The organism is Kitasatospora sp. cg17-2 (assembly GCF_054031055.1).
The window spans coordinates 1603861-1834546 of record NZ_CM132923.1; the positions used below are offsets into that span (position 1 = coordinate 1603861).

181 protein-coding genes (1 of these 181 cut by a window edge) are annotated in these 230686 nt (G+C 74.3%); 77 read left to right on the top strand and 104 right to left on the bottom strand.

Going from position 1 to position 230686, the window contains the following annotated elements; all coding sequences use genetic code 11:
* Positions 1–34 precede the first annotated feature (34 nt).
* Together ACW14Y_RS06380 and ACW14Y_RS06385 are read left to right on the top strand one after the other, a co-directional pair.
* Positions 35–589, top strand: a complete 555-nt coding sequence (locus ACW14Y_RS06380; RefSeq protein WP_340635427.1) for a TetR/AcrR family transcriptional regulator — start codon at positions 35–37, stop codon at positions 587–589.
* A gap of 51 nt (positions 590–640) precedes the next feature.
* A complete protein-coding gene (locus ACW14Y_RS06385; RefSeq protein WP_456986162.1) occupies positions 641–2218 on the top strand; it encodes an MFS transporter in 1578 nt (525 codons plus the stop codon).
* A gap of 93 nt (positions 2219–2311) precedes the next feature.
* Here the strand turns inward: ACW14Y_RS06385 and ACW14Y_RS06390 are convergent, their stop codons facing one another.
* The 7 genes from ACW14Y_RS06390 to ACW14Y_RS06420 all read right to left on the bottom strand — a co-directional run bounded on the left by ACW14Y_RS06390 (position 2312) and on the right by ACW14Y_RS06420 (position 14433).
* Positions 2312–4792, bottom strand: coding sequence for a SpoIIE family protein phosphatase (locus tag ACW14Y_RS06390; protein WP_456986163.1), 2481 nt, complete (start codon positions 4790–4792; stop codon positions 2312–2314).
* 144 nt (positions 4793–4936) lie between these two features.
* The gene (locus ACW14Y_RS06395) at positions 4937–5560 is read right to left on the bottom strand and encodes a TetR/AcrR family transcriptional regulator (protein ID WP_380304344.1); all 624 of its coding nucleotides are present in this window, start codon (positions 5558–5560) and stop codon (positions 4937–4939) included.
* 223 nt (positions 5561–5783) lie between these two features.
* The gene (locus ACW14Y_RS06400; protein ID WP_380441157.1) at positions 5784–7376 is read right to left on the bottom strand and encodes a 4-coumarate--CoA ligase family protein; all 1593 of its coding nucleotides are present in this window, start codon (positions 7374–7376) and stop codon (positions 5784–5786) included.
* Positions 7377–7739: 363 nt separating this feature from the next.
* Entirely contained in the window at positions 7740–8927 is a 1188-nt protein-coding gene (locus tag ACW14Y_RS06405; protein WP_266276880.1) for an acyl-CoA dehydrogenase family protein, read from the bottom strand.
* A gap of 150 nt (positions 8928–9077) precedes the next feature.
* Positions 9078–11177 carry an ATP-binding protein gene (locus ACW14Y_RS06410; RefSeq protein ID WP_456986164.1) on the bottom strand — a complete coding sequence of 700 codons (2100 nt, stop codon included), beginning with the start codon at positions 11175–11177 and terminating at the stop codon, positions 9078–9080.
* Positions 11178–11191: 14 nt separating this feature from the next.
* Positions 11192–12790 (bottom strand): acyl-CoA carboxylase subunit beta, encoded by a 1599-nt coding sequence (locus tag ACW14Y_RS06415; RefSeq protein WP_380304336.1) that lies wholly within the window; start codon positions 12788–12790, stop codon positions 11192–11194.
* Positions 12787–14433, bottom strand: coding sequence for an acyclic terpene utilization AtuA family protein (locus tag ACW14Y_RS06420; protein ID WP_456988085.1), 1647 nt, complete (start codon positions 14431–14433; stop codon positions 12787–12789). The genes ACW14Y_RS06415 and ACW14Y_RS06420 overlap by 4 nt, the downstream gene beginning before the upstream one ends.
* A gap of 434 nt (positions 14434–14867) precedes the next feature.
* Here ACW14Y_RS06420 and ACW14Y_RS06425 point away from each other — a divergent pair, with 434 nt between their 5' ends.
* On the top strand, positions 14868–15218 hold the full coding sequence (locus ACW14Y_RS06425; protein WP_380441154.1) for a hypothetical protein: 351 nt from the start codon (positions 14868–14870) through the stop codon (positions 15216–15218).
* A 63-nt stretch (positions 15219–15281) separates the two neighbouring features.
* Here ACW14Y_RS06425 and ACW14Y_RS06430 read toward each other — a convergent pair whose 3' ends face one another.
* A complete protein-coding gene (locus tag ACW14Y_RS06430) occupies positions 15282–16346 on the bottom strand; it encodes an aldo/keto reductase (RefSeq protein ID WP_380304352.1) in 1065 nt (354 codons plus the stop codon).
* A 127-nt stretch (positions 16347–16473) separates the two neighbouring features.
* Between ACW14Y_RS06430 and ACW14Y_RS06435 the strand changes: the two genes are divergently transcribed.
* A complete protein-coding gene (locus ACW14Y_RS06435; RefSeq protein ID WP_456986165.1) occupies positions 16474–17331 on the top strand; it encodes a helix-turn-helix transcriptional regulator in 858 nt (285 codons plus the stop codon).
* A gap of 141 nt (positions 17332–17472) precedes the next feature.
* On the top strand, positions 17473–18366 hold the full coding sequence (locus tag ACW14Y_RS06440) for a carbon-nitrogen hydrolase family protein (protein WP_456986166.1): 894 nt from the start codon (positions 17473–17475) through the stop codon (positions 18364–18366).
* Between the two features lie 68 nt (positions 18367–18434).
* Here ACW14Y_RS06440 and ACW14Y_RS06445 read toward each other — a convergent pair whose 3' ends face one another.
* From ACW14Y_RS06445 to ACW14Y_RS06455, 3 genes are all read right to left on the bottom strand, one after another.
* Entirely contained in the window at positions 18435–19448 is a 1014-nt protein-coding gene (locus ACW14Y_RS06445; RefSeq protein WP_456986167.1) for a hypothetical protein, read from the bottom strand.
* Between the two features lie 191 nt (positions 19449–19639).
* Positions 19640–20716, bottom strand: a complete 1077-nt coding sequence (locus tag ACW14Y_RS06450; RefSeq protein ID WP_456986168.1) for a peptidase — start codon at positions 20714–20716, stop codon at positions 19640–19642.
* A 330-nt stretch (positions 20717–21046) separates the two neighbouring features.
* Positions 21047–21973, bottom strand: a complete 927-nt coding sequence (locus ACW14Y_RS06455) for a S41 family peptidase (protein WP_380304324.1) — start codon at positions 21971–21973, stop codon at positions 21047–21049.
* A gap of 57 nt (positions 21974–22030) precedes the next feature.
* Between ACW14Y_RS06455 and ACW14Y_RS06460 the strand changes: the two genes are divergently transcribed.
* Entirely contained in the window at positions 22031–22546 is a 516-nt protein-coding gene (locus tag ACW14Y_RS06460) for an ArsR/SmtB family transcription factor (RefSeq protein ID WP_380389408.1), read from the top strand.
* Between the two features lie 42 nt (positions 22547–22588).
* Here the strand turns inward: ACW14Y_RS06460 and ACW14Y_RS06465 are convergent, their stop codons facing one another.
* Complete coding sequence (locus ACW14Y_RS06465; protein WP_380304320.1) at positions 22589–23494, bottom strand: alpha/beta hydrolase family protein; 906 nt, start codon at positions 23492–23494, stop codon at positions 22589–22591.
* 102 nt (positions 23495–23596) lie between these two features.
* Between ACW14Y_RS06465 and ACW14Y_RS06470 the strand changes: the two genes are divergently transcribed.
* The 4 genes from ACW14Y_RS06470 to ACW14Y_RS06485 all read left to right on the top strand — a co-directional run bounded on the left by ACW14Y_RS06470 (position 23597) and on the right by ACW14Y_RS06485 (position 26421).
* The gene (locus ACW14Y_RS06470; protein ID WP_380304318.1) at positions 23597–24166 is read left to right on the top strand and encodes a TetR/AcrR family transcriptional regulator; all 570 of its coding nucleotides are present in this window, start codon (positions 23597–23599) and stop codon (positions 24164–24166) included.
* A 238-nt stretch (positions 24167–24404) separates the two neighbouring features.
* A complete protein-coding gene (locus ACW14Y_RS06475) occupies positions 24405–25298 on the top strand; it encodes a hypothetical protein (protein ID WP_456986169.1) in 894 nt (297 codons plus the stop codon).
* Between the two features lie 135 nt (positions 25299–25433).
* Positions 25434–25784: a thioredoxin family protein gene (locus ACW14Y_RS06480; RefSeq protein WP_402724183.1), complete on the top strand. Its 351-nt coding sequence runs from the start codon at positions 25434–25436 to the stop codon at positions 25782–25784.
* A 112-nt stretch (positions 25785–25896) separates the two neighbouring features.
* Positions 25897–26421 carry an AAA family ATPase gene (locus tag ACW14Y_RS06485; RefSeq protein ID WP_380441136.1) on the top strand — a complete coding sequence of 175 codons (525 nt, stop codon included), beginning with the start codon at positions 25897–25899 and terminating at the stop codon, positions 26419–26421.
* Here ACW14Y_RS06485 and ACW14Y_RS06490 read toward each other — a convergent pair.
* A complete protein-coding gene (locus ACW14Y_RS06490; RefSeq protein WP_456986170.1) occupies positions 26411–27772 on the bottom strand; it encodes an MFS transporter in 1362 nt (453 codons plus the stop codon). The genes ACW14Y_RS06485 and ACW14Y_RS06490 overlap by 11 nt on opposite strands.
* Positions 27773–27893: 121 nt before the next feature.
* Complete coding sequence (locus tag ACW14Y_RS06495; protein WP_456986171.1) at positions 27894–29267, bottom strand: NAD(P)/FAD-dependent oxidoreductase; 1374 nt, start codon at positions 29265–29267, stop codon at positions 27894–27896.
* Positions 29268–29408: 141 nt separating this feature from the next.
* Here ACW14Y_RS06495 and ACW14Y_RS06500 point away from each other — a divergent pair, with 141 nt between their 5' ends.
* The 3 genes from ACW14Y_RS06500 to ACW14Y_RS06510 all read left to right on the top strand — a co-directional run bounded on the left by ACW14Y_RS06500 (position 29409) and on the right by ACW14Y_RS06510 (position 31444).
* On the top strand, positions 29409–30167 hold the full coding sequence (locus ACW14Y_RS06500; RefSeq protein ID WP_456986172.1) for an SOS response-associated peptidase: 759 nt from the start codon (positions 29409–29411) through the stop codon (positions 30165–30167).
* A gap of 85 nt (positions 30168–30252) precedes the next feature.
* Positions 30253–30936, top strand: a complete 684-nt coding sequence (locus tag ACW14Y_RS06505) for a helix-turn-helix transcriptional regulator (RefSeq protein WP_456986173.1) — start codon at positions 30253–30255, stop codon at positions 30934–30936.
* 31 nt (positions 30937–30967) lie between these two features.
* Positions 30968–31444: a DUF3291 domain-containing protein gene (locus ACW14Y_RS06510; RefSeq protein WP_456986174.1), complete on the top strand. Its 477-nt coding sequence runs from the start codon at positions 30968–30970 to the stop codon at positions 31442–31444.
* Positions 31445–31478: 34 nt separating this feature from the next.
* Here ACW14Y_RS06510 and ACW14Y_RS06515 read toward each other — a convergent pair whose 3' ends face one another.
* Positions 31479–32009: a GNAT family N-acetyltransferase gene (locus ACW14Y_RS06515; protein WP_456986175.1), complete on the bottom strand. Its 531-nt coding sequence runs from the start codon at positions 32007–32009 to the stop codon at positions 31479–31481.
* Positions 32010–32229: 220 nt separating this feature from the next.
* Here ACW14Y_RS06515 and ACW14Y_RS06520 point away from each other — a divergent pair, with 220 nt between their 5' ends.
* Entirely contained in the window at positions 32230–33225 is a 996-nt protein-coding gene (locus ACW14Y_RS06520) for an aldo/keto reductase (protein WP_456986176.1), read from the top strand.
* A 45-nt stretch (positions 33226–33270) separates the two neighbouring features.
* Here ACW14Y_RS06520 and ACW14Y_RS06525 read toward each other — a convergent pair whose 3' ends face one another.
* Positions 33271–34017: a class I SAM-dependent methyltransferase gene (locus ACW14Y_RS06525; RefSeq protein WP_402724178.1), complete on the bottom strand. Its 747-nt coding sequence runs from the start codon at positions 34015–34017 to the stop codon at positions 33271–33273.
* Between the two features lie 448 nt (positions 34018–34465).
* Here ACW14Y_RS06525 and ddaH point away from each other — a divergent pair, with 448 nt between their 5' ends.
* A complete protein-coding gene (ddaH, locus tag ACW14Y_RS06530; RefSeq protein WP_380441124.1) occupies positions 34466–35284 on the top strand; it encodes a dimethylargininase in 819 nt (272 codons plus the stop codon).
* Positions 35285–35588: 304 nt separating this feature from the next.
* Here the strand turns inward: ddaH and ACW14Y_RS06535 are convergent, their stop codons facing one another.
* Positions 35589–37790 (bottom strand): M4 family metallopeptidase, encoded by a 2202-nt coding sequence (locus tag ACW14Y_RS06535; RefSeq protein WP_456988087.1) that lies wholly within the window; start codon positions 37788–37790, stop codon positions 35589–35591.
* 502 nt (positions 37791–38292) lie between these two features.
* Here ACW14Y_RS06535 and ACW14Y_RS06540 point away from each other — a divergent pair.
* The 8 genes from ACW14Y_RS06540 (at position 38293) to ACW14Y_RS06575 (ending at position 46939) form a co-directional block, all read left to right on the top strand.
* Positions 38293–39843, top strand: coding sequence for a hypothetical protein (locus ACW14Y_RS06540; protein ID WP_456986177.1), 1551 nt, complete (start codon positions 38293–38295; stop codon positions 39841–39843).
* On the top strand, positions 39840–41018 hold the full coding sequence (locus ACW14Y_RS06545) for an ARPP-2 domain-containing protein (protein WP_456986178.1): 1179 nt from the start codon (positions 39840–39842) through the stop codon (positions 41016–41018). The genes ACW14Y_RS06540 and ACW14Y_RS06545 overlap by 4 nt, the downstream gene beginning before the upstream one ends.
* A 228-nt stretch (positions 41019–41246) precedes the next feature.
* On the top strand, positions 41247–42638 hold the full coding sequence (locus ACW14Y_RS06550) for a hypothetical protein (protein ID WP_456986179.1): 1392 nt from the start codon (positions 41247–41249) through the stop codon (positions 42636–42638).
* Positions 42635–43399 (top strand): hypothetical protein, encoded by a 765-nt coding sequence (locus tag ACW14Y_RS06555; protein ID WP_402724174.1) that lies wholly within the window; start codon positions 42635–42637, stop codon positions 43397–43399. Before ACW14Y_RS06550 ends, ACW14Y_RS06555 begins: the two co-directional genes overlap by 4 nt.
* A 26-nt stretch (positions 43400–43425) precedes the next feature.
* Positions 43426–43608, top strand: coding sequence for a hypothetical protein (locus ACW14Y_RS06560; RefSeq protein ID WP_456986180.1), 183 nt, complete (start codon positions 43426–43428; stop codon positions 43606–43608).
* A gap of 172 nt (positions 43609–43780) precedes the next feature.
* A complete protein-coding gene (locus ACW14Y_RS06565) occupies positions 43781–45148 on the top strand; it encodes a M14 family metallopeptidase (protein WP_456986181.1) in 1368 nt (455 codons plus the stop codon).
* A gap of 278 nt (positions 45149–45426) precedes the next feature.
* Positions 45427–45885, top strand: coding sequence for a hypothetical protein (locus ACW14Y_RS06570; protein ID WP_030395714.1), 459 nt, complete (start codon positions 45427–45429; stop codon positions 45883–45885).
* Between the two features lie 118 nt (positions 45886–46003).
* On the top strand, positions 46004–46939 hold the full coding sequence (locus ACW14Y_RS06575) for an NAD-dependent epimerase/dehydratase family protein (protein WP_456986182.1): 936 nt from the start codon (positions 46004–46006) through the stop codon (positions 46937–46939).
* Between the two features lie 79 nt (positions 46940–47018).
* On the opposite strand, the gene ACW14Y_RS06580 is transcribed toward ACW14Y_RS06575, so the two are convergent.
* Entirely contained in the window at positions 47019–47918 is a 900-nt protein-coding gene (locus ACW14Y_RS06580; protein WP_380389413.1) for a Gfo/Idh/MocA family protein, read from the bottom strand.
* 306 nt (positions 47919–48224) lie between these two features.
* Between ACW14Y_RS06580 and ACW14Y_RS06585 the strand changes: the two genes are divergently transcribed.
* Complete coding sequence (locus tag ACW14Y_RS06585; RefSeq protein ID WP_456986183.1) at positions 48225–54596, top strand: DNRLRE domain-containing protein; 6372 nt, start codon at positions 48225–48227, stop codon at positions 54594–54596.
* 146 nt (positions 54597–54742) lie between these two features.
* Positions 54743–54943, top strand: coding sequence for a hypothetical protein (locus ACW14Y_RS06590; protein ID WP_380307641.1), 201 nt, complete (start codon positions 54743–54745; stop codon positions 54941–54943).
* Positions 54944–55032: 89 nt separating this feature from the next.
* Here the strand turns inward: ACW14Y_RS06590 and ACW14Y_RS06595 are convergent, their stop codons facing one another.
* The 19 genes from ACW14Y_RS06595 to ACW14Y_RS06685 all read right to left on the bottom strand — a co-directional run bounded on the left by ACW14Y_RS06595 (position 55033) and on the right by ACW14Y_RS06685 (position 78428).
* On the bottom strand, positions 55033–56238 hold the full coding sequence (locus ACW14Y_RS06595; protein ID WP_380307639.1) for an MFS transporter: 1206 nt from the start codon (positions 56236–56238) through the stop codon (positions 55033–55035).
* A gap of 86 nt (positions 56239–56324) precedes the next feature.
* The gene (locus ACW14Y_RS06600) at positions 56325–57476 is read right to left on the bottom strand and encodes a hypothetical protein (RefSeq protein WP_456986184.1); all 1152 of its coding nucleotides are present in this window, start codon (positions 57474–57476) and stop codon (positions 56325–56327) included.
* A complete protein-coding gene (locus ACW14Y_RS06605; protein ID WP_456986185.1) occupies positions 57469–58128 on the bottom strand; it encodes a GAF domain-containing protein in 660 nt (219 codons plus the stop codon). Before ACW14Y_RS06605 ends, ACW14Y_RS06600 begins: the two co-directional genes overlap by 8 nt.
* Positions 58118–59002, bottom strand: coding sequence for a S8 family serine peptidase (locus ACW14Y_RS06610; RefSeq protein WP_380307633.1), 885 nt, complete (start codon positions 59000–59002; stop codon positions 58118–58120). The genes ACW14Y_RS06605 and ACW14Y_RS06610 overlap by 11 nt, the downstream gene beginning before the upstream one ends.
* Complete coding sequence (locus tag ACW14Y_RS06615) at positions 58999–62409, bottom strand: AAA family ATPase (protein WP_456986186.1); 3411 nt, start codon at positions 62407–62409, stop codon at positions 58999–59001. Before ACW14Y_RS06615 ends, ACW14Y_RS06610 begins: the two co-directional genes overlap by 4 nt.
* Positions 62406–63956, bottom strand: coding sequence for an MFS transporter (locus ACW14Y_RS06620; RefSeq protein WP_456986187.1), 1551 nt, complete (start codon positions 63954–63956; stop codon positions 62406–62408). The genes ACW14Y_RS06615 and ACW14Y_RS06620 overlap by 4 nt, the downstream gene beginning before the upstream one ends.
* A complete protein-coding gene (locus tag ACW14Y_RS06625) occupies positions 63953–65173 on the bottom strand; it encodes a DUF6895 family protein (protein WP_456986188.1) in 1221 nt (406 codons plus the stop codon). Before ACW14Y_RS06625 ends, ACW14Y_RS06620 begins: the two co-directional genes overlap by 4 nt.
* Positions 65170–66411: a radical SAM protein gene (locus ACW14Y_RS06630; protein ID WP_456986189.1), complete on the bottom strand. Its 1242-nt coding sequence runs from the start codon at positions 66409–66411 to the stop codon at positions 65170–65172. Before ACW14Y_RS06630 ends, ACW14Y_RS06625 begins: the two co-directional genes overlap by 4 nt.
* Entirely contained in the window at positions 66408–67436 is a 1029-nt protein-coding gene (locus tag ACW14Y_RS06635; protein ID WP_456986190.1) for a DUF6895 family protein, read from the bottom strand. The genes ACW14Y_RS06630 and ACW14Y_RS06635 overlap by 4 nt, the downstream gene beginning before the upstream one ends.
* A complete protein-coding gene (locus tag ACW14Y_RS06640; protein ID WP_456986191.1) occupies positions 67342–68706 on the bottom strand; it encodes a glycosyltransferase in 1365 nt (454 codons plus the stop codon). The genes ACW14Y_RS06635 and ACW14Y_RS06640 overlap by 95 nt, the downstream gene beginning before the upstream one ends.
* Positions 68707–68976: 270 nt before the next feature.
* A complete protein-coding gene (locus ACW14Y_RS06645) occupies positions 68977–69108 on the bottom strand; it encodes a hypothetical protein (protein WP_266276803.1) in 132 nt (43 codons plus the stop codon).
* A gap of 190 nt (positions 69109–69298) precedes the next feature.
* Complete coding sequence (locus ACW14Y_RS06650) at positions 69299–71137, bottom strand: BTAD domain-containing putative transcriptional regulator (protein WP_456986192.1); 1839 nt, start codon at positions 71135–71137, stop codon at positions 69299–69301.
* 1 nt (position 71138) lies between these two features.
* Complete coding sequence (locus ACW14Y_RS06655; RefSeq protein WP_456986193.1) at positions 71139–71744, bottom strand: helix-turn-helix domain-containing protein; 606 nt, start codon at positions 71742–71744, stop codon at positions 71139–71141.
* A gap of 76 nt (positions 71745–71820) precedes the next feature.
* Positions 71821–72147, bottom strand: a complete 327-nt coding sequence (locus tag ACW14Y_RS06660; RefSeq protein WP_456986194.1) for a hypothetical protein — start codon at positions 72145–72147, stop codon at positions 71821–71823.
* Positions 72148–72482: 335 nt separating this feature from the next.
* Positions 72483–73394 carry a LysR family transcriptional regulator gene (locus tag ACW14Y_RS06665; protein WP_380393843.1) on the bottom strand — a complete coding sequence of 304 codons (912 nt, stop codon included), beginning with the start codon at positions 73392–73394 and terminating at the stop codon, positions 72483–72485.
* A 739-nt stretch (positions 73395–74133) separates the two neighbouring features.
* Positions 74134–75327, bottom strand: coding sequence for a glycine C-acetyltransferase (locus tag ACW14Y_RS06670; protein WP_045939907.1), 1194 nt, complete (start codon positions 75325–75327; stop codon positions 74134–74136).
* 38 nt (positions 75328–75365) lie between these two features.
* Positions 75366–76394, bottom strand: coding sequence for an L-threonine 3-dehydrogenase (gene tdh / locus ACW14Y_RS06675; protein ID WP_380310296.1), 1029 nt, complete (start codon positions 76392–76394; stop codon positions 75366–75368).
* A 379-nt stretch (positions 76395–76773) separates the two neighbouring features.
* The gene (locus ACW14Y_RS06680) at positions 76774–77430 is read right to left on the bottom strand and encodes a hypothetical protein (RefSeq protein ID WP_380436666.1); all 657 of its coding nucleotides are present in this window, start codon (positions 77428–77430) and stop codon (positions 76774–76776) included.
* A complete protein-coding gene (locus ACW14Y_RS06685) occupies positions 77427–78428 on the bottom strand; it encodes an ATP-binding cassette domain-containing protein (RefSeq protein ID WP_456988089.1) in 1002 nt (333 codons plus the stop codon). Before ACW14Y_RS06685 ends, ACW14Y_RS06680 begins: the two co-directional genes overlap by 4 nt.
* Before the next feature lie 291 nt (positions 78429–78719).
* Here ACW14Y_RS06685 and ACW14Y_RS06690 point away from each other — a divergent pair, with 291 nt between their 5' ends.
* Complete coding sequence (locus tag ACW14Y_RS06690) at positions 78720–80159, top strand: serine hydrolase domain-containing protein (RefSeq protein ID WP_456986195.1); 1440 nt, start codon at positions 78720–78722, stop codon at positions 80157–80159.
* A gap of 78 nt (positions 80160–80237) precedes the next feature.
* Here ACW14Y_RS06690 and ACW14Y_RS06695 read toward each other — a convergent pair whose 3' ends face one another.
* Positions 80238–81299 (bottom strand): ATP-dependent DNA ligase, encoded by a 1062-nt coding sequence (locus tag ACW14Y_RS06695; RefSeq protein ID WP_456986196.1) that lies wholly within the window; start codon positions 81297–81299, stop codon positions 80238–80240.
* Between the two features lie 191 nt (positions 81300–81490).
* On the opposite strand from ACW14Y_RS06695, the gene ligD reads away from it, so the two are divergent.
* The 3 genes from ligD to ACW14Y_RS06710 all read left to right on the top strand — a co-directional run bounded on the left by ligD (position 81491) and on the right by ACW14Y_RS06710 (position 84126).
* Positions 81491–82489, top strand: a complete 999-nt coding sequence (gene ligD / locus ACW14Y_RS06700) for a non-homologous end-joining DNA ligase (protein WP_380310316.1) — start codon at positions 81491–81493, stop codon at positions 82487–82489.
* A 78-nt stretch (positions 82490–82567) separates the two neighbouring features.
* Entirely contained in the window at positions 82568–83236 is a 669-nt protein-coding gene (locus ACW14Y_RS06705) for a GNAT family N-acetyltransferase (RefSeq protein ID WP_380393583.1), read from the top strand.
* Positions 83233–84126: an aminoglycoside phosphotransferase family protein gene (locus ACW14Y_RS06710; RefSeq protein ID WP_456986197.1), complete on the top strand. Its 894-nt coding sequence runs from the start codon at positions 83233–83235 to the stop codon at positions 84124–84126. Before ACW14Y_RS06705 ends, ACW14Y_RS06710 begins: the two co-directional genes overlap by 4 nt.
* A gap of 25 nt (positions 84127–84151) precedes the next feature.
* Here ACW14Y_RS06710 and ACW14Y_RS06715 read toward each other — a convergent pair whose 3' ends face one another.
* On the bottom strand, positions 84152–84805 hold the full coding sequence (locus ACW14Y_RS06715; protein ID WP_456986198.1) for a hypothetical protein: 654 nt from the start codon (positions 84803–84805) through the stop codon (positions 84152–84154).
* Positions 84806–84914: 109 nt separating this feature from the next.
* The gene (locus ACW14Y_RS06720; RefSeq protein ID WP_456986199.1) at positions 84915–86111 is read right to left on the bottom strand and encodes an 8-amino-7-oxononanoate synthase; all 1197 of its coding nucleotides are present in this window, start codon (positions 86109–86111) and stop codon (positions 84915–84917) included.
* Between ACW14Y_RS06720 and ACW14Y_RS06725 the strand changes: the two genes are divergently transcribed.
* The gene (locus ACW14Y_RS06725; RefSeq protein WP_456986200.1) at positions 86104–86805 is read left to right on the top strand and encodes a hypothetical protein; all 702 of its coding nucleotides are present in this window, start codon (positions 86104–86106) and stop codon (positions 86803–86805) included. The two genes, ACW14Y_RS06720 and ACW14Y_RS06725, sit on opposite strands and share 8 nt — an antisense overlap.
* A 38-nt stretch (positions 86806–86843) precedes the next feature.
* Complete coding sequence (locus tag ACW14Y_RS06730; protein WP_456986201.1) at positions 86844–89354, top strand: DEAD/DEAH box helicase; 2511 nt, start codon at positions 86844–86846, stop codon at positions 89352–89354.
* A gap of 108 nt (positions 89355–89462) precedes the next feature.
* On the opposite strand, the gene ACW14Y_RS06735 is transcribed toward ACW14Y_RS06730, so the two are convergent.
* Positions 89463–90359 carry a hypothetical protein gene (locus ACW14Y_RS06735; protein ID WP_380313108.1) on the bottom strand — a complete coding sequence of 299 codons (897 nt, stop codon included), beginning with the start codon at positions 90357–90359 and terminating at the stop codon, positions 89463–89465.
* A gap of 319 nt (positions 90360–90678) precedes the next feature.
* On the opposite strand from ACW14Y_RS06735, the gene bioB reads away from it, so the two are divergent.
* The 5 genes from bioB to ACW14Y_RS06760 all read left to right on the top strand — a co-directional run bounded on the left by bioB (position 90679) and on the right by ACW14Y_RS06760 (position 95860).
* On the top strand, positions 90679–91995 hold the full coding sequence (gene bioB, locus ACW14Y_RS06740) for a biotin synthase BioB (RefSeq protein WP_380436685.1): 1317 nt from the start codon (positions 90679–90681) through the stop codon (positions 91993–91995).
* Between the two features lie 67 nt (positions 91996–92062).
* Positions 92063–93367: an adenosylmethionine--8-amino-7-oxononanoate transaminase gene (locus ACW14Y_RS06745; RefSeq protein ID WP_380385906.1), complete on the top strand. Its 1305-nt coding sequence runs from the start codon at positions 92063–92065 to the stop codon at positions 93365–93367.
* Between the two features lie 131 nt (positions 93368–93498).
* On the top strand, positions 93499–94299 hold the full coding sequence (gene bioD, locus ACW14Y_RS06750) for a dethiobiotin synthase (RefSeq protein ID WP_456988092.1): 801 nt from the start codon (positions 93499–93501) through the stop codon (positions 94297–94299).
* Positions 94300–94460: 161 nt separating this feature from the next.
* Positions 94461–94907 (top strand): hypothetical protein, encoded by a 447-nt coding sequence (locus tag ACW14Y_RS06755; protein WP_266276781.1) that lies wholly within the window; start codon positions 94461–94463, stop codon positions 94905–94907.
* A 284-nt stretch (positions 94908–95191) separates the two neighbouring features.
* Entirely contained in the window at positions 95192–95860 is a 669-nt protein-coding gene (locus ACW14Y_RS06760) for an AfsR/SARP family transcriptional regulator (protein WP_380385903.1), read from the top strand.
* A gap of 57 nt (positions 95861–95917) precedes the next feature.
* Here ACW14Y_RS06760 and ACW14Y_RS06765 read toward each other — a convergent pair whose 3' ends face one another.
* From ACW14Y_RS06765 to ACW14Y_RS06795, 7 genes are all read right to left on the bottom strand, one after another.
* Positions 95918–96853 (bottom strand): class I SAM-dependent methyltransferase, encoded by a 936-nt coding sequence (locus tag ACW14Y_RS06765; RefSeq protein WP_380303640.1) that lies wholly within the window; start codon positions 96851–96853, stop codon positions 95918–95920.
* Between the two features lie 103 nt (positions 96854–96956).
* Entirely contained in the window at positions 96957–99122 is a 2166-nt protein-coding gene (locus tag ACW14Y_RS06770; RefSeq protein WP_380436689.1) for a glycosyltransferase, read from the bottom strand.
* 56 nt (positions 99123–99178) lie between these two features.
* Entirely contained in the window at positions 99179–100114 is a 936-nt protein-coding gene (locus ACW14Y_RS06775; protein WP_456986202.1) for a UbiA prenyltransferase family protein, read from the bottom strand.
* Between the two features lie 13 nt (positions 100115–100127).
* A complete protein-coding gene (locus ACW14Y_RS06780) occupies positions 100128–101159 on the bottom strand; it encodes an NAD-dependent epimerase/dehydratase family protein (protein WP_380303708.1) in 1032 nt (343 codons plus the stop codon).
* 65 nt (positions 101160–101224) lie between these two features.
* The gene (locus tag ACW14Y_RS06785; protein WP_380385894.1) at positions 101225–102625 is read right to left on the bottom strand and encodes an aspartate aminotransferase family protein; all 1401 of its coding nucleotides are present in this window, start codon (positions 102623–102625) and stop codon (positions 101225–101227) included.
* The gene (locus ACW14Y_RS06790; RefSeq protein WP_456986203.1) at positions 102612–103631 is read right to left on the bottom strand and encodes a lysylphosphatidylglycerol synthase domain-containing protein; all 1020 of its coding nucleotides are present in this window, start codon (positions 103629–103631) and stop codon (positions 102612–102614) included. Before ACW14Y_RS06790 ends, ACW14Y_RS06785 begins: the two co-directional genes overlap by 14 nt.
* Positions 103631–104749, bottom strand: a complete 1119-nt coding sequence (locus tag ACW14Y_RS06795) for a glycosyltransferase family A protein (protein ID WP_456986204.1) — start codon at positions 104747–104749, stop codon at positions 103631–103633. The genes ACW14Y_RS06790 and ACW14Y_RS06795 overlap by 1 nt, the downstream gene beginning before the upstream one ends.
* Before the next feature lie 113 nt (positions 104750–104862).
* Between ACW14Y_RS06795 and ACW14Y_RS06800 the strand changes: the two genes are divergently transcribed.
* The gene (locus ACW14Y_RS06800) at positions 104863–106017 is read left to right on the top strand and encodes an endonuclease/exonuclease/phosphatase family protein (RefSeq protein ID WP_456986205.1); all 1155 of its coding nucleotides are present in this window, start codon (positions 104863–104865) and stop codon (positions 106015–106017) included.
* Entirely contained in the window at positions 105992–106645 is a 654-nt protein-coding gene (locus ACW14Y_RS06805; RefSeq protein WP_380385882.1) for a hypothetical protein, read from the top strand. The genes ACW14Y_RS06800 and ACW14Y_RS06805 overlap by 26 nt, the downstream gene beginning before the upstream one ends.
* 48 nt (positions 106646–106693) lie before the next feature.
* Here ACW14Y_RS06805 and ACW14Y_RS06810 read toward each other — a convergent pair whose 3' ends face one another.
* The 4 genes from ACW14Y_RS06810 to ACW14Y_RS06825 form a co-directional block, all read right to left on the bottom strand.
* On the bottom strand, positions 106694–107632 hold the full coding sequence (locus ACW14Y_RS06810) for an aldo/keto reductase (protein ID WP_380436699.1): 939 nt from the start codon (positions 107630–107632) through the stop codon (positions 106694–106696).
* 78 nt (positions 107633–107710) lie between these two features.
* Complete coding sequence (locus ACW14Y_RS06815; protein WP_380385879.1) at positions 107711–107911, bottom strand: hypothetical protein; 201 nt, start codon at positions 107909–107911, stop codon at positions 107711–107713.
* Positions 107908–108849, bottom strand: a complete 942-nt coding sequence (locus ACW14Y_RS06820; RefSeq protein WP_456986206.1) for a hypothetical protein — start codon at positions 108847–108849, stop codon at positions 107908–107910. The genes ACW14Y_RS06815 and ACW14Y_RS06820 overlap by 4 nt, the downstream gene beginning before the upstream one ends.
* 226 nt (positions 108850–109075) lie before the next feature.
* Positions 109076–109795: a TetR/AcrR family transcriptional regulator gene (locus ACW14Y_RS06825; protein WP_456986207.1), complete on the bottom strand. Its 720-nt coding sequence runs from the start codon at positions 109793–109795 to the stop codon at positions 109076–109078.
* Between the two features lie 107 nt (positions 109796–109902).
* On the opposite strand from ACW14Y_RS06825, the gene ACW14Y_RS06830 reads away from it, so the two are divergent.
* Complete coding sequence (locus ACW14Y_RS06830) at positions 109903–110601, top strand: DUF4386 domain-containing protein (RefSeq protein ID WP_456986208.1); 699 nt, start codon at positions 109903–109905, stop codon at positions 110599–110601.
* Positions 110602–110650: 49 nt separating this feature from the next.
* On the opposite strand, the gene ACW14Y_RS06835 is transcribed toward ACW14Y_RS06830, so the two are convergent.
* Positions 110651–111001, bottom strand: a complete 351-nt coding sequence (locus ACW14Y_RS06835) for a deoxyxylulose-5-phosphate synthase (protein ID WP_380385867.1) — start codon at positions 110999–111001, stop codon at positions 110651–110653.
* Between the two features lie 39 nt (positions 111002–111040).
* Entirely contained in the window at positions 111041–111301 is a 261-nt protein-coding gene (locus ACW14Y_RS06840) for a hypothetical protein (RefSeq protein WP_380436710.1), read from the bottom strand.
* 158 nt (positions 111302–111459) lie between these two features.
* On the opposite strand from ACW14Y_RS06840, the gene ACW14Y_RS06845 reads away from it, so the two are divergent.
* Positions 111460–112269 carry a thioesterase family protein gene (locus ACW14Y_RS06845; protein WP_380303710.1) on the top strand — a complete coding sequence of 270 codons (810 nt, stop codon included), beginning with the start codon at positions 111460–111462 and terminating at the stop codon, positions 112267–112269.
* On the opposite strand, the gene ACW14Y_RS06850 is transcribed toward ACW14Y_RS06845, so the two are convergent.
* Complete coding sequence (locus ACW14Y_RS06850) at positions 112244–112936, bottom strand: NADPH-dependent F420 reductase (RefSeq protein ID WP_456986209.1); 693 nt, start codon at positions 112934–112936, stop codon at positions 112244–112246. The two genes, ACW14Y_RS06845 and ACW14Y_RS06850, sit on opposite strands and share 26 nt — an antisense overlap.
* Before the next feature lie 87 nt (positions 112937–113023).
* Here ACW14Y_RS06850 and ACW14Y_RS06855 point away from each other — a divergent pair, with 87 nt between their 5' ends.
* Together ACW14Y_RS06855 and ACW14Y_RS06860 are read left to right on the top strand one after the other, a co-directional pair.
* Positions 113024–113443, top strand: a complete 420-nt coding sequence (locus tag ACW14Y_RS06855; RefSeq protein ID WP_456986210.1) for a winged helix-turn-helix transcriptional regulator — start codon at positions 113024–113026, stop codon at positions 113441–113443.
* Positions 113444–113592: 149 nt separating this feature from the next.
* Positions 113593–114681 carry a helix-turn-helix transcriptional regulator gene (locus tag ACW14Y_RS06860; protein ID WP_380436716.1) on the top strand — a complete coding sequence of 363 codons (1089 nt, stop codon included), beginning with the start codon at positions 113593–113595 and terminating at the stop codon, positions 114679–114681.
* Positions 114682–115167: 486 nt separating this feature from the next.
* On the opposite strand, the gene ACW14Y_RS06865 is transcribed toward ACW14Y_RS06860, so the two are convergent.
* On the bottom strand, positions 115168–115707 hold the full coding sequence (locus ACW14Y_RS06865) for a hypothetical protein (RefSeq protein WP_456986211.1): 540 nt from the start codon (positions 115705–115707) through the stop codon (positions 115168–115170).
* Positions 115708–115949: 242 nt separating this feature from the next.
* Between ACW14Y_RS06865 and ACW14Y_RS06870 the strand changes: the two genes are divergently transcribed.
* Entirely contained in the window at positions 115950–117779 is a 1830-nt protein-coding gene (locus ACW14Y_RS06870; RefSeq protein ID WP_456986212.1) for a BTAD domain-containing putative transcriptional regulator, read from the top strand.
* Positions 117780–117836: 57 nt separating this feature from the next.
* Here the strand turns inward: ACW14Y_RS06870 and ACW14Y_RS06875 are convergent, their stop codons facing one another.
* The 3 genes from ACW14Y_RS06875 to ACW14Y_RS06885 form a co-directional block, all read right to left on the bottom strand.
* On the bottom strand, positions 117837–118622 hold the full coding sequence (locus tag ACW14Y_RS06875; protein ID WP_456986213.1) for an alpha/beta fold hydrolase: 786 nt from the start codon (positions 118620–118622) through the stop codon (positions 117837–117839).
* A gap of 55 nt (positions 118623–118677) precedes the next feature.
* Complete coding sequence (locus ACW14Y_RS06880) at positions 118678–119217, bottom strand: YrhB domain-containing protein (protein ID WP_456986214.1); 540 nt, start codon at positions 119215–119217, stop codon at positions 118678–118680.
* Positions 119218–119299: 82 nt separating this feature from the next.
* Positions 119300–120214: an SDR family oxidoreductase gene (locus ACW14Y_RS06885; protein WP_456986215.1), complete on the bottom strand. Its 915-nt coding sequence runs from the start codon at positions 120212–120214 to the stop codon at positions 119300–119302.
* A 94-nt stretch (positions 120215–120308) separates the two neighbouring features.
* On the opposite strand from ACW14Y_RS06885, the gene ACW14Y_RS06890 reads away from it, so the two are divergent.
* Positions 120309–120671: a winged helix-turn-helix transcriptional regulator gene (locus tag ACW14Y_RS06890; protein ID WP_380303676.1), complete on the top strand. Its 363-nt coding sequence runs from the start codon at positions 120309–120311 to the stop codon at positions 120669–120671.
* 23 nt (positions 120672–120694) lie between these two features.
* Here ACW14Y_RS06890 and ACW14Y_RS06895 read toward each other — a convergent pair whose 3' ends face one another.
* The gene (locus ACW14Y_RS06895; RefSeq protein ID WP_456986216.1) at positions 120695–122146 is read right to left on the bottom strand and encodes a pyridoxal phosphate-dependent aminotransferase; all 1452 of its coding nucleotides are present in this window, start codon (positions 122144–122146) and stop codon (positions 120695–120697) included.
* A 221-nt stretch (positions 122147–122367) separates the two neighbouring features.
* On the opposite strand from ACW14Y_RS06895, the gene ACW14Y_RS06900 reads away from it, so the two are divergent.
* Positions 122368–123543: a serine hydrolase domain-containing protein gene (locus tag ACW14Y_RS06900; protein WP_380303680.1), complete on the top strand. Its 1176-nt coding sequence runs from the start codon at positions 122368–122370 to the stop codon at positions 123541–123543.
* 34 nt (positions 123544–123577) lie between these two features.
* On the opposite strand, the gene ACW14Y_RS06905 is transcribed toward ACW14Y_RS06900, so the two are convergent.
* From ACW14Y_RS06905 to ACW14Y_RS06915, 3 genes are all read right to left on the bottom strand, one after another.
* Entirely contained in the window at positions 123578–124162 is a 585-nt protein-coding gene (locus ACW14Y_RS06905; protein WP_456986217.1) for a hypothetical protein, read from the bottom strand.
* Positions 124163–124355: 193 nt separating this feature from the next.
* On the bottom strand, positions 124356–124793 hold the full coding sequence (locus tag ACW14Y_RS06910; RefSeq protein WP_266309815.1) for a GNAT family N-acetyltransferase: 438 nt from the start codon (positions 124791–124793) through the stop codon (positions 124356–124358).
* Between the two features lie 125 nt (positions 124794–124918).
* Complete coding sequence (locus ACW14Y_RS06915; RefSeq protein ID WP_380436738.1) at positions 124919–125608, bottom strand: class I SAM-dependent methyltransferase; 690 nt, start codon at positions 125606–125608, stop codon at positions 124919–124921.
* A gap of 194 nt (positions 125609–125802) precedes the next feature.
* Between ACW14Y_RS06915 and ACW14Y_RS06920 the strand changes: the two genes are divergently transcribed.
* Both ACW14Y_RS06920 and ACW14Y_RS06925 read left to right on the top strand, forming a co-directional pair.
* The gene (locus tag ACW14Y_RS06920; protein WP_456986218.1) at positions 125803–126582 is read left to right on the top strand and encodes an SDR family oxidoreductase; all 780 of its coding nucleotides are present in this window, start codon (positions 125803–125805) and stop codon (positions 126580–126582) included.
* Between the two features lie 450 nt (positions 126583–127032).
* Entirely contained in the window at positions 127033–128220 is a 1188-nt protein-coding gene (locus ACW14Y_RS06925) for an ROK family protein (protein ID WP_380303688.1), read from the top strand.
* On the opposite strand, the gene ACW14Y_RS06930 is transcribed toward ACW14Y_RS06925, so the two are convergent.
* The 4 genes from ACW14Y_RS06930 to ACW14Y_RS06945 all read right to left on the bottom strand — a co-directional run bounded on the left by ACW14Y_RS06930 (position 128180) and on the right by ACW14Y_RS06945 (position 130190).
* A complete protein-coding gene (locus tag ACW14Y_RS06930) occupies positions 128180–128578 on the bottom strand; it encodes a hypothetical protein (protein WP_380303690.1) in 399 nt (132 codons plus the stop codon). The two genes, ACW14Y_RS06925 and ACW14Y_RS06930, sit on opposite strands and share 41 nt — an antisense overlap.
* On the bottom strand, positions 128575–129009 hold the full coding sequence (locus ACW14Y_RS06935) for a hypothetical protein (protein ID WP_456986219.1): 435 nt from the start codon (positions 129007–129009) through the stop codon (positions 128575–128577). Before ACW14Y_RS06935 ends, ACW14Y_RS06930 begins: the two co-directional genes overlap by 4 nt.
* The gene (locus ACW14Y_RS06940) at positions 129006–129140 is read right to left on the bottom strand and encodes a hypothetical protein (RefSeq protein WP_456986220.1); all 135 of its coding nucleotides are present in this window, start codon (positions 129138–129140) and stop codon (positions 129006–129008) included. The genes ACW14Y_RS06935 and ACW14Y_RS06940 overlap by 4 nt, the downstream gene beginning before the upstream one ends.
* A 270-nt stretch (positions 129141–129410) precedes the next feature.
* Entirely contained in the window at positions 129411–130190 is a 780-nt protein-coding gene (locus tag ACW14Y_RS06945; protein ID WP_380303714.1) for a GntR family transcriptional regulator, read from the bottom strand.
* 275 nt (positions 130191–130465) lie between these two features.
* Between ACW14Y_RS06945 and ACW14Y_RS06950 the strand changes: the two genes are divergently transcribed.
* The 4 genes from ACW14Y_RS06950 (at position 130466) to ACW14Y_RS06965 (ending at position 136843) form a co-directional block, all read left to right on the top strand.
* Entirely contained in the window at positions 130466–131269 is an 804-nt protein-coding gene (locus ACW14Y_RS06950) for an exodeoxyribonuclease III (protein ID WP_456986221.1), read from the top strand.
* A gap of 366 nt (positions 131270–131635) precedes the next feature.
* A complete protein-coding gene (locus ACW14Y_RS06955) occupies positions 131636–134635 on the top strand; it encodes an N-acetylmuramoyl-L-alanine amidase (RefSeq protein WP_456986222.1) in 3000 nt (999 codons plus the stop codon).
* Between the two features lie 388 nt (positions 134636–135023).
* Positions 135024–136349 (top strand): DUF6271 family protein, encoded by a 1326-nt coding sequence (locus tag ACW14Y_RS06960; RefSeq protein ID WP_456986223.1) that lies wholly within the window; start codon positions 135024–135026, stop codon positions 136347–136349.
* Complete coding sequence (locus tag ACW14Y_RS06965) at positions 136346–136843, top strand: GNAT family N-acetyltransferase (RefSeq protein ID WP_456986224.1); 498 nt, start codon at positions 136346–136348, stop codon at positions 136841–136843. The genes ACW14Y_RS06960 and ACW14Y_RS06965 overlap by 4 nt, the downstream gene beginning before the upstream one ends.
* A 26-nt stretch (positions 136844–136869) precedes the next feature.
* Here the strand turns inward: ACW14Y_RS06965 and ACW14Y_RS06970 are convergent, their stop codons facing one another.
* Positions 136870–137907, bottom strand: coding sequence for a hypothetical protein (locus tag ACW14Y_RS06970; protein WP_456986225.1), 1038 nt, complete (start codon positions 137905–137907; stop codon positions 136870–136872).
* Positions 137908–138300: 393 nt separating this feature from the next.
* On the opposite strand from ACW14Y_RS06970, the gene ACW14Y_RS06975 reads away from it, so the two are divergent.
* Complete coding sequence (locus tag ACW14Y_RS06975; RefSeq protein WP_456986226.1) at positions 138301–140694, top strand: tetratricopeptide repeat protein; 2394 nt, start codon at positions 138301–138303, stop codon at positions 140692–140694.
* A gap of 190 nt (positions 140695–140884) precedes the next feature.
* Here the strand turns inward: ACW14Y_RS06975 and ACW14Y_RS06980 are convergent, their stop codons facing one another.
* The 4 genes from ACW14Y_RS06980 to ACW14Y_RS06995 form a co-directional block, all read right to left on the bottom strand.
* Positions 140885–141268, bottom strand: coding sequence for a hypothetical protein (locus ACW14Y_RS06980; RefSeq protein WP_380305121.1), 384 nt, complete (start codon positions 141266–141268; stop codon positions 140885–140887).
* 190 nt (positions 141269–141458) lie between these two features.
* Positions 141459–142226 carry a hypothetical protein gene (locus tag ACW14Y_RS06985; protein WP_456986227.1) on the bottom strand — a complete coding sequence of 256 codons (768 nt, stop codon included), beginning with the start codon at positions 142224–142226 and terminating at the stop codon, positions 141459–141461.
* Between the two features lie 90 nt (positions 142227–142316).
* Complete coding sequence (locus tag ACW14Y_RS06990; protein WP_456986228.1) at positions 142317–143930, bottom strand: protein kinase domain-containing protein; 1614 nt, start codon at positions 143928–143930, stop codon at positions 142317–142319.
* A gap of 183 nt (positions 143931–144113) precedes the next feature.
* Positions 144114–145460, bottom strand: coding sequence for an MFS transporter (locus ACW14Y_RS06995; RefSeq protein ID WP_380303246.1), 1347 nt, complete (start codon positions 145458–145460; stop codon positions 144114–144116).
* 622 nt (positions 145461–146082) lie between these two features.
* Here ACW14Y_RS06995 and ACW14Y_RS07000 point away from each other — a divergent pair.
* The 5 genes from ACW14Y_RS07000 to ACW14Y_RS07020 all read left to right on the top strand — a co-directional run bounded on the left by ACW14Y_RS07000 (position 146083) and on the right by ACW14Y_RS07020 (position 157981).
* Positions 146083–152202: an acyltransferase domain-containing protein gene (locus ACW14Y_RS07000; protein WP_456986229.1), complete on the top strand. Its 6120-nt coding sequence runs from the start codon at positions 146083–146085 to the stop codon at positions 152200–152202.
* Positions 152199–154058, top strand: a complete 1860-nt coding sequence (locus ACW14Y_RS07005; protein ID WP_456986230.1) for a non-ribosomal peptide synthetase — start codon at positions 152199–152201, stop codon at positions 154056–154058. The genes ACW14Y_RS07000 and ACW14Y_RS07005 overlap by 4 nt, the downstream gene beginning before the upstream one ends.
* 116 nt (positions 154059–154174) lie before the next feature.
* The gene (locus ACW14Y_RS07010; RefSeq protein ID WP_456986231.1) at positions 154175–155959 is read left to right on the top strand and encodes a beta-ketoacyl synthase N-terminal-like domain-containing protein; all 1785 of its coding nucleotides are present in this window, start codon (positions 154175–154177) and stop codon (positions 155957–155959) included.
* 2 nt (positions 155960–155961) lie between these two features.
* Entirely contained in the window at positions 155962–157215 is a 1254-nt protein-coding gene (locus ACW14Y_RS07015; protein ID WP_380436770.1) for a cytochrome P450, read from the top strand.
* A 64-nt stretch (positions 157216–157279) separates the two neighbouring features.
* Positions 157280–157981, top strand: a complete 702-nt coding sequence (locus ACW14Y_RS07020) for a formyltransferase family protein (protein ID WP_380303256.1) — start codon at positions 157280–157282, stop codon at positions 157979–157981.
* Between the two features lie 60 nt (positions 157982–158041).
* On the opposite strand, the gene ACW14Y_RS07025 is transcribed toward ACW14Y_RS07020, so the two are convergent.
* The 10 genes from ACW14Y_RS07025 to dpgA form a co-directional block, all read right to left on the bottom strand.
* A complete protein-coding gene (locus ACW14Y_RS07025; RefSeq protein ID WP_456986232.1) occupies positions 158042–159142 on the bottom strand; it encodes a class I SAM-dependent methyltransferase in 1101 nt (366 codons plus the stop codon).
* 169 nt (positions 159143–159311) lie between these two features.
* Positions 159312–161210: a condensation domain-containing protein gene (locus tag ACW14Y_RS07030; RefSeq protein ID WP_456986233.1), complete on the bottom strand. Its 1899-nt coding sequence runs from the start codon at positions 161208–161210 to the stop codon at positions 159312–159314.
* 79 nt (positions 161211–161289) lie between these two features.
* Positions 161290–162369, bottom strand: a complete 1080-nt coding sequence (locus tag ACW14Y_RS07035; RefSeq protein ID WP_456986234.1) for an LLM class flavin-dependent oxidoreductase — start codon at positions 162367–162369, stop codon at positions 161290–161292.
* A gap of 12 nt (positions 162370–162381) precedes the next feature.
* Entirely contained in the window at positions 162382–163128 is a 747-nt protein-coding gene (locus ACW14Y_RS07040) for an O-methyltransferase (RefSeq protein WP_380436776.1), read from the bottom strand.
* A 68-nt stretch (positions 163129–163196) separates the two neighbouring features.
* Complete coding sequence (locus ACW14Y_RS07045; RefSeq protein ID WP_456986235.1) at positions 163197–164090, bottom strand: 3-oxoacyl-[acyl-carrier-protein] synthase III C-terminal domain-containing protein; 894 nt, start codon at positions 164088–164090, stop codon at positions 163197–163199.
* Positions 164091–164172: 82 nt separating this feature from the next.
* Positions 164173–165432 carry a cytochrome P450 gene (locus tag ACW14Y_RS07050; RefSeq protein ID WP_380391473.1) on the bottom strand — a complete coding sequence of 420 codons (1260 nt, stop codon included), beginning with the start codon at positions 165430–165432 and terminating at the stop codon, positions 164173–164175.
* A complete protein-coding gene (locus tag ACW14Y_RS07055) occupies positions 165429–166640 on the bottom strand; it encodes an aminotransferase-like domain-containing protein (RefSeq protein ID WP_456988095.1) in 1212 nt (403 codons plus the stop codon). Before ACW14Y_RS07055 ends, ACW14Y_RS07050 begins: the two co-directional genes overlap by 4 nt.
* 209 nt (positions 166641–166849) lie before the next feature.
* The gene (gene dpgC, locus ACW14Y_RS07060; RefSeq protein WP_456986236.1) at positions 166850–168235 is read right to left on the bottom strand and encodes a (3,5-dihydroxyphenyl)acetyl-CoA 1,2-dioxygenase DpgC; all 1386 of its coding nucleotides are present in this window, start codon (positions 168233–168235) and stop codon (positions 166850–166852) included.
* Positions 168232–168945: an enoyl-CoA-hydratase DpgB gene (gene dpgB / locus ACW14Y_RS07065; protein WP_380303270.1), complete on the bottom strand. Its 714-nt coding sequence runs from the start codon at positions 168943–168945 to the stop codon at positions 168232–168234. Before dpgB ends, dpgC begins: the two co-directional genes overlap by 4 nt.
* Positions 168946–168965: 20 nt before the next feature.
* On the bottom strand, positions 168966–170114 hold the full coding sequence (gene dpgA, locus ACW14Y_RS07070; protein WP_456986237.1) for a 3,5-dihydroxyphenylacetyl-CoA synthase DpgA: 1149 nt from the start codon (positions 170112–170114) through the stop codon (positions 168966–168968).
* A 218-nt stretch (positions 170115–170332) separates the two neighbouring features.
* On the opposite strand from dpgA, the gene dpgD reads away from it, so the two are divergent.
* Positions 170333–171094: an enoyl-CoA-hydratase DpgD gene (gene dpgD / locus ACW14Y_RS07075; RefSeq protein WP_456986238.1), complete on the top strand. Its 762-nt coding sequence runs from the start codon at positions 170333–170335 to the stop codon at positions 171092–171094.
* A gap of 113 nt (positions 171095–171207) precedes the next feature.
* On the opposite strand, the gene ACW14Y_RS07080 is transcribed toward dpgD, so the two are convergent.
* Positions 171208–172380 carry a glycine amidinotransferase gene (locus ACW14Y_RS07080; RefSeq protein WP_380436784.1) on the bottom strand — a complete coding sequence of 391 codons (1173 nt, stop codon included), beginning with the start codon at positions 172378–172380 and terminating at the stop codon, positions 171208–171210.
* A 576-nt stretch (positions 172381–172956) separates the two neighbouring features.
* Between ACW14Y_RS07080 and ACW14Y_RS07085 the strand changes: the two genes are divergently transcribed.
* The 6 genes from ACW14Y_RS07085 to ACW14Y_RS07110 all read left to right on the top strand — a co-directional run bounded on the left by ACW14Y_RS07085 (position 172957) and on the right by ACW14Y_RS07110 (position 182002).
* Positions 172957–174000: a methyltransferase gene (locus ACW14Y_RS07085; RefSeq protein ID WP_456986239.1), complete on the top strand. Its 1044-nt coding sequence runs from the start codon at positions 172957–172959 to the stop codon at positions 173998–174000.
* Positions 174001–174008: 8 nt separating this feature from the next.
* Positions 174009–175784, top strand: coding sequence for an ABC transporter ATP-binding protein (locus ACW14Y_RS07090; protein WP_456986240.1), 1776 nt, complete (start codon positions 174009–174011; stop codon positions 175782–175784).
* Positions 175781–177658, top strand: coding sequence for an ABC transporter ATP-binding protein (locus ACW14Y_RS07095; RefSeq protein WP_456986241.1), 1878 nt, complete (start codon positions 175781–175783; stop codon positions 177656–177658). The genes ACW14Y_RS07090 and ACW14Y_RS07095 overlap by 4 nt, the downstream gene beginning before the upstream one ends.
* A gap of 87 nt (positions 177659–177745) precedes the next feature.
* A complete protein-coding gene (locus ACW14Y_RS07100; RefSeq protein ID WP_456986242.1) occupies positions 177746–180274 on the top strand; it encodes an AMP-binding protein in 2529 nt (842 codons plus the stop codon).
* A complete protein-coding gene (locus ACW14Y_RS07105; protein ID WP_456986243.1) occupies positions 180268–181650 on the top strand; it encodes a preATP grasp domain-containing protein in 1383 nt (460 codons plus the stop codon). Before ACW14Y_RS07100 ends, ACW14Y_RS07105 begins: the two co-directional genes overlap by 7 nt.
* A gap of 112 nt (positions 181651–181762) precedes the next feature.
* On the top strand, positions 181763–182002 hold the full coding sequence (locus ACW14Y_RS07110; RefSeq protein WP_380303286.1) for a phosphopantetheine-binding protein: 240 nt from the start codon (positions 181763–181765) through the stop codon (positions 182000–182002).
* 109 nt (positions 182003–182111) lie between these two features.
* Here ACW14Y_RS07110 and ACW14Y_RS07115 read toward each other — a convergent pair whose 3' ends face one another.
* The gene (locus ACW14Y_RS07115) at positions 182112–182927 is read right to left on the bottom strand and encodes a class I SAM-dependent methyltransferase (protein WP_380303288.1); all 816 of its coding nucleotides are present in this window, start codon (positions 182925–182927) and stop codon (positions 182112–182114) included.
* A gap of 748 nt (positions 182928–183675) precedes the next feature.
* Between ACW14Y_RS07115 and ACW14Y_RS07120 the strand changes: the two genes are divergently transcribed.
* The 4 genes from ACW14Y_RS07120 to ACW14Y_RS07135 all read left to right on the top strand — a co-directional run bounded on the left by ACW14Y_RS07120 (position 183676) and on the right by ACW14Y_RS07135 (position 187710).
* Positions 183676–183894 carry a ferredoxin gene (locus ACW14Y_RS07120; RefSeq protein WP_456986244.1) on the top strand — a complete coding sequence of 73 codons (219 nt, stop codon included), beginning with the start codon at positions 183676–183678 and terminating at the stop codon, positions 183892–183894.
* Positions 183895–183977: 83 nt separating this feature from the next.
* On the top strand, positions 183978–185183 hold the full coding sequence (locus ACW14Y_RS07125) for a cytochrome P450 (RefSeq protein WP_380303292.1): 1206 nt from the start codon (positions 183978–183980) through the stop codon (positions 185181–185183).
* Positions 185184–185500: 317 nt separating this feature from the next.
* Entirely contained in the window at positions 185501–186307 is an 807-nt protein-coding gene (locus tag ACW14Y_RS07130; RefSeq protein ID WP_266276621.1) for a glycerophosphodiester phosphodiesterase, read from the top strand.
* Positions 186304–187710, top strand: a complete 1407-nt coding sequence (locus tag ACW14Y_RS07135; protein ID WP_380303295.1) for an MFS transporter — start codon at positions 186304–186306, stop codon at positions 187708–187710. Before ACW14Y_RS07130 ends, ACW14Y_RS07135 begins: the two co-directional genes overlap by 4 nt.
* A gap of 152 nt (positions 187711–187862) precedes the next feature.
* Here the strand turns inward: ACW14Y_RS07135 and ACW14Y_RS07140 are convergent, their stop codons facing one another.
* The 3 genes from ACW14Y_RS07140 to ACW14Y_RS07150 all read right to left on the bottom strand — a co-directional run bounded on the left by ACW14Y_RS07140 (position 187863) and on the right by ACW14Y_RS07150 (position 191324).
* Complete coding sequence (locus ACW14Y_RS07140) at positions 187863–188882, bottom strand: LLM class flavin-dependent oxidoreductase (protein WP_380303297.1); 1020 nt, start codon at positions 188880–188882, stop codon at positions 187863–187865.
* Between the two features lie 281 nt (positions 188883–189163).
* The gene (gap, locus tag ACW14Y_RS07145; protein WP_380393263.1) at positions 189164–190162 is read right to left on the bottom strand and encodes a type I glyceraldehyde-3-phosphate dehydrogenase; all 999 of its coding nucleotides are present in this window, start codon (positions 190160–190162) and stop codon (positions 189164–189166) included.
* Positions 190163–190364: 202 nt separating this feature from the next.
* Positions 190365–191324 (bottom strand): GlxA family transcriptional regulator, encoded by a 960-nt coding sequence (locus ACW14Y_RS07150; RefSeq protein WP_380303301.1) that lies wholly within the window; start codon positions 191322–191324, stop codon positions 190365–190367.
* A 534-nt stretch (positions 191325–191858) separates the two neighbouring features.
* Between ACW14Y_RS07150 and ACW14Y_RS07155 the strand changes: the two genes are divergently transcribed.
* Positions 191859–198041, top strand: coding sequence for a DNRLRE domain-containing protein (locus ACW14Y_RS07155; protein ID WP_456986245.1), 6183 nt, complete (start codon positions 191859–191861; stop codon positions 198039–198041).
* A gap of 106 nt (positions 198042–198147) precedes the next feature.
* On the opposite strand, the gene ACW14Y_RS07160 is transcribed toward ACW14Y_RS07155, so the two are convergent.
* Together ACW14Y_RS07160 and ACW14Y_RS07165 are read right to left on the bottom strand one after the other, a co-directional pair.
* Positions 198148–198873 carry a hypothetical protein gene (locus ACW14Y_RS07160; RefSeq protein WP_456986246.1) on the bottom strand — a complete coding sequence of 242 codons (726 nt, stop codon included), beginning with the start codon at positions 198871–198873 and terminating at the stop codon, positions 198148–198150.
* A gap of 148 nt (positions 198874–199021) precedes the next feature.
* Positions 199022–200356, bottom strand: coding sequence for a diaminopimelate decarboxylase (locus ACW14Y_RS07165; protein ID WP_456986247.1), 1335 nt, complete (start codon positions 200354–200356; stop codon positions 199022–199024).
* Between the two features lie 160 nt (positions 200357–200516).
* Here ACW14Y_RS07165 and ACW14Y_RS07170 point away from each other — a divergent pair, with 160 nt between their 5' ends.
* Entirely contained in the window at positions 200517–201209 is a 693-nt protein-coding gene (locus tag ACW14Y_RS07170) for a hypothetical protein (RefSeq protein ID WP_456986248.1), read from the top strand.
* An 8-nt stretch (positions 201210–201217) separates the two neighbouring features.
* On the opposite strand, the gene ACW14Y_RS07175 is transcribed toward ACW14Y_RS07170, so the two are convergent.
* The 10 genes from ACW14Y_RS07175 to ACW14Y_RS07220 form a co-directional block, all read right to left on the bottom strand.
* The gene (locus ACW14Y_RS07175; protein WP_456986249.1) at positions 201218–202000 is read right to left on the bottom strand and encodes a serine protease; all 783 of its coding nucleotides are present in this window, start codon (positions 201998–202000) and stop codon (positions 201218–201220) included.
* Positions 202001–202078: 78 nt separating this feature from the next.
* Entirely contained in the window at positions 202079–203692 is a 1614-nt protein-coding gene (locus ACW14Y_RS07180) for an amylo-alpha-1,6-glucosidase (RefSeq protein WP_456986250.1), read from the bottom strand.
* Complete coding sequence (locus ACW14Y_RS07185; protein WP_380305310.1) at positions 203692–204534, bottom strand: carbohydrate ABC transporter permease; 843 nt, start codon at positions 204532–204534, stop codon at positions 203692–203694. The genes ACW14Y_RS07180 and ACW14Y_RS07185 overlap by 1 nt, the downstream gene beginning before the upstream one ends.
* A gap of 9 nt (positions 204535–204543) precedes the next feature.
* The gene (locus ACW14Y_RS07190; protein WP_456986251.1) at positions 204544–205518 is read right to left on the bottom strand and encodes a carbohydrate ABC transporter permease; all 975 of its coding nucleotides are present in this window, start codon (positions 205516–205518) and stop codon (positions 204544–204546) included.
* Positions 205515–206903 (bottom strand): ABC transporter substrate-binding protein, encoded by a 1389-nt coding sequence (locus ACW14Y_RS07195; protein ID WP_456986252.1) that lies wholly within the window; start codon positions 206901–206903, stop codon positions 205515–205517. The genes ACW14Y_RS07190 and ACW14Y_RS07195 overlap by 4 nt, the downstream gene beginning before the upstream one ends.
* Positions 206904–207036: 133 nt before the next feature.
* The gene (locus ACW14Y_RS07200; RefSeq protein WP_266276601.1) at positions 207037–207786 is read right to left on the bottom strand and encodes an SDR family NAD(P)-dependent oxidoreductase; all 750 of its coding nucleotides are present in this window, start codon (positions 207784–207786) and stop codon (positions 207037–207039) included.
* The gene (locus ACW14Y_RS07205; RefSeq protein WP_456986253.1) at positions 207783–208907 is read right to left on the bottom strand and encodes an ATP-NAD kinase family protein; all 1125 of its coding nucleotides are present in this window, start codon (positions 208905–208907) and stop codon (positions 207783–207785) included. The genes ACW14Y_RS07200 and ACW14Y_RS07205 overlap by 4 nt, the downstream gene beginning before the upstream one ends.
* Positions 208904–210514, bottom strand: coding sequence for an aminomethyl-transferring glycine dehydrogenase subunit GcvPB (gcvPB, locus tag ACW14Y_RS07210; RefSeq protein ID WP_456986254.1), 1611 nt, complete (start codon positions 210512–210514; stop codon positions 208904–208906). Before gcvPB ends, ACW14Y_RS07205 begins: the two co-directional genes overlap by 4 nt.
* Positions 210511–211860 carry an aminomethyl-transferring glycine dehydrogenase subunit GcvPA gene (gcvPA, locus tag ACW14Y_RS07215; RefSeq protein WP_380436813.1) on the bottom strand — a complete coding sequence of 450 codons (1350 nt, stop codon included), beginning with the start codon at positions 211858–211860 and terminating at the stop codon, positions 210511–210513. The genes gcvPB and gcvPA overlap by 4 nt, the downstream gene beginning before the upstream one ends.
* A 57-nt stretch (positions 211861–211917) precedes the next feature.
* Positions 211918–213936: a beta-galactosidase gene (locus ACW14Y_RS07220; RefSeq protein ID WP_456986255.1), complete on the bottom strand. Its 2019-nt coding sequence runs from the start codon at positions 213934–213936 to the stop codon at positions 211918–211920.
* Between the two features lie 118 nt (positions 213937–214054).
* Between ACW14Y_RS07220 and ACW14Y_RS07225 the strand changes: the two genes are divergently transcribed.
* On the top strand, positions 214055–214699 hold the full coding sequence (locus ACW14Y_RS07225) for a GntR family transcriptional regulator (protein ID WP_340633636.1): 645 nt from the start codon (positions 214055–214057) through the stop codon (positions 214697–214699).
* 530 nt (positions 214700–215229) lie between these two features.
* Positions 215230–216729 (top strand): hypothetical protein, encoded by a 1500-nt coding sequence (locus tag ACW14Y_RS07230; RefSeq protein WP_456986256.1) that lies wholly within the window; start codon positions 215230–215232, stop codon positions 216727–216729.
* Positions 216730–216797: 68 nt separating this feature from the next.
* Here the strand turns inward: ACW14Y_RS07230 and ACW14Y_RS07235 are convergent, their stop codons facing one another.
* Both ACW14Y_RS07235 and ACW14Y_RS07240 read right to left on the bottom strand, forming a co-directional pair.
* A complete protein-coding gene (locus ACW14Y_RS07235) occupies positions 216798–217193 on the bottom strand; it encodes a hypothetical protein (protein ID WP_380436819.1) in 396 nt (131 codons plus the stop codon).
* A gap of 230 nt (positions 217194–217423) precedes the next feature.
* Positions 217424–219382 carry an IPT/TIG domain-containing protein gene (locus ACW14Y_RS07240; protein ID WP_456986258.1) on the bottom strand — a complete coding sequence of 653 codons (1959 nt, stop codon included), beginning with the start codon at positions 219380–219382 and terminating at the stop codon, positions 217424–217426.
* A 401-nt stretch (positions 219383–219783) separates the two neighbouring features.
* Here ACW14Y_RS07240 and ACW14Y_RS07245 point away from each other — a divergent pair, with 401 nt between their 5' ends.
* Positions 219784–220434 (top strand): tetratricopeptide repeat protein, encoded by a 651-nt coding sequence (locus ACW14Y_RS07245; RefSeq protein ID WP_380308493.1) that lies wholly within the window; start codon positions 219784–219786, stop codon positions 220432–220434.
* An 86-nt stretch (positions 220435–220520) separates the two neighbouring features.
* Here the strand turns inward: ACW14Y_RS07245 and ACW14Y_RS07250 are convergent, their stop codons facing one another.
* Entirely contained in the window at positions 220521–224723 is a 4203-nt protein-coding gene (locus ACW14Y_RS07250) for a CHAT domain-containing protein (RefSeq protein WP_456986259.1), read from the bottom strand.
* A gap of 91 nt (positions 224724–224814) precedes the next feature.
* Between ACW14Y_RS07250 and ACW14Y_RS07255 the strand changes: the two genes are divergently transcribed.
* Entirely contained in the window at positions 224815–225369 is a 555-nt protein-coding gene (locus ACW14Y_RS07255) for a hypothetical protein (RefSeq protein WP_456986260.1), read from the top strand.
* A gap of 300 nt (positions 225370–225669) precedes the next feature.
* Complete coding sequence (locus ACW14Y_RS07260; RefSeq protein WP_456986261.1) at positions 225670–226884, top strand: serine hydrolase domain-containing protein; 1215 nt, start codon at positions 225670–225672, stop codon at positions 226882–226884.
* Between the two features lie 121 nt (positions 226885–227005).
* Here the strand turns inward: ACW14Y_RS07260 and ACW14Y_RS07265 are convergent, their stop codons facing one another.
* Positions 227006–227446, bottom strand: a complete 441-nt coding sequence (locus ACW14Y_RS07265) for a nuclear transport factor 2 family protein (RefSeq protein WP_380308501.1) — start codon at positions 227444–227446, stop codon at positions 227006–227008.
* A 162-nt stretch (positions 227447–227608) separates the two neighbouring features.
* Between ACW14Y_RS07265 and ACW14Y_RS07270 the strand changes: the two genes are divergently transcribed.
* Positions 227609–228181 (top strand): TetR/AcrR family transcriptional regulator, encoded by a 573-nt coding sequence (locus ACW14Y_RS07270; protein ID WP_380308503.1) that lies wholly within the window; start codon positions 227609–227611, stop codon positions 228179–228181.
* A gap of 132 nt (positions 228182–228313) precedes the next feature.
* Positions 228314–228856 carry a hypothetical protein gene (locus ACW14Y_RS07275; RefSeq protein WP_380308505.1) on the top strand — a complete coding sequence of 181 codons (543 nt, stop codon included), beginning with the start codon at positions 228314–228316 and terminating at the stop codon, positions 228854–228856.
* 62 nt (positions 228857–228918) lie between these two features.
* Here ACW14Y_RS07275 and ACW14Y_RS07280 read toward each other — a convergent pair whose 3' ends face one another.
* Positions 228919–230686: the 3' portion of a protein kinase domain-containing protein gene (locus ACW14Y_RS07280; RefSeq protein ID WP_456986262.1), read on the bottom strand. Its footprint extends 1391 nt past the window's final position; only the last 1768 of its 3159 coding nucleotides appear in the window; its start codon lies off the right edge, out of view; it ends in the stop codon at positions 228919–228921.

A 230686-nucleotide genomic window follows, 5' to 3' on the forward strand; every position in this document is an offset into this window, starting at 1 on the left:
GACATCCATGTCTCATCCGGAGTACACTCGTCCCATGGCCACCGATCGTGACTCCGTTCTCGAAGCCGCCGTCGGCGTGCTCTCCCGCCGCCCGACCGCCCATCTCGACGAGATCGCCCGCGCCGCGGGCATCAGCCGCGCCACCCTGCACCGGCTCTTCCCGGGCCGGGACGCGCTGATCCGCGAGGTCGGCCTGCTCGGGCTCCAGCGCTTCGGCGCCGCGCTCGACAGCGCCGCCGTCGAGGAGGGCGACCCGCACGCCGCGCTGCGCCGGCTGGTCGACGCGGTCGTCCCGGACGCCACCCTCTGCGCCTTCCTGACCGGTGAGAGCACCCTCTACGACAACGAGGAGATCAACGAGCTCTGGGAGTCGCAGATCGCCCGGATGCACGCGCTCTTCCTGCGCGGGCAGCAGCAGGGCGTGTTCCGCGTCGAACTCTCCGCCGCCTGGCTCAGCGAGGCCTTCTTCGACCTGGTGGCCGGGATCGGCTGGGCCATCCAGGACGGCCGGCTGGCCCCCCGTGACGCCGCCTTCTCGCTCTCCGAGCTCTTCCTCGGCGGCGCCCTGCGCGCGCCGCGACCGAACTGATCCCACCCCCGCGACGTCCGCACCCCGGACCGGAACCGGACACCGATACCCATGAGCAGCACCGTCCACCTCCAGCCCCGCCAGCGCTGGACCGGCCTCGCCGTCCTCGTCCTGGCCGTCACCCTGGTCGCCGTCGACGCGACCGTCCTCTCCCTGGCCATCCCCTCGATCAGCGAGACCCTGCGCCCCAGCGGCACCCAGCTGCTGTGGATCGGCGACGCCTACTCCTTCGTGCTCGCCGGACTGCTGGTCTCGATGGGCTCGCTCAGTGACCGGATCGGCCGCAAGCGCCTGCTGCTGATCGGCGCCACCGCGTTCGGCGCCGCCTCGCTGCTGGCCGCGTACTCGCCCAGCGCCGGCTGGCTGATCCTGGCCCGCGCGCTGCTCGGCGTGGCCGGGGCGACGATCATGCCCTCCACGCTGTCGCTGATCCGCACCCTCTTCCCGGACGACCGCGAGCGGGCCACCGCGATCGGCATCTGGGGTGCCGCCGCGACCGCCGGCGCCGCGCTCGGCCCGGTGGTCGGCGGGGTGCTGCTGGAGCACTTCTGGTGGGGTTCGGTCTTCCTGCTGAACATCCCGGTGCTGGTGCTGCTGCTCGTGTTCGGCGCCTGGCTGCTGCCCGAGTCCAAGGACCCGAACCCGGGCCGCTGGGACGTGGCGAGCGTGCTGCTCTCGCTCGCCGGTGTGATCGGCGTGGTCTACGCGATCAAGGAGGCGGCCGCGCACGGCGTGCTGCGCTGGGACGTGCCGGTCACGGCCGTGCTGGGCGCGCTGGCGCTGACCGTGTTCGTCCGGCGCCAGCTGCGGCTGGACACCCCGCTGCTGGACGTCCGGCTGTTCCGCGACCGCCGGTTCACGGCGGCCGTGCTGGCCTCGCTGATCGCGCTGATCGGGCTCTCCGGTGTGGTCTTCGTGACCTCGCAGTACCTCCAGCTGGTCCGCGGCTACCCGCCGCTCAAGGCCGGTCTGGCCGAGCTGCCCGCCTTCGCCGGCGCGGTGGTCGGCGGTCTGCTGACCGCCCGGCTGGTGCGCCGGACCGGCGCCCGGACGGCGCTGACCGCCGGTCTGCTGGTGATGGGCGTCGGGATCGGGATGCTGGGCTGGATCCAGCAGGACTCCACGTACCTGCTGCTGGCCGCCGCGTTCCTGCTGGTCGGCACCGCCGAGGGCGTGGTCTACACGCTCGGCGCCGACCTGGTGCTGACCGCCGCTCCCGCCGACAAGGCCGGCGCCGCGTCGGCGGTCTCCGAGACGGCGTACGAGCTGGGCACCGCGCTCGGCATCGCGCTGGTGGGCTCGGTGGTCGGCGCCCTGTACGCGGGCCGGCTGGTCGTCCCGGCGGGCGCGGACCCGGCGGTGGCCACGCAGGCCGGCGAGTCGCTGGGCGGCGCGGTGGAGGCGGCCCACGGGCTGCCGGACACCCTGGCCGGACCGCTGCTGGAGAGCGCCAGGACGTCCTTCGTCCACGGTGTGAACGTGGCCGGGATGCTGGCGGGCGCGCTGCTGCTGGGTGCGGCGGTGCTGTCCTGGCGCCTGCTGCGCGGGCTGAACGACCGGACCGCCGCGGGCGACCCGGAGCGGTCGGCCTCGGCCGCGGCGGAGCCGGAGCGGACGCCGGTGCACTGACGACGGCGCACCGACGGCCGACGAACGGCGCGGGCCGCCCCGGATCACTCGGGGGCGGCCCGCGCCGTTCGTCCGTGGCCCGGTGGACCGGGCTCAGCCCGCGCCGAAGGGGAGTTCCAGCTCGGCCCAGACGACCTTGCCCTCCCTGGTCAGGCGGCTGCCCCAGCGCTGGGCGAGTTCGCTGACCAGGAACATCCCGCGGCCGCCCTCGTCCTGTTCGGCGAAGGGGCGCAGCTGGGGTGTCTGGCCGCCGGTGTCGGCGACCTCGACGGTGAGGACCCGGTCGCGGAAGAGCCGCAGTCGTCGCGGGGCGTCGGCGTGCAGCAGGGCGTTGGTGACGAGTTCGCTGACCAGGAGTTCGGCGTAGTCGGCGAGGGCGGACAGGCCCCAGTCGGCGAGGGTGGCGCGGGTGAAGCGGCGGGCCTTGCCGGGGAGGCGGCCGTCGCCGGTGAGGGGGAGGGTGGCGACGCGGTCGGCGGGCAGGGGCAGCACCCGGGCCATGATCATGGCGATGTCGTCGTCGCTGCCGCCGCTGACGAGGGCGGCGAGCACGGCGTCGCAGTTCTCCTCCAGGGTCCGGCCGGGGCCGGAGAGGGTGCGGGCGAGCAGGTCGATGCCCTCGTCGAGGTCCTGGCCGCGGCGTTCGACCAGGCCGTCGGTGTAGAGGGCGACCATGCCGCCTTCGGGGAGGACGAAGCGGACGGATTCGAAGGCGACCCCGCCGACGCCGAGCGGTACGCCGGGCGGTGTCTCGATCCGGTGGGAGGTGCCGTCGGGGGCGACCCAGACCGGGGGCAGGTGGCCGGCGGAGGCGATCTGGAGGGTGCGTTCCAGGGGGTCGTAGACGGCGCAGACGCAGGTGGCGAACTGGCCCTCGCCGATGCCGGAGGCGGTCTCGTCCAGGCGGGTGAGTACTTGTTCGGGCGGCATGTCGAGGGTGGCCAGGGTGCGGGCGACGGTGCGCAGCTGTCCCATGGTGGCGGCGGCCCTGATGCCGTGTCCCATGACGTCGCCGACGACGAGGGCGACCCGGCCGCAGGAGAGCGGGACGACGTCGAACCAGTCGCCGCCGACCTCGCTGGTGACGCTGGAGGGCAGGTAGCGGTAGGCGATCTCGAGGCCGAGGGTGCGGTGGATCTCCTGGGGCAGGAGGCTGCGCTGGAGGGTGAGGGCGGTTTCGCGTTCGCGTCGGTAGAGCCGGGCGTTGTCGATGGCGAGGGCGGTGCGGGCGACGAGTTCCTCGGCGAGTGCGACGTCGGAGGCGGTGAAGGGTTCGGGGTTGCGCATGCGGATGAACTCGGCGCCGCCGAGGACCATGCCGCGGGCGGTGACCGGGAGCATCAGGTAGGAGTGGATGCCGGCGGCGAGGCCGGGGGCGACGCGGTCGGGGCTGGCGACGAGGCCGCGGAGCACTTCTTCGTCGACGCGGGAGCGCAGGAGTGGGCGGCCGCTGCGCAGGCACTGGGTGTAGCTGCGTCCGGGGGCGTACTCGGAGACCTCGCCGACGGTGTCGACGGCGTGCACGAGTCCGGTCTCGTAGGACTCGCCGACGGCGACGGCGCGCAGTTGGACGCCGCGGTCCTCGGGGATGGGGGTGGGTTCGGCGCCGCGGAGGACGGTTTCCAGCAGGTCGACGGTGGCGAAGTCGGCGAATCTGGGGACGACGGCCTCGATGAGTTCCTCGGCGGTGCGCTGGAGGTCGAGGGTGGTGCCGATGCGGGCGGTGGCTTCGGCGATGGTGGCGAGGCGTTCCTGGGCGCGGGCGGCGCGGGCTTCGGCCTGGAAGCGTTCGGTGACGTCGATGATCGAGGAGCAGACGCCGAAGACGCGGCCGGTGGAGTCCTCGAGCCGGAAGTAGGAGGCGGACCAGGCGCGGTCGCGGCGGGGGTCGCCGGGGACGCGGCCGTGGGAGCGGGCGTCGACGACGGGTCGGCCGGTGGCGAGCACCTGCTTCATGAGGTGTTCTATTTCGGCGCTGTTGATGCCGGGCAGGACGCTGCTGATGCGGCGGCCGAGGTGGGCGGCGACGGGGAGGCCGTTCATCCGGGCGAGGGATTCGTTGAGCCGGACGTAGCGCAGTTCGGTGTCGTAGACGGCCATGCCGATCGGGGACTGGCCGAAGATGCCGTCGAGTACGGCGAGGTCGGCCTCGACGCGGTGCAGGGCGGCGGTGTCGGAGGCGGTGGCGAGCAGCAGCAGGGTGCCGCCGGGGCCGGAGATCGGGTAGGTGCGGAATTCGAGCTCGACGGTGCGGCCGTCGCGGTGGCGGACGGGGAAGACGCCGGTCCAGCCCTTGCCGCTCATGATCCGGGCGAAGAGTTCGAGGACTTCGGGGCGGTCGCTGTCGTCGGTGAGCAGCTGGGCGGCGTGGCTGCCGACGGCTTCGTCGGCGGTCCAGCCGAGCAGTGCTTCGGCGTCCTCGCTCCAGTGCAGGATCAGTCCGTCGTCCTGGAGCAGGGCGGTGGCGAGGGGGACGAGGCGGTGGCCGTCCAGGCGTGCGGGGGCGGCGCCCGTTCGGGGGCCGGTGGCGTCGGCGTCGGTCGCGTCGGGCGCGTCCCACTCGTCTCTCCGCATGATCAGGCAGCACCCCGGTTCGGCTCGTGCCCGGCCGGGCGGGTCTCGTGGTCCCTGCGGCCGGGGTTCTTCTCCAGACTGCACGGACATCGACCGCCCGGCGACCCCTTGGTGAGGGTTACCGGTCGGGCAGGTGTACGGGCGTCATGGGCCTACCGGCCGCAGCGTACTCTCCAGAAGGCTCGCCCACTGCCGGATCACTCCGGATCGTCGGAGGCTGTCGTCGGTGAGGAGATCGGCGAGGCCGAGTCCGCGGGCCAGGTCGAGGGTGGCCTGGACGGTTTCGCGCACTCCGGGTCGGCTTTCGTCGGCGCCGAGGAATTCGACGGCGGCGCGGTGGGCCTCGCGTCCGACGTGTTCTTCCAGTCGGATGATCCGTTCGCGCAGTGGTTCGTCGGTGGCGGCGGCGGCCCACAGCTGGAGTGCGGCGCGGAAGAGCGGGCCGGTGCAGAGGCGGACGATCATGTCGACGACGGCCTCGGTGCGGGCGGGGCCGGGGGGCGGCAGGGTGTCGGCGTGGGCGCGGAGGGCGGCGAGGCGTTCGGCGGTGACGTGTTCGACGGCCGCGGTGAAGAGGTCGTCGCGGGTGGGGAAGTGGTGTTGTGCGGCGCCGCGGGAGACGCCGGCCCGCTCGGCGACGACGGCGACGGTGGAGCCGTGCCGGCCGAGCTCGGCCAGGCAGTCGACGGCCGCCGCCAGCAGCCTGGCGCGGGTGGCGCGGCTGCGGTCCTGCTGGGGGGTGCGCGCGGCGGCGGGGTGGGTGGTCATCTGCGGCGGCGGTTCCTGTCCGTGCGGGGGCGGGCGGCTGGTCGATCCTCGCAGACGGTGGTCGGGGTGGGGCGGGGTCGGGGGTCTCCTCGGGCGGGGGGTGCGGGACGGGCGGGGTTGCGGGACGGGAGGGGGTCTCCTCCGCGGGGGGCGCGGGAAGGGAGGGGCGGGGGCGGTGCGGCCGGGTGGGTGGGGGTGGTGGCCGGGCCGGTGCGCGGGGGGGTCAGCCGGTGGCGGCCGCCTCGCGCTCGCGCAGTTCCCGGCGGAGGATCTTGCCGGCCGCGGACTTGGGGACGGCGTCCAGGAACTCCACCGCCCGTACCTTCTTGTACGGCGCGACCTGGCCCGCCACGAAGGCCGCGACCTCCTGCTCGGTGAGGGCGCTGCCGGGGGCCCGGACCACGAAGGCCTTGGGGCTCTCGGTGCCCTCGGCGTCGCGCACGCCGATCACGGCGGCGTCGGCGATCTGCGGGTGGCTGAGCAGCAGCGCCTCCAGTTCGGCGGGCGCGACCTGGTACCCCTTGTACTTGATCAGCTCCTTGACCCGGTCGACGATGTGCAGGTAGCCGCGTTCGTCGACGAAGCCGATGTCGCCGGTGTGCAGCCAGCCGTCGGTGTCGACGGTCGCGGCGGTGTCGGAGGGGCGGCCGAAGTAGCCCTTCATCACCTGCGGGCCGCGGATCAGCAGTTCGCCGCGCTCGCCGGTCCCGAGGTCGGCGCCGGTGCCGTCCAGGGCGGTGACGCGCAGCTCGGTGGAGGGCAGCATCCGGCCGACCGAGCCCGGCGAGGGGTCCGGGTCGCCCGGGGACATCACGTGGCTGACCGGGGACAGCTCGGTCATGCCGTAGCCCTGGAGGATCCGGGGCAGGCCGAGGCGGCGGGCGCAGGCCTCGGCGAGTTCGCCGTCCAGCGGGGCGGCGGCGCACAGCAGGTACTCGACCGAGGACAGGTCGAATCCGTCGACCAGCGGGTGCTTGGCGAGGGCCAGCACGATCGGGGGGGCCGCGAGCACGGACTGCACGCGCTGGTCCTGGATGGTGCGGCAGAACTGTTCCAGGTCGAAGCGGGGCAGCACGACCACGGTGGCGCCGCAGCGCAGCGGCTGGTTGAGCAGCGCGGCCAGCCCGTAGATGTGGAAGAACGGGAGCACCGCGAGCACCCGCTCGCCGACCTCGGGGCGGAAGACGGCGTCGGTCTGGGCGAGGTTGGTGGCGATGGAGCGGTGGGTGAGCATGACGCCCTTGGGCAGGCCGGTGGTGCCGCTGGAGTAGGGCAGCACGGCGACGTCGCGGCCCGGGTCGAGGTCGATGTCGGGTGCGGGCCCGGTGGCGGCGAGCAGGTCGGCGAGGGAGAGGTGGCCCTCGGCGCCGTCGAGGACGACGATGCCGGCGAGTTCCCGGTTCTCGGCGGCGAGCTTCTCGGCGGCGGCGCGGGCGGTGGGGAGGAAGGGCGACACGGTGAGCAGCCAGCGCGCGCCGCTGTCGGCGAGCTGTCCGGCGAGTTCGCCGGGGGTGGTGAGGGAGGAGACGGGGGTGACGGTCGCGCCGGCCCGGGTGGCGCCGAAGAAGGCCATCGGGTAGCGGATGGTGTTGGGGCTGTACAGGGCCACCACGTCGCCCTGCCGGACGCCCGCCTCGGCGAGGCCGGCCGCGACCCGGCCGACGGCGTGGACGAGCTGCGCGTAACTGACCGTCTCGCCGGTGATCCCGTCGATGAGGGCGGGCCGGTCGCCGTGGCGCTCGGCGTCGCCGAGAACGGCGTCGTGCAGGGCGAGGTCGACGATGCCGACGTCCGGGAATTCGCTGTGGAACACCAAGGCGTGCCTCCTGTGCGGTAGTTGGCGCGGGGCGGGGCGACCGGCGGGAGGTCCTGTGCGACCGGCCGTACGGCGCGCGCACAGGAGCATACGGACAGTGGGCGCTCGGTGCGCCCCTGTGACGGACGTTTGGCGGAGCGCGCGGGGCGCAGGGGTGGCGCGGTATGGCGAAACACGAGGTGGGGGCGGGGCGGCGGTGCGCCGGGGTGGCGGGTCGGGCGGGATCCGGTCAGATGCCAGAACGATGATGCGACGATCTGTTCGAGGACGAATCGGGCGGAGGAAGCGGGAGAGGGCGCGGGTCGGCCCGGAGCGGGGGCCCGGCCGGGCCGGGCCGACGGCGGGGACCGGGCCCGGGGCGGCTCAGTACGACTTGGGCAGGCCGAGGGTGTGCTGCGCGACGTAGTTGAGCACCATCTCGCGGCTGACCGGGGCGACCCGGCCCACCCGGGTGGCGGTGAGCAGCGCGCCCAGCCCGTACTCCTGGGTGAGGCCGTTGCCGCCGAGCGTCTGCACCGCCTGGTCGACGGTCCGGGCGGCCGCCTCCCCCGCGGCGTACTTGGCCATGTTGGCGGCCTCGCCGGCGGCGGCGTCCTCCCCCGCGTCGTAGAGCAGCGCGGCCTTCTGGGTCATCAGCCGGGCCAGTTCGATCTCCACCGCGCACTGCGCCAGCGGGTGCGCGAGCCCCTGGTGGGCGCCGATCGGGGTGGACCAGACGACCCGGGTGCGCGCGTACTCGACGGCCTTGCCGAGCGCCTGCCGGGCCAGTCCGAGCGAGAAGGCCGCCGTCATGACCCGCTCGGGGTTGAGGCCGGCGAACAGTTGCAGCAGTCCGGCGTTCTCGTCGCCGACCAGGGCCTCGGCGGGCAGCCGCACGTCGTCCAGGAACACCTGGAACTGCCGTTCGGGAGCGACCAGTTCCATCGGGATGGGGCGGTACTCGAAGCCGGGCGTGTCGCGCGGGACGACGAACAGGGCGGGCTTCAGCTTCCCGGTGCGGGCGTCCTCGGTGCGGGCGACGAACAGCACGGCGTCGCAGTGGTCGATGCCCGAGACGAACACCTTGCGGCCGGTCAGCAGCCAGTCCTCGCCGTCACGGCGGGCGACGGTGGAGATCCGGTGGGAGTTGGACCCGGCGTCCGGCTCGGTGATGCCGAAGGCCATCCGGCGGCTGCCGTCGGCCAGGCCGGGCAGCCAGTGCCGCTTCTGCTCCTCGGTGCCGTAGCGGGCGATCACGGTGCCGCAGATGGCCGGGGAGACGATCAGCAGGAGCAGCGGGCAGCCCGCGGTGCCGAGTTCCTCCAGGACGATCGCGAGGTCCGTGATGCCGCCGCCGCCACCGCCGTACTCGGCGGGGAGGTTGACGCCGAGGTAGCCGGCCTTGCCGGCCTCGGCCCAGAGCTCGTCGGCGGGTCGGCCGGCGCGGGCCTTGGCGAGGTAGTAGGCGGAGCCGTAACGGCCGCCGAGGTCGGCGACGGCGCGGCGCAGGGCGACGCGCTCGGGGGTCTCTATCAGCTGGCTGCCGGGGGCGGTGGTGCGCGGTGCGGACATGGCTGGTCCTTCCGGGCGGTTCTTCGGCGGGGGTCGCGGTGCTTGCGGGTGGGTGGTGCGGTGCGTCGGGTCGCGGGGTGCTTCAGGAGGGGCGATGCTTCAGGACGCGCGGTGCGTCGGGACGCGCCGCGCTTCAGGAGGCGCGCGGATTCAGGAGGCGGGGTGCACGACGGCGAGCAGGGCGCCGAGTTCGACCTGCTGCCCGGGGGCGGCCCGGAGTTCGGCGAGCACGCCGTCGGCCGGGGCCGTGACCTTGTGCTCCATCTTCATCGCCTCCAGCCAGAGCAGCGGCTGCCCGGCGGTGACGGTGTCGCCGACCTCGGCGGCGGTGCGGACGACGGTGCCCGGCATCGGGGCCAGCAGGGCGCCGGGGTCGCTCTGCCCGACGGGGTCGGGGAAGCGCGGGAGCGCCGTGAGCACGGTGCTGCCGAACGGCGTGTCGACGTGGACGCGCTCGCCGTGGCGGGCGACCTCGTAGCTGCGCCGGACGTCGCCCTCGCTCAGCACCACCCGCCCGGCGGAGGCCTCGACCAGTGCCACCCCGGGGTGCTCCTCGGCCCGCAGCCCGTCCCTGGTGAGCCGGTAGCGGACCACCGTCTCCGTGCCGTCCTCGGTGCGGTAGCGCCTGACCTGCGGCTGGGAGGGCAGGTTGCGCCAGCCCGACGGCAGGGCGCCGGTCCGTGCCGCGGGCCGGGCGGCCGCCTCGGCGAGGGCCGCGGCCAGCGCCGCGCGTCCGGCGCCCTCGGCGTCCGGCGCGAGGAGCCCGGCCGCGTGCTCGGCCAGGAAGCCGGTGTGCACCCGCCCGGCGAGGAAGGCCGGGTGGCGCAGCGCCCGGACGAGCAGCTCCCGGTTGGTGGCCGGTCCGTGGACCTTGGCGCGGGCCAGCGCGTCCGCCAGTCGCCGGGCGGCGGCCGCGCGGGTCGGCGCCCAGGCGATCACCTTGGCGAGCATCGCGTCGTAGTGCGGGGTGATCTCGCCCCCGGGCGCGACCCCGGAGTCCAGTCGCAGTCCGGCCGCGCCCGTCGAGGTGAACTCCTGGTGGTCGCCGACGAGTTCCAGCCGGTGCAGGGTGCCGGTGGCGGGTTGCCAGTCCTTGGCCGGGTCCTCCGCGTACAGCCGGGCCTCGACGGCGTGCCCGGTGGTCGGCGGCGCGTCCGGACCGGGGAGCTTCTCCCCCTCCGCCACGGCGAGTTGGAGCGCGACCAGGTCGAGTCCGGTGACGGCCTCGGTGACCGGGTGCTCGACCTGGAGCCGGGTGTTCATCTCCAGGAACCAGAACCGGCCGTCCTCGGCGAGCAGGAACTCGGCGGTGCCGGCGCCGGTGTAGCCGATCGCCCGGGCGGCGCTCACCGCCGCGGCGTGCAGGGCCGCGCGGACCTCGTCCGGGAGGCCGGGGGCCGGTGCCTCCTCGATCACCTTCTGGTGGCGCCGCTGCAGGGAGCAGTCGCGGTCGCCGACCGCCCAGACCGTCCCGTGCGCGTCCGCCAGCAGCTGGACCTCGACGTGCCGGCCGGTGGGCAGGTAGCGCTCGCAGAACACCTCGTCCGAGCCGAAGGCCTTGGCGGCCTCGGCCCGGGCGGCGGCGAGTTCGGCCGGCAGGTCGGCGAGGTCCCGGACGATCCGCATGCCGCGCCCGCCCCCGCCGGCGGCCGCTTTGACGAGCAGCGGCAGGTCGGCCCCGGTGGGGACGTCGAGCGCGTCCAGCACGGGCACGCCGGCCTTGCGCATCAGCTGCTTGGCGGCGGTCTTGGAGCCCATCGCGGCGATCGCGGCCGGTGGCGGCCCGACCCAGCACAGGCCGGCGTCCAGCACGGCCCGGGCGAACTCGGCGCTCTCGGAGAGGAATCCGTAGCCGGGGTGGACGGCGTCGGCCCCGGCGTCGAGCGCGGCACGGACGATCAGGTCGGCCCGCAGGTAGGTGTCGGCGGGCGCGGCGCCGGGCAGCCGGACGGCCGTGTCGGCCTCCCGGACGTGCGGGGCGGACGTGTCCGGGTCGGCGTACACGGCGGTGGTGGCGATGCCGAGTGCGCGGCAGGTGCGGAAGATCCGGCGGGCGATCTCGCCCCGGTTGGCGACCAGCAGGTTGGTGATCGGCCAAGTGGTGATCGGCGAGGTGGTGATCGGCGGGGTGCCCGTGGTGCGCAGGTGGTCATCGGTGCGCAGGTGTTCATCGGTGTGCGGGTGGTCATCGGTGCGCAGGTGTTCATCGGTGCGCAGGTGTTCATCGGTGCGCGGGTGGTCGGTGGTCATCGCGGGAAGCTCCCTCACATCCGGAAGACGCCGTAGCCGGGTGCGCCCTCGACCGGCGCGTTGTGGATCGCCGAGAGGCAGAGCCCGAGCACGGTGCGGGTGTCGCGCGGGTCGATCACCCCGTCGTCGTAGAGCCGGCCGGACAGGAACACCGGCAGCGACTCGGCCTCGATCTGCTGCTCCACCATCGCCCGGATCGCGGCGTCCGCGTCCTCGTCGTAGGGCTGCCCCTTCGCCGCGGCCGACTGCCGGGCGACGATCGACAGCACCCCGGCCAGTTGCTGCGGCCCCATCACCGCCGATTTGGCGCTCGGCCAGGCGAACAGGAACCTCGGCTCGTAGGCCCGGCCGCACATGCCGTAGTGCCCCGCCCCGTACGAGGCGCCCATCAGCACCGACAGGTGCGGCACCCGGGAGTTGGCGACGGCGTTGATCATCATCGCGCCGTGCTTGATGATGCCGCCCTGCTCGTAGTCCTTGCCGACCATGTAGCCGGTGGTGTTGTGCAGGAACAGCAGCGGGACCGCCCGCTGGTTCGCCAGCTGGATGAACTGGGCCGCCTTCTGCGACTCCTGGCTGAACAGCACGCCCTGCGCGTTGGCCAGGATGCCGACCGGGTAGCCGTGCAGGCGCGCCCAGCCGGTGGCGAGGCTGCTGCCGTAGCGCGGTTTGAACTCGTCGAAGTCCGAGCCGTCGACGATCCGGGCGATCACCTCGCGCGGGTCGAAGGGGACCTTCAGGTCGCCGGGCACGATGCCGAGCAGTTCCTCCTCGGCGTACTTCGGCGGCTCGGCGGACCGGTCCGGATCGGGGCCCGGCTTGCGGTGGTTGAGCCGGGCGACGATCCGGCGGGCCAGCCGCAGCGCGTCCGGCTCGTCCAGCGCGAAGTGGTCGGCCAGGCCGGAGACCCGGGCGTGCATCTCGGCGCCGCCGAGCGACTCGTCGTCGGACTCCTCGCCGGTGGCCATCTTCACCAGTGGCGGTCCGCCGAGGAAGACCTTGGCGCGTTCCTTGACCATCACGGTGTGGTCGGACATGCCGGGCACGTAGGCGCCGCCGGCCGTGGAGTTGCCGAAGACGACGGCGACGGTGGGGATTCCGGCGGCGGAGAGCCGGGTGAGGTCGCGGAACAGCGCGCCGCCGGGGATGAAGATCTCCTTCTGGCTGGGCAGGTCGGCGCCGCCGGACTCGACCAGGTTCACCAGCGGGAGCCGGTTGGTGAGGGCGATCTCGTTGGCCCGCAGCGCCTTGCGCAGCGTCCACGGGTTGGAGGAGCCGCCGCGCACGGTCGGGTCGTTGGCGGTGATCACGCACTCGACGCCCTCGACCACGCCGATGCCGGTGACCAGCGCCGCGCCGACCGGGTAGTCGCTGCCCCAGGCGGCGAGCGGGGAGAGTTCCAGGAACGGCGAGTCCTCGTCGATCAGCAGCTCGATCCGCTCGCGGGCGAGCAACTTGCCGCGCTTGCGGTGGCGTTCGACGTACTTGGGGCCGCCGCCGGCCAGCGCCCCGGCGTGCTCGCCGTCCAGTTCGGCGAGTTTGGCGAGCATCGCCTCCCGGAACGCGGTGTACTCGGCGCCGCCCGGGTCGAGGCGGGTGGGCAGGACGGTCACAGCAGGGCCTCCGGGATGTCGAGTCGGCGCGAGCGCAACCACTCCCCCAGGGCCTTCGCCTGCGGGTCGAAGCGGTGCTGGGCGGCGACGCCCTCGCCGAGCAGGCCGGTGATGGTGAAGTTCAGCGCGCGGAGGTTCGGCAGGAGGTGCCGGGTGATCGGCAACTCCGCCGTCTCCGGCAGGAGTTCGCGGAGCAGTTCGGTGGTGAGGGTGCGGGAGAGCCAGTGCCAGCCGGGCTCGTCGCGGGCCCAGACGCCGAGGTTGGCGTCGCCGCCCTTGTCGCCGCTGCGGGCACCGGCCACCAGGCCGAGCGGAGCCCGGCGGGTGGGGCCGGGGTCGACCTGCTCGTCCCCCTGCTCCTCCTCCCCCTGCGCCTCCGGGGTGGTGGCGGTGACCGGCGCGGGCGGGACGGCGACCCGGCGCCCGTCCGGCAGTACGGCGGTGTGCTCGACCTCCCCCGCCGCGAGGTACACGGCCTCGAACACCCCGTACGGCGCGCCCGGCCCGGGCGGGGCGGTGAGGTGGAAGCCCGGGTATCCGGCCAGTCCCATCTCGACGGCGACCCGGCCGAGTTCGCGCCCGACCCGGGCCGGGTCGGCGTCCCTGGCGGTGAGCCGCAGCAGCGCGGAGGCGGCCTCCTCGGTGACGGCGTCGGCGTGATCGGTGCGGGCCAGCGTCCACCGCAGGTCGGCGGGCCTCCGGTCGGCCGCCAGCCCGTCCTCGAACTGCCGCCGCACCAGGGCCGCCTTGGCCTCGATGTCGAGCCCGGTGAGGACGAACACCACCTCGTTGCGGTGGCCGCCGAGCCGGTTGAGCCCGGCCTTGAGGGTGGCCGGTGGCGCCTCGCCGCGCACCCCGTCGATCCGCACCCGGTCCGGCCCGTCCCCGGTCAGCCGGACGGTGTCCAGGCGCGCGGTGACGTCCGGGCCGAGATAGCGCGGACCGCCGGTCTCGTAGAGGAGTTGCGCGGTCACCGTGCCGACGGTGACCGCGCCGCCGGTGCCCGGGTGCTTGGTGACGACGCTGGAGCCGTCCGCGTGGAGCTCGGCGAGCGGGAACCCGGGCCGGGTCACGTCGTGCTCCCGGAAGAACGCGTAGTTGCCACCGGTGGCCTGCGCGCCGCACTCCAGCACGTGCCCCGCCACCACGGCACCTGCGAGCGCGTCCAAGTCACCCGCGCCCCAGCCGAAGTGGGCGACGGCCGGGCCGACCACCAGCGCCGCGTCGGTGACCCGCCCGGTCACCACCACGTCCGCCCCGCCGCGCAGGCACTCCGCGATCCCGAACGCGCCCAGGTAGGCGTTGGCCGCCAACAGCCCATTAGGGAGTCCGAGTTCCTTGCCGCGCGGCAGCAGATCGTCACCCTCGACGTGCCCGACGGCCGGGTCCAGGCCCTGGCTCTTCGCCAACTCCCGCACCGCGTCGGCCAGTCGCGCGGGGTTCAGCCCGCCCGCGTTGACCACGATCCGCACGCCGCGCTCCAGCGCCAGACCGAGGCACTCCTCCAGCTGCCGCAGGAAGGTCTTCGCATAACCGAGCGAGGGGTCCTTCAACCGGTCCCGCGCCAGGATCAGCATCGTCAACTCGGCCAGGTAGTCCCCGGTGAGCACGTCCAGCGGCCCACCGGTGAGCATCTCCCGCATCGCCGAGAACCGGTCCCCGTAGAACCCCGAGGCATTCCCGACCCGCAGCACCGCCGCCCGGTCACCCGCCCCGGCTTCCGACCCCACGCCCACGCCTACCCCCAGAGGTGGCCCAACGATCGCCGTCGGTGAGCACACTGGCACCCACCGGAAGAAAAAGCAATCATGCCTGCTTGTTTTTCGAGGTGCGGTCGCGAGATCCGGCCGGCGCGGGTTCGGTGATCAGCGGTATGCCTGCCCCGTCGGTCAGTACGGCCTGCTCGCCCGCAGGTCGGGCGGCGCATGCTCGTTGGTTCAGCGGCCGGGCCTCACGGTCGGGCCGTTAGGGTGGGGCCGGTCGGGGACGGCCGAGGTGAGGGGGGTCCATGGGTTCGCAGGACGGCAGTGACCGTGCGGGTTTCGGGTGCGCGGCGTGCTGCGCCGAGGACGCTGCGGTGGCACAGGAGCACCACCGCAGCCGCGACGGGGTCCGGCTCGACCGGACGATTCGGGACGACTCGCATTTCATCGTCTCCGTTCAGCGGTGCGGCCTGTGCTCGCAGGCCTTCGTGAGCGTGTTCACCGAGTACATCGACTGGGTCGCCTCGCAGGACGCGCAGTACCGCACCGTGCTGCCGATCACGGACGCCGAGGCGGACGACCTGGTGGCGGGGCGGTTGAGCCCGCACCGGGCAGGGGCCCTGGGACACGGCCGCCGCCATCTGCAGAGCGACTGGCCGAGCGATGCCGAGGAGCCGTCCGTGTACTGGGACAGCGGCGTCTTCGAGGTCCGCGAGGGGCACTGACCCGGACGGCGCGCCGCGGGCCTGTCGGTGGTGCGGGTCGTTGTCGCCCCGTCGACGGCCGGGTCAGCGGCGGGTCTCGATCCGCAGGTCGCCCGTGGTCACCCGGCGGACGGGCTCGCTCGCCAGCAGTTCGTGCGGCTGGCCGAGGGCGATCGCGCCCGCCGCGTCGAGCCGGGCCAGCTGGGCGTCCGTCAGCTCGACGTCCAGGGCGCCCAGGTTGTCCTCCAGTTGCGCGGGGGTGCGGGCGCCGAGCAGCGTGCTCGTCACGCCCGGCTTCCGCAGCGTCCAGGCCAGCGCCACCTGGGCCGGGGTGTGCCCCAGCTCGCCGGCCACCTCGCGGACCACCCCGGCCACGCCGAGGCTGCGTTCGGTGAGGGTCCCCAGGGCGAGGTTGTGGCTCCGGCGGGTGCTCCCGTCGGGGCCGGGGCCCGTCGCGCCCACGTCGTCCCGGCCGTACTTGCCGCTGAGCACCCCGCCGCCGAGCGGCGAGTACGGGACCACGCCCAGGCCCAGCTCCCGGGCCATCGGGATCAGGTCGCGCTCTGCGGAACGTTCGATCAGGCTGTACTCGAGCTGCAGCGCGACCAGCGGCGACCAGCCGCGCAGGTCCGCGATCGCCTGCATCCGGGACACCTGCCAGGCCGGGGTGTTGGAGATCGCCACGTACAGCACCTTGCCCTGCCGGACCAGGTCGTCCAGTCCGCGCAGCACCTCCTCCACCGAGGTGCGGAAGTCCCAGACGTGCAGGTACAGCAGGTCCAGGTAGTCGGTGCCGAGCCGCCGCAGGCTGCCCTCCACCGAGCCGAACAGCGCCTTGCGGTGCCCGCCCCCGGAGTTCGGGTCGCCGGGGCGGCGCAGGGTCGAGTACTTGGTCGCCAGCACCAGGCGTTCGCGCTCCTCGTGGGCGAACTCGCCCAGCAGGCGCTCGGAGCTGCCGTCGGTGTAGGTGTCGGCGGTGTCGAGGAGGTTGCCGCCGTCCCCGACGTAGCGGTCGAACAGCTTCCGGGCCTCGGCCCGTTCCGCGCCCCACCCCCATTCGGTGCCGAAGGTCGCGGTGCCCAGGGCCAGCGGTGAGACCCGCAGTCCCGAGCGGCCCAGCAGCCGGTAGTCGTCGAGGGCCAGTGCCATCAGGTGCTCCTGTGCTCGTATGTGTTCGTGTTCCGTTGCCGGGACCGAGCCTGCGACGGCGGCGGGCCCCGGACAAGGGAGGGGCGTTCCTGGGAAGGCCGGTCCCACCCTGGCGGTTGGACCGGCCATGACGACGCGAACCGTGGACACCACCGAGGAACTGGCCGCCTTCCTGCGGGGCAGGCGCGAACAGCTGGACCCGGAGCGGCTGGGCCTGCCCGCGCGCCGACGGGCCCGGCGGACGCCCGGACTGCGCCGCGAGGAGGTCGCCGAGCTGGCCGGGGTCAGCACCGACTACGTGGTCCGACTGGAGCAGGGCCGGGGGCTTCGACCCTCGGCGGAGGTGCTGGCGGCGCTGGCCCGGGCCCTGCGGCTGACACCCGGCGAACGCGACTACCTCTTCGACCTGGCCGGACGGCGCCGGCCCGGCGGCACCCGCGGCGGGGCAGCCACCGATCCGGCGCCGTCGCTGGCCCACCTGGTCGACGAACTTTCCCCGCTGCCCGCCGCGCTGCTGGACCACCGCTACGACCTGCTGGCCTGGAACCCCGAAATGGCCCGGCTGCTACCCGAGTTCGACGCTGTTCCGCCGGAGCGGCGGAACGCGATGTGGCTCTGCCTGCTGCACCCGCCGATGCGGGACTTCTACGCCGACCGCGAGGACGTGCTGCGGGACGGCGTCGCCCATCTGCGCGCGGCCTGGGCCGCCCACCCGGAGGACCGGGCACTGACCGGCCTGATCGCCGAATTCACCGCGCAGGAGGAGGACTTCGCCCGGATCTGGGCCGAACGGGAGGTCCGCGTCAACGGCCGCGGCCGCAAGCTGCTGCGGCACCCGGCCGTCGGGACGATCGCCGTCGACTTCGAGGTCCTGCTCCCGCTGGAGGACCCGGAGCTGCGACTTCTGGTCTACCGCGCCGCGGGCGACGAGAGCCGCGCGGCCCTGCACCGACTGTGCGGCGGTGACGGGCGCCAGGAAGGCTGACAACCGCCCGAGAGTCGACCACGGCTTCCGGTCCCGGGGACGACCGGTGCGGCGACCGGTGCGTGGCCGGAGTCCGGCCGGGCGTGCCCGGGATCGCGGAGGCGCTGGCCCTGGAACCGGGTCTGCCATAGCGTCCACGGCATGGCAAGGACATTGCGGCTGGCGGTCGCGCAGAGCACGGTGCCGGAGGACCCCACGGATCGAGGAGCGCTGCGGGCGGCCGGGCAGGAGATCCGGGCCCTGATGGTCGAGGCCGCCGGGGCGGGTGCACGGCTGGTGCAGTTCCCGGAGGGGGCGATCACCTACCCGAGCAAGCACGTGATGGCCATCGGTCCGGCCGGCGGGCGGGTACCGGCCGACTGGAGCCGGGCCGCGTGGGACGTCCTGCGCGAGGAAGCGGAGTCGATCGCCGCGCTGGCGGGGAAGCTCGGCCTGTGGACGGTGTTCGGGTCGATCCACCCGCTGACGCCGCCGAACCGGCCGCACAACAGCCTCTACGTCGTCTCCGACCTCGGCCGGCCGGTCGCACGGTACGACAAGCGGTACCTGTCGCACACCGAGGTCTCGTTCCTGTACTCCCCCGGACAGCAGCCGCTCGTCGTCGAGGTGGACGGCCTCCGGTTCGGCTTCGCCCTGTGCATCGAGGCCAACTTCCCCGAGGTGTTCGCCGAGTACGAGCGCCTGGACGTCGACTGCGTCCTGCTGTCGGTGATGGTCGACGACGCGCCCCGGGCGCGCGTCGCCCAGGCGTACGGGACGCTCCACAACTACTGGCTCGGCTACGCGGTCCCGGCGCAGTTCAGCGCCACCGTGCCGGCCGGGATCGTGGCGCCCGGCGGACGGTGGCTGGCGCGCTGCCCGGCGGACGGGCGTCCCGCCCTGGCGGTCGCCGACATCGACCTCGACTCGCCGGACGAGGACATCACCATGGCCGTCCGCCACGCCCGGCCGTGGCGCCGCTCGGCCCGGGCCGGACTCTACGACGAGCGGATCCCGGTCGGCGACGTCCGCAGCGAGACCCGGACGGAATTCTGACGGCGCCCCGACTCACGGAACCGGGCACCGGCCGTGCCCCCCGGCGGTGTGCCGGGGGGCACGGTGGTTCAGTCGGTGGCGGTGCCGGGAGCGGGGGTGATGACGACCCGGCCGGGGGTTCCGGTGGTGCCGGACGCGCCCCGGTCTCCGCCTCGGCCGCCTGCCCCGGCCGACCACTCGGCGGGGAGCTCGCCGCCGCCCGCGCCGCCGGGGCCGGGGTGGGCGCCGCCGACGCCCGCCACGCCGCTGGGTTCCAGATCGCCGCCGTTCGCACCCGCGGTGGCGGCTTCCGGCTCCTGGTCCTCGGCCAGGCCGGGGCAGGTGCCCTCGGCTCCGCCCTTCTGGCCGTCCTTGAAGAAGTCGCGACGCCAGCGGCCGCCGACGCCGCCGGGGTCGGCCGCGCTTCCCCCGTTGCCGTCGTCCACGGGGTTGCCGCTCATCGCGAGGCCTCCCAGGCCGCCCGAGCCGCCGGGGCCGGTGGCGAGGTCCGCGTCGGCGGTGCCGAACAGCGAGGCGCCCCCGCCGCCTCCGCCGCCGCCGCGGACGTAGCTCTCGTGGGCGGTGAAGGCACTACCGCCGCCCGCGCCGCTGCCGTCGCGCCAGCCGGTGGTGTCGGCGCCGTTGTGCCCGGTGTCGGTGCCGCCGGCGCCGCCGGCGCCGCCGTTCGGGCCGCTGCCCGGCAGGCCCGCGGCGGGCACCGAGCCGGTCGCGCTGCCTCCCCCGCCGCCCCCGCCGCCGACCACGACCCGGTAGCGCTGCCCCTGCTGCACCGGGAAGACGCACGCCGCGTAGCCGCCGCCACCACCGCCACCCCCGCCGTCGTCCTGCCTGTTGCCGTCACCGTCCGGCCAGTTGCCGTTGCCTCCGCCACCGCCGCCCGCGCCCACCAGCGCCACCTCGATCTCCGCCACCCCCGCGGGGACGACGTACTCGTAGACGCCCGCCGTGTCGTAGACCGCCGGGGCGGGACCGTCGGCGGCGTGGGCGCCCGGCACCTGCCCGAGCAGTGGAAGAACCGTCCCGCACACCGTCATCACCATCGCCGTCGCCGACCGGCGGCGCGCTGCGTTCGCTCGCATCATCAGGACCCCTCTCAGGCCGGGCCCGGGCAGCCACCGGCGGAACCGGGACCGCCCGGGCAAGATCATCGACCTGGCCAACGACACGGTCCCGGCCACGACACGGCCACCACGACCGCGACCGCGGAGGGCCGTTCGCTCCCGCAGGGCCTGTACGGGCGGGTTGCCCGGGCGCGGACCCTACGGAGCGGGCCTCAGCACGACAGCACGGGCGAGTCCGGCTTCGCACCGGCCGCGCTCAGCCTGGCGAAGCCCTTCAGGGAGGGGAAGAACGCCAGGGTGGCCTGGACGGTCGCCCGGACGGCGGTGGACCGTTCGAAGCCGGTCGAGTCGTACGGGACGGCGCCGCGCTGCTCCGGAGGGGCGGCGCAGCGCAGTTGGCGCGGCTCCAGCCACTTGACGGCCCGGTAGAAGGCGCCGGCGCCGACGGTGACGAGGGTGTGGGAGACCCGGCCGGTGGTCACGGCGTTGGGCTCGGTGGCACCGGGGGACGCGAAACCGCCGTCCGGGCGCTGCTGGTTGACCAGCCAGCCCTGGGCGAGACCGGAGGAGCCGGCGCCGCTGCCGGCGTTGTGGCCCTGGATGGCGAGGGCGGTGGCGTCGGGGTCGCCGGTGCAGGTGGTCGTACCGAAGGCGACGGGGTAGCCGTGGCCGGTGAGGCACTGGCTGCGGCTCAGGAAGCTGCGGGCGCTCTGCGGGGCGCCCTCGGCGGTGCGCGAGAGGGCGATCAGGGCGAAGGACTGGCTGGCGATGTCGCTGCGGTCGCCCGCCGGGGAGCGGTCCGTGAAGCGGCCGTTCGGGGCGAGCAGGGAGCGGAGCCGGGCGACGAGGTCGACGCCGCCGAAGTTCGTCGGGTCCAGTCCGCGGACCTGGGTGAGCAGGAGCAGCTTGGCGGTGGGGCCCGCGTAGGCCTCGGTGGTGCCGTCGCCGAGGTAGTCGGCGAGGATGTCGGGGCGGGCCAGCCAGGCGGTGGCCCGGGCGGCGGCGTCGTCGGCGGTGGCGGCCGTCGCGAAGGCGAGCACGGCGTCGACGGTGAGGTCCTGGTCGGGGCGGGCTGTGCCGTCGACGGCCTTCTCGAAGTGGTCGCCGTCGACGAGTTGCCGGGCCAGCCAGCCGGCCGCGGCCTCCCGCGGATCGACGGCCGTGACCTGGGCCGCCGGACTGCCGCCCGTGGCGGGCGCGGCGATCGCGGGGACGGTCGGGAGCGGCAGGACGGCGGCGGCCAGCGCGGGTACCGCGAGCAGGCGGAGGAGCCGGTGGCGCAGGGGCATGGGGTGCCTTTCCGGGCCCCGGGTGCGGGAGTTCCGCCGGGCGGGGCGCGGCCCGGGGAGCCCCGGTTCCGCGGGCCACGCCGGGAGCTGGGGGTGACGCACCCCGTCGACGGGCCCCGGCCTCGCCACCGGCCGGGGGTCCGGGCCGGGGCCGGGCCGGGCTCCCCCGTCACCGGAAGCGCCGTCTGACGGTTCATCATGTCCATGCGGACGAAGGGGGGTCAAGACTCCTCCGTGTCCGGATGAGGACGGCGCGCGGGGGATCGTCCGCAGGCGACCGCCCGCCGCGTCGGTCCGCACGGCAGGGCCCGGGCACCACCCGGCGGCGCACTAGCCGGCCAGGCGCGCCACGGCCAGGGACAGGGCACGGTCGAGCGCGTCCTCGGCGTCGCAGGGGACGTCCGGGCGGACGCCGGTGCCCTCCCAGTTGGTGCCCGAGACCGGGTTGACGGCGCGGGCGACGGGGACGCTGAGTTCCAGGTGCGGGTGGACCGTCCAGCCGTCGCGCGGGTGGGCGCCGCCGCGGGTGGCCTCGCCGACGACCTCGGCGCGGCCGAGCTGCTGCAGGTCGTAGGCGAGTTCCTCGCCCGCGGAGAAGGTGTTCCCGCTCGTCAGGACGTAGAGCGGCTTGTCGGCGCCGAAGCGGGCGCCCGGCACGAACGGGGGCGTCCAGGACTGCGCGACCCGCTCCCCCTGCTTCGAGACCATGGTGTTGAGGTGGGTGCGGCCGTCGAGCAGGTAGCCGCAGACGAAGGCCACCGTGTCCGGGTCGCCGCCGAGGTTGCGGCGCAGGTCCAGGACGAGCGCCTCGGCCGGTGCCACCAGCGAGAGCGCCGCGGCCAGCGGCTGCGCGGCCCAGTCCAGCGGGAACATGTGGGACGAGATCTCCAGCACGGCGACGCCGCCGTCGAGGAGCTCGACGCGCGGCACACCGCCCAGGGTGGCGTCGAACTTCCTCCGCATCTCGGCGAGCACCGCGGCGCCCCGCTCGGGCGGTACCGGCACGGCGTGGTGCTTCAGGGCCAGGTGCAGGTCGCCGTTGACGGACCGCAGGTCCGCGGTGACCGCGTCGGCCAGCTCCTCCTCGGAACCGGCCGGGTAGGAGCCGTCGGCGCTGCGGCGGCGCAGCAGGTCCGCCAGTTCCCGGGCGACATCGGGGAAGACGTAGTTCTCGCGGACCAGGTCGGCGACCGACTCGACGACGGCGACGGTGTCCAGCGCGGACGAGGACGCGGAAGAAGATGTGGTGGAGGTCATGTCAGGGAGTACACCAGCGGCTTGCCAAAGCGTCAAACGTCCTTAACGCTTGATTGGGTGAGCCATCAACCGGACGATCCGGACGACAGCGTCCAACGGATCAGCACGTCCCTGCAGCACACCGCCCTCGCCCACCCCACGCGCCAGCGGCTGCTGTTCGCGCTGAGCGGCGGGCCGTCGACGATCAGCCGGCTCGCCGCACGGCTGGGGGTGAACAAGGGCAGCGTCTCCCATCACCTCGGGGCGCTGCGCGAGGCGGGGCTGATCCAGGAGGCGGGAACGCGACAGGTGCGCGGCGGCACCGAGAAGTACTACCGGCGGACCGCCGAGCGGCTCGTGGTGGCCCAGCCCCGGGCCGAGGGCACGGCCGCGCTGTTCGGCGCAGTCGCCCAGGAGTTGGAGCGCTCCCCCGTCGGCCATCTGCTGACGTTGCGGCACATCCGGCTCAGTCCGGCCAAGGCCGCCAAGCTGGCCAAGGCGCTGGCCGAACTCGTCGACGGGGCGGAGGAGGAGCCGGACGGCGAGCCGGTGCACGGGCTCCTGGTGACCCTCTACCAGCAGGCGGGCACGTAAGGGCAGGGCAGGAGCGGGCGGGGGATCGGGCCGGGGGCGGGCTCACTTGCCGGAGACGCTCCAGGTGCCGTCGGTGGCGGTGGCGGCGAGGGCGGTCCAGGCGGTTCCGTCGACCTTGAGGGCGTCGAGGAGGTACGCGGAGATCGCGTCGGCGACGAGGGCGACGCGGGCGGGGTCCTCGTCGGTGGTCTCGGCGACCGCCTCGCCGGCGACGCCGCCCAGGGTGTGCTCGCCCTCGGCGACGACGAGCAGGCTCTTCGGGGACGGGGCGAGGTGGTAGGCGTCGGTGAACCAGTCCGGCCCCCGGGTGGAGAGCCGCGACCGGTCCTTGCCGCCCGCGACGACCAGGGTGGGGGCGGTCATGGTGGAGTAGTCCGGCCTCATGAACGGAAGGTGCTCGACGGCGAACGGGGTGAGCGTGTCGCCGGTTCCGGTCGCGGCGATCAGTGCGCCGGCCGTGACGGCGGGGTGGGAGAAGTCCTCGCCGGGAACGCCGTCGGCGTCGAGCACGCGCGCGCCGAGGACCGTGCCGGCCGTCTGGGCGCCCCAGGAGTGGCCGACGACCGCGACGCGTCCTCGGTCGACCCGGTCCTCCAGGCCGTCCACCTGGCGAAGGATGCCGTCGAGGTGGTCGAGGACGGCGTGGAGGTCGGCGATCCGCACCCGCCAGATGCCGGCGAAGCGCGGGTCCTCCCAGCCGATGCCGTTGCGGCGGGAGTCCAGGTGGGTGGGCTGGACGACGACGAATCCGGCCGCGGCCCAGCGGTCGACGAGGGGGCCGTAGCCGTCGAGGGACCAGGCGTTGCCGTGGGAGAACACGATGACGGGAAGGTCCCGGCCCGACAGCGGGGCGGTGACCTTCACCCGCAGCTCGACGCTGCGGCCGGGGGCGGGGACGGCGATCGGCCTGACCGCGACGATCCGCTGGTCCAGGGGGTGGACGGACATGGGGGACCTGCGCTTTCTCCGGGAGAAGGCTCTGCCATAATTTGGCGGAGCAGCGTTCCGCCAATCTAGCGGAACATTGTTCCGCGAGTAAAGGAGAGGCCCGTGCCGGAACCGGTCGGAGTACGCCGAGCACAGGCGCAGCGCACCCGCGAGGGCGTACTGGCGGCCGCCGCGGCGGTCTTCGTGGAGCAGGGGGTCCAGGCCCCCGTCCGGGACATCGCCGAACGCGCCGGCGTCGGCGTCGGCACGCTCTACCGGAACTTCCCGACCCGGGCCGAGCTCGTCACCGCCGTCTACCGGCACCAGATCGACACCTGCGCCGCGCTCGCGCCCCGGCTGCTGGAGGAGTCGGACTCCCCGTTCACCGCCCTGACCCGCTGGGCGGACGCGTTCGTGGAGTTCCTCGTGACCAAGCACGGTCTCGGCGCGGCCCTGGGGTCCGGGGACCCGGGGCTGGAGAACCTCCACACCCTGATGCTCGACACCCTCGTCCCCGCCTGCGCGAGGCTCCTGGACGCCTGCGCGGCCACCGGCGAACTCGAACCCGGCATCACCGCCCACACGTTGATGCGCGCCATCGGGAACCTCTCCATCACCGGCCCCGACTACGGGCGGGACGAGGTGGCACGGATGGTCGCCGCCCTGCTCGCGGGGTGCCGCGGCAGGGCATAGGCAGAGGAAGGCGCGGGGAGGCGCCCGGTCGCGGGCCGGGGCCCCGACTCCCGGTGACGGGACCGTTGCGGCCGCCCGCCCGGCGGCGCACGCCCCGGGCCCCGTCCGCCTCTGCGGCCACCCGCGCGACCACCTGCCAGCCCTGCCCCACCGGACCCGCGAACCGCACCGATCCGCCTCCTTGTGCCGGGAGTTGACGCGCCCGATACTCGCGCTGACACCACTCGAGGGGGATGCAGTGGATCTTGTGGAACTGGCGGAGCGCTCAGCGGCCGTCACGGGGGACTTCCTGGTGGCCTCGGCCACCGGTGCCGCGAACCAGGCGAGTTCGGCCGTCGGGAGCGCGGTGGCGCAGTTGGTGATGGGGCGGCTCGGGATCAACCCGGCCACGGCCCAGGCGGTTCCGGCCCTTCAGGCCGCTCCGGCGGACGGGCAGCGGCGGTCGGAACTCGCGGCCGCCCTGCGGGAGGTCCTCGCCCAGGACCCCGCCTTCGCGGGGGCCCTGGGCGAGGCGGTCCGGGAAGTGGACCGGAACGTGCACGTGGTGGCGTCCGGCCAGGACAGCTTCGTCCAGGTCGGCTCGTCCGTCACGGCCTCGGGCCGGGGCGTGGCGGTCGGCGGCGACCAGCACAACAACACCCGGGTGACGAAGAAGAACGGCACCCTGTGGATCGCGGCGCTCGTCGCCGTGGCGGTGGTCGGCGGCGGGACGACGCTCCTGGTGACCAAGGACAGCCCGATCGGCTCGCCGCAGAAGCAGGCCGAGAAGGTGGCCGTCGACTGGGCCCGGGCCGGGTTCGCCGGGGACATCGAGACCATGTGCGGGCTCACCACCGGCAGCGAGAGCGGAATCTCCGACTGCCAGAGCAGGGACGACATCAGGAGGGCGAAGGCGAGGGTGGAGAGCGAGCCGCCCTCGGCCGAGGAAATCAACGCCGCCAAGGAGTGGAAGGCCGAGTCCTCGGAGCTGCCCAGCGACAACACCGCCCGGGTGACGGTCGTCAACAGGAAGAACTTCAGCGGCACGGAGAAGCAGCGCATCGTCGTCCATCTCACCCGCCAAGGCAGCGACTGGCTCGTCAGTGACGCGAGGGGCGGGAAGAGCGACGACAACGGGGACAACTCGGACTGAGGCCCGCCCGTCCGGTCCCGGGGCCCGGTGTCCGGCGGACACCGGGCTCCGCGGCACGGGTGCCGCCGACGGAGCGCCGACCAGGGAGAATGGGGCGGCGAGCGAGCCGGTCGCGACGACGAAGGAGAAGACCGCATGGCAGCAGTCGGGGTGCACCATCCCAAGGAGGACGCCGAATTCGACTTCGTGCTCGCGCACGTCGACGGTCCGGTGCTCGCGTACTTCTGGGGCGTGTGGGCCGCCGCCTGCAAGGACCTGGAACCGGTGATCAAGGACGTGGCCCGCGCGTACGCGGGCCGCGTCGCCGTCGTCCGCACCGACATCGTGCGCTGCCCGGCGGCCACCGCACGGTACGAGGTGCTGGGCGCGCCGACCTTCGTACTCGTCCTCGACGGCGAAGCGGTGGCCACCACGACGGAGGCGACCGACGGGGCGGGCGTCCGGGCCTTCCTGGACGCCCGTCTGCCGCCCGTCGGGGACAGCTGACGGACCCGGACCGGACGGACTCGCGGCACACCGGGTGCGGACCGTCCGGGACTTGGCACCCTTCGGACGGAGGGACCAACCCCGGCGGCGTTCGCGCTCTAGGATCGGGCGCATGATCGTATGGCTCAACGGCACCCACGGTGCGGGCAAGACGACGACGGCGGCGCTGGTGCAGCCGCTGATCCCGGATTCGCGGGTGTTCGACGCCGAGAAGGTCGGCGAGACGCTCATGGACATCACGCCGGGGCTGCCCAGCACGGACAACTTCCAGCACTGGCCGCCGTGGCGGCCGCTCGTGGTGGAGACCGCCCGGCGGGTGCTCGACTACACCGGGGGCACCCTGGTGATGCCGATGACCGTCCTGGTCGAGCGGTACTGGCGCGAGATCAGCGCGGGCCTGGCCCACCACGGCATCCCCGTACGGCACTTCGTCCTCCACGCCGACCAGGAGACGCTGCGCGGGCGGATCGAGGGGGACACCGTGCTCGGCGGCCCCTCGCCGTTCCGCCTCAGGTACCTGGAGCCCTACGCCGAGGCGGCCCGCACCTGGCTGCACGCGGAGGCCGAGGTCGTCGACACCACGCACCTCACGCCCGCCCAGGCCGCCCGGCGGATCGCGGGGGCCGTCACGAGCTGAGCCGGGCCGAGCCGTCGTCGGAGGGCCCGGCGGAGCCCTCGTCGGAACCGTCGTCGGAGGGCCCGGCGGAGCCCTCGTCGGAACCGTCGTCGGAGGCCCCGACGGGGACGTCGGGGGCCGGCGGTGCCGGGCGGGTGTGCTCGGCCCAGCCGGCCAGCGGCGGGGCGGCGGCGCCCAGGGCGGCGAAGAAGAGGCCGAGGAGCAGCCAGCCGGTGTGGCCGAGGCCGAGGACGGCGCCGGTCAGGACCACCGGGGCGAGGGCCTGGCCGGCGTTGAAGCCGAGGCCGAGCAGGCCCTGGTACTGGCCCTGGGCGTGGTCGGGCGCGAGGCCGAAGCCGAGGGCGTAGCCGGCCGAGGACTCCCACACCTCGCCGATGCTGTGGAGGACCACCGCGAGCACGGCGAGCACCGGCGCCACCCAGGCGGGGACGTCGGCCGTCAGCGCCATCAGGGGGCAGCTGAGGAGGAACATCAGTCCGGCGAGGCGGAAGGCCCGCCCGCCCTGACGGGGGGTCTCCACCTTGGAGCCGAGCCTGCTCTGGAGCAGCACGCAGACACCGCTGTTCATCGCGTAGACCGCCGCCACGGTCCAGCGCGGTGCGTCGGTGTGGGCGCTGAGCCAGATCGGCAGGAGCAGTGAAACGGTCTGGTACTGCAGGCCCATGGCGCTGTAGAGGGCGACGAAGGACACGTACGGCCGGTCGGCCAGGACCGACCACTGGCGGTGCTGCTCGGGCCGGGGCAGCGGCGGGTAGGCGGGGACGCCGAGGAGTGCGACCAGTGCGGCGCCGGCGAAGCTGGCGGCGTTGGCGAGGATCAGCACGGTGTAGGCGGCGCGGGTGTCGATCTGGAGGGCGACGGCCGCGCCCAGGGTGCCCATGACCACGCCGAGGTTGACGTAGGTGCGGAGCCTGGCCCGGAACGCGGCGGGCCGCTCGCCGCCGGCCCTGGCGATGAGCGCGCCGCCCGCGGCGCCGCCCGCCGAGGCGGCCAGCCGGTCCACCGTGGCGAGCAGCACGAACGCGAGCCAGCTGTCGACGAGCACGAACGCGGCCATGCTGACGGCCTGGACGACGAGGGAGGTCAGCCAGATCACCCGCGGCCCGTACCGGTCGGCCAGGTTGCCCGCCGGGAGGCCGGCCGCCAGGCCGCAGAGGCCGGCGATGGTCAGGCCCGCCCCGACCTGGGTGGCGGGCAGGTGCACCACGAGCGTGAAGTAGAGGACGGACGCGGCGTTGAAGAGGCCGTTGCCCACCCGGTTGACGAAACACGCGGCGATCAGGGCCCGTTGCGGACCGGCCTCCGACTCCTCGGACGCCTTCCGTCCGGCCCCCCGCTTTATCATGATCATGCCGATGAGGCTAACAGGGGGCCTCGCGGCGCCGTCCGGCGCACCGGCCGTTCGCACACCTCACGGGCCGGTGGGGCCCTCCGGCATCCGGCCGGGACGAGGGCGTCCCACTGGGCGCGGGTCAGGCCGGGACGAGGGCGTCCCACTGGGCGCGGGTCGGACCGTCGTGCGTCGGCTCGAAGTCCGGGCGGGCGGCCAGCCAGGCGGTGACGCTGCGGTCGACCTCGTCGGTCGCGTACGCCTCGCCGGGCGTGCGCAGCAGGTGCCGCACCTGGGCGCGGGCCCGCATGACGACGGGATCGTCGAAGGCGCAGGCGGCGAGCGCGGCGGCCCGCCGGTCCGCGGACTCCGCGCTGTCGGCGAGGCGCTGCGCGGCGACCCGGTCGGCGGCCACCTGGGCGTCGAACCAGGGGCGGAGGGCCCGCACCGTCCAGTCGTGGTAGCCGCCCGGGTCCGCGACCGTCTCCTCGACGTGGCCGGCGAGGTACTGGGCGGCACGCAGCCCGAGGGCCGCGCCGTGGCCGAGCGTCGGGTTGGTGTGGACGAGGCTGTCCCCGGCGTTGACCAGGCCGGTGACGACGGGGCCCGCGTCGTCGACGAGGGAGGTCCAGCGGTTGTCGAGGCCGGCCATCGCCAGGACGTCCGACAGCGGTTCGGCGGCCAGGTCGAGCCAGGCGGCGGTGGCGGGGAAGCTGCGGGCGACGGCCTCGAACACGGCGGGGTCGGTGAGCGCCCCCCGGGTCGGGTCGGCGGTGGAGACGACCACGTTCACCGCGAAGGTGTCGTTGTCGGAGGGGAAGACCCCGGCGAGCGCGAACGGCGTGGACGAGCCGTTCCGCAGCCGGCCCGGGTCGCGGGGGCCGTCCTCCCGCACGCGGTACCAGCGGCACAGGTAGGCGATCCCGGCGCGGTGGCTCTCGACCACGGGCGGACGGCGGCCTGCCGCGACGAGCATCCCGGGGACCGGGGAGCGACGGCCGGCGGCGTCGACGACGAGGTCCGCCGGGTGGCTGTCCGCGCCGACGGTGACGCCGGTGACCCGGGCGGGGTCGCCCGGCGCGAAGGTGAGGCCGTCGACCCGGCTGCCGCGCCGCACGTCGACGGTGGGCTCCCGCCGCACGGCGGAGGCCAGCGCGGCCTCCAGCACGATCCGGCGGGTGCGGAGGGTCACCAGGTCCTCGTCGCCGTCCCGGTGCGGCGGACGCTCGTCGAACCAGTCGAACTCGTGGTACTCCCGGGCTCCGCGCGCCAGCAGGTCCGCGTAGACGTCCGGCGCCTCGGCGTGCAGCACGGTGCGCACCGGTGCGAGCAGGGAGTGGGGCTGGACGGCCTGCGGGACGCGGGGGCGGTCCCAGTGGAAGAAGTCCCGGTGCAGGTCGTCCCCGGCCTCCCGGGTGTCCTGCTCGAAGAGGGTGACGGTGTGTCCCCGTCGTCCGAGCATGAGCGCGGCCCCCAGGCCGCCGATACCGCCGCCGATCACTGCAACCCGCGCCACTGGCTCCCCTTCGCGTCGTGTTGCGGGTGGAGCCTACCGCCCGATGATCTTGGGGCGGCGGCCGGGGTCCAGGTGGTGCGGGAGGCCCGGGAGGCGCGGGATGCGTGACGGGCGGGGTCCGGTGCGGGCAGGATGAGGCGCATGTGCGGTCGATTCGTCTCCACCACCACCCCGCCCGATCTTGCGGAACTGCTGCGCGCCTCGCTGTGGCCGACGGCGGAGGCGCTCGCGCCGTCGTGGAACGTCGCGCCGACCGACGAGGTGGCGAGCGTGCTGGAACGGGTCGACCGGGAGACCGGGGAGATCACCCGCCAGGTGCGGTCGCTGCGCTGGGGGCTGGTGCCGTCCTGGTCGAAGGACCCGGGCTCCGGCGCGCGGATGATCAACGCGCGGGTGGAGACGGCCGCCGAGAAGCCGGCGTTCCGCAAGGCGTTCAAGGAGCGGCGCTGCGTGGTGCCCGCCGACGGCTACTTCGAGTGGCGGCCGGTGCCCGCGGCGGACGGGCGCAAGGGCTACAAGCAGCCCTACTACCTGCACCGGCCGGACGGCGGCCTGCTGCTGATGGCCGGGCTGTACGAGTTCTGGCGCGACCGCTCGGCCCCCGAGGACGCGGACGCGTGGCTGGTGACCTGCACCGTGCTGACCACCGAGGCGACCGACGCGGCCGGCCGGATCCACGACCGGATGCCGGTCACCCTCACCACCGACACCCTGGACGCCTGGCTCGACCCGGGCGTCACCGACCCCGCCGAGGTCCGCGGCCTGCTGCACGCACCGGCGGGCGAGCTGCTGGTGCGACCGGTCGCGACCGCGGTGAACAGCGTCCGCAACGACGGCCCGCAACTGCTGGACGCGGTGGCGGACCCGCTGCCGGAGGTCACGGGCGGCCACTACGCCTGAGGCGGCGGGGTTCCGGCGCCGGGCCCGCCCTCGCAAGGGCTTCGGGGTTTCTAACGGCGATCCGCGTTGTTCTTAGAATGGCCGGATGGAGGACATCGACGCGATCGCGGTGCTGCAGGACCCAGTGCGGCGCCGACTGTACGAGTACGTGGTGGCGCAGGGCCGCGAGGTCGGCCGCAACGAGGCCGCCGAGGGCACGGGGGTGGCCCGCACGCTCGCCGCGCACCACCTCGACCGGCTCACCGAGGCCGGACTGCTGGAGAGCGGCAGCCGCCGACTGACCGGCCGTTCGGGCCCGGGGGCAGGCCGGCCCGCCAAGGTGTACACCCGGGCCCGCGCCGAGCACGCGGTGTCGCTGCCCGCCCGGGACTACCGCACCGCCGCCGAACTGCTCGCCGGGGCCGCCGAGGAGGCCGGGCTGGACCTCGCGCTCCACGAGGCGGCGCGCCGCCGGGGGGAGGCGCTGCGTGGAGCGGGTGCGCCCTGCGCCGACCTCGACCGGGCGATGGAACTGCTGGCCGCACGCGGCTACGAGCCCTATCCGGTGCCGGGCGGGGACGACGGTGACGGCGCCGCGGCGACGGCGGTCCGGATGCGCAACTGCCCCTTCCACGCCGTCGCCGAGCAGTTCCCGCCACTGGTGTGCGGCATGAACCTCGCACTGCTGGAAGGGCTGTTGGGGACGGACGGTCCGGTCCGGGCGCGGATGGACGCCCGGCCGGGCGAGTGCTGCGTGGTGGTCGAAGCTTCTAAAAACAATGATGATTGACATAGAAACTCGGGCCGTGCTGGGATGAGGCATGACTTCGTCCCGGCCCGCCCAGCTCGCGCAACTCAACGTCGCCACGCTGCTCCACCCGATCGACGACCCGCGGATCGCGCCGTTCGTCGAGCTGCTCGACCCGGTCAACGCCGCCGCCGACGGGACACCCGGCTTCGTCTGGCGGCTGGTCGAGGACGGCACGGACGACGCCACCGGCCTCCGTCCGGCGGGCCCGGACGTCGTCGTCAACCTGTCGGTGTGGGAGAGCCAGGAAGCCCTGTGGGAATTCGCCTACCGCAGCGGGCACCTGGAGGCGATGCGGCGCCGGCGGGAATGGTTCGCCCGGCACGTCGAGGCGCACCTGGTGCTCTGGTGGGTGCCCGCCGGGCACCGGCCCGGCGTCGCCGAGGCGCTGGAGCGGCTGGAGCACCTGCGGGCGCACGGGCCCTCGCCGCGGGCGTTCACCTTCGCCTCCGCGTTCAGCGCCGAGGAGGCCCGGTCGGTGACGGGGTGAAGGGGCAGAGCGAGGAGACCGGGACCGGGACCGGTCAGACCAGCGGCAGCGCCATCTCCAGTTCGCGGGCGGCCGGGTCCAGCGGGTAGGGCTTGGTGCCGCCGGTGAGCTCGAAGCCCCGGCGCCGGTAGAAGGCAGCGGCCCTGGCGTTGTCCTCGTGCACGGTGAGCAGCAGGCGCCGCGCGCCCGTCTCCCGGGCCCAGGCGACGACCGCGTCCAGCATGCGGTCCGTCACCCCGCGCCCGCGGCCCCGGTGCTCCGGGTGGACCCAGACGCCGACCAGCAGCGCCGTCCCCGGCTCGGGCGTGAGGCCGATCATCGTCCCGACCCACTCCCCCGCCCCGGCGCCGTCGCCGCCGCCGTCGTGCACGGCCGCCAGACCGACGCTGCCGGGCTCGTTGACCCGGCGGATCCGGGAGTGCCACTCCTCGTCGCCGTGGGCCAGCGCGGTCCCGTAGCTCTCCACGAAGGCCATCGGGGTGTCCAGCAGCTGCGCGAGGCGCACCTCCCGCAACCGCTGCCAGTCGGTGTCCGTCCGGCCGATCCGTTCGATCCGGTACGTCATGACGGGCCTCCTCGGCGGTCCTCGCTCGAACACATGCGACACATCCGACACAGGAGCATAGGCACCCGGGCGGGCGCGGTCGCCGCCGGGGGTCGTCGGCGCAGGTCAGGGGCCGGTCGGGGGCCGGTCCGGGACGCCGTGGCCGATAGGGTGCGGTGGGGCGGACCCCGCCGCGTCCCGCCGACCTGCCGACCTGCCGACCTGCCGATGGAGACCCGCCATGCCGACCGCCCACGCCGCCGCCGAAGCGTCCGGACCGTCGATCGCGCGGTTCGGGCTGGGCACCGCGGCCGTCGGACGGCCCGGGTACATCACGCTCGGCCGCGACCTCGACCTCCCGGCCGAGCGCACCGTGGACGCCCTGCGCGCGCGGACCCACGCCCTGCTCGACGCCGCCTTCGCCGCCGGGGTCCGCTACTTCGACACCGCCCGTTCGTACGGCCGCGCGGAGGAGTTCCTCGGTGCGTGGCTCGCCGCCCGGCCGCAGGCGGCGGCCGAGGTGACGGTCGGCAGCAAGTGGGGGTACACGTACACCGCCGACTGGCGGGCCTCCGGGGTGCCGGTGCACGAGGTCAAGGAGCACTCGACGGCCGTCTTCGACCGTCAGGTGCGGGAGAGCCTCGCGCTGCTGGGCCGCCGTCCGGACGTCTACCTGGTGCACTCGGTCACGCCGGACAGTCCCGCGCTGACCGACCCCGCGCTGCACGCCCGGCTGGCCGCGCTGGCCGCCGAGGGCGTGCGGGTCGGCTTGTCGACCAGCGGCCCGGAGCAGGCGGCGGCGGTCCGGGCGGCGCTGGCGGTGACGGTGGACGGCCGGTCCCTGTTCGGCGCCGTGCAGTCGACCTGGAACCTGCTGGAGCCCTCGGCCGGACCGGCGCTGGCCGAGGCGCACGCGGCGGGCCTGCTCGTCGTGGTCAAGGAGGGCATGGCCAACGGCCGGCTCGCCGACCGCAACGCCACCGGCCCCGACACGGCCGCCCTGCGCGAGCTCGCCGCCCGGACCGGCGCCTCCTGCGACGCCCTCGCGCTGGCGGCCGTCGCCGCGCAGCCCTGGGCGGACGTGGTGCTCTCCGGCGCGGCCACCACCGACCAGCTCGCCTCCAACCTGGGCGCCGCCGGGCTCGCCCTCGACGCCGCCGCCTCTGCCGGGCTCGCGCCGCTCGCCGAACCGGCCGCGCGGTACTGGAGCACGCGCTCGGCGCTGCCCTGGGCCTGACGGCGCAGGAGCCCGGGCCCCGCGGGATCCGACCGGGCGGCGCCGTCAGCGCGGGGCGCGGCGGACCGTCAGCATGTCCTGGGTGTGGCCGATGACGTAGCCGCCGTCCGGCCGGGCGAAGTGGCGCTCCACGTAGGCGGTCAGTTCGTCCCGGTCGGGCAGCCGGTCCAGGACGGCCAGGTCGGCCACGTTCACCATGAACTCCGCGACGTCCACCGCGTCCGCCAGCAGGTCCGTCCGGTAGCGCAGGTCGAGGGTCTCCAGGGCCACCGCGTGCTCCGGTCCCTGTTCCGCCAACTGCTCGGCGAGCGGCCGCAGGTCGTAGCGCACACCGGTGAAGTGGGCGGCCATCCGCATGCAGGGACTGTCCGGGTTCTGCAGCACGACCAGCAGCGTCCCGCCGGGCGCCGCCCAGTCCAGGACCCGGCCGACGGTACGCAGCCAGTCCTCCGGCGGCACGTAGTAGAGCACGTGGGAGAGGTGGACGAGGTCCGCCGGCTCGGGCGGTTCGGCCGCGTCGATCGGGTCCGGCAGGACGAGGGCGTCCGGGCAGACGGCGCGCAGCCGCTCGCGCATCGCCGCGCTGGGCTCGATCGCCACCGTGCGCTCGAAGTACCGCGCCAGGTGGGCGGTGGTGCGGCCCTCGCCGGCGCCGACGTCCAGCAGCACCCGGCGGCGGTCCAGGCCGGTGGCGACCTCGGTCAGCCGGGCGTGGGTGCGGGGCTTCTCGTCCGTGCCGGCGAGGAACAGTTCGAACGCCCGGCGGTAGGCGGCGCCGGAGGTGTCCAGCACGCGCAGCGGGGCGGTGGCCGCGTCGGGCGCCGTTCCCGTGCCTGTGGCTGCCCCTGTCCCTGTCCCCGTGCCCGCTCCCGTGCCCGTCCCTGTCCCCGTGCTGGTCCCCATCGTGCGGTCTCCTCGTCGACGCGGCGTGTACGGCCGGGCCAGTCCACCGCAGCGCCCCGGAGCGGCCGCGCAGGCACGTTCCTGCCCGCGTGTCGTGACCCGCGCGCCCCTGGTGGACCCGGCACCGTCCCCGACCCGCGCCCGCACCGCCGTGCCCCGACCCGCGCCCGCACCGCCGTGCGCCGACCCCGGCCGGACCGCCGCCGTCCGACCACCGTGCATGTCGCGGCCACGTCCGCGATCGCCGCGCCCGGCACGCTCGGGGCAACCGACGGGGCGCACCCCGCACCCGCCCGGTCCCTCCCGCACCACCCCGCCGGAAGGAAGACCACCACCCGTGTCCCGTACCGCCCGCCCGCGCCACTACCTGATGTGCCGTCCGACGCACTTCACGGTCGACTACTCGATCAACCCGTGGATGGAGCCGGCGAAGCCGACCGACGCCGACCGCGCCGTCGCCCAGTGGGAGCAGCTGTACGCGCTGTTCCAGGAGCTGGGCCACACCGTCGAGTTGATCGAGCCGCTGCCCGGCCTGCCCGACATGGTGTTCGCGGCCAACGGCGCGACCGTGGTCGACGGCACCGCCCTGGTCGCCCGGTTCCGGCACCAGGAGCGCGCGGACGAGGCGCCGGCGTACGTGGAGTGGTTCCGCTCGCGCGGCTACCGGGCGGTGCACCGGGCCGAGTTCACCAACGAGGGCGAGGGCGACTACCTGCTCGTCGGCGACCGCGTCCTGGCCGGCACCGGCTTCCGCACCGACCGCCGGGCGCACGCCGAGACGGAGCGCGTCCTCGGGCGCCCCGTGGTCACCCTGGAGCTGGTCGACCCGCGCTACTACCACCTGGACACCGCGCTCGCGGTGCTCGACCACGACGAGATCATGTACTACCCGGCCGCCTTCTCGGCCGAGAGCTGCCGCACCCTGGCCGGGCTGTACCCGGACGCCGTGCTCGCCACCGACGAGGACGCGGCCGTGTTCGGCCTCAACGCCGTCTCGGACGGCCGCCGGGTGGTGCTGCCGGAGGCGGCGGTCGGGCTGGCGGCGCGGCTGCGGGAGCGGGGCTTCGAGCCGATCGGGATCGACGTCACGGAGCTGCTCAAGGCGGGCGGCAGTGTGAAGTGCTGCACCCTGGAGCTGCGCGGCGCCCCGGCCTGAGCACCCCGGCCCCGGCCCCGGGTGGCGTGCGGGGGGCTGCCCCGGCGGAAAACCGGATGCGGACCCCGCACCGCCCGGTGCTACTGTCGTCGCGGCCGGCCGCGGGACTCCGGTGCGACTTCCGGAATGTGCCTCTACAGCAATGATTCGCAGTTCGTACCCCCATTCCCCGGCCGGCCGTCCCGACTTCGACGACCGGGAACGGCCCGGGGAAACGCCCGACCCTCCCGGGCCGTGACGTGCGTGTGCCCGGGTGGTCCGGCCGGCGGTGCGGGCCGGCCGGAGCACCCGGGCGGGAACGCGGTCAGAAAATGATCCTCCAGCTGTCGACGCGGCCCGAGTCGCTGCGGTACATGTCCTGGACCCGGAGCCGCCAGGTGCCGTTGGCCTGCTGGGCGGAGGCGTCCACCGTGTAGGTCTCGATCACGTTGTCGGCCGAGTCGCCGATGCTGGCCTTCTTCAGCGAGTACACCGTCCCGTCCGGGCCGATCAGGTCGACGGCCAGGTCACCGCGCCAGGTGTGCTTGATGTCCACGGCCACCTTGAGGTCGCTCGGCGCCGCGCCCGGGATCCGGTCGACGGCGATGTCCGAGAAGACCGCCGGGCCGCCGTCCGGGATCGGCAGGGCGGTGGCGTTGGCGAAGATGCCCCGGGAGACCTTCCAGCTGAACGTGGTCGAGAGCTGCCTGTTGTGGGAGGCCTTGGCGGTGACGGTCACCGGGTAGGTCCCGACCGTGGCCGGGGTGCCGGTGATGCGGCCGGTGACCGGGTGGAGCCGGACACCGTCGGGGAGGCCGGTCGCGTGGTAGGTGACGGCGCCGGGGTTGAAGTTGGTGGCCCTGACCTCGAACTCGGCGGGCGCGCCGACCTCGGTGACCTGGTCGGCGACGGGGTCGAGGAGCAGACCGTCGACGACGCGCGGGCCGACGTTGACCGCCGCCCAGGCGTTGGCGGCGTTCATGTACGTGGCGCTGAGCTGCCCGTACAGGTCGGCGGTGGCCCGGAGGGTGGCGGTGCGGGCCGCGGCGTAGTCGGTGGACGAGGTCATGTAGGTGGTGAGCGCCCGGTACCAGATCCTGGCGGCGGCGTCCCGGCCGATGGCGGTCACCGGCAGGCCGTCGGAGGTCGGGGAGTCGTAGGCCACCCCGTTGACGGTCTTGGCACCGCTGCCCTCGGAGGCCAGGTAGAACCAGTGGTTGGCCGGGCCGGAGGAGTAGTGCACGTCGACGGTGCCGAGGTCGGCCGACCAGGCGTCCCGCGACCTGCCGTCCTTCGAGGGCTTGTCCATGTACCGCAGCGGGGTGCCGTCGCCCCTGATGTCGATCTTCTCGCCGACCAGGTAGTCGCCCTGGTCCTCGGGGTTGCCGGCCCAGAACTCGATGGCGGCGGCCATGATGTCGGAGGTCGCCTCGTTCAGGCCGCCGGACTCGCCGCCGTAGATCAGGCCGGCGGTGGCGGAGGTGATGCCGTGGGTCATCTCGTGGCCGCCGACGTCGATCGAGGTGAGCGGCTTGACGTTGCCCGCGCCGTCCCCGTACGTCATGCAGAAGCAGGTGTCGGACCAGAACGCGTTGACGTAGTTGCTGCCGTAGTGCACCCGGGTGTAGGCGCCGACGCCGTCGTCCTTGATGCCGTCGCGGCCGTGGACGTCCCGGTAGTAGTCCCAGGTGAGTTGGGCGCCGTAGGCGGCGTCCACGGCGGCGGTCTGCCGGTTGCCGACGGTGCCGTCGCCCCAGGTGTCGGTCGGGTTGGTGAACAGCGTCCTGGTGGAGCTGGTGCCGTTCAGGTCGTAGGTGCTGTGGCCGCCCCGGGTGGGGTCGGTCATCGCGTAACCGCCGCCGTCGGCCGCCGAGGTGCCGATGGTGACCTGGCCGGAGTACTTGCTGGTGCCGAGGCCGGTCTCGATGCCCTGGTACTCGAAGATCTTCTTGCCCGAGTTCGCGTCCGTGACGACGTGCAGCTCGGAGGGCGTGCCGTCCTCCTGCGTGCCCGTCACGACCGTCTCCCACGCGAGCCGCGGGGTGCCCGATCCGGCCCAGACCACCTTGCGGGCGTCACCGGCCGCCGCTCCCGCCACCTTCGCACCCGCGGCGCCGGCGAGCGCGAGGCCCTTCGCCGCCTCGGCGCTCTCCTTCGGGCTGGTGTCGACGGCGATGTCCGCACCGGTGGCCCGGGTGACGCCCTTGCTCGAACCGTCGCGGGCGGTGTGCACGACCAGGTCGCCGCCGAGCACCGGCAGTCCGTCGAAGGTCCGCTCGTAGCGGGTGTGCACGGTGCCGTCCGCGTCCTTGGTGACGCCCCGGACGACCAGGGCCTCCTTCGGACCCAGCTTCAGCGCGGCGGCCGTCCTCGCCCTGTTCGCGTCGGCGGCGGCCAGCAGGGCGCCGCGCTGGGCGGCCGACAGGGCGGCCGGCAGCGCGCCGGCGAAGGCCGACACCCCCGCGGGCGCCGCGCTCGGGCCGTCCGCCGCGGCGGCGGCACCGGCGGGAAGGGCGGCCGCGATCATCGCGGCACCGGCGATCAACGCGCTCACGGGGACGGACTTTGTGCGGAATCGAGTCACACGGAACTCCTTCTGCGACGGCCGGGTTCAGGCGGCCGGAGTCAGCCGGGCGGTCGAGAGGGGTGCCGCCCGGTAGAGCTGGTGGTTCGACTGGCAGGAACGGCCTTCGACGTCCTCGCCGCGCGGCCCGGTGCCCGGGCGACTGCCGGGGCCTCGGTGGCGGCGGGACGGTACACAGTGCCATTTTTGGTGAGGGCATGTCATCAACGGGGCCGCAAGTTGGCCGAAATGCTCCGCCGACGACCGAGTCGCGCCCGGCCCGCGGGAGCGCGGACCCGGTGCCCTCCGCGCGGGCGCGTCCGAGGGGGGAGCCGCGGCCGGTCGCGCGGGCCGCGAAACCGGGTTGGCCCATCCGATTCGTCCCGATAGCATCCGAGCACCGGACGGGCGACTGGCGCCGCACCGGTGCTGGTCGGCAGCGTGACAGACGGCGGGGGCGGTCCTGGTGGAGACGTACGGCGACCTCGTCGCCGCCGAGGACGTGCTGCTGTTCGTCAACGCCGCGATCACCGGCACCGGCCAGCGCGAGTTCCACGGCGGAGCCGCCGAGCAGCAGCTCTCGCTCGACTTCCTGCACGAGTACATGCTCGTCAACTACCGCGGCCCGTACGCCGCCGCGCTCGCCCTCGACATCAACGACCACAACTCCGCCCTGATCGTCCGCCGCCTGCTGGAGACCTCCCGCGACGCCACCGACGAGCAGCGGCGCACCGAGGGCCGGCTGATCGCCCGCCGGCTGCGGCTGCTCCCCCCGCAGCGGGTCTACCGGCTGATCGGCGAACTGCGCCGCGCCAAGGTCAACAACCGCCGCACCCGGGCGATCCTGCGCGACTGGCTCGCCGCCCGCCCCGACCAGGCCCTCGACGCCGTCAAGTACCGCGCCGGGCTCAAGCTCGCGCTGCGCCACACCCATCTGCGCCCCGCCGCGGAGGAGACCGGCGACTTCCTGTACGCCCCGCGCCGACGCCCCCGCTACACCGCGCCGCTGCTGGACGCCTGGCGGCGCGCCCACTTCCAGCAGGGCGCGCTCTACGAACTTCCGTACACCGTCGCGGAGGGCTTCGCGAACCGCCACGGCATCCCCCGGGCCGCCTTCCTGCAGAAGATCGAACCGCGGCTCACCGGCCTGGAGCGGCTGCGCCTCCAGGAGTCCGCCCGCACCCTCGGCGCCACCGCCGTCACCGCCGACGCCACCGCACTCGCCCGGATGCCGCTCACCCGGCTCGCCTCGTACGTGCTGAGCCTGCCGCCGGCCGACCGGACCGCCCGCCGCGCCGAACTGACCGACGCCCTGCGGGGCGCGGCACGCCGGGCGGTGCGCGCGGCCGGGGCGGAGGAGGGCGGCTGGGGCCGGGTCACCGCCGTGCTCGACGACAGCTGGTCCGCGTACGGCTCGGGCGTCAAGCGCCGCCGGCCGCTCGCCGCCGCGCTCGCCTGCCACTTCCTGCTCGCGGCGCTGGCCGGCGAGTACACGGCGCTGTGGACGTCGGGGCGCGGCGACGCGCTGCTCGCCCGCCCGTCCGGTCCGACCCCGCTCGGGCGCCGCATCCTGGACGCGCTGGACACCGCGCCCGAGCGGCTGGTGATCGTCTCCGACGGCTGGGACAACGCCCCGCCCGGGCTCGCCGCCGAGGTGCTGCGGGTGTGGCGCACCCGGCTCGACCCGGAGCACCGGACCAGCATCGTGCACCTCAACCCGGTGTACGACGCGGAGGGCTTCGACGTCCGCCGGCTCGCCCCGACGGTGCCCACGGCCGGGCTGCGCGACGCGGAGGACGTGCCCGCCCTGGTCGAGTTCGCGCGCTTCGCCGAGGGCCGTACGGACCTCGCGGAGCTGACGGCGCACCTGGCCGCCCGCACCGAGCGGTTCCTGGCGGCGGACGGCGCGGCGCGCGTACCGACGACCCCCGCCGCAGAGACCGCTGACACCGCCGAATCCGACGACACCACCGAGACCGACGAGACCGACGAGACCGACGAGGAGACCGTCCGATGACCACCACCCCGGCCGCCCCGGCGTTCCGCCTCGACCTCGCCGGCCTCGACTCCCGACCCTCCCAGGTGTGGGGCGGCGTGCGCCTGGTGCCCCTGGTCCGCGCCGAGCCGATCGAGGACCTCCGTCTCCACCAGGAGCTCTACGAGCCGGAGTACACCGCCGTCCCGGTCGGCCGCCGCACCGACTACCTCGCCTTCGTCCCGCACGGCTTCGTCGCCGACTGGACCCGCGACGGCACCCCCGCCGCCGCCTACGGCACCCGGCTCGACGCTCCCTCCGCCATCACCGCGAGCACCCCGCCCGACCGCGTCCGGGTCCGGGTGCCGCGCCGGATCGCCAAGCGCGAGAACCGCACCCGGCTGCGCTTCCTGCCGCTGCACCTCGCCCTGGAGGGCTATCTCGCCCTGCACTTCGGCGGCCCGTCGATCGCCTGGGAGGAGTACTCCGAGCGCGCGCTGCGCAACGGCCTCTCGCCGCGCGCCGAGGAGGCGTACGCCGGCGAACGGGTCCGCGGCCTCGCCGACGCCCTGCGGGTCTTCGAGATCCACCCCGGCCAGTGCGGCCTGGTCGTGTACGTCGCCGACGCGCTCGCCGCGGCCTTCGTCGTCCCGCACCCCGACGACTACCGCGCGCTGCACCGGACCCTGCTGCTCGACCTCTTCGGCGAGCTGATCCACCACTACGCCCTCCTGTCCGCCCCCGTCCCGGACTTCCGGGCCGATCTGCGCACGGCCGGTCCGATCAACTCGACCGCCGAGCTGCGCGCGGCCGTCGACGGCCAGGAGCGCGCCTGGGCGGCCTTCCACGACGGCACGATGGCCGCCGGCCTGCTGGAGCCGGACTACCGGGCGCGGACCGTGCGCCGCCTGGGCCGCTTCCGCCTCGACCGGTTCCGGCCGGAGTTCCGCCCCAAGGAGGAGAACCACATCGGCGAGGCGATCACCGACGAGCACGGCCGGCTCGCCTACCTCAAGACCTTCCGCCTCTCCGAGGCCCAGGTCCGGCGCGGCCACCTGCTGGACCGGCTCGCCGCCCACGACTGGCACCTGCCGACGGCCGCCGCCGCGCTCGGCCTCACCGAGCCCCAGCTCGGCCTGCGCCTCGAAGGCGCCGGCTTCGCGGGCCTGCTGCGCCAGGACGTCCTGGACCACTACCGGCGCGCCGCACGCCAGTAGGGCAGGTCCCGTCCCGGCGCCGCCCGGCCACCGCACCTGCCTCCGCCGTGCCCCGGGCCTGGTGCGTGAGCGGGCGGGGGGCGATGATGGGAGGAGGTTCGTGGAAGGACGGTCGGCGATGACCCGACAGCCGTGCCCATCCTCCGCCGAGGACGACCGCGACGCCCCCGCCCGCACCCGTGCGAACCGGTTCCCGGACGACGGGACCCGCCCGTAGGGCGGCCGGCGATGCCCAGGGGAACCGGACGGCCGGTGGGCCGGGTCGTGGCCTCGGCGCTGCTGAGCTCCGTGGTCGCGGTGGGGTCGCTGCTGCTCGCACCGGTGGCTCACGCCGACGCCGGCCTCCGGCTGTCCCCCGGCCACGGGACCGCGGGGACCACCCGCGTGACGGTCGACGGAACGGGATTCGGCGCCTGTCAGCCCGACACGAAGAACGTCCAATTACGGTGGGACGACGGCGCCGACCTGGGAACACCCTCGATCCGGCCGGACGGAAGCATCAGCACGTCCTTCACCGTTCCGGCGAACGCCCGTCCGGCCCCGCACCGGGTCACGGCCACCTGCCGCGCCTACCCCGGGCCCAACCTCAAGGCGCCCGACACCCAGAACTTCCGCGGCCCCTTCGACGTCACCGTGGCCGCGACCTTCACCGTCGACCCCGCGCCGCCGGGCGTCCTCACCCTCGACCCGGCGAGCGGCGCCGCCGGTACGACCTTCCGGGCGCGCGGCACCGGATTCTCCTGCCCCGCCGGTGAGCCCGTCGTCCTGCGCTGGGAGCAGCGCGAGCTGGGCCGGGTGCAGGCCCCCGGCGGCACCTTCGACCAGCAGGTCACCGCGGCCGCCGACGCGCCGCCCGGCGCCCACCCGGTGGAGGCCGCCTGCGACCCGTCCGCGGACCACGACACCACGGCGACGTTCACCGTCGACCAGGGCGGCAGCGTCACCCCGACCCCGACGCCGGGCCCGACGCCGACCCCGGACCCGTCGGACGGGCCCGTGCTGCGGGTGGAGCCCGGCGCCGCGTCGGCGGGCCAGCAGGTCGCGCTCACCGGGACCGGCTTCGCCTGCCGGGGTGCCGAGGCGGAGCTGACCTGGAACGGCGTCGTGTGGGAGCACGCCAGCACCGGTCCGGGCGACGGGTTCGTGGTGACCACGCGGATCGCGGACGACGCCCGGCCCGGGCACTACCGGCTGCGCGCCGTCTGCCCGGACCGTCCGGAGATGGCCGGGTCCACGGACTTCGAGGTGCTGGCGGCCCACGTCGTTCCCGACCCGGGCGGGGGCGACGCGGCACCCACGGCGCTGGTGGTCGGCTCGACGGCCGGCGGCGCCGCGGTGCTCGCCGCCCTCGCCGGTACCTACGTGCTCGGCCGGCGGCGGGGACCGCACTGGGCGTCGGCGCACGTCGCGGTCACCCCGGTGGCCGGTGCGCCGCCGCGGCCGCTGGTCACCGAGACGGACGACCCGGCCGGGCCCGGCCGCACCGTCCGGCTGGAGAGCCGGGAGGACCCCGGTACGCAGCGCGTCGAGGAGACGCCCGGGGTCGGGCCGACCGGCGGGCAGGTCAGCGCCGGGGAGACCGGTGCCGAGGAGGGGGGAACGACGGAGGAGGAGCCATGACCACCGCCACGCTCACCGATCCGGCGACCGCGCGGGTGCTGCTGTTCGGGACGGACACGCCCGGCAACGCCGTCGACGCGCTCGCCGACTCCCTGCACGGACAGGGCACCGTCGGCACCCTGCTGCACGGTGTCCCGCGGCTGACCGGCGCGGCCGGGCAGGCCGTCGAGCGCGAGGTGGCCACCGCGCTGGACCGCCAGCTCGGGCGCGACCTGTTCGGTTTCGCCGCCGCCGGCTGGTCCCGGTACACCGCCCTGACCGCGGCTGCCCGGCGCACCCGGGCCGACCCCGCGTCGGAGGAGGTCGTGGCACTCGCCGACCACCGCATCACCTCGGCCAACAGCCCGCGTGTCGATCTGCTCGTCGACGGCACTCCGGTCGGCTCGGTCCGGATGGAGCTGACGCTCGTCATCGAGCTGGCGGGCATCGTCGCGGTGGTCCGACGGGCCCGTCTGGTGGCGCTGCGCGCGGGACGTTGCACCGTCACCGGGGCGCTCACGGTGGACCAGGAGAAGATCGTCCAGCGCAGCCGCCGGTACGACCTGCCCGGCGCGGTGGCCCTGCGGAACGGCATCCCGCTGCTCCCGGACGAAGCGGCCCCGCCGGGGGCCGGGGCAGGAACGGAGGCCCGGGCCGGGGCGGCAACGGACGCCCGGGCCGGGGCGGAGACCGAACGCCTTCCGCAGGCCGACGGAGCCGCGGCGGCACGGGCCCGGGCGGAGACCGAACGCCTTCCGCGTACCGGCCACCGGGTCGCCTGACGGACCGGACGGGCGGACCGGACGTGGTGGTGGTGCTGACGGACGGCCAGACCCCCTGGCCGTCCGCGAAGCCGTCCTGCCGGACGGTGGTGGGCCTGTTCGGCCGGCGGGGCCGGTGGAGCGAGGACAGTACCGAGTACCGGCGCAGGGAGCCGCCCGACTGGGCCCGGGTGGTGCGGATCGGCTCGGCGGCGGGCGAGCCCTCGTGACCGGCCGGGCGCCCCGCAGCCGGCCCTTCTCCCGGCCGGCCGCGAGCCCCCTCCCGGCCCCTTCGCGCCCCCAACTCCTTGACGAAAGCATGACATTGACGGACCATCAACCTCGCGGCGCCGCATCTCCTCCAACGTTCCGTCCCTACGGACCCCCCACAGGAGGACAGTCATGCGACTGCCCCGCCGAGGGAAGCCCGCCACGGCCACCGCCGTCCTGCTGGCGCTCGCCCTCGCCACCCCGCTCAGCATCCAGGCCGTCACCCCGGCGGCCGCCGTCCAGCCGGACTCCGTCGCCTCGGCCGGCGACGCCGACACCGCCCGGCAGTACCGCCTCGACGGCCCGCGCACCGTCGCCGAACGCACCGCCGTCGCCGCCACCGGAGCCTCGGTCGACGCCGTCCGGGCCGACTCGGTGACGGTCACCGCCACCGCCGCCGAGGCCGCCCGGCTGCGGGCGCTCGGCTGGTCCCCCGTCCCGCTGCCGGGCCCCCGGTACGGCGACGGGCCCGCCGGGCAGGCCGAGTCCGGCGCCGCGCTGTACGACTTCCCGTCCGCCGACTCCGGCTACCACAACTACGCGGAGGCCGCCGCCGACATCGACGCCGTCGTGGCCGCGCACCCCGACATCATGAGCAAGCGGGTCATCGGCACCTCGTACGAGGGCCGGCCGATCGTCGCCGTCAAGATCAGCGACAACGTCGGCACCGACGAGAACGAACCCGAGGTGCTCTTCACCGCCCACCAGCACGCCCGCGAGCACCTCACCGTCGAGATGTCGCTCTACCTGCTGCACGAACTCGGCGACAAGTACGCCACCGACGGCCGGATCGCCAACGTCGTCAACAGCCGGGAGATCTGGGTGGTCCCGGACCTCAACCCGGACGGCGGCGAGTACGACATCGCCACCGGCCGCTACCGCAGTTGGCGCAAGGACCGGCAGCCGAACTCCGGCAGCGGCAACGTCGGCACCGACCTCAACCGCAACTGGAACTACAAGTGGGGCTGCTGCGGCGGCTCCTCCGGCTCCACCTCCAGCGAGACCTACCGGGGCAGCGCGGCGGAGTCCGCCAAGGAGACCAAGGTGGTCGCCGACTTCGTCCGCACCCGGGTCGTCGGCGGCAAGCAGCAGATCACCGCGGCGATCGACTTCCACACCTACAGCGAGCTGGTGCTCTGGCCGTTCGGCTGGACCACCGCCAACACCACCACCGGCATGACCGCCGACGAGTACAACACCTTCGCCACCCTCGGCCGTTCGATGGCCTCCACCAACGGCTACACGCCGGAGCAGTCGAGCGACCTCTACATCACCGACGGCTCGATCGACGACTGGCTGTGGGGCACCCAGCGGGTGTTCGCCTACACCTTCGAGATGTACCCCGGGCCGAACGGCAGCGCCGGCTTCTACCCGCCGGACGAGGTGATCGGGCGCGAGACCAGTCGCAACCGGGAGGCGGTGCTGCGGCTGCTGGAGACGGCCGACTGCGTCTACCGGGCCATCGGCAAGCAGCAGCAGTACTGCGGAATCGCCAACTGAACGACCACTGAAGCCGGTTGACGAACGCGCGGAGCCCGGTCGGCCCTCCCCGGGGAGGGCCGACCGGGCTCCACGCCGTTCCTCCCGCCCACGAACCGGTGCATGCCACTCCGTTCCGGCCAAACCCGCGCACCCACCGGCCAGAACCGGCCCGCACCGGCCCAGGAGCGGACGGATCGCCATCCGGAATGCAAAGATCCCCCCAAGGAATGTGACATGTCACAGTGTGCACGTCGGGCTCCGCGCCCGGCGCGCCGCACGAGGGAGGGAATCGCTCCATGAACCGCCTCACCACCGCCGCCCTGGCAGGTGCCGCCGGCCTCGCCGCGCTGACCGTCGGCCTGGCCCCCACCGCGACCGCAGCCACCACCGGCCCGGTCGGACCGGCCGGACCTACCGGCACCGTCACCTGCGGGACCCCGGGCGCGCCCGGCTTCCTGCGCACCCGCGCCTGTATCGAGGTCAGCGGCACCCACGTCCGCCTCTACGGCCAGGTCGCCACCACCGACCCGGCCTGGGTCGCCCAGAACGTCGGCTTCACCATCACCGGCTCCACCCCCGCCCTCCCGCCGCAGCCGCCCCTCAACCTGACCGCGCTGATCCCGGCCGGCGGCGCCACCGTCGGCGATCTGCTGCTCACCGTGCCCTGCGGCAACACGGTGACCTCCAGCTTCAGCGTCAACAACGGCGGCTGGCCGCCCTCGACCGCCACGGTCTCGGCCTTCGTGCCCTGCTGACGTCCCGTCCGGTACCACCCGCGCGGTCCGACCCCCACCGGGGCCGGGCCGCGCGGCCGCCCCGCCCGCGCCCACCCCGACCGCGTTCTCCCTGGTCGGGGACCTCTATGGTGGGACGGTGAGTCTTCATGTGATCGTCGGACACGGACCGGCCGGAGCGGCCACGGCACGACTGCTGGCCGAACAGGGCCACACGGTGAAGGTGGTCACCCGGTCCGGGCGGCCGGCCGAGCCCGGCATCGAGCACCTCGCCCTGGACGCCACCGACACGGCGCGGCTGACCGAGGCCGCCCGCGGCGCGGCCGCGATCCACAGCTGCGCCGCACCGCCGCTCCCCCGCTGGACGGCCGACTGGCCGCCCCTGCACGCCTCGCTCCTCGCCACCGCCGAGGCGACCGGCGCCGTCCTCGTCATGCTCGGCAACCTCTACGGCTACGGCCCCGTGGACGGCCCCCTCACCGAGGACCTCCCGCTCGCCGCGCCCGGCCCCAAGGGCCGTCTCCGGGCCTCGCTCTGGGAGCAGGCCCGCGCCCTCCACGAGGCCGGCCGCATCCGCGCCGTCGAGGTCCGCGCCTCCGACTTCTTCGGCCCCGGCGTCACCGACGGCGGCCACCTGGCCGGCCGCGTCGTCCCCCGCCTGCTGGCCGGCAAGCCGGTCACCGTCCTCGGCGACCCCGACGCCCCGCACAGCTGGACCTACCTCCCGGACGTGGCCCGCGCCCTGGCCGAGGCCGCCACCGACGAACGTGCCTGGGGCCACGCCTGGCACGCCCCGACCGCCCCCGCCGTCCCGGCCCGCCGCATGGTCGAACTCCTCACCACCGAGGCCGGCGTCGCCCCCGTCCCCGTCCGCCGCCTCAACCCCGCCGTCTTCGCCCTCGCCGCCCTCGTCACCCCCCTGCTGCGCGAACTCCGCGAGACCCGCTACCAGTTCGACCGCCCCTTCGTCGTCGACGCCGCCGCCTGGGAAGCCGCCTTCACCGCCCGCCCCACCCCGCTCGACACCCAGATCCGCGCCACCCTCACCTGGTGGCGCGACCGCCTGTCGACCTGAGGTCCCGCCGCCGCGCGCCGCAGCCCCGCACCAGGGAGGACGTCCCGGTGCGGGGCTGCGGCGTGCGGCGGGGGTGGCCTCAGAGGGCTTCGATGCGCTCGACGACCAGTTCGCAGAGTTCGTGGGTGCGCAGGGCGTCGTGGGCGTCCAGGGTCTTTCCGGTGCGGACGGCGTCGAGGAAGGTGAGGACGGCCTGTTCGATGCCGCGCTGGCGGGCGACGGGGACCCAGTCGCCGCGGCGGCGGACGGTGGGCTGGCCCCGGTGGTCGACGACGTCGGCGAGGTTGTGGACCTCGCGCTTGGAGTCGCCGCCGGAGACTTCGAGGATCTCCTCGGTGGAGCCGGACATGCGGTTCATGATGCCGAGGGCGGTGAAGCCCTCGCCCGCGAGGGTGAGGACCACGTGCTCGACCAGGCCGTCGCGGACCCGGGCCCGGACGTCGACGTGCTCGATGTCGCCGGGCACGAGGAAGCGCAGCGTGTCGACGACGTGGATGAAGTCGTCGAAGACCAGCGGGCGCGCCGCCTCCGGCAGGCCCTCGCGGTTCTTGCGCAGCAGGACCAGGTCGCGCGGGCGTTCCTTCGCCTGGACGTTGGCCGGGGCGAACCGCCGGTTGAAGCCGACCATCAGGGAGCGGCCGGTGCGGTCCGCCAGGTCCACCAGGCGGCGGGAGCCGTCGAGGGTGTAGTCGAGAGGCTTGTCGACGTAGACGTCGACGCCCGCCGTCAGCAGCTGCTCCACGATCGGGACGTGCTGGTCGGTCGCGGCGTGCACGAAGGCGGCCCGGATGCCGCTGCCGATCAGCTGCCCGAGGTCGGTGAACCGCTTCTCCGCGGGGATCCGGTGGGTGTCGCCGATCCGGTCGAGCTTCGCGCCGTCCCGGGTCATCAGGCGCAGGTCCAGGCCCGGCAGCGCCGTCAGGACCGGCAGGTACGCCTTCTGGGCGATGTCCCCGAGGCCGATCACCCCGACCGGCAGCAGGACGTCGGGCTCGGCGGTCGGACTCATCCGGATCTCCAGGGGTGCGCTGGGGCTTCTACCGCCCCCCACCCTATGCACCGGCCGCTGAGCAGGACGAACCCGGCTCCGACCGGCGATGACGGGTTCAGGCCAAACGGCCGATTCCATGATCCATTTCGTTACGGATGCATCAAGATTGTTCGTCCACACCCTTCCGTCAATCCCCCTTTGCTCTGATGTGTCGTCATGCGCGGATTTTGTCCGTCTCTACGATCCGTTGACGAACCGTCATGATGACGGCTTGTCGACAAGGAGTCATAGAAGATGCACAGGCAGATACCCGCCAAGGTGGTGAGCGGCAGCCTCGCCCTGGCGGTGGCCGTCTCCCTCCTGGCAGGGTCGGAGGTCGCCCTCGCGGCGACGCCGACGCCGGACCGCGGCGGCGACAGCTCCGCGAAGCCGGCCCCCACCACCGCCGCCGACATACCCTCGGCCCGCGTCGCCGCGCGGCTCTCGGGCCGGCGGGTCGAGGCGCTCTCCGAGCGCAGCGAGACCTCCACCACCTGGGTGAACGCGGACGGCTCGCTCACCACCGAGCTCAGCGCGGGCCCGATCCGCTTCCGCCGCGACGGCGCCGAGCCCGCCGCTGCCGCCAAGTCCCCGGGCGCCGCCTCCACCGGCAGCACCTCCACCGGCACCGCCGCCACCGGTACCGCCGCCACCGGCACCGCCGCCGACTGGGTGGACGTCGACCTCGCCCTGCAGACCGCCGCCGACGGCTCGGCCGCCCCCAAGGCGCACCCCGCCGGACTGACCCTGGCCGGCTCCGGCGGCACTCGCGCCGGCTCCTACGCGGAGTCCCAGGCCGCCACCGCCGACGGCCGCACCCTGGTCCGCCTCGGCCGCGGCGAGCAGCAGGTCGAACTGCAGTGGAAGGGCGGCCTGCCCCAGCCCCGGATCGACGGCACCAAGGCCGTCTACCCGGACGTCATCAGCGACGGCGCCGCCGACCTGGTGGTGGAGGCCACCCGGACCGGCTTCGAGCAGTACACCGTCCTCAAGCAGCGCCCCGGTGCCGCCGGTTACTCCTACACGATGCCGCTGCGGGCCACCGGCCTCAAGGCCGAGGCGCAGCCCGACGGCAGTGTGGTGTTCGTCGACGAGGCCTCCGGCGAGCAGCGCGCGATGCTGCCCGCCCCGGTGATGTGGGACTCCACCGTCGACGACGTCGCCGGGGCCCGCAGCCGCAAGGCGCGGGTCGACCTGAAGGTCGTGCAGAACGGCGACGACATCGACCTGGTCTTCACCCCGGACGCGGCGTTCCTCGCCGATCCGGCCACCGTCTACCCGGTGACGGTCGACCCGTCCACCACCGGCCTGGGCAACGTCTTCGACACCTACGTCCAGAAGGGCGAGAAGGTCGACTGGTCGGCCGACACCGAACTCGACCTGGGCAACCCCGGCACCAAGAACGCCGACGGCACCTCGCGCGAGGCCCGTTCCTTCATCACCTGGGACACCTCGCCGATCGCCGACGCGCTGGTGACCAGCGCGACGCTGTCGCTGTGGAACTTCCACTCCGGCAACACCGACTGCCAGCCCTACGCCTGGGAGGTCTGGGACACCGGGCGCCCCTCCACCGGCTCGCGCTGGACGTCCCAGCCGGCCTGGAACAGCAAGCAGGCGACCTCCACCGAGACCCGGGGCCGGGACAACTGCGGCGGCGACGGCTGGGTCAACGCCGACGTCGGCAAGCTCGTCCAGACCTGGACCTCGGCGAAGAACAGCCTCTCCAGCATGGGCCTGCGGGCCCCGGACGAGGCCAACACCAAGTACTGGAAGCAGTTCAACTCCGCCAACGCGGCCGGCAATGTGCCGAAGCTGTCGGTGACGTACAACTACCGTCCGCGCACCGGCACCGACCAGCAGGCCGGTTCGCCGTTCTACAAGGACACCGCCGGCACCTGGTGGGTCAACTCCACCACCCCGACGCTGCGCGACACCTTCGTCGACCCCAACAACGACAAGGTCGACGGCACCTTCCAGATCTTCGACAACGCCACCAACGCGCAGGTCGGCAACGTCCTGGTCTCCCCGTACGTGCCGAGCGGCGCGCCGGCCTCCGTCAAGGTCCCGGCCGGGCTGCTGACCAACGGGCGTACGTACCGGTTCCGCACCTCGCCGTACGACGGCCTGCACTACAACAACAACTGGTCGGCCTGGGCCTACTTCACCGTCGACACCTCGGCGCCCTCCGCGCCGACCGCGATCACCTCCACCGACTACCCGTCCGGGCAGTGGGTCAAGGGCGCCGGCCAGAGCGGCGTCTTCACCGTCACCCCGCCGAGCGGCGACCAGAACGCCCTGGAGTGGTCGCTCGACGGCACCACCTGGACCAAGGCCGCGACCAACGGCGGGACCGCCCCGGTCGCGCTGACCGTCACCCCGGCCAAGGCGGGCACCAACACCCTCCAGGTGCGGGCCACCGACCGGGCCGAGAACAAGTCCGAGGCCCTCTCCTACACCTTCCAGGTCGGCGCCGGCGGCGTCACCGCCCCCAACGACGGCACCCGCACCGCCGCCCGCGTCCCGCTCGCGGCCGAGGCCGACGCCGCCAAGTACACCGCGGTCGCCTTCTCCTGGCGCCGCTCCGACGCCGACACCTGGACCACCGTCCCGGCCGGAGACATCCTCAACGGCGGTACCGCGCTCGGCTCCTGGCCGGTCGCGCTGACCGCCGGCAAGAGCCCCGCGCTCACCTGGAACGCCACCGGCACCGTCACCCCCGACGGGACCGTGCAGGTGCGCGCCGACTTCACCGGCCCGAACGGCGCCGCGGTGTCCACCGAGCCGGTCAAGGTCGTGGTCGACCGCAAGGCGGGCGGCGCGGCCTCGCAGAAGATCGGACCGGGCGAGCTGAATCTGCTCACCGGCGACCTCACCGTCTCCGCCACCGACGTCTCCGTGTTCGGTCTGACCGTCGGCCGCACCAGCTCCTCCCGCGACCCGAAGGCCGCCGCGGCCAAGGACGGCCAGGCGCCGGTCTTCGGCCCGAACTGGACCTCGGGCGTCGCCTCGGAGGTGTCCGCATCCTCGTACACCGAGATCCGCCGGACCTCGGCGACCTCGCTGGACGTCGCCACCGCCGAGGGCGGCACGGTGTCCTTCACCGCCGACGCCGCCGGCAACGGCTGGGTGCCCGAGCCGGGCAGCGAGGAGCTGACCCTCAAGGGCTCCCTCACCGCCGGGGACTTCACCCTCTCCGACACCGAGGGCACCGTCACCGCCTTCGCCAAGGTCGACCCGGCGGCCGCCACCTGGACCGTCACCTCCAGCCTGCTGGACGGCCTGGCCAACAGCACCACCACGGTGGTCTCGGAGAAGACCGTCGTCGGCGGCAAGACCCTCGCCCGGCCCAAGTACGTGATCGCCCCGAGCTCCGCGGCGAGCGCCTCGGCCTGCGCGGCGGACGTCACCACCAAGGGCTGCCGCGTCCTGCAGTACGTCTACGCGAACGCCACCACCGCGACCGGCTGGACCACCAGCAGCGAGTTCGGCGACTTCGCCGGCCAGGTCAGCGGCATCAAGCTGTGGGCCACCGCGCCCGGAGCGGCGAACGCCACCGCCACCGACGTGGCCACCTACCGCTACGACGCGGGCGGCAACCTGCGCGGGGTCTGGGACCCGCGGGTCGGCGAGGCCTCCAAGACGCAGTACGCCTACGTCAACGGCGGCGCCGCGGACGGCGCCGTGTCGGTCGTGCTGCCCCCGGGCATGAACGGCGGCTACCACCTGGCCTACGGCACCATCGCCTCCAACCCGGCCGCGGGCGAGGGGATGCTGACCAAGGTGTGGACCAACACCCTCACCCCGGGCAGCGCCGACCAGGTCAACGGCACCGCCACCACCACCGTCGTCTACGGCGTGCCGACCTCCGGCACCGGCGCCCCCGAGGACCTCTCGGCCGCGGCCGCGGCGGGCTGGGGCCAGAGCGACCTGCCCACCGACGCCACCGCCGTCTTCCCGCCCGACCAGGTCCCCGCGTCCAACAACGGCGCCGACCTCAAGCCGGGCGACTACGCCCGGGCCACCGTCGGCTACCTGAACGCCTCCGGCCACCAGGTCAACCAGGCCGCCCCCGGGCACCGGATCACCACCACCGAGTACGACAAGTGGGGCAACGCGGTCCGCACCCTGACCGCCGCCAACCGCGAGCTCGCGCTCGGCGGCACCGACGAGGCCAAGGCGCAGCTCGCCGACCTCGGCATCGACACCCTGCCCTCCGGCGAGCGCGCCAGGCTGCTCTCCACCGGGCACACCTACAGCGCGGACGGTCAGCGCGAGACCGAGACCTCCGGCCCGCTGCACCGGGTGACCCTGGCCGCCGACGCGGTCAGCGGCACCAGCACCGTCGCCGCGGCCGGCACCCAGGTCACGGCCCGCACCCGGACCGTGAAGACCTACGACGAGGGCCGTCCGACCGACGGCACCGCCAAGGTCAAGGACCAGGTCACCACGACCGTCACCGGCGGTGCGCTGCGCGGCTGGCCCGACGTCCTCGCCGAGACCCGCACCGACCGGAGCGTGCTCGACTGGGCGCTCGGTGTCGTCACCCGCAAGGTCCAGGACGCCGGCGGCCTCGACCTGACCACCGTCACCGGCTACGACGGCCAGGGCCGGGTCGTCTCCCGGTCGCTGCCCGCCTCCAACGGCGCCGACGCCGGAACCACCACGACCGAGTACTGGACCGCCACCGGCACCGGCCCCTGCGCCGGCCGTCCGGAGTGGGCGGACCTGGTCTGCCGCACCGCCCCCGGCGGCGCGATCACCGGCGGTGGCGCCAACCCGGCGCAGCGGCCCGTGAAGACCGTCCAGTACGGGCAGTTCGGACAGACCGCGCAGACCGAGGAGACCGCCAACGGGGTCACCCGCACCACCGTCGTCACCTCCGACGCGGCCGGCCGCCCGGTGACCACCACCGTCGTCGGCGGCGTCGGCCCGGCCGCCCCGGCCACCACCGTCGAGTACGACCCGGCCACCGGCAAGGTCGTCAAGGAGACCTCGGCCACCGGCGGAACGATCAGCAGGGCGTACGACGCCCTCGGCCGTCGGATCTCCTACACCGACGCCGACGGCGCGACCACCACCACCCAGTACGACGCGCTGGACCGGCCGGTCCGGACCGGCGACAGCGCGCCGTCCACCACCACCTACGGCTACGACACCGCCGTCGACCCGCGGGGCCTGGTCACCTCGGTCACCGACTCGGTGGCCGGCACCTTCACCGCCCGCTACAACGCGGACGGCAAGGTCACCGCGCAGGGCCTGCCCGGCGGCTACACCAGCACCGACCGGATCGACCCGACCGGCACCACCGTGACACGCACCCACACCCGGGACAGCGACGGCGCGGTCCTGGTCAACGACGCCGTCACGGAGAACGTCCACGGCCAGTGGGCCACCCACACCGGGACCCCCGGCGTGACGGCCGCCCAGACCTACTCCTACGACCGGGCCGGGCGCCTGACCCAGGTCCGCGACACCTCGACCGACGCCGTCTGCACCACCCGCAGCTACGGCTTCGACGCCAACACCAACCGCACCGCCCTGGCCACCGCCACCGCGCCGCGCGGCCAGGAGTGCTCGACGAACGGGGCCACCACCCTCACCAGTAGCTACGACAGCGCCGACCGCCTGGTCGACGCCGGCCACGGCTACGACGCGTTCGGCCGCACCACCGCGGTGCCGGGCACCGCGGGCGGGCCGGGCAGCACCGTCGGCTACTACAACACCGACCTGGTCCAGCAGCAGACCACCGGCACCACCCGGCAGACCTGGACCCTCGACGCGGCGCAGCGCCTGCGCGGCTGGACCACCGAGACCAACGCGGGCGGCACCTGGACGGTCTCCGGCAACCGGACGAACCACTACGGCTCGGACGGCGACAGCCCCCGCTGGATCAGCGAGGGCGCCGGTACCTCCCGCAACGTGACCGGTGCGACCGGGGACCTGGCCGCCACCACCTCCGGCACCGCGACCGTCCTGCAGCTCGCCAACCTGCACGGTGACGTGACCCTCCAGCTGCCGCTGGACCCGGCCGTCGCCCCGACCGTGCTGGACTACGACGAGTACGGCCGCCCCCGGGCCGGCCAGCCGGCCGCCCGGTACGGCTGGACCGGAACCAAGCTGCGCTCGGCCGAGACGCCGGGCGGCGGACTGGTCCTGATGGGCGTGCGGCTCTACAACACCGCCACCGGCCGCTTCCTGTCCGTGGACCCGGTCGAGGGCGGCAACGCCAACGCGTACGACTTCGTCTTCGCCGACCCGCTGAACCGCTACGACCTGGACGGCCGGGTCTGCTGGAGCTGCGGCTGGAAGCGGACCAAGTCCTTCGCCCGCAAGACCTGGACCGAGAACAAGCAGACCATCATCACCTGGGGCGTGGGCATCGCCGTGGGCGGCGGCTGCACCATCCTCACCGGCGGTGCCGGCGCGGCGGGCTGTGCCTGGCTGGGCGGGGCCGTCGGCGGCGCGGTCGGCTACCGCTACGGGTACAGCGGGCAGCGCAGCTGGGGCGGCTACGCCCGGGCGTCGACCGTCGGCGCGATCACCATGCGCGTCGGCGGCGGGAGCATGTTCCGCGGCTGGCGGTTCTTCCGCGGCGGCGGCGCCCACCGCGGGGGGTGGCGCTGGTAGCCGGTGCCGAAGCCGGCGCCGAAGCCGGTGCGGATGTGAGTGCGGATGTGAGTGCCGGACAGGAGGCCGGGAACGGTGCCGGTACGGACCGTTCCCGATCGAGCACTAGCATCCCTTGTGCCGATCTTCAGAGGATTGAGGTACCTGTGAACCGATACGGGAAGGCCGCGCTGGCGACCCTCGGCTTCCTGCTGGCCGTCGCCGCTCTGCTCGCGCTGCTCGGCTCCGTGCCGTCGGACACCGAGTCCGGCTCGCTGCTCCGCGCCGCGGCCGGCGGCGGACTGGCCGGTGCCACCGGCGTCTGGGTGTCCTACCTGGCGCGGACGCTGCGGAGCCGTCGCCGGTAGGCGGTGTCCTTTCGAGCGACGCCGGCCTGATCGGCCAGGAGGCGGCACCACCGGGTGACCGGTGGTGCCGCCTTCGGTGTTCCCGCGCGTCAGGCCGGGTGGGGTCGGGCGCGGCGGAGCAGGTAGGCGCCGGACGCGGCGGCGAGGACGGCCATGCAGGCGGCGAAGACCAGGCCCGCGTCGGCGAGGCCGAGCGGTTCGGCGAGCAGGCCGACCCCGATGACGGGGACGGAGATGCCGAAGTAGGCGACGACGAAGAGGGCGGAGAGAGCGCCGCCGCGGTGTTCGGCGGGGGCCGCGCCGGCGATCTCCCCGACCGCCCCGCGCAGGCCCATGCCCTGGCCGGCGCCGCCGACCAGGGCGCTGAGCACCAGCGGGGCGAGGACCGTCCACGCGAGGGAGGCGGCCAGCAGGGCGAGGCCCGCGATGAGCACCAGACAGCCGAGCGGGACCGCCCGGGCGGTGCCCAGCCGGGGCACCAGCAGCTGGCCGAGGGTGGAGGCGAGGAAGGCCGCGAAGACGATCAGGCCGACCACCGCGTGGTTGTGGATCCCCAGGCTCTGCCCGAGGAAGGCCGGGGTGACCGAGGTGAAGAGGCCCAGCAGCGAGAAGCCCGCGAAGGCGGCGACCGCCGCCGGGACGAACACCCCGCGGACCTCCGGCGGCAGCGAGGGGCGCCGCGGACGGGCGGTGCGCAGCGGACGGGCGCCGTCGACGGTCTCCGGAAGGAACCAGGTGACCGCGAACGACGCGGCCAGCAGCACCAGGTGCACGACGAACGGCAGGACGAGCGGCTCGGGCGCGTACTCGGCGAGCAGCCCGGACAGCAGGGGGCCGCAGCCGAGGCCGCCCATGTTGGCGGCGGTCGCGACGAAGCCGGCCCGGGCCCGGCGGCCGGGCGGGGCGAGTTCCAGCACGTAGGCGGTGGCGGTGCCGGTGAACAGGCCCGCCGACAGGCCGGACAGCAGGCGGCCCAGGCAGAGCAGCGGCAGGCCGCCCTCGGCGAGGAAGGCGACGGCGCTGAGGGCGGCGAGGGCGAGCCCGCAGAGCAGGACGGGGCGGCGGCCGACGCTGTCGGAGACGTTGCCGACGAGCAGCAGCACGCCGATCACCCCGAACGCGTAGACGGCGAACACCACCGTCACCATCAGTTCGGAGAAGCCGATCTCCTCCTGGTACAGCCCGTACAGCGGGGTGGGCAGGGTGGTGCCCGCCATGCAGACGGCGAAGGCGGCGGCGGCGCCGAGGTAACCGGGGTGACGAGCGGCGGGCCGCCCGGTCCGACGATCGGTCATCCGCCCACGGTAGGCGGCCCGGCCGGTGCGGGCGCGGGCCCGGGGACCGGCGCTGCGCCGAATGGCGGCGGGGTGGTGGTGGGGTCTCAGAGGGCCGCGCGGTGGAGGGCGGCCAGCATGGCGGCGACGGCGACGGTGACCGGGGTGGTGCGGGTGCGGCGTTCGGCCCAGCGCCAGTCGCCGTCGGGGTTGACCTCCAGGAAGACCGGGGTGCCGGCGCTGAGGAGGAAGTCGAACGCGCCGTAGCGCAGGGACATCGCGGCGGCGAGGGTGCGGGTCGCGGCGGCGACGGCCGGCGGGGGTGACGGCAGGGCGCGGACGCCGAGCCGGTCGGGGGCGGTCCAGGGGTCGGCCGGGGCGGTCTTGGTGACCTCGAAGGCGTGCAGTTGCCCGCCGACGAAGTAGACCCGCAGTTCGGCCTCGTGCTCGACGTACTCCTGGACGATCACCGGCGGCCCCGGACGCGGACCCCCGGCCAGGTCGGCCCGGTCGAGGACGGTCGGGAAGATCCCGTGCAGCCGCCCCGGGACCGGCTCCACGAAGTGGTGGCCGGCCGCCTTGACGACCACGCGCGGGCCGTCGAACTCGTCGCGCACGAGATGGGGGTCGGTGGTCAGCACGGCGCGCGGCGCCGCGATCCCGTACCGGCGGGCGAGGTCCAGTTGGCAGAGCACCCCGGGGCGGTCGGGGCGGACGGCCGTGCCGGAGATCGCCGCCAGCTGAGCGGCGGCGGCCTGCCACGAGTCGCGGAGGAAGGCGCCGCGCGGCGTCCCGGCCGGGTCGAGGGCGGGGCGGTCGAGCACGGCCGGGTCGTACGCGGCCGGGTCGAGGGCGGTGGGCGCGAAGTGGCGGATCCAGGTGACGGTGGGGGTCAGCTCGCGCCCGTTCAGGCGGACGGTGCGGACGTCGGGGGCGATGGTCAGGGAGGTGGCGGCGAGCTCCTCGGCGTTCAGGCGGGCGGTGCGGATGCCGGCGCCCGCGAGCAGGTTCCGCACCGGGTCGAGGTCGGTGTCGCAGGCGCGGCTGAGCAGCAGGACGCAGGGGGTCGGCCGCGGGCGCGCGTCCAGGGTGCGGGCGGGGTCGTCGAGCTGGGCGAGGAAGGGCGAGCGGGGCCGGCCGGGCGAACCGGGCAGGCGCGAGGCGGGCGCGGCGGTGCGCGCGGCGGGTGCCGGGGCGGGCGCGGCGGTGCGCGCGGCGGCGGGTGCCGAGGCGGGTACCGCGGCGGGGCGGTCAGGCATCGGCGTCGGCGGTGGCGAGCAGGTCGTCGGCCATCGCGAGCAGCTTGCCGACCGTCGCGGCCACGTGGTCCGGGGCGCCGGGGAGGCGGTCGGCGACGCGTTGCAGCACCGCCGGGTCGAAGGCCGCCGCCTTGCCGGGCCCGGGCGCCGCCGTCGGGGCGGGGGCGGGGGCGGCGGAACGGAGCGTCAGGAGGAGCTCCAGCACCGTGGCCATCTCGGTGGCCAGCAGCCCCAGCGAGGCCATGTCGCCGAGGTCGCAGCGCGGACGGCTGTCGCGGTCCAGCACCGACAGCACCCCGATGCAGTCGCCGTCGCAGATCAGCGGGGCGGCCATGATGCTGCTCGGCACGTAACCGGTGGACTCGGCGGCCGAGCGGGCGAACTGCGGGCTGTCCGCCACGTCGTCCACCACCACCGGCTGGCCGGTCATCAGCGCCCAGCCGGCGATACCGGTGCCGGCCGGGAAGCGGCTGCCGAGCAGGTGGTGCTCCCCCTCCCCCGCCACCGCCTCGAAGACGAGGTCGCCGTCGTCCTCGTCCACCAGCAGGACGGAGGCCGCGGCCGCGCCGAACACACTGCGGGCCACCTCCACGATCGACTGGAGCAGTCTGCGTTGCCGCAGCTCGGCACTCTCCAACGGGTCAGTCGACACGCGCACCTCCATCGGGTACGGCTACGTTCTCAGCGGCCAGGTAGAGGACGGACTTGAGCTGGAAGGGGGTGAGCGAGCGGTGCTTGCTGAGAATGAGCGCGCAGATGCCCGCGATGTGCGGGGTCGCGAAGCTGTTCCCGGTGCTGAGCAGGTGGCGACCGCCGGGTCCGGCCACCGGCACCCGCACACCCCGGGCGTAGAACTCCACCGGCGGTGACGGGTTGTAGTAGTAGGTCATCGGGTTGGGGCTGTCGTGGCTGGCGACCGAGATGACCGAGGCGAACGGCCACGGGTAGCTGCGCACCGGCATGTTGTGCGCGGAGGCGACGATGACGCAGCGGCGGAAGTAGGCGGAGTCGGAGAGGTCGCGCAGCGCGTCGCAGAACTCCGCCTTGGTCGTCGACAGGCTCATGTTGATGACGTCGTAGCCCTCCTCGATGGCCCAGGTCAGCCCGGCCAGCAGGGCGGCTCCGCTGCCGTGCCGGCCGCCGCCCAGGACGCGGACCGAGGTGAGCGCCGCGCCGGGGGCGACGGAGCGGATGACGCTGGCGCAGGCGGTGCCGTGGCCGGCGGTGTCGCCCGGCTCGGTCGGGGTGACGGCGAGGGTGCCGTCCTCGGCGCGCACCACGTCCATGGCCCGGTCGAGGCCGCCGACCAGCGGGTGTTCGGCGTCCACACCGCTGTCCAGGACGCAGACCCGCACGCCCGAGCCGTCGGCGCCGCCCCAGGCCCAGTCCTGGGTGAGGTGGCCGCCGAGCGGGCTGATGTCGAAGGGCTCCTGGGGCACGACGGAGACCGGCATGCTCCAGGCGGGCACTCCGGGGAAGTGGTCGCGCGGCGGGCGGCGCCAGGGCGGGAGATGGAGGTCGGTCATCCTCGGCCACCGCCCTCGGCGCCGGGCGGGCCCGGTGGGACGGGTGGGGCCGCATCGGTGACCGTGACGGTGGTGGTGGTGCCCGTCCCCCCGGCGGCGAGCCAGGCCCGGACCCGTCCGGCGGGCAGGGTGGCGCCCTTGGCCTCGAACTTGCGCAACGCCTCGGTCCCTTCAGCCGTCGCCCGCCCGGCCTCACCGGCCGCGCGGAGCACGATCGCCAGATCGAACAGCGTCTCGCCGACCAGGCAGGGGTCGTCCGAGCCCTCGCTCAGCCGACGGGCTTCCGCGGCGGCGGCGACCGCCTCGCCGTGGTCGCCCCGGGCGGAGGCCAGGCGGCCGCGCAGCGCCGTCGCCCCCAGCCGGGCGCGCGGGTTCCCGCCGTCGCGGTCGCCCGGTCGGTCGTCGCCCCGGCCACCGGGATCCTGGTGCGGGCCCTCGGGCGGGTCGAGCGCGGCCAGCGCCACCGCGGCGGCCCCGGTCCGTCCCTGGGCGAACAGCTCGCGGGCGATGGCGACCTCCGTGGTCCGGGTGTCCGGGGCGTGCTCGGCGGCGCGCAGCACGCCGAGGCTCTGCCGGTAGCGGGCCTCGGCGACCTCGTGGGCGCCGGCCAGCGACTCGACGAAGCCCGCCGCGTCCAGCACGACCGCGTCCGCGAGGTCGGTGTGCACGTCGTGGGAGCAGGTGAGCGCCTCGGCGAGGGTGCGGCGGGCGGCGGCCACGTCCCCGTTCAGCGCCTCCAGGTGGGCGCGCGCGACGAGTACGGGGATCAGCAGGGAGCGGTTGGCGGCGAAGCGCCGGCCGAGCAGGGCGCACAGCTCCAGCGAGGCCGCCACCGGGGTGGGCGTCCACTGGGCCAACTCGCAGACCGCGCAGAGGAGTCGGTCCTCCTCGTAGCTGTCGGCGAGGGCCCGGGCGCGGGCCAGTGCGAGCCGGAACGAGGTCTCGGCGGAGGCGGTGCGCTCGGCGGCGAGTTCGAGGTGGGCGCGCAGTTGGTGGAGCCGGGACCAGCTGCGGTCGTCGCCCGGGTCGTGCTCCAGCAGCGCGGTGAGGCGGTCCGCGTCGGCGGCGACGGCGGCGGGCGGGGCGAGTCCGAGCCGGAGTGCGACGGTCCCGCGCTGGACGGCGAGGGTCGCCGCGGCGCGCGGGTTGCCGGGCAGTGCGGCCTCGGCGGCGTCGAGCGCGGCCCGGCACCGGGCCTCGTCCTGGAGCCAGATCCCGGCGTCGCAGACGTGCAGCGCGAGCACGAGGTGCCGGGGGTCCCCGACCGGCAGCAGGGCGCGTCCGCGTTCGAGGAGCTGGACGGCGGCGGGGAGGTCCTTGCGGGCCAGCGCACGCGTCCCCTCGGCGATCAGCGTCCCGGCGGCCGCCCCGGCGAGTTCGGGCAACTCGCGGTCGCCCGGACGCAGTTGGCGGCGCAGCTGCCAGCTGGCCTCGACGTGGTAGGCGACCGCCATCGGGTCCTTCGGGTGCGCGTGGGAGAACCGGTCGGCGAGGAAGTCGTGCCAGCGTTCCCGCCGGGTCTTCGGGGTGAACTCGTAGGCGGTGTCGCGCAGGAGCGCCTGCGCGAAGCGGTAGGTGGCGGCCGGTCCGGGTTCGAAGACCCGGCGGCGGGCCAGCCGGGCGGTCGCCTCGTCGGCGGCGTTCGGCACCACCCCGTCCGCCTCGGCCATCGCCCGCAGCTGTCCGCGGCTGAACTCGCGCCCGACGACGGCGGCGAGTTCCAGCAGTCCGCGCTCGGTGGCCGGGAGTCGGTCCAGCCGCGCGCCGAGCAGCGCCTGGACTGTGGGCGGCACCTGGGTGCCGGGGGCGGTCTCGGCGAAGACGTCCATCAGCTGTTCGGCGAAGAACGGGTTGCCGTCGCACAACGCGACCACCCGGCCGGTCAGTTCCCGCTGCTCGTCGGCCCGGAGGTCCTGCGCGTGGACGTCGCCGCGTTGGGCCAGTCCGCCGACCAGGGCGGCGGTCTGCTCCTCGCTCATCGGCCCGAGATCGACGGTGGTGGCGCACGGTCTGCCGCCGACCCAGTCGGCGCGCTGGTCGAGCAGTTCGGGGCGGGCGACGCAGAGCAGCAGGACGGGGACGTCGCGCAGCCAGGTGGCGATCTCGTCGACGAGGTCGAGCAGGGTCGCCTCCGCCCAGTGCAGGTCCTCCCAGACCATGACCACGGGACGGGCACGGCCGAGCACCTCCAGGAGGTGGCGCACGGCCCAGGCGATGTCCTCGACGCCGACCTGACCGGCGGGCGGGTCGGCGGGGTCGGCCATGCCGGCGGGGTCGGCGAGTTCGGCGGAGCTGCCGGGGTCGGCGGAACTGCCGGGGTCGGCCGGGTCGGTGACGGCGGCGAGCGTACGGGTCACCAGGTGGCGCGCACGGCCGTCCGCGCTGTCCGGCGACCCGGCCGACGCGCCGTCCTCGGCGAGCAGCCGCACCAGTTCGGGCCGGCCGCCGGGCAGCGAGCCGAGCATCTCGGCGAGCGGCCGGTAGGTGATCCCCCGGCCGTAGGCGGAGCAGCGCCCGGCCAGCACCAGCGCCTCGCCGTCCGGCAGCCCGGCGAGGAACTCCCGGACCAGGCGCGACTTCCCGATGCCCGGGGCGCCGAGGACGGTGGCGAGGCACACCTCGCGCCGCTCCCGGGCCCGCCGGTAGCCGCGTTCGAGCGCGGCGAGTTCGTCCGTCCGGCCGATGAACGGGGTGACCGGGCCCGGGTCGTCCGCCGTCGCCTCCGGGGCGGTGACCCGCCAGGCCGGCACCGGACGGGACTTGCCCTTCAGCCGCAGCGGTTCGACCGGCTCGATGCCCACCTGCGCCCGCACCATGGCGGCGGTGTCGGCGCAGATCAGCACCTCGCCGGGGGCGGCGGCGGTCTGCAGCCGGGCGGCCGTGTTGACGGAGTCGCCGACGACCCGGAAGTCGTCCCCCGGGCGGGTGATCACCACGACGTTGCCGGTGCAGATCCCGGCCCGGGCCTCCAGCTCGACCCCGTACTTGGCGGTGAGGTCGGCGGTGAGCCCGGCCAGGGCGGCGAGAGCGCCGGTGGCGGCCCGGACGGCGCGCAGCGCGTCGTCCTCGCGGGCGACGGTGGCGCCGAAGGCGGCGAGGATCGCGTCGCCGATGAACTTCTCGACGACGCCGCCGTGTTCGGCGATGCAGGCGCCGCAGCTGGCGAAGTAGCGGTCCATGACGCGGCGCAGCGGTTCGGGGTCCAGCCGCTCGGCGAGGGTGGTGGATCCGACGACGTCCAGGAAGAGCATCGACACCTTGCGGCGCGATTCGCGCGGCTCGGCGACGGCCGGGGGCGGGGCGGGGGGCGCGGTGGACGTGGCGGACGCGGCGGTGAGCGGGGTGCCGCAGCCGGCGCAGAACCGGTCCGCGTCGGCGGTGCGGCGTCCGCACGCGGGGCAGCTCACGACCGGCCCTCGGGGGAGGGGCCGGTGGGACCGGCGGGGCTGGTCGGACCATCGGCGGGGGCCTCGGTGGGCGTGTCCCCGGACGCTTCCCCGTGGGCCTCGACGGCCATCGCCGCAGGCTCGCGCGCCGGTTCGGCGTCCGGTACAGCGCTGCCGGGTGCCTGGGCGGGTGCGGGAGTCGGCGCGGGCGCCGGAGTCGGGGCCGCCTCGCTCGCCGGGAGGCCCAGCCGCGCGTAGACCCCGGCGAGCACGACCACCAGCCCGGACACCGCGAAGATCGTGTCGATCGGGCCGAACCGCAGCCCCGCCACCGAGCCCGAGAAGTCCCGCAGCCCACTGCCCGCCAACCAGCCGGACAGCACCGCCGTCAGCATCGCCGCGAGCCGGGTCACCGGGTAGAACACCGAGATCACCCGGCCCCGGAACTCCTGCGGGGTGGCGGCGAGCAGCAGCGGCGCCATCGCCGTGTTCAGCATGGTGATCGGCACCACGAAGACGAACAGCAGCGTCACGGCCGCCGGGAAGCCGGTCTGCCGCGAGTACAGCACCAGCAGCGCGCCGCTCGCCATCAGGCCGATCCAGGTCGTCCGCCGCGCGCCGATCCACTGCACGACCCGCCCGGCGGCGAGCGCGCCGGCGATCCCGCCGATGCCGAGCGCCATGCCGAGGTAGCCGTACGACTCGGCGGAGACGTGCAGGTTCCGGGTGGCGAAGAAGATGTTCAGGGTGCTCAGGGCGCCCATGCCGAGCTGGCCGATCACCGTGAGCAGCAGCAGCGCGACGAGGAACCGGTTGCGGGCGAAGAAGCGCAGCCCCTCGGTGAAGTCCTTGAACAGGCCGGGGCGTTCGGCTCCCTTGCCGGGGCGTTCGGCGCCCTTGCCGGTCCTCGGGGCGGTCGGCGCGGTGCGCGCGGGGTTCACCGGCCGCAGGTCCGCCGAGCTGATGGCGATGTACGACACCAGGTACGAGAGCGCGTTGAACAGCAGCGCCCACTGCAGGCCCACCGCGAACAGCAGCGGCGCGGCGAGCGGCGGGCCGATGATCCACGCCGTCTGCGCGGTCGCCTGGGCGATGCCGGCCGCCCGGGCCCGGTCGGCCTCGTCCGTCACTAGTTCCGCGATGATCGAGAACCGGGCCGGGGTGAAGAACTGGCTGGCCGCGTTGAGCACCAGCACGATCACATAGATCAGGGCCAGCCAGACGCCCGCCGGCAGCTCCCGGGTCGGCACGAAGGCGACCACGGTCAGGACGGCGACCAGCCCGCCGCGCAGCACCTCGGTGCCGAGCATGGTGGCGCGCTTGTCCCAGCGGTCGACGAAGACCCCGGCGAAGGGCCCGACGAACATCACGGCCGCGCTGGTCGCCAGGACGACGCCGCTGACCGCCTGCGGGCCCCAGGACTTCCCCTCCGCCAGCACGGTCGCCACCCAGAGGACGAGCGTGGTGCTGAACACCGCGTCCCCGACCGAGGAGACCGCCTGGCCGAACCAGAGCCGGGTGTAGGTGGGGTTGATGAGGGTCGGCCGGAGCCGGCCGAGGGCCGTCACGGGGTGCGCCCCGTTGCGAGCAGCAGTGTCATCAGGGCGGTCACCAGGGTGGTGTGGTACGCCTTGGCGAAGTACTCGGCGGCCGGGTCGGCGGTGCTCGCACGGGTGGCGGCGGACCGGCCGGGGACCGAGCCGTCCGGTCGCTGGGCGCGGGCCAGACAGGCGAGGGCGGCCGCGCCCTCGGGCGTGCCGGTCGGGTCCAGGCCCAGGCAGACCTGGGTCATCACGAGTTCGGCGGCGAGGTCCCACCAGTCGTGCCGGACGCAGTGGTCGAGCAGCCGGCCGGTCAGGGCCGCCGCGTCGGCCACCGCGCCGTCGGGCAGTCCGGGGCCGGTGCGGGCGAAGTCGCTGAGGTAGAAGGCGGAGTGGGTGAGGGCGTACGCCTCGGGGACGGTCACCGGCGGCTCGTCGGGGCGGGCCGGGCCCCGGACGGCTTCGCTGTCCCCGGCAGGTTCGGCGTGCCCGGCGGTGTCGGTGCCCGCGGCGGTGTCGGTGCCTGCGGCGGTGTCGGTGCCTGCGGCGGTTTCGGCGCCCCGGACGGCTTCGGCGTCCCGGCGGTCGAGGGCGTCCCGGCGCCGGGCCCGGGCGAGGGCGACGGCGGGCAGGGTGACGAGGACGTTGCGCCGGGCGAGTTCCGGGTAGGACTCGATGGCGTGCTCGACCCCGGCCTTGTCCGCGTAGTAGCGCAGTTCGAGCCGCTGGTAGGGCGAGCGCCCGACCGGGGCGAGGTCGGCGGCGGTGAGCCCGGCGAGGGCGGCCCGGAACGGCGCGTCCTCCGTCCCGGCGGGCGCCAGGGCGGCGCAGGCCAGCCGGTACTGGGTCGCGCCACGCGGCTCGGCGGTGAGCAGCCGCGGGAAACCGGGGTGCAGCCAGACGGCGCGGACCCGGTCGGTCGCCTCGGTCCGGCGCGGGTCGTCCCCGGGGTCGAGGCGGGTCCAGCAGTGGGTGAGCAGCGCGAGTTCCAGCGCGGCCTTGGCGGGCCGGTGCGCGCCGCCGGGGTCGGGGGCAGGGGCGGGGCCGTCGTGACCGGGGCCGTGACCGGGGCCGCCGTGATTCGGCGCGAACGGGTCGAAGTGGTCGAGGTGGCGGCCGATCCAGCCGAGGGTGCCGGCGGAGAGCTGCTCCAGGTCCTGGCCCGGACGGCCGACGGCGGCCGAGGGGCCGCACCCGGGAACGGCGGATCCGGGACCCGTGCGGAGGCCGGGTGTCGTCGTCACAGCCGCCCCGTCTCGTCCAGGTAGTCGAGCAGCGCGGCGTCGACCGTGTCATGGAACTCGGCGAGCGTGCGCCGGTCCTCGTCGCGCCGGTAGAGGTCCTCGCAGCCGACCCAGCGGTCCCGGGTGTGGGTGCCCGGCAGGTAGCCGCCGGTGACGGTGCCGACCTCCCAGTCCGGCTTGCCCGCCGTCTCCCAGCAACTGGCGAGGGTGCCGTCGGCACTCACCACCGCGCCGTAGCGGCCGTCCCCGTGCCCGCATGTCGCGCAGGGCCGGTGGGCCTGCGGGCGGGTCACGCCGAGACCGCGGTCGAGGGCGCGGCGCTGCCAGCGGGTGAAGCGCGCGGAGAGGTCACGGGTGTGCCGGAGGTCGTTGCCGTAGCCCACCCCCACATCGCCCACCTGGGCGAAGTACAGGGTGCAGCGGGCCGGGTCGAGCGCGTCGGCGAGCCGGTCGATCAGGCTGTCGACGCCCCGGTAGGTCTCCTGCGAGACGTTGACCCGGAAGATCCAGCGCAGCGGGGAGGACTCGGAGGCGCGGACGAGGTTGCCGACGATGGTGTCGAAGGTGCCACCGCCCTCGGAGCGGCGGATCCGGATCCGGTCGTGGTCCGGGCGGTCGCCGTCGAAGGTGACCTGGACGGAGCGCAGACCCCGGTCGGCCAGTCCGGTGGCGAGCGCCGGGGTGAGCAGGGTGGCGTTGGAGATCATCCAGGCGGAGGCGAGGCCGTGGTCGGCGGCCCGTTCGAGGAGTTCCAGGCAGCCGCGCGGGTTGAGCAGGGGCTCGCCGCCGAACAGCAGGATGCGGAGCTTCGCCAGTTCGGCGGCGGCCATCTGCCGGTCGGTGAAGTCGAGGATCTCGGTGATGGTCCGCGAGGTCAGCCGCTTGCGGGCGATCCGGGGCGGGCGGGTGCCGCTGGCGCTGTCCTGGCCGGTGTTCTGGAAGCAGTAGCCGCAACCGAGGTTGCAGTGGGTGCTGGTCAGCACGGTCAGGGCGTAGCTGCGCGGGGCGGGGGCAGTCAGCAGACCGTGTTCGCGCAGGCTGCGTTCGGTGCCGGGGCGCAGGGTGCCGTCCTCGGCCAACTGGCCGGGGCGCAGCCGGGCGAGGCCGCCGCCCGGGCCGAGGAACCACCAGTTGCGCTCGCCCCGGAGGAGGCGGGCACCGGTGGCGGCGACCGGCGGGGTCGTGGGGCCGGTGGCGGCGACCGGGGTCACGGGGCTGGTCGAGTTGGTCGGGCTCATCGGGCACCGCCCAGGGCCGGGGAGGCGGACGTGGTGGGCGGCCGCTCGTCGGACGTTCCGGTACGCGGGCGCAGGAGGATCACCGTCGCCAGCGCCACCACCAGCGTGGACTGGTAGGACTTCCGGAAGAACTGGACGGCCGTCGCGTCGGCCGGCACCCGGTCGGTGGCGGAGCGGCCGGGGAAGGACCCCTCGGGCGACTGGGCCTCGACGAGCAGGCGCAGCGCGGCCGCGCCCGAGGGTGTGACCAGCGGGTCGAGCCCGAGGCAGTGCTGCGCGAGGACGAGCTTGCCCGTCAGGTCCCATTCGCCGTGCCGGACGGACTCCTCGGTGAGGCGCTCGACCCGGTCGCGGGCATGGGCGAGGTCGGCCCCGCCGAGGCCCGGGCCGCGGAAGCCGAAGTCGGCCAGGTGGAAGACGGTGTGGGTCACATCGCACACGTCGAGTTCGGCCAGCGGCTGCCCGTCGGTGTGCCGTGCCAGCCGGCTGATCCGGTACAGCTCCGGGTAGTCGAGCAACTGGTGCTCAACGTCAGCCAGTTCGGCGTAGTAACGGGTTTCCAGGTGCAGGAAGGGCGACTTGCGGCGCGGTGTCAGGAGGTCGCCCGCCACCCCTTCGGCGAGGACCGTCCGGTGCGGACCGTCGGCGTCGAGACCGGCCGGGGCGAGCGCGCCGTGCATCAGCTGGAACTGCCGGGCGTAGCGCGGCTCGACGGTGAGCAGCGGCGGGTGGGCGGGGCTGCGCCACACCTGCTCGACGGTGGCGGCGACGGCGGCCAGGTCGGGGTCCGGGGGCCGCGTTCGGGCGGTCTCCGCCGTCCGTTCGGCCCCGGCGGTGGTGGCCCTCGCCCAGCAGCGGTACAGCAGGGCGAGTTGCAGCAGCGCCTTGACCCGGGGGGTCACCGGTAGTTCGGCCCGGCCCGCCGGCTCGTCAAGAAAGCCGCAGTGCCGACCGATCCACCCCCGCGCGCCCGCCGAGAGGCTCGCCACGGCCGCGAGGTCCGGGGCGGCTGATCGAGTACCCATGGTTCTCCCTTGAGGTTGCGGGCTGCCGGTCGGACGGGCGGGCGGTCTGCTCGACGAGGTCTGCGGCGCGGCGGGGACCGTCCGCGGCGGCCTCGGCGAGCCGTCGGCCGAGGCGGTGGGCGTGGGAGCGCAGTCGGTCGTCCCGCCAGGCCGCGTCCACCAGCCCCGACTGGTCCGGCTCCCCCGTGCGCGGAAGGTGGACGGCCGCGCCGGACCGCAGCAACGCACCGGCGAGGACGGGCTGTTCGGAGCCGTTGGGGGTGACACCCAGCGGGCGGCCGCGCAGCAGGGCGCCGAGCACGGGCGCCGAGGTACCTGCGGTCAGCACCAGTCCGGCCCGGTCGACGAGCGGCCCCAGCCAGGGTTTGCGGACGAGCAGGATGTCGGCGTCCGGGGCGGGGCACGGTCCGGCCGTACGGCCCTGCTCCACGACGGCCTGGTAACGACCGCCGGTGAAGGTCGCGTTGAGGCGCGGCCACGGGGTGCCGCCGCCGAAGAAGCGGCCCAGGTGCACATAGACGACCGGTTTGCCGCTGCGCGCCAACGCGGCGTCGACGGAGGCGAGTTCGCCCGGGTCGGCGGCCGGCTCCCAGGGCAGCGGGCCGACCTGATGCACCCGCTGGGGCAACTCCGCTCCCGGGTACTCCAGTTCGGGGTCACCGCGGAGCAGGAGCGCGTCACCGAGCAGCGGGGACCCGTCCGGGCCGTCGGCGGCCGCGGTCGTGGCCTCGGTCGCGGTCGTGGTGGCGGTGGCGGTGGCGGTGGCGACCGTCGCCCGCGGCCAACGGGACGGCCGGGCGGAGAGACCGGCCTCCTCGCGCGTGGCCTCGTAGAGCGCCAGCGTCTCCAGGGTCCGGTTCTCCCGGGTGCGGCCGTACTGCGGCTCGCCCTCGCCCCCGGAGCGGTAGGTCCACAGGTGGATCGAGAGCCCGATCACCACCACCGGAACGTCCAGCGTCTCGGCGGCGAGCAGTGCGCCGTTGCACAGCACGGAGGTCACCAGCAGGTCCGCGCGGGCCTGCCGGGCGGCGCGCACGGTCGCCCGGTACTGCGCGAGGCCCATGACGCCCCAGCGGGCGGCGGAGAAGGCCCGCTCGCCGCCGAACTCCTCCGCCGCCGCGAACGGCAGGCCGACCTCGGCCGCGAACGGTGCGGCGGTGGCACGGCCCAGCACCGACACCCGGTGGCCGCGGAGCCGCAGTTCGCGCCCGACGGCGAGCGCCGGGTAGAGGTAGCCGCCGTCACTGAGCGGGCAGAGCAGGATGTTCACGGGGCCTCCGGGCCGGGGGCTGCGATCGGGGCGCGGCGGTCGGGGCGGGACGGTCGCGGTGGGAACGTCGTGGTGCGACCGGCAGGTGCGGGACCGGTCGACGCGAGACCGGTCGACGCGGGACCGGCCTGGGCGCGACCGGCCGAACGGGCCACCCCGCCGCCGGCGGCTCGGGCCGGGGCCGGATGACCCGCTCGGACGTCATGACGCCCTGACGCCATGACGTCACCAGGTCATGACGTCATGACGCGACGACCGGATGCGACAACGTCACATCGCCGAACTGTTGTTGATGATGCAGATGTCGTCGACGACACCGTCGTCCTCGACCTCGATGCCGTGCGCCACGACGTCGACCTCGTCCTCGGCCTCGGTCGGCTCCGGGTTGATGGAGTCACTCATGCTGACCTCCCTCTGCAGTGCGGCGTCCGCTACGCCGGCCCGTGAGAAACGTAGGGACCCCCGGTATGGCGGCGATTAGGCGGCGGTTCGATTTCGGTATGACGGTTGGTCATATACCGTTCCGCTCCTCGTTCTCGGCTCCACGACTCTGCTTCTTCGCGCCCTGCTCCGCGCCGTTCGCACCCGGCTCTCAGCCGAGGTGGACCGGAACCCGGTCGGCGGTCCGGGCGGCCCGCTCCCGCGCGTACGCGTACAGCAGCGCCGGCATCTCGTACCGCACGGTATGGGCGAGCCCCTCCGCGCCGGCGACGGTGAGCAGACTGGCCTCCAGGAGGTCCTCCAGCACCCGCACGGCCGTCCCCGGGTCGCAGTCCAGCGCCTCGGCCGCCCGGTCCAGGGTGAACACCGGCCGGGCCAGCAGGCCGAGCCGCAGCACCGCCCAGTGCGCGGCCTCCGGCAGCTCGCCGACCGACTCGGCCAGCCGCACCCGCACCAGCGGGTCGCCCCCGCACAGCTCGTCCAGCAGGGCCCGGCCGCCGCTCAGCCGCGCGCCGTACTCGCCCAGCGGGACGTGCCGCAGGAACGCCAGCCGGTCGGCGACCAGCCGCACCCCGAGCGGCAGCAGCCCGGTCGCCCGGACGATCCGGGCGGCGGACTCCCGGTCCGCGTCGACCCGTTCGGCGCCGATCGTCCGGCCGAGGAACTCCACCGCCTCGTCCGCCGTGAAGGGCGGCAGCCAGACCCGATGGGCGCCCTCCAGGCCGATCAGCCGGGGCCGGGCGGTGACCACGACGGCGCTCTCCCCGGCCTCCGGCAGCAGCGGCCGCACCTCCGACTCGCGGCGGGCGTCGTCGACCACCACGAGCGCGCGGCGCCCGGTCAGCCACAACTGCCAGGCCCAGCGCGGGTCGGAGCACTCGGCGACGGGCGACGCGGCGGCCGGTCCGTCCCGTTCGCCGCAGGCGGTGGCCGCCAGCAGCTGGCGCAGGACGTCCTCCAGCGGGCGGGGCCGGCCGTCCTCCCCGCGCAGCCGGACGAACAGCCGCCCGTCCGGGAAGTGTTCGGCCAACCGGTGCGCGGTGTGGACGGCGAGCGCGGTCTTGCCCGCGCCGAGCGGTCCGGTCACCACCGCCAGCCGGCCGGCGCCACCGGTGAGCACCTCGGCCAGCCGGCGCGCGGGGGCCGCGCGGCCGGTGAACGCGGGCGGGTCGGTGGGCAGCAGGTTCGGCGCCGCCGCCCGGGGCGGACGCGGAACCGGCGGCCGCAGCTCGGCGGGCGGCCCGGGGCGCGGCCGGACGGGGCCCGCCTCGCAGAGCAGCGAACGGTAGAAGCGGGCCAGGGCCGGGCTCGGCGGCAGGCCGAGTTCGTGGGCCAGCGCCTGCCGCAGCTCGTCGTAGACGGCGAGCGCCTCGGAGCGGCGTCCGGCCTGGCACAGGGCGGTCATCTGCAGCATCCGCAGCCGTTCGCGCAGCGGATGCCGCTGCGCGGTCTCGGTGGCGCGCTCGATCGCCTCCGCGCCGCGCCCGGCGGCGAGTTCGGCGTCCAGCCAGTCCTCGAACACACCGAGGAAGCGGCGGTCGAGGCGCTGCGCGGCGCTGTCGATCAGCGGGACGTCCCGGAACCCGTCGAGCGCCGAGCCGCGCCACAGCTCCAGCGCCTCGGTGAGCGCCCCGGCCCTGGCCCGCTGTTCGAAGCGGAGCGCGTCGAGCTCGCCCTCGGCGGTGTGCAGGACGTAGCCGCCGGCCTGGTGGCTGATCCGGGTGCTCCCGGGGCCGGGTCCGGAATCCGGGCCGGACTCGGGACCGGCCAGTCGGCGCAGCCCCGAGACGTACACCTGGAGGTTCTTGCGGGCGGTGCGCGGCGGCGCGTCGTCCCACAGCGCCTCGACCAGGGAGTCGGCCGACAGCCGGGTATTCGCGTGGGACAGCAGCGCCGCCAGGAGAATCTGTTGTTTCCGTGATCCCGGATCCACGGCCCGGCCGTTCTCCAGCACGTGCAGCGGCCCGAGAATCCCGAATCTGACCGCCATCTCACGCCAACTTGATGACGAAGGAATGCCCTTCCACCTCGGCGTCCGAAACAGCGTCGAGCCGCTGTTTCACGGAATTGAGGACGGCGACCTCGTCCTCGCTGAGCCGGGACAGCACGTCCCGTTGCTCCAGTGTCAGCAGGTCGACCGGGTTGCCCGCCTGCCGGAGGGCGGCGAGGGCGTCGAATGTCATGGTCCCCTCCTTCTCGGATGCCAGATCATCATCACCGCCGCCAGGGACGCCGTCCATGAGACCTTTGGGCCAGAAACCGCCCTCGTCGGGAGAGGAGGCGAGAATCAGTGCGAGCAGTCCGGCCTGCAGCCTTGACCGGAGTCCCAGTTTCGCCAGAATGGCGGTGACGAACCGTTTGACGGTGCGCTCGCTGATATTGAGTTCGTAGGCTATCGAGCGATTGTCGTACCCGAGGCCCAACAGCTGCAGCACGGTGCGCTCCCGGGGCGTCAGCCCCCGGGTCAGCGGCAGCGCCGCCGCCGGCGGTAGCGGCTCCCCCGGCGCGCGTGGCGCTCCGCACGCCGGACACACCGGATCTCCACCACCCATCGACGGGATCCCCCCTCCGGCGGCACACCACTGCGGTGCCCTCATGCTGACGCTCCCGTCGAACACCGGCAAGAGGTCGAACGTGCCCGGATAATGCCAACATCACGCCCGGGAGCGGTGTTCAGGACTCGTCGAACGGCTCGTCGCTCCACCGGAACCAGGCGCGCCCGCCGTCGACGTGCAGCAGCAACTCGGCCACCGGACCCGCCGGTGCCACCAGCGACAGCGCGGCTGCGATCCGTTCGTAGCTCACGTCGAAGCGCTCGTACTCCTCCGCGTCGAGCAACGCCGACGACTCCTCGAACCACGGCCGCACCGCACCGAACGCCGCCGTCGGCTCGAACCGCCCGTGCAGCCACGGGAAGTCCGCCTCGTCGATCACGATCTCACCGAGCACCTCCCCGTCCCGCTCGCGTACCAGCCGCCAGTGCTCCCCGAGGAACCCCATCTGCCGTCACCCGTCCTGTCACTCGTCGGTCGTCGGTCGTGAGTCGTCGGTCGTCACTCGTGGGTCGTCGACCGACGACCCACGACCGCTGTCTCGTCGTCCGCCCTCTCGTCGTCCGCCGTCCGCCGTCCGCCGTTCGCCGTCCGTCGTCCGCAGCCGACGGCCCGTCACCCGTCACCCGTCGCGGGTCACCTGTCGCCCGACTCCCAGCGCCCGATACCCGGCGCGGGCCGCCCCGGCCCACACCGTCTGTCCCCGCTCGCACTTTGCAAAGTGCACTTTGCAAAGTGCGGAGAACCCGGGGCGACGCCTCCCCGGCGTCGCCCCGCGAGCGGTCAGGGGGTGGCCGGAGCGGCTTCGGCGAGGGCGTCGAGGACGGGGCGGAGCAACGGGTGGCCGTCGGCCCCGGCGCGGACGGCGGCGAAGACCCGGCGGGTGGCGAGAGCACTGTCGACGGGGCGGACGGCGACCTGGGCCAGGTCGACGCCGAGCAGGGCCGAGCGCGGGACCAGGGCCACGCCCGCCCCGGCCGAGGCGAGGGCGACGACCGCGCGGAAGTCGTCGGAGGAGTGCACCAGGCGCGGCTGGAAACCGGCGTTCTCGCAGGCCAGCAGCACCACGTCGTGGCACGGGTTGCCCGGGTAGGGGCCGATCCACGGTTCGTCGCCGAGGTCGGCCATCGCGACCGGGCCCTCGGCAGCGGCCAGCGGGTGGGCGAGCGGAAGAACTGCCTCGAAGGGCTCGGCGTAGAGGGCGACGCGGGTGAGACGGGCATCGTCGGCCCGCGGGGCACCGCGGTACTCGACCGCCACGGCGAGGTCGGCGCGACCGTCGAGCAGCATCGGCAGGCTGGCGTCGCCCTCGGCGTCGAGCACCTTGAGCCGGATGCCGGGGGCCCGGGTGGCGAGGGTGCCGATGGCGGGCGCGAGGACGAGGGAGATGCCGGTGGCGAAGGAGGCCACGGTGACCTCGCCGGAGACGCCGGCGCTGTAGGCGGCGAGGTCGGCCTCGGCCCGTTCCAGTTGGGCGAGGACGGCGTCGGCGTGACCGAGCAGGATCTCCCCGGCCGCCGTGAGCCGGACGCCTCGGCCCTCGCGGGCGAGCAGGTGGTGGCCGGTCTCCTGCTCCAGGGCGGCCAGCTGTTGCGAGACCGCGGAGGGGGTGAGGTAGAGCGCGGCCGCCGCGGCGGTCACCGTCCGGTGGTCCGCCACCGCTCGCAGGGTCCGCAGCCGTCTCGCGTCGATCACAGGCCAATTCTGCCAGCGTCGCTGGGACTGCCGGGGCGGGGGTGACGAACCGGGCGGGAGGGGCGGCAGCGGAGTGGGAAGTCGGCCCCGCCGACTTCCCACTCCGGGCAACGCCGCACGGGGCACTCCGGCGACCACTCGCCCCCTGAGCCCCCGCGCCCCACACCCCACAACCCGGGGTGCGGAGCCCGCACCCCGGGTTCCGGGCTCCGGGCTCCGGGCTTCCTCTCACACTTTGCAAAGTGCGGACTTTGCAAAGTGCGAGAGGGAGAGAGGGAGCGCGATCCCCTTGATTCCCGGGCCTACAGCCTCCCCGAGCCGCTCCCCCACACTTTGCAAAGTGTGGACTTTGCAAAGTGTGGGGGAGCGGAGGCCTCGGAGAGCTGCGGCGTGAGAAGTACGAGGTACGAGGTACGACGTACGAGGCGAGGCGCGAGGAGCAGCCCCGCAGACCCAACCAGCGAACCACCGCCACAACCCCACCGCCCCCGAAAACTGCGAACGGGAGTGGGAAGTCGGCCGGGCCGACTTCCCACTCCCGCGGCGGGAGGGTGGGGCAGGTGGTCTTGGTGCTGTGCGATGTCGGCGGGGGGGCCCCGCCGACATCGCACAGCGGTTCGGGAGCCCGTGGCGCGTCCGGTTCCGAGCGGACGCGCCACGGGCGATCGAGGGGGAACCGGCCCACGGGGGGCCGTTCCGGGCGACCGCCGCAGAGCGACGGTCACGGCGCCAGAGGGAGCTACTCCCCCAGCGCGGCGCGCGCGTCCACGAAGGCGGCGACGGCGCGCTCGACGTCCTCGGTGGTGTGCGCGGCGGAGAGCTGGACCCGGATCCGGGCCTGGCCGTGCGGCACGACCGGGTACGAGAAGCCGATCACGTACACGCCGCGCTCCAGCAGCAGCTCGGCCAGCCGGCCGGCCTTCGCCGCGTCGCCGATCATCACCGGCGCGATCGGGTGGTCCCCGGGCAGGATCTCGAAGCCCGCCTCGGTCATCTTCGAGCGGAACAGCGCGGTGTTCGCCGCCAGCCGCTCCCGCAGCTCGTTCGAGCTCTCGACGAGGTCCAGGACCTTCAGCGAGGCGGCCGCGATGACCGGCGCGAGCGAGTTCGAGAACAGGTACGGGCGCGACCGCTGGCGCAGCAGCGCGACGATCTCCCGGCGCGCGGCGACGTAGCCGCCGGAGGCGCCGCCGAGCGCCTTGCCGAGGGTGCCGGTGATGATGTCGACCCGGTCCATGACGCCGTGCAGCTCCGGCGTGCCGCGGCCGCCCGCGCCGACGAAGCCGACGGCGTGCGAGTCGTCGACCATGACCATCGCGTTGTAGCGGTCGGCGAGGTCGCAGATCTCGCGCAGCGGGGCGACGTAGCCGTCCATCGAGAACACGCCGTCGGTGACGATCAGGCGGCGGCGGGCGTCCTGGCTCTCCTTGAGCTGCTGCTCCAGGTCGGCGAGGTCGCGGTTGGCGTAGCGGTGGCGGCGGGCCTTGCACAGGCGGATGCCGTCGATGATGCTCGCGTGGTTGAGGGCGTCGGAGATGACGGCGTCGCGCTCGTCGAGCAGGGTCTCGAAGACGCCGCCGTTGGCGTCGAAGCAGGACGAGTAGAGGATCGTGTCCTCCTGGCCGAGGAACGCGGAGAGGCGGTCCTCCAGCTGCTTGTGCACGTCCTGGGTGCCGCAGATGAAGCGGACGGACGCCATGCCGTAGCCCCAGCGGTCGAGGGCGTCCTTGGCGGCGTCGAGCACCTCGGGGTGGTCGGCGAGGCCGAGGTAGTTGTTGGCGCAGAAGTTGAGGACCTCGCCCGGGGTGCCGCCTGCGGTGACGGTGACGGCGGCGCTCTGGGGGCTGCCGATGACGCGCTCCGGCTTGAAGAGGCCGGCCTCACGGATCTCGTCGAGGGTGGCGGCGACCTCGTCGCGCACGTTGTCGAACACAGCTGCTCCTAATCGGATCGTCGGATCGGCGAGGGTGCTCAGGCGGTCCAGTCGAGGATGACCTTGCCGCAGCGGCCGCCGGCCGCCTCGTCGAAGGCGGCCTCGAAGTCGGTGGCGGCGTACCGACCGGTGATCACGGGGCTGAGGTCGAGGCCGCCCTCCAGGAGGACGGACATCGCGTACCAGGTCTCGAACATCTCGCGGCCGTAGATGCCCTTGATGGTGAGCATCGAGGTGACGACCGAGGCCCAGTCGATCGGGAACTGCTCGGCGGGCAGGCCCAGCATGGCGATCTTCCCGCCGTGGGTCATGTTGGCGATCATCGACTGCATCGCCTCGGGCCGGCCGGACATCTCCAGGCCGACGTCGAAGCCCTCGCGCAGGCCGAGCTTCTGCTGGCCCTCCTCGATGGTGTGCTCGGCGACGTTGAGCGCCAGCGTGACACCGACCTTGCGGGCCAGGTCGAGGCGGTACGGGGAGACGTCGGTGATCATGACGTTGCGGGCGCCGGCGTGCTTGGCGACGGCGGCGGCCATGATGCCGATCGGCCCGGCGCCGGTGACCAGCACGTCCTCGCCGACCATCGGGAAGGACAGCGCGGTGTGCACGGCGTTGCCGAACGGGTCGAAGATCGCGGCGACGTCGAGGTCGACGGGGACCCGGTGCACCCAGACGTTGGAGGCGGGCAGCGCGACGTACTCGGCGAAGGCGCCGTCCCGGTTGACGCCCAGGCCGACGGTGTTGCGGCAGAGGTGACGGCGGCCGGCCAGGCAGTTGCGGCACTTGCCGCAGACCAGGTGGCCCTCGCCGCTGACCAGGTCGCCGACGGCGATGTCCGCGACGCCGGCACCGATCTCGGCGACCTCGCCGACGAACTCGTGGCCCAGCACCAGCGGGGTCCTGATCGCCTGCTGCGCCCAGCCGTCCCACTTGCGGATGTGCAGATCGGTGCCGCAGATGCCGGTGCGCAGCACCTTGATGAGCACCTCGCCGGGGCCGATCGCCGGGGTGGGGACGTCCATCAGCCAGAGTCCCGGCTCGGCCTTCTGCTTGACGAGTGCCTTCACGGCGGTGGCTCCTGACGCACGGTGGGGCGGCCTGGTGTGGGCAGGCCGACGAGGCCCGGCGGTGGCGGCCCCCGGGAGGGCCGGAGGGTGGTGACGGGGCCGGGGTCCTGGTGTCGGTCCTGGCGTCCGTAATCCGGGCAGGCAGAAATCTGCCTGGTCGGAGGGGGTGCGGTCCATCGAGGAATTCTTAAGGGCCGCGACAGCTGGGCTGAACGATCGTGCCCGAGCTGCGCCCGGGGCCCGTCGCGGCGTGCCGGTCGGCACCCCGACGGCGGAGCGCGCGGGGCGCGTACGGGGCGCGCGGGGCGCCCGTCCGGCGGCCCTCGACACGCTGGTCGGGGGACCGGCGAACGGCGGCCGGGCGACCGGTACGGCCCGGTCAGTCCCGCCGTACGGCGACGGCGTGCGCCGCCACCGCCGCGGCCCCGAGCAGGGCGACCGCGAGCGCGAGCAACAGCGCGGTGGAGCCGACCAGGTCCGCCGAGCGGTGGTGGCCGGAGAGCCGGGTGAGCAGGAGGTTCACCGGCGGCAGGCCCTTGCCGAGGGTCAGGACGAGCAGCAGGGCGAGGGCGAGCAGCAGTCCGTGTCCCTGCCGTCGGACCACCGGCCGGGCGGTGAGCAGGCCGACGGTGGCGCCGGTGCAGGCGCAGGTGAGCTGGGCCTCGGCGCCCAGGAGCAGGTCGGCGCCGGTGGGGCTGTGGCTGCCGACGAGGAGCGGCAGGACCAGACCGAGGGCGGTGAGGGGCAGGCAGACGGTCAGCGCGGCGAGGACGGTCCCGGTGACCAGGCGCCGGTGTCCGCCGGTGGCGGCCGTCAGCACCGCCCGGTGGGGCGGGTCGTCGAGCCCGGCGAGCGTCGTGGTGAGCCAGGTGGCGGCGAGCAGCATCGCCAGGCCGGCGGCGGCGTGGGTGGCGGTGAGCGGGCCGGTGTCGTTGCTGGTGAGGACGGTGACGAGGGCGGTGAACAGGAGCAGCGGGGCGAGGTAGCGCTGGGAGAGCAGCAGGGTGGTGAGGCGGTAGCGGACGAGGGCGGTCATCGGGCGGTGGTCCTCGGAGTGGGGGCAGTGTCGGGTCCAGTGGCCGGATCGGGTCCGGTGGCCGGACCGGGTCCGGTGACTGGTTCGGGTCCGGTGGCCGGTTCGGGCGCGGGCCGGGTGACGGCTCGTACGGACCAGTGGTCGCGGAGGACGGCGAGCAGGACGGCGTCGGTCCTGGACCGCTCCACCCGCAGATGGAGTTCTGCCCCGCGGCGCTCGGCGGCGAGGACCCCGGGGAGGTCGAGGACACCTGGGACGTCGAGGACACCTGGGACGTCGCGGTCACCGGGGACGTCGGGGCCGCCCGGGCGGGTGAGGACGACCACCGCGGACGAGACCGCAGCGACCGCGGCGACCGCCGCCCCCGGGCCGGGGTCGGCGCTGCGGGTGACGCGTCCGTCGGCGACGGTGTGCACGGCGGTGGCGTGCGTGCGGGCGAGGGCCTCGCGGTGGTCCGTGAACGCCACGGCCCCGCCGGCGGCGGCTGCCTCGGCGAGGATCGCGGCGAGCACGCTGTGGGCGGAGGCGTCGAGGCCGGACCACGGTTCGTCGAGGACGAGCAGGTCGGGCGGTACGAGCAGGGCCTGCGCGAGCGCGACCTTCTGGGCGTTGCCCTTGGAGAGGGTGCGCAGTTCGGCGTCGGGGCCGCCGACGAGGGCGAGCCGGTCCAGCAGCGCGCCGGCGCGGGCCCGGGCGGTGGCGGTGGGCAGGCCGCGGATGCGGCCGAGGTGGGTGAGGTAGGAGATGGCGGTGAGGCGTTCGTGGGCGGTGAACCGGTCGGGGACGTAGCCGACGGTGGCCGCCGGGGCCGTGACCGGTCCGGTGCGGCGGCCGGTGGTGGGGCGGGTGAGGCCGGCCAGGATCCGTAGCAGGGTGGACTTGCCGGAGCCGTTGGCGCCGACGACGGCGAGGACGTCGCCGGGTGCGAGGCCGAGTTCGACGTCGCGCAGGATCCAGCGGCCCCGGCCGTAGCGTTTGCCCACGGCTTCGCAGCGCAGCAGCACCTCGGTGTTCCCCTCCGTCGTTCGGGCGGTGCGCACCCTACGCGGCCACCGGTAGGGGGCGGGTATGGGCCGGGTATGGTGCGGGCCCCGGTGCTGGTGGCGCGACCGGGGCCGGGCCGGGTGGCTGACGGGTGGGTCCGTTCGGGCCAGCGGGCCGCCGCAGGGCGCGCGGTGCCGGTGACCGGCGCATACGGTGGCGATCGCTCCCCCTTGCGGGCCCGTGGAGCGGTGCTCCGGGCCCGTCCGGCCCAGAGAGGCGCCTCGACGATGACGAATCACGACCGCGTGCCGAATCGTGTGACGACGGCCCGAGCCACGACCCCGCACCGCCCGGGGGCGGCCCCCCGCCGCCCCGGTGCGGCCAGGCCCGCCCCGGCGGCAGTCGCGCTGGCGCTGGCCGGGCTGCTGGCCTCGGCCGGCTGTTCGGGCGGCTCGTCCACCGGCTCGCCGGCGGCCGGGGCGGTGACGGCCGTCCCGGCGGCGCTCAGCCCCTCGGCCTCGGCCTCGGGCCCGAGCGCGAGTGCCACCCTGCTCAGCCCCTCGCCGACCACCCCCTCCTCGCCCTCGGGCACCTCGGCGGGCCCGACCGCGCTGCCGCTGACGCCGGACGTCACGGCCCGGCTGGACACGGCGGTGCAGCGGGTGCTGACGGAGGCCTCGGTACCGGGGGTGATCGTCAACCTGTCGACGCCGCAGGGCGAGTACCTGAAGGCTTTCGGCGTCTCCGACAAGGTCGCGGGCACGGCGATGGTGACCGGGCTCAACATGCGGATCGGCAGCGAGACCAAGACCTTCACCGTCACCGGTCTGCTGCGGCTGGTGGACCAGGGCAAGGCGGGGCTGGACGACCCGATCGGCAAGTACGTCTCGGGGGTGCCGAACGGTGACACGATCACCCTGCGCCAGCTGTCCGACATGCGCAGCGGCCTGTTCTCGTACACCCAGGACGAGGACTTCGTGACGGCGCTCCAGGCGGATCCGCAACGCTCCTTCACGCCTGACCAGTTGCTCGCGTACGCGTTCAAGCACCCGGTGAACTTCGCTCCGGGGGCGGAGTTCGACTACTCCAACACCAATACGGTGCTGATCGGGAAGGTGATCGAGAAGCTGGGCGGGCGGCCGCTCGGCGAGTTCCTGAAGAAGGAGGTGTTCGACCCGGCGGACCTGGGCCGGACGGTGTTCCCGACCACGAACGCGTTCCCGCAGCCGCACTCCCAGGGCTACACCAACCAGACGGCGGACGGGACGATCGCGGACGCCACCGACTGGAACCCGTCCTGGGGTTGGGCGGCGGGGGCGATGATCTCGGACCAGGCGGACATGAAGAAGTGGGCCAAGGTGCTGGCCACCGGCACGCTGCTGACCCCGCAGACGCAGGCGCAGCGGCTCCAGCCGCAGCCCTCGGCGGTGCCGGACACCTGGTACGGGCTGGGGGTGTTCTACAACCACGGGTGGATCGGGCACAACGGCTCGCTGCCGGGGTACCAGACGGTGGTGGTGTATCTGCCGTCCGCGCAGGCCTCGTTGGTGGTGCTGCTGAACACCGACATCACGTACAAGGGGTCGGCGCCGTCGACGCTGTTCGCGAAGGCGATCACGGAGGTCGTCTCGCCGGGGAACGTCTACGACCTGCCGGCGGCGCCGGCGGGCGGGGACGAGCCCTCGGCGACGGCCGACGCGTCGGTGTCGACCTCGGTGACGCCGCCGGTGCCTTCGACGGCGTGACGAGGCAGCCGATCCGACAGCCGTGACCCGACAGGCGTGACCGAGCAGGCGTGACCGAGCGCGGGTGCTCCAGGGCCGTCAGCCCCCGAGCACCCGCGCCAGGTCGTAGGAGACCGGCTCCTCCAGCTGCTCGTACGTGCAGCTCTCCGGCGCGCGGTCCGGGCGCCAGCGGCGGAACTGCGCGGTGTGCCGGAAGCGGGTGCCCTCCATGTGGTCGTAGGCGACCTCGACGACGCGTTCGGGGCGCAGCGGCACCCAGGAGAGGTCCTTCTTGCCGGTCCAGCGGCTCTGTGCCCCGGGGAGTCTGGCGTCGGCGTGGGCGGCTTCGTCGGCCCAGGCCCCCCAGGGGTGGCCGGCGAGGTCGGTGGTGCGCAACGGCGCGAGTTCTTCGGCGAGTTCGCGGCGGCGGGCCATGGTGAAGGCGGCGCAGACGCCGACGTGCTGGAGGTGGCCGTCGGCGTCGTGGATCCCGAGCAGCAGGGAGCCGACGACGGGTCCGCTCTTGTGCTCGCGGTAGCCGGCGACCACGCAGTCGGCGGTGCGTTCGTGCTTGATCTTGTACATGGCGCGTTCGCCGGGCCGGTAGGGCTGGTCGAGCGGTTTGGCGACGATGCCGTCGAGTCCGGCGCCCTCGTACTGGGCGAACCAGGTCTCGGCGAGGTCGCGGTCGGTCGCGGCGGGGGCGGTGAAGACGGGGTCGGCGGCGTCGGCGAGGGCCGTTTCGAGGGCGGCGCGGCGGGCCGCGAGCGGCCGGTCGAGCAGGGACTCGTCGCCGAGGGCGAGCAGGTCGAAGGCGACGAAGGAGGCGGGGGTGCGTTCGGCTAGCAGTTCGACCCGGCTGGCGGCGGGGTGGATGCGTTCGAGGAGTTCCTCGAAGCGCAGCCGGCCGTCGCGGGCGATGACCACTTCGCCGTCGAGGACGCAGCGCGGGGGTGCTTCGCGGCGCAGGGCGGTGACGAGTTCGGGGAAGTAGCGGGTGAGGGGTTTGCCGGTGCGGCTGCCGATCTCGATCTCGTCGCCGTCGCGGAAGACGATGGCGCGGAAGCCGTCCCATTTGGCCTCGTACTGCATGCCGGGCGGGATCTTCGCGACGGACTTGGCGAGCATCGGGGCGACGGGTGGCATGACGGGCAGGTCCATGCTTCCGATCCTCGCGCCGACGCGGTCCGGACGCGCGGCGGCACGCGGGCCTCACCCGGGCGGGACGCGGGCGGCACGCGGGGCGGCAGGAGCGCCGAGGCAGGCACGAGTGCCGAGGCAGGGACGGGCGCCCAGGTCAGGACAGGCGCGGCGGGCGGTGCGCGCTTAGCGTGAGTGGCATGGGCTCTGCCGTGGAACTGGATGTCGCCGGGCGCACCGTCCGGCTGTCGAACCCCGACAAGGTGTACTTCCCGGAGCGCGGCTTCACCAAGCTGGACGTCGCCGAGTACTACCTCGCGGTCGCGGACGGGGTGCTGCGCGGGCTGCGGGACCGGCCGACGACGCTGCAGCGGTTCCCGGACGGGGTGGAGGGCGAGTTCTTCTACCAGAAGCGCGCGCCGAAGGGCCTGCCCGACTGGCTGCCGACCGCGCGGATCTCCTTCCCGAGCGGGCGGTCGGCGGACGAGATCTGTCCGACCGAGCCGGCGGCGGTGCTGTGGGCGGCGAACCTCGGCTGTCTGACCTTCCACCCGTGGCCGGTGCGCCGCTCGGACACCGACCATGTGGACGAGCTGCGGATCGACCTGGACCCGCAGCCGGGCACGGACTTCCGGGACTCGGTGCGGGTCGCGCACGAGCTGCGGGCGGTCCTGGAGGAGCACGGGCTGCGGGGGTGGCCGAAGACCTCGGGCGGGCGCGGGGTGCACGTGTACGTGCCGCTGGTGCCGGAGTGGACGTTCACGGACGGGCGGCACGCGGTGATCGCGCTGGGCCGGGAGCTGGAGCGGCGGCTGCCGGGGCGGGTGACCACGGCGTGGTGGAAGGAGGAGCGCGGGGAGCGGATCTTCGTCGACTACAACCAGATGGCGCGGGACCGGACGATCGCCTCCGCCTATTCGCTGCGGGCCCGGCCCCGGGCGACGGCGTCGACCCCGCTGCTGTGGGAGGAGCTGGACGACGCGCTGCCGGAGGACTTCGACCTGCGGACGGTGCCGGCCCGGTTCGCGGAGGTGGGTGATCCGCACGCGGGGATGCAGGGTGAGGCGTTCCGGCTGGAGGCGCTGCTGGAGCTGTACGAGCGGCAGATCGCGGACGGCGCGCACGGCGAGCTGCCGTATCCGCCGGACCATCCGAAGGCGGCGGGCGAGCCGACCCGGGTGCAGCCGAGCCGGGCCCGGAAGAAGGCTTGACGTGATCACCTAGGCTGGTCGCCCACGAAGATCACCGAGAAGATCACCACCAAGGGGATCACCAGGGGGCGGGGAACGATGGCGACACGGGGGCTGCGGGAGATTCTGGCGGACGCGGGGGGCGGGGTGTTCCCGCCGTCGGACGGTTCGGTGACGGTGGTGCCGCAGCCGTCGCCGCGCGAGGCGGGGGTGCTGTCGTTCTCCGCGCACGCGGTGGTGTTCACCGACGAGGACCCGGAGTGGGTGCGGGCGACGCTGGCGGCCACGCCGAGCGACCCGCTGGCCGCGCCGCTGTGTCCGCCGTTCCTGACCGCGTTCGCCCGCCGCACCGGCCGGGAGAACGGCAACATCGACCTGCTGACGGTGGCCGACCGGCTGCCCGGCGGGCCGCCGCTGCCGCTCGCCCCGGTCGAGGACCTGGAGCATCCCCGCGTGGTGCGCGCGCTGCGCTACCGCGAGGACGTGCGGGTCTTCGAGACCGCGGGCGAGGCCGCGGGCGAGGGCGGGGTCCTGGTGCTGGGGCGCGGTGTCGCCGGGCGCTGGGAGTGTGCGATCGAGGTCGGTGCGGCGGCCCGCGGCCGGGGCCTGGGCCGGGCGCTGGCGCTGGCGGCCCGGCACCTGGTCCCGGAGGGCGACGTGGTGTGGTCCCAGCAGGCGCCGGGCAACGCGACCAGCGTGCGGGCGTTCCAGGCCGCCGGCTACCGGCCGGTGGGCGCGGAGACGCTGCTGGTGGTGGGGCGGCCGTGACGGCCGACCGCACGGCCGGGACAGCCGCCCTCGCCGCCGTCCCGGAGGAGGTGCGGACCCGGCTGGTGACCCGGTTCGGGCCGGGCGCCGAGGAGTGGTGCGCACAGCTGCCGCGGCTGGTGGAGGGGCTGGCCGGGCGCTGGGGGCTGGCGGTGCGGGCGGCCGGCGGGGGCGGCACCTCGCGGGTCTTCCGCTGCGAGCGGCTCGCCGACGGTGCGGGGGTGTGGCTCAAGCTGACGCCGGACGCCGAGGTGGCCCGGCAGGAGGCGGTGGCGCTGGCCGCGTGGCGGGAGGTGCCGTCGGTGGTGGGGCTGCTGGCGGAGGACGTCGGGGCCGGGGCGCTGCTGCTGGCGGACGTCCCGCCGGGGACGACGCTGCGCGAGCGCGGTTGGCGGCCGGCCGAGGTGGCGGGGATGCTGGCCGCGATGCGCTCGGTGCCCGCGCCGTCCCGGACGGCACTCCCGTCGCTGGCGGAGCGGCTGGACTTCCTGTTCGACCTCACCGAGCGGCGGGCCCCCGGGGTGTCGACGGCGGACGCCCGGGCCCTGGCCCGCGAGCTGACGGGCGACGGCGGGCCGGTCGGGCTGGTCCACGGCGACCTGCATCCGTCGAACGTGCTGCTCGGCCCGGCCGGGGCGGTGGCGATCGACCCGCGTGCCTGCCTGGGCGATCCGGACTTCGACCTGGTCGACTGGGCTCTCGACGGTGTGGCGGATCCGGAGGCCCTGTCCGCCCGGATCGCCGCGCTGACCGCCCTGGTCGCGGGCGCGGACGCGGACCGTGTCCTCGCCTGGTGCCGGGCGTCGGCCGTCCTGGTCGCCGCCCCGCGCGTCGCCGCCGGCCGCGAGGACGCCGGCACGGTGTTCCTGCGGGAGCTGGCGGGGCTGTGAGGGCGCCTTCGCCGGCGGAAGGCTGTCAGTGGTCGTCGGCCGGCGGAGCGGCCGGGCTCCTTGAGGGGCGCCCGGCCGGACGGAGCATCGGGACAGCGCCGCCGCGGCCGGGCCGGCGGAGCGTGAACCGGCCCGAGCGGCGACCGGCCCCGCCGGGGCGGGCGCCGCGCTGCACCGACTCCAGTTCCCGGCGCAGGTCGGCCAGGATGGTCGAGCCGGGGCTGAAGTCGTAGGACTCCCGCCCGGCGAGGTCGAGGTCCGAGCGCAGGGCGGCGATCGCCAGATTGCGCCACCGGTAGAGGTCGCCCGGCTTCCGGCCGCCTTCCCGGGCCCAGCGCCGGCAGCAGTGCCGCAGGCCGAGGACGGCACCCCTGGCGGTGGCGGTCGCGCACATGCCGCCCGGCCCGTAGAACCAGCCGTTGAGCGCCACCGCGACCTGCCCCGCCGCCTCGGGGGTGAGCGGGGAGGCGGCGTGCGAGAGTCCGCCCAGGATGCGGAAGACCTCCGGGTAGGTTTCCAGCCGGGCCTTGTGGAGCTCCAGTGCCCAGCCGGACTTGAGGTCGGTCAGCCACTGGGCGCGTTCCCGCCGCTGCTGCGCGAGGGTCAGTGCCGCGCCGACGGCGGCCACCACCAGGGCGACGAGCCCGGACAGCAGGGCCGTGACGATCTGCTCGCTCATGGTCCCCGCCCCCGCCACCGGCCGTCCGACGCGCCCATGATGACAGCCCGACGGACCGCCAGCGGCCTTTCGCCGAAAGACAGTTGCTCGATCCTGCCGGACCGGGACGTCAGCCGGCCGCGCGGGCACCCTCCGGGGCGGTGGCCGCGATGACGCGCACGGCCTCGGCGATCTGCCCGTCCGTGAGGTCGCCGCGCGCGGTCAGCCGCAGCCGGGAGATGCCGTCCGGCACGGACGGGGGGCGGAAGCAGCCGACGGCGAGTCCGGCCCGGCGGCAGTCGGCGGCCCAGCCGACAGCGGCCTCGGGGCCCGGGGCCCGGACGGACACCACGGCCGCGTCGGGGGTGGAGGCGTGCAGGCCGGCGGCGGCGAGGCGGGCGGCCAGGGTGCGGGCCACCTCCCGGGCGCGCTCGGCGCGGTGGGGTTCGGCGCGCAGCAGCCGCAGCGCGCCGAGGGCGGCCCCGGCGGCGGCGGGGGCGAGGCCGGTGTCGAAGATGAAGGTGCGGGCGGTCTCGGTGAGGTGGCGGATCACCCGGCGGGGGCCGAGCACGGCGCCGCCCTGGGAGCCGAGCGACTTCGACAGGGTGACGGTGGTGACCAGGTCGGGCGCACCGGCGAGGCCCGCGGCGGCCGGGGCGCCGCTGCCGCCGGGGCCGAGGACACCCAGGCCGTGCGCGTCGTCGACGAGCAGCGCGGCGCCGAACCTCCGGGTGACGTCGGCGAGTTCGGCGAGCGGGGCGGCGTTGCCGTCGACCGAGAACACCGAGTCGGTGACCACCAGCGCCCGGGGCCGCTCGCGCCCGGCGAGGATCCCGGCGACGGCGTGCGGGTCGCTGTGCGGGGCCCGGTGGACGTCGGCCCGGGCGAGCCGGCAGCCGTCGATCAGCGAGGCGTGGTTGTAGGCGTCGGACACGATGAGGGTGTCCGTGTCGGTGAGCGCGGTGAGCGCGGCCAGGTTGGCGGTGTAGCCGGAGGAGAAGACGAGGGCGGCCTCGGCCCCGCAGAAATCGGCGAGCTCCTGCTCCAGCTCGGTGTGCAGCGCGGTGGTCCCGGTCACCAGCCGGGAGCCGGTGGCACCGGCGCCCCAGCGCAGCGCGGCCTCGGCGGCGGCCCCGGTGACGGCGGGGTGGCGGGTCAGCCCGAGGTAGTCGTTCCCCGCGAGGTCGAGCACCGGGTCGTCGGCGGCCCGGCTGCGCAGCGTCCTGGTGAGCCCCGCCGCCGCCCGCTGCTCGGCGGTCTCGTCGAGCCAGTCGAAGACGGCGCCGGGAGCGAGGGTGCGCGGTTCGGAGGCGGTGCGGTTGACCATGCCCGGCACTCTGGCACGGCGCACGCGCCCCGGGCAATGTGCGCCGGGGCACACGGTCGGCCCGCCGAAGGACATCGGCGACAGCTCCGAGAAGGTGATGGCGCTCGTCGGTGGTGGCCTGTGGTGGTGGTGGAAGCCCTCGAAGTCGGAGGACGTCCCCGCCAGTGCGTGCTGGGGCCTGGTCACGGCGGGCGACCTGCGGACGCTCATGGACGGCGCCCCCGGGAAGGCAGTCGAGGCGCCGCCCATCACCCCCACCGACCTGTCGGGCCAACACGCCAGGGCCGCGTGCTCTGTCGACTTGAATTCGGGGGGAACACGTCGCCCTCCGGTACAGATCCTGGTGGATCATCTGGGTGAGGCCCGCTACCGTGCCGCGCAGAATCACGAGACCGAGAAGGTCGGTACCGGGGAGAACGCGGTGCTCGACTTCGGGGCGGGGGTCGACGGCTGGCGCCAGGGCACCGATTCCCTTTATCTGTTGCTGCGGTGCGAGAACGGTCGGCCGACGGAACCCGGGGCCGTCTACCGGCAGATCTACCTCACGGGCGGCTACCTCTCCCCCGATCCGCCCGAGCGCGAGCGCACGCAACTCTTCGTCGACCTCGCCCGCCGCACCGCCGCCGAGGTCGTCCGCCAGGAGAGGTGCCCGGACGTGCGGATCGCCGACCGGGCGCCCACGGTGGCGGGGTAGCTTTGCCGGGGGTGGCGGCGAGCAGGCAAGATGGGGCGGTGACCCTCCTTGATCTGATGCCGAAGCCCGCCACGCCCGACGCGCTGTACGAGACGTTCGCCGCCTGGGCGGAGGAGCGCGGGATCTCGCTGTACCCGGCTCAGGAGGAGGCGCTGATCGAGCTGGTGTCGGGGAACAACGTCATCCTGGCGACGCCGACGGGGTCGGGGAAGAGCCTGGTCGCGGCGGGTGCGCACTTCGCGGCGCTGGCCGAGGGGAAGCGGACGTTCTACACGGCGCCGATCAAGGCGCTGGTGTCGGAGAAGTTCTTCGACCTGGTGAAGATGTTCGGGACCGAGCAGGTCGGCATGATGACGGGCGACGCCTCGGTGAACCCGACGGCGCCGATCATCTGCTGCACGGCGGAGGTGCTGGCGCAGATCGCGCTGCGCGACGGCACCCGGGCCGATGTCGGCCAGGTGGTCATGGACGAGTTCCACTTCTACGCGGAGCCGGACCGCGGCTGGGCCTGGCAGATCCCGCTGCTGGAGCTGCCGCAGGCGCAGTTCCTGCTGATGTCGGCGACGCTGGGCGACGTGCGGCGGTTCGAGGAGGACCTCACCCGGCGCACCGGTCGGCCGACGACGGTGGTGCGCAACACGACGCGTCCGGTGCCGCTGTTCTACGAGTACCGCCGCACCACCATGCACGACACGCTGGAGGAGCTGCTGCAGACCGGCCAGGCGCCGGTGTATGTCGTGCACTTCACCCAGAAGGAGGCGGTGGACCGGGCGCAGTCGCTGATGAGCATCAACATGTGCTCGAAGGCGGAGAAGGACGCCATCGCCGAACTGATCGGGAATTTCCGTTTCACCACCAAGTTCGGACGCAATCTGTCGCGTTTCGTCCGGCACGGGATCGGTGTGCACCACGCGGGCATGCTCCCGAAGTACCGGCGGCTGGTCGAGCGGCTCGCCCAGGCGGGTCTGCTGAAGGTGATCTGCGGGACGGACACGCTCGGCGTGGGCGTCAATGTGCCGATCCGCACGGTGCTGTTCACGGCGCTGTCGAAGTACGACGGGCAGCGGGTGCGGATCCTGCGCGCCCGGGAGTTCCACCAGATCGCCGGACGGGCCGGACGGGCCGGGTTCGACACGGTGGGCCAGGTGGTGGCGCAGGCGCCCGAGCACGTCATCGAGAACGACAAGGCCGTCGCCAAGGCGGGCGACGACCCCAAGAAGAAGCGGAAGATCGTCCGCAAGAAGGCGCCGGAGGGCTTCGTCGGCTGGTCCGAGGAGACCTTCCAGAAGCTGATCGCCGCCGACCCGGAGCCGCTGGTCTCCCGGTTCAAGGTGACCCACGCGATGCTGCTGTCGGTCATCGCGCGGCCGGGCAACGCCTTCGAGGCGATGCGCAAGCTGCTCACCGACAACCACGAGGACCGGGCCTCGCAGCGCCGGCACATCCGCACCGCGATCGCCATCTTCCGCTCGCTGCTGGAGGGCGGCGTGGTGGAGCGGCTGCCGGAGCCGGACGCCGAGGGCCGGATCGTGCGCCTCACCCTGGACCTCCAGGAGAACTTCGCGCTCAACCAGCCGCTGTCCACCTTCGCCCTGGCCGCCTTCGAACTGCTCGACCCGACCGAGCCGTCCTTCGCGATGGACGTGGTGTCGGTGGTCGAGGCGACCCTCGACGACCCGCGGCAGATCCTCGCCTCGCAGCAGAACAAGGCGCGCGGCGAGGCCATCGGCGAGATGAAGCGCGACGGCATCGAGTACGAGGAGCGGATGGAGCGGCTCCAGGAGATCACCTACCCGAAGCCGCTGGAGGAACTGCTCACCCACGCCTACGAGGTGTACCAGCGGGCGCACCCGTGGATCGGCGACCACCAGCTCCAGCCGAAGTCGGTGGTGCGGGACCTCTACGAGCGGGCGATGACCTTCTCGGACTACGTCGGCTTCTACGAGCTGGCCCGCACCGAGGGCATCGTGCTGCGCTACCTGGCCGGCGCGTTCAAGGCGCTGGAGCAGACCGTCCCCGAGGACGTGAAGACCGACGACCTCAAGGACATCATCGCCTGGCTGGGCGAGCTGGTCCGCCAGGTCGACTCCAGCCTGCTGGACGAGTGGGAGCAGCTGGCCAACCCGACCGGGCCGCAGACGGCCGAGGTCGTGCTGGACGACAAGCCGGCGCCGGTGACGGCGAACGCGCGGGCGTTCCGGGTGCTGGTGCGCAACGAGATGTTCCGCCGGGTCGAGCTGTGCGCGCTGGAGCACTACGACGAACTGGCCGCGCTGGACGGCGAGTACGGCTGGGACGCGGACCGCTGGGCGGACGCCATGGACGGGTACTGGGACGAGTACGACGACCTGGGCACCGGTCCGAACGCGCGCGGCCCGAAGATGCTGATCATCGAGCAGGAGGACTCGGCCTGGCGGGTGCGGCAGATCTTCGACGACCCGGAGGGCGACCACGACTGGGGCATCAGCGCCGAGGTCGATCTGTTCGGCTCGGACGAGGAGGGCCGCGCGGTGCTGCGGGTCACCGCCGTGGACCGGCTGGGCGGCTGACGGTCCGCCAGTCGGAGCGAGTGGGCGGCTGACGGTCCGTCGGTCGGAGCGAGCGGGCAGTGAAGACGGGGGCGGGCCGCGGCCCGCCCCCCGTCCCCGTCCGCGCTCCTACATCCAGACGAACGGCGCGCCCGCGCTGTGCGAGACGGCCCGGGTGGCCTCGTCCAGCAGCTGGTCGAGGCCGGGGGTGCTCGCCGAGGGCACCGGCAGCGGGCTCGCCGGGGGCACGGAGGCGCCGACGGTGGGCGAGGCGGTGCCGGTACCGGGCACCACGGGGGCGGCCGCGGGGGCGGCGGCGCCCCCGGGGTACATCTCGGCGGGCCGCGAACTGGACACCGTCACGTAGTGGCCGACGAGTTCGACCCGGGGCTCGATGGCGGGCCGGGCCTGTCCGGCCGCCAGCGCGGGCGCGGCGGAGGCGTCCGGGAGGATGAAGGCGACCGCGCCGGACCTGGCGCGCAGCGCCTCGACGGCGCGGGCCGCGGCCGCGGCCTCGGTGAAGCGCAGCAGGGTGACGCTGCTCAGCACGGGCCGGTCCTGGGCGGTGAAGCTGACCGCGAGGTACCCCTTGCAGCCGGCCTCGCGCAGCAGGTCCAGGGTGCGGTCCTGGAGCACCTCGGTGCAGTTGTCGCCGCGCCGCACGCCGGAGCGCTTGCCCTTGTAGGAGCCGGACTCCACGATCCGCTGGGCGGGGAAGTAGACCTCGACGTCGAGGGCTTCGGGGTCGACGACGGTGCGCTGCGGCGGGTCGCCGACGATCGGCGGGGTCTTGGACGCCTCCTTGCTGGAGGGGCCCAGCCCGGGTATGTAGTCGCCGGGCGTGGGGCGGGTGACGATCCAGCCGCCGGCCGCGACCACGCCGACGACGGTGATCCAGCCGACGACCCGTCGGGCGGTCACGCGTCTGGGCCGGTAGGCCCCGTCCGGCTGTTCGGACACCTCGTACGCCGGCCGCTCCGCCGGTGATTCTGCCGATGACGGGGCGCGCTCCCCCTGCGTGGTCATGCGGCCGATTGTATGCAGGTCACGAGTGGTGGAGATCACGGGGGCGGGGCGGCGGCCGGAGCGGTGGGAAGGGCGCCGGGGAGGGTGTCGGGACGGCCGCCGGGAAGGGTGTCGGGAAGGGTGTCGGGACAGCCCTCGGGGAGGGCTCCGGAGCGGCCTGCGGGGCGGCCCGCGGGAGGCCCGCCGGGGCCCTCGTCCACGACGTGACCGGCACCACTACCGTGAGCTTCGACACTGTGACAACTCGCACATCCTCCCCGGGATCTTCTGGTGGGTTTCCTCTGGCGTCCGTCGCGGCCCAGCAGGCAGGATCAGGCCCATGGATCTGCTCGATACCCTCACCGCCAAGGGCCTGCGTGGGGAGACCCCCACCCGCGAGGAGGCACTCGCCGTCCTCGCCACCACCGACGACGAGCTGCTCGACGTGGTCGCGGCCGCCGGGCGGGTGCGCCGGCGGTGGTTCGGCCGCCGGGTCAAGCTCAACTACCTGGTGAACCTGAAGAGCGGGCTGTGCCCGGAGGACTGCTCCTACTGTTCGCAGCGGCTGGGCTCCAAGGCCGAGATCCTGAAGTACACCTGGCTCAAGCCGGGCCAGGCCGCGGAGGCGGCGAAGGCCGGCGTGTCGGGCGGCGCCAAGCGGGTCTGCCTGGTGGCGAGCGGCCGCGGCCCGACGGACCGTGACATCGACCGGGTGACCGACACCGTCGCGGCCATCAAGGAGGCCGACCCGGCGGTGGAGATCTGCGCCTGCCTCGGCCTGCTCTCCGACAACCAGGCGGAGCGTCTGAAGGCGGCCGGTGTCGACGCCTACAACCACAACCTGAACACCTCCGAGGGCACCTACGGCGACATCGCCACCACCCACACCTACGCGGACCGGGTGGACACCGTGCAGAAGGCGCACGGCGCCGGCCTGTCGGCCTGCTCGGGCCTGATCGCGGGCATGGGCGAGAGCGACGAGGACCTGGTGGACGTGGTCTTCGCGCTGCGCGAGCTGGGCTCCGACTCGGTGCCGGTGAACTTCCTGATCCCGTTCGAGGGCACGCCGCTGGCGAAGGAGTGGAACCTCTCGCCGCAGCGCTGCCTGCGGATCCTCGCCATGGTGCGGTTCGTGAACCCGGACACCGAGGTGCGGATCGCCGGCGGCCGCGAGGTGCACCTGCGCAGCATGCAGCCGCTGGGCCTGCACCTCGCCAACTCCATCTTCCTGGGAGACTACCTGACCAGCGAGGGCCAGGCCGGCCAGACCGACCTCGACATGATCGCGGACGCCGGCTTCGAGGTCGAGGGCGTCGGCGAGAGCACCCTGCCCCGGCACCGGGCGGACATCGCGGCGGCGGCGACCGGCGGTTGCGGCAGCGGGGCCGCGGCCGGCGCGGGCGGCGGCTGCGGCACGGCCGCCGCGCCCGGCGAGGGCGAGAGCGCGGACGCCGCCGTCGGCGGCGGCTGCGGCACGGGCGGCGGCTGCGGTCCCTGCGGCGGCCACGCGCACGCGGCACCGGCGGCGGCGAGCGTCGGCGCGGCCGACGACAAGGGCGACGCCAAGGCCGACGACAGGGCCGCCGACGAGGTGCGCACCGACCTGGTGCGGGTCCGCCGTCGCGGCGCCGGCACCGAGCTGGCGCCCAACGCCTGACCTCCCGCCCCGCCCGGGGCCCGGCCCGCCCGGGCCCCGACCGCACCCCTCGGAAAGTCCTTCCCCCATGACCCAGCTGTCCACCGACACCCTGCTCGCGCTCGACCGGGCGCACGTCTGGCACCCGTACGGGCCGATGCCCGGCACCGCGACCCCGTACGTGGTGGAGTCCGCCTCCGGCGTCCGGCTGCGGCTGGCCGCGCCGGTCGCGGGCGGGCGGCGCGAGCTGGTGGACGGCATGTCGTCCTGGTGGGCGGCGATCCACGGGTACGGGCACCCGGTGCTGGACGAGGCGGTGCGCGGGCAGCTGGGGCGGATGAGCCACGTCATGTTCGGCGGGCTCACCCACGAGCCCGCCGTCCGGCTGGCGGCCACCCTGGTGGAGATCACCCCGGAGCCGCTGCGGCACGTGTTCCTGGCCGACTCGGGCTCGGTGGCCGTCGAGGTCGCGATGAAGATGTGCCTCCAGTACTGGCAGTCCGTGGGCCGGCCCGAGAAGCGGCGGCTGCTCACCTGGCGCGGCGGCTACCACGGGGACACCTTCCACCCGATGTCGGTGTGCGACCCGGAGGGCGGCATGCACCAGCTGTGGGGCGGGGTGCTGCCCCAGCAGCTGTTCGCCGACGAGCCGCCGGCCGGCTTCGACGCCCCGCTCGACGACGCGTACGCCCGGGCCTTCGAGGAACTGGTGGAGCGCCACGCGGGCGAGCTGGCGGCGGTGATCGTGGAGCCGGTGGTGCAGGGCGCCGGCGGGATGCGCTTCCACTCCCCCGCCTACCTCCGGATGCTGCGCGAACTGTGCGACCGGCACGGGGTGTTGCTGGTCTTCGACGAGATCGCCACCGGCTTCGGCCGCAGCGGCGAGCTGTTCGCCGCCGACCACGCGGGTGTCGCCCCGGACGTGATGTGCCTCGGCAAGGCCCTCACCGGCGGCTACCTCACCATGGCGGCCACCCTGTGCACGGCGGAGATCGCGGACGGCATCAGCCGCGGCGCGGTGCCGGTGCTGGCGCACGGGCCGACGTTCATGGGCAACCCGCTGGCGGCGGCGGTCGCCAACGCCTCGATCGACCTGCTGCTCGGGCAGGACTGGGCGACCGAGGTGAAGCGGATCGGTACCGGCCTGGCCGCGGGCCTGGCGGACGCCGCCGCGCTGCCGGGCGTCAAGGACGTGCGGGTGCTCGGCGCGATCGGCGTCGTGCAGCTGGACCACCCGGTGGACATGGCGGCGGCGACCGAGGCCGCCGCACGGGAGGGCGTCTGGCTGCGCCCGTTCCGGGACCTCGTCTACACCATGCCGCCGTACATCACCGGTGACGAGGACGTGGCGCGGATCGCCCGGGCCGTCACGGCTGCGGCCGCCGCCGGATGAGCACCGGGGGCGGACGACACGACGGCACGACGGACCGGAACGGCAACGGCAACGGCAACGGCGACATGGGTACGGGCATGGGTACGGGCATGGGTACGGGCATGGGTACGGGCATGGGCACGGACGGGGACATGGGCGGGAACGCGGGCAGCGGCACGGGCACGGACGGCAGCACGCGCGGACGCGTCCTCTTCGTGACCGGGACCGGCACCGAGGTCGGCAAGACCGTCACCACGGCGGCCGTCACGGCGAGCGCCCTGCGGGCCGGTCTGCGGGTCGCCGTCCTCAAGCCCGGCCAGACCGGGGTCGCCCCCGGCGAGCCGGGCGACGCCGAGGAGGTCCGCCGGCTGGCCGGGCCCGCGGCGAAGGCCCCCGACGCCCTCACGCTGCGCGAACTCGCCCGCTACCCCGAGCCCTTGGCACCAGACACCGCGGCCCGACGGTCCGGACTGCCGTGCCTGGCGGCCGAGGACGTGGCGAAGGAGGTCGCGGACCTGGCCGAGCGGCACGACCTGGTGCTGGTCGAGGGCGCCGGCGGGCTGCTGGTCCGCTACGACGAGCAGGGCCGCACGCTCGCCGACCAGGCCCGCGCGGTGCGTGAACTCGGCCTGCCCGCCGAGGTGCTGCTGGTGGCGACGGCCGGTCTCGGCACGCTGAACACCACCGCGCTCACCGCCGAGGCGCTGGCCGCGCGCGGTCTGCCGCTGCTCGGCGTGGTGGTCGGCGCCTGGCCCGACTCCCCCGGGCTCGCAGACCGCTGCAACCTCGCCGACCTGCCGCGGGCGGCCGCCGGTGCGCCGCTGCTCGGCGCGCTGCCCGAACAGGCGGGCCGGGCCACGGACTTCACCGCGCTCGCGGTCGCCGCGCTCGCACCCGCGCTGCACGGCGACTGGGACGCCGCCGCCTTCACCGCCGAGCACGGGGCAGGCTGAACCGAGGGCCGGGGGACGGCAAACAGGCGCCACCGCGCGCCACGGTGCAGCGCCACGCCCCCTGCGCCCCCGGTGGCGGAACCACACCGCTTTCGCTCGATCGGGTGAGATCCCGGCCCGACCCCGCCCCCGGCGCCCCGACGCTCAATACGGTTCTCCGCATGACGGATGGCCTGACGGTGGACGAGGCCCTGCGGGCCCTGGCCGCGCTCGAAGCGGCTTGGAAGGACGACGACGAGGCCCTGGCCGCGCTGGCCGCCGGGGGACCGACCGAGCAGCCGCTCGCCGCGCTGGTCGCGCGCTACGGCGAGCACGCCGTCGACACGCTGATGGCGCTGGCCTTCGGCCTGCGGTCGAGCATGACCGACGAGGAGCTCGCCGAACTCACCGACGCGGTCAGCTCCAACATCGGCGCCCGGATGAGCGCCCTGCTCACCCGGACCCTGCGCGCCTGGGGCGGGACGGCCGGGGACGACCTGGGTGTGGTCAAGGTGATCGCGCACGCGGTGATCGACGCCATGCGGGCCGTCACCGAGGAGCCGAGCAAGACCGATGTGCTGCCGCTGCTCGCCACGTTCCGCACCTACGCGCTGAGCGACAGTTCCTGACGAACCGTCAGGCGGCAGGGTTCCCGGCCGCCGGCGCGGGCGCGCGGACCGCGGCCCGATCCGGCCGTCCGACGGCCTTGAAGTGCCCTTGACACCCTCAAAGGTCTATACCATGCTGCCATCCGGCGCCCGGACGGCGGAGTCTTCTCCGCTTCCGCGGCGCCATTTCGGCGCAGGTGAGAGCGACGAACGGGGGCCATATTGTGCTGGTGCATATCCTGGGACCACTCCAGGTCGACGTCGACGGAAGGCCGGTACCACTCGGGGGAAGACGCAGCCAACTCGTGCTGGCGACACTCGCCCTGACACCCAACTGGGTCGTCCCGCTGGACCGACTGGTGGACAACCTCTGGGGCGCCGCGCCACCGGCCAGCGCCCGGACGCAGATCCGGATCTGCGTCTCCCAGCTGCGCCGCGCGTTCGCCGACGCGGGCGCGCCACCGGCGATCGAGACCCATCCGAACGGCTACCGGCTCCGGCTCGGACCGGGCGAACTGGACGCCGCGCTGTTCAACGAGGAGGTCTCCCGCGCCCGGTCGCGGGCCGTCTCCGGCCACCTCCCCGAGGCCGCCGCCGTCCTGCGGCAGGCCCTGGCCCGGTGGACCGGACCGGCCATGGCGGGCCTGGACTGCCCGGCACTGGAGTCCTGGGCCCGCCGACTGGAGGAGAACCGGCTGCGGGCGGTCGAGGAGCGGGTGCGCCTGGAACTGGCCCTCGGCCGGCCCGGGGACCTGGTCGGCGAGCTGCTGGAACTCGTCTCCGCGCACCCGTTCCGCGAGCACCTGCACGCCCTGCTGATGCAGGCCCTGCACCGCTCCGGGCGGACGGTGGAGGCGCTCGGCGTCTACCGCACGCTGCGCGCCCAGCTCGTCGAGGAGCTGGGCCTGGAGCCGGGGCCCGAACTGCGGACGCTGGAGCAGGACATCCTCAACGGCGCCTGCCCGGCCTCCTGACCCCTCCGCCCGACCGGGCGGCCCCGGACCGACCGCGCGGTCCGCCCGCGGACGGACTCAGCCGGTGTGGCGCCACCAGAACGACCCCGGCTCGTAGTGCTCGGTGACCCCGAGCCTGCGCCAGAGCGGCTCGGCGATCCGCCGCAGCTCCGGGTCGGCGTGCACGAAGGCGTCCGGCAGCTCGACGTCGAACCGCCCCGGCGCGGCCGTCAGCAGCGCGGCCAGCAGGTACTGCTCGGAGTAGTGCCGCCAGCGCCAGGAGGTCGGGTAGTCCGCGGGGAGCATGATGTCGTGCACGTGGACGATCACCCCGGGCCTGAGCACCGGCAGCACCTCGAAGAAGAACACCGCGACGTCCGAGCCCATGTGGAGCCGGTGCGACCCGTCGAAGAAGACGATGTCGCCCGGCTCCAGCTCGCGGAACACCGCGAGGTCGGCGTGCTGGAGCGGGGTGCGGACCACCTCGTCGCAGAGCCGGTCGACGGTGGCGCGCGGCGCCGGGTCGATCGAGGTGATGCGGGTGCTCAGCCCGAGGTCCTCGACGGCCCGGCGGGCGAACTTGGTGGAGTTGCCGGAGCCGATCTCCAGGTAGCGGGCGGGCCGCAGCTCGGCCAGGAACCCGTACAGCGACAGCGCGTCCAGCGGCGGCAGCCAGCCGTTGTTCCAGTACGGGGTGGAGCCCGCCGCGGTGCCCCGCAGCGGGATTCCGCTCAGCGAATCACCCAACTCCAGGAAGCCGGCCAGGCGTTCCGCGTAGCGTTCCCGGTTCTTCTCCAACAGGTCCCGTACCTCGGTGAGTTCGGCGCGCGGCTCGGGGGTGACCACGTGGTCCCAGAACAGCGGCTTGCGCAGCCCGAAGGCCCACAGGGTGAGGCCGTGCAGCACCGGTCGCTCGCCGAGCCAGTCCACCGGCCGGCGCAGCGCGGGCAGGCGTTCCAGCAGTTCGACGCCGGAGGCGGTGCGGACGGCGGTCCGCAGATCCTTGAGTACCATGTCGTGTCGTGTCCTTTCGGGGCAGGGCGGGGCGGGTCGGGGGAGGTCAGCGCGAGTCGCGGGAGGTCAGCGCGAGTCGGGAGTCGGGGCGAGTCGCGGAAGGTCAGAGCGAGAGCCAGAGGTCCTGCAGCCGGTGCTCGGAGATGCCTTCGGCGGACCGGAAGTCGTAGCGGTGGACCTTCACCGGGCCCCGGGTGAAGCTCCAGTCCAGCCGCCAGAGCGGGTAGGGGCGGTTGATCGCGCTGTCCCAGTCGAAGCCGGCGGGCGCGGAGAACTTCCAACTCAGCGGCAGGAAGTCATTGTTGGCGCGAATCGCGTCGTCGGCGAGCGAGCGGATCCCGTCCAGGTCGCGCATCGCGGGGCTGGCGTTGAAGTCGCCGGCGACCAGCGTGCGGTTGGGGTTGCCCTTGAGCTCGGTCTCCAGGCCCCGGATCTCCTCCTGGCGCCAGGCGAACTTGCGCTTGAAGTAGGAGTCGAAGTCGAAGCCCGAGAACGGGTCGAGGTCGGGGGCGAGCGGCACGGTGACGTGCACGTTGTAGACGCTGAGCACGGTGGCACCGACCTGGAGGTCGGTGCGCATCACCTTGTCGCGGGCGAAGATCCGACTGAAGGAGGCGTCCGCCTCCAGCGCGGCGCCGGTGCCGACCGAGCGCTGCTCGACGATCGGGTAGCGCGAGATCGTGAGCAGTTCGCCGGTGCGGGCGATGTGGTAGCCGGGGAACTCCGCGGCGAGCCGGGCGTCGTCGTCGAGCCGCCGGTAGCCGTCCTCGCCGAGGCCGGGCTGCCAGACCACGTGCTCCTGGAACAGGTACACGTCGGCATTCTGACGATGAATCAGGTCGTAGAGCCGGTCGACGCCGGTGGACGCGGCCCAGTACTGGGAGTTGAAGGAGACCACGTGCAGCGCTCCGGGCGGCACCGGCCGCTCGCCGTGCCACAGGGCGGGCCAGTTGAGGCCGGAGCCGGTGGTGAGGCCGAGCAGCAGCGGCGGCAGGGCGAGTCCGAGCGCCCAGGTGCGGCGGGGGCCGCAGGCGCCCGCCGCGGCGAGCAGCAGGAACAGCGGCACGGCGACGAGGAGCACCGGCGGGACGGCGTCGAACAGGATCGCCCAGTGCCAGCGTCCGCTGACCGACCAGCGGAAGAAGGCGTAGAGCAGCCAGGCGCCGGTGAGGCCGACCAGGGCGCGGCCGTACCAGGTGCGCAGCCGGCGGGCGGCCCGGCGGGCCGGGGTGGGTCCGGGAGCCGGTGCCTCGGCGGTCGCCCCGGCCGGGTCGTCCCGCCGGTACATCCGGCGGAACTCCCGGCTGACCGCGAACCGGCCGACCCCGGCGGCGAGTCCGGCGGTGACGACGGCGTTCAGCAGGAGGTGGCAGAGGGTGAAGAAGACGAGGAAGCGGTAGCCGCGCTCCTGGCGGACGAAGCGGTACTGGCCGAGGTCGGTGAGCACGAACGCGGCGAGCAGCAGGGCGGTGGCGAGCGCGGCCGCCGGCTGCCAGGCGATCAGGGGCAGGCTCAGCAGGGTGAGCGCGGCGAGCACCGAGGCGAGGGCCCGGCCGGGGGTCTCCATGCCCTGCATCGCGCGTCCTCGGTCGAGGTAGAACGGCACCCGCAGCCGGCTGCGCACGTAGGCCTTGCGCAGCAGCGGGCGGAGCCGGTTCTCGTCGGAGAGCCGGCCCCGGACGCGCGAGGTGAGCAGCATGGGGTGGCGGGCGGCGAGCCGTTCCGCGTGGTCGATCTCCTCGGTCTGGCGCAGGGCCGGGTTGAACGGTCCGGCTTCCAGGAAGGCGGTGCGGCGGACGGCGCCGAGGGCGTAGAAGCCGCCGCTGACCAGTCCTTCGGCGCTCTTGCGCCAGTAGTGGTACTGGAGGATGCGGTACTGGCCGACGGGGCCCTCGGGGAACAGGGGTTCCTTGTCGGGGACGCCGAACACGGCGCCGTACTCGGGGTGTTCGGCGAAGACGGCGAGGGTCTCGGCGACGGCGTCGGGGTGCATGGCGAGGTCGGCGTCGAGGAAGAGGACGATGTCGCCGGTGGCGTGTTCGACGCCGAGGTTGCGGGCGGCACCGGGGCCGCCGTTGCGTTCGGCGCGGACCAGGGTGACGGGGTGGGCGGCGGCGAGCGCGGCGGAGTCGTCGGTGCTGGCGTCGTCGACGACGATCACCTCGTGCACGGGGTGGCTCTGGGCGAGCACGGAGCCGAGGCAGAGGTCGACGGTGCGGCTGTCGTTGTACATCGGCACGACCACCGAGACGAGCGGTGTGGTGGGCATGGCTCCTCGTTCGGAACGGCGGGAGGTCAACGGACGGGGGTCAACAGTCATGTTCTTCACGTCAGTTGGAAGGTGAGCAGGAGGGCGGCCCAGAGCGCGGCGGTGGCGAGCATGGCCCGGTCGCGGAGCAGGGTGTGCACCGGGTTCCCGCCCTCGGCGTGCACGACGACGATCTGCAGGTAGCGGAACAGGGCGAACAGGGCCAGCGGGGCGGTGAGCAGGGCGCCGGTCTCGTAGCCGGACTCGGTGCGCAGGTAGAGCAGGTAGCCGACGACGGTGAGTCCGGAGCAGAGCACCAGGACCAGGTCGAGGAAGTGCGCGGAGTAGCCGACCAGGGCGGGGCGGTGGCCGCTGCCGGCGACGCCGAGTTCGTGGCGGCGTTTGCCGACGATGAGCACCAGGCAGAGGGTGAGCACGGTGAGGACCAGCCAGGCGGAGAGCGGGCGGCCGCTGGCCCCGTAGCCGCCGAGCAGGCGGAGCACGAAGCCGGTGGCGACGACGAAGACGTCCAGCAGCGGGAGGTGCTTGAGCCGCCAGCTGTAGGCGGCGTTGACGCCGAGGTAGAGCAGGACGGGCGCGGCGACGCCCGGTCCGGCGGCGGCCAGGACGGGTACGAGCAGGGCGGCGAGGAGCAGCGCGAGGCCGACGGCGGTGCGCGGGGCGACCCGTCCGGAGGCGAGCGGCCGGTGGCGTTTGACGGGGTGGCGGCGGTCGCGTTCGACGTCGGCGAGGTCGTTGACGACGTAGACGAGCGAGGAGGCGAGGACGAAGGCGCCGACGGCGACGGCGATCCGGGCGGTGGTGTCCCACGCGAGGTCGGCGCCGAGCAGGGGCAGCGGGACGACCAGGATGTTCTTGGGCCACTGGCCGGGCCGGAGCAGGGCGAGCGGTGCGGGCAGGCGCGAGGGGCCGGCGGTGCGGCGGGCGGGTTCGGGCGGCCCTGCGGGTCGGCCCGTCCCGTGCTGCGCGTCCTGTTCGCTCAGGGAGGTCATGGCGGAGCGCTCCTCAGAAGAAGATCTTCACGGCGGACAGCAGTCCCTGGCTCCACGGGTCGCGGCTGGTGCGGCCCGCGTCGGGGCCGCCGGTGCGCGGGGCGGTGGGGGTCTCGTGCCGGGCGGTGCGCCACCAGTCGTAGGTGCGCAGGATGGCGTCCCGGTTGGAGAGCCTGGGGGCGAAGCCGAGCCGGTCGCGGGCCTTGTCGATGGAGACGTAGGAGTCGGCGGTGAGCTTGTGCAGCAGGCGTCCGTAGACGGGCGACAGCCGGGCGCGTTGCAGGGTGTCGAGGACGGCGAGGGCGGGCCGGGCGGGCAGGCCGACGACGCGTTTGCCGTGGCCGGCGGCGTCCAGGACGGCCTGGAAGTCCTCGCGCAGGGTGCCGAATTCGGCGGCGGCGAGGTTGTAGGTGTCGTTGGCGAGGTGGTCGGGGGCGTGCAGCACGGTGACCACGGCGTCCACCAGGTCGTCGAGGCCGAACATCTGGGTGCGGACGTCGCCCCGGCCGAGCACGGGGAAGTTGCGGCCCTCCTCGGCCCATTCGAAGAGCATCGCGAACAGGCCCATCCGGCCGGGGCCGACGAAGGTCTTGGGCCGCAGGATCGGGACGCACAGGCCGTCGGCGCGGTGGCGTTCGGCGATCTCCTCGGCGGCGGCCTTGGCGCGGCTGTAGGTGTCGACGGGTTCGCGGGGGTGGGTCTCGGGGGTGGGGACGCGGCGGGGCAGGCCGTAGACGGCGGTGGAGGAGATGTGCACCACGCGCGGGGTGCCGGCGGCGCGGGCGGCGGCGAAGACGGCGCGGGTGCCGTCGACGATGATGGAGCGGATCTGCTCGTCCGGGTAGCTGGGGAGCGCGGCGGCGGCGTGGACCAGGATGTCGGCGCCGTTCAGGGCGCGGTCGAGGGCGGCGCGGTCGCGGATGTCGCCGACCACCTCGACGCCGGGGCCGGGGCGCAGGTCGAGGCCGCGGACGTGGTGGCCGTCGGCGGTGAGGCGGTCGGCGAGGCGCGAGCCGAGCATGCCGGCGGCGCCGGTGACGGCCACGGTGAGGCCGCCGTCAGGACGGAACCCGGACCTGGCGTCGGGACGGGCGTCGGGGCCGGTCGGGGTCACCACTGCGAGGCCACCTTCTGCTTGACGAAGCGGGTGACGAGTCGGCCGAGCCCCTCGTCGAGGACGGTGCCGAGGGCGTCCACGGTCCGCTCGACGTCGGCCGGTTCGGTGATCAGGGAGGGTCCGATGATCAGCGGGTTGAGGCCGTTGAGGGTGTAGTAGGCGAAGATGCCGTGGTCCTGGTAGAGGGCGCTGATGACGGCGCAGGTGACCAGCTTGGTCCTGAACCGGGGGTCGCGCGCCATGCCGCCGGGCGCGAGCCTGGCGACCAGGTCGAGGATCCGCGGCCCGCCGTCGATGAAGACCCCCCACAGGGCGCCCGCGCCGTCCACCCGGGCGACGGTGTCCGGGTGCTCCTTCGCGAGCCGCCGCAAGCCCGGTTCGAGGACGGCGCCGATCGCCCGGGCCCGGGCCGGGTAGTCGTCCTCGATCGCGATGTTGACGGCCTCCAGGGCGGTGGCGCACTCCTCGCCGAAGCCGTAGTAGGTGGTCGAGGTGGACTGCAGCAGGGCGTCGCCGAGGTTGTCGTAGGCCTTGCGGAAGACGGGTTCGCGGGCGACGAACGCGGAGATGGAGGACTTGCCGCCGCCGAAGGACTTGGAGGTGGTGAGCACGTCCGGCAGCAGGCCCGGGTAGCGCATGAAGTGGAACAGCGTGCCGGTCTTGCCCCAGCCGGTGTAGATCTCGTCGAAGATCAGCACGATCTTCTCGCGGTCGCACAGCTCGCGCAGTCCGCGCAGGAACTCCTCCGAGCAGGCCTCGACGGTGGAGGCGCTGAACGGCTCGATCAGGATCGCGTAGACGTCGCCGGGGTGGGCGGCCACGGCGCGCCGCACGGAGGCGAGGTCGTTGTAGGTGAAGGTGTCGATGCCGGGGATGGTGGGGAACGCGAACTGCGACTGCCCGGTGAGGCCGCCGGAGCCGAGGAGCTTGCCGTGGAAGGCCCGGTCGGCGCGCAGCACCGTCCGGCGCTTGCCGTTGTGGTACTTGAACGCGAGCTTGACGGCGCCCTCGACCGCCTCGGCGCCGGAGTTGGGGAGGAAGGACATCGACAGGTCGCCGGGCAGCACCTCGGCGAGGTTGTGGCCGAGGGCGGCGAGGTAGGGCGAGAAGTAGGTCTTGTGGACCTCCATCCGGCGCTCGCGGGCGAAGCGCTCCCGGACGGCGAGGATGCGGGGGTGGTTGTGGCCGTGGTTGAGCACGCCCACACCGCCGGTGACGTCCAGGATCCGCCGGCCGTCGGTGAGGGTGAGGTGGGCGCCCTCGGCGTGCGCGACCAGCTCGCGGCCGAAGCCGAAGGAGGTCATCAGCGAGACCTGGCTCTTGTTCACGTACCGGCGGTACAGGTCGTGCACCTCGCCGACCTCGAACCGTTCGGCGTCGTCAAGGGTGTACACGGGAGTCTCCGATCGGGGTGGGGGCTGGGGTGGGGGCTGGGGCTGGGGTGGAGATCGTGGTGCTGTCGGCGGCGCTGCGGGGGCCCGGGGGGCCGAGCCGGGCCCGGGCCAGTGCCAGGACGACGGCGGAGCTGCCGAGTTCGGCGACCACGCACACGACGCGGCTGGCGACGGCCGCCGTCGCCGCGGTGCCGCCGGGCAGCGCGGTCGCGAGCGCGGCGGCGATGGTCAGCTCGCGCACGCCCCAGCCGTCGGGGACCACCACGGCGAGGCTGCTCACCACCGTGGCGAGCGCGAACGCGCCGATCCCCGGCCCCGCGGAGGACACGGCGGGCGCGCCGAGGGCGACCGCCAGGAACCACAGGTGCAGCCCGGACACCAGCCAGGAGGCGACCGCCAGCGCGATCGCCCGGCGGACGGCGGCGTCCGCCGGCGGCTCCACGGTGCGGCGGGCCAGCCGGGCGAGCGCCACCACCGGCCCGGTCGCCAGGGCGGGCCTGGCCACGCAGGCCAGCAGGCCGAGGACGGGCAGGACCAGCCAGAACCACTGCCCCGGCAGGACGGCGGGCGCGGCGAACAGGCTGACGCAGGCTCCGGTGAGGACGGTGAGGGCGAGGCTCAGCAGATAGGCGGAGGTCATCGCGGCGGCCGGCACGCCGACCGCGCGGCCGTGGGTGACATGGGTGACCACGCCCCAGACCCGGCCGGGCAGGTACTTGGACAGCTGGCCGAGGAAGTAGATCCGGGCCGCGAGCAGGCCCCGGACCGGTCCCGGTGTGCCGGGGGCGCTGCCCGGCGGCGCGGGCACCAGCACCCGCCAGGCGTGCACGGCGAGCACCAGGCCGCCGACGTTGGCGGCCAGCGCGGCGAGCAGCAGCGGCACCGCGTCGGCGCGGGCGAGGGCGCGGGCGGCGACCGGGCCCTCGTGCCGCAGCAGCAGGGCGACGCCGACCAGGGCGGCCAGCACGACGGCGGGGGTGAGGAGGGCGCGCAGCCGTTCCGCCATCAGTTCCGCTCCCCCGGGGCCGGCGGTGCCGACGGTTGCGTCCTCGGCGTCGGCACGACCGGCACCGCCCTCGGCACGGCCCGCCGCCCGGGCCGCAGCATCCGCAGGGCGCCGACGCCCGCGCCGGTCAGCAGCGAGCCGACGACCAGGAAGTGCACGCCCGCCGCGTACGGCGCGAACGCCGGCCCGTGCCGCCGGGCGGCGAACCGCAGCAGCCCCGCGTTGGCGGCGCAGAAGGCGGCCAGCCCGGCGGCCGGCAGTACCGGCCACCGGCCGGCCAGCGGCAGCGCGGCCAGGGTGAACGCCGCCGCCGCGACCGAGGCCGGGCTGTTGGCGGTGAGGTTGCGCCGCCCGCCGCGCCGCGCCGAGGCCAGTGCGGGCACCAGGACCAGCGCGCGCCGGTACGTCTCGGCGAGCAGCGGGCCGAGCCGTTCGACCTCGTCGTGGTGGGCGACCACCCGGTCCGTCAGCACGATCCGGTAGTGCGGGGCGAGCCGGTCGCTGAGTTCGAGGTCCTCGGAGTCGCGCAGGCTCTCGTCGAAGCCGCCGATCCGCTCGAACACCTCGCGCCGCACCGCCGCCTGGGCGAAGAACGCCGTCTCCACCACACCCGTGCCGCGCACCCGCCACCAGTGGGCGTGCAGCACCCGGTAGCGTTCCACCGGTCCGTCGTCGAAGAGTGGTTCCGGGGCGATCACCCCGTGCACGCAGCCGCATTCCGGATCCTTTTCCAGGATTTCCAGCGCATTCGCCACCGAATCGGGTGTCAGGGCCTCGTCGGAATCCAGGAAGAAGATCACCTCACCGGTCGCCGCCGCGATTCCGGCATTCCGCGCGGCGGAAACCCCGCGATTCGGCCACTGCCGGATCAGTTCGCACGGCGGTCCCCCGGCGGGGCCCCCGGCGGAGCCCTCGGCGCGGCCCCCGGCCGGGCCGCCCCCGGGGCCGCCCCCGGCCGTGTAGGCCCGGGCGATCCGGGCGGTGGCATCGGTGGACCCGTCGTCGACCACGATCACCTGGTGCGGCCGGTGGGTCTGCGCGTACACCGAGTCCAGGCAGGCCGAAAGGGTTCTGGCCGCGTTGTGGGCGGGGACGACGACCGTCACGGAAAAGGTCATGGCCCAAGTTCAGGCGGACCGCGTATCGGGCGGATATCGTCCCCGTATCGAGGGTGTCCGGGTGCCGGGCACCGGAATTCGGGGGCCCGGCCCGCCCTGCTACGCTCCGCCGCATGGATCCGGATTCCGTTTCCCCCCGTTCCCGGCATTCCGCGGGGGTGCGCCTGCTGGTGGCCGCCACCGCGCTGTGGGCGGCGTTCCTGGCGCTGGACCTCCTGGCGAACGGGCGGTGGTGGTTCTGGCTGATACCCGCGCTGGCGCCGCCGCTGCTGTTCCTCGCCGTGCCGGTGACGCTGCTGGCCCTGGCGTGGACGCTGCCGGTCGCCGGCTCGGGCCTGCGGCGGTGGCTGGTGCCGACGGCGGTACTGCTGCTGGTCGCCGCACTGCCCCGGACCGGCCTCAACTGGTCCTCGCTGGGGCCGGGTTCGGCCGCCGCCCAGGCCGGACCGGGGATCAGGGTCTTCTCCTGGAACACCGAGTACTGGGACACCACCGACGACCCGGACGCCTTCTACCGCTTCCTGCGGGCCCAGGACGCCGACGTCTACCTGCTCCAGGAGTACCTGGCGTGGGTCCGCGGCACGCACACCCCGATCGACGAACTCGACCGGATCCGGAGGGAGTTCCCCGGCTACCAGGTGGTGGCGGCCGGCGAGCTGGTCACGCTGTCCCGGTTCCCGGTGCTCGCCGCGCCGACCGTCGGCCCGGCGGTGGCGTCCGACGCGCCCTGGTCGGACGTCTTCACCCGGCGCAAGGTGCTGCGCACCGACCTCGACGTCCGGGGCCGCGCCGTGTCCTTCTACAACGTGCACATCCCGGTCCAGGTGGACACCCGGGAGTCGGTGTTCGGCCGCGCCTTCTACCGGGTGGTGCGCGAGGCCGACGCGGCCCGCCGCGAGCAGTTCGCGGCCCTGGAGCGCGACACCGCCGCCAACTCCCGGCCCCTGCTGGTCGCCGGGGACTTCAACACCAGCCCGGCGATGGCCGACCTCGACCCGCTCCGCGCCCACCTGCACGACGCCCGGGCGGCGAGCGGTGATCTCTCCCCCGGCAGCTGGGGCGGCGTCCTCGGTACCGACTGGTGGCGCCTCGACTGGGCGTTCACCAACGACGGGGCAGCGGTGGACCACTACGCCTTCGTCGACGACCGGGGACTGTCCGACCACCGGGGCCAGGAGCTGCGGATCTCGCTGCCGCACCGGGGGCAGGACCGCTGTCGGTGGCACGTGCTTGAATCCTGGTGTGCACGACATCCACGACACCCTTGACCTGCGAGGACTTCTCGCCCGACTGCCCGACCCGGCCGCTCTGCGCGACCGGTGCCGGGGGATCGCCATGCTCGAAGCGATCCTGAGCCCCGTCTGGGGCGACCGGTACTACTCCTTCGACTCCGCCTGGGGCGACGGCCAGCAGATGGCGTCGATGCGCAACGGGGAGGGCGACGACTGGTTCATGGTGTTCTCCGAGGCCGGCGTGTACGCGCGCGGCCTCGACCACACCGCGCCGAACGCCGCGCCGCGGCTGCTCCCCGAGGTGCCCGAGGCCTTCCGCGCCCAGACCGTGGAGCCGGCCTTCGGCGGGTCGGACAGCACTCCGCTCGCCACCGTCTGCTTCTGGCACGGCGCCGGTGGCGACGACGGGTGGCAGGCGCCCTCGGCCGCGCCGACGGGCGGGGTGGAGCTGTTCGCCCTGCTGGCGGCCGCCGACCCGGCGGAGGCGTACCTGGCGTGGGCCGAGGAGTACTACGAGCCCGAGCACCTCCCCGAGCCGGCCGCGATCGCGCACGTGCTCGCCCTGCGCCCGCTCACGGCGGCCGTCGTGGCGGCCGTCGACCCGGACGCCGACCTGGACGACCTCGCCGAGGACATCGCGGAGATCGGCTACCCGACGGCCTGAGCGGACCGTGTCCCCGGGGGCCCCGAGCGGGCCCCCGGGGGGCACTCCTTACAGCGCGGCCTCGTCCAGCCGCTTCCGCTGCTCCGCCGTCAGCGTCAGGTCGAGGGCGCCGAGCGCCTCGTCCAGCTGGGCGGTCCGGCTCACGCCGACCAGCGGCAGGATCCCCGCCTCGTGGTCGAGCAGCCAGCTGAGCGCCACCTGGTTGACGGTCGTACCGGTCTCCTCGGCCACCTCCCGCAGCGCGGCGAGACGCCTCGGCGTGCCCGGGTGGTCGTAGGCGGCGCCGATCTCGACGTCGTCGCGGGTGAGCCCGCCGGAGAGGATCGGGCTGTAGACCCAGAGCCGCAGGTCCCCCTCGGAGCGCACGTAGTCCAGGAGTTCGGACGTCACGTGCACATGGGCGGAGGACAGCAGCGGCACGTCGAAGCGCGGCTGGAGGTACGAGTAGCGGTACTGCAGGTGCGAGTAGCGCGGCCCGTCCCCGGCGAGTGCGCGGGCCCGCTCCACCCGCCACACGGCGTGGTTGCTGGCGCCGACCGCACCCGCCTTGCCGGAGGTCACCAGCCCGGCGAGCGCCTCCACGGTCTCGGCGAGCGGCACCGACCGGTCCTCGATGTGCGTCCAGTACACCTCGACCCGGTCCGTGCCGAGCCGCCGCAGACTGCCCTCGACGCCGGCCCGGATCGCCTTCTCCGACAGCCCCTCGGCCGCCTCCAGCCCGGCCCCCGGCACGGTGGGCCGGGCGCCGACCTTGGTGCTGATGACGACCTGGTCGCGGGCCTTGCGGCTGGCCAGCCAGCGGCCGATCACGGCCTCGCTCTCGTCACCGGTGGCACCGTCGATCCAGAACGCGTAGTTGTTCGCGGTGTCGAGAACGGTCCCGCCGCCCTCGACGAAGCGGTCCAGGATCCGGAACGAGGTCTCCTCGTCGACGATCGTGCCGAAGCCCAACGTGCCCAGGACGACGGTGCGCTGAGGAATGGTCATAGGTGTGGTCCTCCCCGTAGTGGTCTGGACCATTCAAGACGCAATCGCGATCACCCGCAACAGCTTCCGCCGCCCCGCTCACCCCCCGGACACGAACACCAGCGCCCCGAGCACCACCACCATGCTCCCCCCGAACGCCGACCCGGCCCACAGCACCGCCTCGGAGGCCCGCGCCCCGAGCCGGGAACGGAGGATGAACACCAGCAGGGCGGCGACGGTGGAGAGGAGGACGGCGATCAGCAGCCAGAGCAGTCGCGCACCGACGGCAGGCCCGCTCACCGGTGGCCCCGGGCGGGGGTGGCGCGCAGGAACGGACGCAACAGTTCGGGTCCCGAGTCCGCGGTGGCGGACAGTCCCCGCCCCGCCCTCGCGATCATCGCCGCGGCCGCGCCACGCGCCCGGAGCCGCTCGTCCCCGGTGAGCCAGGACAGGGGCTCACCCCCCGCTTCGGCCAGCACCAGGTCCAGCCCGGCGAGTCCGGACAGGGCGGCGTTCCGGACCGCGGGCAGCGGCCTGCCGTCCGCGCCCGCCCAGCGCCGCTCGCGCAGACCCTCGTCGAGCAAGGTCAGCATCGTGAAGACCATGTGCCGGAGCCTCCCCGGCTCCACGCCCCACCGTCGGCCGAACCCGGCGCCGAGGTACCACAGACTGTCCTCGGGGCCGAGCGGGACCTCGGTCAGTTCGCGGAGGTACTCGTGGTCGAGGCCGGACGGCATTTCCGTCCGCGGCCGCCACTGGAGTACATGCCGATACCGCGCGCGCACGCCGCCTCCCGACGGATTCGCCTGAAGAGCCACCAACATGCCGACGAGGCGGTCCAGTTCGTCCATGGCCTCGATGGCCGGCCGCAGGCACCGGCCCGGCCAGCGCCTGCCCCCGGCACCTGCGGCACTGCGCACCAGTACGGGGAGGCGCAGCGTCACGAAGGCGAGCGAGTCCCACACTTGGCGGCGGATCCGTTCGGGCATCCGCTCGGGCACGTCGTCCGTGATCCACCGCCCGACGGGCGGAACGCCACCCAGCGACCCGCCGCCGATCCGGAGCAGGCGCTGCACGGACTCCGGCCGCGCACCCTCGTACTCCAGATGGGCCGCGATGACGCCCACCAGATCGGCAATGACGTACATCGCGTCATTGGCCCGGTACATGCACCGGCGCGCCCAACTGCCGTCCGCGAAGGCAGCCTGCTCCAGGACGTCCTGCAACGGTTCGACCACCAGCAGAACACACTCGACGGCTGCTCTCCGGATGTGTCGAGGAACAGTGTCACCGTACGTCTGTCGCGGCATCGTGCTTCCCTCTCGCATGCGCCGCCCGTGCCTCGGCGCATGCTCATGAGCACGGTGGACCGAGGGTGATCGCGATGACTCAACTTCCGGCCGTCACAGGCGTCATGGGCACGGGCCACAACGCACAGCCGCGGCCGTCGCCACGGCCGTGGCATCACTGTACGGCACGGCGGGCCCCCGCCGAGGTCCAACCGGCCAGGTGCAGGCGCTCGATGCCGTCGAGCAGGACGTCCAGGGCGAACTCGAACTCGAACTGGTCGTCGCAGCCGCCGCCCACGGCCGTACCGTCCTCCTCCGCGCGCTCCGCATGGGCGGCCGTGGCGGCGACCTCGGCGATGTGCGGGTAGCGGGCGGCGAGTTGGGCCGCGACGCGGGGGTCCGGAGCCGCCTCCGGGGAGGCGTCGAAGAGCTCCTGGGTGAAGCCCAGCAGGCGGCCGCCCAGGGCGTGCATCGCGTGGTGGGCGAGGTCGGCAGAGAGGCCGCCCGCCCGGAACAGGCCGATCACCGCGTCCAGATGGCCGAGCACCGCGGGTGTCGGTGCGGGCAGCGACTCGATCACGCGCGGCGCCCAGGGGTGGCGGCGCAGCGCCCGGCGGGCGGACAGGACGCGTTCGCGCACGGCGCCCTTCCAGTCGGCGCCGGCTGCGGGCGGGTCGATCCCGCCGACGACGGTGTCGACCATGCCGGCGAGCAGTTCCTCCTTGTTGGCGACGTGCTTGTAGAGCGCCATCGGCACCACGCCCAGGTCCTGGGCGAGCTTGCGCATGCTCAGGGCGTCGGTGCCGCCCGCCTCGCGGTCGGCGAACGCCACGGCGGCGGCCAGTACGCGTTCCCGGTTCAGCGGGGTGCGGCGCACCCCTTCGCTCTCGCTCATCTCCGGTTCCTCTCTCGTCGTCGGCTTGACGAGTGTACGGCGTACGCCTACGGTGAGCCCCAGGTGTACGCCGTACACCTGGGGTCGACGGAGAGGGGCTGGTTCTGGTGAAGGCGACCGGGGACAGGAAGACGGCGGTCATCACGGGCGTACTGTTCCTCGTGACCGAAGTGGCCGCGATCGCCGGGATGTTGCTGTACCGGCCCGCGCTGGACGGCGCCGCGTACGTGGCCGGGTCCGGTGCGGCGGGGCAGGGTGCGGACGGCCGGGTCGCGGCGGGGGCGCTGTGCGAGGTGGTGCTGGTGCTGGCGGTGATCGGCACCGGGGTGGCGCTGTACCCGGTGCTGCGGAAGCACCAGGAGGCGCTGGCGCTCGGCTACGTCTGCGGGCGGCTGCTGGAGGCCGCGGTGATCGCGGTCGGCATCGTCAGCATGCTCGCCGTCGTCACCCTGCGGCAGGACGTCGGCGCCGGGGCGGCCACCGCCGCCCGCGCCCTGGTCGCCGTCCACGACTGGACGTTCCTGCTCGGCCCCAACGTCGTCCTGGGCGCCAACTCGCTCGCCCTGGCGTTCCTGATGCACCGCTCACGGCTGGTGCCCCGCCCCGTCGCCCTGCTCGGCCTGATCGGCGGCCCGCTGATCCTCGCCTCGGCGGTGGCCGTGCTGTTCGGCCTCTACCCGCAGGTGTCGACGATCGGCTCGCTGGCCGCGCTCCCGGTCTTCGCCTGGGAGGTCACCCTGGCCGTCCGCCTCATCGTGAAGGGCTTCACCCCGGCGGCGCACCGCCCGGTGGTCCTGGCCAGCTGAACCCGCCACCCCCGCGCGGGAAGTCGGCCCGTCCGACTTCCCGCGCCGCTCACCGGGCCGTCCGCTCCCACGGGACGTCCCGGTGCAGCAGCGCCCGCGCGAGCGGCTCGCCGGAGCGGCGGGCGTAGAGCGTGCGCTCGCGCACCTCGTGCCGGCTCCGGGGCCGGTAGCCCGGGCCGCCGCAGCAGCTCTTGTGGAAGCCGATGCCCGCGTTCAGCAGCAGCGTGAGGGTGCGCCAGGCCGCGGTGTCCCGACGCGGCGGCGCCGCGAAGGCGGAGCCCGCGTGGATCAGCGCACCGGCGCAGCGCGGACAGCGCCGCTCGTCGGTCGACCTGCCGTACGCCTGCTTGTAGGAGGCCCGGCAGGGCAGGCAGACGAAGGAGGTCTTGCTGTAGGCCATGCGCCCCAGCCTACGACCGGCCCCTCCTCCCGCTCGATGTTATTTCCGGCTCCCGGCCGGCTCCCCGAAGCCCATCGCCCGGGCCCGCGCGACGACGGCCCCGAAGTCCGCGTCGGCGGACAGCGCCCCGACCGTGCACCGGGTCAGCGGGCCACCCGCCAGCACCGCCGCAACCGCCCCGCGGTCCACCGGGCGCTCGTAGTGGTCCTCGGCGAAGCCCGCGTACGCCTCGGGGCTCCCGTCGAGCAGCAGGCCGAACAGCCCCTCGGCGCCGTCCGTCTCCCCGGGCCCGAACTCCACCGGCCCGCACGTGTTGCACGGTCATGGCGCCCGGTCAACAGCGCGCCACTGACACCGCCGCGCCTCCGAACGTGTGCGGGAGATCACGGCGACCCGGGCCGCCGGGGCGCCTACGATTCGTGACCGATGCACCTGTCCCGGCCGAGGAGCGGATCCCCTTGAGCAGCAGCGACCTCGCGCGTGAGAGCTACTACCAGCGAACCGGCGCCCGGGCGTTCAAGCCCACCGCGCACGCGGGTGGGGCGTGGAGCGCCGACGAGCAGCACTTCAGTCCGCTGGCCGGGCTGGTGGTGCACGCGATCGACCGCTGGCTGGCGGAGCGGCCCGGGGGCGACGGCGGGCTGACGCTCGGGCGGATCGGCTACGACATCCTGGGCCGGATCGCGCTCGACGAGTGCGAGATCACCGTGGAGTCCGTCCGTCCCGGGCGGACCATCGAGCTCCTGGAAGCGACCGTGGTGATCGGCGGACGGGCCGTGGTCCGGGCCCGGGCCTGGCTGCTGGCCACCCTGGACACCTCGGCCGTCGCCGACAGCCCCATCGAGCCGCTGCCCGCGCCCGAGGACCTCGCGCCGTGGGCGATGGACCAGGAGTGGAACGGCGGCTACGTCGCCTCGGTCGACCTCCGCCGGGTGCCGCCGACCCGCCGCGGCCGCACGGCGGCCTGGATCTCCTCGCGGATGGACCTGGTCGCGGGCGAGCCGAGCAGCCCGCTCGCCTCCTTCGTCGCGCTGGTGGACACGGCGAACGGCATCGCCGTGCAGCAGGACCCGGCCGAGTGGATGTTCCCCAACGTCGATCTGACCGTCCATCTGTTCCGGCAGCCGCGCGGCCCCTGGACCGGCCTGGACACCACGGCCAGCTTCGGCCCGACCGGCCAGGGCCTCACCAGCAGCGTGCTGCACGATGCCGACGGCCCGGTCGGCCAGGCCGAACAGATCCTCACCGTCCGTCCGCAGCCCCGGTAGCACTCCTGACTCCGCCGGCCGCCGGCTCGCCGGCCGCGTGGGACAGCGGCGGCGCGATCGCCTGCGCGTCCGCGCCCTCGCCGACCCAGAGGCCGATGAACAGCGCCGCGGTCGCCTCCAGCAGGCCCGCCCGGTCGAGACCGCCGGCCGCCACCGGCCGGCAGCCCGCGTCCCGCACCAGCTCGGACACCAGGGCCAGGGCCGCCGCGTCGTCCCCGCACAGCGGCACCGCCAACGGCCGGCCGTCGAAAACGGGCGGCCGCATCCGCCACACGTCCTCGTGGCAGAGGTTGAACGCCTTGACCACCTCGGCCCCCGGCGCCGCCCCGGCCAACTGCCGCGCCGCCGACGGCCCGCCGTCCGTCAGCAGCCGGAAGCCCGGGCCGACGGGGTTGGAGCAGTCGACCAGCACCGTGCCGTCCAGTTCCGCGCGCAGCTCCCGCACCACCTCCGCCCCGGCGCCGTAGGGCAGCGCGGCCAGCACCACCTCGCCCGCGCCGGCCGCCGCCCGCAGCCCGGCTGCCCGCGCCCCGCCCCCGATCCGCCGGGCGAGACGCTCCGCGGCCCCCGCGTCCCGCCCGCCGACCGTCACCTCGTGCCCGGCCCGCACCCAGTGGGTCGCGAGCGCGTCCGCCATGTTGCCCGTGCCCAGCACGCCGATCCTCATCACGCCGTCCTCCGTGTCGTCGGGAGCCCTCTTTCCGACTCCCCGTCCCCCGTGACGCTAGAGAACCCGTCGGGCACCATTCGGTACGTGCCCATCGATGCCCGCCTCGCCGACTGCCGCGCCCGCCTCGCCTTCGACCTGCTCTCCAACACCTGGAACGCCGTGGTCCTCCGGGCCCTGCGCGACGGCCCCCGCCGCCCCGTCGAACTGCGCGAGCGGATCGGCGGAATCAGCTCCAAGGTGCTCACCGAGACCCTGCGCCGCCTCCAGTTCAACGGCCTGGTCGACCGCCACCCCCTCCCCGGCGCCCCACCCCGCGTCGAGTACCGCCTCACCGCCCTGGGCCGCAGCTTCCTCGGCCCGATCGAGGCCGTCGGCGCCTGGGCCTTCGAGCACGGCGACGAGGTCATGGCCGCCCAGGACCGCCACGGGTCCGGCACCCGGGACGAGGAGGCGGACCGACAGTCTCCCGACCGCGGGAACTTCCGGGCGGACAACAAAACCTGACGCTTGATCAGGACCGGTGTCCACCGGGCGCCGTCGCGACGGGCCTTCCCGATCGGTGGCAGCCGGCCGACCTCACAGGATCGTTCGGGGAACGCCAACCTCGGCCCTATGGTGAGGAGATGACATCATTCCGCGCCAGGGAACGCCGTATGACGGGAGAGATCGACGATCTGGCGGCAGCGAAGCTCCCGCTGGAACAGTTCTTCCGGCAGCTCCTCACCGTCCTCGGGCCCGCTCTCGGAGCCGAAGCGGGCTGCCTGCACGGGGCCGATCCGGTGACCGGCTTCCTGACCTCCACCGTTGCCGAGGGGCTGCAGCCGACCGCCTTCGAGCACGCCATCCGGTTGGAGATGTGGTCCGACGACACCACCCGGTTCGTCGACATCCGGGCCGCCGGCCGCGTCGTGGAAACCGTCCACCGCGCCACCGGTGGACGTCCGGAACGCAGCGTGCGCTACCGGGAGTTGCTCGCCGAGTACGGACTGGGCGACGAGCTGCGGATGAACTTCGATGTCGGCGGCGGGCGGTGGGGGGCCGCCGCGCTGATGCGCGGGGCCGACGCGGCCCCCTTCGGCGCGAGCGAGCAGAGGCTGGCCGAACGGGCCGCCCGGGCCGTGGCCACCGCCCTGCGCGACTACGCGCTGCCCACCGCGGCCACCCCTGACGGACAGGACGTCGGGACGGACCCCCAGGACAGCCCGTACTGGCTGGGGGTCGCCGTCATCGGCCCCACCGGTCGGCTCACCTCCGCCGACTCCGGGGCGCGGCAACTGTTCGAGGAGCTCGCCGAGTCGCAGTACCGCCCCGCCGGCGTACCGACGGCACTGGTCTACCTCGCCGAGCGGGCCCGCACCCACACGCCCTCCGCGCACGGGGGCACCCACGCCTGGACCCGGCTGCGCCGCCCCGGCGGGCAGTGGATCGCCGTCCGCGCCTCGCTGCTCGACCAGTGCCCGCGGGGCAGCGTCGCCCTGGTGGCCCAACCCGCGAGCGCGGTCGACGTCATCCCGCTGTCCCTGCTGGCCCACCGGTTCTCCCCCCGCGAGCAGGAGGTGGTCCTCCAGGCGGTACGGGGCCTGAGCACCAGGGACATAGCCCACCGGCTCTTCCTGAGCCCGGCCACCGTCCAGGACCACCTGCAGTCGGCCTTCACCAAGACCGGCGTACGGAGCCGCCGCGAACTCGTCGCGCTCCTGGCGGCCCCGTACACCGCCGGCCTCGGCCTCCCCCCGGCCTGACGCCCCCGCCCGACCCGACCCGGCCACCGCATCCCCCGTCCCGTACGCGGTCCAGCCCCCGCCCGCAGTCCAGTCCCGCCCGCAGTCCGGCCCCGCCCGCACCGGAACCGGGCACGAGCCCGGACAGCACGGGACCCCGGGTCGCCGACCCGGGGTCCCGTCATGGAGCGTCCCGCAACGGCTCGCCCCTACCACAGGGAGGACGTCGCCGCGCCTCCTGCAAACCTGGGATGTCACCGGTCGCCGCCGGATGGGAAGGTCTAGACCGGTTCCGCGCCCCGCAGGTGGGTCCGCCCCCGCGCCCACGACACCTTCCCGGCAGAGGAGGTCCCGCCCCGTGCCACCCGTCCCCCGCCCCGGAGCCCCCGCCGACCGACGAAACCCCGGCTACGCCCCCCGTGCCGCCGGGGAACCCCGGCAGAGGCGGAGCCGGTACGGCCGGGCGGACCGCTCACCGCCCGCCCGGCCGTCACCACCGCGCCGCCGTCAGTTCCAGGGGTTGGCCTGCTGGTCGTTGATGGCCGTCCAGAAGCGGGCGTTGGGGGCGATGTTGCCGTACGCCCAGAAGCTCCACCCGCCGGTGTACTCCAAGTTCGGGCCGTACCGGCCGTCGTGGAACTCGGCCTGGCGCCAGCCGATGCCGAAGGACGCCTGGCAGATGCTGTTCGCAGCGGCCTGGCTGTTCAGGCGCGAGCCCTTCACCGGCTGGCTGAGCGCGACGGTACCGCCGGCCCAGCCGTTGTAGAAGCCGATGCTGATGCCGTCCGGCGCCGGGCTGCCGTCCACGTTGATGCAGAGGACCGGCAGCGAGACGGACGGAAGAGTGTCGCCGTTGTACGGGTCGCTCGGTGTCGAGTGCGCCGGACCGCCGACCTGGACGGCCCCCTCGGGGCCCTGCGCGAGCACCTGCCAGGTCATGCCCTTGTGGGTGGCCGGCCCTGCGGCCTGGGCGGCGCTCGCCGAGAGCGGCACCAGTGCCAGGCCGAGTGCGACGGCGAGGGCTGCGGCCTGCTTCATGCGCTTCATCCAACTGCTCCTTCGCGTGGGGGAGCCGGCCCCGACGGGGCCGACGGGAGAAGACTCCCAGTCGAATGCACAGAATTGGCACGATTCCATCATCAATCGGTCACAAGTGTCGAAGGCGTCCGGACCGGCCCGACGTCGGCCGACCACGGGAGGAACACATGGAGTTCAAGATCCTGGGGCCACTGGAAGTGTGGACCGACGACGGCAGACGGGCCCGGACGGAGGGAGCCAAACAGGAACGAATGCTCGGCACCCTGCTGCTGAACGCCGGGACCGTCGTCCCGGTGGCCCGCCTGGTCGACGCGCTCTGGGACGACGAACCGCCGGCCACGGCCCCGCGCCAGGTACGGAACCTCGCCGGGCTGCTGCGGCGCAAGCTCGCCGCAGCACAGGACGGACCGCCGGTGCTGCTCACCGACGGCCCCGGCTACCGGATCGCGCCGAACGGCCACCAGGTGGACGCCCTGACCTTCGCCCACCGGGTGTCGGTGGCGCGCGGACTCGCCGAGCGCGGCGAACCCGCAGCAGCCGTCGAGGAGTTCCGATCGGCGCTGGGCCTGTGGCGCGGACCGGTGCTGGACGGGCTGTCCGGCAGCCTGCTGGCCGCCGGCGCGTTGGCGCTGGACGAACTGCGGCTCACCGCCTGGGAGAACTGCCTGGACCTGGAGGCCGACCTCGGCCGGCACCGCCAGAGCATCCCGGAGCTGACCGCGCTGGTCGCCGAACACCCGCTCCGGGACCGCTTCGTGACGCAGCTCGTCCGAGCCCTGCAGCGGGCGGGCCGACGGGCCGACGCGCTCGCCGCCCACCGCCGGTTCGCACACCGGCTGGCGGACGAGCTCGGCCTCGATCCCGGTCCGGAACTGCAGGTCCTGCACCAGGAGTTGCTGAAGGACGGTGCAGCCCCGACGCAGCACGGCGCAGCACCGGCCCCCCGTCCGCCCCGCCCCCGTCAGCACCTGCCCAGGCCGGCCCAACTGCCGCCCGCACTGGCCACCTTCGTCGGGCGGAGGGCCGAACTGAGCGCCCTGGACGGCCTCACCGACCCGGCCGGCCCGGCCGCCGCCGGCATCGGCGTGGTGACCGGCGGCGCCGGGACGGGAAAGACCGCCCTCGCCGTGCACTGGGCCCACCGGGTCCGCGAGCGCTTCCCCGACGGCCAGCTCCACCTCAACCTGGGCGGGTACGCCCTCGACCCTCCGCTGACCCCGCACGAGGCGCTGGCCCGCTTCCTGCGGGCCCTCGGCACCGACCTGGAGCGGGTACCCGGCACCGTCGACGAGAGCGCCGCACTGTACCGGTCGCTGCTCGCCGACCGCAGGGTGCTGGTCCTGCTCGACAACGCCCACAACGCCGAGCAGGTCCGCCCGCTGCTGCCCGGCTCGGCGGGCTCGCTGGCCCTGGTGACCGGTCGGGACGGGCTGACCGGGCTCACCGCCTGCGACGGCGCCCGGCGGCTGGTGCTCGACGTCCTGCCCCGGACCGAGGCCGTCGAACTGGTCGCCCGGATCGCCGGCGCCGAGCGCACCCGCGCCGAACCCCGCGCCGCCGCCGAACTCGCCGCCGCCTGCGGTCACCTGCCGCTCGCCCTCGGTATCGCCGCGGGCCGCCTCGCGGAACGGCCGCACCGCACCCTGGTGGAACACACCGCCGAACTGCGCGACGCGGAGGACCGCCTCACCGCGCTCCAGATCGACAGCGACGCCGCCTCCGCCGTCCGGGTCGCCTTCGACCTCTCCTACCGCGCCCTGCAACCCACCGCACAGCGGCTCTTCCGGCTGCTCGGCCTGGCCCCCGGCAACTGCATCAGCACGGCCGCGGCCGCCGCGCTCGCCGGCTCGGCCCCCGCCGCGACCAGACCGGTGCTCGAACACCTCGCCGCCGCCCACCTGCTCAGCCCCGCCGGCCCGGACCGCTACCGCCTGCACGACCTGCTGCGCTGCTACGCCGCCGAACGCGCCACCGCCGAAACCCGCCCCGCCGACCGCGCCGCCGCCCGGGAACGCCTCCGCTCCTGGCACCTGCACCACACGGGGACGCCGCTCCACCCGCCCACCGCCGCGGCCCCCTGACACTCGATGCCGAAGGCCGGGCGGGGGCCGGTCGGCGCGGGCACTGACCTGTGGGCCTCAGTCGGCCAGGAAGGGCAGCAGGGTGGCAGTGAGGGCCTCGGGGGCGTCCAGGGCGATGAGGTGGGCGGCGGTGGGGAACTCGGTCAGGGTGGCGTTCGGGATCTCGGTGGCGTAGCGGCGGGCGATGGCCCGGAAGTCCGGGACGTCCAGGCCGCCGACGCCGATCAGGGTGGGGACGGCGACGGCGGAAACCGCGCGCTTGGAGGGGCCCTGGGAGTGCTCGCCCAGGGCGGGCTGGTTCACCAGGGAGGTCCGCATCGGGGCGCGGAGGCGGTCGGCCAGGCCGGCGGCCACCTCGTCCCAGCCGCGGGCCGGGCCGCGCAGCCACATGTCGAGGTTGACCCGGACCGCGGCGTCGAGGTCGCCGGACTCCAGGGCGGCGGTCTCGGCCTCGTCGTAGGCGACCATGTCGGCGGACCAGTCGTAGCCCGGCCAGGGGGCCGCGAGCAGGGCGAGGGAGTGGACGCGGTCCGGGTGGGTGAGCGTGAACTCCACGGCGACCCGGCCGCCCCAGGACGCGCCGACGAGCCGGACCCGGTCGTGGCCGAGGTGGTCCAGGAGGCGGAGCAGGTCGTCGGTCTCGCTGAACGGCCCGGTCGGGGGCGCGGACTCGCCGAAGCCCCGCAGGTCGTAGCGGACGACGGTGTGGTGCTCGGCGAGCGCGGGCACGACGGCGTCCCACATCCGGTGGTCGGCGACGCCGGCGTGCACGAGGACGACGGGCGGTCCGTCGCCGGAGACGACGTAGGAGAGGTGGCCGAGCTCGTCGGGGAGAGTGATCATCCACGCATCGTCGCAGCCCGGACCTGTCCGTGGCCAGCCAATTCGGTTCCGGCGGCTACTGCTCGACCGGCCCGGCCAGCGTCTCGACGGGCCACAGCGGCCACCTCGGCTCCTCGCGGGTGAGGCTCGCCAGTTCCTCCGGCGGTTCGGCGCCCTCGCGCACGACGGTGAGGTAGGCCCTCGCCTGCTGGGGGCTCAGTCCGGGGGCGCGTTTGCGCAGGTGGCCCATCGCGGCGACGGCCCCGGCGGAGCGGACGAGGGCGCGGACCTCGGCGGCCAGCGGGTCGGGACGGCGGACGCCCTTGGCCTGGAGGAGGTAGTGGTCCTCCCAACCCTCGTCGTTCTCGCGAGCGTTGGGGACGAAGTGCAGGCTCCCGTCGTGGCGGTCCACGAGCACGTGACTGCCGCCGCCCCCGAGGCTGAACCGCGCGTCCCCGGTCCGGCGGAAGGCCGCGGTGTCCCAGAAGGCCAGCCAGCCGACGCTGTGCTCCTCCACCGCGTAGACGGCCACCTCGGGCGCCGGGCCGCCCCCTGGCCACGTCATCACGGCCAGGTAGGACTCGACGAGTTCGATCGCGCGTTCCCTGCTGATCACGCTCCCATCGTCCCGTACGGGTCAAGGGGCTTCGGCCGACGGCCGGGCGGGCGCCCGAGCACCCGCCCGCCCGCGCACCCGCTCAGCGGAACGCGTCGACATGGCGCGCGGCCCAGGCGGCGAAGGGCCTCGGGTCGCGGCCCAGCACCTCCCGGACGCCCGGGCCGATCCGCAGTTCCGCCGCGCTCGGCGCGCCGAGGATGTCGAGGGTGTCGTCGGCCAGCTCCACCGGCATGCTCCGGGCCATCGCGGCCGCGGCCTCCTCGCGGGACAGCTCGTGGAAGCGCAGCGGCACCCCGAGCGCGGCGGAGAGTGCCGCCGTCTGCCCGCGCGGGCTGATCACCTCCGGGCCGGTCAGCTCGTACGCGCCGCCGAGGTGCCGGTCCTCCAGCAGGCAGGCGGCCGCGACCTCGGCGATGTCCGCCGGGTCGACGACCGGTGTCGCCACGTCACCGAACGGGGCCGCGACCAGCCGCCCGGTCCGGATGGACTCGGCCCACCACAGGGTGTTGGAGGCGAAGCCGCCCGGCCGCACGATCGCCCACTCCGGGACGGAGGCCCGGACCAGGTCCTCCAGCGAGCGCATCGCGATCCGGGTCGGACCGAACGGCCTGGTCACCACACCCTGGGTGGAGAGCAGGACGATCCGCCGGACCCCGGCCGCCGCGGCCCGGCGGACGAGCTCGGCCGGCGCACCGCTGGGGCCGTGCAGATCGCCCGAGAGGAGCAGGAACAGGGCCTTCGCCTCCGTCAGCACCGGTTCCAGCACGTCCGCCAGGGCGGCCGGTCCGGCCGGGTCAGCCGGTCCGGCCGGTTCGGCCAGGTCCGCCGGGTCGGCCAGGTCGGCCAGGTCGGCCAGATCGACCGTCAGCCGGCGGACGCCCGCCGGGACCGGCCCCGGGCGCCGCGACACCGCCGTCACCCGCTCGCCCGCCTCCGCCAGCGCCCGCGTCAGCGGCCTGCCGATGTTTCCGGTGGCCCCGGTCACCACGATCATGGTCAGCTCCTCGTTCGTTGCCCCGTTGGGACTGCCGACGCTAGAGCTGCTGACTTACCGTTCGTAAGGACATACCCCGGGGTAAGCTCCGGACATGACGGAAGGTGTCCAGCTGGAAAGCGGTGCGGCCGGCAAGCGGTATGAGGTGTTTCACACCGACTGCGCGGCGCGCGACACGGTCGACCATGTGACCAGCCGGTGGGGCGTCTGGGTACTGATCGCCCTGCAGAGCAACGACCTGCGGTTCTTCGAACTGCGCGACAGCATCCGGGGCATCAGCGAGAAGATGCTCGCCCAGACCCTGCGGGCGCTGGTCCAGGACGGCCTGGTGTGGCGGGTGGTCGAGCCGACGACGCCGCCCCAGGTCACCTACGGGCTCACCGAGTTCGGGCGGGACGTCGGCGAACCCCTGCAGGACCTCCTCGGCCGGATCACCCGTCGGCTCGACCGGGCCTGAGCACCGGGGTCGGACTTCCTTCGCTACTCCGCGGTCCCCAACGCCGCCAGGGCGTCGGCGACGCGGTCGATCGCCTCGCAGACGACCTCCGGCTGGTAGGCGGTGAAGCACAGGCGGAAGTAGCCGGGGGCGGGGCTGTGCATGGTCTCGCCGGGGAGGAGGGTGACTTCGGTGGGGCTACTGGCAAGGTAGTTGAACAGCTTCAGCTCCTCCGAGTTCACCCCGCTGTTCTCCGTGAACGGCAGCGGGGTGACGCCGTGCGGGCCGTTGGGCGGGACCTTGCCCAGGTACGCGGTGAGGTCCAGCCAGAAGAACTGGGCCGGGTTGTCGCCCTCGGTGTGGACGAACTCGATGCCCCGGGCGACCAGTCGGTCCTTCACCCGTTCGAAGCTCGCGCTCAGCAACTCCCGGTAGCGCCGCATCGCGTAGTCGGTGTACAGCTCCGAACCGGTCCCGTTGACCGTGGTCTCCAGGAGCGCGCCGAGCACGTACTGCTTCAGCGAATCGACCGGGGTGAACCACGACATCGGGTGCTTCTTCTCCTCGATGCCCGCCGTGCCGAGCATCGCCCGCTGCACGGGACCGTACTTCGACACCACGAACCCGGTCCGGAAGCCCGACAGCCCGAAGTCCTTGGCGAACCCCCACACCACGTGGATCCGCTCCGGCGCCCGCCGGTACGCGTCCAGGGCGAACGCGTTGGTGAACGGCACCCGCACACCGTCGACCTGCGAATGGGCATAAATCTCGTCGGAGACGATGTGCATGTCGGTCTCGTCGATCACCCAGGCGTAGATCTCCTCCAGCAGCCGCTTCCCGTAGTTGACGCCGAGCGGGTTGTGCGGGTTGGTCAGCACCAGCAGGCGGGGGAACGCGTCGAAGAGGCGGTGGTACGTGAAGTACTCCTCCTTGATCGCGTCCAGGGTCAGCCGGAACCGCTCCGGCCCCTCCGTCGGCAGCTTCACCGGCACGCACTTCAGCTTCGGCCGCTGCTCGAACGACCAGTTGAACCCCTGCCAGTACGGCGCCGGCAGCAGCACGGCGTCCCCCTCCACCAGCGGCGGCGGGCCGCTCTCCCCCGGCTTCGGCGGGTCCTGGAGCGCGAACGCCAGACACTCCAGCGCCGAACCGACGCCGCCGGTGCCGAAGACGTCGCCCGCCTCGACCTGGACCTCGAAGGCCTTGCTCAACAGTGCCGCGACCTCGTTCCGCAGGTCCGGGCCGCCGTACGCGGACATGTAGTGGATGTAGGTCTCCGGCAGCAGGGCGGTGTGGTCGAACACCATCTTCTGCATCGAGTCCTCGTAGACGAGGACGTTCTCCGCGACGGACAGGTCGATGGCCGTGGCCGGGGCCAGGTGGCGGCGGTAGTAGGCGAGGGCCTGCTCGAAGTCGGGGATCCGCGCGAGCAGTTCGGCGGGTTCGGTCGGGCCGGCGGGTTCGGTCGGGCCGGTGGGGCCGGTCGGAACGGTCATGGCGAAGGGGCTCACTTCCGGGGGGGTGGGGGTGGCGGGAGCAGATTGGTTCGCATACATGCGATGCCAGCGCACCATGCGCCCGGGGGCCACGCCAGTCGTCCGCGCCCATCCGGCGGCCGCGCGGCCCGCCCTCCCCCGTTCGGGCCGGAACCGTGCGCGGTGGCCGGGACGTTGGTCCGGGCAGCGGGGGGCGGGCGATACGGACCTCGGAGGTCGGCATGGCTCGGCAAGGGGCGCTTCGGCGCAGGTTCGGCCCGGCGGCGGTGGCCGCGGCGATGGTGGGCGCGGTCACCGTGGGCACGGTGACGGTCGGCACGGTGGCGATGGGAACGGCGGCGGCGGCGGACTCCCGCAGCGGAGCGAACGGCCACGGCGGGCACGCCGCGACCCGGGCCGCGATGGCGGACCTGGTCCGGGCCCAGGGCCTGCCGGGAACGATCGTCGGCGTCCAGGAGGGGAACGGCAGCTGGTCGGCCGCCGTCGGGGTCGCCGACACCGCGACCGGGCAGCCCCGGTCGCCCCGGGAACGGTTCCGGGCAGGAAGCCTGACGAAGACCTTCACGGCGACCGTGGTGCTCCAGCTCCGGTCCGAGGGCCGGCTCGGCCTGGACGACCCGGTGGAGAAGTGGCTGCCCGGCGTGGTACGGGGCAACGGCAACGACGGGTCGGCGATCACGATCAGGCAGCTGCTCGGCCACACCAGCGGGCTGTTCTCCTTCGACGAGGATCCGACCATGATCCAGCGGCTGGCCACCCCGGACTTCCTGGTCCACCGCTACGACACCTACCGCCCCGAGGACCTGGTGCGCACCGCGCTCGCCCATCCGCCGCTGTTCCCGCCGGGGACGTCGCGCTCGTACTCCAACACCAACTACGTCCTGGCCGGGATGATCATCGGTCGGGTGACCGGCCACCCGTACGGCCAGGAGATCGAACAACGGATCCTCCGGCCGCTCGGCCTCGCCGCGACCAGCCTGCCCGGCACCGCCGTCGGCCTGCCACGGCCGCACGCGCTCGGCTACTCCACCCTCTTCGGGGGCTCCGGCACACCGCTGGAGACCACCGAACTCAACCCGTCCTGGGGCGGGGCGGCCGGGGAGATGATCTCCACGACCGGCGACCTGACCCGCTTCTACTCCGCCCTGATGCGTGGTCGACTGCTGCCTCCGGCCGAGCTGGACGAGATGGTCCCCGCCACCGGCGGCCCCGGACTCGGCATCGGCTCCGTGCGACTCAGCTGCGGCGTCACCGTCTGGGGCCACGAGGGCACCATCCACGGCTCCTCCACGGTGGCGCTGACCACCCGCGACGGACGGCACGCGGCGGCGTTCAACACCAACGCCGACTGGGTCGACGGCCAACGACCGCTGGCGGAGGCCGAGTTCTGCGGCTGAGCACCGAGCTGCCCGGTCCCCCGGAGGGTCAGGACTACTGACTCCCCGTCGGGCGGAGCCGCTCCGGCCGCGGCCGGCCCCGCCCCCACACCCACGCGCCGCCGGTCACCAGCACCGCCGTGCCCAGCGCGTACACGGGCAGCCACCGGGTCGTCGTCGCCGACAGGCAGTCGTCGACGGCGGCCCGGCTCTGCTGCTCCTGCGCGTACGCGAGCGCCCCGGGATCCAGACCGGCGAGGTCGCCCAGGGCGGCCTGGGCGTGCAGGCTCTCGTACCGGCCCGCCTGCACGCAGCCCTCCCGGGTGCCCGGCATCGGGAACAGCCGGTCCCAGCGCTGCAACGCCGGTGCCAGCGCGAGCGCCACGCACAGGCCGACCACCAGCGCGTACGCCGTCAGGCTCCAGGCGTACACCGACACACGGCCGGGTTCACGACCCGGCGCCAGGACCGGAACGCGGCCGAAGGCGAGGACGACCGCGAGCAGCGTCAGCCCCAGGTAGGTGGAGAACCACTGCCAGGAGCCCTCGGCGAGCGAGAACGCCAGGACCACGCCGAGCGCGGTGCCGAGAACCCCCGGGTCCGTTCCCCCGGCCTGCCCGGAACCACCGCGAACGTCCACTCGCCCTCCCGACTGCCGACCCGCTCGGAGCGACCAGCCTCCCGTCCGCGCCCTCCCCCGGCCGCCGACACCACCTCGACCCGATCCGCCCCCACCCGGACGGGCCAGTCACGCGGAAGGGGCAGTGCCCTCGGGGGAATCGGTGCCCCGGGAGGAGTAGGTGCCCCGGGAGGGGTCGGTGCCCCCGGGATGGTCAGTCGTCCGCCAGCGGCTTGACCCAGCGCGTCCACTGCGGCTGCGGCCCGTACCCGGCGCCCCGCCAGGTGCGGTGGCCGAGGGCGTTGCCGTCCAGCACCATGGCGTCCGCCCGCCGCCCGCCCAGGGCCGCGAAGCGCTCCTCGGCGGCGGCCAGCAGTGCCGCGCCGATGCCGCGCCGCCGGTGCTCCGGGTCGACGGCGAGGCGGTAGAGGTGGCAGCGCCAGCCGTCCCAGCCGGCGATCACGGTGCCGAGCAGCACGGCCGGCTCGTCCGCCCGGACGGCCACCAGCAGGCAGTCCGGATCGCGGGCGAGCAGGGCCGCCACCCCGTCGGCGTCGTCGGTGATGCTGGTGCCCTTGGCGGCGCGGGCCCACAGCGCGAGCACGGCCGGGACCTCCTCGGGGCCGGCGGTGCGCAGAATGAAGTCGATCACGGGCGACTGTCTACCAGGACCGGCCGCCGTCCCACCGCGAATTCCGCACGCCGGACGGGCCGGAGGGGTCGGCCGGCGTGCGGGCCGGCCGGGTCGGACGGGCCGGCCGCCGCGCGCCGCCCGGTTCAGTCGCCCGCCAGCTCCCACACCGTGGTGGTCTTCAGCGCCGTGTCCTCCAGGTCCGCCACCACCGGCACCTCGAACGCCGCCAGCGCGGCGAACCGTTCGCGCGGCAGGTAGGCACGGCCGGGGTCGCCGACGATCACCACCGCGCCGCGCGCCCGGGCGCGGAGCAGGAACGGCAGGAAGCGGGCCGCCATCGCCCGCTCGTAGAAGACGTCCCCGGCCAGCACCACCTCGGCCGGCCCGCCGTCGCCGTCCAGCAGGTCCTCGACCGCGGCGTCCACCCGGACGCCGTTCGCCGCCGCGTTGACGCCGATCGCCGCGACCGCGTAGGCGTCGATCTCGGCCGCCCGCACCGACCGGGCGCCGCGCAGCGCCGCCGCGATGCCCACCAGGCCGGAGCCGGCCGCGAGATCCAGCACCGACCGTCCGGCCACCAGCTCCGGGTGGTCCAGCACGTACCGGGCCACCCCGACGCCGCCCGCCCAGGCGAAGGCCCAGAACGGCGGCGGCAGGCCGCGCTCGCCGCGCGCCGTCTCGGTGGTCTCCCACAGGGCGATGGCGTCCTCGGCCATGTGCAGGCGCACCTCCGGCACGAACGGCACCGGGGCGAGACCGGTCTGCGCGCGTACGAAGTCCTCGTCCGACCGCAAGGCCGCGCCCGGACCGGCCGGGTGTGTGTCGCTCAGCATGCCGAGCAGCATACGGGCCCTGAGCAGGTGCTCCTCACCGTCGCGGGCCGAGCCCGGCCGGAGCGCGAACCGACCCGCCCCACCGCCGTGTTGACCCCGGCCCGACTCGGCCGAATCCCGCCCCCGGGACGGCGCGCCGGGCGGGTAGGTTCTCCCCGGAGCCGGTGTGCGGCCGGCCGGGAGCGGGGGTCACGGTGTCGGACAAGGTGCTGGCGGGCCGCGCGGCGGTCGTCACGGGCGGCTCCCGCGGGATCGGGCGGGCCGTGGTGGAGCGGCTCGCCGCGGACGGCGCGGACGTGGTGTTCGGGTACGCGCACGACGACGCGGCGGCGGCCGAGGTGGTCCGCGCGGTGGCCGCGAACGCCGCCGCCGGGGCCAACAGGGCCACCGGGGCCGGGCGGGTGTACGCCGTCCGGGCCGACCTCGGCACGCCGGAGGGCCCGGAGCAGCTGATGGCCGCCGCCGAGGAGGAGCTCGGCGGGCTGGACATCCTCGTCAACAACGCCGCCCGCGCCGTCACCCGGGCCCCGCTCGCCGAGACCGACCCGGCGGACTTCGACTCCACCATGGCCGTCAACGCCCGCGCGGTGTTCCTGACCCTCCGGTACGCGGCGCGGCGGATGCGCGACGGCGGCCGGATCGTCAACATCTCCTCCCTCAACACCCGCCGCCCGATGCCGGGGCTCGCCGCCTACCTGGCCGGCAAGGGGGCGCTGGAGCAGCTGACCGAGGCCGCCGCGGTGGAGCTGGGGCCGCGCGGGATCACCGCCAACACCGTCTCCCCCGGGCCGACCGAGACCGAGATGCTGCGGTCCGTCAATCCCCCGCACGCCCTGGAGACGGTGGCCGGGCTGACCCCGCTGCGACGGCTCGGGCAGCCGGCGGACGTCGCGGACGTGGTCGCGTTCCTGGTCGGTCCGGACGCGCGATGGGTGTCCGGGCAGAACCTCGGGGCGACCGGCGGCCTGCGCTGAGGCCCTGCGGCCCTCCGGCCCGGGTCGGGTCGTGGGCCGCGCCGCGCCCGCACCGCGCCCTCGCCGCCCCCGCACCGTGCCCGCACCGCCCCCGCACCGTGCCTGAGCCGTCCCCGAGCCGCCCCCGCACCGCGTCGGACCGGCCCCGGCGAGGGCCCGGCCGGGCCCGGATCACGCACCGCCACCCAGTGCGTACCATTTCGATACCGAAGCCTGGATGAGCTGGGAAGATGCTCGCCGCTCGGGCCCGGGCCCCGGTAGCATCCGGCACAGGCCGTCCGGCCCGGCGCAGGCGCCGCAGCGCCGCCGTGCCGGTCCGCCGGGCGGCGGACACCCGCGGGCCCTCCGGGGGCGGCCTCCGGCACCACAGCCCGGTGGCCCCGGCCGGCCGTGCCCGCGTCCACGGCACGCGCGCCAGGGCAGTCGCGCGGAACGGCGAAGGGCAGCGTCTTGGCGGATCGACTCACCGGTGGCGACTCCTCACTACTGCGGCGGATCAACGCCGCGGTGACCCTCCGGGCACTGCGCGAGGGCCACGCGGTGACCCTGACCCAGTTGGTCGGCGACACCGGGCTCTCCCGCCCGACCGTCGAGGGCGTGATCGAGGGGCTGGTGGAGACCGGGCTGGTCGCCGAGGTCGAGCAGCCGCCGCAACCGGACGGCCAGCCCGCCGCCGGTCGGCGCGGACGGCCGGCCCGCTGGTTCCGGTTCCGGGCCGAGGCCGGACACATCCTCGGCATCGAGATCGGCGTCCACGACATCCGGATCATCCTCGCCGACCTGGCCGGCGTGGTGGTGGGCAGCCACTTCAGACCCGTCGAGGAGACCCTGGACGCCGAGGAACGGCTCACCGCCGTCCGGTCGGTGGTCGCCGAGGTGCTGCGCAAGGCGGGCGTCTCCCGGGACAACCTGTGGGCGGTCGGCGTCGGCACCCCGGGCATCGTCGACCGGGACGGCACGGTGCAGTTGGGCACCGCGATGGCCGGCTGGACCGGCCTGGACCTGGGCGCCCGGCTGCGCCGCTCGTTCCGCTGCCCGGTGATGATCGAGAACGACGCCAACCTCGCCGCGATCGCCGAGCACTGGCAGGGCGCGGCGGTCGGCGCCGACGACGTGGTGTTCGTGATGGCCGGCCTCAGCCCGGGCGCCGGCTCGCTCATCAACGGCCGCCTGCACCGGGGCTTCGGCGGCGCGGCCGGCGAGATCGGCGCCCTGCACCTGCTCGGCCAGGAGGTGACGCCGGAGCGGCTGCTCTCCACCACCGGCAAGCCGCTCAACCCGCTGGACGAGGCGGCGGTGGCGCGGGTGCTGAAGCTCGCCCGCGAGGGCGACGAGGTGGCGCAGGTCGCCACCGACCGGTTCCTGACCCGCCTGGTCCAGAGCGTCGCCGCGCTCGTCCTGGCCATCGACCCGCAGCTGGTGGTCGTCGGCGGCTGGGCCGCGGGCCTGGACGGCGTGCTCGACCCGCTGCGCGAACGCCTCGCCCGCTTCACCCTCCGCGCCCCCGAGGTCGCCCTCGCCGCCCTCGGCTCCGAGGTGGTCGCCATGGGCGCCCTCCGGGTCGCCCTCGACCAGGTCGAGGAGCAGCTCTTCGCCGTCAACCCCCCGACGGGCGAGCCGACTCCGGCCCGCCCCTGACCGCGCCGGGCCCGTACCGGCCGATCCCGCCCCGCCACGGCAGCTCGTCCTCGAAGTCGCAGGCGGCGACGGCGGGCCGGCCGGCGCCGTGGAGGGCGAGGAGCATCCGGGTGACGAGCGCGACCGCCCCACCCGGGACCGACCCGGGCGGGAGGTCGACCTCCACGGTGACCGGCCAGCACAGGAAGTCCGCCGCGCCCGCCACCGCGTCCTCGTTGCGACGGACCTCGACCACGGCCTCCGCCGACACCCATTCCCCGTCCACGAACCGCCCGCCGACGGCGGCCTCCAGCACCACCCGGGTCGCCCGGAGGCCGCCGTCGACGAAGATCCGGCAGAACGCACCGGCCTCCGTCATCGGCCGGGGCCGAAGTCGGGATCGCCGAGGTCGACGGTCAGGCTGTTGTCGCAGTTGTTGGTGAAGGTCGCCAGCGGCCAGTCGACGGCGATGGCGACCAGCTCGTTGCAGAACAGGTGCACGAGCCAGACGAGGTTGCCGTCGCAGTCGATCCGCGCGAAGAAGCCGTCCGACCCGTGCGATCCTCCGCCGCTGACCAGCCGTCCGGAACCGTCCGGCAGCGAGACCTCGGCGAAGACGTAGGCGCAGGCGGTCCACTCCGGGTCCTCCGCCATCAGGGCGTCCAGGTCGAGCGGCTCCCCCAGGGTGAAGCCGGTCAGATCCGCGTCGTCGCAGTCCGCCCCCCGGCCGGTGCCGTCCGCCCGGAACAGCCCGCAGTCGATCGGCATCTCACCGACCGCCCAGAGGGCCACGATTGCCGCCGTGGTCACGCCTTCCATCGACCGATCAGCCTCCCGGTCCTGGAGCTGTCGACCAGGACGCGCTCGACGAAGTGGTCGCCGAGGTCGGCGAGATCGGCCGCGGTCTGCTCGCAGGCAGCGGCGAGCGACTCAACGGTCAAGGTTTCCTCCATGATCGTGCGACCGGGTCCGATCGCCCCTCCGGTCCCACCGCAGAGGGTAGTTCTTCTCGTTCGACCCGTCGTCGAACATCGAGGTGCGGGTCACCCCGGCCGGCGGTGGTGGAGGTGAGCCGGTGGCGCGGGTCGTAGGCGGCGGTCCCGGTGCCGGTGGGCCCGTGATCCGCCCCTCCCCCCGGGCGCGCGGAAACGGCCCAGGCCCGGACGCCTGTGGGGCGTTCGGGCCTGGGCCTGAGGGTTTTCGGGAGTGGTTCAGGAGGCGGCGGCACCCACGGGGGTGGGGGTGGCGCCGACGGGGGTGACCTCGACGAGGCCGGTCTCGCCGAAGGTGAGCTTGCAGGTGTCCGCGCGGTAGGTGGCGACGGCGAGGGCGACCAGGCGGCCGGCGGCGGCGTACTGGGTGGTCATCACCAGGACCGGCGAGCCGGGCGGACGCTCCAGCAGGGCGGCCTCCTCGGCCTCGGCGACACCCAGCTCGACCGAGCGGGACTCGCCGTCGACCTCCAGGCGCTCCAGCTGGCGCAGCACCGAGCGGGCGCGGTCGCTCTCGGCGCGGAAGCCGGGCAGGTGCGGCAGCACGGCGGCCGGCACGTGCAGCGACTCGGAGGCCACCGTCCGGCCCTGCACCAGGCGGACCCGGCGGACGGTGTGCACGGGCGCGCCCTCGGGGACGCCGAGCGCCGCGGCCAGTCGGCGGGCGGCCGGGGCGGTGGTGCAGTCCACCGCGCGCCAGGCCTGGCTGCGGGCGGCGCCGGGCCAGCCCTCCTCCTGCCGGTTCACGGGGACGCCGACCCGGGGGGCGGCGATCAGGGTGCCGATGCCGCGCCGGCGGACCAGTCGGCCCTCCAGCTCCAGCTGGTCGAGGGCCTGCCGCAGCGTGGCGCGGGCGACGCCGAAGCGGGCGGAGAGCTCGCGCTCGTTGGGGAGGATCTGGCCGGTGGAGAACTCCGTGTCGATGGCGCGGAGCAGCACCGTGCGCAGGTGCCAGTACTTCGGCTCCGGAACCGCCGAGAGCTGCCCTGTCGTTCCCACCATGTCCTCCACCCGGTTTTCTTCCGCTGTGCCCGAAAGAGGTCGGTTCCGGCCCGCTGCCCGCTGTTGCGGCAGGTGGGAGAGCGGGCTTTTTCCGTCCTTCTTTATTAAAGGTCTTTGCAGTAAGTGACCCTAGGGGCTGTATCGGGAGATGGTCAAGACCAATGGCGGCCCCCGGCACGACCACCTCACAGTTTCATGGTGCGTTCACGCCAACCACCCAAGCGGACGCGTCGCATCCCGCCCCTGTCCGTGCCGGTCGGTAGGCTGCCCGGGTGATCGTGGTGACGAGTGTGAATGTGAACGGAATCCGGGCAGCGGCCAAGAAGGGCTTCATCGAGTGGCTCGCCTCCACCGAGGCGGACGTGGTCTGCCTGCAGGAGGTGCGCTCCGAGCCCGAGCAGCTCCCCGTGGAACTGCGCGACCTGGACGGCTGGCACACGGTGTGGGCCCCGGCCGCCACCAAGGGCCGGGCCGGCGTCGCCGTCCTCTCCCGCCAGGAGCCGAGCCGGACGACCGTCGGCTTCGAATCGGCGGAATTCGACAATTCGGGCAGGTATGTCGAAATCGATCTGCCGGGCCTGACCGTGGCCAGCCTCTACCTCCCTTCCGGGGAAGTCGGCACCGAGCGCCAGGACGAGAAGGAACGCTTCATGGCGGAGTTCCTCGTCCACCTGGGGAAGCTCCGCACCCGCGCCGCCGCCGAAGGCCGTGAGGTCGTGGTCTGCGGCGACTGGAACATCGCCCACCGACCCGAGGACCTCAAGAACTGGAAGGCCAACCAGAAGGCCGCCGGCTTCCTCCCCGAGGAGCGCGCCTGGCTCTCCCAGGTCTACGACGAGGCCGGCTACGTCGACGTCGTCCGCCGCCTGCACCCCGACCGCACCGGCCCCTACTCCTGGTGGTCCTACCGGGGCCGCGCCTTCGACAACGACTCGGGGTGGCGGATCGACCTCCAGGTCGCCACCCCCGGCCTGGCCGACCGTGCGACCGACGCCCGGGTCGAGCGGGCCGAGACCCATGCCGAGCGGTGGAGCGACCACGCGCCGGTCACGGTGGCGTACGACCTGGAGGTCTGACACCGGACGCGTCGGGCCGGCCGGACCGGACCCCGATATTCGTTTCACCCCGCCGCCGCGGCCGTCACCGGTCGCGGCGGTCGGCTGTCGGGTCCGGGCGGTCCGGGAGGTCCGGGCGGGCTCCGGCAGGTCCGGTCCGCACCGGGAACGCAGAGCCAACCGGCGGCACGCCGCTGACGCCCCGTCACTCCCCCGATCCAACGGTCGGCGTCCTCCGCCCCGGGCGCCGGGCCGGGCCGCTCGGGGAACCGGGTGAACACGGAGGCCCCACCGCCCGCCCCGCGTGCCTCCCTGTCGGTCCCCGCTGATACGTTCACCATCGATCCGATCCGATCCGGTCGAACAGTGAAGTTGGGGGAGAGACCGTTGACCGAACGATCCCGCATAGCGAGGGCGCGTACGCCGCTCCGCGCGGCCGTCGCCGCGGTGGCCGCGGCCGCCGCGCTCAGCACGGCGGTGAGCGGCGCCACGCACGCCACGGCGGCACCGGCGGCGCCGGCCGCACCGGCGTCCGGGCTGCAGGCCCAGTTCGCCGCCGCGGCCAAGGAATTCAAGGTGCCCGAGAGCATCCTCCTGGCCGTGTCCTACCAGCAGACCCGCTGGGAGTCGCACCAGGGCCGCCCGAGCACCACCGGCAACTACAACGTCATGGGCCTCACCCAGGTCGACCTGGCGGCGGTCGCGGCGGCCCAGGCCGCCGCCGAGCCCGAGGTCGACCAGCGCGGCGAAGGCACCCCGTCGGCCGCGGCCCGGGCGGTCCCCGCCCCGGCGCCGCCGGTCGACAGCCCCGCGCTGCACACCCTGGACGCCGCGGCCGGGCTGATCGGCCGGCCCGCGGCGGAGCTCCGCGAGAGCACCCTGCAGAGCATCCGCGGTGGCGCCGCGCTCCTCGCCGAGCAGCAGCGCCGGGCGAAGGCCCCGCAGTCCGGGGACCCGGCCGCCTGGTACGGAGCGGTGGTCGGCTTCAGCAACGGCGGTTCGGCGGAGCAGGGCTCCACCGAGGGCCGGGAGTTCGCGGACCGGGTGTTCGGCACCCTCGGTGTCGGCGCGACCCGGACCACCACCGACGGCCAGCGGCTGACGCTCGCCCCCGACCCGACGGCCGCCGCGCACAGCCCGGCGGCCGACCGGGGAACGGGGGTGCCCGGGCAGCAGTCCCCGGCCCAGGAGGCCCCGAGCGGCTCGCTCGCCGCTCCGGCCGCGCCCCCGGCCGCGCCCTCGGCCACGGCCGCCGACCCGATCGAGTGCCCGTCCAACCTGAGCTGCGACTTCCGGCCGGCCGCCTACGCGCAGAACAGCGCCGACGTCACCAACTTCGGCAACTACTCGATCGCCAACCGCGGCGGCGCGGAGATCGACTACATCGTCATCCACGACACCGAGGGCGGCTACGCGGGCTCGCTGGCGACGTTCCAGAACCCGGCCACCCTGGCGAGCGCGCACTACCTGCTGCGCTCCAGCGACGGACTCGTCACCCAGATGGTGGCGAACAAGAACGTCGCCTGGCACGCCGGCAACAAGACCCTCAACATGCACAGCGTGGGCATCGAGCACGAGGGCTTCGCGCTGAACGGGGCCAGTTGGTACTCGGAGCAGCTGTACCAGTCCTCCGCGACCCTGACCCGCTACCTGGCCGACCGGTTCGGCGTCCCGCTGGACCGTGAGCACATCATCGGCCACGACGAGGTCCCGGGGCCGATCCAGAGCTCCGTGAACGGCATGCACTGGGACCCGGGCACGTTCTGGGACTGGAACCACTACATGGACCTGGTCGGCGGCCGCGCCGCGCCGGACCAGGCCTATGTGATCGGCGGCCGGATCACCATCAACCCGCCGTTCTCCAACGCCTACCGGCCGGTGGTCAACAACGCCCCGGCCCAGCCGGCGAACTTCGTCTACCTGTACAGCTCCCCCGGCGGCCCGCTGATCGGCACCGGCACCCAGAACGCCTCGGACTGGACCGACAAGGCGGTGGCGGGCGGCAGCTACGTGGTCGCCGACCTCCAGGGGCAGTGGACGGCGATCTGGTACAACGGCCGGAAGGCCTGGTTCTGGAACGACGGCTCCAGCGCCGTCGCCGACAACCGCCCCGGCCAGTACGTGCTGACCCCCAAGGCGGGCCTGAGCAGTGTCGCGGTCTACGGCCGCTCCTACCCGGAGTACGCCGCCTTCTCGGCTGCGGGCGTCCCGGCGCCGGACCCCAACATCGTCGCGCTGGACTACACTCTGCCCGCCGGCCAGCGGTACGTCCCGGCCTCCACCACCCCGGTATCCGGCGACTTCTACTACAACCCGACCATCAATGGCACTGCGGCGAACGACCGCACCTGGGTCACCGGCAGCGCCGTCCGCTACTACCCGATCCGGTACAACCACCGGCTCGCCTACGTCTCGGCCGACGACGTCGACCTGGTCCCCGCCCCGACCGACGTGCTCGCCGGCGGTGAGCGCGTCCAGCTGCTGGCGCAGACCGCCAACGGCCCGGTCAACGCGGGCGCCAACTACACCCGCGGCGTCTGGGAGAAGTACCACGCGATCCCGACCGTCAGTGGCGCGGCCGACCCCAACCAGAGCTTCTCCCTGCTCTACATGGGCAGCCAGCTGCACGCGGTGACGGTCGCCAACGGGCACGTCCACACCGCCGACCGCAACCTCAACACCGGTGAGTGGAGCCCCTGGTACGACCTCCAGGTCGCCGGTCTGGCCGGTCCGCTCACCTCGTCCGTGACCGAGGTGACGGTCGCGGCCACCGGCAGCACGATGCACGTGGTCGTGGTCGCAGGCGGCCGCCTGCTGGAGGCGACCGCCGACTACGCGGCGGGCCGCTGGAACCAGTGGGGCGACATCTCCGGCGTACTCAACCTGCCCACCGGCGCGCTGAACCGGATCGCCGCGTCCGCCAACGGCAACGTGATGCACATCAACGGTGTCGGGACCGACGGCCGGATCCACGTCGCCGACGCCGACTACAACCGCGGCGTCTGGGCCTACGGCGACATCACCTCCGCGGTCGGCCCGCTGAGCGGCACGATCACCGGTCTGGCCACCGTGGCCGTCGGCTCGAAGCAGCAGCTGCTGGTGCTGGTGGACGGCAAGGTCAAGCAGGCCACCGCCGACTACGCGGCCGGCAGCTGGTACGGCTGGGGCGACATCTCCGCCATCACCGGCCAGACCACGCCGCTGACCAAGCTCTCGGTCACCTACACCGGCAACAGCCTGCGCCTGTTCGGCGTCGGCGGCGGCCGGATCCTCAACGCCAACGGCGACTACGCCGCCGGTGCCTGGTCGGGCTGGATGGACACCCAGTCCCCCGGCGCGGCCGGCCCGATCGCCCAGGTCAACACCGTGGCCGTGGCGGGCATCTGACCGTCCCCGCCCCACCCGCTGCCCCCGGCGCCGTCCAGGCGCCGGGGGCAGCGCCGTTCCCGCACGCCGTTCCCGCACGCCGTCGCCGCACCCCGTCCACCGGGGCGGCCGGGGCAGGGCGGACGGGGGCAGGGCGGCTGCCCGTTCGGGCAGTGTCCGCCTGTCGCCGCCCGCTCACGGAAAGCACTCCGTTGACACCGAAGTTGGTCTAGTCCACCTTGGTGGAGCAGGGCCACCGGCAGGGAGGCCGCATGCGCGGCGGGGGACGCCGGCGTGGAGGTCCGCCCGGGACGCCGTCCTGGCATCGGCGTACACCGACCGCACGCCGTCCCGTACCCGACCGACCGCCACTGCACCGAAGCTGACGATCAGACGGAGAGTTCCACAGATGCAACGAGTCTGCCTCGCCCTGCCCACCATGCGTTCCTGCCCCGGTACCATCGTGGACCTCGCCGAGGAGGCGGCCTACGCCGTCGCGACCTTCGGGGTCGAGGTGCACCTCCTCGTCCTCGACACCACCGACGAAGCCGAGTTCGCGAAGAACGCGGACGCCGTGGCCGCGCTGACGCCCACCCCCGGCGTCTTCGTCCACCTTCTCGGCAACGAGCAGCAGCGGGACTTCTTCCGCTCGGTGGCCGAGCGCGCCGGTGGCGCCGACCCCGAGCTGCTGCTCGACATGATGCTCCCGCCGGCCGTCGCGTACGGCTCCTGCGTCAACCGCCTCTTCCTCGCCGCGGCCGCCCTGGGCTGCACCTCGACGCACCTGCGCAACGACGACGCCGACTTCCAGGTCGTCGACGGCGAGAAGGTCTTCCCGATCCACAACGAGCTGCTCTCGATCGGCCGACCGGCCCGCGAGGCCGCGGCCGTCGTGACCCGCTCCGAGCTCGACCCGGCCGACGCCGACATGCCGGTGATGCTGGTCAGCGGCTCCTTCCTCGGCGAACTCAACGTCGACATCGGCGAGATCCTCGAACTGGACCCGGCCGTCTACCGCGACCTGGTGCGCCTGTGGACCCCGCCGGTGTGGTCGGACGAGGACCGCGACGCGATGGTGGACCTCTCCTTCAAGGGCGTCGGCGCCGAGCCGTTCGACGGCGACCACTCCGTCCTGGGCGTTCCCGACATCTGGAACGTCTACATGTGCAACATCGCCCTGGACCACCGGGCCTACGAGGTGCTGCCGCTGCTGCCCTCGATCGAGACCATCGGCTGCGACTACGCCCTGCTGCACGCGCTGGTCCACTCGAAGTCGCCCGGCGTCGTCCACAACCGCCACATCGTCAACTACTACACGCCCGAGCGCCGCACCGACGACGGCTTCATCGCGTACCAGACGCGGTTCGTGAAGTTCCTGCTCTCGATGCTGTACCTGTACCCGGTCTACGGCGGCATGATCGACCACGGCCGCGGACTGCTGGACGAGAAGCACGGGTTGAAGGTCGAGCCGATCCTCGACCTGGTGCGGGGCAGCGTCGACTGGGACCGGGCCGGGAACGAGCACTGCCTGGACGTCCTGGACCGCTCCTACCGCAAGCTGGGCGGCAGGTACGCCAAGCTCGCCGACGTGGTGGCCGGGAAGCGGCAGCAGCTCATGGACGAGGCGCAGGAGGACGCCGAGCGCTGGGCGGTGCTGGTGGAGTCCTGGGCCGGGATGGTGGCCGCCGCCCGCGCCGAGGGCCTGCGCCCCGGCCGGGACGGGGCCGCGGGGTGAGCGAGGACTTCCTGATCCGGCAGCTCGCCGAGGACGACTGGGACGCCGTGGTCGCGCTGGAGCACGACGCCTACGCGGCCGACGGCCTGTCGGAGGGCCGGGAGGCGCTGCGGTCCCGCGCCGTGGCCTCACCGGAGACCTGCTTCGTGCTGGAGCAGGGCGGCACGGTCCGCGGCTACCTGCTGAGCCTGCCGTACCCGCCGCTGCGCTGTCCGGACCTCGCCCGGGCGGAGGACGGCGCGTTCGAGTCGGACAACCTGCACGTGCACGATCTGGTGATCGCCGAGGACCTGCGCGGCAAGGAGGTCGCGTTGGGGTTCATGCGGCACTTCCGGGCGCGGGCGGAGGAGTTGGGCTTCGAGCAGATCTCGATGGTCGCGGTGCGCGGGGCGGACATCCTGCTGCGGATCATCGGCTACCGCTCGCACCGGGAGGTGGCCGTCCCGGCGTCCTACGGGCGGCGCGCGGTCTACATGTCGATGCCGGTGCGCTGAGTCCGCGGGGCACCCGCGGACGCCGGTCAGCACGGCCCGGTGGCGCCCCCGGAGCCGGCGGGTGCCTCGTCCGCCGGGCCGGGGGCGTCCGGCGTCCCCGGGCCCGCCGACGGTCCGGCGCCGGGATCCCCGGCGGCGCTCGCCGGAGCGGTGGGCCGGGCGCCGCGGAACTCGTCGACCTCGGTGTAGTCGTGCTTCGAGCTCGGCCAGAGGAAGGTGATCTGGTCCAGGGAGTCCAGGGGCCTGGCGTCGTGGAGCACGAACACGGTCAGCCGGGTGCCGTCGGTGGTCTCGTCCCGGATCGCCCGGTAGCGGTTCCCGGCCGTGTCCCGCACGGTGATGGGGCCGACGCCGGCCCGGGCGAGCAGCAGGGTGACGATCAACGTGTCCCCCCGGGCGACCGGGTTCCTGACCCGCAGCGACTCGCCGGTCGTGGCGGCCGCGTCGGGCGGGGAGGCGGCCGGTGTGTCGCTGACCCGGCCGAGGAAGCCGCACGGGTCCGGGACCCGGGCGCCGACCGGGGAGGTCGACCCGCCGTCGGCCGCGGCTCCGCTCCCGTCCTCGTCGACCGGGGCGACGGACGGGGGCAGCACCGTCAGGGCGGCGAGCAGGCCGCCGAGCGACAGGACCGGCCACATCCGGCGCCGGCGGGCGGACCGGTGGCGGACCGTCCGCTCCGGCTCCCGGGCCGCCGGCGGTACGAATCGGGGCACGAGGTCGGGCACGAGGTCGGGCACGGCAGCGGGCAGGAGTTCGGGTACGGCAGCGGGTACGGCAGCGGGTCCGCGTTCGGGTACCGCGGCGGGCCCGGGTGGCGCCGGCAGTCGCCCGGCGGACTGCTGCCGCACCTGGATGCGCTGCCAGGCCGACCGCCAGCGCCCGAGGTCCTCGGCGGGCAGACCGAAGGCGGTGGCGAGCGCCAGCACCCGTTCCAGCGGCGGGAGACCGCTCCGCCGCAGGCTGAGGTCCGCCGAGAGGGTGCTGCGCGGAAGGCGGGTCCGGCGCTCCAGGTCGCGCAGCGACGGATTGCCGGCCCACGCCTTGACCGCCCGGAGCCGCTCCACGAACTCCTGCGGTGTCGTCGCTCCGTCCGGATCCGGAGCAGGAGAAGGAGCAGGAGCAGGCAACGGAGCAGACTCCGGCAAAGGAACAGGAGCAGGAGCAGGAGAAGAGGCGTCGGGTAACCGGTCCGGATCCGCGCCCAGGTGTCGCTCGCTCATGGGACCCCCCTCGGGTCGATCGGTCCCGTCGACCGATCCCGGCGCGCACGCGCCGGGATCCATCCTGGCCAACACCGGCCGACCACTCCATTGCGTTAGCTTGGCGTTCTATGATGATCGATTGTCAGGAGCCCGTCAGGGCTGCGGGCCGGGAGTCACGACGGGGGACGCGTCTCCGGGGCTGGGTCGTTCCCTGCCGTCGCCGTCCCCGCGGATGACCACTCATCGGAGGCGATCGTGCTGGGGGACTTCGGAACGCTGCTGCGGCAGTACCGGTACTCGACCGGATGGACGCAGGAGGAACTCGCGGAACAGTCGGGCCTCTCCACCCATGCGATCAGCGTGCTGGAGTCGGGGCGCCGGCGGCCCCGGCTGTCGTCGGTGGCGCGGCTGGCCACCGCCCTCGGGCTGGAGCCCGCCGACCGCGACCGGCTGCTCACCGCGGCCCGCGGGGAGTCGGAGCCGCAGCCCGCCGGGGAGCGGCCGACGGACCGGGTGGTGCCCCGGCTGCTGCCGTACGCCGTCCCGGACTTCACCGGGCGGCGCGAGGAGGTGGACCGGCTGCTGGCCCTGGCCACCGGACCGGGCGGCACGCCGACCCGTCCGCTGGTCATCTCCGCCATCGACGGCATGGCCGGGGTGGGCAAGACCGCCCTGGCCGTCCACATCGGACACGCCCTCGCCGACCGGTTCCCCGACGGCCAGCTGTTCGTGGACCTGCGCGGTGCCACTCCGGGCCAGCCGCCGCTCGAACCGGGCGCGGCGCTGGCCAACCTGCTCCGGGCGGTCGGTGTGAGCGAGAACGCGCTGCCGCCGGACACCGAGGAGCGCGCCCAGCTGTGGCGCAGCCGGGCGGCGGGCAAGCGGTACCTGCTGGTACTGGACAACGCCGTCGACGCCGCGCAGGTCCGCCCCTTGGTCCCCGGCGACCCGCGCTGCCTGGTCCTGGTGACGTCCCGGCGGCGCATGCCCGGACTGGACGGCGCGGTCGGTGTGCCGCTGGACGTGCTGAGCCACGACGAGGCCGTGGAGCTGTTCGCCCGGATCGCCGGCCCGGACCGGGTCGCGGGCCACACCGGAACCGTGGAGGAGATCGTCACCCGCTGCGGACGGCTGCCGCTGGCGCTGCGGATCGCCGCCGCCAGGCTGGCCCACCATCCCGCCTGGACGCCGGTCGACCTGCTGCAGCGGATCCGGCGTCCGCAGAAGTTATTGACCGAGCTGTCCAACCACGACCAGAGCGTCGCGGCGGCCTTCGTCGAGTCCTACCACTCCCTCAGCCCGGCGCAGCGGGGCGCGTTCCGGCTGGCCGCGCTGCATCCCGGCGAGGACGTCACGCCGCACGCCCTCGCCGCCCTCGTCGACGCGCCGCTGGACGAGACCGAGGAACTGCTGGAGTCGCTGCACAACCACCACCTGCTGATCGAGCACGCGGCGTTCCGGTACACCTTCCACGACCTGCTGCGCGCCTTCGCCGGGGAACTGCTCGCGCGGGAGGCGTCCACGCCGGCCCCGCGGGCCGCGCTCGTCCGGCTGTTCGACCACTACCGTCACGCCGCCGCCTCGGCGATGGACGTGCTGGTCCCGCTGGAACGGCACCACCGGCCGCGGCCGCCCGCACCCGGCGGTGCCGGCGGCGGCACTCCCCTGGTGTTCGCCGACCCGGCGGAGGCGACGGACTGGCTGACCCGGGAGCACGCCAATCTGCTGGCGCTCACCCGCCATGCCGCCGAGGCCGACCTGCCGGAGTACGCCGCGGACCTGCCGGCGATCCTCTGGCGCCACCTCAAGCGCCGCCTGCCCGCGCAGGAGGCCCTCGGGCTGGGGCTGGACGCCCTCCGGGCCACCCGGCAGCTCGGCAGTCCGGCCCGGGAGGCGGCCGCGCTGCGGCATCTCGGGTTGGTGCAGTACCAGCTCGGCGACTTCCCGCAGGCGCTCGATCTGCTCCACCGGGCGCTGGAGCTCCAGCGGCGGACCGGCAACCGCAACGGCGAGGCCCACGTCCTGGCCAATCTGGGCCTCACCCTGACCCGGACGGGGCGCCTGGAGGAGGCCCTCGACCACCACCGGGAGGCGCTGCGGCTCGCCCGGGAACTCCCCGAGCCGGCGGTGGAGTCGATCGCCCTGACCAATCTGGGCCCCACGCTGACCAGGCTCGGACGGATGCGGGAGGCGCTGGACCACCACCACGAGGCGCTGGAGTTCCACCGGCGCGGCGGCAACCGCCTCGGTCAGGCCATCGCGCTCAACCAGTTCGGCGAGCACCAGCAGAGGCTGAACCGCCACCCGGAGGCCCTCGACCTGTACCAGGAGGCCCTGGAGCTGCACCGCGACCTCGGCGACACCTTCGGCCAGGCCGAGTCGCACACCCTGCTCGGTGACGCCCTGCTGGCCATGGACGCCCCGGAGAGCGCCCTCCGGCACTACCGGGCCGCGATCGAGTTCCTGCCGCACACCGGCGAGCGCTACAACCTCGGCCGCATCCATGTCGGGCTGGCCCGTACGCACCTGCGTCTGGACGAACCGGACCTCGCCCGGAAGCACGCGGAGCTGGCCGTCGGGATCCACAGTGCCCTGGGCCTCCCGGAGGCGGACGAGGCCCGGGCCCTGCTCGCCGCACTGCCGGAGTGACGCGTCCGGCCCCGGCGCGTCCGGCACGTCCGGCGCACCGGGTCCCGGGCCTGCCGGGACGCGGACGAGCCTGGTCACGGACGGGCCGGGTCACGGACGAGCCTGGTCCCGGACGGGCCGGGCGGATCGGCCGAGGGCGGTGGGGAGCGGCTCCCCCGGTGCCGCTCCCACCTCGGTCACCGCACCCGGGTCAGTTGATCGGGCCGCAGGCCCAGGTGTTGTTGTTGGCCGTGTCGATCAGACACGCTTCGAGGCTCTGGCCCGGTCCGTCGTAGTACCACGAGGACGGGTTGCTGCTGGGGGTGGCACCGGCGGCGCCGAGCCACTTCCAGGCGTTCCGGTCGAAGACGCCGAACAGGCAGTGGCCGGGGTTGGAGGTCGGGATGACCCGCATCCAGTCGTGGTGGTCGTTCATGAGCTGGACGTCCTCCACCGCGACACAGCCGCCGGTGCCGAACACGACCTGGCCCTCGGCGGTCTGGGTCGCCGACGCCGTACCGATCCCCATCACGCCCATCGCCACCGCGGCGACCGCTGCGGCGGCAACGCGCTTGCCGGTCCTGGTGAATCGCATGGTTCCCCTCCAAGGAGTCGACTCCGCCCCGGTGTCGGCACCGGGAACACCCCGACCTCAGCAGCCGGCGGAAGGCGGAACAACCGGGCGGGCCCCGCCCCGGACGGTCCCGGACGACTCCGGACGCCCTCCGGACGGGGCCGGACGCGCCCGGACCCCGTCCCGGCAGGTCGCGCCCGCCCGGCTCGGGTCAGGCCGGGTAGTGGAGGGAGCCGAGGGGCGGGCACGGGGCGAGGTCGGTCGCGACGCCGGGGCGTTCGACGAAGGCCCGGGCCTGGGCGGCGTGGTGGCGGCGGGTGTCGTGGTCGTCCGCGTGCCGGGCGTCGTACCTGGCTCGGGTGGGGTCCCAGGTGCCGTCGATGAGGTCGAGGGCGGTGTTGCCGGAGCTGCGCCGGAACTCCGCCTTCACGGCGGACCGCTGGAGCGCGCCCTGGATCACGGCGAGGTGGATACGGGTGATCAGGACGCCGGGGGTGTTCGGCACGCGGGTGGGCAGCGGGGCCAGCGCGAGCGGGGACACCCCGGTGTCGAGGCGGCCGATGTTGTCGACGGTCGCGGTGCGGGCGTCGCTCACCGCGATCCGCATCTCCCGGTGCAGCCAGAAGAACTCGTCCAAATCCGCCTGGGTGACGCGCATGCGTCCGTAGGCGGCCCGGAACCGGGAGTCCCGGTGCAGCGGGAGCACGGTGGGGACGTGGAGTGCCACGCAGTCGTTGTAGCCGGCGTCGACCGCGGCGTCCAGGTGGCGCAGGCCGAGGTCCACCTGCCCCTGGGCGACGGCCAGGTCGGACAGGTCGGCGTGGGCCGCGGCGGCCAGCCACGCACCGTCGGGGCCGAGGACCGAGGCGCGCGCGACGATGTCGTGGAGGCCCGCCACCACGTCGACGCCACTGTTGGTCAGGTGCCCGAGCAGCAGGTCCTGCAGGCGGGAGATCAGCGAGTTGACGGTGGTGACCATGGATCTCCTCGGCGGTGAACGGACGGAAGGTCAAAGACGGGGAGTGGAAGAAGGGTTGATCCGGTTCCCGCCCCGGGGCCCGGGCCTGGCTCAGCCCAGCTTCTGCAGCACGATGTACTGGTCCGGCTTGAGCAGGTCCGTGCAGTACTGGAGGCCGCCGTCCGGCTGCATCCTGATCTGGCGGTAGACCGACCTGTCGGTGATGCACTGGTCACCGGCCGAGGAACCGGTCGCCCGGGACGCGTAGGTCACGCGGTTCTCGTCGGCCTCGGAGAGCGTCCAGGCGCCTTCGCACCAGATGCCGGTGCTGGGCGTCTCGGCGCGGATCTTGCTCTTCTCCTCGCTCTGCGCCGACTGGACGATGGTGAGGGTGACGGTGGTGACGTCGCCGTTGGCGGCCGTGCGCTGACCGATCCACTTCCCGAGGTACTTCGCCGGGACGATTCCCGGCCCGGCGCTCGTCGCGGACGGGACGGAGGCGGTGGGGGTGGAGGCGGACGGGGCGGAGGCCGAGGGGACAGAGGCGGAGGGGGTGGAGGGGGTGGAGGCGGACGGGACGGGTTCGGACGCGGTGATCAGCTCCTGGTCCCCGCGCAGGCCGTCGAGCAGCAGGTACCCGCCGCCGCCCAGCAGCAGCACGGCGACCAGCCCGGCCGCCAGGGCGCCGTACCCGCGCCGGGGTGACGGCGCGCGGCCGGGCGCCGACCAGGTCGGCAGCGGCGGTGGGGACGTCGGGGGCGGGGGCACCGTCGCGGACGGCGCGGGCGCCGGGCCCGGGGCCGTCCAGCCCGTCCCCCGCTCCCCCTCCAGGTCCAGCAGCTGCACGGCGTCGCGCCCGACCGCCGCCGCCAGCCCCGGCGGCAGCCAGTCCCCGCGCCCCAGCCGGGCGGCGGCCGCGCCGTCGCCGTCCAGGAACCGCCGCAGCTGCCCGGGTGACGGGCGGGCGGCGGGGTCCTTGGCCAGGCAGGCGCGGACCACGGCGTACAGCGGGCCGGACAGTCCGGAGAGGTCGGGTTCCTCGTGCAGCACCCGGTAGAGCAGGACGGGCGCGCTCACCCCGGAGCCGAACGGCATGGTGCCCGTCGCCGCGAACGCGAGCACCGCGCCGAGCGAGAAGACGTCGCCGGGCGGGCCGGCGGGCAGCCCGTTCGCCTGCTCCGGTGACATGAAGCCCGGCGAGCCGAACACCTGGCCGGAGCGGGTGAGCCCGGCGGTGGCGTCCAGTGCGCGGGTGATGCCGAAGTCGATCAGCCTAGGCCCGTCCAGGGCCAGCAGCACGTTCGACGGTTTGACGTCCCGGTGCACCAGCCCGAGGCCGTGCACATGGGCGAGCGCCTCGGTGAGGCCGACGCCGAGGGCGCGGACGGCGGGGTCCGGCAGCGGCCCGAACTCCCGCACGGCGGTGGTGAGCGCGGGCCCGGCGACGTAGCCGGTGGCCACCCAGGGGTGCCCGCTCTCGGTGTCCGCGTCCAGGACCGGTGCCGTCCACACCCCGCCGACCCGCCGGGCCGCCGCCACCTCCTGCCGGAACCGGGCCCGGAACTCGGGATCCCCGGCCAGGTCACGATGGACCAGCTTGACGGCGACGGTCCGCCCGCCGGTGGTCCGGCCCAGGTAGACCCGGCCCATCCCGCCCGAACCGAGCCTCCCCAGCACCCGGTACTCGCCGACCCACTGCGGATCGTCCGCTTCCAGCGGCTCCACGCCACACTCCCCTCACCCCGGAGCAGCCTCCCCGCCGCCCCTTCCGGGCCGACGCTACCGCCCCGGGACCGTCCGCGGGCCCGCAGAACGATCACGAAATCGTCGCCGGACGCCCCCGATCGCCGCCGGTCGGTCCGTCAGGTCCGGCGGCGCCGGGGGACGGCGCCGTCGGGTGCGACGCCGTCAGGCCCGGCGGCGGAGGCCGATGAGGGCGGCTCCGGCCAGACAGGCGATAGCGGCGGTGAGGTAGGCGAGGTGGTAGCCGGCGAGGTCGTCGTCGCGGGTGCCGGCGACCAGGACCATGACCGCCACACCGGCGCTCGCGCCGATCTGCTGGGTGACGACGTTGACCGCGCCGGCGACGGCGTGCTGTTCGCCGGGGACGCCGGAGAGCGCGGCGGAGGTCATCGAGGGGAAGTTGAGGCCCTGGCCGATGCCGCTGAGCACCAGGCCCGGCAGGACGTACTGGACGTAGCCGCCGTCGAGCGGGGTGGTCAGCCACAGGCCGGTGCCGACGCCGATCAGGACGAGGCCGACCGCCATCAGGGTGCGCGGGGTCCAGCGGGCGAGCAGGCGGCCGGTGGCGAAGTTGGCGGTGAGGAAGACGGCCGCCGACATCGGCACCAGGGCGAGTCCGGACTCGAACGGCGAGTAGTCCAGCATGCCCTGGAGGTAGAGGGGCGCGAAGAACAGCATCCCGACCGAGCCCATGTACTGGAGGAACGCCGCGAGGCTCGCGGCCCGGACCGGGGCCAGCCGGAAGAGACCGAGCGGGAGCGCCGGGTCGCTGGTGCGGCTCTCCCGGAGGACGAACAGCCCCAGGGCGAGCGCGGCGGCGGCGAGCAGGAACCAGACCGCGGCGCCCTCGCTGCTGACGCCGACGACCAGCAGGGTGAGGCCGACGGTGCCGGTGACCGCGCCGGGCAGGTCCAGCCGGCCGCTGTGGCCGGGGCTGTCGGGCAGTCCGGCCCGGGTCGCGGCCAGCACGCCGAGGCCGAGGAGGACCGAGAACCACAGCACCGAACGCCAGCCCCAGAACTGGGTCAGCACGCCGCCCAGCATCACCCCGCCGCTGAAGCTCGCGGCGCCGACGGCCGCGTAGACGCTGAAGGCCCGGTTGCGGGCCGGACCGGCCGGGAAGGTCTGGGTCAGCAGCGCCAGGGCGGCCGGTCCCGACAGGGCCGCGCCGATGCCCTGGGCGGCGCGCGCGCCCAGCAGGACGGCGGTGCTCGGCGCGGCCGCCCCGACCAGCGCGGACACCGTGAACAGGGCGACGCCGGCCTCGAAGACCCGTCGGCGGCCCAGCACATCGGCCAGCCGGCCGCCCATCAGCAGGAAGCCGGCGAAGGTGACGGCGTAGGCGGTCATCACCCACTGGAGCGTGGTGTCGGCCAGATCGAACCGCTCCCCCACGGACGGAAGTGCGGCGTTGAGCACTCCGAGGCCGCTGACGTCCAGGGCGAGCGCGCCGGCCAGCACCCCGAGCGCGAGGCCGGGCCGGACCACCGACTTGACGGCGAGATCGGTCATGCGGGCCTCCCGCCGGCGTCGTGGCGCGCGGCCGCCCGGACGGGGCCCACCTGCGGAAAGGGCTGGGGACGCGGCTGCGGCAAGGGCCCCGGCAGAGCGCCCGGAGCACGGTCCGAAGGTACCTCGAAGGTCTCAACTGCCATGGGGCCAGCTTGCATTGCTCGATCAACAGCTGTCCAGCCCGCCTGTACACGGATCGTACCTGAGCGTGACGTCCCGTTCCAGGAGATCGAATCGGACACTTTGTCGATCAAATCTCGCCACCGCGACGACCGGCACGCGTTGTACGCAATCCTGTATCCGGTGCACCCCTCGCGCCTTCGGGCGGACCGGGGGACCATCGGCCCGTCGTAGGCCGCTGATGTGCGATCCATCGAGCAATCCCGCAAACGCCTTGCTGTCCGGACTGCGCGGCCGAGCCGTGCCGTCCGGCGCTTTCGAGCCTTTCTTCATGCCACGGGGGGAGCAGCGTTGCCCGGTCACGGACTCATCCATGTCATGCCCATGATGATCTTAGGGCCGGCCGACCGCTCCCTGCCCCGCCGGCGCTGACGCTCCGCCCGGCCGTTGTGCCCCGGCCGCCCCCACCACCCCGCCACCCCGCCCTGCCGAGGGAGTCGCCATGCCTCAAGAGCGCGCAGCGCGAGACATCTCCAGCGTCACCGAATTCCTGCTGTCCCGGTTCGCCGAGCTGCTGAACATCCCCGCGCACACCGTCGACCGGCGCGCCCCGATGCACCGGTACGGCCTGGAGTCGGTGCAGTCGGTGGCCCTCGCCGCCGCGCTCTCCGAGTTCCTCGGGCGGCGCGTCCCGGCCACCATGATGTGGCAGCACCCGACCGTCGACGGACTGGCCCGCGCGCTGGTCGAGGGCCCGCGGGACACCGGGCCCGCCGCGCCCGCCGCCGGCCGCCGGAGCGCGCCGAACGAGCCGGTCGCCGTCGTCGGCATCGGCTGCCGCTTCCCCGGCGGCGCCGACCCGGCCGGGTTCTGGCAGCTGCTGGTCGACGGCGGCGACGCCGTCGGACCGGTGCCGGCCCCGCGCCGGGCACTGCTGAACGACCGGGTGCGCTGGGGCGGGTTCATCGACGGCATCGACCGGTTCGATCCGCTGTTCTTCGGCATCTCGCCGCGCGAGGCCGTCCAGATGGACCCCCAGCAGCGGCTGGTCCTGGAGCTGTGCTGGGAGGCGCTGGAGGACGCGGGGATCGCGCCGCACAGCCTGGTCGGCAGCGACACCGGTGTGTTCATGGCCTCCTGCTGGGGCGACTACGCCGCGCTGGCGCACTACCGGGGCCCCGACGCCCAGATCACCCCGCACACCGCGACCGGCATGCACGACGGCATCATCGCCAACCGCGTCTCCTACATCCTCGGCCTCCAGGGCCCGAGCATGGCCATCGACGCCGCCTGCGCCGGTTCGCTGGTCTCGGTGCACGTCGGCTGCCAGTCGATCCAACTGGGCGAGAGCGACCTCGTCCTGGCCGGCGGCGTGAACCTGAGCTTCGTCTCCGACTACTACACCGCCATGGACGCGATGGGGGCACTCGCCCCGGACGGCCGCTGCAAGTCCTTCGACGCCCGCGCCAACGGCTACGTCCGCGGCGAGGGCGCCGGGGTCGTGGTGCTGGCCCCGCTCAGCGTGGCACTGGAGCGCGACCTGCCGGTGTACTGCCTGATCAAGGGCAGTTCCTCCAACAACGACGGCCTGAGCAACGGCATGACCGCGCCGAACCCGCAGGCGCAGGAGAAGATGCTCCGCACCGCGTACCGGCGGGCCGGCATCGACCCGCACCTCGTGGACTACATCGAGGCCCACGGCTCGGCGACGCCGCTGGGCGACCCGATCGAGGCCAACGCCATCGGCGCCGTGCTGGGCGGCGCCGACCGCGCGGAGCCACTGCGGCTCGGCTCGGTGAAGTCCAACGTCGGCCACCTGGAGGCGGCGGCCGGCATCGTCGGCCTGGTGAAGCTCGCGATGTCGGTGCGCAACGGGGTGCTGCCGCCGAGCCTGCACTACAGCGCGCCGAACCCGCAGATCATGTTCGACGAGTACAACCTCACCGTCCAGGACCGGCTGACGCCGTGGCCGCGGCGCTCCGACGCCCGCCGGGGCGGGGTCAGCTCGTTCGGCTTCGGAGGCGCGATCTGCCATGTCGCGGTCGAGGAACTGCCGCGCCCCGAAGCCTCGTTGCTGCTGCTGGCCGCGGACTCCCGGGAGGCGCTGGCCGAGCGGGCCCGCGCGCTGCGGGACGGGACCGACCTGCGGGAGCTCTGTCGCCGCACCCCGGGCGACGGCCCGTTCCGGCTCGCCGCGGCGGCCCGCGACATGTCCGAACTCCGCTCCCAGCTTGACGCCTTCGCGAACGGTGCGCCCGCCGCCGGGCTGAGCAGCGGCGAACCGGGCGGGAACCGGAGCGGGCAGCGGCCCCGGGTGGCGTTCCTGTTCTCCGGCAACGGCTCGCAGTGGATCGGCATGGGCCGCCAACTCCTCGCCGGAATGCCGGTGTTCCGCCGCTCGATGATGAGGTCCGACCGGCGGATGCGGGAGCTGGTGGGCCTCTCCCCGGTCGAGCACCTGCTCTCCGCCGACGGCCGGCTGGACGACATGGACGTCTTCCAGCCCCTGCTGTTCTCGCTCCAGGTCGCGTTGGCCGAGACCTGGCGCTCGCTGGGCGTGGAGCCGGACGTCGTGCTCGGCCAGAGCGTCGGCGAGTTCGCCGCCTCGTACGTCGCCGGGGCCCTGGACTTCGACGACGCCTCCCTGCTCGCCGCCCACCACGGCAGGCTGCTCCAGCAGCTGGCCGTCGGCCGGGGCGAGGGCATCGTGGTGATGACGCCGGCCGACGAGGTGCGGCCGTACCTGACCGGCGGGCTCACCCTCTCCGGCCACAACGGCCTCAACTCCACCCTGGTGACCGGTACTCCCCAGGAGATCGACGAGCTCGTCCGGCGGCTGACCGAGGCCGACGTCACCAACCACCGGGTGCGGATGGGCCACGCCCCGCACTCGCCGCTGGTCGACCAGGTGCTCGCCCCGCTGAAGGCGGAACTCGCCGGCCTCCGGCCCCGCACCGCCCGCGTCCCGATGATCTCGACGGTCACCGGCGAACACGTCGACGGGTCCGAGCTGGGGCCGGACTACTGGGCGGCCAACCTGCGCCAGGAGATCCTGGTGGTCGACGCGCTGCTGAAGCTGCGCGAGCACCGCGTCGACGCGGTGGTCGAACTCGGCCCGCACCCCCTGCTGCTCAAGTCGGTGTCCGAGATCCTGCCCGCGACCACGCTGCCCTCGATGCGCCGGGGCGCCGACGAGGCCGCCACCCTGCTCGGCTCGCTCGGTGCCCTGTACACCGCCGGACTCCCGGTCGCGGCACACCCGTTCCTCGCGGGCGACCGGGGACGGCACGTCGCGCCGCAGCGGGGCGAGGCGGCGGGCACGGGCGCGGCCGACGGGGACCCGCACCTCGTCACCGTCTCGGCCCGGACGGCGGGCGCGCTGACCGACACCTGCCGCGAACTCTCCAGCCACGTCGAGCGGAACACCGCCCTGCGGGTCTCCGACCTCGCCTACACGCTCGCCGCCCGGCGCAGCCACCACAACCACCGGATCGCGCTGCTCGCCCGCTCCCGCCAGGACGTCCTGGACGGACTCGCCCGGGTCGCCGCCGGGCAGCCGCACCCCGACCTGCTCACCGGCACCGTGTCCGGCGGCGCCGACCGCCGGGTGGCGCTGGTGTTCTCCGGCGGCGGCACCCAGTGGGTCGGCATGGGCCGCGAACTGCTGCGCTCCCACGCCGGGTTCCGCACCTGGATGCGGGCCTGCGACGAGGCCGTGCGCGCGGCCGGCGGCCCCTCGGTGCTCGACCTGCTGGCCGCCCCGGCCGAGCGGGCCAGGTACGAGGAGATGGATTTCCAGCAGCCGGTGCTGTTCGCCCTCCAGGTCTCGCTGGCGCAGGTCTGGCTCGGGCTCGGCATCCGGCCGGCGGCCGTGGTCGGGCACAGCCTGGGCGAGGTCGCGGCGGCCTGCGTCGCCGGGGCGCTGTCGCTGGAGGACGCCGCCCGGGTGGTGGTCGCCCGCTCGCACCTGCTGGAGCGCGAGGCCGCCGCGGGCGCCATGATCTCGGTCGACCTGCCGGAGCAGGAGCTGCTGCCCCGGCTCGCCCCGTACGCCGCGCACGCGGCGGTCGCGGTGGTCAACAGCCCCACCAGCGCGGCGGTTTCCGGCTCGCCCGAGGCCGTGGACGCGCTGGAGGCGGAGCTGCGGCGGGACGGGGTCTCGGTGCGCCGGATCCGGGTCGAACGGCCGGTGCACAGCCCCGGCATGGACCCGCTGATCGCGCCGCTGCGGAAGCGCATCGAGGGCATCACCCCGCTGGCCCCCGCACTCGACTTCCACTCGACGGCCCTGGCGGGCGCGGTGAACCCGGTCGCCGACGTCGACTACTGGGTGCACAACCTGCGCAACCAGGTGCGCTTCGCCGAGACCATCGGCGCACTGGTCGACCAGGGGGTCGGCGCCTTCGTCGAGATCGGCCCGCACGAGACGCTGCGCGGCGCGGTCGAGGAGATCGCGCTGACCCGCGGCGTCCAGGTGCACGCGGTCAACTCCCTGCGGCGCGAGGAGAGCGACCTGCGCTGCCTGCTGGACGCCGCCGCCTCGCTGTACGTCCGGGGCGTCCCGCTGACCTTCGACCCGCTCTTCGCCGACGACGTCGAGGTGGTGGAGACGCCGCTGGTCCAGTGGCAGAAGGACCGGTACTGGATCGACACCGAGCCGCACCGCGCGCCCACGTCGATCCCGGGTGTCGACGGGCCCGTGACCGTCATCGCGAGCACGGGCGCGGCCGAGGCGGCACCGGTGCACGAAGCGGCCCCGGTGCCCGCGCCGACGGCCGCCCCCGCGGCCCGGCCGGTGGACGAGGTCGTGCTGGCCGAGCTGGCCGACGCGCTGGGTGTGCCGGTGAGCCGGTTCGACGCGGACGCCGGGCTGCGGGACTTCGGCCTCGACTCGATGCTGGCGATCCGCCTGGTCAACCGGATGCAGTCGCTGTTCGGGCACCGGGTGTCGCCGGTGGTCTTCCTGGACGGCCGCTCGATCGCCGAGGTGGTCGCGCACTTCGTCGGCATCGTCGGCGGCGCGCCCGCACCGGCCACCGCCTCCGCGCCGCCCCTGACCGCGCCGGTGGCGGCCCCGACGGCGGCCCCGGCCCCGGTCCCGGCTGCGGTCCCGACCCCGGCTGCGGCCCCGACCCCCGAGCCGTCCTTCCTCGACGAGCTGTCCGAACTCGACGCCGAGGAACTGGTGGAGGAACTCGACGCCCGCGGCCTGCTGGAGGCCACCGAGGCGCCGGCCCTGGAGCAGCTGCGCGCCGACGGCCTCGGCCTCACCCTCGCCCCGGCCTCGCACGGCCAGGCCTCGCTGTGGTTCATGCAGATGGTCGCGCCGGACGCCGTGCCCTACAACTTCATGGTGACCGCCCGGATCCGGACCTCGGTCGACGAGGAGGCGCTGGAGCGCGCCGTCCGGGCCGTACTGGACCGCCACCCCGCCCTGCGCACCCTCTTCGTGGAGGCGGGCGGCAGCCCGTACCAGGTCGTCCTGGACGAGCCGGTGTACGAGTTCGTGGTCGCGGACACCGCCGGACTCGACGACGAGCAGGCCCGCGAGGAGCTGGCCCGGCACGGGCACCGCCCGCTGGACCTGGACTACGGACCGCTGGTGCGGGTCGTCCTGCTGCGGCGCGGCCCGGCGGACCACTACCTGCTGGTGCTGGTCCACCACATCGCCTCGGACGCGGCCTCGGCGGACGTCATGATCCGCGAGATCCAGGAGTTCTACCGGGGCGCCGACCCGGCCGACCGGGAACCCGCCGCCCCGTACACGGAGTTCGTCGCCCGGGAACGGCGGTGGCTGGCCGGTCCGGCCGCCGACGCCGCCCTGGACTGGTGGTCGGCGAAGCTGGCCGACCCGCCGGCCCGACTGGACCTGTCCGACCGGGAACGGCCGCCGGGCGTCACCTACGAGGGCCGCGACCTCGCCTTCCGCTGGAGCGTCGAGGAGAGCACCAGGCTGCGGGAGTTCGCGCTGCGCGAGGGCGTCTCGGTCAGCACGGTCGTGCTCGCCGGGTTCTTCGCCACGCTCAACCGGGCGGTCGGGACGGAGGACGCGGTGCTCGCCACCGCGATCGCCCAGCGCTCCGAGCCCGGTTGGGAGTCCGCCGTCGGCTACTACCTCAACACGGTCCTGGTCCGGGCGAACCCCTCCGCCGGGCGCAGCTTCCGCGAACTGCTGCGCGAGGTCCACGCGTTCTCGCTCGGCCTGCTGGAGCACATGGACTACCCGCTGGACCTGCTGGCCGCCCAGCTCAAGCCGCCGCGCGTCGAGGGCCGGTCCCCGTGGTTCGACGTGGTGGTCAACTGGCTCTCCTCGGACGCGTTCCCGCGCTCGGTGAAGCTCTTCCACGGCGTCGGCGACACGATCGCCCCGGACGGCGCGCTCCCGCTCGAACCGCTCCAGGTGCGCAGGCACCTCGCCAAGTTCGACCTGGAGATCTCGATGGCCGACATCGACGGCCGGGTGGCGGGCCACGTCCAGTTCAAACCGAGCTACCTGGAAAGGCGGACCGTGACGGACCTGCTCGCGCTGTACCGCACTGTGCTCTTCGACTCGATCGATCGACCCGACCTGGCCCTCGGCGACCTCGCCCCGGGCGGCCTCCCGGAGGAGACGGACCGGTGACCGAAACCCTGCACTCCGAGTTTGTCGCGCAAGCGGCCAAGAACCCCGACGCGACCGCCGTCCACTCCGACGCCGGAGTCCTGACCTACGGCGAACTCAACCTCCGTTCACAGGAGTTGGCCGAGCGACTGGTGGCCGACGGCGCCGGTCCGGGCGTCCCGGTCGGCATCTGCGTCGAGCGCACCCCGGATCTGCTGGTGGCGATCCTGGCGGTCCTGCGGTCCGGCTCCTGCTACCTGCCGCTGGACCCGAACTACCCCGCCGAGCGGCTGGCGTTCATGGTCCGGGACAGCGGCACCCGGCTGCTGCTCACCACCCCCGCGTCCCGGGCCGGCTGTCCGGCCGGGCCGACCGTGGTCGTGCTCGGGGAGAGCGTCACCACCGAGCCCGGCGAGAAGCCCTCGGCCGTCGTGCCCGAGGACACCGCCTACATCATCTACACCTCCGGTTCCACCGGCACCCCCAAGGGCGTGGCCGTCCGGCACGCGGGCTGCGTGGCGATGCTCGCCGAGATGGACCGGATCCTGGAGGGCTGCGACCTGAGCGGCGTCGCGGCGGCCAGCTCGGTCTGCTTCGACATGTCGGTGATGGAGATCTTCAACGCGCTCTGCCGGGGCGGCTCCCTCGTCCTGGTCGAGAGCGCCGTGCACCTGGCGGAGAGCCGGCACGCCGACCGGATCACCCATCTGAACATGGTCCCCTCGGTCATGAACGGACTGCTCGACGCGGGGGCGCTGCCCCCGAACGTGCGCTCCGTCGTGTTCGGCGGCGAGGCGCTGCGCCGCAAACTGGTGGACCGGACCTACCGGGAGACCGGCGTCGAGCGGGTGTTCAACGCGTACGGCCCCACCGAGGGGACGGTGTTCTGCTCGTTCGGGCCGGTGCCGGCCGGGGGGACGGACGAGCCGACCATCGGCCCGCCGACGAGCACGGCCCGGGTGTACGTGCTGGACCAGGAGCTCCGGCGGGTCCCGGCCGGGGAGCCCGGCGAGCTGTTCCTCGGCGGCGTCGGCCTCGCGCACGGCTACGTCAACCGGCCGCGCACCACGGCGGAGCGTTTCCTGCCGGACCCGTTCCTGGCCGGCGAGCGGATGTACCGCACCGGGGACCTGGTCAGGTTCACCGAGGACGGCGAGCTGCGCTTCCTCGGCCGCACCGACCACCAGGTCAAGCTGCGCGGCTACCGGATCGAGCTGGAGGAGGTCGAGGCCCGGCTGACCGGCTGCCCCGAGGTCCGCGAGGCCGCCGTCGTCGTCCGGGGCAACCGGCTGGTCGGCTACGTCGTGCCGACCGGCGACGCTCCGGAGCAGGCCGGCCCGGGGGCGGACGCGACAGCCCCGGCCGGCCCCCGGCTGGACGCCGCGCTGCAGAACGCCGTCACCGCCCGCCTCGCCGCCGGGCTGCCCGACTACATGGTGCCCGCGACGGTCGTGGTCCTGCCCGCCCTGCCACTGGGCCCCGGCGGGAAGCTCGACCGCGGCGCGCTCCCCGAGCCCCCCGCGCCGGCGGCCGGCGCCGACGGGCCGCGGACGGCGCCGAGCACGCCGACCGAGACCGCCCTCGCCGAGATCTGGGGCGAGCTGCTCGATCTCGACCCGGCGGGCATCGACGTGCAGGCCGCCTTCTACGACCTGGGCGGGGACTCGCTGCTGCTGGTCCGGCTGGCCCGGCTGATGACCCGGCGCTTCGACCGCCGGGTCCGGGTGCCCGACCTGTTCAGCTTCCGCGACATCGCCTCCCTCGGGCGCTGGCTCGACGACGACAGCGGCGCCACGCCCGAGGTGGTCCAGTCGGCCCGCCAGCGCGCCGACGCCCGCCGGGCCGCGCTGCGCGGCCGGGGCAACACCGGCCGCTGAAACGCCCCGGCAGCACCGGACAGCGAGCAGCACCGCGCACCGAACCGCACCCCGCACAGAACCGAACCGCACCGCCCGCCGAGTCACCACCCTCGACCGAAGCAGGAGCGTTCCCCATGACCGACAGCCCGGAGCAGGACTACGACCCGGGTGACGTGGCCATCATCGGCATGTCGCTGCGGGCCCCCGGAGCCCGTACCAAGGAGGAGTTCTGGGACAACCTCGTCCACGGCCGGGAGTCCGTCTCCTTCCTGGCCAAGGACGACATCCACGTCGACGAGACCCTCATCCACAGCCCGTTCTACGTCCGGGCCTGCGGCGTGCTCGACACCTACGACCAGTTCGACCCGTCCGTGTTCGGGATCAGCGACCGGATGGCCGCCGCGATGACCCCGGAGAACCGGCTGTACCTGGAGAGCGCCTGGGAGGCGCTGGAGGACGGCGGCTACGACCCGGACCGGCTCACCGCCGAGATCGGCATGTACGGCGCCAACAACCCGCAGACCGCCGCGCTCTACAGCTCCCCGCCGGACCGGGTCTCGGTCGGCCCGGAGGCGATCGAGGCCAGCCTGGCCTGGTCGCCGGACACCATGACCTCCAACGCGCTGTACTACATGGGGCTCACCGGCGAGGCCGTCACGATCGCCGCGGTCTGCGCCGGCTTCCACTACGCGGTGCACCTGGCCTGCCAGTCGCTGCTGCTCGGCCAGACGGACATGGCGATCGCCGGCGGCTCGATGGTCCGGCTGCCGCACCCCCGCGGCCACCTGTGGGAGGAGAACCGCGTCCTGTCGCGGGACGGCCACTGCCGGCCCTTCGACGCCAACGGCACCGGCACCGCGCTGTCCAGCGGTGTCGTCACCCTGCTGCTGAAGCCGCTGGGCCGGGCCGTCGCCGACCGCGACCACGTCTACGCGGTGGTGAAGGGCTCGGCGGTCAACAACAACGGTGTCAGCGCGATGGCGTACGGCCTGGCCCAGCCCGAGCGGCTGAGCGCCTGCATCGCCAACGCGATGCAGGTCGGCGGCGTCGACCCGGAGACGGTGTCGATGTACGAGGCCAACGGCCTGGGCCTGCCGATGACCGACGAACTGGAGGTGCACGCGGCGGGCATGGCCTTCGGCAAGCAGACCGGGACCACCTCGATCGGCGGCGTCAAGGGCAACGTGGGCCACGGCGGCGTGGTGTCGGGCGGCTTCGGCGCGATGAAGGCCGCGCTGGCGCTGTACCACCGGACGCTCCCGGCCACCATCAACCTGACCGAGGTCAACCCGGACCTCGACTTCCCCAGCACCCCCTTCGTCCCGCAGCTGGAGACGGCCGCCTGGGACCCGGAGGCCGGCATCCGCCGCGCCGGCATCACCTCGATCGGCGGTGGCGGCTACAACGCCCACCTGCTGCTGGAGGAGGCGCCCGAGACCGCCCGGCGCGAGCCCGAGCCGACCGGCAGGCCGCGGCTGGCCACCCTGTCCGCCCTGGACGACGAGGCGCTCGCCCGGCAGCGCGAACGGCTGCTGGCCCGGCTGGAGGCCGACCCGGAACTCCGGCTGGACGACGTCTGCTTCAGCCTCAACCTCGGCCGCAAGGTGATGGCCCGGCGCTGGGCGGCCGTGGTGCGCAGCCGCGAGGAGCTGATCGCGGCGCTGTCCGGGGACGCCGCCGGGACGACGGTCACCTCGACGGCCGCCGCGCCGCCGTCCGACCCGGGCGCCTTCGGCCGCACCGACCACGGTCTGGTGCCGGCCGGCGGCGACGCGGAGGCGCTGGCCGGGCTGGCCTCCGCCTGGGTGGGCGGCAGCCAGGTGGACTTCGGCGCCCTGCACCGGGGGGCGTCCGGGCGTCGGGTGCCGCTGCCCACCTACCCGTTCCGGCCCCGCCGCTTCTGGCGCACGGACTGGTGAGCATGACCACCTCCGCATCGGTCCCGGCCCTGGAGGCCGTGGACCTGGGCGACCCGGCGACCTTCGCCGACCGGGCTCCCGACCTCGACGGGCACTGGCGCGCCCTGCGCGACCACGCGCCGCTGCACTGGAACCCGCCGGTCGACGGCCGGCGCGGCTTCTGGGTGCTGTCCCGCCACGAGGACATCATCGCCACCTACCGCGACAACGTGAACTTCACCTCGGAGCGCGGCAATGTGCTCGTCACCCTGCTGGAGGGCGGGGACGCGGCGGCCGGCCGGATGCTGGCCGTCACCGACGGGCACCGGCACCACGAACTGCGCAAGATCCTGCAGCGGGTGCTCTCGCCGCGGGTGCTCGACGAGGTCGCGCGGACCGTCCGGACCAACACCCGGCGGTGGATCCGGGCGGCGGTCGAGGCCGGCACCTGCGAGTTCGCCGAGGAGATCGCGAGCCGGATCCCGATGACCACCATCTCCAGCCTGCTCGGGGTGCCCGAGGAGGACCGGGACTACCTGCTGAGCCTGACGAAGGCGGCGCTCTCGGCGGAGGGCGAGGACGTCGACGCGGTCGACTCCGAGATGGCCCGCAACGAGATCCTGATGTACTTCATGGACGTCGTCGAGGAGCGCCGGGAGTCGCCCGGCGAGGACGTGATCAGCATGCTGATCGCCAGTTCGATCGACGGGGTGCCGCTGTCCGACGAGGACGTGGTGCTCAACTGCTACAGCCTGATCATCGGGGGCGACGAGACCAGCCGGCTGACGATGATCGACTGCCTCCACACCCTGGCGGCCCGGCCCGACGAGTGGCGCCGCTTCAAGCACGGCGAGGTCGCGGTCGGGACGGCGGTGGACGAGGTGCTGCGCTGGGCCTCGCCCACCATGCACTTCGGGCGCAGCGTCGAGCGGGAGACCGAACTGCACGGCGTCCGGCTGCGGCCGGGCGAGATCGTCACCCTGTGGCACGCCTCCGGGAACCGGGACGAGCGGGTCTTCGACCGGCCCGGAGTGTTCGACCTCGGTCGCGCGCCGAACAAGCACATGGCCTTCGGCTACGGTCCGCACTTCTGTGTCGGCTCGTACCTGGCCAAGGTGGAGATCGCCGAACTGCTCGTCGCCCTGCGGGACTTCACCACCGGTTTCGAGCAGACCGAGCAGGCGCGGCGGATCCGGTCGAACTTCCTGACCGGCTTCTCCACGATGCCGGTGCGGTTCACCCCCGACCCCTCCGGACTGAAGGCCGCCGACAGCTGACGCCGGCCACCGTCCGATCAGCGAGCCCGATCAGTGAGCCCGATCAGTGAGCGCAGGAGTGCGGATGAACATCTACATGTCAGGTCAGGGGGCGTTCGCGGTCCAGGTCGCGGAGGCCCTGCTGGACGAGGGGCACAAGATCGTCGGCGCGGCCGCCCCCCGGCTCCGCAAGGGGAAGTCCGACGAGCGCGACGCGATGTCCTGGGACCGGCTGCGCTCCTGGGCGTACCACCGGGACGTCCCGTGGACGGATTCGGCGGAACTGCGGGCGATGCACATCCCGGACGGGGTGGACATCATCCTCGCCGCGCACTCGCACGCCTTCCTCGGCCGGCGGACCCGGGCCAGAGCCTCGGTCGCGACCATCGGCTACCACCCGAGCCTGCTGCCGCTGCACCGGGGCCGGGACGCGATCCGGTGGACGGTGCGGGACGGCGACAAGGTGACCGGCGGCAGCGTCTACCACCTCACCGAGCGCACGGACGGCGGTCCGCTCGCCGCCCAGGAGCACCTGTTGGTGCCGCCCGGCTCGACCCCGCAGAGTCTGTGGCGGGACCATCTGGCGCCGCTCGGGGTGCGGCTGCTGCTGAAGGTGGTCGCCGACCTCACCGCGAACCGGCGGATCGAGGTCCCCCAGGACGAGCGGCTGGCGACCTGGGAGCCCGCGATGGACGCGCCGCCCCTGTTCAAGCCCGAACTGATCGCCCTGCCGGGCACCGACACGGTCCGGGTCGAGAGCGGCCGGTGGGCCCTGCACGACCGCTGAGGCACGACCGCCGGCCCCGCGCACAGCCGGTGCGCGGGGCCGCGCCGGGCCCTGCCCGGGCTACTCCGGGAACAGCGTCCGGTGCACGGGGTGCTCTCGGAAGGCCCGGCCGCGGTGCGGCGAGCTGTGGGTGGCGGTCAGCTCCCCGGCCGCGGTGCGCAGAGTGGCGGCCAGGTGGTAGTCCGGGTGGACGCCGTCGGCACCGGTCCGGACCCGGAAGGTCAGGTCGAGCGTGTCGCCGCGCTCGACCGGGACCTCGGCGTCGAACAGCGGGAAGTACACCGACGCCCAGCTGGTCGGGTCCCGGAGGGCGTCCAGGGGTTCCTCGTCCGGGAGGCAGGAGATCCGGAGCCAGGTGAGCACGCCGTCCACGCTGCCCGGCCGGCGGACCGTGAGCCGGACCCGGCGCTCCTGCTCCGTCCGCAGATCACCGTTGAGGTCGAGGACCTCGACGTCCTCCTCGGTCGAGAGCAGGGCCTCCGGGGCCGGGTTGCCGATCCGCAGCCGGACGTCGAACGGCGCCCCGCTCCAGTCGAAGATCCGCTCCAGATACGGGACCGCCTCGGGCGCGAAGGCCACCGGAGCGCCGCCCAGGACCTCGCGGAGGTTCACCGCGGCCGCCCGGGTGACGCACCGGTCCGGGACGACGACACCGCCGGGTACCAGATGCCGGCGCCGGGCGTCGGCCAGGACCGCGGCCGCGCCCTCCGCACCCGCGACCGAGCCGATCACCTCGGCCACGCACACGTCCGCCCGGGGCCCGATCTCCACCTCGGTGGACACCCCGTGCAGCAGGGTGACCCGGTCCGCGAGGCCCCAGGCGAGCCGGTTCGCCGACGCGTTGCGGAAGGTGTCGTCCATGGCCTCGATCGCGACGGCGCCGCTCGCGCCGCAGGACACGCTCTCCCGGGCCCAGTTGAGGTGCTCGCCGGTGCCGATGTCGAGCACCCGCCGCCCCGGCACCAACGCACGGACCGCCGCCCGGAACCGTTCCACCCGGCTCTCGTCGGACGTCAGCGCGCCGTAGAGCGCGGAGTCGTAGACCGGGTACTCGCCGATGCTCGGCCACAGGACGGCGCCCGCTGCGCCGCCCCCGGGCCGGGTGGCGACCCGTACGCCGACCTTCGTTCCGGCCACCGAAATCTCAAGACGTTCTGTCACTTGTCGTTCCCCCGTTGCGAATCACTGCGGTCGTGCTGCTTTCCAGAGTTGCTTTCCCGGAGCTGTTCTCGCAGAGCTGTTCTCTCGGAGCTGCTTCCTCGGCACTGTTCCCTCCGAGTCCTCCGGGGTGTTTCGGCCGGGCCGCCCCGGCCGAAACACCCCGGCCCGGTCAGAGCGCGTGGCCGGGCTTCCTGCGGACCAGTGCCCGGGCCATGGCCCGCAGGGTGTGCGCGGTGGCGAAGTGCGGGAGGCACAGACCTTCGAGGCCCCGGCGGCGCAGGGTCTCGACCACGGCGGGGGCGAGCACGGCGCGCCCGCCCGCCTCCGCGTAGGTGAGGGCCAGGTTGACCGTCCCGAAGCCGTGGGTCTCCCGCAGGGCCGCGACGAGTTCGCGCTCGGGCTCGGTCGTGGGGCCGAGCACCGGGGTGGCGTCGCCCGGCCGCCAGTCGGCGCCGGCCGCCAGGTCGGGGAGGCCGGGGCCGGTGGCGCGGCTCGCGGTGCCCTCGGCGAGGCGGTAGCGGTGCGGCGCGATCAGGTCGCCCTCCAGGTGGAGCCGGGACAGCACGTACTCGTGCACGTCGAACAGGCAGCACGGCCCGTCGAGCGACACCCGTGCCACGATCTCCTCGCCCTCCTCGGAGACCTCGGCGGCGAGCACCCCGGGGCAGCCGGCGACCACCTCGGCGACGGTGTCGAGGTGGACCCACGTCCCCCGCACCAGCCGGGCCTCGGTCGTGCGCGCGAAGTCCGGTGGCAGCAGCGCGCGGGCGGCGGCCAGCGGGGCGTCCGGCTGCTCGGCGAGCAACCGGACGAACCCGGGCAGCAGTTCGGCCATCCGGTGGACCGTCTCCGCCGGGAGCATCACCACGTCGACGTCGAAGTCGACGGCCACCGCGGTGCCGTCCACGTAGATCCAGGTGGCGTAGCTCCAGGGCTCCTCGCCGGACCGCCATTCGTCGGTGCGGGTGACCCTGACCTCCGCGGTGGAGGGGCTCCCCTCCGGCTCCGGGGTGTCCGGCTCCGAGGGACCCTGGTAGTTGAAGTACAGGCCCCGGACGGATCCGATGCCGCGCTCCTTCTCCAGCCGCAGCCGGGAGTCCTGGTCCCGGACGCCCAGCCGCAGTTCCTCGGTGTAGGCGCGCAGGGCCCCGGCGGAGACCCCGGTCAGGGACTCCGCCAGCGTCCGCTCCTCGTCGAGGTCCACCATGATCTCGAGCGCCTTGGCGACCAGGTCGATGCTGTCGTCGCTGGGGAGCCGCAGGCCGATCGCGTTGACCACCATGACCCGGGGGACGCCCGAGTAGCGGGAGATCAGCCAGCCGATCGCGTGCATCAGCACCATGGCCCGGGACACCCGGTGCGCCCGGCAGACCCGGTCCAGGAGCGGCAGCAGTCCCTCGTAGCGCACCGCGGACATCAGGAAGCGCGGGTCCGGGGTCTCCTCCTTCACGGTGGCCGGCACCAGCAGCCGGGGCGCCAGCGCCCTGGGGTCCCGGCTGTACGCCGCCCGGCTCTCCGGGGTCCGGGGGATCCGGCGCTCCTTGGCCGCCCGGTCGAGCGGGTGGGTGATCCGCAGGGGCCGCTCCGTCCCGGCGCAGAGTGCCAGGAACTGTTCCCTGAGGTTCCGCACCCCGGAGCCGTCGAGGACGATGTGCTCGAAGACGAGGCTGAGCACCCGGACCTCGTCGTCCTCGACGAACAGCCGCACCGACCACAGCGGCCGGGTGTACATCGAGCCGCCGACGAGCGGGTGGATGCCGCCCTCCTCGCCGTACTCCGCCAGGGTGCCCAGCTCGGCGACGGTCAGTGGCAGCCGGAAGCCCTCGGCCTCGAAGACCAGTTGGTAGGGCAGGTTGTCGGGGCCGAGCCCGAACCCGGTCCTGAGCACCTCGTGCCGTTCGACCAGCACCGTCAGCGCGGCCGTCGCCGCCTCGACGGAGATGCCCGCCGGGAGGTCCCACTGCTTGGACCAGGCGTTGTCGATGTCCCCCTTCTCCCGCCAGTAGAGCCGCAGCCACCAGCGTTCCTGCTGTTCGGTGAGCGGACCGCTCCGTGCGACAGAACTCAACTTCTCCACCCCTCCGTGGATCTGCGGTCGGACGTGGCCCGGTCGGGCCCGCCCCGGGAACCGGCCGGGCGGCGCGCGGCTAGGAGCCGGCGGCCCGGCGGGCCGCGAGCAGTGCCCGGCCGATGTCCTCGTGGTCGTCCTCGTAGCTGCCGTTGAGCAGGACGTGCCCGACCCCGGCGCGCAGGTACTCGGCGAGCCGGGAGCCGACGTCCTGGTGGCTGCCGACCAGGAAGGGCGCACTGGCGTGGCCGCTGCGGAAGGCGCCCAGCCAGTACACGTCCGGCTCCTTCTCCCCCGCGGCGCCGGCGGACTCCCCGGACTCTGCGGACGCGGCAGCCGCGGCGGCCGCCGCAGCCTCGGCCACGGCGTCGACGGCCAGTTGACGCGACCAGGCGCTCTGGGAAACGGTCTTGAGCAGCGTCTCCTGCCGGCCCTGCCAGGTCTCGGGGAACCGCTCCCTGGCCGTGACCCAGGCGTCCTCCCCCGCCGACCGGGCGACGATGCCGATCCGGATCCCGAGCTCGCCCGTGTAACCGCCGGCCAGCAGCGGCTTCAGGAAGGTCTCCTCCCACTCCGGGTAGCGGGCGGGGTGGGTGACCACCACGTCGGCGACGTCCCGGGCCACCCCGATGCTGGCCGGGGAGGAGCCGGCGACGAACAGCTTGCACTGCGAGAGGACTTCGGGCCGGGGCTCCAGCCGGAACCCGCGGTAGGAGTAGAAGCGGCCCTCGGTGTCGACCTCCTCGCCGCGCAGCAGCGCGCGCAGGACCAGCCCGTACTCGCGCATCCGCTCGTACCGCTCGTCGTGGCCGAGCCGGTCGCCGGTGCGGCGCAGTTCGTCGTCCCGGGCACCGGCCACCAGGTTGAAGTGCAGCGGGCGGCCGTACAGCGTCGCGTAGGCCGCGGCCATCGCGGCGGCGGTGTGGGGCGGCAGCGAGGAGGGCTGGACGGCGACGAGCGGCACGAGGGTGTCGGTGGCGGCGCCGAGCTGGCCGGCGATCAGCCAGGGGTCGACCTCGTGGAGGTTGTGCGGGACGAGGATGCCCGACCAGCCGGCGCGCTCGCAGGCCGCTCCGGTCTCCCGCAGCCGGGTGAGGTAGTCCTGCGTGAACTCCCGCTGCCGGCTTGCCGATTCCGGGGTCACAGAATAGACGTGCACGGTGTTCCTCCGTCAGTCGGTGGCGAGTACGCCGGTCGGGTCGTTGCTGCTCCCCTGCGGGCGCAGGTCCTCGGGGTCCACGTAGTCGCGGATCCGGCGGATCAGCGTGGTGCTGTTCTGGCCGAAGCGGTGCGGCTCGCGGAGGTTGGTGATTTCGAGGCGGCCGCCGTCCCGGCCCCTGAGGGATTCGAGGTAGCGCAGCACCGCCCGCCCCTGGGGGTAGGTCATCAGGTAGTGCGCGGCGAACATGCCGCCGGCCGGGTTGACCAGCTCCCAGTACTCGCGGACGAAGGCGAGGGTGTCCCAGGTGTCGATCCAGGCGAAGTCGATCAGCCCGAAGGCGTCCCTGACCTTGTCGGCGGAGCCCCGCAGGTCGCCCTCGATGACCTGGCAGACGCCGGTGAGGTCCAGTCGGTCGAGGACGTCCAGGGCCCTGGGGGCGGAGGAGGAGGTGTCCGTCATCCGGTCGATGCAGATGAGCCTCGGCTCGTACGGCTCCTCGTAGTACGGGGCGTGGGCGAGCGGCTGCCGCTCGCTCGACCCGGGAGTGCCGAGCAGGGCGCGTTCGGCCTCGAAGGCCTCCTTGTTGTCCTTGAGCGCCCGGGCCAGGTAGGGGGTGGTGTACCCCATGCCGACCTCCAGGACGCGCTGCGGCCGCAGCGTGCGGATGAGCCAGTACAGCAGCGGGGCGGTGGAGTCGGTCCCCATCTCGGGGACCTCCAGGGACTTCACCGTCGCGACGAACGCGTCATCGATCATGAGACACCTGCCGGATGCGGCCCCGGGGCGGGGCACGGGGTGGATGGGCCTTCGGACGTGGGGGGCGGCTAGGACGTGTACTCGACCGCCAGGGCCGACCAGGAGTACGGTCCGCCGGTCGCGAGCAGGAGGCGGTCGCCGGGGTCGAGCGCGCCCGCGGCGGCCAGCCGGTGCAGGGTGATCAGGAGGTCCGCCGAGAAGCAGTGCCCGAGGTCGGTGACGGGCCCGAGCAGGAGCCGGTCCGGGGGCATCCGCATCGCCGCGAGCAGGAACCTCTGCGCGGCCGGGCGGTAGTTGGGCAGGATCGCGTACCGGAAGTCGGCGCGGGTCCGCCCGAGGTCGTCGAGCAGGGCGGTGACGGTCCCGGAGGCGAGCCGGACCGTCGAGAGCAAGCCCTGTTCGGCGGGGTCGGCGCCGGCGGGCCGGACGGCGGTGCGGCTGTCGGCGGCCTCCACCCGGAGCCGGGGGCCGGTCGGCTCCGGTCCGCCGGAGAGCAGGCAGGCGGCGGCCCCGTCGCTGAACACGGACAGGCCGCTCGCCATGATCCGGTCCCGGCCCTCCGCCCGGTCGGCGAGCAGCAGCAGGACGCGCTCGCACCGGCCGGAGGCGAGGGCGTCGGAGGCGACCCGGACGGCGGGGACCAGATTGCCGCAGTCCTGCCCGGAGAGGGCGAGGTGCTCGACGTCGTTGAGGCCGAGCCGGTCCAGGATCCGGGCCAGCGAGCCGGTGGTGTCCGGGTCGTTCTCGCTGACGTAGAGCACGAGGTCGGGCCGGTCGGCGGTGGCGAGGGTCCGTTCGGCGGCGGTGGCCGCGAGGTCCCAGATCTCGCGGCGGCTCTCCCGGAAGTGGACGATCTCGGTGACCAGCGGGGAGATGTCCGCGGTGGTGGTCCCGGCCAGTTCGGACACCGGGCGGAGGTCGCCGCACTCGTATCCGATGGCCGAGATGGTGGTGCCGTGCATGGTTCCCTCTCGCTCGTCGTGGGCGGGGTCGGGCCGGTCGGGCGCGGGCGCGGTCGTGGTCAAGGGCGGGGCGGGGCGGGGTTCACCAGGTGACCGGCAACCGGTGCACCCCGTAGAAGCCCATGTCGGTGGCGAGCGGGACCTCCTCCGGCGGCACCGCCAGGGCCAGGTCGGGGAAGCGCCGGAAGAGGGCGGGGAAGGCGATCCGCATCTCGGTCCGGGCCAGGTTCCGGCCCAGGCACTGGTGGATCCCGTGGCCGAAGGCCAGATGGCCCGCGGTCCGCCGGGTGAGGTCCAGCCGGTCGGGGTCGGCGAACCGCGCCGGGTCCCGGTTCGCCGCCGACAGCGACACCGTCACCGACTCCCCCGCCCTGAGCAGCCGGCCCCCGAGCTCGACATCCTCCAGCGGAGTGCGCGGGACGCCGAAGTGGAAGATCGTCAGATAGCGCAGCAGTTCCTCCACCGCGTTGTCGGCCAGCGCCGGATCGCGCTTCAGCGCGGCCAGCTGCCCGGGGTGCGACAGCAGCGCGAAGGTCCCGAGCGCGAGCGAGCTTGCGGTCGTCTCGTGCCCGGCGGTGAGCAGCAGGACGCCGGCGCCGGCGATCTCCTCGGTGCTCAGGGTGCCGTCCTCGACGAGCATGCTCAGCACGTCGTCGCCCGGCCTGGTCCGCCTGCTCCGGGTGAGCTCCCGCAGGAAGCCGTCCAGGCGGTCCATCGCCAGCGCGGCGTCCCCGGCGGAGGCGTCCAGGCTGAACAGGAGGGCGCTGTCGCGCTGGAAGGCGGCCCGCTCGCCGTAGGGCACGCCGAGGAGTTCGCAGATCGCGAGCGAGGTCACCGGCAGGGCGAACCGCTCGACCAGGTCGGCCGGCGGCCGCGCGTCGGCCATGGCGGTGAGGCGTTCCTCGACGAGCTGCTCGATCCTCGGCCGCAGGGCCTTCATCCGGTGTGCCGTGAAGGTGCCGGCCAGCGGTCGGCGGACCCGGGTGTGGGCGGGGGGATCCATGTCGACCATCCAGCCGGGCAGCGCGGGGACGCCGAAGAAGGGGTCGGCGCCGGGCCGGGCCACCGGTGCCCGTTTGAGTTCGGAGCCGGCGCTGAACCTCGGGTCGGCCAGCACGCTCCGCGCCAGGGCGTGGCCGGTGACCAGCCAGCCGGTGTGGCCGTCGGGATAGGCCAGCGGGCGGATCGGCTCCCCGCCGAGGTGGTCGGCCAGTCCGGTCGGCGGGTCGAAGGGGTTCGGCCGGACCGTGGGCAGCGGGGACGCCGGCACGGACGACCACGGGCACGACGACGGGGACGACGACGGGGACGGCAGCGGCGAAGGTTCTGCGGCGTGCGTCATCGGATCTCCTTCCGCAGGAACTCGGCGAGCCGCGCGACCCCGGTCTCGATCTCCCCGGGGTCGAGGTAGCTGCAGGAGAGCCGCAGCCGGTGGTCGCCCCCCGAACCGAGGTGGAACGGCGCCATCGGCGTCCACAGCACGCCGTACTCCGCCGCCGACCGTTCCAGCAGGGCGGTGTCGGCGGGCACCGGCAGCGTCATCCGGACGAAGAACCCGCCCTCGGGCCGGTTCCAGCCGATCCCGTCGGGCAGGCCGTCGGCCAGGTGGCGGTCCAGCGCCTCGACGAGGTGGGTCAGGTTCCGCTGGTAGAGCTCCGACTTGCGCCTGCTGAGGGCCATCAGGGAGCCGCCGTGCTCCAGCAGCATGCCGCCGATCACGGCCTGGCAGATCGGGGAGGTGTTGACGGTCACCATGCTCTTGGCGGCCGCGAGTTCGTCGGCCAGCAGGCTCCCGGGGCCGCCCGGGTGGACGACCTCCTGGTCCGCGACCACGTAGCCGACCCGCGCTCCGGGGAAGCAGACCTTGGCGAAGGTCCCTAGGTGCACCACCCGCCGGTTCCGGTCCAGGGCCTTGAGCAGCGGCAGCTCCGTGCCGGGCGGCGCGGTGAAGCCGTAGGCGTTGTCCTCCAGTACCAGGAAGTCCTCGCGCTCGGCGAGTTCGAGCAGGCGGTGGCGGACGTCGAGCGGCATCCGGCCGCCGCCCGGGTTGGCGAAGTCGGGCGCGACGTAGCACGCGCGGACCCGCCGGCCGGTGCCGCGGGCGGTGCGGCAGCTCGCCGCCAGGGCGTCGAGGTCGAGCCCGAACGGGGTCTCCTCGACCCCGACCAGGTCGATGTCGAGCAGCCGAGCGGCCCCCCTGATGCCGACGAAGCAGGGGTCGGCGACGGCGAGCACGTCCCCCCGGGAGCCGAACAGGGTGCGGAGCGTCAGGAACATGGCCTCCTGGGCGCCGACGGTCACCACCACCGCCGCCTCTGGCACGTCGACGGCGTGGTCCCGGCGCAGCGCCCCGGCGACGAGGTCCCCGATCAGGCCGCGGCTGGGCCCGTACTCCAGCAGCAGCCGGCGTGCCCGTTCCGGGGTGTGGCCGAGGTCCTGGACGAGGTGGTCGAGGAAGCGGTCGAGGTAGCGCCCGGGGGCGAGGTCGGGCAGCAGGTCCGGGTGGGGGGCGCCCGGGGCGAAGGAGACGGCGTCCGGGTAGCGGGCCATGATCTCGTTGAGGAAGCCGATCGAGCCGAGGACGGGCTCCGCCAGCGAGGCGTGCAGCGAGGTGGCGGCCAGGCGCACGGGGCGGGGGCCCACGACGTGCGGGTCCACGGCGCGCGGGTCCACGACGTACGGGTCCAGCGGGCGCGGGTCCAGCGGGCGCGGGTCCAGCGGGCGCGGGTCCGGCCGGCGCGGGTCCGGCGGGCGGGCGTTCACCGGCGGGCCGACGGGCGCTGCCGACGGGCCTCGACCTTGGCCAGGACGTCCTGGCTGTAGGCCCGGGCCACCTGGGCGACCGCGAACTCGGCCAGGTAGGCGCGGTAGAGGTCGAGCGGTTCCTCGGCGAGGTTCAGCATCCGCCGGTTGGCGGCCACGGCGGGGGCGCCGAGTTCGCGCACGGCGCGCTCGACGGCCTCGTCCATGGCCTCCGGGGGGACGACCTCGTCGCACAGCAGCCGGGCCTCGGGGTCGGCCATGGTGATCCTGCGCCCGCCGAGGACGATCTGCCGGGCGAGCCGACCGCCGGTCAGCCGGGTGAGGCGGAGGTTGCCCAGGCCCGGCACGATCCCCTCCTCCGCGGCGGGGAGGGCGACGTAGGCGCCGCTCTCGGCGACGACCCGGTCCAGGACCAGCAGCAGTTGCATGCCGCCGCCGATCGCGAACGAGTCGACCGCGCCGATCCACGGCTTGGCGACGGTGCGCTCGGTCCAGGCGCCGGGGGCGGGGTCGGTGAGCAGGCCGCGCGCGATCTTGTGCAGGGTGCCGAGTTCCCGGCCGAGGAGGAAGTCGACGAAGGAGATGGCGCCGTCCCGCAGGTCCCTGAGGTTGATGCCCGCGCTGAAGACCCGTCGGCCCCGGTAGCGGGGGTGCTCCATCTCGCCGCCGCGGAGCACGCCGACCCGGACCCGGTCGTCCAGCAGGGCGAGGTCGACGGCGGTTTCGAGGTCGGCGTTCAGCCGGTTGTCCTCGGCGTTGAGGCAGTGGGTGTTCTGGAACGTCACATGGGCGGCGTGGCCGCGGCGCTCGACCAGGACGCTGCCGAGCCGGACCCGGCCCGTGCCCCGGAACTCCTCGGCCAGGTCCAGGGCCCGCCGGGTGGGCGTCAGCATGGTCTCGATCAGGTGGGTGCCGGCGGTGGGCGAGCGCAGGACGGCGCCGCAGAACAGCCCCTGGTCGATCTCCCGGCCTTCCTTGTGGGCCTGGATGCGGCGCTGTTCGGCGTCCAGCTGGGCCCGGGTCGGGAGCAGCCCGGGGACGTGCTCGGCGGCCGCGGCGAGGAGTTCGGGCAGCCGCAGCCGCCGGGTCAGGCCCTCGGTGAGTTCGCCGTAGACCGTGTCGACGTGGTGGGCGAGGAAGGCCCGGCGGGCCGCCCTGGCCGCGGTGTGGAGGCGCTCGGCGGACCGCTGCTGGGCGGCGGTCCGCCCGGGCACGGCCGGGAGTGCGGCGAGGGCGTGCTCCGTCGCGTCGGTGTACCGGCGCAGGGCGGCCGCGTCCTCCTGGCGGTGGCCGACGAAGGCGGGGGCGGGGGCGGCCACGGGGAGAAGGGGTTCCGGTTCGAGGACGGGGGCCGGGCCGGGCGGGTGGGCCGGAGTCGTCACCGGGCGCTCCCCGGGGCCCCCGGGGCGGCGGCCAGCCGGCGCAGCTCGCGGTCGCAGGCGGCCAGGTGGGCGCCCAGCGCCTCGTCGTAGTCGGCCGAGCCGGCCTCCAGCAGGAGCTGGCGGCGCACGGCCAGTTCCCGGTCCGAGATCCGCCCCATCAGCACGCTCGCGGTGTGCACGGCCTCCGCGACGTCCTCGCTGAGCTGGTCGATCAGGCCGAGTTCCAGCGCCCGGTCGACCGAGATGTCGTTGCCCCACATGACGATCTGGCGGGCCCTGGCGACCCCGAGGTGCTGGACCAGCCGGTAGAGCGACATGCCGGGCCAGAAGTGGCCGTCGTTGACGGGCAGCATCAGCAGCAGGTCCGGTGCGCCGATCCGGAAGTCGGCGGCCAGCAGGAGGTCCAGGGCCGGGCCTCCGCAGGCGCCCCGCGCGGCGGCGATGGTCATCGCGGCCAGGCGTTCGAACCGGCGCACGGCCCGCTCCCAGCGGTTGACCTGCCGGACGTCGACGGCGCCGGGCCAGGACCGGGAGTCGGCCGGGGTGACGTCGAGGCGCAGCACCACGACGGACCGCTCGGGGCGGTTCTCCACCTCGTCGCAGACGGCGTTCACCGCCGCCGTCAGCTCGGCCAGCGGCCGGGTCCCGTCGATCCTCACCTCGGGGCCGAGTCCGTCGGGCAGCGGGGTCGGGTCGAGGTTCGTGTGCATCGTGACCGCCATTCCTTCCGTCACCAGCCCACCAGGGCCAGTTCGATGGTTGATCCGGGACCCATGGTCATGAGGACGCCGAATTCGCCGGGTGCGGCGCAGGCCTCGGCGGCCAGCCGTTGGTACGAGAAGAGAAAGGATCCGCTCGAAAGATTTCCGTGGTCGCGCAGGACCCCGGTGGTGTGCCGGACGTCCTTGCGAGTGAGGCCGAGATTCACCCGGACCGAATCCACGACCTTCTTCCCGCCGGAATGGATCACCCAGTGGGAGATGTCGGAGCGGTTCAGTCCCGTTCCGTCGAGGAGGCGGTCGAGCGAGAGTTCCGCGTGCGCTCCGACGACATAGGGGATGTCCGGGTCCAGGTAGAAGCTGAATTTCCCCTGGGTGTCGTCCCAGTCGTACCGCATCGCGGCGGAGGCCTCGGGGACGATGCAGCTGGAGAAGCGCAGCAGCGCCGGTCCGGCGGGCGCGGGAACGGGGGCTGTTCCGGCCGCGGGGGTCGCCCCCGGGGTGGTCGGCGCGACCACGGCGACCGCGGCCGAGCCGTCCCCGAAGAGGCTGTTGACCACGGCCGAGCGCATGGTGCCGTCCATCACGTACGCCGCCGAGCACGCCTCGATGCAGACCATCAGGGCCAGCTCGCCGGGGTGGGCGGCGGCCCAGGAGGCCACCGAGGTCAGGCCGTTGAGGCCGGCGTTGCACCCCATGCCCACCACGTCCAGCCGGGCGCAGTGCCGGTCGATGCCCAGCTCCTTGATCAGCAGCGCGGAGAAGCCCGGGGTGAGGAGCCCGGTCGAGGTGACGCAGCACAGGTACCGCACGTCGGCGAGGGTCGCGCCGGCCTCGCCGAGGCAGGTCTCGACCGCCTGCCGGCCCAGGGCCACGCCGCTGGTGACGTGCTTGGCGAGCAGCTGGCCCTGGGTCTCGACGGGCATCGATCCGTCCGGCAGCGGCGGCGGGAGCGTCAGCGCGCGGCGGTCGATGGCGCTGTTCAGGAATATCGATCTGACCCGCTGGTCGGTGATGCCGAAAATGTCCAACAGTTCGCGCTGCGAATAGGAGGTCCCGGGCACCGAGGTGCCGACCCCGACGATCGCTGGTGATGTCGTTCGGGATTCCGCTGACAAGGATTCCGGGCGGTTCCGGACACTCCGGTCGGCCACTTTCATCGTCGTCTCCTCCGGACGCTTCCTCGGTAGTTTCTTCGGTGTCGCCCGGGCTACGATTCCGCCATGTCGGAAGAATCTTCAGGGAAATTCGGGAACGGGAACAGGAACGGAACCGGGAACGGCGACGCGGCGGCCGACGGGAACGCGCCGGCCCCCGCGGAGCCGCCGGCGGCGGCCGCGCCGAGGAGCCGAGGGTCCTGTTCGAGAAGGACGGCCGGGTGGCCCGGGTGACGCTCAACCGGCCCGCCGTGCTCAACGCGATGGACCTACGGACCCACGAGGAGCTGGCGCGGGCCTGGGACGCCTTCGAGGCCGACGACGACCTGTGGGTCGCCGTCCTCTCCGGCGCGGGCGACCGCGCCTTCTCCGTCGGCCAGGACCTCAAGGAGCTGGCCTCCCGGGACCGGGACGGGACGGCCGGCCCGGCCACCTTCGGCAGCCGGGGCAGGCCCGGCTGGCCGAGGCTGACGGAGCGGTTCGAGCTGGCCAAGCCGGTGGTGGCCTCGGTCCGCGGGTACGCGATCGGCGGCGGGTTCGAACTCGCCCTGGCCTGCGACCTCGTGATCGCCGCCGAGGACGCGACGTTCGCGCTGCCGGAGGCCAGGCTCGGCCTCATGGCGGGCGCCGGCGGTGTGTTCCGGCTGACCAGGCAGCTGCCCTGGAAGACCGCGATGGGGCATCTGCTGACCGGGCGGCCGATGGACGCGCGGCGCGCCTTCGAACTCGGCCTGGTGAACGAGGTGGTGCCGGCGGCCGAGCTCGACGCCTGCACCGACCGGTGGGTCTCGGACATCCTGCGCTGTGCTCCCCTCTCGGTCCGGGCCATCAAGGAGGCGGCGACGCGCTCCGCCACCGTGCCGCTGGAAGAGGCCTTCGCGATGCGCTACCCCTGGGAGGAGCGGCGCATGGCGGGCCGGGACGCGGTGGAGGGGCCGCTCGCGTTCGTCGAGAAGCGCACCCCGGACTGGCAGGGCCGCTGACCCCGGGGCCCTTCGGCGGCGGACGCCGGCCACCGCGCCGGCGCCCGCCGTCCGGCGCGCGGCCACGGCCCTCGTTCCGCCCGCGGCCTCCCGCCGTCGCCCGGCCCCGCGCGTCAGTCGAGGTAGTCCTCCGGCCCGCCCTCGCGGACCGTGTCCAGGGTGAAGCAGTGGAAGCCGCCGCCGAAGAGCCGCCGGTGGCGGTGGCGGACCGGCACGACGGTGAAGCCGTTCCGTTCGAGCGTGCGCGCCAGCTCCGGGCAGGCCTCGTTGACCAGGACGGTGTCCGGGGCGACGGAGAGCACGTTCAGGTCGATGAACGGGCTGGTCAGGATCAGGTCGTCGTCGTCGTACCGCGGGAAGTTGTTGCCCTCGGCCGGCGGCGGGACGATCAGGTCCCACTTCCGGAGCGCCTCGGGCAGCTTCTCGACCACCCGCTCGGACCGGACCAGCAGGGTGCCGGGCCGCAAGGCCAGCACCATGCTGTCGATGTGACTGTCACTCAGCCGGTGCACCCGGTGGATCCGGAACCGGCCCTCGAGGTGGCGCTCCAGCCAGTCGCAGGCCATCGCGTGGTTGGCGGTGGAGATGTTGACGACGAGGTCGCGTCCGAGCCGCAGGCACTGGGCACCGTCGAACATCATCTCGAAACCGACGTCGTACGGGGACGGTCGCGGGTCCGCGATCGGCTCGGTGGGCCCGCCGACCGTGCTGGTGCGCGCGTATTCGAGGTCGAAGGAGGCGTCCGTCATCAGCGGGCGGGGCATGACGGTCCAGCGCGCGCCCCGCCGGAAGTACTCGTTGAAGATCCCGGTGAGGAACTGGGTCTCGAAGTAGCGGGACCGGATCATCGGCGGCGTCTCGATGATCTCGTCGCCCAGGATCAGCGTGTTGTCGCGGACGTTGAGCGGCGGCACCACCGAGGCCGCCCAGGCCGGCGTCTCGACCCTGGCCGTCGCGGCGTCGACGCTCATCGGCCGGTGGACCGTCACGGAGAGCGATTCGAGTGCCTTGACGATGCCGTCCAGATCCTCGTTCAGCTCGTCCACATAGCGCTGCTTGATCGATTTCCGGCCGGAACCCGAGCCGGCTCCGGCGCCCGGCCCGCCGTCGGCGGCGGCCGTCAGCCGGGGGTAGTACCACTCCGAGCGCGAGGAGTTGTCCTTGGCGATGTTGTCGTGGAAGAACAGGTCGAAGGACAGCTCGCGCTCGTGCGAGGTGTAGTTCTCCGCCGAACCGACGATCACCTCCTTGAGCGGCGACCATTCGTCGAAGCTGTTCAGCTGCATCGCGAGCTCCTCCAGTGGTGGTTCTGTCGGCACGTGAATGGTCCGGGGACCAGGGGTGGTCACCGGTGCGGTCGGCCGTTCGTCGCTCGTGGTCCGAGGGGGGGCGGAATTGCGCCGGAACCGGGACGCCCGACCCTTCCGGACCGGCCGCCCCAGGGTCTGACGGTGCGTCATATCTGCCCCGCGGGAGGCGGCGTCCGCACACCATCACTTCATCCCGCCCGTCCGCGCGTCAAGACCCCGGTGACGAACGGGGCTTCGAGACCGGCGGGACGATTCACCCATAAGCCCACACAGCCGTCCGCGCCGAGCCTCTTGATCCCGAGGGGTCGCCTACTGGTGCAATGTGACGTACCATCTGCTGGGCACCGGGGTGTCCGCCGGGCCGGTCCAGGCCGTGGATCCCCGGACCGACGGCCCCCGCGACGGTTGTTCCGCTCGGGCCGCCCGATTTCCCCGGGCGCTTCCGGGCTTTCCGCTTTTCGCGTCCCGCTCCTCATGCTCCGCTTTCGCGTTCCGAGTTGTCGTGCTTCGGGAAGTCCTCCACCGACGATCCAGAAGGGAATGCTCGTCCCCATGAGCAACGCGCACGAAGGTGATCCGGTCTACGAGCGCTTCCGGTTCCTGGTCAACGCCCCCGCGCTCTTCAACGCGGTGACGACAGCCGTCGAACTCGGCGTCTTCCGGCACCTCCAGGAGCACGAACGGGCCTCGTTCGAGCAGCTCCACTCCGCCACCGGCCTCCCCGCCCACCAGCTCCGGGTCCTGCTCCAGGGCGTCTGCTCGACCGGCCTCCTGACCAGGACCGACGGCCAGTACGCCAACTCCGCGGTGGCCGCCGACCTGCTGGCCACGGACGCGCCGGACAGCTGGTCCCACATCCTCGTCGGCTGGAAGGAGGTCTACTACCCGGCCTTCTCCCACATGACCGGGGCCCTGCGCGCCGGCACCAACACGGCGCTCGCCGACCACCCCGGCGACGAACCCACGCTCTACCAGCGCCTCTCCCGCAACCCCGAGTTGGAGGCGGTGTTCCACCGGGCGATGAGCGCCTTCACCCTGCGCAGCGTCGACGCCCTGGTCGAACGGAGCGAGTTCGCCGCCGTCCGGCACCTGCTCGACATCGGCGGCGGCGACGGCACCACCTCCGCCGAGTTCGCCCGGCGCCACCCCGGACTCCGGGCCACCGTCTTCGACATGCCCAGCGTGTCACGGCTCGCCGGCGACGGCGCGGCCGCCGAACTCGCCGACCGGGTACGGCTGCACCCCGGCGACATGTTCGAGGACGCCTTCCCGCCCGGCGCCGACGCCGTGCTCTTCAGCCACGTCCTGGAGATCTTCGCCGAGGAGCAGATCCTCGCGCTGCTCACCAAGGCGTACGACGCCCTGCCCGCCGGCGGCAAGGTCTTCGTCTACGGCTTCAACGTGTCCGACGACGAGACCGAGGGCATCTTCTCGGCCCGGCTCGGCCTCTACTTCAACGTGCTCGCCAGCGGCCGCGGCATGGCCTACCCGGCCAAGGACTACGAGGGGTGGCTGCGCCGGGTGGGCTTCACCGAGGTCCGCACCGTCGGCGGACTCCCCTACGAGCACGGCCTCACCCTCGGTACGAAAGCCTGAGTCCCCCCATGCGCCCCTTCCCCGAACCCGACCCCGGCGAGCCCGCGCTCGGCTCCCCCGGCCGCTACCTGCTGTGGCTCGCGGCCGCCCACCGCGCCTCCGCGGTCCTCGCCGTCGGCTACGGCGTGCTCTGCACCCTGGCCCAGGCCTTCGTGCCCGCCGCGATCGGCCGCGGGGTCGACCGGGGGCTCATCGCCGGGGACCGCGGCGCACTGGTGGCCTGGTGCGCCGTCGTCCTCGGCCTCGGCGTCACCCAGGCCGTCGCCGGCACCCTGCGCGACCGCTGCTCGGTCACCAACCGGTTCGGGGCCAGCTACCGCACCATGCAGCTCGTCACCCGCAAGGCGGCCCGACTGGGCGCGGAACTGCCCCGACGGGTCTCCGCCGGCACGGTCGTGAGCGTCGGCGCCACCGACATCACCCGGATCGGCGCGGCCCTGGAGAGCACCGCCCGCGGCGGCGGCGCCGTGGTGTCCATCGCGGTCATCGCCGGCGTCATGCTCACCGTCTCCTGGCAGCTCGGCCTGGTCGCCCTGGTCGGCGTACCGCTCTCGGCGGCGGCGATCGCCGCGCTGATGCGGCTGCTGCACGCCAGGCAGCAGGGCCTGCGGAAGGAGCAGGGCGCGCTGGCGGACCTCGCCGTGGACATCGTCGACGGCCTCCGGGTGCTGCGCGGCATCGGCGGCGAACGGGTCTTCGCCGACCGGTACCGCGAGCGCTCGCAGCGGGTGCGCCACGAGGGCGTCCGGGTCGCGGGCGTGGAGTCCAGCGTGGCCGCCGGACGGCTGCTGCTGCCCGGGCTCCTCGTCACCGTGATCGTCTGGCTCGGCGCCCACTTCGTCGGCACCGGCCGGATGAGCCCGGGCGCGCTGGTCGCCTTCTACGGCTATGCCGTGTTCCTCGCCGAGCAGCTGCGCCGGGCGACCTCCATGGTCGACCAGCTGACCAGGGCGTTCGTCGCGGCCCGGATGGTGACCGACCTGCTCGCGATGGAACCCGGGCTCGGCTCGGGCGACCGGGAGCTCGCCGCCGAGGGCGCGCGGGGGCCGCTGCGGGACCCCGGGTCGGGGCTGGAGATCCCCCCCGGCCGGTTCGTCGCCGTCGTCTGCGCCCGCCCGGACGACATGCTGCTGCTGGCCGACCGGCTCGGCCGGTACGTGGACTCCCCGGCCACCCTCGGCGGCACCCCGCTGGCCGAGTTCCCGCTCGCGGAGGTGCGCCGCCGGATCCTGGTCGTGGACCACGACGCCCGGCTGTTCTCCGGCGGGCTCGCCGCCCAGCTCGATCCGCACGGGCCGGCGGGCGGCGGGGCGGCGGTCGGCGGGATGGACGGCGGCGGGGCGGACGGCGCTACGAACGGCAGCGCTCACGGCGCTGCGGACCGGCTGCGGAAGGCGCTCGACACCGCCTCGGCCCACGACGTCGTCGAGGCGCTGCCCGAGGGCCTCGACCAGGAGATCACCGGCGGCCGGGAGTTCTCCGGCGGCCAGCGGCAACGGCTGAACCTGGTCCGGGCCCTGCTCGCCGACCCGGACACACTCGTCCTGGTCGAGCCGACCAGCGCGCTGGACGCCCACACCGAGGCCCGCGTCGCCGAACGGCTCGGCGCCCACCGGCACGGCCGGACGACCGTGGTGTTCACCACCAGCCCGATCCTGCTCGACCGCGCCGACCACGTGGTCCTGGTCGAGGGAGGGACCGTGGTGGCCGAGGGCCCGCACGCCGAACTGCTCGCCGACGCCCGCTACCGCGCGGTCGTCACCAGGGAGGTGACGGTCGCATGAGCACCCTTCCCGTCGCGACACCCCGCGAGGTGCGCGCGTACGCCAGGCGCCTCGCCCTCCGGCACCCCGGACAGCTCTCGTTCTCCCTGCTGCTGCACGCCCTCGCCACCGCGGCGGGACTGGTCGCGCCGAAACTGCTCGGCGGACTGGTCGAGGACGCGGGCCGGGGCGGCGGCATCGACAGCGCCACCGGCACCGCGCTGGCGATCGGCGCCGCCGTCGTGGCCCAGGCCGTCCTCACCCGTTTCGCGCTGCTCGCCTCGCTGCGGCTCAGCGAGAAGGTCCTCGCCCGGCTGCGCGAGGAGTTCGTCGACCGGGTGCTCGCGCTGCCCCTGGCCACGGTGGAACGGGCCGGCCCGGGCGAGCTGATCACCAGGACCACCCGGGACATCGACGTACTGGCCGGCACGGTGCAACTCGCCGTCCCCGACACCCTGGTGGCGCTCGCCACGGTCGCGCTGACGCTGGGCGCGGTGGCCCTCACCGCGCCGGTGCTGGTCCTGCCGTGCCTGGTCGCCGTGCCCGTCCTGTGGCTGTCGACCAGCTGGTACCTGCGCCGGGCCCGGGCCGGCTACCTGCGGGCGAACGCCTCCTACGCCCGGCTCACCGGGGGTCTCGGCGAGACCGTCGACGGGGCGCGCACCGTGGACGCGCTGCGGCTGGCCGGCCACCGCTCCGCCCGGGTCGACGAGGACATCGCCGAGTCCTACGCGGCCGAGCGCCGCACCCTCTACCTGCGCAGCGTCTACCTGCCGATCGCCGACACCGGCTATGTGCTGCCGGTGGTCGCCACCCTGCTGATCGGCGGCCTGCTGTACCTCGACGGCCATGTCTCCCTGGCGGCCGTGACGGCGGCCACGCTGTACGTGCAGCAGATCATCGGCCCGGTGGACCGGCTGCTGTACTGGATGGACGAACTGCAGGTCGGCGGGGCCTCGCTGGCCCGGATCCTCGGCGTACACGGGCCCGCGTCGGAGACGGACGGCGTGGCCGCGCCGGAGGCGGGGACGGGGACGGGGACGGGGACGAGCAACGCGGCCGGGTCCGACCCGGGCAGTGCGGGCAGTGCTGGCAGCGCGGGCACCGGGAAGGACATCGTCCTGAAGGGCGTCTCGCACGCCTACCGGGAGGGCCAGAACGTCCTGCACTCCGTCGATCTGACGATCCGGGCCGGGGAACGGATCGCGGTCGTCGGTCCGTCCGGCGCCGGGAAGAGCACGCTCGCCGGACTGCTGGCCGGCCTGCACACCCCCAGCGCCGGCTCCATCACCATCGGCGGCACCTCGATGGCGGCCGTCCCGGTGGCCGAACTCCGCCGTCAGATCGCCCTGGTGACCCAGGAGCACCACGTCTTCCGCGGCACCCTGCGGGACAACCTGCTGATCGCCCGGCCGGACGCCGGGGAGCAGGAGCTCGAACACGCGCTCAAGGCGGTCGACGCCTGGGACTGGGCCTGCGCACTGGGCCCCGACACCGAGGTGGGCTCGGGAGCCGCGCCGCTCTCACCGATCCAGGCGCAGCAACTGGCCCTCGCCCGGCTGGTACTGAGCGATCCGGTCGCCGTGGTCCTGGACGAGGCCACCTCGCTCCTGGACCCGCGCGCCGCGCGGCAGCTGGAACGGGCCCTGGCCGCCGTGCTGAAGGGGCGCGCGGTCGTCGCCGTCGCCCACCGGCTGCACACCGCGCACGACGCCGACCGCGTCGTGGTGATGGAGGACGGCCGGATCACCGAGACCGGGAGCCACGAGCAGTTGGTGCGGCAGGGCGGTCCGTACGCCCGGCTGTGGCGCTCCTGGCACGGCGACCGGACCGAACCGGCCGACCGCTCGGGCCGACCTGACCGGTCGACCGGTCGAACCGACCGAACCGGCTGAACCGGCCGGACGCTCCGCGGGGTCGACGCTCCGCCGGGCCCGCACGCCGTCGCACCGCCCAGACACCGAAGCACGAAGGGGGAGCACATGACGGACACCGCGTCGACCCGGTCCGGGGCCCGGCACGGGCACCTCGCCGGAGCGACGGCGCTCGACCTGGCCACCGACCGGCCCCGGCCCACCGCCGGACCGTACCGCGCCGGGACCGAGCGCCTGCCGCTCCCCGCCGCCACGGCGGCCCGCCTCGACGAGGTGAGCGGCTCGGCGGGAGTCCCGCCGTGGAGCACGGTGCTCACCGCCTGGGCCGCCGTGCTGCACCGTCACACCGGGCAGTCGGACCTGCTGCTGGGCCTCGCCGCCGACCCCGCCGTCGAGCCGGCGGCCGGCCCCGGGATCGTTCCGCTGCTGCTGCGGCTGCGCCCCGGGGCCCCGTTCGCCGAGGAACTCCCCCGTATCCACGCCGCCGCCACCGCCGCCGCCACCTCTGGCGCCGACCCGCACGCCGCAGTGCCGGACCTGCGCGCCGTCGCCGGCCACCCCGGTGAGCGCGAGCTGCGGGAAGCGGCGCCGGACGTCGCCCTGTCGCTGGAGCGCGGGGACGGGGACGGGGACGGGGACGGGGCCGCCGTCCTGTGCCTGCGCTACAACACGAGCCTGCTGTCCCGCTCGACCGCCGTCTGGATGCTCGGCCACTGCGTGACCCTGGTCGGCGAGGCCCTGGCCGACCCCGGGCGGCCCGTCCGGGACCTGCGGGTCCAGGACGAGCCGCCCACCGCTCCCTGGCCGCTGCCCGCACCGGCGGGCTTCACCGCCCCCGCGCCGCCCGGACCGGGCGAGAGCGTGGTCGACCGCTTCCTGCGAACGGCGGCCGCACACGCCGAGCGCACCGCCGTGACCGGTCCCTCCGGCACCCTCGACTACGCCGCGCTGGAGCGCGTCACCGCCACGACGGCGCGACGGCTGCGGCGCTTCGGCGGCCCCGGCAGGCGCGTCGCACTGCTCTGCGCCCACGACCTCGGCGCCGTCGTCGGCGCCTGGTCGGTGCTCAGGACGGGCGCGGCGTACGTGCCGCTGGATCCCCGGCAACCGGACGGCCGGCTGACCAGGCTGCTGCTCGACGTCGACGCCGCCGCGATCGTCTGCGACCCCGGACTCGCGGACCGCGCCGCGCTGCTGGCCCGGGGCCGGCCGATCGTCCCGCTGGACCCGACCGACCCTGGCCCCGAGACCGGGGTACAGCCCGGCACCGGGGCACGGCCCGGCACCGGGGAGCCGCCGGCCGCCGGGCCCGAGGCGCTCGCGTACCTCCTGCACACCTCGGGCTCCACCGGCAAGCCGAAGGCGGTGACGCAGACCCGGGGCAACGTCCTCGCGCACGCGCTCACCTACGCGGACCGGATCCGCCTCGGCCCCGGCGACCAGGTGCCGCTGCTCGCCCGCCACACCTCCGACGCGGCCGTGATGGACCTCTACGGCGCCCTGCTGACCGGAGCCACCCTCCACGTACTGGACCCGCTGCTCCCGGCACCCCGGCTGCGCGAACGGCTCGCCGCCGCCGGGGCCACCGTGCTGCACTGCACCCCGACCGTCTTCCGGCACCTGACCGGTGACCTCGCCGAGGACGCGGCGCGCCACGAGGCCGCGCTCGGGACCGTCCGGGTGGTGGTGCTCGGCGGCGAGGAGGCCGGCCAGCACGACCTGCGCCGCTTCCTCAGGGCGTTCCCCGACGGCAGCGCCCTGGTCAACGGGCTCGGCCCGACCGAGTGCACCCTGGTCGCCCAGCACCTCGCCGGCCCGGCCGACCTCGGCGGCGGCGCCCTCCCGGTGGGCGGTCCGGTCGAAGGGGTGCGGATCCGCCTCCTCGACGCGGACGGGCACCCCACCGAACTCCGCGGCGAGCTGGAGGTCCGCGGCGAACGGACGGCCACCGGCTACTGGGGCCAACCCGCGGTCACTGAAAAGGTGTTCGGCACCGCGCCGGACGGCACCCGGTACTACCGCACGGGCGACCTGGTGCGCCGCCGCGCCGACGGGGCGCTGGTGTTCCTGGGCCGCCGGGACCGGCAGATCAAGATCCGTGGCCACCGGATCGAGCCCGGGGAGATCGAGGCGGTGCTCCGCGGCCACCCCACGGTCGCGGAGGCCGTGCTGACCGTCGACACCCGGCGGCCGACGGCCCGGCTGGTCGCGTACGTGACCCCGGCGACGGCCTTCCCGCCGGACGCCGAGGAGTTGGGGCGCTACCTGGCCCGCACCCTGCCCGAACACGCGGTGCCCTGGCGGGTGGTCGCCCTGGAGCGGCTGCCGCTCGGCCCGACCGGCAAGCTCGACCGCTCCGCGCTGCCCGCACCGGAGGAGGCCCCGGCCGACCCCGGCGACGCGCCGAACACCCCGACCGAGCGGGCGGTGGCCGAGGTGTGGTGCCGGGTCCTCGGCATCCCGTCGGCGCGCCGGCACAGCAACTTCATCGCCAGCGGCGGGGATTCGATCCAGCTGCTGACCCTGCTCTCCGAGCTCCAGGCCGAACTCGGCGTCGAACTGGACCTCCTGGAGATCCTCGCCGCCCCCACCGTCGCCACCATGGCCCACCTGATCGAACGGGAGAACCGATGCTGATCCTGCCCGGCGCGCGGCCCGCGCGGACGGCCGCCCCGAACGCGCGCACCACCCGCGTCCTCATCGGCAACGACTTCAGCGAGGACGTGCGCACCGACCGGGGCTGGACCGGCTGGTGGGTGCAGCGGATCGCCTGGTTCGCCGAGGACGGCGACGTCCTCGTCCTGCCGGTGCGCCCCGAGGAGGAGTTCCTCGACTACGTGACCTCGTCGACCGGCGTGCGGCGGGAGAGCCTGACCGTCGTCGTCCCGCCCGCCCACGCCGGCAGTGAGGGCACCCTCTCGCCCGCCCGTCTGGCCGACCCGGAGTTCGTCGAGGCGCTCGAACTGGCCGTCGGCGAGAGGGAGGTGACCCATCTGTCCGCCCTGTGGCCGGACGCGGCGGTGGCGCGCCTCGCCGCCGCCCTCGGCGTGCGGGACGCGATGCCGGGCCACGGCTTCGTGGACCAGGCGGGCGGTGTGATGGTCAACAGCAAGGCGGCGTTCCGGACCCTCGCGGGCGGCGCGGGAGTGCCGGTGCCGGAGGGTGCCGTCCTCGTCAGCCCCCAGGTCGCCGAGGAGGCGATCCTGGAACTGCTCGGCGGCGGCCCGGTGATGGTCAAGCACGACTTCCTCTCCGGCGGGCGCGGCAACGAGATCCTGACGACGGGCGAGTCCTTCCGCCCGATCGGCGCCCGCCGGGTGGTCACCGTCGCGGGCCGCGAGGACGTACAGGCCTATCTGCGGGAGCGGTGGGAGTGGCTGACCGCCGGCGGCCGGGGGCGGCCGGTCGCCGAGCGCTACGTCCGCGACAGCTCCGCGTTCTTCTCGGAGTTCCTCCTCACCGACGAGGGAGTGGAGCTGACCGGCGACGGCGAACTGCTCTCCGCCCCCTACGCGGTCGGACAGATCATGCCGTCCCAGGGCCTGGAGCCCGAGGTGCTGGAGCAGATCTTCGCCGGCGGCCGCCGGCTGGCCGAGGCGCTGCACGCGATCGGCTACCGGGGCGTCCTCGGCCCGGACGCGATCGTGACCCCGGACCGCGAGGTGCTCTTCACCGAGTACAACGGCCGGGTCACCGGCTCCACCCACATCTACGGCCGGATCGGCGGGATCGTGGTGGGCGAGGGCTTCGGCAAGGACCGGATCATCCTCGAACGGGTGTGGCCGGAGGGCTGGGCGACCACCTCGTTCGCGGCCGCCCTCGCCGCCGTCGAGGGCGCCGGCCTCCGCTACGACCCGGCCACCCGCACCGGGGTGGTGCTGACCAACGCCTTCGACGGCAACAACGGGGTCATGTACTGCGTCGTGGCCGAGGACCTGGCCTCCGCCTGGGCCTGCGACCGGGCACTGAAGCCGGTGTTCGCGGTCACGGGTCCGGCCGGTTCCCCGGCGTGAACTCCGCGCTCCCCCGGCCTGTTCGTCCCGCCCGGTGTTCCCCATCGAACGTCCCGCCGCCTCCGGCGGGGCTTCTCCCCACCATGCCTACCGGCAGTCAGGAGAGTGTGACGTGGCAGATGTGAACAGCCGCCTGGCGGCACTGTGGACCGAACTCCTCGGGTGCGAGGACGTCACCGAGGACACGGACTTCTTCGAGTCCGGCGGTACGTCGGTCGTGGCCGTCCATCTCGCGGCCGAGATCCAGGAGCAGTTGCGGATCGAGATCGACGCGATCGAGATCGTCACCCACCGGACGTTCGGCGAACTCGCCGCGCTCGTCGGGGGGCGGATCCCGGAGGAAGTGGCCTGACCCCTCGGAGTCCTCTGGTTCCTTCGGGTTCCTCGGGATCCGGACCGGCCGGGCCGAGGACTTCGGCCCGGCCGGTGCATTCCGGCCGGGCCGGGGGACGCGCCCCGGGTCAGGCCGGGTGGGCCGCGGGCCGGTGTCCCCAGGCGGTGAGCATGCCGGCCGCCAGGGCGGCGCAGTCCTCGGAGTCCAGGTAGCGGATCGCCTCGTCCACTGCCGCGTCGTCGACCTGGCCGGTGGCGAGCATCGCGGCCCGGCTCCGCTCCCAGGTGTCCGCCCAGAACCGGCTGATCGGGCTGCCCGGCAGCAGCGGCGGTACGTGGATCTCGGCGGCGACGCGTTCGAGCCCCGCCGCGCGCAGCAGTTGCGGGTACGACGGCACCCGGGAGACGTCGGTGCCGATGGTGGCGCGCAGCCCCTGCCACATCGCCCGCATCGCGGTGCCGTACGGGGTGCGGGGCGCCCGGTCGCCGGTCAGGTCGACCGCGTCGCTGAGCACCAGCACCCCGCCCGGCTCGACGAGTCGGGCCAGTGCCCGGACCAGTCGCTCGCGGTCGGGCAGGTGCATCAGCACGAAGCGCGCGTGCACCAGCCGGAACCGGCCGGGGGCGAAGTCCGGGGCGGTGAGGTCGGCCTCCCGCACCTCCAGCCCGGGCACGGGCCGTTCGGCGAGGAAGCGCACATCGCGGTCCACGGCCAGGACGTGCGCGACCCCGGCCTCGTCCAGCAGCCGGCGGGAGACCGTGCCGGTGCCGGCCCCGAGGTCGAGGCAGCGCCAGCCGGGGCCGACCCCGAGGGCGTGCAGCCGGGCCATGGTGACCTCGTCGTAGGCGAGGGCGCCGAAGTCGATCCGCTCGCCCTCGCCCGCCTGCTCCGGCCGGAACACCGCCTCGCCGTAGCGTCCTCCGTCCGGCCGACCGCCCGTCACGGGCCCTCCCCCCGTGCGGGGGCTGGTGGCACGGGATCGTCGAAGAGTTCCACGGCAGGGCCTTTCTCTCACGGGACCGGCGGACGGACCGGCGGACGGACGGACCGACGGACGGTCCGGCCGACCGCCCCGCCGATCCTCCCCCGTCCCCGCTCCCCACCCCCGAGGCGCGCCGGACCGACCGCTCCGCACCACCCGCACCTCGCCGGACCCGCCCCGGGCGGCCGGCGGGCCGGGGCGCGCCCGTAGGTGAAGCTCGGCAGGCCCTTCGAGGGGTCTCCCGACCGGACGTTCGCCCGGCAGACCGCCGAGTTGCCCGCCCGGAAGACCGGGCAGGACGCCCGGACGGTGCCGGTCCGGCCGGAACTGGTCGTCGAGGTTGCCTTCGAGGGCCTCCGGGGCAGCCCGGCTGCCCCGCGGGGCCTGCCCTTCGGCTTGCCCGGGTGGTGCACTGTCGGACGGCCCGGAGCGCCGCCGAGGCCGACACGGGGACCTCCGCAGGGGAGTTGGCCAGCGTCGACGGCTGCGGGGCCGTCCGCGCGGCCGGGTCCGCCGACCCGTCCGGCGAGGTACCCCGGGCCGAAACGCATTGAGCCGCCTGGGGGTTCACGCACAGGGGCCGAATCAGCCATTCTCGATCCGGCCACCGTACCCCTCCGTGAACGGACCAGCCTTGGCTAGGTTGACCGTGACAACGAGAGGCGGCCGCCGGGCAGTCGGCGCCGCCCTGGCGAAAGGTGCCCGACACATGCAGGTGAGCGTCGACCGGGACCGCTGCTGCAGCTCCGGCATGTGCGTGACGAACGCCCCCGAGGTCTTCGACCAGGACGACCGGGACAGTCTCGTGATGCTCCGTCGGACAGTGTTGCTGCCCGAGCAGTTCGACGACGTCAGACTCGCCGCCGAGCTCTGCCCGGGCCGGGCGATCACCGTCACCGGGGACGAGCCCGAGCGGATCGGGGTCTGACGGACCCCCGCCGCCGGCCCCGCCGGGAGCCTCCCTGCCCCCGAACCCGACGAGAACACCCGCGACGTGAGGACACCCCCGCCGTGACCACCGCACCCACCACCCCCGCTCTCCCGCTGCCGGCCCCGCACTCCGGCGGCTGCCCGTTCGGCCCGCCGCCCGCGTACCCCGAGGCCGCCGCCACCGGGCCGGTGACCAGGGCCGAGCTGCCCGACGGCGACCTCTGCTGGCTGGTCACCGGCTTCGCCGAGGTCCGCACCGTGCTGTCCGACCGCCGGTTCAGCGCCGACATCCGCCACCCGTCCTTCCCGCTGCTGGTCGCCGGCGCTCGCGGGCTGATCACCGACAACCCGGACTTCCTGCGGCTCGACGACCCCGAGCACGCCCGCCAGCGCCGCATGCTCACCGGGGACTTCCTGGTCAAGCGGGTGGAGGAGCTGCGCCCGGAGATCCAGCGGATCGTGGACGAGGCGCTGGACCGGATGACCGCGGGCCGGACCGCGGCCGACCTGGTCACCGACTTCGCGCTGCCGGTGCCCTCGCTGGTGATCTGCCTGCTGCTCGGCGTGCCGTACGAGGACCACGACCGCTTCCAGAGCCTGAGCCGCACGATGCTCAGCCGGGAGAGCACCGTGGAGGAGCTCCGGGAGGCCCAGGAGGGGGTCCTGGAGTACCTGCGCGACCTGACGGCCCGCAAGCGCGCACAGCCGGAGGACGACGTCCTCAGCCGACTCGCGGCGCGCGACGACCTGACCCCGGAGGACGCGGCCGCCATGGGCGTGCTGCTGCTGGTCGCCGGGCACGAGACGACCGCGAACATGATCGCGCTGTCGACCGCGCTGCTGCTGGAGCACCCCGAGCAGCTCCCCGGCCTGGCCGACCCGGCCACCCTGCCGGGCGCGGTGGAGGAGCTGTTGCGGCTGCTGACCATCGTGCACACCGGACTGCCCCGGGTGGCGCTGGAGGACGTGGAGCTGGGCGGCGTCACCGTCCGGGCCGGGGAGGGCGTGATGGCGATGCTCTCCACCGCCAACCGGGACGAGGCGGTGTTCGGCGGCGCCGGCCATCGGGCGACGGACGAGCTGGACCTGTTCCGGGACGCCCGGCGGCAACTGGCGTTCGGCTTCGGCGTGCACCAGTGCCTGGGCCAGCCGCTGGCCCGCGCCGAACTCCAGATCGCCCTGGAGACGCTGTTCCGCCGACTGCCGGGGCTGCGGCCGGCCGGCGAGCGCGAGTTCCGCACCGACTCGTTCATCTACGGGATGCGGTCACTGCCCGTGACCTGGTGAGCGGGCCCGGCGGGGAACTCCTGGTCCGCGGGACGCGGACCTTCTCCCGTACCGGCCCGAACCGCGTGCACGACGCCCGCTGCCCCGGCGTGACGACCGGGGTCGGCGGGCGGCTCCGTTCCCGCACTTTGCAAAGTGCCGCATTTTGCAAAGTGCGGGACTTTGCAAAGTCTGCGGCTTTGCAAAGTGCGGGAACCGGCGACCCCGGCAGCGCCGAGCCCCCCTCCCCCGTTACATCTTGACGGCAAGTGTCACAATGTAACGCGCGCGGGGCCGCAGGTCCGGCGGCGACCGATTCCTGCAGCTCGGAGCACGTCATGCACCCCTTCCTCGACCATCCGGGGCCGCTCGCCTTCGCGCACCGGGGTGGTGACCTCGGGCGGCCGGAGAACTCGCTGGCCGCGTTCGAGGCCGCCGTCGCACTCGGCTACCGGTACCTGGAGACGGACGTCCACGCCACCGCCGACGGCGTCCTGGTGGCGTTCCACGACAGCCGCCTCGACCGGGTCACCGACCGCACCGGGGTGCTGGCCGAGCTGCCGTGGCGCACCGTGCGGGAGGCCAGGATCGGCGGCACCGAACCGGTGCCGCTGCTGGAGGACCTGCTCGACGCGTTCCCCGAGGCCCGCTTCAACATCGACGTCAAGGCGGCGCCCGCCGTCGGCCCGCTGGTCGAGGCGGTGCGCCGGACCGGGGCCTGGGACCGGGTCTGCGTCGGCGGCTTCTCCGACGCCCGGCTCGCCGCCGTCCGCGCCGCCGCCGGTCCCCGGCTGGCCACCTCGCTCGGCCCGCGCGAGGTCGCGCGGCTGCGGCTGCGCTCGCTGGCCGGGCCGCTCGGGCGCGGCGGCGGGGCGCCGTGGGCCGGGACCTGCGCCCAGGTGCCCGAGCGGCACAAGGGCATCCGGGTCGTCGACCGGGCCTTCGTCCGGGCCGCGCACCGCCTGGGCCTGCAGGTTCACGTCTGGACTGTGGACGACGCCACACGGATCCGGGCTCTCCTGGACCTGGGTGTGGATGGCATCATGGCCGATCGCATCGACGTCCTGCGCGATGTCCTCCGCGAGCGCGGATGCTGGCCCCACGGCGGCAACGGCTCCAGCACGGTGATAGGAACCACCCCATGAGCACCGCGACCGACCTGCCGGAGCATCCGGCGACCGCCACCGACGACGGCCGCGCGCTGCGCCGCATGCAGTTCGGCTGGTACATCAACGACTGGGCCAACGCGGCCTTCTCCGCCACCGTCCTCACGGTGTTCCTCGGGCCGTACCTGACCTCGATCGCCAAGGAGGCGGCCGACGCCCAGGGCAATGTGCACCCGCTCGGCCTGTCGATCCGGGCGGGCTCGTTCTTCCCGTACACGGTGTCGTTCTCGGTGCTGCTGTCGGTCGGCGCGATGCTGCTGCTCGGGACGGTCGCGGACCGCACCGGGCGGCACAAGGAGCTGATGTGCGGCGCCGCGTACGTCGGCTCGGCCGCGACGATGGGCATGTTCTTCCTCGGCGGCGACCGCTACCTGCTCGGCGGCGGCCTGCTGGTGGTCGCCAACATCGCCTACGCGGTGTCGGTCGCGCTCTCCTACGCCTACCTCCCCGGCCTGGCCTCGCCGGACGAGCGGGACGCGGTCTCCTCCAAGGGCTGGGCCTACGGCTACGCGGGCGGCGGCCTGCTGCTGATCGCGAACCTGGCGCTGTTCCAGGGCCACGACGCGTTCGGGCTGTCCTCCGGCACCGCCGTGCGGATCTGCCTGGCCTCGGCCGGGCTCTGGTGGGCGATCTTCACCCTGGTGCCGCTGCTCCGCCTGCCCTCGCGGGCCGGGGTGCTCCCGGGACGGCCCACCGCAGCTGCCGAGGGCGCCGCGGCAGGCCAGGACGCCGAGCCGGCCGCCGGGAGCCTGCGTGAACTCGGCCGCACCCTGCGCGGCATGCGCCGCTACCCGCTCACCCTGCTCTACCTGGGCGCCTTCCTCTGCTACAACGACGGCATCCAGACCGTCGTCTCGCAGGCCTCGCTGTACGGCAGCGAGGAACTGGGCATGGACCAGACCTCGCTGGTCGTCGCCGTGCTGCTGGTGCAGATAGTGGCGATCGGCGGCGCGCTGCTGCTCGGCCGGATCGCGCACCGCTTCGGCGCCAAGAGCACCATCCTCGGCTCGCTGGTCGGCTGGGTGGTGACCCTCGCGCTCGGCTACTTCATGCCGGCCCACCAGCCCGCCTGGTTCTACGCCCTGGCGTGCATGATCGGCCTGGTGCTCGGCGGCAGCCAGGCGCTGTCCCGCTCGCTGTTCTCGCACATGATCCCGGCCGGCCGGGAGGCCGAGTACTTCAGCGTCTACAAGGTCAGCGACCGCGGCACCAGTTGGATGGGCCCGCTGGTCTTCGGCCTGGCCTACCAGATCACCGGCAGCTACCGCTCGGCGATCATCTCGCTGCTGGTGTTCTTCGTGATCGGCTTCGCCGTGCTGCTGAAGGTCCCCGTCCGGCGCGCGATCGAGGCGGTCGGCAACCCGGTGCCCGAGCGCCTCTGACCGCGCAGCGGGAACGAACGGAACCGAACCGCACGGAACGGGGCGGGGGCTGCGAGAGCCCCCGCCCCGTTCCGTTGTCCCAGTTCCGTTGTCCCCGCTCCGTTGTCCCCGCTCCGTTGTCCCCGTTGCGCCGTGCGCCGCGTGGCGATCGGTCAGACCGCCGGCTTCCAGCCGAGCGCCGGGGCCAGGTGGGTGGCGATGTCGGTGAGGATCTGGACGTAGTCCTCGTGGCCGAAGGTGAACGGGAGCGCGAAGACCACCTCGTCCACCTCGCGGAAGCCCGCGTGGGCGTTCAGCTGCTCGGCGATCGCGGCGGACGGGCCGACCAGGTCCCGGGCGAACATCACGCGCGCCGGGCCCTGCGGGGTGGCGGTCCGCGGCGTCCGGGCCCGGACGTACTCCTCGTAGCGCGCCCGCTGCTCCGCGGTGGCGCTGTCGGTGGGGATCACCACCAGCCCCTGGGAGACCCGGGCCGCGGCGCCCAGCGGGTGGTGGGCGCGGAAGGCCGCGATCTGCGAGCGCTGGATCTCGGCGAAGTCCTCCGCCTCCTCGGCCCGCACCACGTTGCTGGTGAGCAGCGAGAGCCCCTGCTCGCCGGCCCAGCGGGCGGAGCGCAGGCTCCCCCCGCCGTACCAGAGGCGGTCGGCCAGGCCGGGCGAGACCGGCTGGACCCGGTCGGAGTAGACCTCGATGCCCTCGACGCCGCTGAAGTCGGTGGCCGGCTCGCCGCGCAGGAAGCCCAGCAGTCGGCCGACGCGCTCGTAGCCGAAGTCCTCGGCCTCGGCGGTGTCCGGGTACAGCGCGCCGGACACCTGCTCCCAGTGGCCGGGACGGCCGACGCTGACGCCGGGGTTGAGCCGGCCGCCGGAGAGCAGGTCGGTGGTGGCGAGGTCCTCGGCCAGGCGCAGCGGGTTCTCCCAGCCGACCGGGATCACGGCGGTGCCGAGCTCGATCCGGTGGGTGCGCTGGGTGGCGGCCGCGAGCACCGCGACCGGCGAGGAGATGCCGTACTGGAGGTGGCGGTGGCGCACCCAGGCGCTGTCGAAGCCCAGTTGCTCGCCGAGTTCGATGAGCCGCAGGGTCTGCTCGTGCCCCTGGGCCGGGTCGGCGGGGTCGAACAGTCCGATGGTCAGGAATCCCAGCCTGCGCAGGGGCCTCGCGTGCGACGGCACCGTGTCCTCTTTCCTCGGCGCCCCCGGGCGCCGACGGTGACCGGCCGGGCGGCGTGCCGTCCACCGTCACACACCGGTCGGGGGCGCTCAAGGGGCGCCGGGGATTCGTCATCGGGCGCAACATCCCTGTCACGCCGCCGTGTTCGAACCACCCGGACCATCGCGGGAGCACCGGCCGGGACTGCGGCCAGGACTGCGGCCAGGACTGCGGCAGGAACGCGGCAGGAACGCGGCGGGGCCGCCCCGGGCGATCCCGGAGCGGCCCCGCCGGTGGACCCCGGTCAGCCGCGGGCGAGCAGCTCCAGGGTGTCGATGACCCGGTTGGAGAAGCCCCACTCGTTGTCGTACCAGGCGACCACCTTGACGTGCCGGCCGTCGACCCGGGTGAGCGCGGCGTCGAAGATCGACGAGGCGGCCTCGCCGGTGATGTCGCCGGAGACCAGCGGCTCGTCGGCGTAGTCGAGGATGCCCTTGAGCGGGCCGTCGGCGGCGGCGCGGTAGGCGGCGAGCACCTCGTCGAGGGTGACCTCGCGCTCGACCGTGGTGTTCAGTTCGACGATCGAGCCGACCGGGACCGGCACCCGGATCGAGTCGCCCGACAGCTTGCCGTCGAGCTGCGGCAGGACCAGACCGATCGCCTTGGCGGCACCGGTGGTGGTCGGCACGATGTTGACGCCGGCGGCGCGGGCCCGGCGCAGGTCGCGGTGCGGCCCGTCCTGGAGGTTCTGCTCCTGGGTGTAGGCGTGCACCGTGGTCATGAAGCCGTGCTCGATGCCGGCCAGCTCGTCCAGCACGGCGGCCAGCGGGGCCAGCGCGTTGGTGGTGCAGGAGGCGTTGGAGACGATCACGTGCGCGGCCGGGTCGTAGTCCGCGGTGTTCACGCCGTAGGCCAGGGTGACGTCCGCGCCGTCGGAGGGGGCGCTCACCAGGACCTTGGCGGCGCCGGCCTTCAGGTGGGCGCGGGCGGCGTCCGCGGAGGTGAACCGGCCGGTGGCCTCCAGGACGAGGTCGACGCCGAGCTCGGCCCACGGCAGGGCCTCGGGGTCGCGCTCGGCGAGCACCTTGATCCGCTTGCCGTCGACGACCAGCTCGTCCCCCTCGACGGCGACCGGGTGGCGGAAGCGGCCGAGCGCGCTGTCGAAGCGGAGCAGGTGGGCGAGCGAGTCGATGGGGGCGAGGTCGTTGACCGCGACCACCTCCAGCTCGCTGCCGCGCTCCACCAGGGCGCGCAGGCTGTTGCGGCCGATGCGGCCGAACCCGTTGATGGCGATGCGGGTCATGGAGGGCTCCCTCTGCGGTTCCGGGCGGTGCCGGGGTGCTCCGGGGTGGTGGTCCCGGGGCGTTCCGTCGTGTGCTGACACCTCCATGATCCGGACTCCGGCGCGGGCCGGACAGGGGCTGGATCGACATGGTCCGCAAGGATCACGCCAGACTCCCCGCCAACGGTCGCAAGGATCCCGCCACGGCTCTCCCGGGGCCGGCTCAGCCCTCCGCGCGGGCCGCGAAGGTGTGCCGGTACTCGGTGGGCGAGGTGCCGAGGACGCGGTGGAAGTGCAGTCGCAGGTTCGCCCCGGTGCCGAGCCCGACCCGGTCGGCGATCTGCTCCACCCCCAGGTCCGTGCGCTCCAGCAGCTCCCGCGCGAGGTCCACCCGCGCCCGCAGCACCCACTGCATGGGTGTGTAGCCGGTGTCCTCCACGAACCGCCGCGAGAAGGTCCGCGCCGAGACCCGCGCGTGCCGGGCCAGGCCCTCCAGCGTGAGCGGTTCGGCCAGGTGCGCCAGCGCCCACTCGCGGGTGCCGGCGAAGAGGTCGCCCAGCGGCTCGGGCACGCTGCGCGGCACGTACTGGGCCTGGCCGCCGCTGCGGTACGGCGCGGCCACCAGCCGCCGCGCGACATGGTTCGACAGGCCCACCCCGTGGTCGCGCCGCACCAGGTGCAGGCAGAGGTCGATGCCGGAGGCCGCGCCGGCCGAGGTGAGCACCGCGCCCTCGTCGACGAACAGCACGTTCTCGTCGACCCGGATCCGCGGATGGCGCTCCGCCAGGGCCTTGGCGTAGTGCCAGTGGGTGGTCGCCCGTCGGCCGTCGAGGAGACCGGTGGCGGCCAGGGCGAAGGCCCCGGTCGAGATGGCCGCCAGCCGGGCACCCCGGGCGTGGGCGGCCACCAGTGCCTCGACCACGGCGGCCGGCGGCGCGGTGGTCGCCGGATCGCGGTAGCCGGGGACGAACACGGTGTCCGCGTGCTCCACCGCCTCCAGGCCCTCGGCCACGTGGTACGACAGGCCGTCGCCGCCGGCCACCAGGCCGGGCGCCGGACCGCAGACCCGGACCGTGTAGGGCATGCTCGGCCGACTGGAGAACACCTGCGCGGGGATGCCCACGTCCAGCGGCTTCGCCCCCTCCAGTACGAGCACGGCGACCCGGTGCTTGCCTCGGCCCATCGGGCCGCCTCCACTCCCCCGCGGTCGACCCGGGCACCGCGGCACACCCCGGCCGGCGGGGCACCGACCGCAAGCATCCTGCCATCGCCGCGCTGCCCCCGCCCGCACCCGCCCGCACCCGCCCGCACCCGCCCGCACCCGCCACCGAGCCCCGGGAACACAATGACCGTGAACAGTCAAGGATGGGGATCCGGGCCGGGGCCCACGCGGAATCGGACAGTCCTGCGACCTCGCCCCTGTCGGGCCCACCGGCCGAGGAAGCATGGCCGGGGAAACACGGCGGGGAGCCGGTACGCCCCGGCGCCGGTCGCCCCTGAGCGACTCCCCCGAGCACAGGCAACCCCTCGGCCGTTCCGCGCCGCCCGTGCTCCGGCCCCGCCCGCGCCACCCGCGCCGCCTGCCCTGCCTGCTTCGCCCTGCCCCGCCCTGTCCCGACCGCAGTGCCCCGGCAGTGGACCGACCGCAGTGGATCGGCAGTGGACCGACCGCAGTGGACCGACCGTCGCACCTTTCCAGCGCACAAGGGGGATCAGCGTGCTCGCACGCCTGCAACGCATCGCCGGGAACCGCACCGGCAACCGCCCGGCCCGACGGGCCGGGGCACCACCCCGGTGGACGGCCGCCGTGGTGGCCGCCGCCCTGGGAGCCACCGTGCTCACGGCCGCGCACCCGGCCGCCGCCGCACCCGCCCCGGCGGCGCCCGCCCGCCCGGGCGACTCGGCTCCCGCCACCGACCTCGCCTCGGCCCGACTCGCCGCCAAGCTGCGCGGCAAGGCCGTCGAGGTGCTCGCCGCACGCTCCGAGACCTCGACCACCTGGGCGAACCCCGACGGCACCCTCACCACCGAGACGGCGGCCGGGCCGGTCCGCTACCGCAACGGCGCGGACTGGGTGGACGTGGACGTCACCTTCGCCCGGCAGGCCGACGGATCGGTGAAGTCGAAGGCGCACCCGCGCGGCCTCGCGCTCTCCGGCGCCCGGGGCCCCCGGGCGACCTCCTTCGACGCCGCGGCCGCCGCCCCCGCCCAGGACCTGCTGGCGCTGACCAGCGGCGGCCGGAACGTCGCCATGCGCTGGAAGGGCGGACTCCCCGAACCGCGGATCGACGGCGCGCGCGCGACGTACCCCGACGTACTGCCCGGCACCGACCTGCTCGTCGAGGCCACCCGGACCGGCTACGAGCAATCGGTGCTCCTGAAGCGGCGCCCCACCGGGTCCGCGGCGTTCACCCTGCCGCTCCGGGCACCCGGTGTGACCGCCGCCCAGCAGGCCGACGGCTCGGTACTGTTCACCGAGACCGCCACCGGACGCGAGCTCAGCACCATGCCCGCGCCGGTGATGTGGGACGACACCGTCGACCCCCGGTCCCTGGAGCACACCCGCCGGGCACCGGTCGGGCTCACGGTCGCCCAGCACGGCGACGACATCGAGCTGCGGCTGACCCCCGACCAGGCCTTCCTCACCGACCCGGCGACCAGGTTCCCGGTCACCGTCGACCCCTCGGACACCGTGCTGTCCGACGTGTTCGACACCTTCGTCCAACAGGGCGAGACCACCGACCAGTCCAGCTCCACCGATCTGAAGATCGGCTGGCCGGGCGACTACGCGGACCCGCCCGCGAACAGCAAGCCCCGGGTGGCCCGGTCCTTCGTCACCTGGGACATGACGCCCATCAAGGACGCCCTGGTCGCGAAGGCGACGCTGTCCCTGTTCGACTACCACTCCTGGGACTGCACCAAGCCCACGGCGTGGGAGGTCTGGGACACCGGCACCTCGACCACCGGCACCCGCTGGACGGCGCAGCCGACCTGGTACGGGCGCTACGCCACCTCCACCGAGACCAGGGGCCAGAACTGCGCCAACGGCGGCTACGTCAACGCCGATGTGACGAGCCTGCTCCAGAACTGGGCCGGGCAGACCACCGTCACCAAGCAGGGACTGGGCATCCGCGCCGCCAACGAGGGCAGCACGCTCGGCTGGAAGCGCTTCTACTCCGGCAACGCCGCCGCGGCGCAGATCCCCCGGCTCAAGGTGACCTACAACTACCGCCCCCGGACCGGCACCGACCTCCAGGCCGGCCCGCCGTTCTTCGCGCCCGCCGGCGGCTACCTGGTGAACACCCTCACCCCCACCCTGCGCGACACCTTCGCCGATGCCGACAACGACCGGATCAACGGCACCTTCCAGATCTTCGACGCCGCCACCGACACCCAGGTCGGCGCCCTGCTGGTGTCGCCGTACGTGCCCAGCGGGCAGCCCGCCCCGGTCACCGTCCCGGCCGGCCTGCTGGCCAACGGCAGGACCTACCGCTTCCGCAGCAACCCGTACGACGGCACCCACTACAACGTGGGCTGGTCGGCCTGGAAGACCTTCACCGTCGACACCACCGCCCCCTCCGCCCCGGCCGCGGTGACCTCCCTCGACTACCCCGGCTCCGGCTGGGTCAAGGGCATCGGCCAGACCGGTTCGTTCACCGTCACCCCGCCGGCCGCCGACCACCGGGCCGTCGAGTGGTCGCTCGACGGAGTCGCCTGGACCGCGGTGCCCACCAACGGCGCCGCCACGCCGGTGACCTTCCCCGTCACACCCGCCAAGGGCGGCACCAACACCCTCCAGGTCCGCACCGTCGACGCGGCCGACAACCGCTCCGAGCCCGTCCCGTACACCTTCCACGTCGGCGCCGGCGGCATCACCGGCCTGGAGGACGGTCGGCGCACCCCCGCGCGGCTCCCGCTGACCGCCGAGGCCGACGGCGCCGCCTACAACGCCGTCACCTTCTCCTGGCGCCGCTCCGACGCCGACGCCTGGGCACCCGTCCCGGTCGCGGACGTCACCGACGGCGGCCGTCCCGTCCCGGCCTGGCCCGTCCCCCTGACCGGCGGGGTGGGCCCCGCGCTGGCCTGGACCGCCACCGGTACCGTCGACCCCGACGGTGCCGTCCAGATCCGGGCGGACTTCACCGGACCGGGCGGGGCCTCGGCCTCCAGCGACCCGCTCAAGGTGGTGGTCGACCGCGCGGCCGACGTCTCGACGTCGACGCCGATCGGCCCCGGCTCGGTGAACCTGCTCACCGGCAACCACACCCTGAGCAGCACCGACGCCTCGTTCTTCGACCTGGCGGTGACCCGCACCGCCGCGTCCCGGGTGCCCGACGCCGGGGCCCGGCAGGAGGGTCAGGTCGCGATCTTCGGCAAGGAGTGGCTCAGCGGCACCGTCGCCACCCGCACCAACCCGACCTACATGACGGTCCGCCGGACCTCCGACACCTCGGTCGACCTCGTGTCCAGGACCGGCACCCGGGTGCGCTTCACCGCCGACGCGGCCGGCACCGGCTGGGTGCCCGAGCCCGGGTCGGAGGAGCTCACCCTGACCGGCGGGTTCGCCGGCACCTTCACCCTGTCCGGCACCGACGGCACCGTCACCACCTTCGCCAAGGTCGACCCCGCCGCCACCGCCTGGACCGTGACCACCTCGCTGGCGAACGGGCAGGCCGACTCCACCACCGAGGTGGTGTCCGAGGCCGTCACCGCCCCTGACGGCCGGACCCTGGCCCGGCCCCGGCAGATCGTCGCGGCCAGCAGCGCCGTCACCGTCGGCACCTGCGCGGCCGCACCGGCGACGCGGGGCTGCCGGGTCCTGGAGTTCGGCTACGCGACGGCGACCACCGCCACCGCCACCACCCCCGGCGACTACGCGGGCCGGGTGTCCTCGCTCCGGCTCTGGGCGACCGCACCCGGTGCGACCGCCGCCACCCCGGTCGAGGTGGCCCGGTACGCCTACGACGACCTCGGCCGGCTGCGGAAGACCTGGGACCCGCGGATCAGCCCCGCGCTGAAGACCTCCTACGAGTACGACAGCGCCGGTCGCGTCACCGGGCTCACCCCGCCCGGCCAGCTCCCCTGGAGCTTCGGCTACGGCCGGGCCGGCGGCTCGGCCGCCGCCGGGGACGGCATGCTCCTCTCCGTCTCCCGCCCCACCCTCGCGCCCGGCAGCGCCGACCGCACCGACGGCACCGCCACCACCACCGTCGTCTACGGCGTCCCGGTCACCGGCCCCCGCGCTCCGTACGACCTCGGCACCCCGGCCACCGCGGCCTGGGGCCAGACCGACAACCCGACCGACGCCACCGCGGTGTTCCCCGCCGACCAGGTGCCCGCGTCCAGCGACGGCACCGCCCTGGCCGCCGACGCCTACACCCGGGCCACCGTCACCTACCTCGACGCCTCCGGCCGGTCCGTCGACACGGCCCAGCCGGGCGGCGCCGTCGCGGTCACCGAGTACGACCGCCTCGGCAACCCCGTCCGTCAGCTGACCGCCGCCGACCGGGCGCTCGCGCTCGGCGGCACCGACGCCGACCGGGCCGCCCTGGCGGACCTCGGCATCATCGGGCTGCCCTCCGCGGAACGGGCCCGGCTGCTCTCCACCCAGCACACCTACAGCGCGGACGGCACCCGTGAGACCGAGGTCGCCGAACCGCTGCACCACGTGGCCCTCGCCGCCGACCTGACCGACGGCAGCACCGTCGTGGCCACCGCGGGCAGCCGGATCGCGGCCCGCACCCGGACCGTGAAGGAGTACGACCAGGGCCGCCCCACCGACGGCTCCGCCGTCGTCCGCGACCAGGTCACCAGGACCACCGTGGGCGCCCAACCCCGCTCCGCCCCCGCCCTGTTCGCCGACCCCCGGGTCACCGCCACCGGGTACGACTGGACCGCGGGGCTCGTCACCAGCACCACCCAGGACCCCGGCGGACTCAACCTCACCAGGACCACCGCCCACGACGCCCGGGGCCGGGTCACCAGGACCACCCAGCCCGCCTCCAACGGCTCCGACGCCGGAACCGTCGTCACCGCCTACTACACCGGCGACGGCACCGGTCCCTGCGGCGGCCGGCCCGAATGGGCCGACTCCGTCTGCACCACCGGACCGGCCGCCGACATCACCGGCGGCGGCGGGAACCCGGCCCAACTGCCCGTCAAAACCAGCGAGTACGGGCTCTACCGGCAACTCGCCAAGCTCACCGAGACCGCCAACGGCACCACCCGCAGCACCGTCCGCGCCTTCGACACCGCGGGCCGGCCCACCACCGTCACCGTCACCGGCGGGACCGGCGCCGCCGTCCCGGCCGTCACCACCGGGTACGACCCGGCCGGCGGGCAGGACAGCACCACCGCGACCACCGGGAGCGGCACCGTCACCCGCGCGTACGACCGGCTCGGCCGCCTCGTCTCGTACACCGACGCCGACGGCGCCGTCACCACCACCGCGTACGACGCGCTGAACCGGCCCACCACCGTGACCGACGGCGCGCCCTCCACCACCACCTACCGCTACGACACCGCGGCCGACCCGCGCGGGCTGCTCACCTCCACCACCGACTCCGTCGCCGGCACCTTCACCGTCCGCTACAACGCCGACGGCACCGCCGTCGGCCAGGGCCTGCCGGGCGGCTACACCGCACGACTGACCATCGACCCGGCCGGCAACGCGACCGCGCTCGCCCACACCCGGGACAGCGACGGCCTCGCCGTCGTCACCGACGCCGTCACCGTGACCGCCCACGGCCAGTGGGCCGCCCACACCGGCAGCGCCGGCCAGTCCTCCGCGCAGACCTTCGGCCACGACGCGACCGGCCGGATCGTCTCCGCGACCGACTCCATCAACGGCGTCTGCACCAGTCGCACCTACCGCTACGACCGCGACAGCAACCGCACCGCCCAGTCCAGCACCGCGTCCGCCCCCGGCGCCGACTGCACCACCACCGGCGGCACCGGCGCCGTCCACGGCTACGACAGCGCGGACCGGCTCACCGATCCGGGCTACGGCTACGACGCGTTCGGCCGCACCACCACCCAGCCCGGCGGCGTCACCAACGCCTACTACGCCAACGACCTGGTCCAGTCCCAGGCCACCCCGGGCACCCGCCAGAGCTGGAACCTCGACCCGATGCTGCGCCGCCGCGGCTGGACCACCGAGACCGCGAACGGCGGCACCTGGACCCCGACCGGCACCCGGCTCAACCACTACGGCGACGACAGCGACAGCCCGCGCTGGATCGTCGAGAACACCGGCACCGGCGCGGCGGTCCGCACCGTCCACTCGGCCGGCGGCGGCGTCGGCGCGCTGACCTCGCCCGGCAGCGGCACCGTCCTGACCCTGACCAACCTGCACGGCGACACCGCCGTCCTGCTGCCCCTCGGCGGAGCCGCGCCGGTCGCGCTGCGCTTCGACGAGTTCGGCAACCCCGCCGACAACCAGCAGCCGGTCCGGTACGGCTGGCTCGGCGACAAGCAGCGCTCGGCGGAGACCCCGACCGGCTCGCTGCTGATGGGCGTCCGGCTCTACCAGCCCTCGCTGGGGCGGTTCCTGCAGCCCGACCCGGTGCTGTACGGCAGCGCCAACGCCTACGACTACGCCGACCAGAACCCGCTCACCTCGGCGGACCCGGCGGGCCTGTGGCGGGTGAAACTGCTCTGGGGCTGGAACCGGCTCGGCGTGCGGTTCGACAAGTCGGCCACCATCTACGCCGCGACCATGGGGGCGTTCGGGGTCTACATGCTGTCCTTCCTCGTCCCACCGCCGTGGAAGGTCGGCTTCCAGATCGCGGGTGCCTGGATCGGCGGGGCGGCGAACTACGCGCTCTACCACAACAAGTGCCTGTACGCGTACATCTCCTACAGCGGCTGGACGTCCTTCGGCACCACACCCTGCTTCTAGGGACACAGCCCCTGGCAGCCGTACCGTCCGTACCGTCGTACCGTCCGAGTGCCGGGCCCGGGAACTCCCCGGGCCCGGCGCCCGGGCGTTCGCGGCTCCGGCCCGGTCAGGGTGCGGCGGGGGCCGGGCGGGCGGTGCGGGGCAGCAGGTCCGGGACGGCCTCGCTCTTCACCAGCCAGGCCACGCCGAAGGCGAACACCGACACCGCCTCACCGAGGTAGGGCAGGGTCAGCGGCCAGTCCCGGGCCAGGTGCAGCACCCCGGCCACGGCGACCGTCAGGACACCGGCCACGATCACCCAGCCGCAGACCAGGTACACCCAGTCGCGTGCCGGGCGGCGGTGGCCGGCCGCCGGGGAATCCGCGAACAGCCGCAGGCAGAAGTACCCGAGCACTCCGAACAGGCCCGCCGCGAAGGCCAGATGGAGCACCCCCACCGCGGTCTGGACGCCGCTGGGGTGCGGCACCAGGGCGGACGGCGGCTCGGTGGGGCACAGGGCCACCCCGATCGCCAGCACGCCGGCCACCGAGCTCAGCCGGTCCTCCCGGCGGTCGTGGCGGTAGCAGATGAGGAAGACGCCGACGGCGCACAGTCCGCCGACGAAGACGTTGCGCATATGGGTGTAGTAGGACGCGCTCATCGAGTCGAGCAGCGCGATCCGGGCGGAGGTGAGGCTGTTGCCGAGCGGCAGGGCGATCGGCAGCAGGAACCCGAGGACACCGACGCCGAGGCGCAGGCGCCGCACGGTCCGGACGTCCTGGGCCCGGGGGTCGGGATCCACGGGGGGCCGGGCTTCGGGGGACCGGGCTTCGGCAGGGGGGTGGGCGGACATGACGAGGCCTCCTTCGACATGCTGAGGCTGTCTGCACCGCGGCCGGGACGGCGGCCGCGGGTTGGTGATACCCGCCCTCCGCCGTCCGGGAACCCCCTTCCGGCCTGCTGTTCTGACACTCCGTCACGATGTTGGCAGGACGATGGTGTCAGTCGACCGGCCGGAGCAGTTCGTCGACGCGCTGCGCCCGGCGCAGCGGCACGAACCGCACCGCGCCCGCCGCGTCCACCGTGAAGCCGTGCACCGCCGGCTCGGGCAGGCTGTTGTACTGGAAGTGGGTCGTCGCGTAGTAGGCGCCGGTGTCGAGCAGCGCGACCAGGTCGCCGGGCTCCAGCAGCGGCAGCGGGCGGGCGACCGCGACCAGGTCCCCGGCGAAGCAGCACGGGCCGGCGACGTCCTGCGGCACCGTCGCGCCGTGCTTCCGCACACCGGAGGGGTCGTGCGCGGTGATCCGCAGCGGCCAGGCGTCCGGCACGAACACCGTGCGGGTCGCGACCTGGGCCCCGGCATGGGTGAGGGCGATCCGCCGGCCGCCCGCGGTCTTGGTGTACTCGACGTACGCGGCGGTGAACCCGTTCTTCGCCAGCAGCGAGCGGCCGAACTCGGTGGCCAGCCGGTAGCGGCCGTCGAACAGTTCCGGCACCCGGGCCCGCAGCAGTTCGGCGTACCCGGCGAAGGTGGGCTCGGTGGTGTCGTCGGCGAAGTTGACGGGCAGTCCGCCGCCGAGGTCGATGCCGACCACCTGGCGGCGCCCCAGTTCGGCGTTCACCTGTTCCGCGAAGGCGACGGCCCGGGCGACACCCTCGGCCAGGAGGTCGAGCGGGCAGCCCTGGGAGCCGACGTGCACATGGACCCAGGTGAGCCAGGGGCGTTCGCGGAACGCCTCGACCAGCCGCTTCTCGTTCCCCTCGTCGGCCAGTCCGATGCCGAACTTGGAGGTCGCGGTGGCGGTGCTCATGGCCCCGATGGTGCCGCCGCCGATCTGCGGATTGACCCGGACGCCGATCCGGGAACGGGGCGTCCCGGCTCCCACCAGGGCGTCGGCGCGTTCCAGTTCCTGCCAGTTGTCGATGTTGACGGCGACACCGTGTTCCAGTGCCGCGGCCAGCTCGCGCCGGGTCTTGGCGGGCGAGTCGAGGACGATCCGGTCCGGTTCGAAGCCGGCCGCCAGCGCCTGGGCGAACTCGCCGGGACTGGCCACCTCGCAGCCCATGCCCAGCTCGCGCAGCCGGGCCAGCAGCGGGACCAGGCAGTTCGCCTTGGCGGCGAAGGTGTGCAGGACGTCGAGCCGGTCGGGGAAGGCCGCCCGCAGGTCCGCGACGCTCGCGGCCACGCCGTCGAGGTCGACGAAGGCGGCGAGCAGCGCGTCCTCGGGGTCGAGCAGCCGTCGGCGGACGGCTTCGCGCAGCACCCGTTCACGGCGGGCGGCGGCGTCCGGGTCGGACGGGTCGGACGGACCGACGGCGGGGTGAGGATTCGTCATGGTCCTTTGCTCCCCTGGCTCGTCGGACGGTCGAGGCCCAGTCTGCCCCAGGCGTTGCAGTCCGGTGACACAGAAGGCGCGATTCCGTCGATTGTTCGCACTACGTTCGATCGTGCACACCGCCGCACGGCCACCCAGCACCCCGTTCAGGAGAACTTCCATGTCCCGCAGGGCGACCCGCCGACCGACCTCCCTCCGCACGCTGGCAGGGGCCGTCCTCACGGTCGCCCTGATCGTGCCCGTGGCGACAGCCTGCGGTCCCGACTCCGACGCGTCCGCCACGGCGGGCGGCACCGCCTCCGCCTCCGCCCCCGCCGTCGCGACCGGGCCCGCCACCACCACGCCGCCGACCGCCGCCCCCGTCCCCACCACCAAGCCGACCACCGCACCGCCGACCACCGCCCAGCCGACCACCGCACCACCGACCGCCAAACCGAAGTCCCCGGCCCGCAGCTACCCCCTGGTGGACGGCAGCACGGCCGAGGTCCAGCCGGTCGGCAACCAGAACTGGACCGCCCGGATCGTCAGCCGCGGCTCCGTCCTGGCCACCCTGGAGACCAAGGACACCGACGCCGGCCTGGACGCCAACGACATGTTCGTGGTGCTCTCCCTCGACGGCACGGTCCACTCCTGGATGGGCGGCGCCCACCAGGGCCCGGGCACCTTCAAGCTCGCCGGCGGCTGGACGGCCAAGGTCACCAAGGTCGGCGAACTCCACTACCGCGCGCAGATCCTCGGCCTCGACAACGCCGTGAACGGCACCCTGGACGCCGACCAGCACGACACCGGCGCCGTCGCCAACGGCGTGTACATCGTGCTCACGGCCGGCGGCCGGATCAGCGCCCACATGTGATCCGGACGCTACCCGACGGGGCTCCCGCCGGTGCGCCCGGTGTCGATCCAGGAGCGCAGCGCGCCGACCCGGGTGTAGACGCCGGCGTATCCGGCCTGACCGCAGCCCCGGCCCCAGGAGCTGATGCCGACGAGGACGCCGGAGAGCACGAGCGGGCCGCCGCTGTCGCCCTGGCAGGCGTCCTTGCCCCCGGCGTCCTCCCCCGCGCAGAGCATGCGGTCGGTGATGACGGTGGCACCGTACTCGGTACGGCACTTGGCCCGGCCGACGACGGGCACCGCGACGGTACGGGCGGCGGCGACGAGCGGGCCGCCCGAGCTGGTCGCCCCCCAGCCGGAGACCCGGGCGGAACCGGTGGAGGGGTCGTTGCCGTCGGCCGCGAGCGGGACGGTGGCGATGCCGGAACCGAGCGGCAGCGCCTTGGAGAGGCGCAGCAGGGCGAGGTCGTAGTCGATCGTCGAGGGGTTGTAGGAGCCGTGCGGGAGGACCTCGGCGACCTGGGCCAGTACTCCTCCGGAGGCGTGGGTCAGGGTGCCGGCCCGGACCCGGAGGGTGCCGGGGGTGGCGCCGGCGACGCAGTGGGCGGCGGTGAGGATCCAGGTGGCGCCGATGACGGTGCCGCCGCAGACGTGGGACGGCCTTCCGATCGAGACCAGGTAGGGGGCCTGTCCCGAGGTCAGCGCCGTGCCTCCGACAACGGCGTTCGCCGGGGCCGCGGCGGTCAGTGCCGCCGCGGCGGCGAGCAGGGTCGTCACGAGGACGACGGTGGTGTTCCTGAGTCGGGTTCGCACGGGTCGGTACTCCCTGTCCGTCGGTGTTCCTCCGTTCCCAAGCAGAAAGGGTAGTGACGGCCCGTCAGATCCGTCCGGTCAATGGGGACGGTCCGATGGTCGGTCCGCCCGGGCCAGGTCGAGGAAGAGGGCGGCGGACCAGCCGAAGCCGGAGGTGGCCCTCGGGGCCCGGGTGCCGGTGAGGGGGTTCCAGTACTCGTGGAGGCCGCCGCCGTCGCGGACCATGGCGAGCGTCCGTTCGCGCAACTCCTCGGCGGTGTCGGGGAATCCGGAGCGCCGCAGGCCCTCGATCAGCAGGTAGTTGATGTTGAGCCAGACCGGGCCGCGCCACATCGCCTCGGGGTCGAAGGCCGGGTCGTCGAAGGCCACGGTGGGGACGGGCCGTTCGCCCCAGTAGGCGGGTGAGCGGAGGGTGCGTTCCAGGGTGGTGGCGATGCCGGTGGGCAGTCGGCCGGTGAACAGGGGCATCAGGTCGAGCGCGGTGCGGACGGGTACGGGGGTGCCGGCCGCCAGGGTGGTGAAGCGGGTGCCGTCCCAGCGGCGGGCGACCAGGAGGTCGGTGTGGGCGGCGGCGCGGGCGCGCCAGTCGGCGGCCTCGGCCGGGCGGCCGAGGGCGTCGGCGATGTCGGCGAGCCGGTCGGCCTCCAGGACCAGGTAGGAGTTGAGGTCGGGGGGTTCGGCGCGGGGGCCGTGGTCCCAGATCGGGCTGTCGTCGAGGCCCGACGAGTAGGGGTGCAGGTATTCGGGCAGGCCGTCGCCGTCCGGGTCGGAGGCGGTGAACCACCACCGGTGGGCGCGGACCAGCCGGGGGTAGGCGGCGGCGAGGAAGGGGAGGTCGGGGTCGGTCCCGTGGACCTTCCAGACGGCCCAGGCGGCGAGCGGCGGTTTGGTGACCGGCACGGGTCCGGGGGTGGGCCGGGCGCCGTTGGCGGTGCCGACGTGCTCGGCGAGCCGGGCGTGGTCGGCGCGGGGCAGGTCGGTGGTGTCGGCGAGCACGCCGTGCTCGTGCACCACGTCCGGGAGCCGGCCGTCGGGCAGTTGGTGGTCGAGGAAGAGCAGGATCTGGTCGCGGGCGAGGGCCGGATCGGCGTGCCGCAGGGCGACGGCGTGGAAGAGCGCGTCCCAGTTCCAGACGCCCACGTAGCCGTACTTGGAGGGGACGAGGCCCTCACGCCCGGCGATCGGCAGCAGGTTGACGGCCAGCGTCCACCAGGCCGTCGCGGCGGCCGCGGCGAGGTCGGGGCGGACGGCGGGCATCCGGGCGGCCCAGGCCGCCCAGCGGGTCTCGGCGGCGGCGCGCACGGCGGCGGCCGACCACTCCCCCGGCGGGCCGTGCAGGACGTGGCAGCCGTCGAGCGCCAGCGACCGCCCGGTGCCGTCGGGCAGCCGCCAGGAGGCGTGGACGCCGTGCCCGGCGAGCACCAGGGTGTCGGGATCGGCGAACAACAGCGCCGCCCCGCCCGCGAATTCGACCGCTACGGGGGTCGCGGTGCGGACGGTCAGCGGCCGCCCGGCCGCGTCGCGCAGCACCAGCCCGGTCAGTTCGACGGTGTCGGCGAGCCGGGTCTCGTACTCGGCCCGGGCCACCCGCAGCCCGTCCGGGCCGGAGGTGACCAGCAGCCGGGATCCGCGTTCGGTGAACGGCCGGTCGACGAGGTCGAGTTCGAGGTCGTGGACCAGGGAGAAGGACATCAGCGGCCACCCAGGCCCGAGGAGGCCATGCTGTTGAGGATCTTGCGCTGCCCGATCAGGAAGGCGATCAGCATCGGCACCACGGTCATCGCGGAGAGCGCCGCGGTGAGTCCGTAGTCGATGCCGCCGCGCTGGGAGTTGAAGGAGTCGAGCAGCAGCGGGACGGTGAAGAGCTCCGAGGTGTTGAGGAACACCAGCGGGAAGAAGTAGCTGTTCCAGCTGGCCAGGAAGACGATGATGCCGAGCGTCCACAGGCCGGGCCGGATGTTGGGCAGGACGATCCGCCAGAAGATGGTCCAGCGGCCGGCGCCGTCGATCCTGGCCGCCTCCTCCAGTTCGACGGGCACGGCCCGGATGAACTGCCGGAGCAGGAACACGGCGAACGGGTTGGCGATCGCCGGCAGGATCAACGCCAGGTGGGAGTCGATCAGTTGGAGCTTCGCCAGCATGATGTACAGCGGCACGATGGTCACCTGGGCGGGCACCATCTGGGTGGCCAGGAACAGGCCGAACAGCGGCCCGGAGCCCCGGAACGGGATCCGGGCGAAGGCGTAGGCGGCCATCGCCCCGGTGAGCAGGGTGGCGACGACGGTGATCGCCGCGATGTACATGCTGTTCCAGTACGCGCGCCCGATCGGCACCTCGTTCAGCACGTCGGGGTAGTTCCGCGCGCGCCAGGGCGTGGGCAGCCAGGACAGCGGCTCGTTGATCATCTGGCTGACGCCCTTGAAGGAGGTCAGGACCATCCAGACGAAGGGGAACAGCATCAGCAGGCCGCCGAGGACGAGCGCGGTGTGCAGGAGGAGCTGCCGGGGGGCGGTGGAGTGGCGGACGGTGGTCATGGCGGCGCCTCAGGACTCGTAGTGGACGAAGCGCTTCTGCGCCTGGAACTGGATCGCCGTGACGATCAGGGTCAGCAGCAGCAGGAGCAGGGCGGCGGCGCTCGACAGTCCGAAGTGGAACTCCCGGAAGCCCTGTTGGTAGACCTTGTAGACGATGGTCTGGGCGCCCTCGTTGTGGTCCGGGTTGACCAGGACGTAGACGAGGTCGAAGGCCTGGAACGAGCTGATCACCGACACCACCACGGTGAAGAAGACGGTGGGCGACAGCAGCGGCAGGGTGACCGAGCGCAGGGTCTGCCAGGGGCCGGCGCCGTCGATCCGGGCGGCCTCCAGCAGGTTGGTCGGAACGGTCGCGAGGCCCGCCAGGAAGATCACCACATTGAGGCCGAGCGAGGACCAGACGGTGACCACCGAGACCGCGACCACCACCCAGTCGGGGTCGGCCAGCCAGTCGGGCAGGGTGATGCCGAGGACGTCGTGGACGGTGCCGTTGAGGATGCCGTCGGCGCCGCCCCCGAGGATCATCTGCCAGATCACCGACACCGCGACCGAACTGGTCACCACCGGCAGGAAGTAGACCACCCGGTAGGCGGTCTTCCCGCGCACCCCGTGCAGGGCGAGGGCGATCAGCAGGGCCAGGGCGAGGCCGCCGGGCACGGTGATCAGCCCGATCTTGACGGTGTTCCACACCGCCCGGCCGAACTCCGGATCGGTCAGCTGGGTGCGGAAGTTGTCCAGTCCGACCCAGGTGGCGTCGCCGAGGCCGTCCCAGCGCATGAAGGAGAGGACCACGGCGAAGCCGAGCGGGCCGACCAGGAAGACCAGCAGGCCCAGCAGTTGGGGTCCGAGGAAGACCAGGGCCCACCGCCGGTCGCGGCGGCGCCAGAGCGGCTCGCGGCCGCCGCGCGCGGTGGGGGCGCCGCCCGCCGGGCCGGCGGCGGGACGCTCCCGCCGCCGGGCCGCGGCCTGGGTGAGGGCACTCATCCCTGCTTGCCCTTCATACCGTCGACCAGGGTCTGGAGCTGGGTCATGCCCTCGTCGAAGCCGGTCTTGCCCTCCCAGATCTTCATCAGCTGGTCGTTGATCGCCTTGGTCAGACCGGGGACGGCCACCTCGTCGGGGTAGTTGGCGAAGCCCCGGTCGCGGACGTCCAGGAAGGTCTTGGCGTGCGGCGGGTAGTTGCCCTCGGTGACGAGGCTCTCGGCGCCCCGGACGGAGGGGACGGCGCTGCCGCCCTTGAGCCGCAGCTGCTGGCCCTCCTTGCTGACGAACTCGGTCAGGAAGGCGAAGGCCTCCTTCGGGTGCTTGCTGTCCTTGTTGACGGTCAGGTAGGAGGCGGCGACGGCGCCGGGTATCGGCTGCCCGTTCTCGGACGGGAACGGCACGATGTCGTAGCTCTCGCGGTCGCCGCCCTTGTCGATCCCCTCGATGACCCAGCGGCCGCCGGCGTAGAAGCCGGCCTTGTGCTTGATGAACTGGGTGGCCGCGCCGTTGCCCTCGGGCAGCAGGTCGGCGGAGGCGAAGGTCTTGTCCCGGTAGCCGTCGGCGAGGGTCTTCAGCGCCTGGCGGGTCTTCGGGTCGGAGGTGGCGACGAACTTGCCGCCGTCCCAGACCTTGCCGCCGAAGCCGTTGACGACGCTGTAGTTGGCGCCGTACCAGTTCCAGAAGATGGTGCCGGTCCGGTCCGCGGCCTTGAGCTTGGCGTTCATCTCCAGGAACTTCGCCGTGGTCCACTGGCCGGCCTCGTTCAGCGCGGCCGGGTCCTCGGTGATGCCGGCCGCGGCGAGGGCCTTCTTGTCGAACCAGAGCACCTCGGGGTTGGTGTCGTTGGGGACGCCGTAGGTGACGCCGTCCTTCTTGGCGCCGCCGTAGATGCCCTCGAAGAAGTCGGCCGGCTTGCTGCGGCTGTCCGGTCCGGCGAGCTGCTGGTCGAGCGGGGAGAGCACACCGTCGGCGACCAGTTTGCCGATGTAGTCGTCGCCGACGTAGAAGACGTCCGGCGCGGTCTTCGAGGTGAGCTGGGTGATCAGCTTGGGGTGGTAGTCCTCGTAGGAGGCGACCTGCTCCAGCTTGAGGGTGATGTTCGGGTGCCTCTTGGCGAACTCGTCCGTGAAGGTCTTGAAGACCGCCATGTCCTCGGCCGAGCCCCAGGTCGACCAGCGGAGCGTGACCTTGCCGCCGTCGGCCCCGGCGTCGCCGGAGCCGCCCGCGCCGTTGGTCCCGCTGCAGGCGGTGACGGTGACGGCCAGCGCGGCCGCGGCGGCGACCAGGGCTGTTCTCCTCGTGGACCTCGTGGACCTCGTGGACCTCGTGGACCTCGTGGACCTCGTGGACCTCGTCGAACTCGTGGAACTCGTGAAAGCGGACATCGAATGCCTCCTGGGCTTTCGTGAGCGTGGGGTGTCGCGTGTCGCGAAGGGGGGTGGTGCGGTCCGTGACGGAGGGGGTGGCGTCTCCGTACGCGGTGCGGGTCGTGCGGGGGTGTCAGGCGAGTCAGGCGAGTCAGGCGAGGCCGCCGCCGTCGACGACGAGGGCGGAGCCGGTCATGTAGCTGCTGGCGTCGCCCGCCAGGAAGAGCACCGCGGCGGCGATCTCCTGCGGCGTGCCGGCCCGGCCCATCGGCCGGTCGGCGGCGTCCTTCTCGAACACCGCCCATTCCTCCTGGAGCTGGCGCGCCTCGTCGCGGAGCATCGGCGTCATGGTGTCGCCCGGGTTGACGGAGTTGACCCGGATGCCGGCCGCGGCGTGGTCGATCGCCAGCGCGCGCGTCATGTTGACGACCGCCGCCTTGGAGGCGCAGTAGGACAGCGCGTTGCCGCCGCCCTTCAGCCCCCACCCGGAGCCGGTGTTGACGATCGACCCGCCCTCGGTCATGGCCGGTACGGCGAAGCGGCACATCAGGTAGACGGACCGCACGTTGACGGCCATCACCCGGTCCCAGTCGTCGGCGGATATCTCCAGCGCGGTCTGGCGGCGGATGATGCCGGCGTTGTTGAACAGGACGTGCAGCCCGCCGAAGGTCTGCACGGCGATGGTGACGATCCGCTCGCAGTCGGTCTCCGAGGAGACGTCGGCGCGCACCGCCAGCGCCCGGCCGCCGGCCGCCTCGATGCCGCGGACGACCTCGCTCGCGTCCGCGAGGTCGGCGACGACCACGGCGGCGCCCTCGGCGGCGAACAGTTCGGCGGTGGCCCGGCCGATGCCGGAGGCGCCGCCGGTGACGATGGCGACCTTGTTGCGCAGGGTGTTCATGAAAGCTCCTCACTCGCCGAACTGATGCGGTACAGCACTGATTCACGGTGTCCGGTGACCACCCGGACGTGGCCCTCGAACGCGGCGTCGGCCCGGGGGTCGCCGCTGTCGACCAGCAGCGGCCGCCCGCCGAGCGCGGCGAGCTTCTGCTGCGTGGCGAGCACCACGACCCCGGCGAGCGCGGCCAGCACCCGGGGACTGAACTGCTGGTTCCCGCGCCCGATCACGAAACCCTGCCCACCGATCACCGACAACACACCATGCGTGACCTGTGACATGGCAATGGCATGCAGCCGCTGCTCGGTCACGTCCGGGGCGAGCAGGGCGCCGTCCCGGACCACGTCCACGCCGAGCGGGGTCAGTGCCAGCCCGAGCGCCCGCCCGACGGCGAGCGTGGTGGCGCCGGGGCCGAGCGCGTAGGCGGTGCCGGGGCGCATGCCCGCCACCACCGCGCGGGCGATCGACTCGGCCGAGCCGGGCGGCGCCGCCGAGGAGCCGGTCTTGCGCCCGCTCAGCCGGTCCCGGGCCGCCGGCACCCGCAGCGTGCCGTACAGCCGGGCGCCGACCAGGCCCGCGCGGTGGCCCTCCTCGTCCAGGTCGACCACCTCCGCGTCCACGGTCCGGCCGTCGAACCCGGCGACGGTCGCGCCCGCCGCGGCCGGGCTGAGGGCGAAGCAGCCGGAGTAGACCTTCACCCCGGCCGGGACGCCGAGCACCGGTGGGCGCGGCGCCGCGTCCAGGACGTCGCGCGCCGTCCCGTCACCGCCCGCGAACAGCAGCAGGTCCACGTCCCCCAGCGCCGCGACCGCCGCCCGGGTGTCGGCCGCCCCGGTGGACGCGCCCCCGGTGGACGCCGCCGTCGCCGCCGGACGGTGCGCGACCCGGTACGGGACGCCCGCCGCCCGGGCGCTGTCCTCCCCCATCGGGCCCGCCACCGTGCGCACCAGGACGTCCGGCCGCCGGGCCCGCAGGGCGCGCAGCGCGGCCGCCGCGCGCTCGGCCGCCCGGGGGACGGCGCCCAGGGCGAGCGCCCTGGCCTGGATGTCGGGCCCGTCGCTGCCCTTGAGGGCGACGGCGCCGCCGAGGCCGGCGACGGGGTTCACGATCAGGCCGACGATCATGCCGGGGGCTGCCCGCCGTGCTTGCGGCGGTAGGCGCGCCAGCTGGGCGACCACAGCGCCGGGTCGTCCAGCGAGCTCGGGTCGATCCGGTGCACCGTCTGGCGGTAGGGCGCGTTGCGGACGAACTCCGGGTCCTTGCGGGCCTCGTCGGCGACATGGGCGAGGATCGCCGCGTACTCGTCGAGGTCCTCCCTGGAGTAGGACTCGGTGGGCTCCAGGGTGAACGGCTCGGGCACCACGTACGGGTGGTGGCTGGTCCAGTAGTGCACGCCGAAGTCCGCCGCGCGGATGCCGATCTCCTCGGAGTGGACGCCGGTCTCCTCGCTCAGCTGCTGCCAGGAGTAGCGGACCTGCTCGACCCGGCAGCGGTCGGCCCACGGCACGGAGGCGCCGGGGATCCGGGCGACCTTCGCCAGCAGGTAGTTGTTGTTGAGCACGGCCGTCTCGGCGACCTCGCGCAGACCCTCGGCGCCGAGCGCCATCACCCAGGCGTAGGCGCGCACCACATTGGGGGTGACGCCGAGGAAGGGGCGGATCTTGCCGACCGAGCGCTCGGGGACGGTCAGGGTGAACACCTCCCGCTCCCCTTCCGCGCTCTCCCCGTCCGTGCTCTCCCCGTTCCCGACCCGGTCGACGACCGGCCCGGGCAGGAACGGCACCAGCGCCGCCGAGACGCCGCAGGCGCCGGCCGCCGGTCCGCCGCAGGCGTGCGGGGTGGAGAAGGTCTTGTGCAGGTTGAAGTGGCACAGGTCGAAGCCGGCGTCGCGGGCCCGGGTGATGCCGAGGATGCCGTTGGCGTTGGCCTGGTCGTAGCAGGCGAGGCCGCCGGCCTCGTGGACCAGGTCGACGAACTCCTTGATCCTCGGGTTGAAGATCCCGGTGTCCTCCGGGTTGGTGATCATCAGGGCGGCGGTGCGCGGCCCGACGGCCGCCCGCAGCGCCTCGATGTCCGGGTTGCCGTCGGCGTCCGGCATCAGGGTGATCACCTCGTAGCCGGCCACCTTGGCGCAGGCCGCGTTCGAGGGGTGCGAGAACATCGTGGTGATCACCTGGTCCCGCTGCCCGCCCTCGCCCCGCGAGGCGTGGTAGGCGCGGATCATGGCGATGTTGGCGTAGATCGCCGCGGAGCCCGCTCCCGGCTGCAGCGACACCCTGGCCATGCCGGAGATCTCCTTGAGGATCTGCTCCAGCCGCCAGTAGATCTCCAGCACGCCCTGCACGGTGGACTCGGGCTGCAGCGGGTGCAGCGCGGCGATCCTCGGGTCACGGACGAAGGAGTCGTTGACCTTGGGGCTGTACTTCATGGTGCAGGTGCCCTGGCCGACGTCGATGTTGAAGTCCGCGCCGAGGGTCTCCTGGGAGAGCCGCAGGTAGTGCCGGACCACCTGGTTCTGGGAGAGCTCGGGCAGCGCGGGCGGGGTGCGGCGGGCGACCGACTCCGGCAGCTCGACCAGGGGCGCGTCCGGCGCGGGCACGCCCACGCCGCGGCGGCCGGGCCGGGACAGCTCGAAGACGACCTCCTCGTCCCAGCGGGCCTGGTGGAAGCGGCGCAGGCCCGGCTTGGGGGTGACCGGCAGGCTGGCGAAGGGTTCGGTGTGCGAGCTCATTCGGCGCCTCCCAGGGCGGAGAGGGCGTCCTTGACGGCCGCCGCGAGGGTGTCGATGTCGGCGATCGAGTGCCGTTCGGTGACGCAGACCAGGACCTCGCGGTCCCCGAGCCGCACACCGCCGAGGATGCCCCGGCCGTGCAGGTGGGCGAGCAGCGCGTCGGCGTCCGGCACCTCCACGGCGAACTCCCGGAAGTGCACGGCCTCCTGGTGGCGGACCGCGGCGCCGGCCGCGGCCAGCGCGCGCATCGCGTAGCGGGTCCGGGCGAGCACGGTCTCGCCGATCTCCCGCATCCCCTGCGGGCCCATCAGCGCGAGGTAGACGCCGGCGGTGATGCCCCACAGGGCGGCCGCGGTGCCGACCCACTCCTTGCCCTCCTCGCGCAGCGCGAAGGAAGTCCGGTCGTAGAAGACGTCGCCGAAGCCGTACTCGCCGGGCACCGCCGTCGGGGCGATGCCGAACAGCCGGGACGGGAACTCGGCGACCAGCCGCTCGTCGTCGTGGCTCGCGATGAACCCGGCCTGGCCGCCGCCGTACTGCGGGTGCATGCCGAGCGACTGGATGTCCCCGCAGACCAGGTCGGCGCCGTAGGAGGCGGGCGGGGCGAGCACGCCGAGCGAGATCGGGTCGGTGCCGACGACCAGCAGCGCGCCGACGCCGTGGGCGAGTTCGGCCAGCTCCCGGCCCCGGGTCTCGACCACGCCGTGCACGGTGGGCGTCTCCAGGTAGAGGGCGGCGAAGGTGTCGTCCAGCCGGACGTCGCCCATCTCCCCGGTGTCGGCGACCGGGGCGAGGTGCACCTCGACGTCCGGGGTGAGGTAGTCGCGGATCTTGGCCAGCTTGTCGGCCGCGATCGCCCCGCTCAGCAGCACCTTGGAGCGTCCGGTGCGGCGCGCGGCCATCCGCAGAGCCGTCCCGGTCGCCTGGTAGCCGTCGTAGACGGGGACGTTGACGACGTCCATCTCCAGCAGCTCGGCCATCATCGAGACGTACTCGAAGAGGGCCTGGAAGCGGCCGTGGTCCTCGTAGGGCTCGCCCGCGTAGGCGGTGAGGAACTCGCCGCGGCCGTTGACCTCGTCGCACACCGCCGGGACGTGGTGGTGGTAGCAGCCGTGGCCGAGGAAGCTGAGCAGGTCGGCCGGGTGGGTGTTGCGGGCCAGCAGGCCGTGCAGGTGCCGGACCAGGCCGGGTTCGTCGGTGTACGGCGCGGGCAGGTCGAGCGGGCGGTCGAGCCGCAGGTCGGCGGGGATGTCGCGGTAGAACTCGGCGACGTCGGGGGCGCCGATCTCGGCGAGCATCGCCGCCCTGGTCTCGGGCCCCGCGTTGGGGATGTAGGGATGGGCCACTGGCACTCCTCGGGTCAGGGCTTCGGGTCAGGGCTTCGGGGCTGCTTGGGGACTGCGTCAGGTCTGCTTCAGGACCACGGCGTCGCCGGGCGCGAGCGACAGGGGGCCGCTCGGCAGCGGACGGCCGGTCAGCAGGTCGGTGAACACCGCGTCGGCGTCGGCGCCGGTGCCGGTACTGGTCGGGGACGGCAGCGGGACGGTGGCCGTCCGGCTGCCGTGGTTGAGCAGGAAGAGGTAGCGGCCGCGCCGGCACGCCTCGACGCCCTCCGGGAGGTCGGGCCCGGCGACGCCGGTGACCCCGGCGGCGGACAGCACCCCGTCCAGCAGCGGGGCCGGGTCCTCGGGCAGGCAGCTCAGATACGTGGCGCTTCCCGTCCCGGTACGGCGCCGGGTGACGGCCGGGCGGCCGTCCAGCGGGCCGCCCCGGTAGCGCGCCACCACCTCGGCGCCGTCGGCCTCCACCCACTCGGTCCAGGTGCGGGCGGACAGCCGGGTGCCGTCCGCCGTCTCCACCTCCTGGGCGGCGCCGTCGGGCAGCGGCCGCCACTCCTCGACCCGCACCCCGAGCAGGTCGCGCAGCGGCCCGGGTGCCCCGCCCTCGTGGACCTGGTCGGCGGCGTCGACCACCCCGCTGAACGGCCCGACCACCAGGTGGCCGGGGAAGGCGGCCAGCGCGGCGGCCTGCTCGGCCGTGCACAGGTAGAGGTTGGGGGCGATCACCAGCCGGTAGCCGGTGAGGTCGCGCCCGGGCGGGGCCAGGTCGACGGCGATGCCCCGGGCGTGCAGCGGCGCGTACCAGGAGAGCAGCAGTTCGTGCAGCCGGAGCCGGTCGGAGGGCATCGACTCGGGCGCCTCCAGCCCCCACCAGCTGTCCCAGTCCAGCAGCAGCGCGACCTCGGCCCGGGTGGTGCTGCCGGCCACCTCGGCGAGCCGGCGGACGTCCGCGCCGAGGGCGAGCGTCTCGCGCCACTGCCGGGTCCCGGTGCCGCCGTGCGGCAGCATCGCCGAGTGGAACTTCTCCGGGCCGTAGCGGGCCTGGCGCCACTGGAAGAACATCACGCCGTCCGAGCCGTGGGCGAGCGCCTGGAGGCTGTGCAGCCGCATCACCCCGGGGTCCTTGGGGACGTTGACCGGCCGCCAGCTGACCGCGCTCGGCGCGGACTCCAGCAGCAGCCAGGGCTGCCGCTTCAGCGAGCGCATCAGGTCGTAGCTGAGCGCGGCCTTCACCGCGGCCCGGGGGTCCGCCGGGTCCGGGTAGGCGTCGTCGGTGACGACGTCCTCGGCGGCGGCCCACGCCCAGTAGTCGAGGTCGCGCAGCACGCTCATGAAGTTGGTGGTCACCGGCACGTCCGGGGTGACCTCCTTGAGCACCGCGCGCTCGGCCTCGAAGCAGGCGAGCAGCGCGTCGCTGGAGAAGCGGCGCCAGTCCAGCAGTTGGGCCGGGTTGACCGGTCCCGGTGCCTTGCGGGGCGGTTCGATCTGCGTCCAGTCGGTGTAGTGCTGGCCCCAGCAGGACGTTCCCCAGGCCGCGTTGAGGCCGTCCAGGGAGCGGTGGCGGTCCTTGAGCCAGCGGCGGAAGTCGCGGGCCGACTCCGGGCAGAAGCACTCGGCGGTGTGGTCGGCGTACTCGTTGCTCACATGCCACATGGCGAGGGCCGGGTGGTCGCGGTAGCGCTCGGCCACGGCCCGGGCGAGCCGGACGGTGGCGGCGCGGAACACCGGCGAGGAGGGGCAGTAGCCCTGCCGGGAGCCGAACTCCAGCCTGGTCCCGGCGGCGTCGACCGGCATCACCTCGGGGTGGTCGCGGACCAGCCACGGCGGCGGGGTCGCGGTCGCGGTGGCGAGGTCGACGGCGATGCCGTGCGCGTGGAGCAGGTCGAGGATCCGGTCCAGCCAGCCGAACTCGTGGACGCCGGGGGCGGGTTCCAGCCGGGACCAGGAGAAGACGCCGACGGTGACGAGGTTGACGCCCGCCTCCGCCATCAGGCGGACGTCCTCCTGCCAGACCTCCTCGGGCCACTGCTCGGGGTTGTAGTCGCCCCCGAACAGCAGTCCCGGCACCCGGGTCAGGCCCATGCTCCGCCTCCTCAAGGGGTCGAGGACCCCGTTCAGAATTTTGTATTCAAAATACATAGTGCAGTACACTGAATGCGGTCAAGGGCTATGCTGCGAATCCGAAAAAAGGGGGATCCCGATGGCGATCGAGCGCCGCCCACTGCGCGAGCAGATCCGCGACGAGCTGATGGACCGCCTCACCCGCGGCGAGTTCGCGGCCGGCACCGACGTGAACGAGGCGGTCCTGGCCGCCGAACTCGGGGTCAGCCGCACCCCGTTGCGGGAGGCCCTGATCGCCCTGGCGGGCGAGGGCGTCCTGGAGAGCAACCAGGGCCGGGGCTTCCGCTTCGCCCCGGTCAGCCGCACCGAGTTCCGCGAACTGGTCGCGATCGTCGCCGCCCTGGAGTCGCTGGCGCTGGAGTCCTCCGACCCGGCGCACCTGCGGACCATCGCCCCGCGTCTACTGGACCTCGCCCAGGGCTTCCCCGACCAGGTCGCCACCCACGCGACCGTCGACCGGCGCGACGACGAGTGGCACGGCCTGCTGCTCAGCGGCTGCTCCAACGAGCGCCTGATCGACCTCCTCACCCGGGTCAAGGCCGGGATGCGGCGCTACGAGAACCTGGTCGTCGCGGAGGACGAGCCGGTGGCGCGCGAGTCGGAGGAGCACTGCGAGATCGCCCGCCGGCTGCTGGAGGACGACCTGCCCGGCGCCATCACCGCGCTGCGCGCCAACTGGGTCGGCGGCATGGAGCGGATGCTCGCGCACATCCCGGCGGACTGAGGCCGGTCGGGCGGGGCCGACCTGCGCCGATACTGCCTCTTGGGGCAGCCCCCGACGGGCCGTCGGGGCCCGGTGGGGGCCGGGTGGGCGATCCGCGTTGACACCCCCGGCCGGCCTGGTCCACGGTAGTCGCAGAGCCGGACCCCGATCCGTCGGCGGCCGGTGAACGCGCTTGTCAGCAGCGCGACTTCAGCACGTCCCGGGCCCGCCTCCCCCGTCGGGCCCGGGACGGCTGCGGCACGCCTCGGCCTCCCCGGTCCGGCCCGGGCCCGGCGCTGTCCGGCCCGGCACCTTCCGGCCGTCGCCCGACCGCCCTCGACCGTCGGACACCGCCAAGTCCCTTCCGCCCAGGACGTGTTGCGGCGGCACGCGCCACGATGGCGGAATGTCGCCAAGGCCCGCCCGGGCAGTTGACGACATCCCGTCCGAGCCGGTTGGCTCGACCCCGAGCCGACCGCCGGGGGGCGGGCCGTGTGTCCACGGTGGAGCGCCGGGCGCGCGGGCGAGGGCGCGATCCAGGGAGACTCCCGATGAGCAGCAGCACCACACCGACCATCGCCGTCGGACGGCCCGGCCGTCGGCGCCTCGCCGCGACCGCGGCCCTGTTGACGGCCGGCCTCCTCGCCGGCACCGCCGCGACCGCGACCGCCGCCCCGGCGGCGGCCCCGGCCGGTGGCACGACCCGGCTCACCGTCGGCGTCGGCGGCGCCCAGCCCGACGGCGCGACCTGGGCCGACAGCGTGAGCGCCGACGGCCGGTACGCCGTCCTCGGCGGCGACGCCACCAACCTGGTGCCCGGCGACACCAACGGCGCGACGGACGTGTTCGTCCGCGACCTCCTCACCCGCCGCACCGAGCGGGTCAGCCTCACCTCCACCGGCGCCCAGGCCGACGGCCGCTCCTACGACGGCTCGATCAGCGGCAACGGCCGCTACGTCGTCTTCACCTCCACCGCCGCGCTCGTGCCCGGCGACACCAACGGCGCCGAGGACATCTACCTCCGCGACCGCTGGACCGGCCGCACCGAGCGGCTCACCACCGGCGACCCGAAGCGCGAGGTACCGGACCTCAACTCCTACCTGGCGTCGATCAGTTGGGACGGCCGCTACGTCGCCTTCGCCTCCAGCCGGACCGACCTCGTCCCGGACCCGGTCAACCGCGTCGCCAACGTCTACCTGCTCGACCGGTGGAGCGGCACCACCCGGCTGGTCACCCGGGCCGCCGACGGCACGCCCGCCGACCGCCCGTCCGCCGCGCCGGTGATCAGCGGCGACGGCAGCCGGGTCGGCTTCGTCTCCAAGGCCACCAACCTGCTCCCGCCCGAGGAGGGCGGCGGCCAGGTCTCCTCCCTCGCGGCGTCCGACGCCTCGGCCACCGCCGACGAGCACGTGCCCGGCCGCCCCGCCCGCCACGGTTACGCCCCCGCCGCCGGGGCCGCCACCGGCGCCCGCGCGGAGGTCACCAGGCCGCGCCAGTACCCGTTCTACGTCCACGACGTCGCCACCGGGCAGCTCAAGGGCGGCAGCGTCGACGAGACCGGCCAACTGGTCGGCTCCTCCGAGGGCACCTTCAGCCCCGACGGGCGCTACGCGCTGTTCTCCGTCCTCGTGCCGAACACCCCCGGCAGCTCCGGCTCGCAGCGCCACTACGAGGTCTTCGTGCGCGACCTGCGGCAGGGCACCGTCCACCGCCTCCCGGCCGGCCTGCCCGGCACCGTGACCACCGGTTCCTCCTACGGTGCCGTCATGGCTGCCGGGAACCGCTGGGTCTACTTCGTCTCCGACGCCGAGAACCTCGTCCCCGGCGACACCAACCTGACCGACGACATCTTCCGGCACGACCTGTGGACCGGCCGTACCGAGCGCGTCAGCGTCTCCTCCGACGGCGCCCAGACCGCCGGTTTCTCCTCCGAGCCCCTCATCGACGCCCTCGGCACCACCCTCGTCTTCACCTCGGAGGACGGCACCCTCGTCCCCGGCGACACCAACACCGCCACCGACGCCTTCAGCCGCCGCCTCCCCCTCTTCTGACCTTCCCTCGACCGGTCCGGTGCCCGCCCCGCCTCCGTGCGGGGCGGGCACCGGCACGTCTCCCCGCGTCAGTGCCCCGGGGGCACGTCGGTCGGGTAGACGTGGAACGGTGCCGCGTAGGGATAGGGAGCCTGGTGGGCGGCGGACCGGGCCGGAACGGTGAGGGCCCCGGCCAGGACCAGGAGGAGACCGGCCAGGTGGAACAGGGCCGAGACCGCCGAGACGACGCTCAGTGCCAGGAGCGGCTCCACACCCCCGAACAGGCTGTCGAGGCCGAACCCCGTCCCCAGGACGAGGACGATCGGCCCCAGGGCCGTGACCAGGCAACCGATCATCGCCAGCCGGGCGTTGCGCCCCCGGCGGCGGATGTACGTGCCCGCCACCACGGCGCCGATCAACGGAGTGAGGACGGAGACGCCCGCGATGAACAGATGGACGAGGCCGACGGTCCGGTAGTCGGTCATGGGACTCCAACGTGTGCGAGGACGGGAAGTACCGGGACACCCCCGATCACGCACGGACCCCGACCGGTGGTTCCGCACCGGCACGAAGCGGCCACCAGGTGCCGCGGGCCTCGGTCCGGACTCCTGGTGGCCGCCCGGCTCGCAGCGCGTTGCCCCCCGCCGTGACGGGTCCTCACCGCATGTGGCGGTCCGGCGTGTTCGTCCGCCGGACCGCCGGGCGGGCGGAGGGGTCAGGGGCAGACGGCCAGGACGAGGGAGACGACGGTGCAGGTGGCCGTACCGGTGTCGTTGGCCGGCGTGGTGTCGGTGGGCGCCGAGGCCGTGCGCACCGCGGTCACCTGGACGGGCCCGAGCGACAGGAGGCCCAGCGGCACGCGGAAGGAACTCACGACGCTCGCGCCACTGGCGATGCCGCCGTAGGCGCACGTCACGGTGTGCGTCGTGGCGGTACATCCGGGGGACGGGTTCGTAGCACTGGCACCCGGCGGGAGAGTGGCGGTGACGGTGGCCGAGGTGACCGGATCGGGGCCGTTGTTGCGGGCGGTGAGGGTGTAGGTCAGGTAGGGCACCAGGATGCCCAGATGGGGCTGGCCGGCGACGGTCACGGCGAGGTCGGCGGTCGGCGGGACGTAGCTGAACAGGTCCGCGCCACTGGTCGCGCTGGTCCCGCCGGGGGTGGTGACCTGGATGTCGACCGGGCCGGCCGGATGGGCCGGGGAGACCGTCGCGCAGGTGGTGTCGCTGGTGCAGGACAGCGTGGTGGCCGGGCTGCCCGGGCCGAAGGTGAGGGCGGTGGCGCCGGTCAGGCCGGTGCCGTGGACCGTGACCGGGGTGCCGCCGGCGGTGGGACCGCTGGTGGGGCTGACCGAGGTCACGGTCGGCGGCGCGAAGTAGGTGTACCGGTCGGCCGCGGACGCGGGGCTGGTGCCGGCCGGGGTCGTGACCGTGACGTCCACCGGGCCGGCGGCGTGGGCCGGGACGGTGGCGGTGACGGTCAGGTCGTCGACGACGGTGACGTCGGTGGCCGGGGTGCCGCCGAAGCTCACGGCGCCCGCGCCGGCCAGGCCGGTCCCGGTGAGGGTGACGGTGCCGCCGCCGGAGGCCGGGCCCTGGGTGGGCGTGATCGCGGTGACGGCGACCGGAGCGGGCGTCACGGTGACCCCGAACGGGGTGGTGCCCACCGGGACGGTGCGGGTGACCGTGCCGGTGGCCGTGTCGATCACCGAGACCGTGTTGGAGCCGGAGTTGGTGACGTAGGCGCTGCCGCCGACCCGGTCCACCGCGACGCCGACGGGCCCCGAGCCGACCGCGGTCGTCCCGGTGACGGTGTTGGTGGCGGTGTCGATGACCGCGACGTTGCCCGCGTTGGCGTTGGCCACGTAGACGTGGGCGCCGTCCGGGGCGATCGCGATCCCCTCCGGGCCGCCGGGATCGGGGACGAGGGCGGTGATGGTGTTGGTGGCGGTGTCGATGACCGAGACCGTGTTGCTGTTGAAGTTGGCCGTGTAGACGTGGGCGCCGTCGGGGGCCACCACCACGGCCGCGGGCGTCCTGGCGTCGGGGTCGGTGATGGTCGCGGTGACCGTGCTGGTGGCGGTGTCGACGACCGACACCGAACTGCCCACGAAGTTGGCGACGTAGGCCTTGGCGCCGTCGGGCGCGAACGCGATGCCGAAGGGCTGGCTGCCGGTGGCGAAGGTCGCGGTGACGGTGTTGGTGGCGGTGTCGATCACGGTGATCCCGCCGACGGCCGTGGCGATGTTGTTGCCCACGTAGAGGCGGGAGCCGTCGGGGGAGACCGCCACCGGGCCCGGGATCGCGCCGACGGGGACGGTCGCGGTGACCGTGTTGGTGGCGGTGTCGATCACCGAGACGTTGTTGTCCCCGTCGTTGACGACGTACACGCGCGAGGCGTCGGGGGACTCGGCCACCCCTTCGGGGAACCTGCCGACCGGAATGGTCGCGGTGACGGTGCCGCTCGCGGTGTCGACGACCGACACCGAATTGCCGCGCAGGTTGGTGACATAGGCCGATCGGCCCCCGGCCGTCGCCTGGGCGGGCGCGGCGCCCAGGGTGACCAGGCCGGTCACGAGCAGGGCGGCGGAGCACGCCGCGGCGATCAGGGGACGGCGCCGGGAGCGGCCGGTCGGGCGTGCGGGCCGGGATCTGCGAGAACGGGAAGACGACACTGTCTCTCCTTCCGGTCCGCACCGCGACGGCGGGGACCGGCAGGCCCCGGGAAACCGGCAGCGGTGCGGTCGCACAGGACGGAACCGCCCCCGCGGCACCCGCCGCCGGGCCGTCCCCGCCCCCGCGCACCACCGCCGCCCGGTCCGGACCGCGACGGCACGCGACTCGCGCGCCCGCAGGACCGGGCACGGCCGAGTGCTCACATGGTCCCAGCGCCGCACCCCGCGCCCGGCCTGATGTCAGAACTTGACCGAAGGTGGCCGATCGACGGTTCCTTCATGACAAACGGGGACATCGATGTCCGGCGGGACGGACCTCGTCGCTGCGTACCGGGGCCGTGCCCGCAGCGATCGCGGCGAACGCACCGGCGGGGTGGCGGGGTAGGTCCTACGATCGGGACATGACCAGGGACATACGGATCGAACAGGCCGGACTCCACTACGAGACAGCCGTGTTCGGCGGCGACGCGAGTGGACTCGCCGCGGCGGAGCGGGAGTTGGACGGGGTCGAGGCGGACCTCGCGCTGGCCCGGGGGCGGGTGCTGCACGCCCGGTTCCTGGCGGACCGGGTCGAGGACCCGCGCGAGCTGGAACTGTTCGAACGGGCCGCCGCGTACTACCGCGAGCTCGGCGACGCCCGGGGCGAGGGCGAGGCGCTGTTCTGGACCGGTACGTTCCACCAGGTCGTCCGGGGCGACGCGGCCGCCGCCCTCCCCGCCCTGGAGCGCGCCCTCGCCCTCGCCACCCGCACCGGCGACCTCCTCACCACCAGCTACGCGCTGCGCCACCTCGGCATCGCCGCCCACCTCGCCGGGGACCTGCCGACGGCCCGCGAACGGCTGGAGGAGTCCACCCGGCTGCGGTGGGAACTCGGCTTCCTGCCCGGCATCGCCGCCAACCTCGTCGGCCTCGCCCACCTCGCCGCCCAGCAGGACCGCCGGGAGGACGCCGCCGCCCTGCTCACCGAGGCGACCGAGCTGGCGGAGACCACCGAGGCGCACGGCGTGCTGAACCAGATCACCGAGGCCCGGAAGGAACTCGCGCTCCCGTAGCCCGTTCACGGAGCTGCGCACGAACGACACGATCCCCACGTCCCGGCGCCCCGTGGGGAGCGGTCGGTCCCGGGCCGGTCGCCGGGTCAGTAGCCCTGGTAGGAGAAGGCCGCCCACACCTCCAGGGCGTCCGGGCTGCGGCGGGCCAGCGAGTGGAGTTCGGGCGGGGCGTCCGGCGGCAGGCGGCGGTCGGGGTCGAGGGCCCACAGCTGGGCGCGGCGCAGCGCCTCGGCGGGCGGGTCACCGGCGGCGAGGCGGCCGTGGAGCACGTACATCAGCACGCAGACCATCTCGTCGGACACCTCCCAGCGCGAGCCGACCGCGCCCGTCGCCCCGGCGGCGAGGAAGGCGCTGGAGAGGGTGAGCGCCTCGTCGAGGTCCTCGCCGGTGTGGTCGCTGACGCAGGCGTCGAGCACGACCAGCCCGCCCGGGGAGCCGGGCGGGCGGCCCAGCGCCTGGCGGAGGATGTCACCGACCGGCAGTCGGCCGTGCCCGTCCCCGGTGCCCGGGTCGGGGGCCAGGGCGAGGTAGGCGTCGAGCGGCGAGCGCCCGGACGGCAGCGCGTGGCAGGCCAGGTGCAGCACGGAGGCCCCGGCGCGTCCGGGCGCGGGCAGCGCGGCCAGCACCTCGGCCGGGGTGCCCGCCCCCTCGGCGTCCTCGACGTAGCCGAGCAGGGTGCCGTGCGGGTAGTGGTCGGTGTGCAGGTACTCGGCCTCGACCTCGGCGAACATCAGGTCCCGGGTGGGGTCGCCGACGATCACCGGCCGCTCGGCGAGCGGCAGCCGGGGCCGCCGGACCACCTCGCAGAACTGCCGGGCGGAGGCGGCGTAGGAGACCACCGCGCGTTCCACCGCCCGGACCGGCCGACCGCCGTCGCGCAGCCCGCTGCTGAGCAGCCCCGCGTGCCAGGGCACGCCGCCCAGGGCGCCGAACGGCACCAGCACCAGCCGGGGCGGCGCGCCGGGCGCGCGGCGGGCGGCGGCCGCCCGCAGGGCCGGGTGGCGCAGCAGCGGGCGCATCACGGCGGTGCCGGCCCAGTCGCAGAGTTCGCGGAGGGTGCCCTGCCAGCGGCGCCGGGCGGCGATCCGCTCGGGGTGACGGGGCGGCAGGTCGTCCAGGGTGGCCTGGCGTTCGCGGTGCGCCCGCCGGTAGGCGTGCAGCAGGTCGAGTGCGGAGCTGCTGACCAGGGTGAGCGGCAGCACGTCGACGGTGCCGCCGTGCTCGCCGTCGGTGGCGTCCTGGCCGTCGGTGGCGGTGGCGGTGACCAGCAGGGCGGTGCCGCTGCGCCCGTCGGCGGCCGGCAGCAGGTAGACCAGGGCGTCCGCGTCGGCCGCGCGCAGGCTCCGGGCGATCTCCTCGACCGGGGGCGCGGACACGAGTGCCGTCCCGGCCGGGGAGGCGGCGAGGGCGGTGAGCGCGCGGCGGCGCAGGTCGTCGGGCATGGGGATGTCGGCGCCGCCGGGAAGGGATTCGAGCAGGGTGCCGGGCAGGCCGAGCAGCGCGTCGAAGTCGAAGGGGTCGGCGGGTGTCCTCTCCTCCGGTCCGGCGCCGGACCGGCTGCCGCCCGCGGTGCCGATGTCGACGCCGAGCCAGGCGTCGGCGAGGTCGTGGTGCCCGTCGGTCCGCAGCTGGTCGGGGACGTCGGTGGTGGCGGTGGAGGCGTGCAGCACCAGGCCCCGGCCCAGCTCCAGCGCCTCGACGGCGGCGCGCAGGTGAGTGTCGCCGTCGCCGGAGCTCGCCCCGTGCTCCCCCGCCCCGTGGTCCCCCGCCTCGTGCTCCCGGTCGGCGATGCACCACCCGGCGATCGTCACCGCCTCGGACGCGGCGTCCCTGGCCAGTACCAGGGCGGGTTCGGCCGAAGCCTGGAGCAGGGTCGCGGCGGCGAGCTCGCGCAGCCCGGCCAGTCCGAACTCGCGGCCGAGCCGGCGGTCCTCCGGCCCGAGCCGGGTCCGGTGGACGGCGGCGAGGATCCCGCTCACCTTCGCCAGCAGCCGGGTCGGCGTCCCCTGCCGCATCCGCTCGCGCACCGACCCGGCCGCAGCCAGCGCCTCGGCGGCGTCGGCGGGCCGGCGCGCGTGGCGGTAGCGCTCCAGCAGCAGGGAGGCCCGCAGCAGCAGGCCCCGGGAGCCCTCCAGGCCGGTCGGGTCGGTCTCCGCGAGGAAGCCGTCGACACAGCGGAGCGCGTCCTTCGCGAAGTGCTCGTTGAACGGCCTCCGCACGGCGAGCATGACCAGCGCACCGGCGGCCCGCAGGGTCAGCACGGCCTTGTACAGGTGACCGGGCGGCGTCGCGTCCGCCGCCTCCGTCATCAGATCCAGCGCGTCCGCCAACCGGTCCGACCCTGCCTGCAGCCCGTGGAGGAACAGCACCACGCCGAGGTCGCCGCGGGCCAGCAGCCGGAGCGGGTCGTCCTCGGGCACCGCCGCGACCAGCGGTTCCAGTTCGGCCACCACCCGCTCCATCGTCGCGACGTCCTGGACCACCAGGGCGGCCTGGAACTCCAGCATCAGCCGGGTCCGTTCGAGCATCGGCCGCTGCCCGCCGAGCAGCCGCCCGACGCCCGGAAGGTCGCTGGTGGCGAGGAAGGACACCACCTCGTCGGTGTAGCGGCGGGAGGCTTCCAGGTCCTGGTGGTCGCCGCCGACGAGGTAGCGCCGGTAGAGGCTGACGGACAGGTTCTCCAGGTGGACGACGCGGTTGACGTCGTCCGGCGCGGTCCGCCGGAACGCGGCGCGTTCGTGCCGGATCGCCGCGTCCAGGTCGGCGGCGGCGTTGGTGAACGTGAACCGCTTGCTCATCGCGGCCGCCAGCGAGCCGTCCAGGTGCTCCTCCGACCACGGGCTGCCGGAGGGCCGGGCCCGGGCGTCGTCGAGCAGGCCGATCACCCGGTCCAGCGCGGCCCGGTCGGTGGAGAACTCGTCCCGGGCGATCGAGGCGTGGGCGAGCTGCTGGAGGATGTCACTGCGGCGGATGCCGTGGTCCTCCTCCGCCATGGTGTCGACGGCCCGTTCGAGGTGGTGCAGCGCCTCCTCCAGGCGGTAGGAGTCGGGCTGCTGCTCGCACAGCGCGTTGACCATCGTGCCGAGCACCGCGTGCGCGGCCGGCCGCACCGGGTCGTCCCCGGCCATCCCGGCGAGGCCCTCGCGCAGTACTTCGACGGCCTCCGCCGCCTCGGCGGTCGGGAGGTAGCGGTCGAGCCGGGCGAGGCCGCCGAGCGTGCTCCCGAGCAGCCATCGCACCATGCCGCCCTCCGGCTCCCCGGGCGGGAGCAGCCGACGCAGGTCGCGCAGCCGGGCGAGCCGGTGGGCGGCGTCCTCGGGACGGACGGTGCCGCCGCCGCGGGCCTCGTACCGCTCCACCAGGACCAGGCCGGCCCACAGTCGGGCGGGCGCGTCGGGCCCGGTGGTGGCCGCGATCAGCTCCAGTTGGGCGACCGCCCGGTCGACCGCCCCGGGGTCCCCGTCGCCGTCCTCCTCCGGGCCGAGCAGCAGCTGGACCAGGCGTTGGCGGGAGAGCAGCTCGACCGACTCGGCGAGCTCGGCCGGGCCCGGCTCGGCGGCCGGGTCGGGGCGCGGTGGGGCGGCGCCCGGTTCGTGCCACGGCTGCGGGCGCAGCCGGTCGAGCAGGCCCGTCAGGACGGCGTCGGCGGCGGCGCGGTCGGCGGGGGCGCCGTCGCGGTCGTGGCGGTCGGCGAGGGCACTGCCGAGGGCCATCAGGAAGCCGGGATCCTGCTCGTCGTAGGCGTCGTGGGCTCCGTGGGCGTCGTCCCGGTCGTGCCCGCCGAGTACCTGCAAGGGGCCGAGCGGCACCGGGACGGGGCAGGCCAGGCGCAGCGCCTCCACCGCCCGGTCGAGGTCCTCCGGGCGGGACCGCCCGTCCTCCTCCCCGTCCTCGGACCGCGTGTACAGCAGTAGCCCGAGCCTCCCCGAGAGCACCGCCCGCTCCGGCGCGGCAGGGTCGAGCACGGCCAGGGCGAGCGTCAACAGCTCTACGGCCTCGGACCGTTCGGCCCGAACCGCGGCCCGGATGTCCTCGTCCTCGGCGAACTCCGGCCGCCCGATGCCGTTCCAGTACCGGGCCCCGAGCGTCAGTCCGAGCAGGCACCGCACCTCCGCGAGCGTCCCGCCCGGTGCGGCCGGCCCGGCGTCCTCCAGCAGCGTGCGCGCCGCCGTGAACGCGGTCAGCGCACCGGACAGCGCCGTCGCGGACCGCCGCGGATCCGTCGCCGACTCGTGCTCGTCCAGCAGCCGCCGCCCCCTCCCGACCAGCCGGCCGACCTCGTCCCCCACCACCCGATCATCCCCTCCGCCGCATCAATCCCGGTGCTCCGCACGCCGCCCACACGCTACGGTGCGGGGACGGTCCCCGGAGGTGAACCCGATGCAACCGCTGCTCCTGCTCGACGTCGACGGCCCGCTGAACCCGTACGCGGCCAAGCCGTACCGGCGCCCCGAGGGCTACGGGACCCATCGGCTGCTGACACCGCGCTGGCACGCCGCCGAACGGGCCCGCCTCCGCGCCCACGGCCTGCCCAACAAGCCGGTCAAGCCCCTCCGGGTGTGGCTCGACCCCACCCACGGCCCGGCCCTCGCCGCGCTCCCCTTCGATCTGGTCTGGGCGACAACCTGGGAGTCCGAGGCCAACGATTTCGTCGCCCCGCTGCTGGGCCTGCCCGAACTCCCCGTCATCACCTGGCCCGACCCCCGGCCGCAGCCCGGGGACGGCGTGTTCTGGAAGACCCCCGCCATCGTCTCCTGGGCCCGGGGCCGCCCCTTCGCCTGGGTCGACGACGAGATCACGGACGCCGACCGCACCTGGGTCGCCACCCACCACACCGGCCCGGCCCTCCTCCACCGCATCGACCCCCGGGTGGGCCTGACGGCGGCGGACTTCACCGTCCTGGCGGAGTGGGCCGCCGAGCCACGCATCCCGTGAGGGTGGCGGCGCCCGCGGCGCCGGACGTCCGGCGCCCCGGGGGCGTCCTCGCGGGTGCGGCTCAGCAGCGGCTCTCCTCGCCCCCGCCGTCGGCGTACTGGCCGTCTCCGTAGAAGGGGCCGGCGCCCACGGCCGGTCCACAGGGTGCCGGACCCGGGCCGGTTCTCCGTCCCGGGTCCGCCGATCGGGTGGATCGGGATGGTTTGGGATGGTTCGTACCGGTGGACGGGGTAATTGGCGGGGGCTCCTCGCCGACGATCGGCGGAGCGGATGCCCCGAATCGCAGAGAGGCCCTGGATCATGAGAAGACGTTCGCCGGTCCGTACGCTCGTCGTGGCGGCACTCGCCGTCGCCGGACTGCTGCCGTTGACGGCGGCCGGTGCGCCCACGCTCGCGGGTGCGGCCGTGCCGGCGGTCGCGCCCGCCGGGTACGGCGGCGTGGAGGGCGACGAGGCGCGGGAGTTGAGCCCGGAGCTGCAGGCGAGGCTCGACGAGGCCGTGCAGCGGGTGATGCGGGAGGCGGGCATTCCCGGGGTGCAGGTCGGGTTGTGGCTGCCGGGGCGGGGGCGGTACGTCCGGGCCTTCGGCGTGACCGACCAGGAGACCGGCGCGCCGATGACGGACCGGCTGAACCAGCGGATCGGCAGCGAGACCAAGACCTTCACCGCGACGGCCGTGCTGCAGCTGGTGGACGACGGCCTGGTCGGCCTGGACGAGCCGATCGCCACCTACCTGGACGGCGTCCCGTGCGGGGAGGTCATCACCGTGCGCGAGCTGCTGGAGATGCGCAGCGGGCTGTTCCCGTACAGCGCGGACGCGGACTTCGGGAACGACTTCCTGGGCGACCCGCAGCGCGTGTTCACCCCGCAGGAGTTGCTCGCGTACGGGTACAAGCACGACAACGTGTTCCCGCCGGGCACCCGCTACCAGTACTCGAACAGCAACTACATCCTGCTCGGCCTGCTGGTGGAGAAGCTGAGCGGGCAGAGCATCGAGCAGTTCGTCCATGACCGGATCACCGCACCGAGCGGCCTGGAGCACACCCTCTACCCGGAGGGCACCGCGCTGCCCGTGCCCTACGCGCACGGCTACACCGACCAGACGCTGTCCGGGGAGATCGCCGACTCCACCCACTGGAACCCCTCCTGGGCCTGGTCGGCGGGTGCGATGGTGTCCGATCTGCGCGACCTGAAGCACTGGGCGAAGGACCTCGCCACCGGCACCCTGCTGTCCCCCGCCACCCAGGAGCAGCGCCTGAAAATGCTGCCGACCGGGATCCCCGGGGCGGACTACGGGCTGGGGATCTTCAACATCGGCGGCTGGATCGGCCACAACGGCTCGCTGCCCGGCTACGAGAGCCTGACCGTCTACCTGCCGGAGGAGTGCGCGACCCTGGTGCTGCTGCTCAACTCCGACATCACCGCCCAGAATTCGGAGCCCAGCACGCTGGTCGGCAAGGCGGTCACCAGCATCGTGACGCCCGATCACGTCTACGACATCCCGCCCGGCAAGTAGCGCCCGCGCAGGCTCCGGGGGCGGGGGGTGCAGGGGTGCAGGGGCGCGGGGGCGCGGGGGCGCGGGGGCCGGGCGGACCGGCCCCCGCGCCGGCGGGCAGGAGGGGCGTGACCGCCCGCGGCTACTCCGCTTCCAGGGCCGCGACCAGCTGCGGCAGCGTGCCGGTGAGCGCGGCGAGCGCCAGGTGGTCGTGGAAGTCGCGGCTGTGCACGATGAGTCCGTCCCGCACCCGCAGGACCTGGATGTTGGCGGCGGTGAGCCTCCGCCCGGTGGTGCGGTGGTGCACCTCGTAGTCCCACTCGGCGACGATCACCTCGGGGTCGTCGGTCCCGCGGACCACCACGTTGCGGGCGCTCAGCTCCAGCGGGGACTGCTCGCCGAGCTGGGCGAACCGTTCGGCGAGCACCTTCCGCCCCTCGAACCTGCCCGGCCCGCCGGGTTCGAGGGGCGTCTCCACCACGACGTCCTCGGCGTAGAGCGCGCCGAGTTCGGTGAAGCGTCCGGCCGTGATGCCGTCGAGCAGTGCGTGGAAGGTCTCGCGCGGTGACCGCGTTTCGGACATGATCAACCCCCGGAAGGACAAGGACGGAACGACAGGGACGAGGATGCGGCCGGCACAACAACCGGACCAGCGACTCCGGTACGACCATACGGACCGGGCAGTCCGGTTGTCCAGGGTCCGCCGTCCGGCGTTCCCGCCTTCGAACGAAAGGGAGTTGAGAGAATGAGCGGCACACAGGAGCGCCCGCTCCGGGCGGACGCGGCCCGCAACCGGGCCAAGTTGCTGGACGTCGCCACCGAGGTGTTCACCACCTGCGGCGCCGGTGTGCCGACGGAGGAGATCGCCCGCGCCGCCGGTGTCGGCGTCGGCACGCTGTTCCGGCACTTCCCCACCAAGGAGGCGCTGCTGGAGGCGGTGATGGTGCGCCGGCTGGAGACGATCGCGGCCCGGACGGCCGAACTGGCCGCCGGGGCCGAACCCGCCGAGGCCTTCTTCGGCTGCTTCCGGCTGATCGTCGAACAGTCCGCCGGCAAGGACGAGTTCGCCCGGGCCCTCGCCGCGGCCGGCATCGACGTGCACTCCTCGCTGCGCGCGTCCTCCGACGTCATCCGCACCCGGCTGGCGGAACTGCTGGACCGCGCCCAGCGGGCCGGGGCCGTCCGCGCGGACCTGACCCTGCCCGAACTGGTGGCGCTGCTCGTCGGCACCGGAGCCGCTCTGGAGCAGCTCGGCCCCGACCCGGCCGCCCGCGGGCGCCTCCTCGACGTGGTGTTCACCGGACTGCGCCCGCGCTGAACCTCCGACCCGGGCACTGCCCCGCCGCCGGGCGCCCGGATTCGAGGGAGGTCGAAGGGCTTTGCCCGGGCACGGCGGGCGCCGTGAGACTGGCCGCACCCAGGCAGAGACGACTTCGGGAGTGTGTCCGTCATGAGAATCGCGAGATCCCTCGTCCCCCGCGCCGGTGTCACGGCCGGTGCCGTGCTGATGGCGGCCGGCCTGCTCGGCGGGACCGCCGCCCGGGCCGCCGACGGTGCCCCGGCCGCGAGCGGTCCGGTCGCCGCGGCCCCGGCCGGTGCCGCGGTGTCGAACGCCGACCAGACCGTCGTCCGGGCCACCGCGGGCCTGAACCGCGGCGAGAGCTGGTCCTCGCCGGACGGCAGCACCGTGCTGTACCAGCAGTACGACGGCCATGTGGTCCTGTACAAGAACGGCGTCGCCATCTGGACGGCCGTCGGCACCTACGGCCTCGGCTCGTACTTCTACGTCCAGGCCGACGGCAACCTCACCGCCTACGACGCCGCCTGGCGCCCCCTGTGGGAGAGCCGCACGGCCGGCCACCCCGGCGCCTACCTCGCCGTCCAGAACGGCGGCAACCTGGTCGTCTACTACGGCCAGCGGGCACTGTGGTGGTCCAACTACCGCCCCGCCGACGCCGACCCCGAGTGCCGGCCGGGGCGCCTCTGCCCGTAGCGGGGCGGGGTGCCGGAGCAGGAAGTCGGGCCGGCCGACTTCCTGCTCGTTCCTCCTGGTTCCTACTCGCCGATCCGGCGGGAGGTCCAGACGGCCAGGTAGCAGGCAAGCGGGAGCACCACCAGGACCGCCGCCCAGAAGGCGGCATGGCCCCAGAGCTCGGCGAGCGCGCGGAACCACGGGCCCAGGACGGGGATGCGCAGCGCCTCCAGCGGGCCCAGCGGCGGGGGCCAGGCGCCGAGGACCGCCGTGCCGACCGCGGCGGCGGCCAGCAGCCGCCGGGCCGCGCGCGGGACGGTCGCCGCGGCGACGAGGGTGAGGAAGGCCAGCAGGAGCAGGTAGTCGGCCTGGTAGGCCGCGCCGACCTGGCCGGTGCCCCAGGACGCCGGAGTCGGGTGGTCGTCACGGTGGACCACGGCCAGCCGGACTTCGACCGCCGCCCAGAGGACGAGGGTCAGCACCAGCGTCCCGCCCAGCCAGAACAGCAGCCGGTCCCGGTAGCCGTCACGGCCGGGGCGCCAACGCCGGGCCGCGCCGGTGCCGTTGCCGCGGGCGCGGCGGCGGGTGGCGAGGTTGCGGCGGTCGCCGGCCGCCCGTTGCGCGGCCTCGTGCGCCGGGGTGAGCAGCCAGCGCACCGAGCGGCCGTTGACGAACAGCACCAGGGCGGGCGTCGCCATCGCCGCCGCACCGGCCCAGCTCGCCGTCCCGCCCTCGAACACGACCACCCGGTCGATCACCGCTTGCGGCGGCCTGAGCACGGTCATCGGCGGACCGAGGTGCAGGTAGCCGATGGCGAAGGAGGCGGCGGCGGCGAGGAACAGGATCCGGCGCCCGATCCGGGCCGGGAACGCGGCCACCGCGAGGGCGGCGACCAGGGCGGCGCCGAGCTGACCGGCCGTCGCACGTGCCGCGGCCTCCCCCGCCGTCCGCAGCGGACCGCCGAACGCGCCGTCGGGAGACACGGCCCCGCCCACTCCGGCGTCGAAGGAGATCCGCAGGACCGTGCCCGCCCACAGGGTGGCGGCGAGGCAGAGGAACAGCAGCACGCCGGCGACCGCGCGGCGGGGCAGCGCGCTCTGCGCACCGCTCCGCCAGGCGCGCAGGTCGGCCTTCCACGCCCCCCGGTTGCGGCCGCGCTGTGCGCCGCCGGACCGCACGCTCCGCACCTGGAGCACGGCCGCCGCGGCGAGCACGCCCCGCCCGTCGGCCGTCGCCGGGTCGGCGGTGAGCGCCCGGCGGCGCAGATCCGACCAGTCGCGGCGGAACCGCTCCCGGCCGCCGCCGCGCACCCGTGCCACCAGAGCACCCGCCCCGTCGGTCACGGCGGTCACGGTCGAGTGGACCGGTGCGGGCAGGACGCCCAGCGGGCCCGGCAGGGCGGAGAGGCGGCGGACGAGGGCGCGTCGCTGCCCGTCCGGCTGGAGGGTGAGCAGCAGGATCCAGCGGCGGGCGGCCTTGCGCTCGGCGGTGGTGAGACGGCCGTCGGCGGTGGTGCCATTGGCGTTGCCGTTGCGGCCGTTGTTGGCGTTGGCGTTGTTGCCGTTGCGGCCGCCGAGGGTGCGGGCCTCGCGTTCGACCCGGATCAGCACGGCGGCGAGCTCGGTGAGCCCCAGCAGCCGGGCGCAGGCCCGCTCCGGGCAGGCCGGGTGGCCGCAGTGGAAGCGGGCGGCGAGCCCGAGCAGCCCGGCCGCGACCAGTTCGTCGACCACGGTCGACGCGTCCGGCTGCTCGGCCAGTTCCACCAGCCCTGCCGCGTCCACCCGGCGGTCCCGCACGTACGGGACCGCCCCGGGGGTGAACGCGGCCCCGAGGGCCAGCACGGCCCGGGAG

Excerpts from the sequence above, each read along its gene's own strand:
- ACW14Y_RS06380 (WP_340635427.1), top strand. The coding sequence starts at position 35 with ATGGCCACCGATCGTGACTCCGTTCTCGAAGCCGCCGTCGGCGTGCTC.
- ACW14Y_RS06385 (WP_456986162.1), top strand. The coding sequence starts at position 641 with ATGAGCAGCACCGTCCACCTCCAGCCCCGCCAGCGCTGGACCGGCCTC.
- ACW14Y_RS06390 (WP_456986163.1), bottom strand. The coding sequence starts at position 4,792 with ATGCGGAGAGACGAGTGGGACGCGCCCGACGCGACCGACGCCGACGCC.
- ACW14Y_RS06395 (WP_380304344.1), bottom strand. The coding sequence starts at position 5,560 with ATGACCACCCACCCCGCCGCCGCGCGCACCCCCCAGCAGGACCGCAGC.
- ACW14Y_RS06405 (WP_266276880.1), bottom strand. The coding sequence starts at position 8,927 with ATGTCCGCACCGCGCACCACCGCCCCCGGCAGCCAGCTGATAGAGACC.
- ACW14Y_RS06410 (WP_456986164.1), bottom strand. The coding sequence starts at position 11,177 with ATGACCACCGACCACCCGCGCACCGATGAACACCTGCGCACCGATGAA.
- ACW14Y_RS06420 (WP_456988085.1), bottom strand. The coding sequence starts at position 14,433 with ATGCGGGAGATGCTCACCGGTGGGCCGCTGGACGTGCTCACCGGGGAC.
- ACW14Y_RS06430 (WP_380304352.1), bottom strand. The coding sequence starts at position 16,346 with ATGGCACTGGCCCTCGACGACTACCGGCTGCTGGGCCGCTCGGGACTG.
- ACW14Y_RS06435 (WP_456986165.1), top strand. The coding sequence starts at position 16,474 with ATGACGACGCGAACCGTGGACACCACCGAGGAACTGGCCGCCTTCCTG.
- ACW14Y_RS06440 (WP_456986166.1), top strand. The coding sequence starts at position 17,473 with ATGGCAAGGACATTGCGGCTGGCGGTCGCGCAGAGCACGGTGCCGGAG.
- ACW14Y_RS06445 (WP_456986167.1), bottom strand. The coding sequence starts at position 19,448 with ATGATGCGAGCGAACGCAGCGCGCCGCCGGTCGGCGACGGCGATGGTG.
- ACW14Y_RS06450 (WP_456986168.1), bottom strand. The coding sequence starts at position 20,716 with ATGCCCCTGCGCCACCGGCTCCTCCGCCTGCTCGCGGTACCCGCGCTG.
- ACW14Y_RS06455 (WP_380304324.1), bottom strand. The coding sequence starts at position 21,973 with ATGACCTCCACCACATCTTCTTCCGCGTCCTCGTCCGCGCTGGACACC.
- ACW14Y_RS06465 (WP_380304320.1), bottom strand. The coding sequence starts at position 23,494 with ATGTCCGTCCACCCCCTGGACCAGCGGATCGTCGCGGTCAGGCCGATC.
- ACW14Y_RS06480 (WP_402724183.1), top strand. The coding sequence starts at position 25,434 with ATGGCAGCAGTCGGGGTGCACCATCCCAAGGAGGACGCCGAATTCGAC.
- ACW14Y_RS06485 (WP_380441136.1), top strand. The coding sequence starts at position 25,897 with ATGATCGTATGGCTCAACGGCACCCACGGTGCGGGCAAGACGACGACG.
- ACW14Y_RS06490 (WP_456986170.1), bottom strand. The coding sequence starts at position 27,772 with ATGATCATGATAAAGCGGGGGGCCGGACGGAAGGCGTCCGAGGAGTCG.
- ACW14Y_RS06500 (WP_456986172.1), top strand. The coding sequence starts at position 29,409 with ATGTGCGGTCGATTCGTCTCCACCACCACCCCGCCCGATCTTGCGGAA.
- ACW14Y_RS06505 (WP_456986173.1), top strand. The coding sequence starts at position 30,253 with ATGGAGGACATCGACGCGATCGCGGTGCTGCAGGACCCAGTGCGGCGC.
- ACW14Y_RS06510 (WP_456986174.1), top strand. The coding sequence starts at position 30,968 with ATGACTTCGTCCCGGCCCGCCCAGCTCGCGCAACTCAACGTCGCCACG.
- ACW14Y_RS06515 (WP_456986175.1), bottom strand. The coding sequence starts at position 32,009 with ATGACGTACCGGATCGAACGGATCGGCCGGACGGACACCGACTGGCAG.
- ACW14Y_RS06520 (WP_456986176.1), top strand. The coding sequence starts at position 32,230 with ATGCCGACCGCCCACGCCGCCGCCGAAGCGTCCGGACCGTCGATCGCG.
- ACW14Y_RS06535 (WP_456988087.1), bottom strand. The coding sequence starts at position 37,790 with ATGATCGCGGCCGCCCTTCCCGCCGGTGCCGCCGCCGCGGCGGACGGC.
- ACW14Y_RS06545 (WP_456986178.1), top strand. The coding sequence starts at position 39,840 with ATGACCACCACCCCGGCCGCCCCGGCGTTCCGCCTCGACCTCGCCGGC.
- ACW14Y_RS06550 (WP_456986179.1), top strand. The coding sequence starts at position 41,247 with ATGCCCAGGGGAACCGGACGGCCGGTGGGCCGGGTCGTGGCCTCGGCG.
- ACW14Y_RS06555 (WP_402724174.1), top strand. The coding sequence starts at position 42,635 with ATGACCACCGCCACGCTCACCGATCCGGCGACCGCGCGGGTGCTGCTG.
- ACW14Y_RS06565 (WP_456986181.1), top strand. The coding sequence starts at position 43,781 with ATGCGACTGCCCCGCCGAGGGAAGCCCGCCACGGCCACCGCCGTCCTG.
- ACW14Y_RS06570 (WP_030395714.1), top strand. The coding sequence starts at position 45,427 with ATGAACCGCCTCACCACCGCCGCCCTGGCAGGTGCCGCCGGCCTCGCC.
- ACW14Y_RS06585 (WP_456986183.1), top strand. The coding sequence starts at position 48,225 with ATGCACAGGCAGATACCCGCCAAGGTGGTGAGCGGCAGCCTCGCCCTG.
- ACW14Y_RS06595 (WP_380307639.1), bottom strand. The coding sequence starts at position 56,238 with ATGACCGATCGTCGGACCGGGCGGCCCGCCGCTCGTCACCCCGGTTAC.
- ACW14Y_RS06600 (WP_456986184.1), bottom strand. The coding sequence starts at position 57,476 with ATGCCTGACCGCCCCGCCGCGGTACCCGCCTCGGCACCCGCCGCCGCG.
- ACW14Y_RS06610 (WP_380307633.1), bottom strand. The coding sequence starts at position 59,002 with ATGACCGACCTCCATCTCCCGCCCTGGCGCCGCCCGCCGCGCGACCAC.
- ACW14Y_RS06630 (WP_456986189.1), bottom strand. The coding sequence starts at position 66,411 with ATGAGCCCGACCAACTCGACCAGCCCCGTGACCCCGGTCGCCGCCACC.
- ACW14Y_RS06635 (WP_456986190.1), bottom strand. The coding sequence starts at position 67,436 with ATGGGTACTCGATCAGCCGCCCCGGACCTCGCGGCCGTGGCGAGCCTC.
- ACW14Y_RS06645 (WP_266276803.1), bottom strand. The coding sequence starts at position 69,108 with ATGAGTGACTCCATCAACCCGGAGCCGACCGAGGCCGAGGACGAGGTC.
- ACW14Y_RS06650 (WP_456986192.1), bottom strand. The coding sequence starts at position 71,137 with ATGGCGGTCAGATTCGGGATTCTCGGGCCGCTGCACGTGCTGGAGAAC.
- ACW14Y_RS06655 (WP_456986193.1), bottom strand. The coding sequence starts at position 71,744 with ATGAGGGCACCGCAGTGGTGTGCCGCCGGAGGGGGGATCCCGTCGATG.
- ACW14Y_RS06660 (WP_456986194.1), bottom strand. The coding sequence starts at position 72,147 with ATGGGGTTCCTCGGGGAGCACTGGCGGCTGGTACGCGAGCGGGACGGG.
- ACW14Y_RS06680 (WP_380436666.1), bottom strand. The coding sequence starts at position 77,430 with ATGACCGCCCTCGTCCGCTACCGCCTCACCACCCTGCTGCTCTCCCAG.
- ACW14Y_RS06695 (WP_456986196.1), bottom strand. The coding sequence starts at position 81,299 with ATGGACCTGCCCGTCATGCCACCCGTCGCCCCGATGCTCGCCAAGTCC.
- ACW14Y_RS06705 (WP_380393583.1), top strand. The coding sequence starts at position 82,568 with ATGGCGACACGGGGGCTGCGGGAGATTCTGGCGGACGCGGGGGGCGGG.
- ACW14Y_RS06715 (WP_456986198.1), bottom strand. The coding sequence starts at position 84,805 with ATGAGCGAGCAGATCGTCACGGCCCTGCTGTCCGGGCTCGTCGCCCTG.
- ACW14Y_RS06720 (WP_456986199.1), bottom strand. The coding sequence starts at position 86,111 with ATGGTCAACCGCACCGCCTCCGAACCGCGCACCCTCGCTCCCGGCGCC.
- ACW14Y_RS06735 (WP_380313108.1), bottom strand. The coding sequence starts at position 90,359 with ATGACCACGCAGGGGGAGCGCGCCCCGTCATCGGCAGAATCACCGGCG.
- bioB (WP_380436685.1), top strand. The coding sequence starts at position 90,679 with ATGGATCTGCTCGATACCCTCACCGCCAAGGGCCTGCGTGGGGAGACC.
- ACW14Y_RS06745 (WP_380385906.1), top strand. The coding sequence starts at position 92,063 with ATGACCCAGCTGTCCACCGACACCCTGCTCGCGCTCGACCGGGCGCAC.
- bioD (WP_456988092.1), top strand. The coding sequence starts at position 93,499 with ATGGGCGGGAACGCGGGCAGCGGCACGGGCACGGACGGCAGCACGCGC.
- ACW14Y_RS06755 (WP_266276781.1), top strand. The coding sequence starts at position 94,461 with ATGACGGATGGCCTGACGGTGGACGAGGCCCTGCGGGCCCTGGCCGCG.
- ACW14Y_RS06765 (WP_380303640.1), bottom strand. The coding sequence starts at position 96,853 with ATGGTACTCAAGGATCTGCGGACCGCCGTCCGCACCGCCTCCGGCGTC.
- ACW14Y_RS06770 (WP_380436689.1), bottom strand. The coding sequence starts at position 99,122 with ATGCCCACCACACCGCTCGTCTCGGTGGTCGTGCCGATGTACAACGAC.
- ACW14Y_RS06775 (WP_456986202.1), bottom strand. The coding sequence starts at position 100,114 with ATGACCTCCCTGAGCGAACAGGACGCGCAGCACGGGACGGGCCGACCC.
- ACW14Y_RS06790 (WP_456986203.1), bottom strand. The coding sequence starts at position 103,631 with ATGGCGGAACGGCTGCGCGCCCTCCTCACCCCCGCCGTCGTGCTGGCC.
- ACW14Y_RS06795 (WP_456986204.1), bottom strand. The coding sequence starts at position 104,749 with ATGACCTTTTCCGTGACGGTCGTCGTCCCCGCCCACAACGCGGCCAGA.
- ACW14Y_RS06800 (WP_456986205.1), top strand. The coding sequence starts at position 104,863 with ATGGATCCGGATTCCGTTTCCCCCCGTTCCCGGCATTCCGCGGGGGTG.
- ACW14Y_RS06810 (WP_380436699.1), bottom strand. The coding sequence starts at position 107,632 with ATGACCATTCCTCAGCGCACCGTCGTCCTGGGCACGTTGGGCTTCGGC.
- ACW14Y_RS06825 (WP_456986207.1), bottom strand. The coding sequence starts at position 109,795 with ATGAGCGAGAGCGAAGGGGTGCGCCGCACCCCGCTGAACCGGGAACGC.
- ACW14Y_RS06835 (WP_380385867.1), bottom strand. The coding sequence starts at position 111,001 with ATGGCCTACAGCAAGACCTCCTTCGTCTGCCTGCCCTGCCGGGCCTCC.
- ACW14Y_RS06850 (WP_456986209.1), bottom strand. The coding sequence starts at position 112,936 with ATGAGGATCGGCGTGCTGGGCACGGGCAACATGGCGGACGCGCTCGCG.
- ACW14Y_RS06860 (WP_380436716.1), top strand. The coding sequence starts at position 113,593 with ATGACGGGAGAGATCGACGATCTGGCGGCAGCGAAGCTCCCGCTGGAA.
- ACW14Y_RS06865 (WP_456986211.1), bottom strand. The coding sequence starts at position 115,707 with ATGAAGCGCATGAAGCAGGCCGCAGCCCTCGCCGTCGCACTCGGCCTG.
- ACW14Y_RS06870 (WP_456986212.1), top strand. The coding sequence starts at position 115,950 with ATGCTCGGCACCCTGCTGCTGAACGCCGGGACCGTCGTCCCGGTGGCC.
- ACW14Y_RS06875 (WP_456986213.1), bottom strand. The coding sequence starts at position 118,622 with ATGATCACTCTCCCCGACGAGCTCGGCCACCTCTCCTACGTCGTCTCC.
- ACW14Y_RS06885 (WP_456986215.1), bottom strand. The coding sequence starts at position 120,214 with ATGATCGTGGTGACCGGGGCCACCGGAAACATCGGCAGGCCGCTGACG.
- ACW14Y_RS06890 (WP_380303676.1), top strand. The coding sequence starts at position 120,309 with ATGACGGAAGGTGTCCAGCTGGAAAGCGGTGCGGCCGGCAAGCGGTAT.
- ACW14Y_RS06895 (WP_456986216.1), bottom strand. The coding sequence starts at position 122,146 with ATGACCGTTCCGACCGGCCCCACCGGCCCGACCGAACCCGCCGGCCCG.
- ACW14Y_RS06900 (WP_380303680.1), top strand. The coding sequence starts at position 122,368 with ATGGCTCGGCAAGGGGCGCTTCGGCGCAGGTTCGGCCCGGCGGCGGTG.
- ACW14Y_RS06915 (WP_380436738.1), bottom strand. The coding sequence starts at position 125,608 with ATGCTGAGCGACACACACCCGGCCGGTCCGGGCGCGGCCTTGCGGTCG.
- ACW14Y_RS06930 (WP_380303690.1), bottom strand. The coding sequence starts at position 128,578 with ATGACGGAGGCCGGTGCGTTCTGCCGGATCTTCGTCGACGGCGGCCTC.
- ACW14Y_RS06960 (WP_456986223.1), top strand. The coding sequence starts at position 135,024 with ATGCAACGAGTCTGCCTCGCCCTGCCCACCATGCGTTCCTGCCCCGGT.
- ACW14Y_RS06980 (WP_380305121.1), bottom strand. The coding sequence starts at position 141,268 with ATGCGATTCACCAGGACCGGCAAGCGCGTTGCCGCCGCAGCGGTCGCC.
- ACW14Y_RS06985 (WP_456986227.1), bottom strand. The coding sequence starts at position 142,226 with ATGGTCACCACCGTCAACTCGCTGATCTCCCGCCTGCAGGACCTGCTG.
- ACW14Y_RS06995 (WP_380303246.1), bottom strand. The coding sequence starts at position 145,460 with ATGACCGATCTCGCCGTCAAGTCGGTGGTCCGGCCCGGCCTCGCGCTC.
- ACW14Y_RS07000 (WP_456986229.1), top strand. The coding sequence starts at position 146,083 with ATGCCTCAAGAGCGCGCAGCGCGAGACATCTCCAGCGTCACCGAATTC.
- ACW14Y_RS07010 (WP_456986231.1), top strand. The coding sequence starts at position 154,175 with ATGACCGACAGCCCGGAGCAGGACTACGACCCGGGTGACGTGGCCATC.
- ACW14Y_RS07015 (WP_380436770.1), top strand. The coding sequence starts at position 155,962 with ATGACCACCTCCGCATCGGTCCCGGCCCTGGAGGCCGTGGACCTGGGC.
- ACW14Y_RS07020 (WP_380303256.1), top strand. The coding sequence starts at position 157,280 with ATGAACATCTACATGTCAGGTCAGGGGGCGTTCGCGGTCCAGGTCGCG.
- ACW14Y_RS07040 (WP_380436776.1), bottom strand. The coding sequence starts at position 163,128 with ATGATCGATGACGCGTTCGTCGCGACGGTGAAGTCCCTGGAGGTCCCC.
- ACW14Y_RS07045 (WP_456986235.1), bottom strand. The coding sequence starts at position 164,090 with ATGCACGGCACCACCATCTCGGCCATCGGATACGAGTGCGGCGACCTC.
- ACW14Y_RS07050 (WP_380391473.1), bottom strand. The coding sequence starts at position 165,432 with ATGACGCACGCCGCAGAACCTTCGCCGCTGCCGTCCCCGTCGTCGTCC.
- ACW14Y_RS07055 (WP_456988095.1), bottom strand. The coding sequence starts at position 166,640 with ATGGCCCGCTACCCGGACGCCGTCTCCTTCGCCCCGGGCGCCCCCCAC.
- dpgB (WP_380303270.1), bottom strand. The coding sequence starts at position 168,945 with ATGCACACGAACCTCGACCCGACCCCGCTGCCCGACGGACTCGGCCCC.
- dpgA (WP_456986237.1), bottom strand. The coding sequence starts at position 170,114 with ATGAAAGTGGCCGACCGGAGTGTCCGGAACCGCCCGGAATCCTTGTCA.
- ACW14Y_RS07080 (WP_380436784.1), bottom strand. The coding sequence starts at position 172,380 with ATGCAGCTGAACAGCTTCGACGAATGGTCGCCGCTCAAGGAGGTGATC.
- ACW14Y_RS07085 (WP_456986239.1), top strand. The coding sequence starts at position 172,957 with ATGAGCAACGCGCACGAAGGTGATCCGGTCTACGAGCGCTTCCGGTTC.
- ACW14Y_RS07090 (WP_456986240.1), top strand. The coding sequence starts at position 174,009 with ATGCGCCCCTTCCCCGAACCCGACCCCGGCGAGCCCGCGCTCGGCTCC.
- ACW14Y_RS07095 (WP_456986241.1), top strand. The coding sequence starts at position 175,781 with ATGAGCACCCTTCCCGTCGCGACACCCCGCGAGGTGCGCGCGTACGCC.
- ACW14Y_RS07100 (WP_456986242.1), top strand. The coding sequence starts at position 177,746 with ATGACGGACACCGCGTCGACCCGGTCCGGGGCCCGGCACGGGCACCTC.
- ACW14Y_RS07105 (WP_456986243.1), top strand. The coding sequence starts at position 180,268 with ATGCTGATCCTGCCCGGCGCGCGGCCCGCGCGGACGGCCGCCCCGAAC.
- ACW14Y_RS07120 (WP_456986244.1), top strand. The coding sequence starts at position 183,676 with ATGCAGGTGAGCGTCGACCGGGACCGCTGCTGCAGCTCCGGCATGTGC.
- ACW14Y_RS07130 (WP_266276621.1), top strand. The coding sequence starts at position 185,501 with ATGCACCCCTTCCTCGACCATCCGGGGCCGCTCGCCTTCGCGCACCGG.
- ACW14Y_RS07135 (WP_380303295.1), top strand. The coding sequence starts at position 186,304 with ATGAGCACCGCGACCGACCTGCCGGAGCATCCGGCGACCGCCACCGAC.
- gap (WP_380393263.1), bottom strand. The coding sequence starts at position 190,162 with ATGACCCGCATCGCCATCAACGGGTTCGGCCGCATCGGCCGCAACAGC.
- ACW14Y_RS07150 (WP_380303301.1), bottom strand. The coding sequence starts at position 191,324 with ATGGGCCGAGGCAAGCACCGGGTCGCCGTGCTCGTACTGGAGGGGGCG.
- ACW14Y_RS07160 (WP_456986246.1), bottom strand. The coding sequence starts at position 198,873 with ATGTCCGCCCACCCCCCTGCCGAAGCCCGGTCCCCCGAAGCCCGGCCC.
- ACW14Y_RS07165 (WP_456986247.1), bottom strand. The coding sequence starts at position 200,356 with ATGACGAATCCTCACCCCGCCGTCGGTCCGTCCGACCCGTCCGACCCG.
- ACW14Y_RS07170 (WP_456986248.1), top strand. The coding sequence starts at position 200,517 with ATGTCCCGCAGGGCGACCCGCCGACCGACCTCCCTCCGCACGCTGGCA.
- ACW14Y_RS07180 (WP_456986250.1), bottom strand. The coding sequence starts at position 203,692 with ATGTCCTTCTCCCTGGTCCACGACCTCGAACTCGACCTCGTCGACCGG.
- ACW14Y_RS07185 (WP_380305310.1), bottom strand. The coding sequence starts at position 204,534 with ATGACCACCGTCCGCCACTCCACCGCCCCCCGGCAGCTCCTCCTGCAC.
- ACW14Y_RS07190 (WP_456986251.1), bottom strand. The coding sequence starts at position 205,518 with ATGAGTGCCCTCACCCAGGCCGCGGCCCGGCGGCGGGAGCGTCCCGCC.
- ACW14Y_RS07195 (WP_456986252.1), bottom strand. The coding sequence starts at position 206,903 with ATGTCCGCTTTCACGAGTTCCACGAGTTCGACGAGGTCCACGAGGTCC.
- ACW14Y_RS07200 (WP_266276601.1), bottom strand. The coding sequence starts at position 207,786 with ATGAACACCCTGCGCAACAAGGTCGCCATCGTCACCGGCGGCGCCTCC.
- ACW14Y_RS07205 (WP_456986253.1), bottom strand. The coding sequence starts at position 208,907 with ATGATCGTCGGCCTGATCGTGAACCCCGTCGCCGGCCTCGGCGGCGCC.
- gcvPB (WP_456986254.1), bottom strand. The coding sequence starts at position 210,514 with ATGAGCTCGCACACCGAACCCTTCGCCAGCCTGCCGGTCACCCCCAAG.
- ACW14Y_RS07220 (WP_456986255.1), bottom strand. The coding sequence starts at position 213,936 with ATGGGCCTGACCCGGGTGCCGGGACTGCTGTTCGGGGGCGACTACAAC.
- ACW14Y_RS07225 (WP_340633636.1), top strand. The coding sequence starts at position 214,055 with ATGGCGATCGAGCGCCGCCCACTGCGCGAGCAGATCCGCGACGAGCTG.
- ACW14Y_RS07230 (WP_456986256.1), top strand. The coding sequence starts at position 215,230 with ATGAGCAGCAGCACCACACCGACCATCGCCGTCGGACGGCCCGGCCGT.
- ACW14Y_RS07235 (WP_380436819.1), bottom strand. The coding sequence starts at position 217,193 with ATGACCGACTACCGGACCGTCGGCCTCGTCCATCTGTTCATCGCGGGC.
- ACW14Y_RS07245 (WP_380308493.1), top strand. The coding sequence starts at position 219,784 with ATGACCAGGGACATACGGATCGAACAGGCCGGACTCCACTACGAGACA.
- ACW14Y_RS07255 (WP_456986260.1), top strand. The coding sequence starts at position 224,815 with ATGCAACCGCTGCTCCTGCTCGACGTCGACGGCCCGCTGAACCCGTAC.
- ACW14Y_RS07260 (WP_456986261.1), top strand. The coding sequence starts at position 225,670 with ATGAGAAGACGTTCGCCGGTCCGTACGCTCGTCGTGGCGGCACTCGCC.
- ACW14Y_RS07265 (WP_380308501.1), bottom strand. The coding sequence starts at position 227,446 with ATGTCCGAAACGCGGTCACCGCGCGAGACCTTCCACGCACTGCTCGAC.
- ACW14Y_RS07270 (WP_380308503.1), top strand. The coding sequence starts at position 227,609 with ATGAGCGGCACACAGGAGCGCCCGCTCCGGGCGGACGCGGCCCGCAAC.
- ACW14Y_RS07275 (WP_380308505.1), top strand. The coding sequence starts at position 228,314 with ATGAGAATCGCGAGATCCCTCGTCCCCCGCGCCGGTGTCACGGCCGGT.